The organism is Sphingobacterium sp. NGMCC 1.201703 (genome assembly GCF_047784615.1).
GTDB lineage: Bacteria > Bacteroidota > Bacteroidia > Sphingobacteriales > Sphingobacteriaceae > Sphingobacterium.
Genome location: NZ_JBLOHD010000010.1, coordinates 115,343 through 332,541 on the forward strand (window position 1 = coordinate 115,343; position 217,199 = coordinate 332,541).

Sequence of the window (217,199 nt, forward strand, 5' to 3'; positions counted from 1 at the left end):
CACCAACAAGGCTTTTTAGATTACGCCCACCGGTAATCAATGTCGCAGTGCCATATTCCATGCCACCATCACCCCCCTGAATAATGGTATAAGTCGGCCAAGGATATTTACCGAATTTAGCACTACAGAAATCGAAAAACTCAGTTGATAGGCCGAGAGCTGTTTTCCAGTTTGATATAACTTCTTTGTCAGTAGGGAGATACACCGTGTAAACTTTTATGCCATTTTTGCTTGAGGCGGAATCTACCACGAATTTGGGATCTGCAGCCCAGACAAAATCATGGATGTTTTCGGCTTTGTAATGCCAGGTTGCTTTATCTTTATTGGTTTTTATTTTAGCTTTTGTCTGATAGCCTTTCACCTCATTTGGATTTTGAAGTACCCCCGAAGCACCGACAACATAGTTCTTGTTGAGGTGTATGGTGACGTCAAAGTTGCCGAAAGGTGCGATAAACTCACGGCCGATATATTCATCAAGGTGCCAGCCAAATTCATCAAACTGTGCCATCTTTGGATACCATTGTGCCATAGAAAGCGCCACTCCTTCTGCCGAATTGCGGCCTGACCTTCGGATTTGTTCAGGTACCTGTGCAGTCCATTCTATATTAAAATTTGCTGTTTCTCCGTCCTGGATCGCAGTTGGTAGGGAAACTTCTAATATTGTACCATCAATCTTATAGCTTGTATTGACCCCATTCATGCTGAGGCTTTTGATTTTTTGGTAACCGATCTGATTGGGTTGTAGCGTTTCAATACGGCTTTGCAATATTGGTTTTTCTTTGGTGCCAATATTTGATACCATCCTTTTATCTGGATCGCTGATATTTTTCAAGCGGTAATCCATCATTGATCCTGGTTGGAATGCATTAAAATATAAATGAAAATAGACTTTTTTTAAGGATTGGCCTGAATTGTTGCTATACTTCAAAGCCATTTTTCCATCATATTGATAAGCTTTTTCATCCACGTTGACATCCATTGTATAGTCAACCTTCTGCTGCCAGAATCCTTTTCTCTGGGCCTTTACTTCCTGTCCTCCAATATTTATGACACATATAAGTGCTAGAAAGGACAATATTTTGATTTTCATGTTCCAAACTTACAAAATTGTCTCAAGAAATGCCGATTAATCAGCCCGATCCAGATCAATGTCATCAAATCTTGACGAAAAGTGATTTTTTTATTAATAATTGGCTTGGTTTTGGTTAGGAAATTTATCTGTTGAGTTAACAAATATTACACATAAATTTATGGAAAATCTGTATTATAAGCCTTCTGGGAAGGTGCCTGCTTTCGCATTAATCGGTTCGCTTGTGTTAGGTATTGTAGGATCAATTATTTTGGCAATTGTCTATATCGCCTTACAATGGTTTATTCCGATTGTCTATTTCAATGTCTTTATCACACTTGGATTTGGAGCAGGATTGTTTTATCTGCTTAATTTTTGTTTCAAGCAATGGAAGCTTCGGAACAAAGGTGTTGCGATTATAATCACACTGATCGTTGCTATAGTTGGTTTTTATGCACAGTGGGCGCTGTTTGTTTCGTTGATGTATAATGCTGAAGGTACCATGGGTGGAGACACCTGGGTGAAATCTTCTTTTAGCCTGGAAGGCTTTAAGGCATTTTTTATGCACCCCTCTTTTATCTGGGAGGCGTTACAGGGCTTAAATGAGGTCGGTACATTTAGCTTGAAGAAATCAACTGTTTCAGGGGGGATGCTTTGGGCCGTATGGGGAATTGAAATGGCAATCATTCTGATTACACCTATTATTATGGCTTTTCGGGGTATTACCATTTATCCTTTTTCAGAGAAAGATGAAATCTGGATGAACAAGAGGATTTTGCCGGGAAGATTAAAATTTGTTGAGGACAAGGATGCTATGGCGAATACTTTGGCCAATCATGATTTTGCCTATGTCTACGATCATCTTTCCGATGAAGAAGAGCATTTTTCTTTTGCGACGGCAGAAGTGTACGAATCGGATACTGATGACCATCAATATCTGACCATCTATAATCATCAATTCGTGGAGAAGAAAGGGAAGATGGAGGAAAAGAAAGATGAGGTTATTGAATTCCTACGAATTAACAGGAATAGCTTATAGAAGTAGCTGAATGGCTGAGGTTATGTAAAAATAAAATAGCTCCGGGATTTATTTCCGGAGCTATTTTTTCAATAGGCTATTTAACTAAATGACCACCTTTTTCTTTCCAGTCATTGATGGAGGCACTATATATTTTAATGTCTTTAATGCCATTTTTAGCTAAGATCGAAGCTGCAATTGTCGCCCGGTCTCCAGATTGACAATGCAGGTATAATTCTTTTGTTCGATCAATTTTGTCCAGGTTGTTTTCAATCGTTCCCACAAAGAGATGTGTGGCATGTGGTAGATGTCCTGCTGTAAATTCGGATGTATTCCTAACATCTAGAATCTGAACATTCGGATTCTCCAGTACAGCATTCATCTCCTGGAACCCAATAAGCTGCTGTTGCTCCAAGGAAATTCCCAATTGAGGAATTGTTTCCATAGTAATATATCCGGCAACATGATCGAGGCCGATGCGCATTAGCTTGCGGGCAATCTCTTCCTTTTCGTTTTCATCCATGATCAGCACAAAAGGTTTTGTGTAATCCAAGATCCAGCCAGCCCAGGTATTGAATGTCCGATTATGCTGTATATTGATGCTGCCTGGAAGATAGCCTTTGGCGAAGTCAAATTTATGCCGTGTATCAATGATCGTTGTACCTGCCTGATATAGTTTGTTGAATTCTGCCGTTGAAAGTTTCGGGTACTGAGGCACGCTTGTTTGTAGTGGTCGCTTGATTTTGTTGAGCTTCTTCATCTGGGCAAAATAACGCGGTGGCTCAGGTTGTCCTTCTAAAAGTTCAGTTATAAAACCACTTTCATTATTTTGGTATTGCAGCGCCCAGTTGCGAATCCGCTCGTAGCCCACAGTCGAACTCGGCACAGCGCCCAGCGCTTTACCACATGCCGAACCTGCACCGTGTGCAGGCCAGACCTGAATGTAGTCTGGTAAGGTTAAAAAATGCTGTAGAGACTTAAACATCTGCTTCGCACCGACTTCCTTGGTCCCAATGAGGCCAGCGGCATTCTCCAAAAGATCTGGACGGCCAATGTCTCCAACAAATACAAAATCACCTGTAAATATCATCACCGGATCCATTGTTGCTGGCGTATCAATTAAAACAAAACTAAGACTCTCAGGCGTATGTCCAGGGGTATGGAGCACCTTAAAGATTAGATTTCCAAGATGGATCTGATCACCATCTTTTAATCCGATATGGGGAAACTCATATTGCCAATCTTCGCCCCCTTCGTCGGAAAGATAACATTGGGCGCCGGTTAGTTCGGCCAATTCCAATGTTCCGGAAAGATAATCAGCATGGATATGGGTTTCAGCAATATGTGTAATTTTTAAATTGTTTTTTGCTGCAATCGCTAAGTAAGTGTCGACATCTCTTTTGGGGTCAATTACCATGGCAACACCTTTGGCCTGACAGCCAATTAAATAACTTGAATGTGCTAAAGATGACTCAAAAATGTGTTGAAAAAACATAATATTTGATTTTTAGTGATTTACGAATTGAATGATTTCGAAAGTGAAAATTAGGATACCGATACTGATCAGGAAATAACCAAAAATCCCCTGTAGTCGTACCACCTCCAATTTGTCTTTCCATTTGGAACCAATCTGAAGACCTATTAAAGTGATTAATGTAAAAGTAAGCAATATCGGCCAATTCATGTGGTTCAAGAGTTGGTAGTTGGCGACCAGACCAAAGGAGGCGTTTAACCCAATGATAAATAGCGATGTCGCGATAGCCTGTTTTAATGGTATTCCCAAAAGCAGCACCAGCGAAGGTACAATAAGAAAGCCTCCTCCAGCACCAACAAGTCCTGTCATGACACCGACAAGCAGACCCGCGCTAACTATTTTGAGGACTTGACCAATATGCATGGTGACAGCTGATATTTCGACCTGTTTCCTTCTGCGGATCATTGCCAGTGCGGAAATCAGGATGACAATCGAAAACAGCAGCATAATAATGTGATTTCTGGAGACCGCTATTTCCGCAAGATAAAATTGCGTTGGTATGGCAGCCAACAGGTGGCGCTTGGTCAAGTAGACCGATAGTAAAGACGGAACCAAAAAGAAAGCCGTGGTTTTTAGATCTATTTTACCTCTGATCAGGGGTTTAATTGAGCCGATTATGGCCAGTATTCCAATGGAAAACAGGGAATAATCAAGGGCATATTGAGGCTCAATATGAAATAGGTACACGAAGATCGGTAGTGTTAAAATACTGCCACCACTCCCCATCAAACCCATTGATAGCCCAACCAATATCGCTAATAAAAAGCCAATTATAAATAGTAGTTCCATTTTTTGCTAAATCAAATGCTATTGTTATACCTACAGACTCATGATCGTCTATTCTCGGCTTAATGAGGCAGCTTGTGTCTAATTAAACCATAGATCCATGTCCCTAGGAGAGCGAAGATCAGTACAATGCCCAATGTCCAATAGCCTGAGCCGATTAATGCAAACATAGGTCCCGGACAGGCGCCTGACATTGCCCAGCCCAGTCCGAAAATGGTACCACCGACGAGATAGCGTGTGATACTTTTGTCTTTGGCCTGAAACGCGATCTGCATGCCATTGCTGTCTTTAATCTGTTTTCGTTTGATAATTTGGACAATGATAATCGCTGTTGCGAGTGCCGTACCGATCATGCCATACATGTGGAAAGAGCGGAACTGAAACATCTCATAAATGCGATACCATGAAGCTGCTTCTGATTTGAATAAAATGATCCCAAATAAGATCCCGATCAATATAAATTTTACTACTTTCATTTATGCGAAGATTAAAGGAAATAAGACGTGAACCATGATGATGCCACCTATAAAAAAGCCAATGACAGCAATTAAAGAGGGGAGCTGGAAATTGCTGAGTCCTGAGATGGCGTGTCCTGACGAGCAGCCTCCGGCATATCTTGTCCCGAAGCCAATCAATAGCCCGCCAATGCTCAGTATTAAAAACTGAAACCAAGAGCCGTTAAAAATAAAAATAGACTCGGGAAGATAGCCCTGTAGATGATCTATTATGCCTAGTTCCTTTAAATCAGCGACACTTTTTGCATTGATTTGCGCAGCGGAGCCGTCGCTTAAAAAGTAATGGGCAATGAATCCTCCAATGGCGGTTCCGAGTACCACAAGAAGGTTCCAGGATTGCGTCTTCCAGTCGAAGCGAAAAAAAGAGGACGATTTACCGGCACCTAATACCGTACACATCGTCCGCAGATTATTCGACATCCCGAAATCTTTTCCTTGTTTTAGCAATAAGTACATGACTAATGCAATTAAGGGCCCCGAAATATACCAAGGCCATGGTTGTTTGATGTATTCCAATAACATAGCTTGTTCTTAATTTATATGACAAAGGTACATACCGCTATTACAAAAAACGGTAACAAATGTTACCGTGGAATGTATGCTATTACATATCGTAATACTCAATATTAGCCTCTTTGAGTGCTTGGGTCAATAGGGGCAGATCATCTTCTTTCTGAAATAACTTATTACGCCAGGTACGAAAAGCGGAACCTTTGTTTCGGTTTATAATAATCAAATTGCCGCCGGAGCGTCTGAGATTTCGAATATGTGAAATGTTGCTCAACGGGAATTCAACTGTTTTTTTTGAATTGCTGACGGTGAGTGTATCTTCATCCAGCCGCCATGTGGAATCCAGCGTAGAACACTTGATCGCCAAATACAGTGCAAGGGGAACCATCAAAAGAGCGATGATGATCTTATAAATTTCTTGAATCGGAACTTTCGACATCCCTATCCCTATCAATAGAATCGAGGTCAATAGAATAAACATGTATTTCCCGCGATGCAATGTTGAAAGGTAGAATGTTTGTGGATTACTCTTCATACTTTTTTATAAACTTTCCTTTTGCATTAATATAGTAAAAATTCTCCAGGTCTTCGCTGACCAAGGCTAATCCATTTTCAAAGGGTTGTGCATTTTGGAATTTAAAAGGAATGACCACTTTGCCACTATAGTCGATATATCCATAGGTATTGTCTTTAAAAACCAATAATAATTTCTCGCCAGCAAAAGATAAATATTCCTGACCTGTAGGTAACAATTTTTTGCCGGATTTGTCAACTAACTGATAGGTTAGATTTTCGATAATCAGTGCCAGATTGTCTCGATACTCCGCAATAGTTTCATATTTCGCAGGAATTAATACGTTCCCTTTTAGATCGAGTACACCAGTAAGGTCACCTTCGTTATATAAGGCATGGCTTAAACTTGGGACGGAGATGAAATCATATTTGGCAGCGAGTAATAGTTTGCCATTGTTATCCAACAGACCATATTTCTGATCTTTCATAAATACCAATGGTGCACCTTCCGTATCTAAACTCAACGATTCGTATTGACAAGGGATAACTTCTTTTCCCTGTAAGTCGATTAGGCCAAACATTTGAGCTGCATCAGTGACGATAGCATAATCACCTACATACGCATAGATGGAAGCATATTTTGCTGGCGTGAGTTTATTGCCTAGGCTGTCCTGTACGCCAAAAAAGTCAGTATTGGGATCTTGATACCAAGATAAATGGTCATTTAGAGCTGAATCAGTGGAAGCTTCTTCTACTTCTCCTTCTTCATAACCTGCTGGAATTTCGAATAATGCCGTATCGTAAGGGACTTCTTCAACTTTCGTCGCTTGGATTCCCAGACCTTCGGCACCGATAGATAGTGCTGCTCCGGGTACCTTTTCTAGATAATCGTAGGTTCCCCAATATAATTTTGGTAAATTTTCCGCATACCAGACTGTGATTTCGGTTTGTTTATCTTTACTGCCTGCTAGATTAAATGTCGCTTTTTTGCAGGACAACCCTGCTATCATTTTCTTTTCATTCGGAATTAAGCTCATTTCAAAATCACTTGAGTAAGCGTAATCTCCACCTTCTGATGTTTCAATAAGCTTGCCGGTAGCAATATCCGTTGAAGTATATGTTTTGCTGTTTTCGTCGATCAGATAAGAAGTCTCGTCTTTGCTATTGCTGATCTGTATGGATTTTCCAAACAGCAAACTCTCTACACGCATTTGATCCTTACAAATATAGGCGTGCATCAATGCTTCTCCGTTTCCCGCCAAAATTTTGATAAATTCAGAAGCTGATGTATCTGTGCCAGTCTCGGGGTCGGCAAACTGATAGGTTATTTTAAAGACCTTTTGTTGAGCCAAACTGGTTTTAACAAAAACTAATGTGAAGAAGGCTATGCAAAGGAAAAAATGTTTCATTGGAAATATAAATTAAAATACGAAAGTATTGAAATTTGGCTGGTTTGTGAAATAATCTTTTGCCGATTGGTAAAAATCATGCAGAAATTTTGATATTATTGTATTCAAATGCCATCTTGTAAAATTAGGCTGTGATAGTAGACTGAAAAATAACAAGCATGTTTCCATCACCCTAAAAATATCATATAAAAGTCAAGAATGTTGTGAATTTTGTGGCTTTCAATAGCTTAGCGAAGACGATCAGTGATATTTTTGTATTTTACAAACCTTAAATTTACTTTTTAAACAATATCTGTGGAACTACTGCTTATAGAAGACGAACCGTCGGTCATATCCTTGATAGAAAGAGGACTAAAGGAAGAAGGCTATAACATTAGCATTGCAATGGATGGCTATACAGGTCTAAAAATGGCCGGATTAAATCATTATGACCTTATTTTGTTGGATGTGATGTTACCCGGCATGAATGGTCTTGATGTGTGTAAAAACATCCGGATGTCCAATAATGAAGTTCCGATTATTATCCTCACTGCATTGAACCAAACCGAAGATATTGTGGAAGCTTTTGAACGTGATGCAGATGATTACCTGACCAAACCGTTTCGCTTAGAAGAATTAAAGGCTCGTATAAATCGCTATAGCCGCAAATCCAAAACAGTGACCGAACAAAAGAACGTCTTGACATTTGATGATCTGCAATTGGATCGGGATAGCAAATCTGTTCAACGTGGAGAATCTCCGATCATACTTACAGCCACGGAATTCCGCTTATTGGAATTCTTGATGCTTAATCGTAATAAGGTATTGACACGTATAGATATACTAGAGGAAGTCTGGGGTATGGATGTCGATCTAAGCACCAATGTCGTGGATGTCTATGTCAATTATTTGCGTAAAAAAATTGACAAACAATTTGCCCGTAAACTGATCCATACGGTTATTGGTATGGGCTATGTCATCCGTCATGAAAATTAGGACCAAAATTGTACTTTTATTTTCTGTTATCAGCACGCTCCTGCTTGTTGTATTTGCCCTTTATGTCTCTTATTTTACCTACGATAGTCTACAGACTAAGTTTTTTCATCGGTTGGAAGAAAATGCAGTCATCGTCGGTGATCATATCGTCCACCAAAAGGAAGAAAACAAGGAACTTTATATCCAGGTAAAACGTAAATACCTCAAACAGCTTTCCGAAGGAACAGACCACTTGCTCCGTGTGGTGAAAGGAAGTGACAGTATTCGGTTTAAACCTAATCTACCGATGCCCATGAGCTTCTATAAAGAGGTTATCCAAAATGGCAGAGGTAGATATATGCATAACAAAACAGCATTTGTCGCGGTGTTCTTTAAAGACCATCTCCATCATGACAATCTTATCGTTGTGTCGGAAGGGATTGATGACTATGGGCACGAGGAGCAGCGTCAATTAGATCGTACCTTGATTACGGGTGGTTTTTTAGCTATTCTATTGATTGTCCTAATGTCTTTTTATTTTGCAGACCGACTGCTCAAGCCGATCAAGGATATCAACAGTGACTTGGGAAAAGTGGATATTGCCAATCTGGACCATAGACTGTCCAGTAAATTCAGTAATGCTAAGGACGAGTTGGGGGTATTGATTACAAACCTTAACTCCATGCTCAGTCGTTTGGATATTTCGGTACAGTCCCAGCAAAGCTTTATCGGTAATGCATCCCATTCATTAAAAACGCCTTTGACCATTATTGGTGGTGAAGCGGAACTTGCACGAAATCTGATTCCCAAAGAACATGAAGCCTACTATTCATTGGAGACGATCGCAAAGTACGCGGATAAGATGGAACTCATCATTAATAATCTGCTCCAATTATCCCGTATGGGCTTTAAGGGAGAGGTCGATAATAAAGTTGTCATCCGCATTGATGAATTGCTGTATGAAATTTATAAAGCTGAACGAAGCATCCATAAGGATTTTAGGTTGTCTTTTGATTTTACCCAGATCCCCGAAGATAGCGATGAATTAACAGTCCTTGCCAATCCTGATCTATTCTATATTGCCTTTAGCAATATCATCTCCAATGCATATAAATATGGTAATGGTGAGCAGGTCCAGGTCGCTATTAGCTGTGATGACCGAAATATTACAATTAAAGTATTTGATAAAGGGATCGGAATTCCGCAGAAAGATCAGCCCCATATTTTTACTTCGTTTTATCGCGCCTCCAATGTCGGGGATATCTATGGAAATGGCCTGGGGCTTGTTTTAGCCAAGAATATCTTTGATCTCCATGGTGCTGAGCTCAACCTTTATTCTGCAGAAGGGCAAGGTACCCAGGTTGTTGTCACGCTGCCTAAAATTGCTTTCTAATCTCATTTTAATCTCATCCTTATTCCATTTTTAATTTGCCGTGATATACTTGTACCAGAGATAGGTATATCATATGAAACCATCACGATTTATTCAAACCTATAAAGGAATAAATCTGATAGCTTCATCACCAACAAAAAGCAAGTTATACGGATGAAAAAAACACTTTCACTTATTACAACGTTGGGTTTGGGCATTGCGGCATTACATGCGCAGGAACAGGCTCCAACAGATTCCATTCCAGCAGAAAGAAATAGCTTATTATCCAGAAGTAGTTTATTGTCAAAAGAACCAGCTAGGGCAAAATCATTTCAATTGGATGTTTTGCTTCGTGCAGGTCTGCAGGCTGATAACAGCGATGGCTCCGGTCAGGCAAAAGCAAATTTGGACGATGCCCGCATCTTGATGAGCGGTGATTACAATGATCAGCTTTCGTATAAAGTACGTTTTCGTCTGAATAGATCATTTGCACCAACCAGTCAGGACAATGGATCAAGGGCATTGGATATGGCCTATATCAAATATAAGTTTGGAAAGGATCTGAAATGGTCCGTCACAGCGGGTAAGCAGAGTGCTATTGTGGGTAGCTACGAGTTTGAGAATAACCCTATTTACGAGTATAAATTCACGGATTATGTTGACCGTATCCTGAATTTATTTGTGGTAGGGGGAACATTGTCCTATGAAGTCAATCCTAATCATTCCTTACATGCACAAGTTTATAATACGACAAACGATAGTTTTATGGATTTGCATACCAAAAATGGTTTTGCAGTAGGTGATCTGGTGCGATCTGATGTGCCAATGGGTGCTTACTTTACCTGGGTAGGAGCCTTTATGGATAAAAAAATCAATACAAAATGGTCCTATAATATCTCCCAGTTTGCAAAGGGACATACCAATCATTCCATCTCTTTGGCGAACAAGTTTAAAACGCCGAAGCAAATGGTCTATTTAGATCTGCAATATTCTTATCTGGGTGTTGACCATGCCTTGATTGCATCATCGGCAATCAATGACTTTTATGGACGTACGGGGACAGGACGCGTTTTGGCAAAGGATGTCAATTACGCTTCGGCAATTGTACGGTATGATCAGTTTTTAAGTCCAAAATGGGAGGTAGCGCTGAAAGGTGGTTATGAGACTGCCGGATCGAGAGATGACGATCAGGTTGGCAAAAATTTCCGTCAAAACTGGACCTACTTTGCGACCCTGCAACATAAACCTTTTCATAATCAGGATTTGCGATTTTACCTTGGTTATGTAGGTAATACAGTGAACTACAAAGGGCATATGGATATGGGTAAAACTCAATATAACCGTGTTGCCTTTGGAGCATATTTTACAATTCCGGTCTTGTAATAATTCCTTTAACAAAATAACAAACAATTATTTTTTATGCGTTTAACACCAAGAGAAACAGAAAAGCTGCTATTGCATTTAGCAGGAGAACTGGCAGCAAAGCGACTCAAGCGCGGGGTGAAACTAAATTACCCTGAATGTATTGCCTATATCAGTGCCCAGATTATGGAGGAAGCAAGAGATGGTCGATCTGTTGCGGACTTAATGTCTTATGGTACGACCTTATTGAAAAGAAGCCAGGTGATGGAAGGTGTTCCTGAGATGATCCATGATGTGCAGATTGAGGTTACTTTTCCGGACGGTACTAAGTTGGTAACAGTTCATGATCCTATTCGTTAATAAATCTTAATCATATGATTCCAGGAGAATACATTTTAAAAAAAGAGGAAATCAAAGCTAACGTGGGGCGTAGAACCACTAGCCTTGTTGTAAAAAATGAAGGCGATAGACCGATTCAGGTGGGTTCGCACTATCATTTTTTTGAAGCGAACAAATTGCTTTCGTTTGACCGCGAAAAAGCATTTGGTATGCGCTTGAATATTCCTGCAAGTACGGCGGTACGGTTTGAACCAGGTGAACAGAAGTCTGTTGTACTGGTTGAATTTGGAGGAAGCAAAGAAATTCACGGTTTCAATGGATTGACTAATGGGAAGTTTACTGACCAAAATGTCAAATCAAAAGCTGTGGAGAAAATGAAAAAATTAAAATTCAGACAATCTAAATAATATAGAATGGGAGGATGGAATAGACGCGAATGGATTAAGGTTGTAGGACTCACGACATTGGGATCTACCGTTGGTCTACATGCGCTTGGTTTAGATAAACTAGGTTTAGACAAATCATCTGTTAAATATATTGATGGGGAGCTTTATATCCCTAGGGAAAAATATGCTGCTCTTTTTGGCCCGACCACGGGTGACAAGGTGCGTTTAGCTGATACGGAACTATTTATAGAAATTGAAAAAGATTTCAACGTATATGGCGAAGAAAATAAATTCGGTGGTGGTAAGACGATCCGTGATGGTATGGGGCAATCTGCCCGTGCCCTGCGTGATGAGGATGTTTTAGACTTCTGTATTACCAATGTGATCATTATTGACCACTGGGGTATTGTGAAAGCTGATGTTGGTATTAAGGATGGTAAAATTGTTGGTATCGGAAAAGCAGGTAACCCTGACGTACAGGATGGTGTAACCAAAGGAATGGTCATTGGAGCTTCGACAGAAGTGCACGGAGGTGCAGGTTATATCCTTACTGCTGGCGGTATCGATACACACATTCACTTTATCTCTCCACAGCAGATCGAGACCGCATTGTACTCAGGCGTAACTACATTTATCGGTGGTGGTGCCGGACCAGCAGATGGTACACTTGCGACAACTGTTACATCAGGTAAATGGTATATCGAGCGTATGTTTGAAGCGTTTGAAAATCTACCGATCAACGTTGGTTTCTTCGGTAAAGGTAACGTTTCGACAACCAAGCCGATTGAAGAGCAAATTGAAGCTGGTGCATTAGGGGTGAAAATCCATGAGGACTGGGGCGCTACGCCGGCGACTATCGATGCAGCGTTAAAAGTTGCTGATAAGTACGACGTACAGGTGGCTATACACACGGATACATTGAATGAAGCTGGTTTCTTGGAAGATACCGTTGCTGCAATCGACGGACGTGTTATCCACACATTCCATACAGAAGGAGCTGGTGGTGGGCACGCACCTGATATCATCAAAATTGCGATGTATCCAAACATTCTCCCTGCATCTACCAACCCGACAAAACCGTTTACAGTGAATACCGCAGAAGAGCATCTTGATATGTTAATGGTCTGCCATCACTTGGACAGAAATGTAAAAGAAGATGTTGCCTTTGCAGATTCTCGTATCCGTCCACAAACGATCGCTGCTGAAGATATTCTTCAGGATATGGGGGTATTCTCCATTATGAGTTCGGATAGTCAGGCGATGGGCCGTGTGGGCGAGGTGATCTCGCGTACATTCCAGACCGCACATAAAATGAAAATTCAGCGTGGACCTTTGGCTGAAGATAAGGGTAAAGACAATGACAACTTCCGCGTAAAACGTTATGTGTCCAAATTTACAATTAACCCTGCAAAAGCGCATGGTGTTGATAAATATATCGGATCTATTGAGACAGGTAAATATGCCGATCTGATCTTGTGGAAACCAGAGTTGTTTGGTGTGAAACCAGAGTTGATTATCAAAGGCGGTATGATCCTAGGTGCGAAAATGGGGGATGCGAATGCTTCTATCCCTACACCACAGCCGATCATCTACAGACCGATGTTTGGAAACTATGGTAAGGCAGTGTCAAAATTGTGTTTCAACTTCGTTTCAAAAATATCCATAGAGAATGGAAATATCCAGAAATTGAATTTATCACGTAAATGTTTGCCGGTAGAAGGTTGTCGTACAGTGATGAAAAAGGATATGGTACATAATCATGCCACGCCAAATATCGTGGTCAATCCCGAAACGTATGAAGTAACAGTAGATGGTGTTTTAGCTACTTGTGAGCCATTAAAAGAGCTTCCAATGGCACAACGTTACTTCCTGTTCTAATTCAGAATATATGATTTTAACAAGAGACATTAAAGGCAATATTTGGACAGACGGCAAAGAGCAGGATGCTGCTGAACTGGATTTTTTACAGCTTGAATGGTTTGATACCGAGCGACGTGTCATTCGGGGATTGACCGTTCAGGGCCGGGAGATCGGATTTAGAAATCTGGGTGAAGACCCCTTGTTCGATGGTGATATTCTGTTTGAAACAGCAGACCTCCGTATCGTTGTCCGAATATTGCCCTGTCCTTGTTTGGTCGTACGGCCCAAAAATAGAATGGATATGGCGAGAGTATGCCTAGAAATAGGCAATAAGCATATACCTGTTTTTATCAACGCAGCTCATGAAATCATAGCTGCTTACGAAAATCCGCTGTGGGAACAATTACAGAGGGCAGGATTTACACCAACGAAAGAGTCACGGGTAATCGAACGAACGCATACATTGCGCATACATCAGTATGCCGTAGTGCAAAATAAAATCACACTAGCAAAGGGGGGATAATATGAATCCATTGTTGACATTGATGCAGATCAATGATTCCGTTTTTCCGATTGGAGGATTCACACATTCCTATGGATTGGAAACCTATATAACCAAAGGTCTTGTACACGACTCGAAAACTGCTAAAGAGTATGCACAGACGTTATTGGAACATAGCTTCTATTACAACGATGCGGCCTTTTTTCATAAGACTTGGCAATTATGCGAAACAAAGGCGACAAAGAAAAAGGTAGCAGAATTAGACGCCTTGATCACAGCCTTTAAGGCGCCTTATGAAATTCGGGATGCAAGTAAAAAATTGGGTATACGCTTCCTGAAGCTGACTGAAAAATTGCAGCCGGTTAAACGTTGTTCAGCTTATTTAAAAGCAATAAATACACAAGAATTGCATGGGCATTACGCTATGGCATTTGCCATGTTTGCACATGCGCAAGGGATTAGCTATACAGATGCATTGAGCGCTTTTTATTATAATTCACTCAATGGTATTATGACCAACTGTGCGAAACTGGTCCCTATCAGTCAAATGGATGCACAACAGATTCTGTTTAAGTTGCAGCCATTAATCAATAAGTTGGTTACCGCGCAACCAGCGTTGGAAGAGGATTTAATCGGTAATTGTTGTATTGCACAAGATATCCGTTGTATGCAACATGAAAAGTTATATACACGTATCTATATATCCTAAAAGTAAGATTACTGCTATACTTAAAATTTATTTTATCAGTCCCCATCCCATCGGTGGAAAAAATAAATAAGGGACATGAATAAACAAATTGATACAGATGAAAAAGACGTCAAAAAGAAATTATGTAAAAATTGGTGTTGCCGGACCTGTTGGATCGGGCAAGACAGCATTAATCGAACGCTTGACACGTTCGATGTCCGCAGATTATAGCATCTGTGTTGTTACAAATGATATTTACACACGTGAAGATGCAATGTATCTACAGCAAAATTCGGCACTACCGGCAGAACGTATCATTGGCGTAGAGACTGGCGGATGCCCACATACCGCAATCCGTGAAGATGCATCGATGAATATTGAAGCTGTGGAGGAATTGGCTAACCGTTTTGAGGATGTTGAGCTGATTTTTGTTGAAAGTGGGGGGGATAATCTGACAGCAACATTCAGCCCGGATTTGGCGGATTTAACGATTTTTGTGCTTGATGTTGCCGAAGGTGAAAAAATGCCACGTAAAGGCGGACCCGGTATCACACGTTCAGACTTATTATTGATCAATAAAATTGATTTGGCACCTTACGTGCATGCGGATTTGGAAGTTATGCGTCAGGATACATTGCGTATGCGTGGAGAACGTCCTTTTATTTTTACGAATCTGATGACATTGGAAGGTTTGGAAGATGTAAAGAAATGGATCAGAGAATATGCTTTATTAGAACAAGTCGGCTAAAAACAAAGGGATATGGATAGTAAGATAGTAATAAATGTAGCCCAAGAGGACGGTAGAAGCAGGCTGAAAGAAAGCTACCATAATGCACCTTATAAATTGACCCATTATGGAGCAGCGAATCTCACTGATCATCTGGAAATGATTATTATGAGCGCATCGCCCGGCATTATGGATACAGATCATCTTCATATTGACGTCCATGTAAAGGAAAAGGCTCAATTAAAATTGTTCACGCAGTCCTTCAATAAATTGCACCCGATGAAAACCGGCGCAAGCCAGCATACAGATGTACAGGTTGCATCGGGGGCTATATTTCATTATATCCCGCATCCAGTTACACCTTTTAAGGATTCCATATTCAAAGCAACAAATCATATCCATCTGGCGGAAGATGCGGTTTTGATGTGGGGTGATATTATCAGTGTTGGACGGATCTATATGAAAGAAGCATTTGAATTTAATCGTTTGCATACACAGACGAAGATTTTCAGATCCGGAAAGCTGGCCTTCATCGACAATCAGCTGCTGCAACCCAAAAAGCAGCCCATCCAGAAGATGCTCTTCTTTGAAGGTTACACCCATCAAGCGACCTTTTTATTCTCCGCTAATTTTGCGCAGGAGTTAAAGAACGAACTTGATGAAATATTGACTGTAGAATATAATGACATCTCTTATGGATTTACACAGGCTTCATCAGATGTCGTTATTCTACGAGCGTTGGGTTCTGACGGTGAATTACTCTATGATTTTCTGCAGATGTTGGGGCAATTGTGCTGGGATTTTACCATGCATAAACTGTCGGAGTCAAAGGAAGTTCTCGAAAATGAAGGGGCTGAGTCTTCGCCATTTGTGACGGAAACGGTTTTGGCAGAATCGATTGCGACAGAGGAAGTTGTGACAGGCGCAGTTGTCGCTAAAAAGAAAAGTACAACCAGCCCGCGGAAAAAGAGGGTAGTCAAAAGTAAAACGGAGGAAGGACTGAAATATGCGTAAATCGAAAGAGCCTACCGAAATCCTCATTGAGTCCATTCCCAATTTTGAGCATGTTAAATTCAATCGTGAATCGGATATCTTGGATCTTTCCTACTTTGAAGTAAATAAACGTGTTATCCACCGCAAAACGCGTAAGGGTAATACGGTAAAGATACAAAGGGATGACAGCACGGCCTTACAGTCAGGGCAATGTATCTATCATAGCGAAGACCTGTTTATACAGGTCAATATCTTGCCCTGTCTTTGTGTACTGCTTGACAGTCAGGATCTTTCTATGGTCGGAGAATTCTGTTTTGATGTAGGTAACCGTCATTTGCCTGTGTATCTGAAAGCTGATGGACGTTTTGCTGTCTCCTATGACGGACGCCTGTATCAGGCATTAAAAGAAAAATATAATGGTTCCATTTCCTTGGAAAATGCCATTTTGGAACCGGACGAACAGATTACATCGCTTCGTAATGCGAAAAAATAAGAGGTTTGTATTCGAACCTCTGTTTCAGGTTTTGATTTGATAACGGGAGCCGATCTTTGTTTGTACGCTGCTTGAAAATGCTGAAAAATTGTGCATTTTTGTTGTTATGACATTTGGTGCGGAATTGCAGGGGTGGTATCAACAGCATAAGCGTGATTTACCATGGCGGGAAACAAGAGATGCCTATCAAATTTGGCTCTCTGAGATTATCCTGCAACAGACTCGAGTAGAACAAGGGCTGCCTTACTATTTACGATTCGTGGAACGGTTTGAGACAGTCGTTGACTTTGCTAACGCAGAGGAAGATGATATTTTACATCTTTGGCAGGGACTGGGTTATTATTCAAGGGGGCGAAATATGCATAAGGCTGCACGAATCGTCCGTGACGAATATAACGGCATTTTTCCTGTAGATTATAAGACCTTGCTAAAGCTTCCCGGTATAGGTGAATATACCGCTGCCGCAATATCATCCTTTGCCAATAATGAGGCGCAGGCAGTACTGGATGGGAATGTGTTCCGAGTGCTTTCTAGGTATTTTGGAATAGACACCGCGATCAATTCTACTGAGGGAAAGAAAATTTTTACAGCTATCGCTCAGGAGAATTTGGATCAGGACTATCCGGCATTATACAACCAGGCCATCATGGATTTCGGTGCTATTCATTGTAAGCCAAAGCAACCTTTATGTATTACTTGTATGTTTAATACATCCTGTTATGCGGTGCTACAGGGCGATGTCGATCGATTACCAGTTAAACTTAAAGCAAAGGCGAGTAAGGATCGGTATTTTAATTATTTTATCCTTAAATACGAAGCGCAAATTTTGATGTCAAAGCGGGGGGAAGGTGATGTCTGGCAGAATTTATACGAGTTTCCTCTGATCGAGTCTGATCGTACATTAACGATACCCGAGCTCCTTGGAGATGAGGAATTTGTCCGGTATTTCGGGGGAAATGTGGAAATCAAGCTTCTACAAAAACAAACTAAACATATTCTGAGCCATCAGAATATTTATGCGACATTCTTTGAAGTGCGGTTAGAGGGCGGTCTAAATCAAAAAAAATCCAATTGGGATTATGTATTTTTAAAAGATTTAGATAAATTAGCTAAACACAAGTTGATCTTCACCTTTTTGGAAAGATCCAATTTTTAACCATTTATGCTTTTAAATTATGTCAGGAGTTAACAAAGTTATTTTAGTGGGACATCTTGGAAAAGATCCCGAAATTCGATATTTAGAAGGCAATGTCTCCGTTGCCAGTTTCCCATTGGCAACTTCAGAAACGTATAACAAGGACGGAAAACGAGTAGAACAAACCGAGTGGCACAATATTGTCATGTGGCGCGGCTTGGCAGATGTGGCGGTAAAATACCTTACTAAGGGCAAGTTGGTCTATATCGAAGGTCGATTACGTACACGTACCTACGAAGATAAAGAGGGAATCCGACGCTATGCGACTGAAGTAGTTGCTGAGACTTTTACCCTTTTGGGACGGAAATCGGATTTTGAGCCTACTGGAGCTGCTAACACGGGGAATGTTGCAAGTACCCCAGCACAGAAAGCTGAGGATAAAGAAATCGAAGTTGATTTTACCGAAAACGATCAGGAGGATAATCCGCTTCCATTTTAATCGAACTTACAGGTAGCTTTGAATAGCAGAAGATTATTGTTTTATATATAATTATGGGCAAGGAGCAGATGAAAAATCTGCTCTTTTTGATTTACAGTATATTTTCCATTCCTTTTAACCGCAGTTTAAAAATAAGGTTCCTATTCAAAGCGTTGATTAGAAAGAACTTTATCCGTTGGGTCGTGCACCTCTATCTTCTTTACGGCTTCGCTTTTGGCGCATATCGGGAGATGGCAAAATTTCTTTTTGGCGGAAATTTTGGCTATGTTTGTCCTAATTATGTTGCAAGATAAAATTACGCAGTATACTGAAGAAATTAAGGCATTTGCGCCATCTTCTTCAGCCGATGTAGAAAATTTCAGATTGAAGTTTTTGGTTTCCAAAGGGATCGTGAAGAATCTTTTTGATGAATTCAAAACAGTTACTCCTGAAGAAAAACGTACTTTGGGAAAAGTACTGAATGAATTTAAGCAGTTGGCAGAAAATACCTTCAAGGAAGCACAGGAAAAATTTGGTTCCGGTGAGAAACAGAAATCCCAGCAAATCGAAGGTGATTTAACATTGCCTGGTAATGGATTTCAATTGGGATCCAGACATCCAATCTCGTTGGTACGCAAGGAAATCGTTGAGATCTTTAAAAAGCTAGGTTTCATCGTTTCTGAGGGACCAGAGATCGAAGATGATTGGCACAATTTCTCCGCGTTGAATTTTCCTCCTGAACATCCGGCGCGTGATATGCAAGATACATTCTTTATCAAAAAACAAGAAGGTAACGATATTACACTGAGAACACATACATCTTCTGTTCAAGTGAGACTCATGGAAGCTGGTAAACCACCTTTCCGTGCGATTATGCCTGGTCGTGTTTATCGAAATGAAGCTATCTCGGCTCGCGCACATTGTTTCTTTCATCAGGTAGAAGGATTATATGTGGATGAAAATGTTTCGTTTGCTGATTTGAAGCAGACTTTATACCATTTTGTTCAAGAAATGTATGGTGAAGGCACTAAGGTTCGTTTCCGACCTTCGTACTTCCCGTTTACAGAGCCTTCTGCTGAGATGGATATTTCTTGTACGATCTGTAAAGGTGCTGGATGTAATCTTTGTAAATATTCTGGTTGGGTAGAGATTTTGGGCTGCGGAATGGTTGATCCGAATGTACTTGAAAATTGCGGAATCGACAGTAAAAAGTATTCGGGTTTTGCCTTCGGTATGGGAATCGAAAGGATCACAAATCTGAAATACGTAATCAAAGACTTGCGCCTTTTTTCTGAAAATGATACGCGTTTCTTAGCTCAGTTTGAGACTGAATTAATATAAATCAATGCTAATAAAGACTGTTGTAAGCATCACACTATTGCCAGGCTCTAAGCGTAACTTTGGCGGTTTGGGAATTGGAAATAGTGTGATGTGTGGTAGTCTTATCTGAAGAGTATGGAACCAGATCATATCATTGAATCCATAAAAAGAACAGCACGGGAACTTTTTCGTCAAAATGGTTATCATAAAACCAGTGTAAACACGTTGGCAAAAAAAGCTAAGCTTGCCAAAGCGACTGTTTATAAATACTTTGATAGTAAAGAGATGATCTTGCATGCGATTTTAATGGACTATCTGCGGGCGAGTTTGCTGGATATCTTAAAGACAACAAAGTATGAGGATGATATGGCTTCCTTTTTGGCTTCGACCATCCTACGTGTCAGCCGGCTGACTTATACGGCATGCAATGAGTTGATCGGCTGGGAATTTATCCGTGAGTCTGCCAATGCGCAAGAATATCTAAAGACATTATCTGAAGATCTGGAATTTCTGCTTTTGAGTACTTTTATTCAGAATGAAAAGATTAATGAAGCGATCAGTGAGGAAAAATTGACATTTCTGATCAAATCAAGTAAGAGCATTGTATTCTCCTTTGCTTTTACAGCGGTCTCGGATGCCGATGTGCGTAAAAATTTCATTTCTTTTCAAAAGGAAATTCTTCCTTACCTCGTGCAGGCGACTATCCTCTAAACAAAGGGTTTATCTGTTTATTGCTTTTCGGCTACGTGCCTGGTTAAATAATCTTCCATTTTTATTTTTACCGTTCCCGTCACTTTTAGGACTGAGATCCATAAACTTATATCATTTTCCATGGCGGGAGGGCTTTGATATTGCTTGGATGACTTTGAATATCAAGGGAATTTGCGTGATGGAAATGGATTGATATGATACATGGAAGGTCTTTTTTTTAAGACAATGGTAGTCAGTGGAAAATCAATATAAAAAATTGTATTTTTGCGAACTATGAGTAGAAGAATTCCGCAAGAAAAAAAGTTCTTGAAAGATATTGCAATCATTGATATTGCCGAAGAAGGTAGAGGTGTAGGGAAAACCGACGATTTGGTTTTGTTTGTCGAAAAAGCTGTCCCTGGTGATGTTGTCGATGTGGAGTTAATGCGCAAGAAGAAGAATTTTGCCGAGGCTCGTGTGACGGATTTGAAAGAAGCTTCTACTTACCGCGTGGATCCTTTTTGTGAGCATTTTGGTGTATGTGGCGGGTGTAAGTGGCAACACATGAGCTATGAAGCGCAATTGAAATTCAAACAACAATCTGTTGATAATGCTTTATCCCGTATTGGGAAAGTCGATACTTCCTCGATGGAGGATATTTTAGGATCGGCCCAAACAGAATATTATAGAAACAAATTAGAATATACATTTTCCAATAAGAAATGGCTGACTTCTGTTGACGAGGCTGCATCACAATTGGAAATGAATGCGCTTGGTTTTCACGTGCCTGGACGTTTTGATAAAATCTTGGATATCGATCATTGTTTTCTCCAGGAAGATCCTTCCAACGAAGTGCGGAATACCATACGGGACTTTGCTCTCAACAACGGGATGACCTTTTATGATCTCCGGGAGCATACAGGAGTATTACGCAATCTGATTATCCGTATTTCTTCTACAGGTGAGATGATGGTTATAGTGGTTTTTGCTTACCCTGAAGATGGACAAGTTGAATTGCTAATGAGTTTCATCAAAGACAAGTTCCCTCAAATTGCGTCGTTGCTATATATTGTGAATCAAAAGCGTAACGATACCATCTTCGACCAGGAGATTGAGGTATATGCGGGTCGGGATTTTATTTATGAGGAAATGGAAGGTCTTCGCTACAAGGTGGGGCCGAAGTCTTTTTATCAGACCAACTCAGCGCAAGCGTATGAGCTCTATAAGATCACGCGTGATTTTGCTGATCTAAAAGGTGATGAACTTGTGTATGACTTGTATACCGGAGCTGGTACGATTGCAAATTTTGTTGCTAAGAAAGCGAAAGAGGTGATCGGGGTTGAGTATGTTCCTAGTGCGATTGAAGATGCAAAAGTTAATTCAGCAATTAATGATATTAGCAATACGAAGTTTTATGCCGGTGATATGAAAGATGTGCTGACGCCATCTTTTATTGCCGAACATGGTAAACCGGATGTAGTAATTACTGACCCTCCACGGGCAGGTATGCATGCGGATGTTGTGGCCCGTTTGTTGGAAATGGAATCTCCCAGAATTGTTTATGTAAGTTGTAATGCAGCGACACAGGCGAGAGATTTAGTCCTGTTGGCCGATAAATATGATGTAAAACGTATCAAGCCTGTGGATATGTTTCCCCATACGCAACACGTAGAAAATGTCGTTCTATTAGAACTAAAAAAATCATAATATATGGAAGTAGAGGATTTATTTTCAGGCGGAGCCAGAAATGAGGAAACGCAATCTGCCGGGCAGAGCCCGTTGAAGAGTTTGCAGGTAGATCTTGATTTTTATAGTGAGTCAATCCGCGAAGTGGCAATGGAGATTATTGAAGAAGGTTATTCTTCCTATCCGATTTTTGTGGCACATCAACATGAAGTCTCTGTAGGAGAAGTGATCCTAGACCGTGTCGAGCTTAATACTAACTGGACAATCAATGCCTCTACTTTAGAGGAATTTGTCGAAATGGATATCATTCAGGAGGATCGTAAGGCTACTTTTGTACAAAATTATAAACCGGCAAAAGATTATATGTGTTTGTTCGTCGTTGTTGCCGAAGGAGCCAATTTTGTTTTCTACCCCTACAAATAAAGAAGGAATATTTAAACTTTTTTAACAGTACAATTGTCAAACTATTACTATTTTTAGCGAAATAGGTTGAGCATGTGAGGATTCAAAAGGCTGCAATGATAGTTCGGAGATCGGCTGTCTTGGATTAGTGAGATTTTGTCCTATCGCTTTCAATAACGCTAGTGGCTAGAAAAATGCTTAACAAACTAGCGTGATAAAACAATATATTCCAATGAGAAGAATACACATACATATAGGTGGGCTATTAGGCGTATTGATGTTGCTTTTGACCGGATTTGGTGCGAAGGCACAACATATACAAAAAGTGTCAGGTATGGTGATACAAAGGGGGACAGGCAATAGAATTGGAGATGTGGTTGTGCTAAATATGCGTACAAGCAGATCCGCGCTGACAAACTCTTTTGGCGTATTCACAATCGATGCCTCTGTAGGGGATTCTCTTTCTTTTACTAAAGTTGGCTTTTCACCAATAAAGACTATTTTAACAAATCTCAATGAATTCTATGTTGAAATGCAGGAAGGAATTAAGCTGGAAACAGTCATTGTGGAGCGTAAGTCCAAGGAAGCTGAATTGAATGATGCCATGGGAAATTATTCGAAGAAAGGAGTTTATAATGGTGGGAAGAATAAATTTGGGACTTATTTAGGTAGTCCGGCCACAGCGCTTTATAATCTTTTTGGACGGGAAGCGAAAAATGCGAAACGCTTTGGCCGCTTTATGGACAGGGAAAAGGAAGAATTACAGGTCGACCGTATTTTTTCAAGAGCAGCTGTTCAGAACTTAACAAAATTGGATAGCGCTGATTTAGATGCTTTCATGGTACGTTATCGTCCCTCATTTGATCTGGCTGAACATTGGGGGCAATATGATCTGATGCATTATGTTAAGCAATCGCTAGAAGACTTTGAGGCGAAAGGGCGTCCAAAAGGATCTTTATTGCCTGATATTGAAGTTAAGACACAAGAGAAATAAAACATTTTTCTTTTTATGCTGTTGTTTCTTTGGACAATGACCGGCTTATTTGTAGCTTATCGTCCTCAATTATCAATGTTAGAATGTATTTTTTCTGAATACCGTAACAAAAAAGTTAAAAAAGGATGCTTTTGGCACTTTGTTTGATTTTAACATCAACAGTAATTTAGTTTGAATATTAAAAGTCTTAGATAGATATGAAAATGAATAGAAAATTAGCTGTATTTGGTTTGACTGTTGCAACCTCGGCTATGTTATTTGGAAGTTGTTCAACAATCCAAAATACAAATAATGCGACTAAAGGCGGTGTGATTGGTGGTGTTGCGGGTGGTGCTTTAGGTGCATTAATTGGTGGTAAGGCTGGTAATACGGCTATTGGTACATTGGCAGGTGCGGCTATTGGTGGTGCAGCAGGTGTATTGATCGGTAAGAAAATGGATAAACAGGCTGCAGAGATTTCTAAAACCGTAGAAGGCGCTGAAGTGACTCAGTCTGCAGAGGGTATTGTTGTAAAATTTGATTCAGGTATTTTGTTCGATTTCAACAAGTCTGATTTAAAAGCATCTGCAAAAGATAATATCGCGAATTTGGTGACGACTTTAAATAAGGAGCAAGGAACAGAGATTTTGGTTATCGGACACACGGATAATGTGGGAACTTTAGCTGCAAATGATAAAGTGTCTTTGGACCGTGCTAATTCGGTACGTGCATTTGCGGTATCTAAAGGTTTGGCTTCTTCACGTATTAAAACTGAAGGAAGAAACTTCTCTGAGCCAATCGCAAGTAATGATACCGAAGCTGGCCGTGCACAAAACCGCCGCGTAGAGATCGTTATCGTTGCCGGTGACCAAATGAAGAAAGAAGCAAAACAACAAGCAGGTCAATAAGGAGCTGAGCAGATAATCCTTCGGGAATCCATACTGTTTTACAATTCGTTGAGAAGCTTGTTGGATATTTAAAAAAAGGCGTGGATAGCATCCACGCCTTTTTTTTAAATATCCAGGCTAGTAATGAAACACCGCTAATCCGAAAGGCTTATGACATCGCCAGAAAGAAAAGAAGTGACGTAGGAAATAACCTGAATATGCGATCAGACTGCTAAGAGATAACTGATTTACTTTAGAAATTTGACAAAGTATAAACCATATTTCTGGCTGACAAACTGTCATTATATGGATTTTAATTTCTAACTTTGTAGTCTTTGAAAATTGAGCTATGCTAGATTTAACACATACAACTAAGGAACACGACGAATCTCGTCAGGGTGAGGCATTGTTATTGGAACAGGATCCAAAGATCAGTAATGGACGTAAGCTGTATATCGAAAGTTACGGTTGCCAAATGAATTTTTCGGATAGTGAGATCGTTGCTTCTATTTTGTTGGACAAAGGTTTCGAAACAACAAAGAATTATCAGGAAGCAGATGTTGTCTTTATTAATACTTGTTCAATCCGTGAAAACGCAGAGCAGCGTGTTCGTAATCGATTGAAAGAATTTGAGTCGGCTAAGACCAAAAATCCCGGAATGATTGTCGGTGTGCTGGGCTGTATGGCGGAGCGTTTAAAATCGAAGTTTCTAGAGGAAGAAAAACTGGTTGATGTTGTGGTAGGGCCTGATGCATATCGTGATCTTCCTAACTTAATTGATAAGGTAGATGATGGTGCAAAAGCTGTGAATGTATTGTTGTCCCGTGAGGAGACTTATGCCGACATTAACCCGGTTCGATTAAATTCAAATGGTGTAACAGCCTTTATTTCGATCATGCGTGGTTGTGATAACATGTGCTCGTTCTGTGTAGTTCCATTTACTAGGGGACGTGAGCGTAGTCGTGATGCTCATTCTATTGTGAAAGAAGCACAAGATCTGTTCAATGCTGGCTATAAAGAAGTGACGTTGTTAGGTCAAAATGTGGATTCCTACAAATATACTGCGCCCGTTGCAGAAGGGGAAACTCCTGGCGAGACAGTCACATTTGCGAAACTATTGACCATGGTGGCGGAAGTGAGTCCTTTGTTGCGGGTTCGTTTTTCGACTTCGCATCCAAAAGATATCACGGATGAAGTTTTGTATGCGATCGCTTCACATGAAAATATCTGTAACTATATCCATTTACCGGTACAATCCGGAAATTCCAGAGTACTGGAACTTATGAACCGTACTTATGATCGTGAGTGGTATATGGAACGTGTGGACGCTATCCGCAGAATTATTCCGGATTGTGCGATCTCTACGGATGTGATTACTGGGTTCTGTACAGAAACAGAAGCGGAACATCAGGAAACACTATCGATGATGGATTATGTGAAATATGACTTTGCATATATGTTTGCATATTCTGAAAGACCTGGAACATTAGCTGCGAAGCGTTATGCGGATGATATTCCAGAAGATGTTAAAAAGCGCCGTTTGACTGAAGTGATCAACAAACAACGTGACCATAGTTTATATCGCTATCAACATTTTATTGGAAAGGTATGTAAAGTCCTTATAGAAGGTTTTTCGAAAAGATCTGAGTTTGATTTCTGTGGTCGTAATGATCAGAATGCCTTGGTCGTATTTCCTATAGACGCTCGTTACAAACAAGGTGACTATGTCAATGTGCTTGTGGAATCATGTACATCAGCAACCTTGCTCGGTAAAATTGTTGATTAAGAAAACTTAATTTAAATTTATTTCCAACTGGAAATTTATGGATAACCAAGATATAAAAAATAGATTTGGAATCATCGGTAATTCACCGTTGTTAAATCGTGCGATAGATATCGCCCGTCAGGTGGCTCCAACTGATATTTCTGTATTAATACAAGGTGAAAGTGGTAGTGGTAAAGAAGTTTTTTCGCATATTATCCATCAATTGAGTTCTCGCAAGCATGGTCCGTTTATAGCGGTCAACTGTGGGGCAATACCAGAGGGAACAATAGACTCTGAATTATTCGGCCATGAGAAAGGTTCCTTTACCGGTGCTCATGAAGCACGTAAGGGGTATTTTGAGGTCGTTGATGGCGGAACAATTTTCCTGGATGAGGTCGGAGAGTTGCCTTTGGGTACGCAGGCCCGATTGCTACGTGTTTTGGAATCTGGCGAGTACATTCGTGTGGGGTCATCAAAAGTTCAAAAAACCAATGTCCGTGTCGTTGCTGCTACAAACGTCAACATGTTTGAAGCGGTTCAAAAAGGTAAATTTCGGGAAGATCTGTATTACCGGTTAAATACAGTTCCTTTGCGTATACCTTCCCTTAGAGAACGCCCTGAGGATATCAATCTATTGTTTCGCAAGTTTATTGTTGATTTTTCGGAAAAGTATCGCTCTCCTGGAGTGCAGTTGACGGAAGACGCGCAAAATATGTTACGGAACTATAATTGGCCAGGGAATGTGCGTCAATTAAAGAATGTCGCTGAGCAAATTGCTGTTTTGGAGAAAGAACGTATTGTTGATGCACATATACTGCAAAACTATTTGCCAAATGAGTCCCGCACAAGTTTACCGGCCATAGTTTCAGGCAATACCGGTGCAAAGGAAGATTTTTCTGAAAGAGACCTCCTGTATAAGGTTCTTTTCGATATGAAAAAAGATATGGTCGATCTGAAAAAACTCGTTGTAGAGCTGATTCAGAAAGGCGTAGATTCTTCTACGTTTGATCAAAATTCGCCTTATATCAATCAGCTCTATCAGGAAATTGAACCACAAATAAAATCTGATAATGAAGGATATGGTATTGCACCGACGCTGACGATTCATTCACCCAATAATACGGCAAATGTATTGAAGAATCCAGTTGCGCAGGATGATTATCTACAAGATGCACAGGAAGTCGAGGAGTCTTTGTCTTTGGTAGATAAGGAATCAGACCTTATCAAAAAAGCATTGAAAAAACACCGTGGTAAACGAAAGGCTGCAGCGCAGGAATTAGGAATTTCCGAAAGAACTTTGTATAGGAAAATTAAAGACTTAAATTTAGACTAAGGTTTCGCACATGTTGTCAAAAAGAATTTTATATACCGTTCTCACAATCGCATTTCTATTCGTCATGAATAGTTGTGGGGTGAAATATGGATTCACAGGTGGGTCCATTCCAGAAGGGATGAAGACTGTCAATATTCAATATTTCGAAAATATTGCGCCTTTGGTGTATCCGACTTTAAGTCAGAATTTTACGGAAGCATTAAAGGAGCGTATTCGGAACCAATCCCGTTTGAGTCAGGTCAATCAAGATGGTGATGCCACTTTTGAAGGATTCATTACGGATTATACGATCAGTCCAGCCGCCGTTGAAGCTGGGACAGACCGTGCTGCGATGAATAGAATGACCATTACCATTAAAGTTTCCTATCATAATAAGATTAACCCTAAAGATGACTTTGAACAGCCTTTTACACGTTTCAAAGAATTTGCAGGAAATCTTCAGAGTGCACAGGAGGAAACTTTGGGCAAAGAAATTATCCAGATGTTGACAGAGGATATTTATAATAAGGCGTTTGCCAACTGGTAATCTTATTCCAAAATGAATATTACTATGCCGCTATCGAATAATGAGCTTTTCTTTCAAGCAATCAATCAGCCTGAGTCTGTTGGCGAAGAAGTGATTTTGGCCTTGATCGAAAAATATCCTTATGCACAAAGTTTACGATTTATACATGAACGTAAAATTTTTGGTGAAAGTAAGTCTGTTCAGAATCTATCGGCTACCTTACTGTATGCTCCGTCTCCAAATTGGCTTTACGAGTTTATGCATAGTACAGTAGTGGTTGCAAAAGAACTCCAATTGGAAGAGATCACGCTTGATGAGGAAATCGGAGATGAGGTACCGGATGATATTGTTATGGAGGAAGCGGTGGTGGTAGAGACCGAAGTTGATCAGACAGATACTAATGTGGAAGAAGTGGAGAAGGCAGACGAATTGGAACGTTTGATTCAAGCTGGTGTGGCGCAAGATTATTTTCGTTCGAGTGAAGCAAAACAACAATCCAGCATCCTTGATGCGTCAGAGGCTGTGGAGCCGGCTCATGTTGAGGCCGCTGTTCAGTCATCTAAGGATACGCAAGAGCGAGTCACAGTCTATGACGATGATACCATGCCTTATAGCTTCCTATGGTGGTTGCATAAAACCCGACTTGAATATGCTGAAACATACCAACCTTATGTAAAGTCTCCATTGGGCCGAATGACACCATCAAATGATGATATCGCCAAGATTCATGAAAAATTGGATAGTCAGCTATTGGATCAACAGATCCGGGAGAATATTTTTCATCTGCAGTCACCGGAAGCAAAACTTAGCGATGAAGTAAAAACGACGATCGCCTTTCAGATTCCACGCAAAACGGATGAGGTCATCGAAAAATTTATCCGCGAAGAGCCTATGATCCAACCATTGCAGGCGGAAAAGCTGGATTTAGAAAATAAAGCAAGAAAAAGTTCGGAAGACCAGCATTCACTAGTGACCGAAACCCTTGCAAAAATATATGCCGAACAGGGTTTATACCCTAAAGCAATAGAGGTTTACGAAAAATTAGTTTTGAAATATCCAGAAAAAAATGCTTACTTTGCGGCACGCATAACAGAATTAGAAAAGAAATTAAATTAATTACATAAAGAGATGCAAGGATTATTAATTGGTCTTATCATATTAGCTAGTATTATTTTAGCATTTTTGGTTTTAATCCAAAATCCAAAAGGCGGTGGTTTATCATCTGGTTTTTCTGGTGGAACAAACCTAATGGGTGTAAAACGTACAGGTGACTTTTTGGAAAAAGGTACATGGATCATGGTGATCGCTATTATGATTTTTAGTTTGGGTGTTAACATCATGGGGACATCGCCAAGTACATCTAAAGGTGGACTAGGTGGTCAAATTGAGGTACCGGCTCAACAAGGACCTTTGAACTTAGGTACGCCAGCGCAGAAACCTGCAGGTACATCAGCAACACAAGGGCAAGCTGCTCCAGCGCAATCTGAGCAAAAAGCACCGGCTGCAACGCCAGCAACTAAGCCAGCTGAAGACGCTAAAAAATAGTTTCGAACAAAGAAATTCCTAGAGCCTCGTCTAAAATTTAGACGAGGCTTTTTTTTGCTCAATGTGTCAGTTTTTATTGATCCGTATTTTTGTTAGGGTCGCAATGGAATGGCTGCGCTCGGCTTATTGAGCAGAAAGTACTTCTGTTCATATTCAAGCAGGTGATGCTTGTGGAATGTGAAATTAAGGTGTTACCTGTTTCGAAAGTTTGCCTATTGGTGGCGATCGTAACAGCGGGAAAGGTTTTGTAAGGATGTCAGACAAACAGTGACAGTGTGACAGTGAAATGTGCTTTTATTTATTAATATGTTAAGTTTTCGGTGAAAAATTGTCTGATACATCAGCTTATCTACAATTGGCATAAAAGATGATGTGTCTATAACGATTATAACATAAAAATAAAAATTCAATAACAGATAAAAAGTAAATTAATTATGGCATTAAGTATCAAACCTATCGGAGACAGAGTAGTAGTAGAAGCTGCTCCAGCAGAAGAAAAAACAGCTTCAGGGTTGTATATCCCCGATACAGCAAAAGAAAAACCATCTCAAGGTACAGTCGTTGCTGTAGGTACAGGTAAAGTTGACGAGCCGTTAACTGTGAAAGTTGGTGATAAAGTATTATACGGAAAATACGCAGGTACTGAAATTACTTACGAAGGAAAAGAGTACTTAATTATGCGTGAGTCTGACATTTACGCTGTTATCTAAGCAATCAATAGTTATTACAAAGTAAACATTAAAAACTGAGGTAAGTGTAGCATAGGCTTGTAAGATTGGAGTCTTTCTACCTATATCTCAAGGTACAATATTAAAGAAATGGCAAAACAAGTAAAATATAACGTTGAGGCTCGTGAGGCCCTAAAAAAAGGTGTAGACACTTTAGCAAATGCAGTTAAGGTAACATTGGGTCCAAAAGGACGTAACGTAATTATTGAGAAAAAATTTGGTGCTCCGGTAATTACTAAAGATGGTGTTTCAGTTGCGAAAGAAATCGAATTGAAAGATGCTTTAGAGAATATGGGTGCTCAGATGGTTAAAGAAGTTGCTTCTAAAACTGCTGATCAAGCAGGTGACGGTACAACTACAGCTACTGTATTAGCACAAGCAATCGTTGCTCCAGGTATTAAATCTGTTGCGGCTGGTGCAAATCCAATGGATTTAAAACGTGGTATTGACAAAGCTGTAGCAACTGTAGTTGCTAACTTGAAATCTCAATCTCAAGCAGTTGGTCAAGATAACAACAAAATCAAACAAGTAGCAGCAATATCTGCGAATAATGACGAAGTAATTGGTTCTTTAATTGCGCAAGCAATGGAAAAAGTTGGTAACGATGGTGTTATCACAGTTGAAGAAGCAAAAGGTACTGAAACAGAGGTAAAAACTGTAGAAGGTATGCAATTTGACCGTGGTTATTTGTCACCATACTTTGTTACGAACTCTGACAAAATGGAAGCGGAATTAGATAATCCTTACATTTTGATCTACGACAAGAAAATCAGCAATATGAAAGAATTGTTGCCTATCTTGGAAAAACAAGTGCAAACTGGTAAGCCATTGTTGATCATTGCTGAGGATTTAGATGGTGAAGCATTGGCAACATTGGTAGTCAATAAAATCCGTGGTTCACTGAAAGTTGCGGCAGTAAAAGCACCAGGTTTTGGTGACCGTCGTAAAGCAATGTTAGAAGATATCGCTATCCTAACAGGTGGTACTGTAATCTCTGAAGAAAGAGGTTTCAAATTAGAGAATGCGGAATTATCTTATTTAGGTCAAGCTGAGAAAGTTCAAGTTGACAAAGATAATACAACAATTATCAATGGTGGTGGTAACGTAGAAGATATCAAAGCACGCGTTGCTCAAATCCGTTCACAAATCGAAACAACAACTTCTGACTACGATCGCGAGAAATTACAAGAGCGTTTGGCAAAATTGTCAGGTGGTGTAGCTGTATTGTACGTAGGTGCTACTACAGAGGTTGAAATGAAAGAGAAAAAAGACCGTGTTGACGATGCTTTACATGCGACTCGTGCTGCAGTTGAAGAAGGTATCGTTGCTGGTGGTGGTGTTGCATTTATCCGTGCTACTGAAGCTTTGGTTAACCTGAAAGGCGAAAACGAAGATGAGCAGATCGGTATCGATATCATCAAACGTGCTATCGAAGAACCTTTGCGTCAAATCTGTAATAACGCAGGTATCGAAGGAGCAGTAATCGTTCAGAAAGTAAAAGAAGGTACAGCTGACTTTGGTTACAATGCGCGTACTGACCAATATGAGAACTTAATCGCGGCTGGTGTAATCGACCCAACTAAAGTATCTCGTATTGCTTTAGAAAATGCAGCTTCAGTTGCTTCAATGTTGTTGACAACAGAATGTGTGTTGGCTGATGAGGCTGAAGAAAACCCTGTAGGTGCTGGTGCTCCTCCAATGGGTGGTGGTATGGGCGGCATGATGTAAGATCATCCAAACTACCGGATATAAAAAAAGCTCAACTGGATTTTCCAGTTGAGCTTTTTTTATATTAATGTTTATGTCGATATCGTCTATAATACTCGTCATAATCGTTTGGCGAATAATTTTCTTTGGGACCCCATTCCTGCAATTCGTTATTGAAAAAATGCAACCAGCTCCGTTTAACATGTGTTGAATCTATGCTACCAGTAATATATTCATATATTTCTAGGACACCGTCATTGTATTTTTTTGAGGCAACAACGAGATTTGGCTTACCTATTTTTTGGATGACCTCCTGTTGATTCATACCTACTTTGATGTTGGTGAAATCCATTGGTTTCATTATTCCGCAGCTTACGAATAAACCAACTAAAGCCAAAATTAGTAATGCATTGAAAAAGTGCTTATTTAACATAAAGTTTTGATATTTATTTTTTTTGACTAAATATATCTTAAAAAGTTTAGATTGTTAATATTAAATATTGAATGTGATCAAATTTTTTCTTTTCGAAAGGATTCCGCGGTTTAAAAAGTAGCCATTACGAGTTGAGCATCAATATCCTTTTGCCGTATCATCGCCACGCGGATCGGCTCCGGTCTGTAATTTGCCGTTCGGAAGCACAAGAATATTTTCTACGCGTCCTATTGTTCCGCGGGGATTTATCACATAACCATCCTTTGCCAGTCTGTCGCGAAGTGATCCCTCAATAGCATCTTTCTCCACATCAATGCGGTCTGGTAGCCATTGATGATGGAACCGGGGTGAACTCACAGCGGATTGTGCGTTTTGTCCAAAGTCGATCACATTTAATATGGTTTGGAAAACGGAGGTAATAATCGTTGATCCGCCCGGTGTCCCTACCACCATAAAAAGCTTGCCGTTCTTCTCCAGAATGGTGGGTGTCATGGAACTCAACATCCGTTTTCCCGGCTGGATTTCATTTGCCTTTTCTCCGGTCAGCCCATACATATTGGGTACACCGGTCTTTATAGAGAAATCGTCCATTTCGTTGTTCAAAAGAAACCCCGCTCCATCTACGATGACACCGGATCCATAGGAATCATTGAGTGTCGTAGTGATGGAAACCGCATTTCCTTGTTCATCAACAATATTAAAATGTGTCGTTTGTTCGCTTTCATAACCTGGAATAACATCTGCATTGACATTTTTGCTCAATGTCGCCTGATGAAAATTAAAGGGATTGAGTTTATTGGCATTTGCTGAAGAATCCACCAATTGCTGTACAGGGACATTGATAAAATCAGGATCGCCTAAATATTTCGCTCTATTGGCATATACGTAACGTTCTGCTTCAACAATGACACGTATCGTAGAGTCAGTCTGAAAACCCCAGCGTTGAAGGGGGAATTGCTCCACAGACTTTAATAAAGCCAGTAGGGAAGTTCCGCCGCTCGATGGCGGTGGCATAGAAACAACCTTGTGGCCTCTATAACTTGATGCAATAGGGGTACGCCAAAGCGCCTTGTAGCCTGTGAGGTCCTCATGGGTAATGATTCCTTTACCTCTGTTCATCTCGGCAATAAGTAAATCAGCCGTTTTTCCTTTATAGAATCCGTCGCGTCCCTCAATGGCAATTCTTTCGATGGTATTGGCAAGATCTTGCTGTACAAATAGGTCGCCGGTTTTCCATGTTGTATTTTTGATAATTGCTGCTCCCGTGGGGTTTAGTTTGACAAAACGTTCCTTATGACTCTCAAATTCATTGGCTTGTCTTTCACTGATCTTAAAACCTTTTTTTGCGAGCTCAATCGCTGGGGCTAGTAGCTCTTTCCAGGCCAGCTTCCCATATTTTTGATGCGCGTCCCACATGCCGGCAACAGAACCGGGCACGCCCGATGCCAACTGACTGTACAAGCTCAAATCGGGAATAACATTGTTTTGCGCATCCAGATACATATCGCGGTGCGCCTTTTTGGGAGCAGTTTCCCGAAAGTCCAATGCATCATATTGACCTTGGTGATCACGGTACAGCATAAACCCACCACCGCCGATATTGCCGGCATTCGGATAGACTACAGCAAGCGCAAACTGTACCGCAACAGCAGCATCAATAGCATTTCCGCCCTTTTTCAGGATCATTACCCCGACTTCGGAGGCTAGGGGATGGGCGGTCACTACAGCTGCTTTGTTGAAGGTAGCAGGGGTAACTTTTTGATTGGAGTCAAGCTGCCTGCGGGTGTTGGAACAGGAAGCAAATAATAAACTTCCTACAAGCGAATAAATAATAAATAGTTTATTCATAATATCTGCTGTAAAATTATGTCTAAGATTGATATTTACCCTTGAATACGTATGAAATATAAAGGTATTATTTTAATTTTTCGTTGTTTTTATGGCGATCCGCGTCCCGGATGGATTTCTTTTGAAGATTCTTTTCCAATGCTTCAGTCAGGTCTATGCCCGTTTGATTTGCAAGACACATTAAAACAAATAAGACATCGGCCATTTCATCCGCCAAGTTAACTTCTTTATCTGATTTCTTGAACGACTGTTCGCCATATTGTCTAGCCATAATCCTGGCGACTTCACCGACTTCTTCCATGAGCATGGCTGTATTTGTCAATTCGTTGAAATATCGTATCCCTGTCGTATTGATCCATTTATCAATTACTTCCTGTGCTTCTTTGATTGTCATTTTTTTGGATTAAATAGTTTAAAAATTGTCCTTATCTTTTGTGTCCATTATTATGGTAACGGGACCATCATTCAAGAGATTTATTTTCATATCGGCACCGAATATTCCAAGCTGAACGGGTTGCCCGATCAGTTGGGAAAGCAATTTGGCCATTTCCTCATAAAGAGGTTTGGCACTGTCCGGTTTTGCCGCTCGAATAAATGATGGTCGATTCCCTTTTTTTGTCTGTGCAAATAAGGTGAACTGTGAAATCAGTAAAATATTACCACCAATATCCAATATGGATTTATTCATCAATCCCTGTTCATCTTCAAAAATACGTAGGTTAACGAATTTTTGTCCTAACCATTTTAAATCTTCAATTGTATCAGCTTCTTCTACTCCCAATAGGATCACTAAACCTTTTTGAATTTGCCCTGTGATCTGCTCATCGACGGTACAGGAAGCGTGTTTTACCCGTTGTATTACTGCGCGCATAATGAAAAGTATAAAACCAAAGGTAAAAATTCCAATTGTCAAACAAGATCCAATCTCGTATTTATTGGTGCCAAAATAGAAAACCTCCTTCGCTATTTCAGCAAAGGAGGTTTCTTCTATATAGGGCTTTAATTGTTAAAATTTCATGTTTAGGCCCAACATAAAGTTGGTAGGCGCCTGTGGGAAGTAGAAATTATAATATTTTCTGGTATCGCCTTCCATCCAGCCAAAGGTGTAACCATTCGTTTCGTACTTTTCGTTGAGTATGTTGTTGACCTGTAAAGTCGCACTGATGTTTTTGATGCCTAAAGCCGTAAAACTATAGTTTGCTAACAAATTGTTGACAAAATAGGAAGAGATGCTCCTTTCTTTTGCGGATGAATTATCAAGATATTGTCTTCCTACATATTTTGATAGCAATGAGAATGTCAGTGGTTCAATAGGACTATAGGAGAAGTTGCTGGATATAATTGTATTTGGAGACAGGGCGATATCGGTCTTTGGGTAAGTAATTATGAGGTCGCCGATGACTTCCTCAAAATTTTTAATCTTGTTTTGGCTGACAGTAGCGGTAGCCTTCCAGTTCAATTGTTTATTGATGTTCCACGCTCCATCAAATTCCAATCCGATTCGATAGCTATCTTTCACATTTTGACGGATAGGGGCGCCCGTATCACTGATTGCACCAGTTGGAATTAATTGATCTTTATAAAACATGCCATATCCATTCAATCCAATATTGAATTTGGTATTGCTGAATCTATATCCGACTTCAATGTCCTGCATTTTTTCTGGAGTTGGATCTGGAAGCTTGCTGTTTTTCTCAATGAAATCCTTGCGGACGGGTTCTTTTTGCGCAAAAGCGTATGAAGCATAGATATTGGCATGGTCATTTAACAGATAGGTTGCCCCGGCTTTGGGATTTAAAAAATTAAATTTTGGGTGGTAGTTATAGTTTTTAACCTTATCATCGTCGCCGTACATCTTGTAGTCTACATTTCTGTACTGTACATCCGCCATTAGGATCCATTTATCCAATTTGTAATCCACTTTTAGAAAATTGCTAAAGTCGTTTTTCTGCGATTTTCCAAAGTAATATTTGTCATCTATAAATCCTGTCGAAGCATATTGAGCCCAGATTACTTCTCCATAATGTTTACCTTTATATTGGTTGTAAGCACCCCCCCATATAATTTCAAGTTGATCGTTAGGTTTGTAATTCAAGGCGTAGGTCATGCCGTAGAAATAATTATCTAACCATCTTCTGCGGATTAGATCTGTTTTTTTAATGGTATCTTTACCTATAATAACATCTGGAAGCCCATATTTGCTGAGTTTGTCAGCTTGTCTAAACTCTTCATAGTAGCCATAGCCTCTCGTGTAATGTAGGGCCGTATTCAGTGTGAGCTTATCACTGAGGATATTGGTGTAGTGAATCTGATGATGCTTCTGGGTATAGTTGTCCGTTTGGTTTTTATAGTTATATAGATTATAGTTTCTTCCGGCATTCATAAAACGCTCTTTTTCTTTTCCCGCTATTTCAAGTCCATAATCCGCATAGTCGTCCATACGGGATCTGTCACCAGTAATCAATGGTTCTGGCACCCCGTTCCAGGCCTGATATGTTTTTTCTTTTCCCCAGAATACGATCCCTTTTAGAATATGTTTCTTGCCATAGTAGCCGCCATCGATATAAAAGGATTGTAGATCTGAGGAGCCTCTTTCAATATACCCATTACTGCTGATTCTAGATAACCGTGCATTGAAAGCAAATTTGTCGTTGATCAAACCAGTCCCGAGCTTTACCGTATTTTTCCATGTGCTGTAAGAGCCAAAGGAATTGTTAAGTTCAGCATAGGGTTGTTCGGCTAAAGTATTGGACTGAATATTCAGCGAAGCGCCGAACGAACCCGCCCCGTTTGTCGAAGTTCCGATACCTCGCTGTACCTGGATGCTTTCTGTTGAAGAGGCGAAATCAGGCAAATTCACGAAGAATGAGCCCATGCTTTCAGCATCATTTAGTGGAATACCGTTTAAGGTCACATTGATACGTTGATTATCCGAACCCCGGATTGTCATATTTGTATAGCCTATACCAGCTCCTGCATCGGAGTTTACCTGGACAGAAGGTGTCTGATTCAAGAGGTAGGGGATATCCTGCCCCAGATTATTCCGTGAAATCTCTTCTTTTGAGATATTCTTAAATGTCGTTGGAGCGTTCTTCTTAGCTCTCGTAGATACGACAAGTACTTCTTCGGTACGAATTGTTTTCGGATTCAGTTGAAGCGTTAAGACCAGATCGCGATCGACGTTCAGGTTTTGGGTCAGGGTCTGATATCCTACAAATGAAACTTGAATAGTGTGCTTTCCTTTTTCGATATTATATAGTTTGATCAGGCCTTCTTTGTCGGATTTGGCTGTAAAAGAAGTCTGTCCATCGATGGATAGGGATGCATTTTGTAGGGGCCTTAGTGTGCTCTTGTCTACAGTCTTAATCGTCAAATTGTGCTGAGCAACAACAATTTGACATAAAGTGGTAGCTAAAGCGCTACAAATCAAAAATTTGATCATGTTGATGTATTTTGTTTAAGTTAAACAAATCATAGAAAGGGGTCACTACGATCGTTCTATTTAACTAACCTCTCCCTCCGCCAGCATTACCTGGATCAGGTGCACAGAATTTAATCTGTTGGGTATAATCTCAGCCTTTATTTGTGTTTCTGACAAAACAAGGCACCCCTATTCGACGGTGCGAATATATAAATTAAAATTGGAATGGTATAGCATAGCCTGTTTTTTGACAAAAAGCCATTCTTGTTAAAAATCTGTTAAAATTTCTTCATGGTTTAAAGTTTTACGTTTAGGCTTGTTTTTGGTATTTATTGTTCTTTTTAGGTACCTTGCCAAAGAATTTTCTACTGTTAGTATGTATTCATATCGGTCAAAAATTTTTAATTACTAATTTGAGAGTGAGGAGATAAAATGTTAAAATATTTAAGCGCAAATTATATTCTACCGATTACTTCGATGCCTATAAAAGATGGTATTGTTGCGGTAGATGAGGAGGGTACAATCCAGGGTATTTATGACCCAGCGTCATTTACTTTGACTGAAAAAGCCAAAATCGAAAGGTATGAGGGCGTAATTATTCCAGGTTTTATCAATGCCCATTGTCATCTTGAATTGTCACATATGAAAGGCGTAGTACCGAGAGGTACCGGGCTACCAAACTTCCTGAGTCAAGTAATGACATCACGTAATGCTTCCATGAAGAAAATGGATGACGCGATGGCAAAAGCAGATAGGGAGATGTATGAAAATGGTATTGTTGCGGTAGGTGACCATGCAAATACTGATAATTCTTCTACCCTGAAAGAAGCATCGCAAATACTTTATCATACATTTGTGGAGGTCATTGGTGTTGAGCCTGAAGAAGCTGATTTTAAATTAAAGGAGGCTAAATCGTTGACTCAGGAATTCAGGAATGGTCATGTATCTATTACGCCACATGCACCCTATTCCTGTTCAAAAGCGCTCTTCAAGAAATTCAAAAAAGCAGTAGCAGAGACCAATATTATAAGTATCCATAACCAGGAGAGTGACGAGGAGAATAAGTTATTTAGATACAAAACGGGTGAATTTTTGGATTTTTATAAAAGCATTGGTAAAAGTGCGGATTCCATTAAAGCGCAAGCCCGGAATTCCATACAGTCTTATTTGCCTTATCTACCTTATCCGAATAAGTTGTTGTTAGTTCATAATACGTATACATCACTAAAAGATTTGGATTTTGTGGAGCGTATGGATCGGGATGTTGTGTGGTGTTTGTGTCCAAAAGCAAATTTATATATCGAAGGAGCTTTACCAAAGATTCACAATTTTATAAACGCAGGGCAGCCGCTGGTGATTGGAACAGACAGTTTAGCATCGAATGACACACTTTCGGTATTGGAGGAATTGAAGGTGTTGCATGAACATTTCGAGGATTTGGACTTTCTGCAAACTATTCAATGGGCGACGATCAATGGGGCTATTGCATTGAACATCCAGGACGAGTATGGATCGCTGGAAGTAGGCAAAAAGCCGGGCATTGTGCTTCTCCAAGGTATGGAACACATGCGTTTGACAGATAAAGTTAAAACCAAACGCTTAGCATAGTATTTAATTCCACAAAAACTTCTGTACTTTTGCTCTTATGAAACATTTGAATATTTCAATAAAGGGTAAAGTACAGGGAGTCTTTTTTCGGTTGACGGCCAAAGCCGTTGCAGATCAGGTTGGTGTAAAAGGCTTTGTACTCAATCAAAAGGATGGATCTGTCTATATCGAGGCGGAGGGTGATGATTTTGCACTTGATTCATTGTTGGACTTCTGCCAGGAAGGTCCGGAGGATGCAAATGTTGAAGCTGTTGAAGTTAAGGAAGGCGAACTGAAAGGCTTTTCTAATTTTGAAGTGATTAAAAGAGTTCAATCCTAAAGCCTAGTGTCAGCAATTAAGAAATTTCTCAGTGATACCGTCATCTATGGCGTAACTACTATTGTTTCGCGGATGATAGGGTTTTTGATGACGCCTCTTTATCTCCGCAAATTTAAAGATGCGGCGGTCTATGGTATCTATTCTAATTTTTATGCTTGGATGTCTATGTTGAATGCTGTATTGGCATTTGGTATGGAAACGACCTATTTTCGCTATCTGCAAAAAGTCGAACCACAAGATAAGAATAAGGTTTACAATAACAGTTTCTTTGTTACTTTAGTTAGCTCAGGCATTCTACTGTTATCTGTTTTTGTGTTTACACGGCCTATTGCGGCATGGTTTGCTGATGGTGCTGATGTGGATTTATATGAACAGTACATCAAGTATTTTGCTTTTATCCTTGTTGCGGATGCGCTGGCAGTTGTGCCGTTTACAAAGCTGCGTGCGGAGGGTAGGCCGTATAAATACAGTGCATTGAAATTCGTCAATATTGGTATTACCGTGATTTCAAACCTGTTTTTTATTTATTTCTTGCCTGATTGGGTGCATCAGTACAGCTTTTGGGCGGATTTTGCCGGAACATGGTTTAAAGAAGGTTGGATAGGTTATGTTTTTATTTCAAACCTGTTTGCCAGTGTGGTTACATTGATTTTGCTGTTGCCTGAATTGATGACATTTCGCTTGAAATTAGACCGGAAATTAATGAATCAAATGCTGAAGTATAGCTTCCCTATATTAATAGCCAATATTTCATTTATCATTAATGAGAATTTAGACAAGATGTTTTTCCCTAAGCTGCTTCCTGGTGAAGTAGGAATTCGGGATCTTGGCATATATGGTGCGGTTGCTAAATTAGCTGTATTCCTTAGCTTATTTGTTACGGCTTTTAGATTGGGAGCCGAACCGTTCTTCTTTTCCTATTCGAAGAACCAAAATGCGTCGAAAACCTATGCATTAATCATGGAGTATTTTGTTATTTTGATGGTAATTGCAATGGTTGGATTGACCGTTAATCTGGATTGGCTAAAATATTTTATCAAGGGCAATGAAAAAGAGATCGCAATATATTGGACAGGACTTAAAATTGTTCCGATCCTCCTTTTCAATTATGTACTTCTTGGTATATATATGAATCTATCAATTTGGTATAAGTTAACTGATCAGACGCGTTATGCGCTTTATATTTCAGGAATAGGGGCTTTAATCACCATATTGCTCAATGTGTGGCTTATCCCCACTTATTCCTATGTTGGTGCGGTTTTATCAACAACCGTAGTCTATTTGGTTATGATCGGTTTTTCACTTTATTGGGGCCAGATGTATTATCCCATACCCTATAAGATGATTAAGATTTCTACCTATCTCGGCGTAGGACTTTTGATTTCCTGGTTGAGCTTTCAGGTTTTTCATAGTAATATCTGGATCGGAAATGCTATGCTTCTGACCTTGCTTGGTGTTACTTTTTTTCTTGAAAAGAAGGAGCTTATGAAGTTAATAAGGAGAAACTAGCAGGCTTACTAAAAGCATAAAAAAGGCGATAACTAATTAAGTTATCGCCTTTTTTTAATTTTGAAAATCTTAAAATAATTCAGTTTCGAAGTTATGTTCTATATCATGGAGTACATCCAAAATTTCATCCTGCGTCTGTAAGCTGACGAGTTTCATTCTGGACTCTTTAAAATTTGGAATTCCTTTGAAATAATTTGCGTAATGTCTCCGCATTTCAAAAATTCCCAATTTATCGCCTTTCCACTCAATGGATTTATTTAAGTGTGTTCTACATACATCAACCCGTTCAGCAATTGTAGGTCCCTCCAGGCGTTCACCTGTATGGAAGAAATGCTTGATCTCTCTAAAGATCCAAGGGTAACCAATAGCTGCACGGCCGATCATAATGCCATCCACTTCGTATTCCTGTCTCCAGGCCGCTGCTTTTTCGACTGAATCCACATCACCGTTACCAAAAATTGGAATCTGAATGCGCGGATTACGTTTGATATCACGGATCATCGACCAGTCCGCTTGACCTTTATATAATTGCGCGCGCGTACGCCCATGTATCGCTAATGCTTTGATGCCGACGTCTTGCAAGCGTTCAGCTACTTCGTATACATTTTTCGTATTATCATCCCAGCCTAGCCGTGTTTTTACTGTCACCGGGAGATGGGTCGCCTCAACAACAGCTTTGGTCATTGCAACCATCTTATCGATATCTTGCAATAGGGATGAGCCAGCGCCCTTACAGACCACTTTCTTAACCGGGCAACCGTAATTGATATCGATGAGATTTGGATTTGCTTTTGTACAGATTTCAGCTGATTGCCGCATACTTTCGATATCTCCACCAAATATCTGAATACCGATCGGCCGCTCATATTCAAAAATATCAAGTTTCTGAACAGATTTAGCAGCATCACGAATCAGCCCTTCGGAAGAAATAAATTCAGTATACATTAAATCAACACCATTCTGTTTGCATACATAGCGAAATGGTGGATCACTCACATCCTCCATCGGAGCTAGTAACAAAGGGAATTCACCCAAATCAATGTTTTCACCAATCTTGACCGACATCTTCAAAAATTTTTTACAAAGGTACAAAATTTGGGATTAGTATAAAGTTAGTTAACTGTCATGAGTTTAGCGTCGACTTTTTATGTATTCAGAATGCGTAGCGCTGTTGTATTCCGCGAAGCACCGAAACGGTAGTGATAGGGCTGGGCTGTTGTCAGGATTGGATTTTCCTATAAAAGCAAATATACCTTCCCGGAATTGAAGGTATATTTGCAGAGAACTGGCTTGCCTATGGATAACCTCTTTTTTCTGAAATCTGTTTTTTATTGGTCAGAAAGAACCTTCAGTTGATTTTCATCGCTGGTCGTGTATCTGGTCATGAAGGTTTTTTTAAGATGTCTTTCTTTCAATAATCAACAAGGACACTTTTATCCAGATTTGTTTTTGAATAAAATCAAATTTCTTTTACGAAATCTTTGATTGCTTTCCCTGGGTCTGTGGTTTTCATAAAATTTTCACCGATCAGAAAACTTTGGAAACCAGCCTTTTTCAATGCTTTAATTGTCTTGGGATCAGAAATGCCACTTTCGGATACTTTGATGTATTCGGATGGAATCTTATCCAAAAGATCATACGAATGTTGTAGATCGACGGTGAAATCCTTTAGGTTTCTATTGTTGACACCAATGGCATCAATATCATCGAAAAGATTGTCCAACAGTTCCTGCTCATTGTGTACTTCAAGCAACACATTGAGTCCGATCTGATGGGCATAGGCGGCAAATTCCTGAACTTCTTCCTTTTTGAGGCAGGCCGCTATCAAAAGGATGACATCGGCACCATAAGCCTTGGCTTCGGTAATCTGATACTTGTCGACAATGAATTCTTTGCGCAATATAGGAATGTTAATTGTCTCCCTTGCTTTGGAAAGGTCTTCCAAATTGCCCTTGAAAAACTCGCCATCGGTCAGCACAGATACTGCCGAGGCTCCAGCTTCTTCATAGGCTTTGACGACATCTTCGACTTTTGCCGTACTGTTGATATCGCCTTTTGAGGGTGATGCGCGTTTATATTCAGCAATAATCCCTGTTTTTTCGGGATCTAATATAGATTCCCGTAATGAAAGACAGGCTACACTGAAATAGGGGTAGTTCAACAGTTCTTCGGCAGAAACCTGCGCTTTGGATTTTTCTACCTCTATTCTTTTTCGTTCAATGATTTTATCGAGTATAGTCATTTGTAGTAGTAAGATATTAGTATTGAGTATTGAGATTTTAGTACTTTAAGCCTTCGGCTGACATATTTTCTCTATTTTATTTTTTTAGTATTGCAGTTTAAGTATTGAGACTTTGGTGCTTCAAGCCTTGGGCGGACGCGAAATCTCTATTACGCTTATACGCTTTTCATTACTGTGTTTCTGTATATAGGTGATCATTTACACACTCAGTGAGACGTAGTCTCGTACAGGTAATGTCTAAAGACTCCTATCTCAATATGCTATACTAAGATAACCAGTTTTCAATTAATTTTTTCCCATTTGTTGTCAGTACAGATTCCGGATGGAACTGCATGCCTCGCACATCATACTCCGTATGTGTCAGTGCCATGATGATACCATTCTCGTCTACTGCTGTCACTTTAAGTGTACCTGGCAAGGTATCTTTGTTCACTGCCCATGAATGGTAGCGTCCTATTTTGGAATCTTTCGGAAAATCCTGAAATAGCTTTTCGGATTCATCGGTTACGATAATGTTGGTTGCAACTCCATGTAGCGGCTTTTCCATATTAAATAATGTGCCGCCAAATACTTCGGCGATTGCCTGTTGACCCAAACAGATACCTAATATACTCTTTTGTGGCGCATAGGTGCGGATCACGTCAAGCAATAAGCCCGCCTCTTCGGGAATTCCAGGGCCGGGGGAAAGTAGGATTTTATCGAATGCTTCTAGTTCCTCTAGTTTGAATTTATCATTTCTCAACACCACATAGTCCTGTCCCAACTCCTGGAGCAAATGAACCAAATTGTAGGTGAATGAATCGTAATTGTCAATGACAACGATTTTATTGTTGCTCATAACCTCTTGTTGTATAGTCCTGATTAAAGTAATTATCTATTTCCTGAAATATCGCCCGGACAAATTCTACGGGCAGATCGAATCTCTTTGCCAATGTTATTTGATTGCTGCTGATATTTTTTATCCTATTTTGTTCATTATCTGTATCATCCTGCAATACTTTTGCCTTATTGACATAGGTCTTCCGTAAGGCAAGCAATTCAACGATGCGGTTGTCGATGGTATCTATCGAAGCATTAATATGCTGGGTATTGATACAATATTCTAATGGTCTGATCATAACGTTTCTGCTAATTGTAATGCTTTTCGCAAAGCAGCTATTTTGTTGTTCACTTCCTGGAGTTCCATTTCCGGATCAGAATCTAGTACAATTCCGCCTCCGGCCTGATAATGTAAGGTATTTTGTTTGCTCAGGAACGAGCGAATCATGATGGCATGATTGAAATCCCCATTGAAACCCATAAAGCCAATTGCTCCAGAGTAGAACGAGCGTTGCAATCCTTCGTAGCGGTCAATGAGTGTCAATGCCATGTGCTTAGGAGCTCCAGAGAGTGTTCCGGCAGGGTAGGTATCTCCTACAATATCGAATGGATTGATATTATCCTTTAATACTCCTGTTACCTTCGAGACCAAGTGGATAATATGCGAGTAGTATTGTGGTTCCATATACGATTCTACTTTAACCTGGGTACAGTGTCTGCTCAGATCATTACGGGCAAGGTCCACCAACATCACATGCTCGGAGGTTTCTTTTGGATCCTGCTTTAGCCTAGAGGCAATTTTTTGGTCTTCTTCCATGTTTCCCGTTCTTTTGAATGTTCCGGCAATCGGGAAGATTGTCGCCTGCTTGCCATGGATGCGCAATTGTGCCTCGGGAGATGAACCGAATAGTTTAAAGTCACCATAATCAAAATAGAATAGGTAAGGCGAGGGGTTAATGGAACGTAATGCGCGGTAGACATTAAATTCGTCGCCCGAGAACGGGGTCCGGAAACCACGGGACGGAACGATCTGGAAGACATCGCCACGTTGGATATGTTCCTTCATCTTCTTGACCAGTTGACGGTGTTCCTCATCGCTACGATTGGAACTTTCCTCTCCCGCTAACTTGAATGTGTATTCCGGGAAATTTTTGTTCTGGATTAGGAATTGCATGCGTTCCAGCTCGGACTCCTCATCTTCCAAAAGGTGTTCGAAGATATAAAGCTGATTACGGAAATGGTCGATGGCGATCACATATTTGTAGACGTGATACTGCATAAACGGTATTTTCCGGGCCGGATCGATAGCTGTTGTCAGTTTGATATCCTCAAAATGTTCAATGCAGTCAAATGTAAAGTATCCGAATAGCCCGTTTGAGATGAGGTTCAGTTCGGCTACCGTCGAATCTTCAAAAGAATTCCGGAAATCGGAAACCTCCTGACGCAATTCGATTTTTTGTGCATTTTTGACAATCCGTTCTTTTCCGGGATAGGTTAAGGTCAACTCGCGCTCATCCAGCTGGATCCCTGCAATGGGCTGGCAACAGATATAGCTGATATTGTTGTCACGGCTATGGTAGTCGGAACTTTCCAATAGCAGTGAATTTGGAAAGATATCCCGTAATCGAAGATAAATACTCACCGGTGTTGTTGTGTCGGCGAGCAACTTTCTGCTCTGTGTTTTGAATTTATACTTCATTTTATTCTTTTATTCGCGTTGATAATTTTTATACATAAAAAAACCCGATACGGGTTAGCATCGGGTTTGGAATTTCCATAAATGGTTTTGGTTGATTATGAAATATTATGACAATACCAATTGATTCCCGATGCTTATTGCTCCAGGCCACCACCAATTTGTATTTGTATATCTTCGTGTCATTATTACACAAATTTATAAAAAAAAATAAATAAGCAAACTTTTTGTGATAAAAAAACAAAAATATACCTTATTTCTTAATCATTTAGTAAATCAGGACGTCTTTCCTGAGTTCTTTTTAGCTGTTGTTCATGCTTCCAGGTAGCGATGTTTACTTCATGTCCACTGAGCAAAATCTCGGGTACTTTGTGCCCTTTCCAGTCTGCGGGGCGTGTATAGATCGGCGCATCGAGCAATCCGTCCTGAAAAGAATCCGAAAGTGCGGAGGTTTCATCGGACAAAACTCCGGGAATCAGACGGATAATCGCGTCTGTAACAATTGCTGCCGGAAGTTCGCCACCAGACAGCACATAATCACCTACCGAGATTTCCTTTGTCACATATATATCCCGGATGCGTTGGTCTATACCTTTGTAGTGGCCACAGAGAATCATCATGTTACTTTTGGTCGAGAGCCCATTTGCAATATCCTGATTGAATGTTTCACCATCGGGAGTCATATAGATGATTTCATCGTATGTCCGTTCGGCCTGTAATTGTTCAATGCACTTGGCGAAGGGTTCGATCTGTAACACCATGCCGGAGCCACCGCCATAGGGGTAATCGTCCACACTTTTGTGCTTATTTGTTGAGTAATCTCTTAAATTGTGTACATATATCTCCGCGAGGCCTTTATTCTTTGCACGTTGCAAAATAGAGTGTGCAAATGGACTTTCCAAAAGGTCTGGTAGGACCGTAATAATATCAAAACGCATGGCGCAAAGATACACAAAAATGATCCATTGTCTATTTATAAGATTGATTCGCTTATCTTTGTGGCAAATTTAAGTGTACATACAGTGATTGACGTAAATAATATTTCTGTTTCCTTTGGGGGAACGACTCTTTTTTCGGATGTATCTTTCTCGATCAATGAGAATGATAAGATTGCATTGATGGGTAAGAACGGTGCGGGTAAATCTACCCTGTTGAAAATTATCGCTGGCGTGGGTAAGCCTACAACGGGTAATGTCGCAGGTCCAAAAGACGCGGTTATTGCCTATCTACCGCAGCATTTGCTGACCGAGGACAATGTAACTGTCTTTGAGGAGACCTCGAAAGCTTTCGAGGAGGTTTACGGCATGCGGGATGAATTGGAGCAGCTGAACGAGCAGCTGAATATCCGTACGGATTATGAGACGGATGATTACATGCAATTGATTGAGCGGGTGTCGGAACTGAGTGAGAAGTTTTATTCGATCGAAGAGGTCAATTACGATGCAGAGGTAGAAAAGGTGCTGAAAGGGCTTGGTTTTGAGCGATCGGATTTTACCAGACAGACTTCGGAGTTTTCCGGAGGATGGCGTATGCGTATCGAACTAGCTAAAATATTATTAAAAAAACCGGATCTGATTTTGTTGGATGAGCCGACCAACCATATGGATATCGAGAGTATCCAATGGCTGGAGGATTTCCTTGTCAATTCGGCCAAAGCAGTTATTGTTATTTCACACGATAGAGCCTTTGTCGATAATATTACCAACCGTACCATTGAGGTGACGATGGGGCGTATTTATGACTATAGAGCCAAGTATAGCCATTACTTGGAACTGCGTCAGGAAAGACGTCAGCATCAATTGAAAGCTTATGAGGAGCAGCAACGTTTTATTGCTGACAATCAGGAATTCATTGACCGTTTTAGAGGTACTTATTCGAAAACCTTGCAGGTGCAGTCACGTGTTAAGATGTTGGAAAAGCTGGAAATTATCGAAATTGATGAAGTTGATACTTCGGCCTTGCGTCTGAAATTTCCCCCTTCACCACGCTCGGGGCAATATCCTGTGATTGTGGAAGATCTTAGCAAAGCATATGACGATCATGTCGTATTCCAAAAAGCCAATATGGTGATTGAACGCGGAGAAAAAGTTGCTTTTGTAGGTAAGAACGGTGAGGGTAAATCAACCATGATCAAAGCGATTATGGGCGAAATAGATTTTGAAGGTACATTGAAAATAGGCCATAATGCCAAAATCGGTTACTTTGCCCAGAATCAAGCCGCTTTATTGGATGGCGAACTGACTGTTTTTGATACCATCGACCAAATTGCAGTGGGCGATGTGCGCGTAAAAATGAAAGATCTTCTGGGGGCTTTTATGTTCAGCGGGGATGACACGACGAAAAAGGTTAAAGTATTATCTGGTGGTGAGCGAACTCGTCTGGCGATGATAAAACTACTTTTGGAGCCCGTGAATGTGTTGATCCTCGATGAGCCGACCAACCATTTGGACATGAAGACCAAGGACATTATCAAAGATGCTTTAAAGGATTTTGATGGTACATTGATCCTTGTTTCACACGACCGTGACTTTTTGGACGGCTTAGCTGAGAAAGTATTTGAGTTTGGAAATAAACGTGTCCGTGAACATTTTGAAGATATAAAAGGATTCCTGGAATATAAGAAAATGAACAGTTTAAAAGATATTGAACGATAGCTTCTAAATCAACGAAGTGTAAATGTAGGCGGTTAGTCTATAGCATATAATCATAAGCTACAAGGTTTTGTCCGATCCCGATATTTGCAGTACAGAAATCAGAAACTTTATCTGTAGTCTCTTGAGCTCAGCTGGTAGAGCAACTGACTTGTAGCAAGTAGGGCATTGGTTCATCTCGATAAGCGAACCAGTTATAAAAGCGGTTTTTTTATATAAAGCCGCTTTTTTGCGTTTTAAACAAAGATTACATCGAATATTCAAGCTTTTTCTCTTAATCCCAAAGTGTGTGAAAGATACCTTCTTGATCAATACGTTCATAGGCATGTGCGCCAAAATAGTCTCGTTGTGCTTGTATAATAAATTACGTCCCATTACGCCGAGTCCAACTATTCCAAAATCGTAGTTATTCAATTTATCTATACTCTTCGTTCAATACCGTTTTTTAAAGATGAAATTTACCATTTTTGTTGATACTATGAAAGGCAATTATCAGCAGATTGGTATGAAGCGTTTTTTTTGCTCCAATTACTTCGCTGGTATTGAGTGTTTTGTTGTAAACTAACAGATAATCCGTATATTGAACTCTCCTAAACATCAATTTTATTTATGATCATTGGATTAGACATTGGGACATCATCTGCGAAAGCTGTTGCATTTGACTACGAAGGTAGCATCTTGTCGCAGCATAGTATACCTTATCCCATATTAAACCCGTCAGAAGGCTGGTACGAGCAAGATCCGGAGATTGTTTATGCTGCATGTATTGAGTCTATTAGATATGTCATGATTAGCTTAAAGGAATCTAGTGCCGAGATACCGAAACCTGTATGCATTTCGGTGAGCAGTGCTATGCACGGACTGATCGCTGTTGACTCGGCGGGAGAGCCACTTAGCAATTGCATGATATGGGCAGATCGCAGAAGCGAGGATATTGCGGTTGCCTTGGAGGCAAGTGAGGTGGGCAGGCTACTTTATCAGCAAACGGGCACACCAATACATCCCATGTCTTTGCTTTGCAAATTAATGTGGATAAAGTCTAATGATCAAAAATTATTTGCACAGTCGCACAAATTTATCGGTATCAAAGAATTTCTTTTTCACCGGCTCTTTGGTGTTTATGTGGTCGATCATTCCATTGCATCTGCAACAGGGCTTTTCGACATACATCGGCTTATATGGTCTGATCAGGCGTTAAAATTGACGGGCATATCGGAAGAACAATTAGCATCGCCAGTTCCGGTCGATTATATTTTAAATATGCCTAGCCAGGAAATCGCGGCCTTGATGCACATACCCCAAGATACCTCTTTTGTTATAGGTGGTAGCGATGGTTGTTTGGCTAATCTCGGGGTAGGGGCTATAAGTCCTGGGGTGGCTTCGATCACTATTGGTACCAGTGGAGCTATTCGCGTGGCAAGTTCGCAGGCAAATCAAGAAAAAAAACAAAGGTTATTTACCTACCTACTGAGACCAAATGAATATATAATTGGTGGCGCGGTTAACAACGGAGGTGTATTACGCAACTGGTTTCGAAATAACTTCTTGCATGAATATACCCAAATGGAAACGGATGGAGATTCGTCTGTCTCGTTAAATGCTTTGGTCGACTCCGTCGTTCCCGGGGCAGAGGACTTGATATTCTTGCCCTATTTAACCGGTGAACGGGCACCACATTGGAATTCCAATGCAAAAGGCGTTTATTTTGGGATACAGCTGCATCATGGCAGGGCGCACTTTGCGCGGGCCATGATGGAAGGGATGTTGTTTGCAATTTACAGTGTAGGAATCGCATTGGAGGAGAACACCGGCCCCATTCATACGATCTTTGCAAGCGGCGGCTTAGCACGTTCATCGTCGTTGTTGCAAATGCTTGCAGACATTTTCAATAAACCTGTATTCACCAAAAATACGGTAGAAAGTTCTGCATGGGGAGCAGCATTGATAGGCTTGGAAGCATTGGGTATACAACGAGGGGGGGCTTCCGTAAAAAACAAGCAAGCGGAGAGAACACAAGATACCGAGCACTATTACAAACCGAGTGAAGAGAATCACGCGGTATATATTAAAAACTTCCAGAAATTTGAACGCCTGTACCATATATTGGAGGGTGAGTTTTAACTAGTTGTAAATTATTATGCCTCTAATCATCGTTATTTTGGGAGTAGCTTTACTACTTCTTTTAGTCACTGTCGTCAGGTTAAACACGATCTTTTCATTACTGATAACTTCTGTGGCGGTCGGTTTTGCAATGAATATGAATGCCGTCGACATCCTTAAATCTGTTGAAACCGGAGTAAGTAGTACTATGGGCCAGTTGGCACTTTTGTTGGCTTTCGGGTCTTTACTGGGTAAATTGATGGCGGAGGGGGGCGCTGCAGAAAAGATTACAACGAAACTAACGGCGGTATTTGGCAGAAAGAACTTACCTTGGGCAATGGTTCTCACGGGCTTTTTAGTAGGAATTCCTTTATTTTACAATGTCGGTTTTATCGTCTTGGTACCGTTTGTTTTCATGGTCTGTGCTTCCAATAAAATGCCCTTGCTTTACGTTGCTATTCCATTGCTGGCAGCGCTGTCCGTGACGCACGGTTATTTGCCACCGCATCCGGGAGCTACAGCCATAGCGGTTACTTACAATGCGGATATAGGTTTGACAATGGCCTATGGCATTGTTGTGGCAATTCCTGCCATAATTATCGGTGGACCACTCTTTGGTAGGATGCTTAAGCGTATTCCGACCAACCCACCTGCTGAGTTCTTTCCTGAGCACAATCAAGCAGATAAGAAAGAGCTTCCCGGATTTGCAATTAGTATATTTACGGGACTGTTTCCAATAATTTTAATTGCTTTTGGGTCATTTGCACATCTCATATTCCCAGAAGGCTCCGCTTGGCTGACGACACTCCGTTTCTTGGGTGACCCGGTGGTGGCTTTAATGATTGCATCTCTGGTGGCGATGTACACGATGGGAATCCGCCAGGGTAAAAGTTTGCGGGAGCAGTCAGAAAGTGTGGAAGAAGCAATCCGTGGGATAATGATGATCCTTTTTATCATTGCAGCATCGGGCGCCTTCAAGCAAATTTTGGTAGATAGCGGTGTAGCGAACTATATCGCTGACCTAACTGCAGACCTTAGCTTGTCACCACTTGTGCTTGCCTGGTTAATAGCTGGTATCATTCGCCTGGTGATCGGTTCGGCAAGTGTTGCTGGACTCACGGCAGCGGGCATTATGCTCCCCATTGTGCGAGCAGGAGATGTTACTCCTGAATTAATGGTGCTAGCGACGGGAGCGGGCAGTCTCATGTTCTCACACGTCAACGATCCAGGGTTTTGGATGTTTAAATCTTATTTTGGAGTGAGCGTGAAGGATACATTTCGCTCATGGACGGTGATGGAAACGCTCGTTTCTATTATTGGATTGATCGGTGTCTTGATTTTACACTGGCTTGGTCATTGATAGCTAATGACAAAGTCCCTTATCAGAAGGTGACTGTCGAAACCGCAAGGCAAACTCCGCATTCTTGATTGCCTTTGTCATCAAACGAATATTGAATTATATAGACCCATAATTGGTTGATTATGGGCTTTTTTTTGATGAAACCCTTGGTTTGATTTTTTTTTCTTAATATCGTGCTAATGAACCAAATTTTTGTTGTTTGAGTTATTCTGACAAATATGCATAGATCACAACAGCTTTATCTGTATATCTTATTTTGCCTGAGTTGCTGCTTGGGTGGGGGGGCTGTTTTTGGCCAATATACAGTTGATAATATACCCAGTCCAAAGCAGAAAGGACAAGATTATTTTGTCTCCAACCCTGATGGAATCCTGTCTTCGGGAACAGTTGCCGAGCTGGATGGCTTATCCACACAGATCGAAGCAGCTACCAAAAGTGAGTATGCCATTGTATTGGTCAATGACTATGTCGGTGACAGCGATTTTGAATTTGCATTAAAGCTATTTAATACCTGGGGTATAGGTAAGAAGGAAAGCAATAATGGGCTATTATTGTTTATTGCGAAAGACCGGCGGGAATATCGCTTCATTACGGGGTATGGCATGGAAAGCACCTTGCCGGATGCCTATCTGAAACGAATCGGCGAAAAGTATCTGGTACCTAATTTTCGAAATGGAAATTATGATCAAGGCGTCCTCGAGGCGTCGCAGTTTATCAAAACTATTCTGACATCACCCGACAGTAGGGCCGAATTGGAACGTTTGATGCCCGAAGCAACTCCAATTTGGAGTTTTAGAAGTCCTATCCTGAGAAATTCACTTTTGGTACTGGCTTTATTTGCCCTCTGTTATATCTGGCTGGGCGAAGTGACCCGTGCGATCAAGGGTAAGCTGACCAAAAAAAGTAAATATTTTCCACCACTGGTCAGCGGCTGCGGTTGTATGGGAATGTTGATGTTTGCAAGTGTATTTATATGTGCTTTTGCGTTGAATAACTTCGAAGTTGTTTATCAATGGAAGAATCTACCTTATTTTGTTTTTATATTTGGAAGCATTACGCTGGCGATGAAATATAATGCAAGCCGTACACAGATTATCAATTCCTACCGTGATGAAGAAAATATCCAGCAAGCTTTGCGTAAGTTTCGCGTTTGGGGACTTGTTCCTTTATTGTTAAGCCCTTTGGCGCTGTTTGATCTCTTTGGAATAAATAAGCGTATCCGAAGGAATGAACTTCGGCTGACTCCACCGGATGACTCGGGGCGCTGGTTGCGCATGAATAAGGATGATGCCGCTACCCGGGAAAGCGCATACTTGGATCAAGGACAGCTGTTGGAAGAGAAAATTGGCAGCCGGTCTTATGAGATCTGGGTAGATCAGACAAGCAATGAGACTAAGCTGGTTCCCTGGGATGAAAATGCAGGGTACATGGATTGTCCGCAATGTCATTACCGTACGTTTGAAACTGGTCTTTCACGAACGATCCGGTCCGCGACCTACAGTTCACAGGGACTGGAGGAACGTTTTGATAAATGTAAGAACTGTGGTCACCGTGTGTCTCACGGTGAGCACACTATACCCGTTAAAGTACGATCTTCATCAAGCAGATCTGGTGGCGGCGGCTCTAGTGGCGGTGGCGGCGGAAGTTTTGGTGGCGGTTCGTCCGGTGGCGGCGGGGCTGGCGGAAGATGGTAATTCCTAATTTAGGTGCAAAAAAAAAGGTTTTCAAACGGGGAGAATGAAAACCTTAAATAACCAATTATAAACCTAAATTATGATGACACAAATATAGTGTATTTTTTACACTATCAAAAGTTTTTTTTAAAAAAAATAAAAAAGTAAGTTACATAGCGCATATATGATTTCTGTTTATAAATTAAAACCAAAGTTTCAGCAGTTATTGATGCCGGTTCTGAGCTTTTTGAATCGGAAAAAGGTAACGGCCAATCAGATTACGATTGGCTCGGTGCTCTTGTCTCTGGTTATTGCGATCCTTTTTTGGTATGCCGACCGCAGCATAGTTTTATTTCTGGCATTGCCAATCGGTTTATTATTGCGGATGGCGTTCAATGCACTGGACGGTATGATGGCCCGTCTTTTCAATCAGACGAGTAAAACGGGGGAAGTCCTGAACGAGGTGGGCGATATTGTTTCTGATGTCCTGATCTTTTTTCCCCTGCTGAAATTTCATCCCGAGAGTTTATATCTGGTAGTAGGCTTTATTGTTTTGAGTGTCATCAACGAATTCTGCGGTCTGATCGGAAAGGTTATTGCCAATGATCGTCGTTATGATGGACCTATGGGTAAAAGCGACCGTGCACTGCTGCTGGGGGTATACGGGATTTTAAGTTTGTCGCATATTTCGATAACTGCATTTTCGGGCTATATTTTTGCTGTGCTATGTTTGTTATTGGTCTTGAGTTCCATAACGCGATTGAGAAAGGCATTGGTGGTGAATGAGTGAAGTATCTAATCCGAAGGATAAATTTGCTGACGTACCTGTCCGGGTCAGAAGCTGGGGCTATATTGTTCTTGTACTGGCTATTGCTTTCGTTCCGCAAATGACATCATGGCTGTTTGTTTGCTGGCTTACCTTTCAGGGTATGCGCGAATTTGTGAAGATGTTTGTGCCAAATTTTAGTCTTGCATTGCCCTTTGCTATTGTAATTGGTCTATTGCAGTTGATCCTTTTAACCTACTGTTCATATAGCGGCTATCTATTCTGGGCGACACTATTGTGCCTTGGGATTGGGCTGTTTTTCCGGTTGGGACGAAAAACAGCGACGGGTGCTGCTATCGGAATGACCTTTGGAGCGGCTGCCTGCCTACTTGCATTCAGCCAGCTGGCCTTTATTCGGGCAGTAGAAATTGATCAGAATGAGTGGATGGGATTACGGCTTGTGGCCTATATCATCGTTTTAACGGAGCTGAACGACGTATTCCAATACCTAATGGGTAAATTCTTTGGCAAACGAAAGATTGTTCCGCGCATCAGTCCAAATAAAACGGTTGTCGGATGTGTTGGTGGTATCGGGCTGACGATAATGTTGAGTAATATCTTGGGTTACTTGCTATTGCCATTTGGGGATTTTATCTGCTTTTCGTTGCTTGGTCTGCTCTTTGGTACTTTAGGATTTTGTGGTGACGTACTTTTCTCCTTTTTGAAACGCAGGGCGGGAGTCAAGGATACGGGGACATTAATCCCCGGACATGGTGGATTACTGGATCGGATAGATAGCTTGGTGTTTAATGCACCTGTTTTCTATGGTTTGATTTGTTTGATAGAAATAACGAATTTGTAATGGTTTTATAAAGCGGATCGTCATCTAAATCGTGAAATTTAGAATTATGTATTCTGTTATCAGTAACCCTATAGATTGTTTACGCATGGAGAAAAATGAGATCAATCTATCAAAGGTTAAAAATTGGCATTAGGTCTTGACCTTGTAAGAGTATACACGCACATCAAATATATCGCGAAATGAATTATCAACGGGCAGTTTTATTTTCAGGTGGTGGTACTCGTTTTGGCTTGTACCTGGGAATGTATGCGGCGTTGGACGAAATGGGATTTAAACCGGATTTACTGATTGCTAGCTGCGGCGGATCATTAGCTGCTGCGCTTATTCAGGCTTTTGCAAGGGATGCTGAGCGGAAATCCTATCTCCAGTCCGAAGAGTTTTATCGCTTCTTCTGTGGACATCGGCTTACGGAGCAGCGTCATCTGGGCAAACTTGGTTTGTATGTGTTAAAAAAGCAATGGGATAAACGATCTGCTCCTTATCTGGAAGATGTGTTTGATCGTTATCTGGTCAAGATGGAGCATGATCTTTCTCCCTTATTACCGAGTCTGAGCCACCCATTTTCGGAGGAAATACCGTCGATTATTATTGGTTCAAGAATGCTTTTTGACCGTTCGGAAGTTGGGGAGAGGCGTGGCGGACGTAAAATTTATCAGAAAGTCCTGATGGGGAATACAACGGTACTATCAAACGTAAATCTGGATGCTATTCAACTTCAAGGTGAAAACTATGGACAAAGTGCTGTTGCTCCAACGATAGCAATAAATTCGACAGTAACATTGTTGGAGGCTGTTCGTATTTCGATGTCCGATATGTTTTATATTGAGCCTGTACAGTGGAACGGGGAGTATTATGCCGGGGGAGCCATTGATTTGGTACCTGTGGAGTTGGCGCAGTCTTTGGCGGCGGAAGTGATCTGTGAGCGGAAGCAGATGTATAAATTCCAGGAGGAAGGATTGGTCAGAGCGGTATTGGGCTTTAGTGGTAACCAACGCCTGAGGGATATTGATCAGCAATTTCAGGAAATCCGATGGATCGATACAAGGGATGCTGCGGAAAAGCTGAAAGGAAACTATTGCAAAAAAGGTATAGATTGGCGTAGATTTGAAATAACATTATCCCTTCCGACCAGTCTGGATGAATTTGCGGCTGCTATGGAAGCACAGTGGAATTATGGATATAGCAAGACGATGGAGCTGCGTATGGGCTAAAAGACAATGGATTGGAATAAGTGGAATTAAGAAGACATTGTGCTAGTGAAGAGATCATACAAGATGTACATACATTATAAAGTTCAGTGGAGTTTGGAAATGTTTATCATTTAATACTGGGCTGTTTTAGAATTTGGTTGACAGAAATCGAAGGTTTATTTGTTTGACAAGATAGCCCAGACAGCGGGTAATATTAGCACTATTTTTTTAATATGAAGGTATTTATCGCAGGCGGAACAAGCGGAATAGGTTTGGCACTAGCACAATGCTACCTCCAACAGGGGGCTGAAGTTGCGGTATGTGGTCGGGACCTTTCAAGACTGACCAATCATCCAGCATACGATGCGCTCATCAAGTTTGAAGTGGATGTATGTGATCGGGATGCTTTGGCTGCTGCTGTTGATTCTTTCTGTCATCATGCGACATTGGATCTTTTTATCAATTGTACAGGAAGCTATGCCGATGATGTAGCACAGCGCATCAGTTATGAAGAGGCATGCGCGATGCTCCGAGTCAATATGTTGGGTACCCTAAACTGTTTTGAAGTCGCCAGCGAAACCATGCGTGGACAATCAAGGGGGCAGATAGTAACAATAGCATCCGTTTCGGGAACGCTGGATTTTCCGAATTCGAGTTTGTACAGCAAAACAAAGCGGGCAGCAATCCAAGTGGCTGATGCTTATCGGCGGGCATTGCTTCCGTATGGGATTGCCGTGACAGTCATCGCACCGGGGTATGTGGATACAACCAAGCTCCGTCAACTTAACCAGCAGGATCTCTCCAAAAAGCCTTTTTTGGTCAGTGTAGACGATGCCGCACAACGCATCTTAAAAGCGATACAACAAAAGAAAGAAATCGTGATTTTTCCGAAGCGTATGAAATGGCTGATGGGATTTTTAGGCCTGCTCCCTCATGTATTATTAAGTAAAATCATGTTTAGGAAAGCCAAATGGATGAAAAACGATTAAAGAAAGTAGGCGGGCAGCTCCTTGTTGTCATCTATTGCCTGTTACTTTTTCAACTTACCTATCCTTATACAGCAGCCTACGCCGCCAGTTTAGCTACGGTACCATCCTTTGTATTCGACTTTGAACAGCATATTCCATTCATTCCATGGATGATCCTGCCCTATATGAGCAGTGGGCTGTTTTTTTGCCTCGTGCCGTTTTACTGTCAACAAAAAAGGGAGCTCTTGTGCTATGCAAAGCGATTTACATTTGTTACCCTGATTGCGGCCCTGTGTTTTCTCCTTTTTCCGCTGCAGTTTTCTTTTGACCGTCCACAGGTCGAAAATCCTTTATTTACAATTTTCTTTTCTTTCTTAAAGGAATATGATTCGCCTTTTAATCAGGCGCCCTCCCTGCATGTCGCTTATGCCTGTCTTTTTTGGTCGGTGCTGCGATGGAAGTTCAACGGACGGAAGAAAATCATCTTTGGCATCTGGCTCCTGATGATGGGTATAGGAACATTGGCTGTATATCAGCACCACGTGATTGATCTATTGACAGCTTGTATACTGGTTCAGTTCAGTTTTATCCTCTTTCCGAACGCCATTGAACAGCAACATAGTTTACGGCAGAAATCGGGTTTTTATACCAAAAAACTTGATAGTCGTCTTCCGGCGATCCGGAACCAACAAGTAGCGAATAGTTATTACCTTATTGGGTGGCTATTTCTGCTACTGGCACTGTTCTGCGAGGGAAATGTATTGCTAATGATTGTTTCTGCTTGGGTAGCCTTTGTCTGTTTTACGGTTGGTTACAATTACCTGTGCGGTAATACAGGTTTTTTGAAGGATAATCGGGGTCGAACACCGCTGATAAAGAAAGTATTTTACGGTCCTTACCAACTTGCATACTGGTTGATGTGGCGTTTTTTTAGAAAGAAAAATAATCCGCCGCTGATAGAGTTACTGCCACGCTGTTATGTAGGGCCAAGGTTGGACGCTTCGGAACTAATAGCCTTGGGACTGGATCGCAGTCTGGTTGTTTTTGACCTCGCAGCTGAGCTGGAGGACGTAAAACTCTTGTGGGGTATGGAAAAGTATTATTCTTTCCCTTTGTTGGATATTGCGGAGATCGATGTGCATGATGCCCATGTGATCATAGACGCAATGCTATCTGCTTACCGCAATTTGGATGAGCATGAAAATATGGTCATTCATTGTACAATGGGCTATAGTAGAAGTATGATTTTTGCTATTCTGATGACGCGGGAATTATTATCTTTAGATTTAAATAAAGCTATTGATCGGGTGAAGTCGATCAATAGGCATATGGTACTGCGGGCTCATGCGATCCAGTTGATGAAAATTATCGTCGCGGACAGATCCTAATCAAAAAGGGTGGCTTGGTCTTTGTTTTTAACCTCCATATCTGAATAGATACAGAAATTGCATACGCCATTGTATAGATGGAATAAATTATAAAAAAATGAAATCAGGTTATTTTAAGAGTTTCGATCAAGGGGAACTGCTATATCGTGTTTGGAATTATCAAAAGGGACAAAAGGCTTTAGTTGTATTGCACCGTGGGCATGAACATTCAGAACGCCTACAGGAGATGGCTAGCGATCCACAGTTTGCCGGTTATTCCATCTTTGCATTCGACCTGCGTGGACATGGCCATACCAAAGTGCCCGTATCACCGGTATTCATGGATAATGTGCGCGATCTGGACAGTTTTGTCTCCTATATCCACGCCGAATATGCAGTTGATACCAAGGATGTCTTTGTCATCGCCAATAGTATTGCTGGGATCATTGTGAGTGCTTGGGTACATGATTTTGCCCCTCCGATCGCAGGTATGGCTTTATTGGCCCCTGCCTTTGAGATTAAACTGTATGTACCACTGGCCAACCAGATAATTGCGCTTGGAACCAAGCTGAAAAAGGATCTTGTTATCCAAAGCTATGTCAAAGCGAAGGTCCTGACCCATGATATTGAGCAACAACAGGCTTATGATGCTGATCCCCTAATCTCAAAATCCATTAATGGCGCTTTATTGGTCGACCTATTGAAAGCCGGTGAGCGTATCGTTGAGGATGCTGCCGCAATCGATATTCCCGTGATTGTGCTATCCGCAGAAAAGGACTATGTAGTTAAAAACTCGGTACAAAAGCAATTCTTTGTGTCTATTGCTTCTAAGCTGAAAACGTTTATTACCCTGCGCAACTTTTATCATGGTATCCTGTTTGAATCCAACAGACAGAAAGTCTATGCTTATTTAAAAGATTTTATTACGAAAGCCTACGCAAGGCAAAAGCCTGAACAGGGGCTGGAGCCTGACGAGTTTTCGGTAAAAGAATATGAAAAATTGTATCATAAGGTGATACCTGCGGCTGAGAAATTAAACTATGCCTTGCAGAAATGGACTTTGGGCAAGATCGGATCATTGAGTCATGGGATGAACTTAGGGCTTCAGTTTGGTTTTGATTCAGGAATTTCATTGGATTACGTTTATCGCAATGAGCCGAAAGGCAGAATGGGATTAGGCAAAATCATTGATAAAGGGTATTTGGAAGCGATCGGCTGGAAAGGGATCCGTATACGTAAACAGCATCTATTACGTCTATTGGAAGAGAATATTGCACAGGTGAAGTCTACGGGCCGGCCTGTGAAAATCTTGGATATCGCTGGCGGCACCGGAAATTATTTATTTGACATCAAAGAAAAATATCCTGAAGTGGAGATCGTGATCAACGAGTTTCTATTGCCCAATATTGCAGTGGGGGAGAAAATCATCAAGAAGAAAGGGCTCCTGGGAATACGTTTCACTAATTACGACTGTTTTGATCCGGAGACTTACAACAAACTGAATTTTGTGCCTAATATTGTGGTAATCTCTGGTATTTTCGAATTATTTGGCAACAATGAAATGGCGAGCAGGGCGGTACGTGGTGCGACTTCCATTTGTGAGGAAAACAGCCATCTGGTCTATACCGGGCAGCCATGGCATCCACAATTGAAAATGATCGCTTATGTACTGAACAGCCATCAGAAGAAAGACTGGGTCATGCGCCGACGTTCGCAAAAAGAACTGGATCGGATTATGGCCTATAATAGGGTGATCAAGGAGCGGATGCTGATTGACGATTACGGGATATTTACCGTTTCTTCGGGAGCTGTGAAGGCCGAATAATCGTATTTCCGAACGATCTGCATGCAGAATCGTAGCCAAGTAAGTTGTTGAATTTCTTGCATGTTCTTGGTTAACAATAGTATATGTTGTGCTAAATAGGATGGGGTTCAAATTGCGCCAAATATATAGCTTTCAGGTTATGGATTTGGCGCAATTTGATCTCCTGTTTACTCAAAATGCCCCCATTTTCTGCTTCCATTACTCAGAAATGCAGATCCGATCCGTTTGACAAAAAGACTTTTTTGCTTAACAAATTGTCTTTATTCCGCGTACAGCGATGTAATTGCTTAACAAAAAGACTTCTTTACTTAACAAATCGACTTTATTCCATGCACAGGGAGGGTAATGATACACTGGTGGGCTATCTTTGGAGCGAATTATCCTTATTGCAGATATGATGATATAATGATAGTAATGAGCGATGATCACCGATTGAGGCTGAGATATAGGATTGTATACAATGAGTTTCTTAAAATTATTATTAAAACTTTTGAAGATGAAGTTTGTAAAACATTGAGCATAAACTGGAAGAAAATTGCTAAATTTGAATAGTAAGTGTTAAAAGTTATGAATGCACAGACCTTAAATAAAAAATTAGAATTAATTCAATGGTTAGCGACGTTGGAAGATAGTTCTATTATCGAAAAACTACTAAAGTTTAGGGAAGAGGAGGTAAAAGACTGGTGGGATTCGGCTTCTGAGGCAGAGAAGATTTCAATTGAAAAGGGCGTTCGCGAGGCAGATAATAAAGATCTAAAAAATCACTCTTCAGCTCGAAAGATCTATGAAATGTGGTTATAATATTCTATGGACTCCGAAAGCATTAAACGAGCTAGAGAAGACAATAGAATATCTTGAAGAGAACTTTAGCGAAAAAGAGATCAAAAAATTAGCTCAAAGATTGAAAAGATCACAGTATTGATTTCTCAAAATCCTTATATTTTCCCTAAATCTGAGAGTCAAAATATCTATAAAGCAGTTATTCTGAAATTTAATACAATGTATTATCGTGTGCGAAATGATAACGTAGAGATTATTTCGTTCTTTTCAAATAGACAAAGCTTGACAAGAAGAAAGATATAGCGGTTATACACAATAGGCTTCACCTAACCTATATTACTTTTTTTATAAATCCTAATTCAATTTTTATTTCCGGCGGAAATGTTTTTCCTTAAAAAATTCCAAAGAAATGGAATTTCCTGCACTGAATTGATCCATACTTTCTTCAATACATTTTTCGATATGCTTTGGAATACGAATTCCCTTAGATTCGAAAGGCTCTTTTAAAGCTTAAAAAATTGCTTTGACCGTTTCGGGGTGTACCTGATATTCAGTATGTGTTGTAGAAGCTTCCATAATGATGATATTGACTTTAACAAAGCTGCTGAAATTATTGGTCTCTTCTTTTCTATTCATCATACAATTATGAAACAATTTATTTAAAAATTTTATAATTGTATAGATTGTCTTTACTTTTGTTTTGAAATATCAAGTAATGGTTAGCGTAGTGCTTCATGGTACTAGTCAACATAGTGATGTTTCGAACGAGTGATAAAATAATAAACCAATATAAATTTTTATGATTATGGATAACTATGGACGTGTAGAGACTCTCTATCAGGGGACTGTTAATAAAAGCCAAAATCAGACAACCACCACAAATCATATCTATCTCCATCCTGGAGAGCGAAGCGGTGAATTTGAACGATGGATGGGTGAGATAGGTAGTTGCTTCAGATTGATCTGGAGTATTCATCCTTAAAACCATTGTTGGATTTAATAGTAGCTGCGTTGGAGCCTAGTCGGATCCTTCTAATACCGCATCCTGCTATTGAAAAATACAATGTTAAACCTTGTGCTGAGATTATATTAATACTTGATAATTGGAAATATGATTTGGAGCGGAATCAACCGATCGTAAAAAGTATGCTTGAGCTCGCGTGTATGAAACAGAGTACAGTTGTATTTAATATGTTTGGAGAGAAGGAATGGGAGGACAAACTAGAGGATGAATATTTTTATAGTATGGCCCATTGTCGATCTAAATTCTTGGTGTTTTCGGGTATTCCATATCGTTTGATCGATTCAGAGGACAGCTCACTAGAAAATTCAAAAGAAACTTTTTCCGGTAAATTTTGTAACCAAATTACAAAAACAGAACGGTTTCTGGAAAAATGTAAAACACTATTATTTGAGGAAGAAGTTATTCCTGATCTAGCCTATGCCCTTATATCATCATGTTTAAAGCAGATTTATTACTTGGTCATCGGTACATTTTTGTTAGATGTCCCAGTATTAAATAGATCGTGCAAGGAGCTCGAGGAAATGGCTGCTAGAGTACTGCCTCAATTACGAGGACAGATCAAGAAAAATATTGATGATTATCCAAATTGGGATGTGGTTGATTTCGAGGATCTTGAAGAAGATAAATCGCGTATGAAACGTCACATTCCCGATATGGTGGAGCTTGAACGTTTATTAGACATTGCTAAAATTGCTTTTGAGCAGAAGATGGTCGTATTATTTGGTCGTGAAGAAACTTTGTAGTAGATAATAAGGGTGTAGTATCATAGCTGTATAAATTCGTGGGTGACATATTAAGCTTTTCACCACCTATCATGGCGATCCTAAAATAAGAATTCTACAGATTAATAAAGGGTCTGCACTCAAGCAGATAAATACGTCGACAGTTAAATAAATAAGCATTATGGAAAACCAATATTTAAAAGAACCAAAAAGAGAATGGGATACCCAATGGTTTTTAATAGAGGGGGGAATTTTCGAGTCTATTCAAGATGATACTTTTGAATCCTTTAATGAGAAATTATGGAATATATTGATCGCTTTAACATCAAAAAATAAAAAAGATGAGAATGAACGAAAACAATTAGTTGTACATCTAGATAAGGTTATATTGATGGTCAAGGGCTGTCATTATTTTTTACACCATAAAAAGCGGCTACATTATAAGGAAGATTGGATCGATATAAAATGGTATAAAAATCCTTATAGGTGCAGTAAGAAGTATCGCTCAAAGGCGGACAGAAAACTCAATCATCATCTGGCCCATTTTGAATACCCATTTACAAAACTCTCCAGACAAGAGATCCAGAACTTTCCAAAGGCCTTTAAGAATTTTTTTTCGAAAATGGATCTATCCTCTTGGCTCAATCTCCTTGGTGATTGGAAAAACTGTGTACTAAACGACGAAAGCTTATTTGAGTGGATGGTAGATTATGCCCCACTGGAGACCTATGAACAATTGTTAAAATTACATGAGGCATGCATTGTGGCATATCATTGGGCTGAAATTGATTACCCTCCACCCAATAGGCATTTAATTAAAGATTATTTGTCGTCCGATTATGTAGATGGCTATCGCAGTGCAAGTCCTTATGAACGGATTGAACAAATTTTTTATGAGAAGAATCACACAGATCTTCGTGATAGCATCTTAAGTCTATATCCACTAAATCCTTCTGAAAATAAACCGCCCAATATAGAGATTGATGATCTACGTTATACATTAAGATGGTTATTGGAGACTGGTTGGTTACTGTTGCAAACGAACTATTTCCCGGAGGATTGGTTGGATCCGGATGCGGCTGACTTTTTGCGATGTCCAGTCCCAAAACGAGAATTAAGCTTCTGGAAGCCAGAGTCGTTGAGTAATAAAGAACAGAAAAATCTGAAAAAAACATTGTCCAAATTATATTATGGAATTCATTTACAAGATGAAATCTATATTGTAGAGGGGCGAATCATTTTCCAATATGAGCGTGGATGGTCGGCCGGAATGGGGGAAGAAGGGCTGGAAATCCGTAATCGACTGCTGAAAATCTTAGATATATTAACGCTGATTGTTTTGGATCTATGCAAACGTCGAACGAAGCTTGAAGGTGTTTGCTACCCACCTGAGAAAACTGAGAAAGTTGAAGAAAAAGAATGATGATAGTATCATTTGATACTATCAAAGATTATCATTAATCAGCCTAAATGTAGCTAATGTTAAAAAAATTGATAGTAATCGTATCAAAAATACTGCTATCCCAGCTGACTAGACCGAAAAAGTCAGCTGGAATAGCAGTAAAAAGTTTTAATTCTTATACTCCCGAATTGCCTGAATAATACCTTCCAGATTTTCATTGAAGTCCAGTAGCTGACCGAATACTTTATCGTCTTTGGCCAGTCCACCGTGTTTATTGTTCTTACGGAAGATTTCCTTGATCGTTTCCCAACGTTCCAGTTCAACAGGGTTTAGCAGCTCGGCAAGCTCTTTTAGTTTTAAGAGGTTACTTTCAGTATCCGCTGTCAGTGTCTGCGATTCGCTTTCATAGTGTGCGAGAAGAACCTGATCAATTTCCTGCTCATTCATCATCGGTACTACCTGTGCAACCAGCTTGCTCATATTCCGATAGGATCCCTGCATTTTGAATGGTGGTTCGGTGCGGTAATTATCCTGCATCGCAGCACTCTGAATATAATTCTGATTCACTTTGATCACGACATTCCTGATTTTCAGTACATGTCGCAGCACCGCGATAAAGTCATCAATATCCTGTTTCAGGTAGTTCCCCTCTAAATCGGGCAATTGATCCATAACAGACTGCGCATAATTGACTAGGGCATAGAAGTCGTTAAACGATTTGCTTGCAATCTTTTCGAGGTAGCTGTTTTCAATCGCCGCATTTTCGATTAAACTAAGGTTGAATAATGCTTCGGTGTCACCGATCACATCACCGAGATTGTACACGTCGGCACGGTTGGCAAGCATGTCGGGAATTTGAAACTTAGAGCCGCTCTCTGTGTATGGGTTTCCGGCCATTACGATGCAGAAGCGCTTGCCCCGGAGATCATAGGTCTTGCTTTCGCCCTCAAAGATGCCATCAATCTTACGCTGACCATCAGCAAGGGAAATGAATTTCTGTAAGAATTCAGGATTTAAGTGCTGGATATCGTCCAGATACAGCATGACATTATCTGCCATCTCAAAAGCCAGGTTGATCTTTTTGAGCTCTTCCCGTTCTCCGGATGTTTTCGCTTCAACTGGATCAATGGATGTAATTGAATGACCAATGGTCGGGCCATTGATTTTAACGAAATGTAAGCCCATTGTCTTAGCCAGATATTCCATTAAGGTGGTCTTACCGTAACCCGGAGGTGATATCAATAGCAGCATTCCCATACGGGCTGTACGCTTGTTGTCGCCTGCGGCTCCCAGCTGTTTGGCGAGGTTATTTCCGATCAATGGGAAGTAAACTTCGTTGATCAGCTTATTACGGACAAAGGAGGTCAGTACTTTGGGTTCAAACTCACCGATCTTTAGTTCTTTGGCATAGGACTTCGCAAGCTGTTCCTTCAATGTGGAGAATGCGAGAAAACGAGGGACATTATACTCACTGAATTGCGCCAGACGTGCTATAAACTCATGGTATTGGATATGTTCCTCTCCATTGTTCAGGATCGCATGATTGCCTTTTAATCCACTGATATGTGCTTGGTCTTTTGCGATGATCAGGTGATACGCATGGGTCGGATAAAGCAACATGATCGCTGCTTCCTCAATATACTTGCGTAGCGTAAGATATTCCGGATGCTCATCCACAAAGGAGTTGAGCCAATTTAAAGTCAGGTAAAAGCGATCTACCAAGCTAAATTGTTCGTTCTGAATATCCGCTTCAAATAGCTTGTAACTTTTCTTGGATTCCAGCAATCGAATAAAAGCCTTTTTCAGTTCATCGGATTGTTCACTGACGACAAAGGTATTGTAGCTTGTAAACGTCTGAAAAAGGTAAGTCGCGAGGTCACGGCCATGAATGGTGGAGCGATCCAAATGTGTCTCCCATGCATTGAATAACTTGGTCAGTTCATCAATGACAGACTGGTAACGATTTGAATTTGGAAACGTTTTTAATATCGTGTAGGTCGAGTGTATCAGTGCCAGCTGCTTTGTCCGTTGATCATCCGAAAGGGATTGCCAAAATAACTGAGCCATCGTACGCAATAGGGGATCATAGCGAAGAAGATCCAATTTGGTATCCAACTGTTTGACCGTATCATAGATCAACAGTGCATCCACATTGTGAACTCCTTTGACATAGCCTTCCGAATAACTTTGCTCCACAGTCTGTGTGATAAATGAGGAGGCATCAAAATCTTGTTGTCCTTTCGAAGCAAGGAATGCTTTGTAGGCGAGGTATTCTGCACGATAAACTTCCTTATTTTCAGAGACAAGTTCCTGATCCCAGATGTCCTTAAAACTGTTGATTTCCTCGGTCTGCACCTTTTGATAGAAACTTGTCCCAGTCAGGTGGAAATACAGTTCATCATTTCTGCGCAGCAAGGTAAGGCTGAGGGATTGACTATTGACTGCAAACTTATGCTTGCCCAGTGCAATGATATTTTCGCCATCTACAAAGAGATCATTTTTATCACGTAAAACCCGTAAGGCATCTTCCTGTGATTTTTTTAACAGATTTTCAAGGTTTTCTGCTTTTGAGACATCCTGCAGTGTTTTTAGCTCCTGTACCAACTGTCTGATCTTGTCGATCATCAGATCCGAGGCAAAGAAGCTGAGGATCTCTTCCCGCGTTGCAAATGTCTTGGATTTGTTCTCAATGTTCTTTAATACACGAAAACCGATCTGTTCGAGCGAGGATGTGCGCTTGTTGATCTGTTCAACGATTTGTTCTCTGCGGGAATTAAAGGCCTTGATAACCTCATCACGTTTGTCCGCGATCTTGAGAGCAAAATCTTCAAATTCAGAAAACTTACTTTCGAGCTCCTCCAGCTGAACGATGACTTTTGTGTAATATTCGTCTACCTTTTCGGTTGTCGTGGACAGTTCGAGGTAGTTGGTCACGGATTGCTCCAACAGAGTCAGCTGTGCTGAGAACTCCGCTATCGCTTCTGTACTTTTTAATGAATTGAGTTTTCGCGTAAGCTGTGCACGAACCTCATTTAAGGAGGAGAAAATAACCGAAATCTTCTCAATGATTTTGGTTGTCTGTGTGGAGTCGTCAATTTTTAGACTATTGAGGATATCAATCAATAGTTCCAGTTCGCTTGAAATGGCCGAATTGGCTTCCTCAATTGCTTTGGCATCATAGACCTTCACTATAGCCTCTACATTTTTCTTCTGCTGTTCCACCTTTTGTTCGTAAGGAAGCAGAGCCTCATCACGTAGGAGAAAAGCAATGGTTTTTTCGGCCAGCTCAGAGGTGATGCCCTGCAATTTTTCCAATAGGCTATCTATCCTGACCGTATCAATATATTTTACATTTTTAAGGTCGATGATCTCACCCTGAAGGCGACGGGAGTCGGCCAATTGATGGACGAGCTGATCGAGTTTGTCCACAACAGTACTATTGATGGAGAAGGTGAGTTCTTCCATCTTCTTTTCTGCTGCTATATTTAATTCTGCGGCATGTTTGCGTTGCGCCTGTACTTTGACGAACTCATCAATAGCGGTATTGGCGACTTCCTTGATCTGTGTTAATGGCTGGCCAAGATTTGATAAAGCGTCATCTTTTATCCAAAAATAGGAATCCAATAAAACTGTGGACTTTTTGAGGATATCTTCGTATAAACCTTCGTAGCTGTCCTCTTTGTTGATCAGCTGTATAACCTCCTGTGCCTCGGCCATCGCCTGCACGATTTGTTTATTGCCTACTTTATAAAGGGGATCATCTTTTTTCTGCTCATTTTCTTTGAGCATGGCCATATAGGGTGTTTCCCAGATCTGCACCTGATGATGTCTGGTGGCTTCCGCTTCAGTGCGGAAATAAATTAAGCTTCCATCTTTGAACAGGGTAAATCCGTTGCAGATAATCGGGGTCTCGACATGCTGCTGAATAATGTTATATGACAGTAGGATATAGGTATTGGTTTCCTCCTGACAGAATATATACAGAAAATCTTCGCCATTTGGGGAGGCTATCCTGCGTAGGAATGATACCTGTTCAAACTGGGCGTCAAAAACCTTGTGTGTGCCATTTTGTAAGTAGTATCCATTGGAAAAAATAATCCCCTGGTTGTCCGGTAACAATATAGCTGATTCATTCAGTGATTTGAGATTGACGACTTCCTTTGTGCGCTGGTTGTAGACGAAAGCCCTGAAATCTTCCTGGTACGGTTTGATACGTACCGCAATAAGGTTTCCGAGGTCCGCATAGTAATAATCGGCATCGTCCAATTGTTGGTCTGCATTAACTACTTTTTCGGAATAGATCCCTTTGCCACTGTCCGTATTGTTCTCGATCTTGAAGGTAATGTCGCCGTTGATCGCTTCAATAAAGATCTTATCCATAATGGATATATGGGGATGTTTTCCCAGTCGACGGTCTTCGAGCGTGGTTTTCGTCCAGTCAAATTCAAATTGGTTGGGTAATTTGACTTCGTGGATGCTGCGGTCATCCTGATACTGGAGCTTACCATCTTTGATTAACCATTTGAATGCTTTGAGGTCAGCAGGATTTTTGCTGGTCTGAAAGATCATGTACAGATAGTTCTCTGTCCTCCGAAATTTGGAGAATATGGAGTCCCTGTAGTATTTATATAGATTCTGGTAATCAGAGATGAAATTTTGGTCGTTGATCAGGTCGAGGGACTGCGGAATAAACTGATTTTTCTCAAATGCATAAACACTGAAAACATCTTCCAGCTTGATCTCGGTACGCAGTCCAAAATGCACATTATATCCAAAAATACATTGATTGTCCAAGGCCAGAATGCCGCGGGCAACACAGTTGTTTTCTGTGGTGATCCGTTGATTGGCTTTGAGGACAAAGCTCGTTGAATTGAAGACTTCTTTACGTGCCTCGTTCAACTGATGGAGCTTGTTCGCTAGTTCTTCTTTTTGTGTAAGAAGTCGCTTTCGGATAATCTCATATGCACCTTGGTCAAGGCTGTCGTTCTGATTTATTACGTTTTCTTCTGGCATAAGTTCCGCTAGTTCTTGACTTATTTAACTTTATTGAATTTTAATTCCTGACCATTTTGATACAGTGTCAGTGCTGTGATCTGATCATTTTCTTTGCTGAATTTCAGCTCGGCTTGTACAGCCGTATAAAATAACTCTAAATCATTCCTGGGATAGACCTCAATAGCTGATTGCCCCGATAATTGGGCAAATAGATTACCATCATCATCCGCGGTAATTTTGAATTTCAATTCAGGTTGTTTCGTATATTCATATGTTCCCAGGAGCTGTTTGATCTGAAACTCCATCAGTACAATTGCACCTGTAAGTTTTTCACGTTCAATAACTGGAGTCTTTCTTTTTTGAAGAATTGCATTAACAGCGGATGTCAATGGATATACATCAATCGTATTCCATTTGTTCATTAAGGCGATGAAATATTTTTGTTCTTTAAAATCTCGAATGTTGATCGTTTTATAGCCTGGATATCCTCCTGTGTGAAAATGCATCTTGCTTTCGCTGTTGGTACTGTCAGTAAAGAGCCAGCCAAAACCATAATACAAACCTGCCATTTTAATTGAATTGCCATTATTGAGTGTGTCGACAGTGATGGCTTTCATAAAATTTTGACGCGTCAATAGCGTATTGTTTTGAATAGCCTGATTCCATTTAAATAAATCTTGAGCCGTACTACTTATTCCATAGGGGCCACTTCCGCCATCAAAATAGGTTAAATAGCTAAATGCAGGAAAGTCATCAACATTTTTGAAACGCTTGGTCTTCGCATCATAGGCCATTCCTTTAGCATAGTTTTTTAGGTTGGCATTGGGTGATCGTGCCGAAAATACAGCTGTGTTTTCCATTCCTGCAGGTTTGAATATATACTGCTGCATATAGGTGGCAAAAGATTGTCCAGATACTTTTTCTACAATTAAGGCCAAAAGCAAGTAGTTTGTATTGGAATAAGCATATTGATTACCCGGTTTAAATAAGGTACTGTCAAACTTTGTTTCAATTACTTTTAGGAAATCTTGGTTTGTATTTATTTTTTTTCGGTCAATCCATTGTGGGTCCCATGCCAAGAACTCGGGTATTCCGGAAGTGTTGCGCAGCAAATGCTTGATACGGACATTTCTGAATTTTATATGCGGGAAATATTTGCTAATATCATCCTCATAAGAGAGCTTGCGCTGTGCTTCCAGCTGCATAATGGCCATAGCAGTAAACTGCTTGCTGACTGAGGCGAGTTCAAAACGACTGTTACTCGTTATCTTATTTGTTTTCTCTGAGTTTTCAAAACCCAGATATTTTTCAAAAATAACTTTACCACTGTCGACTACCAAAAATGCTCCACTCAATTCACTGTCCGTATTTAGGGATTGGAATAGTGAATCCAATCGTTGCTGAACAGTCTGGGCCGTTAGAGACAGGATGTTTAAGCACAGGAAAGCAGGAAAAATGATAAAACGTATCATGTGATTGCTTTGGTTTTTAGAATATTATCTTGAGCCTGTTAAAGATTTGATACTTTACAAGGCTCAAGATGATATATGTGGTTACAGCTTTTTATTGGAAATGCCTAAGTTTTTTGCCAATCCAAATAGGGAATTGATAAAACCTGCATCTTCACCGTTCTCAGCATCGGTAGCTGCTTGTTGCAATTTGATCAACGCCGCAGAAACTGTTAAGTTCTTGATATCATTGGATGAGATGCCATATTTATCTGCTAATCCACGTACTTTTTCCGCAAGATCACCTTTCCCGTCCGGGCCCAACAATGAATTCTTGATATCAGTTGCATGTTTGGAGTTATCGATCAGATGGTCAAAACCTTTGGAATTGGACACCTGACGTACAATGTTTTCGAAGAACATGGTTTCACCGCCAACGATGTCAATCTTCGCTGTTTTAAGCGCTTCGGACAATACACCAGCCTGTGCTTGCGCAATATCTTTTTGGATGTTGATCTGGGCAAGTTCGATGTCACGTTCTTTCTGTAACTGTAATTTGAACTCTTCATGGTCTTTACCTACACCGTCCAGTTTTTTCATGGCTTCGGCTTTCTCTTCGATACCTTTCGCTTCGGCAAGTGCTTTTTCGCGTACAACTTCCGCCTGTGCTAAACCTTCTTTGCGCATGGCCTCTGCTTTTTTCTCGATCACAGTGGCCTGTACTGTACCTTGCTTCTCTTCGGCTTCGGCTTTTGCGACCATTACTTCGGCTTCCGATAAACCTATTGCGGCTTCTTCTTTCGCCTGAGCTTCAGCTATGATCTTACGGCTTTCGGCCTCTTTGAGGGACGCTTCTTTTTTCGCTTCGGCGTCTATTAATAATTCCTGTGCACGTTTTTCAGCGATCTTACGTGCTGCTTCAGCGTCAATTACTTTTTTCTCAGCTTCTTGTTCTGCCGCAATTTTCGCTGCTTCAGCAGCTTTTACTGTAGAGATTAATTTCTCTTCGGCTTCTTGTGATGCTGCGATAACGCCCGCTTGTTTCTTCCGTTCTACTTCGCGGAATACTTCAATATCTTTGACTCCTTGTTGTTCCTCGATAACACCTTTTTCCAATTGGACGCGTTCTTTGATCACACCCTGGATACTTTTCTTTTCTGTCTCAATCGAACGTTCTTTGTCAATCTGAGCCAAAGTGACTATACGCTCACGTTCAGTTTGTTCCAGCGCGCGGTCTTTTTCCACACGTTCTGCTTCAACAGCATCTGTACGCTGCTTGTTCTTCTCGGCAATGATTATCTGACGTAGTTTATTTTCTTCCTGTACGGCCAGTTGCTCTTCGGTCGAAATGCGGACGCTTTCATATTTCAAGCGCTCTTCTTCGCGTACCTTTGCTATTTCGGCTTCTTCACGTGCCTTGATATTATCAATTTCACGTTTTTGTTTTTCTTCTTTTTCGGCAAGTTGACGATCAAGTTCTAAAATCGCCTCACGTGCTTCTACGTTTTGCTTTTTGATCAATTTTTCCTCGTCACGACGGATGAAGTTGGCATTGATATTTTGCTTTGCAGTCAGCTCGGTGATTTTCTTGATACCTTCACTATCCAGGATGTTGCTGGGGTTTAAGTGTTCGATATCTGTTTGTTCGAGATAGTCGATCGCACAGTCATCAAGGATATAACCGTTCAGGTCGGTACCAATAATGTCGAGGATCTCATCGCGAAACTCACGCCGGGCTTCATACAATTCGATGAAGTCAAATTTCTTACCTACAGTCTTGAGTGCTTCAGAAAATTTGGATTCAAAGATGCTCTTTAACGTTTCAGGTTCGCTGGCACGGTCACAGCCTAGGTTCTGGGCAACGTTGATCACATCGTCCACATTTTTGTTGACACGGACAAAGAAGGCTACCTTGATATCAGCGCGGATATTGTCTTTACAGATCAGTCCTTCCCCTTGCATACGGGCAATCTCAATTTTTTTGATGGAAATGTCCATGATCTCCATCTTGTGGAAAACCGGGACGACATACATACCCTTGTTAAAGGCAACTTTTGTCCCTCCGACACCTGTCCGTACAATCGCCTTTCCCTGCGGGATTTTTTTATAGAATGCACTCAGTACAACAAAGAATGCAAAAATTAGAAAGACAGCTAAACCGACAATTAGCAATATAATTCCGTTTAAGCCGCTTAAGAATAAAAGAGGTTGATATAGCATATGATTAGTATTTATTTAGATTTTAGTAGTTAGATATGCGTATTTAGATTTTGCCGTGCAAGCTTATAGCTGGCAAGGCGGTTCTGTTTTAATCATCCATTTTAAATATTGTCTATGGTGATTTCCTTGGTGACATAATAATATTTTTTGTCCTTGGATTCGTCCACGATAATGACATCATCTCCGTAGCCGATCTTTTCACCGTTATGGCTCACGACATTGAGACGGATCGGGTCTTGTTGGATGATAAATTCAGCAGAACCTATTTTTGTACCTTCAATGCTTGCCCGCATTTTACCCATGCGACCCAGGAAGTCATGGCTTTCTTCGCCATTGTAGCCAATATTTTTGAACATTCTCGCTAAAGGTTTGGTCAGGAAATGCATTAAGAAAAAAGTAACGATAAAAACAGGGATCAGGATCAATACCGACTTTATTCCCCAGGATGCGACATCGATATACAACGAGGATACAATAGTAATCACCCAGCCAATGAACTTAAACATGGCCACAATAAGCATAATCGGCACTTTGCCGACATTGATATAATCCATTGCTTTGGCAAAAAAGCCCGGCTCGCTGGGTGCGTCAGAGTCTGTATGGTGATGCGGATGATCGGAAGCCCCGGCATCAATATCATGTGAACCATCTACGTCGCTCACATCGGGGGTAGGGTGTAAATCCACATCTGCATCCGCATCAAATAGATGCACACCATCCCCCATGAGGAACATAAATAACCAATACACTACAGACAGGCCTGTCAGAACCGTCATGATGCCATTTGACAATGGGTTGAACAAGATATTGATTAATTCTGTCATCGTATTTTTTTAAATTTTTTCTCTTTTGAAGGTGTAATGAAAGGACCAAGAATGACCATTGACCTCAAGATCTTGCATGGTGACCAATTCCCAGCCCTGATTACCTAGATCATTCAGGATCTCGTCGATTTTCTCCGGATCCAATTTGGTTCCCCAGAAACCACTAGGTTCGATCTTGATCGTTTTATACTCAAATCTCCGCATCGCCATTTAATTTTCGTTTTAATTCTTCCAGTTCATTGTTGACGGAGTCTGAACCACCAATGGATTCATTGATTTCATCTACCTTACTTTTGTTGCCCATTGCGATCTCACCATAAGCTTTGGCCAGAGCCTCGTCCTCTTCGACTTTTTCTTTCATGCGCTCCAGCATGGAAATGGTGCTGTTAGAGTCTATATTGGCTAGTTGCCGGTTGACCATTTTAGCCGCATTCGATACTTTAACTCTTGCTTTTAAGGTTGATAATTCACTTTCCCATTTAGATATATTGAATTTAAGTATATCCACATTTTTATGCAACTCTTCTGCAGAGTTTTGATGAATTGTCGCCTGTTTTTCCAGCTCAGTGGCTTCGATCAACAATTGTTTTTTCAGTAGTAAGGCCTCTTTGGCTAAGCTCTCTGCTTTTTCAGGAGAAAGTTCACCTTTTTGAGCCTTTTGCAATAATAAAATAGCTTTGTTTTCAAATTCATTGGCCTCTTCTTTTTTCTTTTCACAGTTATTCTGCGTACGTATGGCTAAGGCCTTTACTTTTGCATATGCTTCTAGCGATTGCTCCAGGTCTTCTTTCATCTCACGGATCCCTTGTTCCGTCATTTTGATGGGGTTTTCCATTTTGTCCACTACAGCGTGGATTTCTGCTTGACCGATTCTGAAAATTCTCTTAAAAATATTCATTATTCTATAATTTTGAAAAACTAATTAACTGATTATAATATTCGCTGATCAAAAGGCTCAGTGAATTGATGGCTGCATCAAATTCATTTTGATCAAGATTATGTATTTGCATGGTATATCGAAATATGACCTTTTTGCCATCCTCTGTCAAGGCAAAACCACCATGGATGATATCTCTATTTTTGATCAGCAACGATTTGAACATGTCCATGTTTTCATTGCTTATGGTAAACAGGTACTGCTCGAAAATTATGATCGGCTGCGCAATGCCCACAATGAGATTGCGAATACCATCATCTTCGTTTTCGATAACAAAAACACCTTCTTTTTGATCCTTATGGGTGATGTTATAACCGATATTGGCGATATAATTTTCAATTTTTGAGAAGTACATAATCAAGTTTTTTATATATTGCACATATTCTTTGCATAAAGATAATGAATTGCAAAAATATTTTGCAAGAAAAAATTAATTTTTTTTTAAAATGAGTAACGTCGGGAATAATATTAAGAAGCTGAGAAAGGTGAAAGGATTGAGTCAGCAGGCTTTTGGAGATGTTTTTAATCTCACTAGGGGTAATATTTCATCTTACGAAGAGATGCGTGCGGAGCCAAAAATCGAGATTGTCTTAAAAATTGCAAATTATTTTGGCATTCCTGTGCAGCATCTGATTGAAAAAAATCTATCCGTTAATGAGATCCTTAATTTTAACGATTATTTTCAACCCGATACTCCTACATTAGGTGGCAAACGACTGTCGCAGGTTCCGCTGTTGGAAAGGGAAGTATTGTTAGATGCCTGTACCTATGTGTCAAAATTGAATGAGCTTCCGGTGATTGAATTCCCCCTACAGAGCCGCAATCGTTTTATTGCGATAGAGTATATGAATGCTATACCAGTACCTGGTGATTTTGCTGTAACAGCACAGTCGATTCTATTTTTTGAAGAAATTGATATTGAAAGCTTACATACACTAAATAATGCCTTTGGTCTGTGTTTTTCTGTGGAGGAGTTCTTTATTGGAAAATATACGATGGTAGAAACAGAAATAAGCCTGGTGTTAAACGCTTGGAAAAAAGTAGACTTTGTATTGGCCGAGAAGGGAAACTTCTGGAAATTGTATGGTAAATTTGAAAGAATATAGGTTAGCATTGGTGTTCGGAACCAAACACGAGCTCATTTAAACCGATGGGGTCAACAGGTATACCACCAAAGGCAGCGTGAACCGAAGAACCGAATGATTGAGCTCAAAAATACCTTAAAATACCAATTTATGAGTAAACGATCTCATGAATGCCATTGAAAATAAATACTTACGAATAACACGTTAATCTAAAAATAATTGACGAACAAATAGCTTATACAAAATGAAAAAACAGATCTTATTTGTCCTTTTGATATCATTCTTTGTTTTTATCAGCTGTCAAAATAATGAGTCTAATAAAGCGAAAAGTGACCAAATACCTCAAAAACCAGCTGTAGAGAAAATTGAAAATTCAGCTAAAATGGGCGAGAGAATTGGTTGTTCAACAGAAAAGGCGATCAAATTAATCTTGGCGCTGAAAGAGGTTGAGGAAAGCAAAAGAAATTTGGATAGCTTGACTGATCACAAAGCCAATATCTCGTTTATGATCGATAGCTTGAAACAGGATGGAAAGGAGTTGTATTCCCTTACCGCAGGATATAATAGTGAAGAAAGATTTGAACCCTATTATCATTTCTATTTGGACAAGAGTGACTGTAAGAATATCCAGATCTTGGACATCGTTTCGGGAGAATATCTTCCATTGGAGGACTGGAGACAGTCGAAAATGGGAACAGCCGAATAGGTCTGATTATTGTTATCTTATTTATTGTCAATGACTCTTGACTCAAGCCCTGTTTTTGTTACAATTGGAAGGCTATTCTAGTCCTTGGTATATGTATAAAAAGAAGATAAATGCGATTTTTTAACAATTATTTGTTTTTATGAATAAATATATTTGGATTGTAAAATAAAATAATCCAATTTTAAGTTGGTAAATAACTTTAATTTATTATAAACTTATTTGTTTCATGAAAAAAATGATATTACCTGTAGCAATTGCTGCACTTTTCTTTGCATCTTGTAATAACACAGACAGCAAAAAAGTAGAAACTAAAGATACAACCACTACGGTTGACACTCAAGGTGGTGTTGCACAGACAACAACAACGGAAACGACCACTACTACAGCTGTACCCAAATTTAGCAACCCAGAGACACAACAGCTGGCTGAAGATTACACGAAATATGTGAATGAGTATGTTGCTGCTGCTAAAAGTGGAGATGCAACTAAAATACAAGAGTTAGCTAGCAAACAACAGGAGTGGGCTACCAAAACAGCAGCAGCTGTCACTAAGTTGACTCCGGAAGATGCTAAGCTGTGGACCGAGTACGCGCAAAAGTTGACGGCCGAGTTAACAGCGAGTGCAACAAAATAATTTTTTTGATATAAAGCGGAAAGTAGGACCACCTAAAAAGTCCTACTTTCTTTTTAACCGTACATTAGAAAGGTAGCTCATCTTCCTCCTCATCCTGGCTTATTGGAAGATCCTCTTTGGAGCAGTTTTGATCAGATAGAATTAGAAAGCTATCTACCTTGATCTCTGTGATATATCTTTTTGCACCCTCAGCATTTTCATAGTTACGGTAGGTCAGTTTCCCTTCAACCATTAGTTTGGTCCCACGGCTACATTTCTTTTCAATGGTATTGTTCTGGTTGCCCCAAACGACTAGCGTATGCCATTGTACCTCTTCAACCCACTCGCCAGCTTTGTTTTTGAAAAGATCATTAGTAGCAAGTCGTAATACAGAGTAATTTGTCCCTGTTGAAGTAGTTTTGATAATAGGATCATTTCCTAAATGACCGATCAATTGTACTTTGTTACGTAATGTGCTCATGTTGTCTAATTTTTAAATGTTTCTAATAATTCTTATTTTAGTTATTGGTCATAACCATCAATTTATGTGGAATGACCTTGAGCAAAGATGAATAGGAATTGAAATAATAATCGTCTGTTTACCATTTGTATTCGACTATAGTCGATTGTAACCGTTTGTTGTCGTTTAACTTGATACTAAACACTATGGAAAAGGTCTGTTTGGAATGTGGACAAAATATAAGAGGAAGATCGGACAAACGCTTCTGTGATGACTCTTGCCGGAATGCATATAACAATAAACTGAATAGTGACCAAACGAATCTCGTTCGCAATGTAAATAACATCCTGCGGAAGAACCGACGTATTCTAATGGACGTACTGAAGGAGGAGGAGAAGGGGATGACAAAGGTACAAGGGGAAAAATTAAAAAGACTGGGTTTTGATTTCAAATTCCACACACATACATTTGCTAATAATAAAGGGCAAACCTATAAATTTATCTATGAGATGGGCTACCTCATGCTAGAAAATGACTGGGTATTGATTGTCCAAAAGAAGCCATGATAAGACTCAATTTAGGTCTCTTTCTTCTATTGTCTCTTTTTGGAATAAAGAGTCCTCTGACTTTATAAAATCTATTCATACAGCTGTATTTTCAGCTTGCATGGATCATGAATTTCGATTCGCGCAAGCTGAATATCAGTTAATCTTGACTTACATCGGATCCTTTAATTCGAAAATAGTTCACTACTGTGAAAATGATAATCACGACATAATAGCATACGGGGAGTAGTAGAAAAAGCCAGCTGTTAAAGATGTAATTTAAAGATGAAGGCAACCCAATTTTTAAAAAATCTGCTGCAAGAATATAACCGATAAAGGCGCCGAGAAATAAAAGACCTGTTGCATGTATGATGATGATCTTTTTTAGATGCTTGCTGTATTGTGCATCTTTATTTTGCTTGGTGTAGCCCATAATGGCTGGAACCAATAAGCCCAATAGCGGGTTGACTAAGAAAGTTAGAGAAGCTAGATAAAGCGCCTTTATACTTCCGCTTTGATTGTTGTCGATACTGATTTGATTTACATTTGGCATAATTAATTGTTCTAAAGGAATTTCTAAAACCTGACTGATTTGTCTTAAACTGAAACCACTGATCTCTTCAGTACCCTTTTCGATTCGTTGTACTGTTCTCAAAGATAGACCCGCTTGATTGGCGAGATCTTGTTGTGTCAGTCCTCTGCGCTTTCTCGATTGTTTAATGAGTTGATTTACTGTTTGACTTTCCATGAAACGAAAATGACTAAAAGGTTTATGATTTAAAAAAAAACGATATGACAATAATATGCCAATGATATAACGTGTTTGTAAGTTGTTAATAATCAAATATTTTGTAATTTGATAAATAATTTGAATCTTTGCAGCACAATAAGGTATTAATATTAAATAAAAAACGGAAGAATATGTTTGCTACACTAAAAAAACCAGCTTCGTCCTTAAAGAAGAGTCTTGGGCATATTCTCCGGAATACTGCACTCTCCTAATCTTTTCAGGACTAATATTGGCACTTGTATAGGACATCGGATTGTATGTCTGTATCGCCAAGAGATTGTTTGAGACGATCTAACCGATAAAAAGGAACTGGCATCTGTATGGCTAAAGATAGCCTCTAGGAAGCTTAATACTCATGTTATATTTAATAGACACAATGAATTCAGTGAATAAATATGTCCTTCAGGCATTGGATAACTATCCATATTATCTGGAAGGTACATTAGAATCCTTATCTTATGCCTTATCATACGATGAATCCAACACCATGGCATTATGCTTAATGGGAAGGGTGTATTCGGAACAATTATTTGATTATGAACAGGCAAAGAAATATTTCCAGGAAGCTTTGGCGTATAATGTGCAAGCATTGGAAGTGTATCCTTATTTCATTCAGACATTGATTGATATGGGAGAATATGAAGCTGCGAAAAAGACAATTAAATTTGCCGTGACCTTACCGGGTATGCCTTTGGCCGAAATCTGGCTCAAGAAAGCACTTCTATTTGAAAAATTGAGAAAATTCAAAAAGGCTTTAAAAATCAGCAAAATGGCGAAGATGGATAATCTCGACAGTAACCTGTCCAGCACTATAAAGTCTATCGAAGATCGGATCAAAAGCAAATTGGAAATGAATAAAACGAATAATAAGCGTAATAAATAAGTGACTAAGACGCTTGATTCCGAATAGTCAAAAAAGAAGCCCAAGATGAAATTTCATCTTGGGCTTTTATCAATATAGTTTAAGAATTATTCTGCTCTTAGGATTTTCGCAGCTTCAACCATAGATTCTAAAGCAGCCTTAGTTTCAGGCCAAGCACGTGTTTTCAAACCACAATCAGGGTTAACCCAAAGTTGCTCTGCAGGAACTACTGCTTTTGCTTTGCGCAATAGGTCTACCATCTCGTCTTTGCTTGGTACACGTGGTGAGTGGATATCATATACACCAGGACCAATATCGTTCGGGTATTTGAAATCACCAGCGAAAGCATTCAATAATTTCATTTGTGAACGTGAAGTTTCGATCGTGATAACGTCAGCATCCATTGCTGCGATATCTTCGATCACGTTGTTGAACTCAGAATAACACATGTGTGTGTGGATCTGCGTATCATCTTCTACATTGGATGACGAAACACGGAATGCACGTACAGCCCAGTTCAGGTAATCTTTTTGATCTGCTTTACGCAATGGTAATCCCTCGCGGATAGCTGGCTCATCGATCTGAATGATTTTGATACCTGCTTTTTCCAACGCTTGTACTTCATCCAGGATCGCTAATGCAATTTGGTAAGTCGTTGTTGAGCGCGGTTGGTCGTTACGTACGAAAGACCATTGTAGGATGGTAACAGGGCCAGTCAACATACCTTTAACCGGACGGTTAGTCAATGATTGAGCGTATGAAGACCAACGTACAGTCATATCCTCTGGACGGTATACATCACCATAAATAATCGGAGGTTTTACACAGCGTGAACCGTAGGATTGTACCCAACCGTTTTGTGTGAAAGCGTATCCAGCCAATTGCTCACCGAAGTATTCAACCATGTCGTTACGTTCGAATTCGCCGTGAACCAATACGTCGATATCCAATTGCTCTTGAAGACGGATTGTGTTTTCAGTCTCTTCGGCAATCGCTTTATCATACTCTTCCTGTGTGATCGCTCCTTTTTTCAAATCAGCTCTCCATTTACGCACATCTTTTGTTTGTGGGAAAGATCCGATCGTTGTTGTTGGGAACGCTGGTAAGTTGAATTTAGCCTGTTGCGCTGCTTTACGGTCCGCAAATACAGATGTACGTTTCGCATCATCATCAGTAATGTTGCTTGTACGCTCTTTTACCTCTGGTTTGTGGATCAATGGAGAAGTACGGCGGCTTTCAGCTGCTGCTTTGTTTGCTTCATAACGTTTTGCGGTTTCGCTATCAACTTCACCTTCTGCTAAAACTGCTAGGTCTTTTACCTCTGCTAATTTTTGTTTAGCGAACGCTAACCAGTTTTTCACTTCAGCAGGCAATGATTGCTCATTGTGCTCATTGTCCAAGTCAAAAGGAACGTGCAATAAAGAAGAAGAAGGAGCAATCCAAACGCGGTCTTTTCCTAATGCATCAACTGCCTGTTTGATTTTAACCAACGACTTTTCGTAATCGTTTTTCCAGATGTTACGGCCTTCAACAATACCCAAAGATAATGTCAATGATGCCGGAACTTTAGCTAAAACGGTATCCAATTGGTTTTCGCCACGTACAAGATCCAGGTGTAATGCATGGATCGGTAAGTTAATAGCGATATCTTCGTTGTCTTTTAACGCTTCGAAGTAAGTTGTCGCGATCAATTTGATGTTTTTTGCCGCTGCAGCTAATTTCTCAAATGTAGGTTGGTATAATGCTTTTACTTTTGCGTCTAGATCCAAAGCTAGGAAAGGTTCGTCGATCTGAACATATTGTGCGCCAGCTTCTGCTAACTTAGACAAAATCTGCTCATATACAGGAACCAATTTGTCCAATAGGTCAATACGGTCGAAACCAGCTTCTTTTTCTTTACCGATCAAAAGGTAAGTGATTGGGCCAAGTAATACTGGTTTTGTCTCAATACCCAATGATTTTGCTTCGTTGTATTCGTTTAAGAATTTCTCGGAAGTCAATTTAAATTCTTGATCTTTTGTGAATTCTGGAACCATATAGTGGTAGTTGGTGTCCAACCACTTGGTCATTTCCATTGCAGTTACGTCAATTCCCTCTTGTTGGAAACCGCGCGCCATCGCAAAATATAAGTCTAAGCTGTAGTTGTTGTCTACTTTATTCAATAAAGAATGGTAACGGGCAGGAATTGCACCAACAGTAAGGGTCAAATCCAATACCTGATCGTAAAAAGAGAAGTCGTTGGAAGGGATCAAATCTATTCCAGCATCTTTTTGTGTTTTCCAATTGCCTTCACGAATTTTTTTTGCTGTGTCCAATAATTCCTCAACAGAAGATTTTTTAGCCCAATAGGCCTCATTGGCTTTTTTCAATTCGCGGAACGCGCCCACACGAGGGTAACCTAAATTGTTAGTCAATAACATAATAATGTTTTTAATATTTCTTTTTCAACTATATTTCTTGCTAGAGAGAAGGACACACTAGAATTCGGTGACTTCGGCTTATCATTCCCATGTCAAGTAGGGTAGAATTTAGCACCTTGTCAAGGGACAGGTTGCTAAGGCTTCATCGGGTCTATTCCCTCTGCCTTTCTCTATAAGCGACGCTAAGTTAGCACATTTCTTTTTGATATGCAAATTTTTTATAAAAGTGCATCTATTTTTTGTATTATGCTAAGGATAGAAATGTTTTATTTCTTTCTTTTCATTAGAAAGGAGGGTGGAATAGATCCTAGGTATCCCACCCTCCATGCCTTTAGCTCACCAGGAGTTTGTAACCTTTTCCGTGAACATTGACGATTTCAACCTTACTGTCTTCTTTTAGATATTTACGAAGTTTGCTGAGAAATACATCCATACTTCTTCCGGTGAAATAGTTGTCATCATGCCATATTTTTAACAAAGCTTCTTCACGGGTCAAAACATCATTCTTTTTTAAACAAAGCAGGCGAAGTAGTTCGGCTTCTTTGGTCGAAAGCTTTTGTGTCTGACCTTTATAGGAAATCTGCTGACTTGTATAATCGAAGAAGTAATCTCCAATTTCAAACTTATCTGCGACTACTTCATCCTCTTTGTCCCTGACACTGCGTTTCAGTAAGGCATTGATCCGAAGAAGTAACTCCTCAACACGGAAGGGCTTTGTGATATAATCATCTCCACCTAATTCAAATGCTTCTGTCTTGTCCTCCATCATGCCTTTTGCAGTGGCGAAGATGATCGGTACGGTGCTATTTGTTTTTCTGATCTCACGGCCCACGGTAAATCCGTCTTTTTTGGGCATCATGACATCGAAAATGCATAAATCATAATCATTTTTTTTGAACTGGGAGACAGCTTCGTCTCCATCGGTACAGAGTGTAACGTCAAATTTTCCCTTTAATTCGAGATAGTCCTTTAAAAGATCCCCCAAATTGGGATCATCCTCTGCTAATAATATCTTTTGCATAATGAATCTATTAATTTTCACTAATGTTCCCTGAATATACAAAAAAGGAACGTGTTATTTTTTTAAGGGTAAAATTACTTCAAAGGTTGTGCCCTTATCTTTTTCACTTTTTACGGTGATTCTTCCATTGAGTCTTCTCAAAATATCCTGTACATAACTTAAGCCCAAGCCAAAGCCTTTGACATTGTGAACATTTCCGGTGGGAATACGGTAAAATTGATCAAATATCTTTTGCAAGTGATCCCGGCTCATCCCGATTCCATTGTCGGCAATGGTGATCACAATATTGTCACCAACATTTTTAGAACTGATATTTACATGTAGATCTCCTTTGCTGTACTTAATTGCATTGTCCATTAAGTTGTAGAAAACATTGGAAAAATGCAGTTCATCTCCGACAACGATGTCCTTCGTTGCAGCGAGATCGACACTGAATTTTCCGCCAATGTTCTGCATCCGGAGCTGCATGCTGTCTGTGACAGCGGCAACAAGATCATTGATATGAACATCTTCGCGGTCAAGTTTCAATGTTTCTTTTTCAAGTTTTGCTAAATCTAAAACCCGCTCAATATGGTTTCCGAGGCGAACATTCTCATCGTATATGATGTTGGCCAACTTCTGTACGCGTTTATGGTCGGCATTGATATCAGGATCTTTGAGCGACTCACTGGCGATCATAATCGTGGCCACAGGAGTTTTAAACTCATGGGTCATATTATTGATGAAGTCAGTTTTCATCTCAGAGACCTTCTTTTGCCTGAAGATAATAATAAGCGTATATGCAAAACACCCGACCAATAGGAACAGCAGAGCGAGCATAGGCAACAGCAGATAGCTCATGTTGTCTGCTATGATCGCTTTTTTATTAGGGAAGTAAATGGTCAGTTTTCCCGGTGCGGCCCCAATGTCGCCTTTAAAAAGAGCGGTAGAATACTTTGTGGAATTTTTAGAGCTGTTTAATTCTGCTTCATTTAGAATATTATTTAGCAAAATATTGCTTGTGCTCCATATTTCTATGTTAAATGGTACTTTGATCTCACGTTGGGCCAACTCTTCCTTCAGCAGTTCCTGAACAATAATAATGTTCAACCGGTCTTTAAGTGGTCTTTTAGCGAGCTCCATTCCGATGGCAACATCCTCGATGTAGTCTGCCTTTTTCCCGCCAAGCATAGCCACGGAGTCGTAGACGTTGAAACCCTGACCTGCATTTTTTTTCGATAACTTATTTAATTTGATTTCGAGCTCAAAGATCTTTTGTGATAATTTTGGATCTGATCTTGGAGGGAGTACAAATAGATCTCTTCCTACCAGCCTTTTTAAATCGTCAAAATGGACGACAAGAAACCTTGTGCTGTCGTCTTTAGCTTCAATCCGTGGAATCGGTTTGATCGCATTGACTTCAATTTGCTCTTCATAATAGAGCGGAGTAGAAGTCGGTTTTTTTACAATAGAAATTTCTACGAGATCTTGATATTGTGGTCTTCTTACGTAAGTCTCATAGAACCAATTATCAATATAGATAATATTAGGGTAAAGTCTGTTTAGACGGTCTTCTTGGGTTTTAAATTTTTGATAAACCCGATTTAATTTGCCTCTTAGATCCTCAATCTGGGTCTGGAGCTGGAGCTGCTCCGTGAGCAGCTGCTGTTTGGCCTGTTCCTGTTTGGATTTTTCGATATTACGTTCCTGTTGTACCTTTGCGAAATCCACGACCTCACGGCGTTCGAGTTTTCCCGCTACAGCCGTAAGCGCCGCATTGACCGATTCATCAAAAAGTTGTGATTTTTGACGATAGGAATCTCGTAGAAAATAGAATTGCATAGCCAAAACCCCAATTAGCGCCAAAGACATTAGTCCAATGATTAATACAATACTATTTTTCTTCATGAAATTATGTTTTGTAAATATATGTTCCCACTCGCATCATGAACCTTTTAAATCCTGTGATTCTGAGCCATTCCTACATCCCATCTTCTACTTTACCTGAATTGTTACAAATATAAAGATGCTAGTTCGTTTTGGAGTTGTTTTAACAATGTTTAACAGCAATTGCTTTAGATCTTGGCAATCTTGTTGTAAATTAGGGGTTAAAATAGATTATGTTATGAAAACTTATGTATTATCATTGGCATTATCTTTTACAGTGGGGATTGCCGTTGGCCAGGTTAAGTTGAAGGAGCATCGTCCTCTACTCCAGGATAAACCATCCAAGATGCCCGTCCTTGGGTTAGATACGACATCAGCCAAGTATAAAATGCCTGTCCAGAAATTCAAGAAACTCGATAGTCTAGCGCCAATGCCGGGAACGGAAAAGTCTTCTAAACGAAGGAAATCAGTACAGGATACATCGCGGTTTAAGTTGTTGGAAGATAGCTTGAAAGTGAAGGATTTCAAATTGAAGATTGATTCTCTTTATCCAAAGAAATAAAATTTTTACTGCTTCCTTATACATCAATAGCGATGCAGGAGACTAAAGAGATCCTTTCTGTTGAATGCAAATAAACACAGCGAGTGTGTTGATGGTTTGGCAAAAAAATAGGGATCGTTAAAGGACTGATCGTATCTCAGAAAAAAAGAAAGGCATTCGCGTGAAGTGAATGCCTTTCTTTTTAATGGTCCTGTTTCTTACAGCTGAGAAACACGGATTGTATTTGTTTTACCCTTTTCAATTAGCGGAGTGGATGCCGTATTGATAATAATCGATCCCGGTTTAACGTAATTGTTTTTGACGATAAATTTATTGACATCATGGATAGAGCCATCTGTACTCTCAAATTTGTCGTAGATAAATGTTTTTACACCCCAAAGCAAACTCAATTGTTTCAATAGTTTCTGTGTGCCTGTGAATACCAAGATATCTACATTCGGTCTATAGCTCGTAATTTCAAATGCAGTTGCACCAGAAGAAGTCAAGACAGCAATTGCAGAAGCATTTGTTTTTTGAGCGAGGTAAACTGAGGAAGCACAAATTGCATCTGGAATAAGCGTTCCGTCGTGGATTTCACTAACTTTCTCATTATAATAAGGATAAGAAGTTTGTTCCACGTGGATGATAATCTTACTCATTGTTTCGATTACGATCTCTGGAAACTCACCGACAGAAGTCTCGCCGCTCAGCATCACTGCATCTGCGCCATCCAATACCGAATTGGCAACATCGTTTACTTCCGCACGCGTAGGACGAGGTGTCGTAATCATGCTCTCTAGCATTTGCGTGGCAATAATTACAGGTTTTGAAAGATCTCTACATTTTTGAACGATGATCTTCTGAAGTCCTGGGACCTCTTCCATTGGAAGTTCAACACCCAAGTCACCCCGAGCCACCATGACAGCGTCTGTTGCCTCGATGATTGCATCGATGTTTTCGATTGCTTCCGGCTTCTCTATTTTCGCGATTACACGGGCATGGCTTCCTTTTTCGGCGATGATTTTTTTACATTGTGCAATATCCTCTGCCGAACGAACAAATGACATTGCAATCCAATCAGCACCGTGTTCTAAAGCGAAGTTCAAGTTGTCCAAATCCTCTTCAGTCAATGAAGGAATAGATACTTTGGTGTTTGGTAAGTTTACACCTTTGCGTGAAGTAAGGATACCTCCATGCACCACTTCACATGTAACGGTGTCTTTATGGTTAGTCTCTAAAACACGAAGTTGAAGTTTTCCGTCATCAAGTAATATGATTTCGTTAGCTTCAACATCGTTTGGAAAGTTTTCGTATGTAATGTAGATTCTGTTTTCATCTCCGACCAGTTCATGCGTGGTAATTTCAACTTTCGAACCATTTACGAGAACAGCACCACCTTCTTTCATTTTACCGATCCGAATCTTTGGACCTTGTAAGTCAGCTAAGATGGCAACATTGAATCCGGTTTCATTATTTATTGCATTTATAGTTTCGATTACCTTAAGGTGATCGGCTTGGCTGCCATGAGAGAAATTCAACCGACACACATCAACCCCTTTGGCAATCATGTTGGTCAAAACTTGTTTGTCTGCCGAAGCAGGGCCTAATGTTGCGACAATTTTAGTCCTTTTTTGAACTTTTTCCATCTGTTATTTTGTATTTTTAATGTTCTTCATTTATAACAACAAACAGCAATCTGTATTGTTGTCTTTTGTCAAAACTAAATCGAATTAATTTAGATTTACAGTTAGGTGTATTTGCTACACTAACCTACAGTCTGCTAAAATATGAGATTTTCTTTAGATTTCAATATTTTTGGTGATATTTCTTTTGCAATGACCACTTCGGGTAATTTGCTGATCCTTTTGATTATATGTTCAATATCCTCTTCACAGATGTAATTTTTGATGATGACAAAGAAATCAAAATGGGGGTTTTCGGGGATTAAAAAGGTTCCCTCAATACTTTTGTTGTTAATAAGAAAATATTCAGTATCCGAATCTGGACTAAGGTAATGAAAAGCGGTGAAGTGATAGCTTATTTTTTTCTTAGCGTCAAAGATGATATGATATTCAAGTTCTTCTTCTGATTTATTCTTCGGACGGCCATCATGATCATATTTACTTTCTTTGCCTCTGGAAAAATTCAGGTTTGTCACTTTGTTGATAAAGTGGCAGAGACGATAATCTTTCAGGGGGCAGGTGATGGCGAGTAGGGTGAAATCCAACTCTTCATCCATGTCCATATCTAACCTTGCTACTAACTTATTGACCACTTTGTTCCTAAAATATATGTTCTTCTCCTAACGAAGGTACTAATAATTTTGAGCGGGGAATATACTTTTTATGTAAAATTTGAGTTAATTAGCTGAGCGTTTGGAATACAAAATAATTTTTGTTATACTTGAACTAAGTTAATATAGAGTGGGTTAGCTAGTATAAGACGCGAATAAGTTCGGTCGCCTAACATGGTGACTTTCATCTAAATATCAATTTAGGTTTGAATTTTGATGAAATTTATTTTTCTTTGCACAGATTTATTAAACAATTAAACTATAAAATCATGTCAGATATCGCTTCAAGAGTAAAAGCAATTATCGTTGAAAAATTAGGTGTAGACGAAAACGAAGTAACACCAGAAGCTTCATTCACTAATGATTTAGGTGCTGATTCACTTGACACTGTTGAGTTGATCATGGAGTTTGAAAAAGAATTCAACGTTGCTATTCCTGATGACCAAGCAGAGACTATTGGTACTGTTGGTCAAGCAATCGCTTATTTAGAAAAAAACGTTAACTAACTAATTTAATTAGGCTAATCGTAATAAATGGAGCTTAAAAGAGTAGTAGTAACAGGATTAGGCGCCCTTACACCAATTGGTAATACCGTTCCAGCTTACTGGGAGGCGTTAATAAATGGTGTAAGCGGAGCTGCTCCTATTACGCATTTTGATGCGTCAAAATTCAAAACTCAGTTTGCGTGTGAGGTAAAGGGGTTTGATCCACATGATTTTATGGATCGTAAAGAAGCTCGTAAAGTCGATCCTTTTGTACAGTATGCAATTGCGTCTACTGATGAGGCAATTAAAGATGCTGGCTTAGATTTTGAAAAATTAGATACAAATCGTATCGGAGTGATCTGGGGCTCAGGAATTGGGGGGCTGACAACTTTTACAGAAGAAGTTGCCAACTTTGCAAAGGGAGATGGAACACCACGTTTCAATCCTTTCTTTATTCCTAAGATGCTCGTCGATATCGCTCCAGGACATATTTCAATGCGTCATGGCCTTCGTGGTCCTAACTTTTCAGCAGTATCGGCCTGTGCCTCTGCTACCAATGCAATGATTGATGCTTTCAACTATATTCGTATGGGAAAAGCAGATGTGATTGTTACGGGTGGATCTGAAGCGACGGTCAATGAAGCTGGAATTGGCGGGTTCAACGCTATGCATGCTTTGTCAACAAGAAATGATGATCCCAAAACAGCTTCCCGTCCTTTTGATAAAGATAGAGATGGTTTTGTTTCGGGTGAAGGTTCGGGTGCTTTGATCTTAGAAAGCTTAGAACATGCTTTAGCACGTGGTGCAAAAATCTATGCAGAGGTTGCAGGTGGTGGAATGAGTGCCGATGCGCACCATATCACAGCTTCGCATCCAGAAGGATTGGGCGCTAAACTGGCAATGACAATGGCTGTCAATGATGCAGGTCTGAATTTTTCAGATATTGATTATATCAATGTCCATGGAACATCTACACCGGTCGGCGATATCAGTGAAACGAAAGCTATTGTTGACCTGTTTGGTGAACACGCCTATAAATTGAATATCAGTTCAACGAAATCAATGACTGGACACCTTTTGGGTGCTGCGGGCGCTATCGAAACGATCGCTTCTATTTTAGCTGTGCAAAATGATATTGTCCCTCCGACAATCAATCACTTCACAGATGATCCGGAAATTGATAATAAACTGAATTTTACATTCAACAAAGCGCAAAAACGTACAGTGAATGCGGCGTTGAGTAATACATTTGGATTCGGTGGCCATAATGCTACCGTGATTGTAAAAAAGTATAAAGCTTAATGTTTGATCCTTCAAACATGGTTTGGTAATATGAGCTAGCGACAGGTTCTTTAATTAGAACTTGTCGCCTTATTTTTAGATGAGATGCCTTTTTCAAGGATATACAAGTTATATATTTCGCCGGATCGGGAATATGTTAAAAAACTAAAAAACCTATTGGGTTTTATTCCCGGAAATGTACATTTGTACAAGATGGCATTTAGACATAAGTCTGTTGCAGTAACAATCAAAGAAGGGGCTAAGAACAGTAACGAACGTTTAGAATTTCTGGGCGATGCTGTTTTAGGTTCAGTCGTTGCCGAATTGTTATTCAAGAAATATCCTTATAAAGACGAAGGTTTCCTGACTGAAATGCGTTCCAAAATCGTGAGCCGGGCAAATTTGAACCAGCTTTCCAGAAAATTAGGCTTTAATGAAATGATACAGTTCGATGCCCGGATGATCAGCTTTCCCAATAAGCAGGGCTCTTTATTGGGGGATGCATTTGAGGCGCTGATCGGTGCAGTGTATCTAGACAAAGGTTATGTCTTTACAAAACGCTTTCTCCTGAACCGTATTATTAAACCACATGTCGATATCCAATTACTGGAGCAGACTGAGACTAATTTCAAAAGCCGATTGATCGAATGGTGTCAGCATACGGGTAAAGAAATCCTATTTCAACAAACGGATAATCCGGAGGGAGAATCTTCGAAAATGTTCAGTATCGAAGCTGTTGTAGATGGGGTTGTATGTGGTTTGGGACGTGATTTTAATAAAAAATCAGCGGAAAAATTAGCTGCAGAGAAAGCATGCCAATTCCTCAAGATTCTGGAAGTAGAATAAAGGATTTTTATTCTTTAATTTATTTAGTCCCCGCTAAATATTAACTTTGCCGGATATGGCAACAGTAAAACCTTCCTTGGCGAAAGGAACCCGTGATTTTTCGCCTTCCGAAATGATCAAACGTAATTATATTTTTGACACATTGAAAGCTGTGTTTAAAAAATATGGTTACAATGAAATACAGACGCCTTCATTTGAGAATTTAACGACCCTAACAGGTAAATATGGTGATGAAGGTGATAAATTGATCTTTAAGATCCTTAATTCCGGAGATTATCTGGCAAAAGCCCCAGATGATCTACTTCATGATAAAAATTCAAATAAACTCATTCCACATATTAGTGAAAAAGCATTGCGATATGATCTAACGGTGCCTTTTGCACGTTACGTGGTGATGCACCAAAACGATATTTCCCTACCGTTTAAGCGTTTTCAGGTACAGCCTGTCTGGCGCGCAGACCGCCCGCAAAGAGGTCGTTACCGTGAATTTTACCAATGCGATGTTGACGTGGTAGGTTCAGAAAGCCTATTAAACGAAGCAGAGTTTATTCTGATTTATCAAGAGGCTTTCGAGCGTTTTGGGCTGAAAGATTTTAATATCAAAATCAACAACCGGAAGATCCTCTCCGGCATTGCCGAAATTATCGGAAAGCCAGAACTTATTGTGGATATGACTGTCGCCATTGATAAATTGGATAAAATCGGATTAGACGGTGTCAATAAAGAATTGTTGGAAAGAGGTTTTACCGAAGCTGATCTGGATGTATTGAAACCAATTATCTTATTGGAGGGGTCAAATGAAGAAAAGCTGGCATCGTTAAGATCTATCTTGGCGGACTCTTCGGTCGGTTTAAAAGGTATTGCTGAAATAGAGGAAGTTTTCGATTATATTACCAAGTTGAGCGGCGACACGGATCTATTGACCCGTATTCTTGATCTGGACATTACGTTGGCACGCGGTCTTAATTATTATACAGGCTGTATTTTTGAGGTAAAGACAAATGAAGTCGCGATGGGCAGCATCGGTGGCGGTGGACGCTACGATGACCTCACAGGAATGTTCGGATTGAAGGACCTGACAGGGGTGGGGGTGTCATTCGGTGCTGATCGTATATACGACGTTTTGGAAGAGCTAAATTTATTCCCGGCAAATAAAGCGGATTCTACCAAGCTATTGATCATCAATTTTGATAAACAACTTGAAGGCTATACACTTGCTTTGCTCAATAAACTGCGTAAGGAAAATATCGCCTCAGAACTGTATGCTGCTCCGGTGAAGTTGAAAAAGCAGATGGGATACGCAGATGGAAAGGGAATACCTTATGTATTATTGGTTGGAGAGGAAGAGGTTTCCTCAGGTCAACTGTCCCTTAAAGATATGGAAAGTGGGGAGCAGGTGAAGGTTACCGAAAGTGAGCTTATCCAAAAACTTCGCTAGCAAACAATTTCTATAAAATAGATTAAGCCAAATGATTATTAGGTCGTTTGGCTTTTTTATTTTCATAAGTTTTTGATTTATTTGATTGTGCCTTTCATTTATTTGTTGAAAAATGCTATATACTTTAAATCAAATGTCTTAGAAGTGTCTTAAAGTGTAAATAAAATTGATTTTTGACCAAGGAAATTCATCCAAAATTATTAGATTTGTAGTCTAGAATTGTAAGAAAATCAAAACTTTGAAATGAGTTCAACACCTATAACAAAAGAGACATATTTGGAGTGGTATAAGTCGATGTTACTTATGCGTAAGTTTGAAGAAAAAGCAGGTCAACTTTACGGACAGCAAAAGATTCGTGGTTTCTGTCACTTGTACATAGGACAAGAGGCTGTAGTCGCTGGAACGATGTCGGTTATCAAACCTGAAGATTCTTTAATCACTGCTTATCGTGATCACGCTCACGCTTTGGCTAAAGGCGTTTCTGCAAATGCTTGTATGGCAGAATTGTATGGAAAGATCACTGGTTGCTCAAAAGGTAAAGGAGGCTCTATGCACTTCTTTTCTAAAGAGCATAAATTCATGGGTGGCCATGGTATTGTCGGTGGTCAGATTCCTTTAGGTGCTGGTATCGCTTTTGCTGAGAAATATCTTGGTACAGATAATGTAAACATCTGTTATATGGGCGATGGAGCTGTACGTCAAGGTGCATTCAATGAAACGTTGAACATGGCGATGTTATGGAAACTTCCAGTGATCTTCGTGTGTGAAAACAACGGTTATGCAATGGGTACTTCTGTACAACGTACAACGAACATGCAGGATATTTACAAAATGGGATTAGGTTTTGATATGCCTTCTGCTCCGGTAGATGGAATGGATGTAGTCGCTGTACACAATGCAATGGATGAAGCTGTTCAACGTGCGCGTGCTGGTGAAGGTCCTACATTCTTGGAAATCCGTACATACCGTTATAAAGGACACTCCATGTCTGACCCCGCGAAATATCGTACAAAAGAAGAATTAGAAGCTTATAAAGACCGTGATCCATTGTTGTCTACGAAACACGCTATTTTGGAAAACAACTATGCAGACGAAGCTTGGTTTGCTGAGGTTGAAGCTGACGTGAAAAAAGTAGTTGATGAGTCCGTAAAATTTGCAGAGGAATCTCCTTATCCAACTGCAGATGAATTGTACAAAGATGTTTACGTACAACAAGACTATCCATTTATTTTAGATTAATACTCTTTAACTTGATAATATAATACAGAATGGCTGAAGTAGTAAGAATGCCCAAAATGAGCGACACAATGACCGAAGGGGTCATCGCAAAATGGCACAAAAATGTTGGTGATAAAGTAAATTCTGGTGATTTAGTGGCTGAAATTGAAACAGATAAAGCTACAATGGACTTCGAGTCCTACCAAGAAGGTACTCTTTTATATATTGGCCCGAAAGAAGGTGAAGCAGTAGCGATTGATGCTGTTATTGCTGTTTTGGGTGAACCAGGTGAAGATTTTCAGGCTTTATTGAATGGTGATGCTCCTGCAGCTGAAAAAGCACCGGAAAAAACTGAAGAAAAGAAAGAAGAAGTTTCTGCTCCGGCAGAATCTTCGGCTAGCACGGTCACTCCTGAGGAATTGGGATGTACGGTGATCACAATGCCATTGTTGAGCGACACCATGAAAGAAGGTGTTATTGCGCAATGGAATTTCAAAGTTGGTGATACGATCAAATCGGATGATGCTATCGCTGATGTAGAAACAGACAAAGCGACAATGGAAGTCACAGCTTATGCTGATGGTACATTGCTATATGTCGGTCTTGAAGCTGGGGAAGCTGCGAAAGTAAATGATATTATTGCTATCGTTGGCCCTGCCGGAACCGATATTACTCCTTTATTAAATCAAAAATCTGCTCCTGCAAAAGCAGAAACTGCAGAAGCGCCTAAAGCTGATTCAGCTCCAGCTGCAACTGCTGCACCGGTAGCATCCGCTTCAAACGATGATGCCCGTGTAAAAGCTTCTCCGTTAGCGCGTAAAATTGCTAAAGAAAAAGGAATCAACTTGAGCGATATCAAGGGATCAGCAGATGGTGGGCGTATCGTGAAAAAAGATGTTGAATCCTTTGTTCCGGCTGCTACTAAACCTGCTGAAACTTCAGCTGCAGCGGCTCCTGCGACGGAAACAAAAGCAATCACTTTACCTACATATGTTGGTGAAGAACGTTATACAGAGAAACCTGTCAACCAAATGCGCAAAACAATTGCGCGTCGTTTGGGTGAATCATTGTTTACTGCACCGCACTTCTATTTGACAGTGTCTATCGATATGGATAATGCTATGGTGGCGCGCGCTCAAATCAATGAGGTTGCTCCTGTAAAAGTGTCATTCAATGATATCGTGGTAAAAGCTGTTGCAGTGGCGTTGAAAAAACACCCTGCAGTGAATTCATCTTGGCAAGGAGACAAAATACGTTTCAACGAACATACTAACATCGGTGTAGCAATGGCTGTTGAAGATGGTTTATTGGTTCCTGTCGTACGTTTCGCAGATGGTAAGTCATTATCACACATCTCTGCTGAGGTGAAAGATTTCGCACAGAAAGCGAAAGCTAAAAAATTACAACCAGCGGATTGGGAAGGTTCTACTTTCACTGTGTCCAACTTGGGTATGTTTGGTATCGATGAGTTTACATCTATCATTAACTCTCCTGATGGAGCTATTCTTTCAGTAGGAGCTATCCAAGCTGTTCCTGTTGTGAAAAATGGTGCGGTGGTTCCTGGTAACGTAATGAAGGTGACTTTAGGCTGTGACCACCGTGTGGTAGATGGCGCAACAGGTGCTGCATTTTTACAGACTTTAAAAGCATTGGTCGAAAATCCAGTTAGATTACTAGCATAGATTCTACAAGCCAATAAAATATTAGCCACTTTAGTAATAAAGTGGCTTTTTTTTGCTCTAAAAATTCGTTTTTTTATACTAAAATCTTCATTTTAGCATTATTATCTTTAAGTCCGGTTCTTTATTGAAAATCAAAAAGATTACACATTAATCAAAGTTAGAATGGGATAATTACGATGTGAAAGCTTTTAGTTCATGAGGTACAGAAAGGCCATAAAGAGAGGACAAACACAACACAAAAAATCCAGGAGAAGCAATACGTGAAATTATTTTTTTTAAAGGGAATGGCAGCTCTTTTGTTCGTATCTACAATTGCTTGTAGTTCAAAAGAGAAAAAACAAAAAGAAGCGGCGATAGCGCAGGCGAAAATAGATAGTACAAGACTCATTTACAACCCTCAGGATGCAGATCAAAAGATCGACGCCTTTATGAAAAACTTACATTCAAAGGCTGCATTCAACGGAAATGTATTGATTGCCAAGGATGGTAAAATTTTATATCAAAATACTTTCGGCTGGGCCAACTACCTAAAGCGGGATAGCCTGGAAATCGATGATAAATTTGAATTGGCTTCCGTCACCAAACCCATAACGGCGGTAGGTGTATTGAAGCTTGTTGAAGCTGGAAAATTACGCTTGGATCAGACTATTAATGATTTTTATCCGGATTTTCCGTATCCGGGTATCACCATTAAAATGTTATTGACTCATCGCTCGGGCTTGCCCAACTATGTCTATTTTTCGGAGAAGCATTGGCCTGACCGCAAAAAGGGAATGACCAATCAAGATGTTATGAAAATGCTGACGGAATTTAAGCCGAACAGATACGGGGCTCCGGGGGGACGATTTTTCTATAATAACTCCAACTTTATGGTGCTAGGAGCTATTATCGAAAAGGTGACGAAGCAAGATTATGCAGTATATATGAAAGATAGTGTTTTTAATGTTGCAGGCATGACCAACACCGCTGCATTATCAAAAGCTGTCTACGATAAAATCCCTACAAATGTCATCGGTCACGATAAGGTGTGGCGGAGGTCTGTCGTACAGAACTTTCAGGATGGACCATTGGGCGACAAAGGGGTGTATAGTACAGTACGTGACCTCTATCGATTTGACCTCGCATTGCGAGATGGTCGATTGTTGAAGCAATCGACTTTGGATTCAGCATATCGCGGTTATCCCGACGCCAAAAAAGGGATTTTTAGCTATGGTTATGGATGGAGAACCTTTGAACATGGAAACGACCATATCGTTTATCATACGGGATGGTGGCACGGTTTTCGTCACATCTATGTACGCGATCTGAAAAGAAATATTGTGATTGTCTTACTTTCAAATATGACAAATGGTAGCTTGGTGAAATTGGATGAGCTTTATAAAATTTTAGGAATGCCAGTTTTACGTAAAAATGCCTACAGCTCCCATGGCGATTTTATTATTGATGAATAGATCAATTCGCTTCATCAATGAGAAAGTGTAAATAGGGCGCATACACGAAGGGACAGAATTTAAGAATTCATATTGACGAAAACTATATAAATACATAAAGTTGCGTAATAGATGAACAAATAATAAGTATTAGGATGAAAAAGACATTAATCTTAGGTGCCAGTACGAATCCTTCGCGGTATTCAAATAAAGCTGCGAATATGCTCCGTAAGCATGGACACGACATTGTTAATATCGGTCTGAGCGGTGGAGAAGCTGCAGGTGTTACTATTGAAACAAAAGGTGAAGTGCATACCGATATTGATACCATAACCATGTATCTTGGCGAGCAGAATCAGAAAGGGTATTATGACTATATACTGGCAACAAAGCCAAAGCGTATTATCTTTAATCCGGGGGCGGAGAATGCTGAACTGGAGCGCTTGGCTATGGAAAATGGGATAAAAACCGAAAGAGCCTGTACTCTGGTCTTATTGAGTACAGGTCAGTTTTAAATTTTGGACTTCTGGAGTAATTCGACAGACAGATACTTTGTAATAAAATAGTTTGTCAAACCGATTGTATTACTGTCCAGATTCAGGCTGGAAACTTTTATATCGCAATGCTCTTTTAAGATAGCCATTGTGTATGAATTGATGGCCTGTTGTATCGGGATCGTAATGAGTTCATTGGCTTTGGCGATTTTACCCCCCAGCACAATGAGTTCTGGATTGAGCAGTTGGATCAAAGAGGCAAATGCTTTGCCTAGATTTGTTCCCAATTTAGAAATTTGATTGATGGCAAACTGATCCCCTTTATTGGCCGCTTCGATCACATGTGTCGGTGTGAGGTGATCTAACTCTTCCTTCTGTAATTCATTGAGTTTGGTCAATTCACCTTTTTGGATTTCCTGTTTTGCATTGTTGACCAAAGCAATTCCTGAAGCCACCGTTTCAAGACAGCCTCTTTTACCACAATAACACAATTCGCCGTTATCGATGAATGGCATATGGCCCACTTCCCCGGAATAACCATCGCGGCCGAGATAAACTTCGCCATTTGAAACTATTCCAAGACCTATCCCCCAATCCATTAAAATAATGAGACTATTCCGGGTGTTTTTGGCAAGGCCAAATTTCAGTTCGGCATAGGCAGCTCCCTTTACGTCATTGAGTATATAAACAGGTTTTCTGTATTTGGTTTCGAAAAATGCTGTAATAGATTGGGAAGCGTCATGCAAAAACGTTTCATTGGTTCCTTCCTCCGCATTGATCAGACCCGGCATACTAATGATCAGCCCGGTTAAATTTTCGGTGTCCACTGATTTCTCCAGCAGATATTGATCGATAATCTGCGTAATATCATGGAGGTTGTCTGCATTGCGTGAAAGCTCATTGTCCAGTTCTACTGTTTCAGCAACTACATTTTGATTGTTGTCCATGATACTCAATGTGATGGAAAAGCGCTGTAGTTCGATGCATAGGACTTGAAACAGTCCATCACACAGGCGATATAGGTTTGGTTTGCGACCACCGATAGATTCTCCCTTGTCAAATTGAAGAACAATATTGTCCTCCAATAGCTCCGCAATCAAGCTGTTGACTGTAGGAAGGCTTAGGGATAGGTTTTTTACAATGTCGTTTACTGATACAGATCCTAATTCGGCGATTAATTTGATAATAGAAAGTTTATTGAACAGATTTTTCTTTTCGGGTTTACTGTCCAATTTTTTGTTAATCAGTAAGTTTACGGCTTTTGTCATAAAACATCATATTTTGAATTAGAATCCTAGCGCTTTAATTTAATAAAAGTTTTGGAATCATTCGGTTATTTTCTCACTTGTCAAACAAGCCGGTCTTTTAGAAAAAAGGGGATAAGATACCTTATCCCCTCTCTTTTACGCTTCATAAGACTATTTGAGTCTTTTTACGCGGATATCTTTGAAGAATACTTCTGTTCCGTGTCCCAAGAAACCGATATGGCCACTTGTACGTTTTAAACCTGGGTGCTCTTTACCATCCAGCGTTCCGTTTTTACTCGCTTCGGCAATATCAGCATCGACAATGACGGTGCCATTCAAGGTCACTTTCACACGGTTGCCTTTTACATAGATTTCTTCGGAGTTCCACTCGCCCAAAGGTTTTAGATAACCTCTTTTTGCTGTTACCACGCCATAGATCGAACCATGATATTGATAAGGTTTTAGATCTTTATAGACATCGGCATCATTATCAAGCACCTGGATCTCCATGGCTTCATAAGCCGCGTCGCCTTCTAATGGGGCACGTATTCCGACTCCATTATTAGCTCCTGGAGTCAATTTGAAGTCGAAACGATATACAAAGTCCGAGTACTCTTCTTTTGTATAGAGGTTCCCGCCAAATTTAGCATTAGGGTATACCCAGATATAACCTTCATCATTAACGATATAAGCTTTGTTCTCAGTCCATTTGTCTAGGTTTGTTCCGTCAAATAGCACCTCAAAACCTTCTTTTTTCTCCTGATCGCTCATTTTAAAGATCTGTTTTCTAGGAAATTCTTTGATGAAGAGATCTCTATAATATACAACAGAACCGTGAGCTTGAAGTTCGATCTGTTCAGTAGGGAAAATAGATTGGTTTCTGTCCCAATAATTTTCTAACGGAATATTATCTGTGACCAGTTGTCCATTTAACCAAACTGTGACTTTATCGTCGACCATTTTGATTTTAAACGTATTCCATTCACCTGTGGCGTTGTCAGCAACCTTGAGCGGTTTGCTTTCATTTTTCTGGTTGTTATATAATCCACCGGAGCCAACTTGGGCACCAACTCTGGTATTGGCAATATCCCAAATTTGTACTTGCGGAGTACCTCTCAAGTAAATACCGGCATCACCGTCTACACCGCCATAGTTCTCCAATTTCCAATCTACAAGCATCTCAAAATCTCCGTATTGCTTTATTGTAGCCAGATTATCTCCTTTACCACTAAAAACGATCTCTCCATTTGAAACAGACCAACCTTTACGCATGATCTCGTCTGCTTTCGCTTGTTCGGCTGCTAAAGTTTTGGTATTCATTTTACTACGTTTGATCGGATCAGCAACTAAACCCTTCCAGCCGCTAAGATCCTTGCCGTTGAAAAGCGATACATAACCTTCTTTTATTGGCATCTCAGAAAGATAACGCACAACTGCTTCTTTCAAGTACCCACTTTCGCTACCGGACAGTTTACCGATGACCTGTTCTAGGACTTCTCTAACTTTACTGCCATAATATTTATTGTCCATGGCAATATTCATGGCTGTATTTGCAGCGGCTTCTCCCAGCTGTGAATCAGCCATTTTATCCGCGGCAAAAATGAAGGCTTGATAGGTTCCTGTTGGCTGAAGAGCTGATAGTGCAGCTTTCTTCTGTTCCACAGTTTTTGCAACACGAAATGCATCGCGCAATAGAAGCGTTTTTTGATCTGCTGTATTAGCCGAAGATGAAATGGATTTGATTAATCCTCTGTACACCGTGCTGAATAGGTTGTCATCTTTTTCCGTTCTTGATAGAGCTATCAATTCAGGAAGGGCATTCGCAGATGACCAGCTAGACAATGAGGTAATGGCTGCAGCCCTTAACTCCGGATTATTATTATTCACGTAATTGCTGACTGCTTTTAAGGATTGATCATCACCGAGTCCAGCAAAAATAGGAAAATACTTTGAAGCGCTAGGAGCTGCCGATTTTGAAATATTGGCAGCTAGTTTTTCTGTTAGCCCTTTTGCATTGGAGCTTGATTGAACAACATTGACAATCGCCTTTTGCAACAGCTTCGCGGAGTTTGGATCAGAGGTTGTATTCAACCTATTGAAAAGTTCTTCAAGGTCGGATTCCTGAGCAACATTCGGTAATGCCTTATTTATTGCTTCTGCTACTGTCGGATTTGTTGTTTTGATCGCCAGAACAGCTTTGGAAGAAGCATTATTGGAGCGTTTGCTCAATATATCCAGTAGCTGAACTTTTTTATTGTCATCAACAGATGCGAGAGCAGTATTGACATCATTGATCACATTTGCATCCTTTGAAGAGAGGATAAGTGCCTTAACAGAATTGTTGAATTCTTGATCCGTGTCGAAGGCTTGTATTAAGGCATTGGTCTCTTTGCCTTGGGAAAGCGTATTGATAGCACTTAATCCTGCTAATTTTGTTACCGGTGAAGTTGTTTTACCGACCAAGGCCTGAATTGCATTTAAACTACTTGCCGATCCATTATGTGCAAGGTAGTTGAGGACACTTTCCTGTACTTCCGGAGTACCTTTACTTGCTAGGGCGAGTAGGCTTTTAGCATCACCACCTTTTCCGTACTTTCCAAGCAGTTGTAATGCAAGGTTTCGGTATGCACCATTGTCGCTTTTTACAGCAGACAGAAGATTTTTCTTTTGTTTATTTGGATCGATGGCTGCCAATAATTTCAATGAAGCAAATTGGCCGTTAATGGATTTTGCTTTTTGTGATTCCTGGAAGAATTTATTCAGGAATTTGACCGCATCCTGCTCATGTTTATTGTCGATCAGCGATTGCGCGTAATCAATACCTAGGCCTACAGCGTCAAATTTATCGTAGCTATACGCCGCATCGTTTAATTTATTTTGAAATAAAGGCGCCGAAGCTGTACCGCCAATTTTACTCAGAGCGATCAACGCTGTACGTTGGAAAGCATCTGAACTATATTTTTGGGTTAAATTCAAAATCGCAGTTTCGGCATTTGCAACCTTTAGATCACCTAATGCTGTAACAAGAGCGATTGCAGTTTTTTCGGTCGTAGAAGCTGCTAATGCCTTTTCTAGGGCCGCAACAGACTCGTTGGTACCGATAGATACCAAAGTTCTTGCTGCAGCATCAGCTAGGCCATCGTTCGTTAGACAATTCGCGACAGCTGGAATTGCGGTGTTATCCGCGCATTGACGTAGCAATCGTAGAGCAAAAACCTGATTTGTAGGCTCACTCAGTTGTGCGATGGATTTTGCCAGGCCTTCAACAAATACTTTTTTTTGCTGCTCTTTTCCTGGTTGATTAACATAAAAAGAATAGCTATTGGCTGCAAATTCAATAGGCGCATTATTACTTCCGGGAGCTTTTAGGCCTTTTAGGAACGCAACGATGTCATCGGAAGTAAATCCTTCCAGCTCATGCATGGCGAGTAGAAACTTTTCTTTTTCCTCCGCCGGTTGTTGGGCGAGCACGTCAGCTATTTTGGTAGCTGTAGTTCTATTTTGTGGTTGCTGGGCATATGAGGCACTCGAGATGAGGAGTAATACGGCCAGCGAATTAAATATCTTTTTCATTGAGATTTTTATCTTTTATCAGCATGAAGCTATCATGGCAATTGCTGTCCATCCGTTTTCAGATGTCTCTTTTTGTTCATGATATTTCATCGGATTATAAATGTTAGATGGACCAAGGACCCCGCATTGGTTGGTGAATTAAACGGTTTGCCGCATCATCATCAATAAATTGCTCATTTTGAGAATCGTATTTCAATGAGCGGTTGAGACGAAGGGCTGCCAATCCCATGTTGACCAATGTACAGGAGCGGTGTCCATTTATTTCATTGAGGGCAAATTTTTCGCGTGTCCGGACAGACTCCAAAAAGTCTGTAATCTGTGGAGCAGGCTCAGGATACTGTGCCAATTTTCTTTCCAAATCTGGAATGTCGGACGCAAATCCTTTGTACAGTTTGCCTTTAGGTCCTTCGATGTATGCTGCTTTTTCATCTTTAGCCTCGCCATCCAAAATGATCTGACAGCCATCGGCATAAGTGAAAGTAATACGTCTCCAGGTACCAACGGCATCTGGATGTTGTTGCGGAGCATCGACATCTACACTCACAGGGCTTTCATTGTCCTTACCTAGGAAATATTGTACCGGGTCCATATAATGCTGACCCATATCACCTAATCCGCCACCGTCATAATCCCAATATCCTCTAAAAGTAGTGTGTACACGGTGTTTGTTATAGGGCTTATACGGTGCTGGGCCCAACCAAAAGTCATAGTCCAATTCAGCGGGAACTTGTTCCTCAGGTAGATTTTCTTTTCCAACCCAATAGAATTTCCAGTCAAATCCTGTATGTTTACTTATCGTCACTTTTAATGGCCAACCCAACATGCCTGTATCCACCAGTTTTTTGATTTTACTGACAGGAACATTCATTCCATAAAAATCATCTTTGAAGCGGAACCATGTATTTAAACGGAACATATTTCCGTGCTGTGCTATTGCTTCTTTGACTTTTTTACCTTCACCGATGGTCCGTGTCATTGGTTTTTCACACCAGATATCTTTTCCTGCTTTAGCGGCTTCGATGGACATAAGGCCATGCCAGTGTGGTGGAGTGGCAATGTGGACAATGTCTACTTCAGGAGATTTGATTAATTCTCTGAAATCGTGGTATTCTTTTACACCGCCCCCCAACTCACTTTGCGCAGCCGCAAGATGACTTTTGTCAACGTCACAAATGGCAACTGTTTTTGTCCCGGCATAGCCGAAATGTCCGCGGCCCATATTTCCGACGCCAATTACTCCTTTAGTTAGATGATCACTCGGAGCAAGATAGCCTTGGCCTCCAAGTACAAAGCGTGGTACAATAGAAAATGCTGCGGCACCTACCACTGATTTTTTAATGAAATCACGCCTTGATGAATTCTGTTCTTTCATGTTGGTTGGATTAGTTGTTTTATAATTGATCCTTTTAGGCTGTTAAAATAACTGCAATTGGATATTGAACCTAAAAATAGATAAAAAACTGTTAAATATAAACTGATAACTAAAATTTTACGTATTGTTTCTTCTTGTTTTATGAAAAAATAATAAAAGACTGCTCCTAAAATTATTTCTTTCATATATAGACTTCGATTTTTCTGTTAGGAAGTAATATTTAGTTACAGAATTGTTACATGTACGATCTTCCCAACTTGACTACTATATGCAACATATAATCAATCACACCAATAGCTAGCTATTCTGAATCTTGCTGATTGTATTTATTTTTAATAGAATAGAGCGATCTATATGTGGGTATTTACCCATGGGTTCTTGTCCCGGTGATTTTTTGACAATAAAGAGTTGTTTGACACTGCTGCCCTGCTAATCACTCAATCGTTTTCGTAAAACGAGCTTGCTTATACTTAAAGAATCAGGCATCTTTATGGGGTCTTCAAAAGAAGCGAACCGATATGATGAGACCAAAAATACTATTGACTATTATTTGTGCGCTGATCCTACCAGCAATCGGACTCGCGCAGTTTAAAGTTGCGCCGCTCGGAAATACGATATATGAAGGCGTATTTACCGGTAATGGTCTATTGGGAACGATGACTTACCTGTCCGGTAAAAAATCTGTGCGTATTGATGTCGGGCGGACGGATGTCTACGATCATCGTGCAAATTCGGAAGACAAGTTGTTCGATAAAGCCCGTCTGCCATTGGGGTACTTTGACCTGGATCTGGGAAGTGCAATCCTCCAAAGTAGGGGGGATATCTATCTGAAGGAGGCTTATGCTGTGGCAACTGTCTTGACGGATCAGGGAAAGATCAAAGTGAGAACGACAACACTTTCTAATGATAATATTATCTTATTAGAGGTATTAAAACAAGATTTTCGGGGAAAGTACTCGCTCAATTGGGTTGCTGATTCGGCAATCAGTCCTCGCATGAAATTTTCCTATACCCAAAAACCGAAGAAGTATCTTGCCAATCCTGCTGGAAAGAATGGACGACAAGGCCACATAAAATACTATGAACAAGCCTTAACAGCGGGCGGCGGGTATACAACAGCTTATCTAACTCGATCGACGAAAGATACGGATACCTATGTGATTACAGTGGGTTATAGTCAAAAATCAACGGATTTTACCCAACAAACGTTAGCGTATCTTAAAAAATATCGTGTAGAGGAAATAAATACAGATTTGAAAGAACATCGTCAATGGTGGGCGAGCTATTTTAAGGCCTCTACACTTGAATTGCCTGATTCAATCTACCAAGGCTTTTACGATATGCAATTGTACAAGCTGGCAAGCGCAACCCGATCGGGCAACCCGGCTATGGATCTGCAGGGGCCGTGGACAAGTCCCACTCCCTGGCCAGCTTATTGGCTCAATCTAAATATGCAGCTTGCATATTCACCGACATTTAAAGCAAATCATCTGGATATCGCCAATTCCTTGATTCAAATGATTGACCAAAACAAAGATAATCTGCGTCTCAATGCTCCGAAACCCTATCGTTACAACAGCATCGCCGTGGGGCGTTCTTCAGCAGCAGATTTATGGAGCCCCGTTCTGTTGCAAAAAGGTGTCTCGTTAGAACAGGCATCCGACGGGGAGAAGGAACTTGGTAACCTGGTATGGTTACTTCATAGTTACTACCAGTATTATCGGGCAACAATGTCAAAAGATGTTTATGACCGTTTATTTCCGCTTTTGAAAGAAGCTGTCAACTATTATTTGCATTTATTGGAAAAGGACCAAACCGGAAAATACTATATCGCCGTTAAAACCTACTCCCCTGAATATCCGAAAGGATTTGCCTATAATACAAATTATGACCTATCAATCCTAAGATGGGGTCTGAAGACTCTTCTGGAATTGGATAGTGAGCGAGGTGGCAAGGATTCACTTCATGCTGTATGGGATGATGTAATGAAACACCTGATCGAATATCCACAAAACAGTGATGGCTTTATGATTGCCAGAGATGTAGCTTATGATGAATCGCACCGACATTATTCTCATCTGATGATGATCTATCCTTTTTATGATGTAAACTGGGATCAAAAGGAAAACAGGGCGCTCATTGAAAAATCTATCGCACATTGGCAGAGTAAAAAACAATTGCTTCAGGGTTATTCTTTCTCAGGGGCTGCCTCCATGTACGCTATGATGGGGCGCGGCGATGCTGCTCTTGCCTCGTTGGATATTTTGCTGAACAAGTATATTAAACCGAATACCTTATATGCTGAAAGCGGTCCAGTGATCGAAACTCCCTTAGCAGCCATGGCAACTATTCAAGAGCTATGTTTGCAATATTGGAATGGGGTATTGCGGATATTTCCGGCTGTTCCCAGCAAATGGAAGGATATTTCGTTCAGTAATTTTTTGGCAGATGGTGGCAACTTGATTTCAGCTCAACGTAAAAACGGAAAGACAATAGCTGTAGAAATTACAAGTCAATATGGAGGGGTATTGAAAGTCAAACTGGATATGGTGGCGCCAATTGTTAAAATACATGGAAAGGGTAGTTACACAGAGGAAGCAGATGGTCTAATGATGTTGGTTTTAAACAAAGGAACTAAGGTCTCCATCAATGCGCGTAAATAATAAAGTTACGCACAGCAATATTAAAAATGATAACGAATAAAAGGGAATAAAAAATAATGAAACTTAAAAAGCAAATTTTTATGATTTTATGGGCTGCAATGGGGACGTGTACCCTGGCTCAGGCTCAAACGGCAAAACTGAAACTGTCGAATGATTTTGTACAACAGCAGCTTGACGCAGCCGCCAGACAGATTAAAGTTTTGGATAAGGAAACCCCAGCGGATAAGTTTCCGAAAACATTTGAAAATGGCAAGGAGGTTTTTTCGTCATCAAGCTGGTGGTGTTCGGGATTCTATCCAGGAACTTTATTTTATCTATATGAAGGAACCAAAGATCAGGACCTATTAAAGAAAGCGGAGGCTAAATTAACCTATCTGGAAAAGGAAAAGAATAACAAAGGGACGCATGATCTGGGCTTTATGTTATTCTGTAGCTTTGGAAACGCCCTTCGGTTGACTGGGAACACGCAACAATATAAGCCGGTTTTAACAACTGGGGCCAATTCATTGGCATCACGTTATAGTCAAAAGACAAAAACCATCCGTTCATGGGATCACGGCTCTTGGGATTACCCTGTTATTATAGACAATATGATGAACCTGGAATTTTTGACTCAGGTATCCAGAATAACAGGGGATAAAAAATACTATGATATTGCGGTCACCCATGCTGAAACTACATTAAAAAACCATTTCCGGAAAGATTATAGTTCTTACCATGTGATCGACTACGATAAGAATACCGGCAAAGTACGATCCAAAAAGACACATCAAGGTGCATTTGACGAGTCAGCCTGGTCCCGGGGACAGGGTTGGGCCCTATACGGTTATACGATGATGTACCGTGAAACCAAGAAAAAAGAGTTTTTAAAGCAGGCTCAGCAGATAGCGAAATATATTCTTGATAATCCAAATTTACCATCCGATCTGATTCCTTACTGGGACTTTGATAAGGATAAGATTGCAGCGTCTGATAAAATGTATCCGAATAAAGATCTAAGGGACGTTTCTGCTGCTGCGTTGTATGCTTCGGCCTTACTGGAGCTTTCGCAATATACTAAAGGCAGTGAGTCGGCACTTTACCTCGACAAGGGCGAGACAATAATTAAAAATCTATCGCAAGCACCTTATTTGGCTGCTTATGGCCAAAATGGTGGCTATATTCTTCAGCATAGTGTAGGGGCGCTTCCTTTAAATTCGGAGGTTGATGTACCATTGACCTATGCGGACTACTATTATGTAGAAGCATTGGTGCGTTATAAAAGGCTCTTGGATGGCCAACCCATAATTAAAGAAATCGCTAAATAAATTCAATAAAGATTTAAGGTCATATTAACAGGGGAAGTCTAGTTCGGACGCCCCTGTTTTTTTATTCGCGTTGCCCTAGGCTCTTTTCGGCTAGTGAATGTAATAGTGCCCTTATAGGCGCAATTGGTTTGCCCAATTTTGTTCATCCCTTTATTTTAGGGTTCGGTATTTTAGTTATCTTCGCGAGAATCGGCTAGCTGTTCCGAAGGGTTATACCCAAATTGTTTCTTGAACTCCCTGCTAAAATACTTTCGTTCAGAAAATCCAACAGCATAGGCGACTTCACTGACATTCATTGAGGACTTTAACAACTCCTTAGCTTTATTAAGCCGGTACATCTTGACATAGTTATTGATAGATAGGCTGGATATTGCGCGCAGCTTTCGGTAAATAATAGGTGTACTCATTCCCATTTTTCGGGAGATAAAATTCACATCAAAGTCATCCGATTGCATATTATCTTCGATCAGTTGATCCAGCGTTGCAATAAATTGGGCGTCTAGTTCATTGTCGAAATCTGTTTTTTTAACCTGAAATTCCCTACTCTTTTTATGACTGATCGCGATGAGGTTCTGTACGGATAGGAACAGTAGTCTATTGTCAAAAGGTTTTGTTAAATAGATGTTAGCTCCATATTGCAGAGCCTGTGTCTGAGAGTCACTGTCTGTCACTGCCGTCAGTAAGATAACAGGAATATGACTAGTTGTTATGTTTGTCTTTACTGCTTGACATAATTGCACCCCATTCATATAAGGCATCATCAGATCGGATAGAATCAGATCTGGTATATATTCTTGTGCTTTTGATAGGGCATCTTCTCCATTGAGAGCCGTGATGATGTTATAACTCTCCTGAAACAAATGGACGATGGTGTCGAGGAGCTCTTTATTGTCTTCTACAATGAGAAGAGTTTGTTGCAAAGATCTATCCAAGACAGCCGGTTCTGAAAAATTGGATTCATCAATTACGGTTACTGGGGAATCAGTAGGAGAGGATATGTGGGTTTTCGAGTGCTTTGGTAAGCGTAGGCTGAACACCGTCCATTCTTCTTTTTCATCTTCTAGCGTAAAGCAACGGATTTCACCCTGATGCTGTAGGACAATCTGTTTGGTTAAGGCTAACCCGATACCAGTACCTATACTGTCGCTTGCTTGTTCTTCCCGATAATATTCCTCAAAGATCTTGAATTGATTATCTGTGGCAATGCCGATCCCGTTATCAACAATGTTGATAATGACGCTGTCTCCGTTCTCCAGCAGTTCAAGATAAACTGTGCCATATTCAGGAGTGTATTTGATGGCATTTGACAATAGATTGAACATGACTTTGTCAAATTGAACAGCGTCTACAGACTGTAAACCTACTGCATCCAATTGTCGGATATAATAATTGATATGTTTATGCTGTGCAAGATCATTGAGGAGATAGAATGTATCTTCAATATATTCCCTGAAAGGGATATCGTTCCGTTTCAAGATAAAGTGTTTGTCATCAAATTTTTTGAAATCAAGCAGTTCGTTAACAACCCCCAATAGCTTAGCCGCATTCTTTTTAATCCGTTTTATTTTCGATTGAGTAGAGGATAAGTTGGCAGTTTCGCTGATGATTTCATCCAATGGCGCAGTGATCAGTGTTAATGGTGTACGTATCTCGTGCGAAATCTGTGTGAAGAATTTAATTTTCTTTTCCTGTTCCCGTTCTGAATTGATCAGCATTTGGCGTTCAACGACAAATTGAATAACAAAGTGCACTCCCAATGTAAAGATCCCTGCGTATAACAGGTAAGCCCACCAGGTTCTCCAGATAGGTGGTTTTATATCGATGTGTATTTGCAGCGGCGTGCTGCTCCAGATACCATCGTTATTGCTGGCATATACTGTAAGTGTATGTTGTCCTTCAGGTATATTGGTATACCTGACACTCGGGGTGCTCGTTTCTATCCAATCTTTATCAAAACCTTCTAGTTTATAGCGATATCTATTTTTCTGGGGCTTGATAAAATTGGAGCTTGAAAAATTAACGGTGATAAAATTCTCGTCATAACGCAATTGCAACTGATAATCATTGGGCTTATCACTTTTCTGAATACGGCCATAGTTTAAGGGAGTATCTTCAAGAAATATATTTCTAAAAAGCACACTTGGTTTTTTCTGATTGAAAGTGATTCTGCGGGTGTCGATCGAAACCAAACCGTTCAATGTTGTCACGAATAAAACACCAGCTTTGCTGCTATAAACCTTAGCTCCTTGCATATTTTTAACGGGAAGATCGTCGTACTGATTGAGAACAGTATGAAACTTTGTCGCTGGATCGAAGAAAATTAGCCCATTTTTGCTGCTGATCCAAAAATGTTTGTCGATTATAATAGGCCAGCCTAGCGTGTTATTGTGAAAATGAGCCAGCGGTCTGCTATCGCCCCAACGATACAATCCCGTTGCAGTTGTAAACCAGATATCACCATCAGGGTGGACATAAAATCCTTGAATGGATAATTTTGGATCGGTAAAAAGTCGAATCACTTTTGTCGCGGGATCTTGTTTGTAAATCTTCCCTCCTAATAGAAAATAAACACAATTCTTGTTATCCGCTTGGATATCCGTTAATGTAGTAGAAAGCTCTTTGATGGGATATGCGGGTTTCCCGGGAGGTACAATATATAAACCTGCATTTGTGCCCAGGTAAAGATAATTGTCTATTCCGGCGTAGATGCTATAGATATTATTTTTTAAATGAAGGGGATTCTTGTCCAATAGGAAATGGCGCGCAGTTTTGGTCGTTACATCAATGATGGAGTAGCCACCGCCATGTTGCGCCGCATAGAGGAGGTTGTTGCGTATGGACAGATCCTTGACCAGATTGGACCGTGATAGTTGAGGTAGGGACTGTATTGTTCCTGTCTTTTTATCCAAAAAATTTATTCCCTCCTCCTCGGTTCCAATCCAATAAGCATCTTGAGACTCTGCAAAACTACCAACAATATCACTATTTAGCCTGTTTTGAGACGAACCCCGACTTGAATATACATGCAGGGGAACCATGTTCGGATAAATAGCGTTGATCCCTCCAAAATAAGTGCCTAACCAAATAATTTGCTGATCGTCAACAAATATATCATAAATGGAATTTTGGCTTAACGAATGCGGCACCAAAGTGTTGTGTTTGTAATTAGTAAAAGTTGTACTACCCGTAAAAACAGAAAGTCCCTTTAGTGTGCCCAGCAACAAGGTGTTATTAGGGCCTTTATTGATTTTTCGAATATTATTACTCAAAAGGTTGCTGTTGGCCTCGTGAATATGCTGCCAGTGCTTGTTCGATAGTCGATATTGAAGTAAGCCCTGCAGTTTTGTTCCTATCCATAATAGGCCATTTTGATAATACAAAGAGCTGACAATACCCTGATCTTTTAGTGGTAATGAGATACGCTCGATGCGTATTATTTTATTCTCTTTGAGTGTACAGAATTCAATACCGCTATCGCTGGCAATTGCATATGTTGTCGAATCAATAGCTATAATAGCTTGGACATGGCTGCGGGTCAGGATCGGTTGTATGCTGTAGGAATTTCCTAAAGGTGTGACAAGATAAAGTCCCTTATTGCCACAGAGGATCGTCCGTTCATCTTGAACATAAATATCATGAATCACTAAAGGGGAAGTAAATGGTTTGTTTCGTTGGTAGACAGGTTTTCTTTTGTCGATATTAAAAATGAAGATCTTCGTTGCGGTTGCGATAAAAAGATCATTCCTTGCATTGATATTAATCTTATTGATGTAATCTACATTTTTGAAAATTGAATCAGAAACTAAGACATTCGTCACATTTCTGGAGTCGTATATAAATAGGTTGCTTCCCCCGCCAAACCAGAGTTTTCCCTGTCTATCCTGAGCAATTGTCAGTACCGCCTGTTTGTCCAGGACATTATCCTGTGTCAGTGTTTCAAAACTGAAGCTCTGGGCGAAACAGGACAAAAATGGACAAAGTAGCCATACAATAATGACCATGTTTTGGATCTGTTTTACTGGAAAATTCATAGATAAATAGGGTTTACAACATCAAATTTAAGATTTTACCCCTTAATATTTATAAAAATCACCCTACTAAATAGTTGTTCTTGCTCAATTTTGACATAGTTAAGTAACCATTTTTAATTATAAAACCAATTTCCTAAGTATGGCTAAGTTTTACGCAATTGGATTGTCCGCGATGACTTTGTTTTCTGTAGGTGCAGTTCATGCCCAGCAGAAAATAAATGTAACGGGACAAATCAAAGACAGTCAGGGAACACCATTATCAGGTGTTACAATTCGAGAGAAAGGAGGGACGATCTCGACCTCTACAAATGCATCGGGAACCTATTCCTTGTCCGTTAACCCTAATGCTACGCTAGTAATCTCTTATGTGGGCTATCAAAACCAAGAGATAGTGTTAAACAATCGCAAAATAGTTAATGTCACGATGGAGAGTGGCAATTCGGCACTTGATGAAGTTGTTGTTGTAGGGTATGGAACTCAGAAAAAGGCAAATTTGACGAGTTCAGTTTCTACCATAGATCAGAAAGTGTTAGACTCTCGTCCAATATCCAATGTGATGTCTGCAATGCAAGGAGCTGCGCCTGGATTAGTTGTGACTCGTTCAGGTGGACAACCCGGTGCCGAGGGCTTTTCAGTTAATATTCGTGGAGATCTATCTACGGGTTCATCTAACCCATTGGTACTTATTGACGGTGTTCCCGGTTCTTTGACCTATACCAATCCAGACGATATTGCAAGTATTTCTATTCTTAAAGATGCCTCGGCAACGGCCATATATGGATCTAGGGGAGCAGCGGGTGTTGTTCTTGTGACGACAAAATCTGGTCAGGGAAAATTGAAGGTAAACTATCAGGGGATGTGGACGGCGAAAAAGATGGGACTTTTTCCTGAGCGGATTAATAGCTGGGAGGAGGCTGAGATGCAGAACCTCGCTCGTATAAACGCTGGTCAATCTCCAGATTGGTCAGCAGAGTTAATTGCTCTGATGAAGGATCCTAATCAATATTATAGAATTAACCCAACGAACCCCACTGCCTATCAATATTTTGGCAATTATAATTATCCGGAGATTTTATTGAAAGATAAATCAACACGTTTAAATCAAAATCTATCTATTTCAGGTAGTACAGAAAAGGATAATTACTTGTTCTCATTGGGTTATATCACGGATAAAGGAATTTTTAGATTTGGACCAGATGACTATAAACGTTTGAATGGACGTTTTAATTATCATCGGGAACTTTCCAAGATGTTTAGCTTGGACTCTAAAATATTATACAGTAGATCGGAGAGGAACTCAAGTGTTTTAGGAGCCAGTAATGATTATGGTTTGATTTATAATATTGTTTCTTCAAGGAGTATTAGTCCTATATATCTTCCAGAAAGTGGTGATACAAAATATGCCGCCGGAAGTGCTGCTGGAGAAACTGTTGGGTTATTAAAGGATGGCGGACGTAACAATAATGTCATCCAAGAAATTGGCGGAAGTTTTGAGCTTGGGGCAAAAGATATTTTTACGGAGGGTTTAAAGCTACGCCTGTTGTATAGTCCTAGAATTGTGATGGAGAATGATAATAATACCAGAATCCCAGTTCCAATGTATAATGTAAATGGACGAACTGGATGGGCAGGGGGAATTAATCTTAATTCAATCATCAAGGGGCGTTCTCAAACATTAACGAACAATTGGCAAGCTGTAGGTGAGTATAATCGAACGTTTAATGAAAAGCACGAGGTGTTAGTACGTGGAGGATATCGTTATGATGATTATCGTTACGATTATATTGGTGCGTCAGCATCGAATCTCCCTACGGATGATGTATTGGCTTTAAGTCAATTTGGGGATAAAAATAACACTAGTGTTGGAGACAATATACAAACCAATACATTGATTTCTTTCTTTGGTACCGCACAATACGTTTTTGACCAGAAGTATATTATTCAGGGAACGTTAAATCGGGAAGGAAGCTCACGTTTATCACCAGCCAACCGCTGGATTACTTTACCTGGCGTCTCAGCAGGCTGGCGTATAAACAATGAATCGTGGTTTGGCAATGCTTCCAAAATTTTTAATGAATTAAAATTGCGTGCAGCTTGGGGTAAACAGGCAAATGATCCTAATAGCGATAATCCACGGGCCAATAATTACGATTATATAAATGCGCTATCCAAGGGAGATGCATATCCGTTTAATAATGTACGTAATACTTACTATTGGATTGGAAGTGCCGCTTCACCGCTAAGAACCTGGGAGAAAGTTACAAATACCGATGTTGGATTGGATTTCGCGATGTTCAATAGAAAACTTGATGGATCATTCTCTTATTTTTGGCGTGAAACCAAAGGAACATATGGGGTCATAACGCAGCCTGGTGTATTTGGTATTGGCAGCCCTAGTTCGAATATTGGCGATTTCAAATCTTGGGGCTGGGAGCTTAGCTTAAATTGGCGTGATAAAATCGGTGAGGATTTTAATTATACTATTGGAGCTAACTTATCAGATAATAACAACAAGGTTGTTAAATTTTTAAATAGAACCAGCCTAAGTGGCGGTCTCGTTTCTCTTTTAGAAGGATATTCTAAAAATTCAATTTTTGGATACCGTACGGATGGTTACTTCCAAAATGCTGATGAGATAAAAAATAATCAGGTTAATCATCAAAACCCGAATTTGGGGCCTGGAGATATTCGCTATGTTGATGTAAATGGTGATGGAATTATTTCCTCTGGTAAAGGTAATTTAGAGGATCCAGGTGATTTAGTATACCTCGGTACTCAGAATCCAAGATATTCTTTTGGATTGAACCTAGGTTTTAATTATAAAGGATTTGATTTTAGTGCATTTATTCAAGGTGTTGGGAAAAGAGAGTTTTTACTGCCTTCCGTTTTGACCCTTCCTTATGTTGAAAGCTGGCGACAGGCCTGGGCCATCCATAAAGATTACTGGACGCCAGAAAATCCAAATGCAATGTTCCCAAGACCAGTCATGGGAGGTGGAAGTAATACAAGAATTTCGGATAAATGGGTAGTCAATGGAGCTTACGCACGCATGAAAAATATCCAACTGGGGTATACCTTACCAAAGGAATTGACGACAAGAGCGAAAATAGAACGTCTAAGGGTCTTTTTCTCCGGCGAAGATCTATTTGAATTTAAAAAATCATGGAATCCTTATTATGACCCTGAAACGCCAAATGGACAGGCATTCGGATATCCATTTTTCCGTTCATTCACATTAGGGATAAATGTTACGTTTTAAAACCAGGGAAATTATGAAAATCGAAATAAATAAATCAAAAACCATCATAAAGAGAGCGGCAAAATTGGGAGTCCTAATTGCGTCGGCCAATATTCTATTTTCGTCATGTATGAAGGATTTAGATAATAAGATAGATGAGACTAGGGTGACAGATGCGTCTTTTTGGAAAACCGAACAGCACTTGTTGATGGGTGTAAATTATCTTTATACCTTCTTGCCAGGAATTGGCGAAAATAGCGCCGCAAATTGGACTGATGACTCTCGTTCTACAGGTAACAATTCAATCAGCGATGGATCTCGCTTGGTGCCTAATAGTAGCGGGGATTATACAAATAATTATCAGCTAATCCGCGCAGTAAATACTGTCTTAGAAAAGGCAGAAAAGATGTCGCTAGATGCGGCTGTTATAACGAAATATAGCGCTGAAGCACGTTTTTTTAGAGCTTATGCTTATGGAGAATTGCTCAAGAGATTTGGGGGAATGCCGATCATAACCCGGACATTAAATCTGAATGATGAATTACTGCAAGCGCCAAGAGGAACACGTGACGAAGTTGTCAATCTGATTTATAGCGACCTGGATTACGCGATCCAAAATTTGCCTGAAGCAAGTGCGACAAAATCCACTGATTACGGGCGGATCAATAAGAGTGTTGCTCAGGCGCTTAAGGTTAGACTTGCGCTTTTTGAAGGGACTTTTGAAAAGTATCATCAGTTTGGAGATGCAAAAAAGCACCTGACATTAGCGAAAAATACGGCCAACGATATTATTTCAACAGGCTATTTTAAGCTTTTTACTTATGGAGCTGACCCGGCAAAGAGTTATTATTATCTTTTTCAAAAAGAAGGGAATGGTTATGCAAATAAGGAAGTCATATTACCCCGTTTATATGGTAAAGATATGACGGATAGAATATCAACGCACAATTATAGCAGGAATATAGAACAAGGTGCGATTACTCCCACGCGTTATTTAGTAGACGCTTATTTATATATCGATGGTCTACCTAGAGATGGGGCAAATAGATCTCCTTATTATAAACCTAGTGTAGGCACCTTAACGGAATTTGAAAATAAGGATCCTCGTTTGGCAATGACTGTTTTTAAAACCGGAGATACTTATATCAATGGCTCTAAATACCAGCCTATGTTTTCATTTACACAAACTGGCTATAAAACCTTCAAATATTTTAATGATACGGATTGGGTGAACCAAGCGAGCTTTAATGAACATAAAATTATTCGATATCCTGAGGTGTTGTTGTCATATGCAGAAGCAGTTTATGAACTAGATGGAAATATTTCAGATGCTGACCTGAATAAATCGTTGAATATCGTTCGAGAGCGTGCTGGAATGCCAAAATTGACAAATGCTTTTGCTTTAGATCATCAATTGAATGTATTAGAAGAAATTAGAAGAGAGCGTAGAGTCGAATTTGCAATGGAAGGTGAACACCGCTATTGGGACATTATCCGTTGGAAAATTGCAGAAAAGGTATTGCCATTACCTACGTTAGGCATTCAGTTTTTCAAAAGCGAATATGCGGAACAACCTGTTGTGAGTCTTACGCCTGAAGGATATGTAATCGCACAAACAGCAGCGACGAGAAAATTTGATCCCGCTCGCGATTATCTCTGGCCGCTTCCTATCTCAGAATTGTCCTTAAATCCGAATTTGGTACAGAATCCTAAATGGCAATAAGATTTGATTTGTAACAAATTTACGGATCAATCGCTCGCGCAATCGTTTGCCAGAGCGATTGATTCTTTTTAGCTTGTTTTTCTGTATTAAAATAAAGATTTTTAATGTTTTGTGTGTGTTTGTTGAGCACATATTTACTTATAAACCATTATCGATGAAGAGAAGATCCGTATTGAAATTATTAGGTGGCGTTGGGATTGGTGCACTGACACCATTGTTGCCGATGGACGTGAAGGCAAATGTCTTACATAAAGAAAGTATAAGTTATACCGGAAATGATCGCGCTTATTGGGTTTCAATATTAAATAAGATGGCCGCGCCCATATTGAATAATATCAGCAAGCAGCAATGGCGCAAAAATATGCCGATGGAAGTAAGTCCTACTTTTGATAGCAGAGATCCAGGGGTGGGTTACCTAGAGGCTTTTGGTCGATTGCTGGCAGGAATGTCGCCTTGGTTGGCATTACCCGATGACAGTTCAGAAGAGGGGAAACTTCGTAAAAAATTACGTGATCAAGCTTTATTGGGTATAAAATATGGTGTGGATCCAAAATCCCCGGATTACTTTACATGGCGGGGACCTTCATCGCAAACGCTGGTAGATGCAGCGCATTTAGCTTTGGCGTTTCTGAGAGCACCCAAAGCGCTATGGGAACCATTGGATCAGGTAACCAAAAAAAGGGTTATCGAAGAATTCAAACTATTGCGTAAGATCAAACCGAATGAAAGTAATTGGTTACTTTTTGCTGCAATGACCGAAACTTTCTTATATAGTGCTGGCGAGGAATGCGCGCGTGAGAAAATAGATTATGCGGTCAATAAATTTGATCAGGAATGGTATGTTGGCGATGGTTGGTATAGTGATGGGGCACGTTTTAGCTTTGACCATTACAATGGTTATGTAATACATTGCATGCAAGTGGAATCACTACGTCATAATATCCCCGCTGGTGAGAAATACAAAGAAATGTATGAACGTGCCTATAAACGCATGCAGCGCTATGCACATCATCTGGAACGGATGATATCGCCTGAAGGGCATTATGTGGTTGTGGGACGTTCCTCTACTTATAAAAATGCCGCATTTCAGCCTTTGGCAACTGTAGCTTTAGAAAATAAATTACCTGACGATATTTCAAAGGGTCAGGTAAGAGCAGCATTGACTGCGGTACTCCGGCACATCTACATCGACAAAACGTTTGCTCCTTCTGGATGGCTTCGTATGGGTGTCGTTGGAGATCAACAGTCTAATTTGGCCGATTACTATACCAATGCCGGATCAATGTATGTGGCTTCACTGTCGTTCCTCCCGTTGGGATTACCTGCTACAGATGAGTTCTGGACCTGTGCTCCACAAAAATGGACTTCGCAGAAATGCTGGAATGCGGAAGAGTTTCCCAAAGATTATTACGTCAGTTACTAATCCCTTGTTTTATTCATAATCTAAATACTAAAAAATTCAATACGCAAGTCTCAATACTAAATAGATAACAGATAGAATTTAAAAAAAAAAGAGATACTAGGTAGGTCTTAGACGTGTATAAGTAAAATCTTGATACTCATATCTCAATACTCAATACTAATATGAAGCTACAACACTATATTTCAGGAGCATTAATGATCGGGCTTGGTCTACAGGCAATCTCATGTTCCAGTCAGAAGAATTTAACAACAGCCGAATTGGGACTTAACAAGGAATTTGTCCAAACCAATCTTGAAGACGCACATAAACAGATTACCTATCTGGCCGCCTCCATAAAGGAGTCGGATATTCCCACAACGTATAAAGATGGAAAATATGTCAATTGGGGTTCTAGTTGGTGGTGTTCCGGATTTTATCCAGGTACAGTGCTCTATCTTTATGAATATACAAAAGACGAGAAGTTGTTGGATGAGGCAAAGCGGAAACTAAATCATTTAGAAAAAGAGAAGAACAATAAAGGAACACATGATCTTGGGTTTATGCTATATTGCAGTTTTGGTAATGCATTGCGGTTGACAGGTGATTCTACAGCTTACAAAGAAGTGCTAAGTACTGGTGCGGCTTCATTGGCAACACGTTTTCACGAAGCTCCGAAAACCATCCGCTCATGGGACGGTGGTAAGAATTGGGACGGGCAACCGTGGACATATCCTGTTATTATCGATAATATGATGAACCTGGAATTTCTGACCGAAGTATCCAAAATGACGGGGGACAAAAGGTTTCGGGATATTGCTATCCAGCACGCGAATACGACCATGGTCAATCATTATCGAAAAGATTACAGTTCTTATCATGTGGTGGATTATAATCCGGATAATGGAAGCATAATCGCGAGAAAAACAGCGCAAGGAGCATTCGATGAGTCTGCTTGGGCAAGAGGACAAGCTTGGGGATTATATGGCTATACCATGATGTACCGAGAAACCGGTGAAAAGAAATATCTGGAACAAGCGCGGAACATCGCTAAGTTTTACCTTAATCATCCCAATCTTCCAGAGGATCTGATTCCGTATTGGGATATGGACCAAAATAAACTGACCAAGGAAAGTAAGTATTATAATCAAAAGGATCTGCGAGATGTTTCTACTGCTGCGGTCACTGCTTCTGCATTGTTGGAATTGGCGCAATATACACAGAGCAGTGAAAGTCAGTTGTACATTTCCAAAGCTGAGCAGATGTTAAAGTCGCTTTCTTCGAAACCTTACAAGGCAGATTACAAAGAAGCTGGGGGTTACATATTGAAACATAGTGTTGGTTCTATTCCGCATAAAACGGAGGTAGATGTGCCATTGACTTATGCCGATTATTATTACGTAGAGGCATTGATCAGATATGACCGAATGCTCAATGGCGAAAAAGTGATCAAGCAATAGGGGCATTATCTATGGGTAACGGAAACTAGTTCCATTTTAAAAAAAGTAATTCCAGTACTATGAACTATAAAAAATTAGTCATTATCATATTATTAGTGCCAAAGGTATTATTTGCTCAAAAGAAAGAGGAAAATAATGGTCTACATCAGCGGGCATATTTGGTAAAAACGCTTACCAAAATTGCTGATCCTGTATTAATGGCATTGAGCAAAGGTGAATTAGTTAAAACAATGCCGATCGAATCGCGTAACAATCTGGATCGGACAGGTTGTACTTATTTGGAAGCATTTGGCAGATTAATGGCTGGAATGGCTCCTTGGCTTGAACTTGGGCCGGATAATACAGCCGAAGGTAAATTGAGAAAGAAATATATTGATTTATCCATTACCTGTATAAAAAACGCAACGGATCCCAATAATCCAGATTATATGAATTTTAGAAAGCATCCCAAAACACAAAGTCAAGCGTTGGTGGATGCTGCATTTTTAGCGCAGGCACTCTTAAGATCTCCAAATCAACTCTGGGGTAAATTAGATGATCAGACCAAGAAAAATGTGATCAGTGCATTTAACCTGACCCGCGAAATGAATGCCTATGGCAATAACTGGGTGTTATTTAGCTCCGAAATCGAAGCCTTTTTCTTAAAATATGATAAAGTTGTCGATAAAAGCCGATTGGATAGAGCCGTCGACCTAATGGTTTCCTGGTATAAAGGCGATGGAATATACGGTGACGGTCCTAACTTTCATTATGATTATTACAATAGCTTTGTGATACATCCGATGCTTTTAGAAACCAGTCTGGAACTGAAGAATGCTAATTTGGATACAGCAAACCTCTATCCGATATTCCTAGATCGCGCCAGAAGATACGCAACCATACAAGAACGTTTAATTTCTCCAGAAGGAACTTATCCACCAATAGGACGTTCTTTGAGTTACCGCTTCGGCGCTTTTCAGCTGCTGTCGAAAATTGCGTATATGCACGAATTAGAAAAAGGGATCGAACCGGCTCAAGTGCGATGTGCGCTTTATACGGTAATAAAAAGACAGATTGAAATGCCGGGAACTTTTAATAGCTCCGGCTGGTTAAATATTGGCTTTGCTGGCCATCAACCAGAAGTGGGCGAAACCTATGTTTCTACCGGAAGTGAATATTTATGCTCAGAAGCCTTTATTATTCTGGGCTTACCGCCAAACGATCCGCTGTGGACTGCCCCTGATGCAAGTTGGACAGCTAAAAAGGCATGGAATGGTGAAACAATGATTATAGATCATACGTTGACTCCGGATATTATTGGTGCAGATGTTTACAAAGCACGGAAGAAATAACGAACACAATAAAAATGAAAAAAAGCTATGTGTTAGTTCTGATCGTAATGTTATTGGGCGCTGTGCATGGAAATGCTCAAAATAAGGTGTTAAAACCTCGGTTGGATATTCTTAAAATAATAGATAGTAGCCTGAAAAATGCGACGGAACAATATAAGGTTCTGATAAAAAATGTGGAGCCAGACAAATTTCCTGAAACATTTACAAAAGGATATGTAAAGCAAAAGGCTCCTAACGGGTGGGTAACGGGATTTTATCCAGGTACATTGCTTTATCTATATGAAGCAACGAAAGATACGGTGATGTACAATGCCGCCTTGCAAAAACTCCCCCTGCTGGAGAAGCAAAAATACATCTCCTCACATGATATTGGTTTTATGATTAATTGCAGTTTTGGGAATGCCTACACGATTGATCCTAAAACAGAGTATAAAGAAACCATTATTACGAGTGCGCAAACATTAGCTAGTCGTTTAAATCCGACGGTCGGTTGTATCCGATCATGGGATTCACAGAAAGATTTTCTCGTTATTATTGATAATATGATGAATTTGGAATTGCTGACACTAGCTAGTAAGCTATCTGGTGATTCCAGTTATAAAAAAACTGCCATAACCCACGCAGAGACAACATTAAAGAATCATTTCCGTCCAGATTATAGTTCTTATCATTTGGTTGTTTATGATCCGCTCACTGGTGCAGTAATAAGAAAGAAGACTGTTCAAGGAGCTGATGATGAGACGGCCTGGGCGCGTGGGCAAGCATGGGCACTATACGGTTACACTATGATGTACCGTGAGATAGGAGACCAAAGATATTTGGAGCAAGCTAAAGGTATTGCAAAATTTATTTTAGACAATCCCAATTTACCTAAGGACAAAGTTCCTTACTGGGATTTTAGCGCTCCAGATATCCCAAATGCGTTGAGAGATGCATCTGCGGGCGCTTTATATGCTTCCGCACTAATTGAGCTTGCGGGTTTTGTTGATACGAAAAGTGCGAAAGAATATATCCATGTAGCCGAAACAATTATTAAAACATTATCGGGACCAGAATACACTGCGGCTATTGGTAATAATGGAGGATTCTTATTGAAACATGGGGTCGGTAGTTTACCCGATAACAGTTTTGTAGATGAGCCATTGGCCTATGCCGATTACTATTATGTCGAGGCCATGCTCCGTTATAAAAACCTTGGGAAAGGAAAAGATCATTGATATTGCTATTCAAACAGGGTGAGAAAATAATCCTGGGAGAGTTGGAACGACCATTACATATATTTTCATTGGGATAAGCGATTGATTCAGCTTATCCTGTTAGTAAAAACATGAAAGGAGGTTGCCTATGGTGTATTGAAAGCGGAGGTTTATTTTTTGATACGCTGTAAAAAGCTTATCGTTCATTCAATTATTTATAAACAATTTTAAATTATGTTAAAAAAATCTTTTATAGTAGAATTTATGCTATTGATCAGCGTTAGCTTATTGGTTCAAGCGCGAGATCATGGAACCACAAATCTTGTTAAGGGTTCGAAAGCAGCAAATAAAACTTTAACGACTCATCTCTCCAACAAAAAGGTAGCAGGTAAGAGTACAGCGAACCTTAGCGATACTTTTGAGTTTTATGTCTGGAATTTTACTAGTTCACCTATTTATTTAACTTTTAGCCCCAATTTTTCTGGTGGTTCAACTCAATATGTTACTGTTCCTGCAAATACGCGGGGATATACGGTTAATCTGCAAAGGGGAAGCCATTATATCTATGCAAGCTGCCCATACGGACTATCTATGCGATATATGATGAGTTGTGGTTATTCTGGATCAGGACAGTACTATACTTTTGAAAATGTCGTTTTGTCTGATACCCAAGGATGTACTTCTTTGGATATAGAAAACGAATAATCAATAGCATTGTATTTTGAAAAAGTCTGCATGCATAATGTAGTGAACCCCAAAAGTTGGACAAAAACTTTTGGGGTTCACTACATTTTGAGACAGGCTCTTTTATAAAATTTAGGATCAATTCGGCCCCAATGAATTGCTGTCTTTTAAGGGCTGATTCAGCCTCAGTACTAGTTTGCCTGTTCTCTGGCTATTGCCTGCTCCATTATTTATTCGTGCCACAAATTCATTTATAACTGGTTTGATTCTTTTAACAGACAAATAGAGGAGAAGTTTACTTCAAGGATTGTACTTATTATAAATTAACAGATATAAAACAGGGTAATAATAGGGAGATTATACGCTTTTATCCGAATGAGGTCCGGAGCAGGTCCGAATGAGGTCCCTATAAAGTCCCTATTAAATATAGGTAAGATCCCTAGTTGATCCCTTGTCTTATACTTAAAGGCAGTCGATAAGATTTTGCCGACCTTAACTATCTTGGCCTATGTGTTGTTACATTCTATAATTCATTGGGATGGTGATTTTTGTTTTCGTTGCTTATTTTTTGTCCCTACCATTTAGTTCAAACATATGGAATAACTCGTACCTTTATCCCTATGACCGATATTCAGAAAAGATTCGACCGTATTCTTGCTATTTATATGCATTTGCAGGCGAAACCTGTGGTGACAGCCGCTGCGCTGGCGGAGAAATATGAGGTAAGCTTGCGGACAATTTATCGCGATATCCGATCGCTGATGCAGGCAGGAATACCGATTTATGGGGAAGCGGGAAATGGCTATTCCTTAGTCGAAGGTTATAAGATGCCGCCATTGCAATTTAGCCGCGAGGAGGCCCTAAGTTTTGTCGCTGCGGAGAAATTGGTCGAAAAGTATACCGACAAGAATCTTGCTCATCATTTTGCAACTGCAATGCTTAAAATGAAGGCTATTTTAAGAGGGAATGAAAAGGAACATGTCGCCTTGCTGGGGGATAATTTTCTGGTGCGGGGCCAAAGGCATCAGTTCAATGAAAAATTAACCCATGGAACCAATACGCTTATTGAGAGTATCGCAGCAAAAAAATGTGTAGAAATCTACTATTCCAAGCCGTCAGACAAAAGCCCAGAAAAACGCGAAATCGAAGCTGTCGGCATTTTTGTGGAAAGTAAGTTCTGGTATGTACTCGCATTTTGTAAACTCCGGAAAGATTATAGGCAGTTTCGTCTGGACCGGATCAGCAATATCCGTATACTCGATGAGGGTTTTGGAAAAGAACATCCTGAACTTTCATTTTTCCTGAATAAGAAACATGAGCTGCCAACAACGAAGGTCGTGGTGCAGGTAGACAAGGAGATGGCGCGCTATATGGAATGGGATCGCCATTACTTCGGATTTCAAAAAGAGGTGGTGACCGATGATTATGTCGAAATGCATTTCGAAAGCATTCATGTTGAGGGCGGGTTTGCCCGTTGGTATCTGATGTTTGCGGATAAAGGAAAGATTATAGAGCCCGAATCATTGAAAGGTACCGTGAAGCAATTGCTTGCTGCAGCGATCGAACAGGTTTAATCTGGGGATAGGAGCCTTGGGTCTCCCCATCATGAGATTAAAAAATACTTGCCCGGTATCTGAGTTGAACCCGAACAAGTATCTTTATATTATATAAATTTTACGATGCCAGTGATAATAATGCGGCGGTCTCCAATATTATATCGTACGTCTTCGACTAGTAATACTAGAATCTCAAATCTCACATCTAATATCTCTCATATAACAACTAATCCCGCTCCCAAAAGAATGGAGGTTGGATGCCCAGCAGGCGTAAATAGACAAATCCCTGTCCGCGATGATGGATTTCATTGTCGATGAAATAGAGTATACTGTGGATAATCGGTGACTTGTATTGGCCGAATAGGTTAAATTCTTCGGAGAAGCGTTCTTCCGGAATTTTGTCAAATAGCGCGCTGATCTGCGGAGTAGCTTCATCCCAGGCTTGCAACAGTTGCGCTTTGGTTGTATAGTTGAATTTCTCGTTAAGTTCACCGCTTTCGTTAGCGACAATTTCCTGTAGACCGGGAACCGCGATACCCAAAAGTTCCTGGATCATTTCGGCGAATGTCCGCATACCTTCTACTTTATAATTGAAAAGCGCTTCTTCTGGAAATTTTTCGATTGCTTGTCTTGTTAAGTTTCTGTGACCTAGCCAATGTGCTAGGAGTTCGTTCTTGGAAATGATTTCTTTTTTCATGATTATCGTATTTAACTGTATTTAATTTTAGTCTATATGATATGCCTTTATCTTGCTAAGACAATTCAAAATTAAACCAGTCTATGACAGCTGTATGGCAGTATTAAGCTGGATATATATTTTTTTATTTTTTGTGAGGGCGGTGGTAATAGGGAAAGAGCGTCTTTAAATAGGGAGATCGAAACCCGGAGCAGAATAAAATAGAAAATAAAAAAAATAATTCACTAATTATTTGACAGTTATAAAAATGTTTGTAACTTTGCAGTCCCTTAATGGGAATAGTATGTCTTGAGCGAAGCCCTACTGCTTCGAAGGACTTTTAATTAATTAATTTACAACATGTCAGGTATTATTGGAAAAAAAGTAGGAATGACGAGCCTGTTTAACGCTGAAGGGAAAAATATTCCTTGTACAGTGATTCAGGCCGGGCCGTGCGTGGTTACGCAGATACGTACGGAAGAAAAGGATGGCTACTCGGCAATTCAACTTGGTTTCGACGAAGCTAAGGAGAAAAACACGACAGCTCCTTTGAAAGGGCACTTTGCGAAAGCAAACACAACGCCTAAGCGTAAGTTGGTAGAGTTTAAAACTTTCCCGGATGCAAAACAACTTGGTGACGTAGTTGACGTTACACTTTTCGAGGAAGGCGAATTCGTAGATGTAGTCGGTACTTCAAAAGGTAAAGGTTTCCAAGGTGTAATGAAACGTCATGGATTTGGTGGTGTAGGTGGTGCGACTCACGGTCAGCACAACAGATTACGTGCTCCAGGTTCATTAGGTGCTTCATCATGGCCTTCACGCGTATTCAAAGGTATGCGCATGGCTGGTCGTACAGGTGGTGACAGAGTTAAAGTTCAAAACTTACAGGTGTTGAAAGTTTACGCTGAGCAAAACCTTATCGTTGTTAGTGGTTCCATTCCAGGAGCTAAAGGTTCTTATGTAATCGTAGACAAATAGTAGAGATGGAAGTTAAAGTTTTAAATTTATCAGGTAAAGAAACAGGTGCCAAGGTGCAACTTCCTGAGTCGGTATTTGGGTTAGAGCCTAACGATCATGCGATCTATTTGGATGTGAAACAATACTTAGCGAACCAACGCCAAGGAACTCACAAATCTAAACAACGTAATGAAATCGCGGGTTCAACTCGTAAATTACACAAACAAAAAGGTACTGGTGGTGCTCGTGCGGGTTCTATCAAATCTCCATTGTTTAATGGTGGTGGTCGTGTATTCGGTCCTCAACCTCGTGACTACTCGTTCAAATTGAACAAAAAATTGAAACAAGTAGCTCGTAAATCAGCGTTGTCTTACAAAGCAAAAGATAATAACATTGTCGTATTGGATGAAGTAAAATTCGATGCGATCAAAACTAAAAACTATGTTGCTTTGATAAATGCGTTGAACGTAGCTGATGAGAAAACCTTATTGGTATTGCCAGCTTACGATGAAATTGTTTATAAATCAAGCAGAAACTTGAAAAAAGCAAAAGTTATTGTTGCTTCTGATTTGAATACATATGATGTATTAAATGCAACAAAATTATTGTTAACAACAGATTCTGTTAAAACTTTGGAGGAAGCATTAGCTAAGTAATATGGAAATTATCAAAAAACCTATCTTGACTGAGAAAGCTTCTATCTTAACGGAGAAATTAAACCGTTACGCTTTCAAAGTAGATCACAGAGCAAACAAAATCCAGATTAAATCAGCTGTTGAAGCTATGTTCGGTGTGACAGTTCTTGCTGTAAACACTGCAGTTGTAGCAGGTAAAGCGAAAAGCCGTTACACAAAAGCAGGTTTCGTATCTGGTAGAGCTCCTAAGTATAAAAAAGCTATCATTACTATTAAAGATGGCGAAACTATTGACTTTTACAGTACTATATAATTTAAGATGGCAGTTAAAAGATTCAAACCGGTAACCCCTGGTACTCGTTTCAGAATAGGCGCAGATTATTCTGATGTTACTACAAACGTTCCTGAAAAATCGTTAGTAGTAAAAATCAACAAGAAATCAGGTGGTCGTAATAACTCCGGTAAAATGACTATGCGTTATCTCGGTGGGGGACATAAAAAAGTATACCGATTAATTGATTTCAAACGCGATAAAAAAGATATCCCTGCAAAAGTAGCTACTATTGAGTACGATCCAAACCGTACTGCTCGTATTGCATTGTTGCACTACGCTGATGGTGAAAAACGCTACATCATTGCTCCAGCTGGTTTACAAGTTGGTCAAACTGTAGTTGCAGGAGATAAAGTTGCCCCAGAAGTTGGTAATACATTACCATTAGCAAACATTCCATTGGGTTCTATCATCCACAACATTGAATTAAATCCTGGTCAAGGTGGTTCAATTGCTCGTTCGGCTGGTACTTATGCTCAATTGTCTGCTCGTGATGGTAAATATGCCATCATCAAATTGCCTTCAGGCGAAACACGTATGATCTTATTGACTTGTGTTGCTACAATTGGTTCAGTATCGAACCATGAAAGATCTAACCAAGTGTTAGGTAAAGCAGGTCGCAAACGTTGGTTAGGTCGTCGTCCAAGAGTTCGTGGTGTTGCGATGAACCCAGTAGATCACCCAATGGGTGGTGGTGAAGGCCGTACTTCAGGAGGTCACCCACGCTCACGTACAGGTGTATTAGCTAAAGGCTTCAAAACACGTTACAAGAAGAAAACATCGAATCGTTACATCATTGAGAGAAGGAAAAAATAATGGCTCGTTCAATTAAAAAAGGTCCTTATATCGATCACAACTTAGAAAGAAAAGTTCTTTCTATGAATGAAACTAACAAAAAGTCAGTTATCAAAACATGGTCTCGTAGATCAATGATTTCACCTGATTTTGTTGGCCATACCTTCGCAGTGCACAACGGGAATAAATTTATCCCTGTTTATGTAACAGAAAATATGGTAGGTCACAAGCTTGGTGAATTCGCGCCTACGCGTACATTCAGAGGCCACGCAGAAAAGAAAAAATAATAGGTAATGGAAGCAACAAAAAAACTTAAAAAGTCTGTCTTAATTAGACAACGCAAAGAGCAAGAGAAAGCTCAACAAGGTGGAGCTTCGGATGCCAAATTATTGAACTGCCCTACTTCGCCTCGTAAGATGCGTTTAGTGGTAGACTTAATTCGTGGTCAGCGTGTTGAAAATGCATTATACATTTTGAAACACTCAAGTAAAGAAGCTGCTGCTCGTGTAGAAAAATTATTATTATCTGCAATCAAAAACTGGGAAGCCAAAAACGAAGGTAAATCAGTGGAAGAAAGCGAACTTATTGTAAAAGAAGTATCAGTAGGTGGAGGTCGTCAATTGAAAAGATTGCGCCCAGCTCCTCAAGGTCGCGGATACAGAGTTCGTAAACGTTCAAATCACGTTACGTTGGTAGTTGATAGCAAATTAAACGTTGAACAAAACTAATTTATTGAGAAATGGGACAAAAAGCAAATCCAATAGGTAGCAGATTAGGAATCATCAAAGGTTGGGATTCTAACTGGTTCGGAGGTAAAAACTATTCCGATAAATTAGTTGAAGACGAAAAAATCAGAAAATATCTTTCTGTTCGTATTGCAAAAGGTGGTGTAGCTAAAGTTGTTATCGAAAGAACTTTAAAACGTATCACTGTTACAATTCACACTGCTCGTCCAGGTATCGTTATCGGAAAAGGTGGTCAAGAAGTTGACAAGATCAAAGAAGAGTTGAAAAAACTGACTAAAAAGGATGTTCAAATCAATATTTTCGAGATCAAACGCCCTGAGTTAGATGCTAAGTTAGTAGCTGAAGGTGTCGCTAAGCAATTAGAGGCGCGTATTTCATTCCGTCGTGCAATGAAAACTTCAATCGCTTCTACGATGCGTATGGGTGCAGAAGGTATCAAAATCATGTGTTCTGGTCGTTTAGGTGGTGCTGAGATGGCACGTACTGAACAATACAAAGAAGGAAGAACTCCTTTACACACATTGCGTGCTGATATCGACTATGCTCTAGCTGAGGCATTGACTACATACGGTAAAATCGGTATCAAAGTTTGGATCTGTAAAGGTGAGGTTTACGGTAAACGTGACTTATCTCCAAACATTGGTCAGGCATCTGGTGTAAAATCACGTGGCAACCACGAAGGTGGTGGCGAACGTCGTGACAACCGTAACAAAGGTGGTCGCGGTGGGAATAACCGTGGTGGAAACAACCGTGGTGGAAACAACCGTGGTCCGAAAAAAGATTAATAGTTTTATTTAGATTACAACAAAAACCTGCTGAAGAAGCAGATTTAAAAAGTATACGAACATGTTACAGCCAAAAAGAACGAAGTTCAGAAAGATGCAGAAAGGCCGCATGAAAGGTAACGCTTCTCGTGGAGCGGAGTTAGCTTTCGGTTCTTTCGGTATCAAAACAATGGAGCAAGCATGGATCACTAGCCGTCAAATCGAGGCAGCTCGTATTGCGGTTACACGTTATATGAAACGTGAAGGTCAAGTTTGGATTCGTATTTTCCCTGACAAACCTGTTACGAAAAAACCTGCAGAGGTACGTATGGGTAAAGGTAAGGGTGCTCCAGAATACTGGGTAGCAGTAGTACGCCCAGGCCGTATGTTATTTGAAGCAGAAGGTGTGCCTTTGGAAATTGCCAAAGAAGCTTTACGCCTTGCAGCTCAAAAACTTCCGGTTCAAACTAAGTTTGTGATTCGTAGAGACTACGTTGAAGCATAAAAATCTTGGTAATGTCATCATTTAAGCGTTAGGGCCGTTACCCCTAACGCTATAAATAAACTGATGATAACCCAAATAACAACTGAAAAAACATGAAAAATTCAGAAATTTTAGAATTATCTAATGAGGACTTAGCAGCTCGTCTTGTAGAGGAGAAAGCAGCCCTTACAAAATTGAAATTTGCACATGCTGTTTCAGCTATTGAGAACCCTAACGTGATCAAAGCAGCACGCAAAACTATCGCTCGTATCAGTACAGAGATCAGTGCACGCAAAGCTGCAGCTAAGAATGAAACAGCCTCTGAGGCGTAAAATTTAAAGTCGAAATGGAAAGAAATTTAAGAAAAACAAGAATCGGCTTAGTAGTTAGCAACAAAATGGACAAGTCTATCGTCGTAGCTGTTGAACGTAAAGTAAAACACCCTATCTACGGTAAGTTCGTTAAAAAAACTACTAAATTCAAAGCTCATGACGAAACTAATACCTGCGGTATCGGCGATACGGTATTAATCATGGAAACTCGTCCGCTGAGTAAAACAAAAAACTGGAGATTAGTTGAAATTATAGAAAGAGCTAAATAACATGGTACAACAAGAATCAAGACTTAATGTAGCTGACAATAGCGGTGCTAAAGAAGTTTTAGTAATCCGTGTATTGGGCGGTACGCGCAAGCGTTATGCATCAATCGGAGATAAGATTGTTGTATCGGTGAAAAGCGCTTTGCCTTCTGGAAACGTGAAAAAAGGTTCGGTTTCCAAAGCAGTAGTAGTTAGAACTAAAAAAGAAATCCGTCGTAAAGATGGTTCTTACATCCGTTTTGATGACAATGCTGCTGTATTGTTAAATAATAATGATGAGCCACGTGGTTCACGTATCTTCGGCCCTGTTGCCAGAGAGTTGCGTGAGAAACAGTTCATGAAAATTGTATCATTAGCACCGGAGGTTTTATAATTATGGCACAGAAAACAAAAACAACTACGCACAAAATCAAAATTAAAAAAGGTGATTTAGTGAAAGTTATCGCTGGTAACTCTAAAGGTGTTCAAGGAAAAGTATTAACTGTTTTAGTGGATAAAAATAGAGCTATCGTTGAAGGCGCTAACATCGTAAAAAAACACACTAAACCAAGTGCAGCTAATCCTAATGGTGGTATCATTGAGAAAGAAGCTGGTATTCACATCTCTAATTTAGCTGTTATCGATCCTAAAACAGGTGAAACTACCCGTGTAGGTCGTAAGTTGAATGCAGATGGTAAATTAGTTCGTTACGCTAAAAAATCAGGGGAGGAAATTAAATAATGACTTACGTACCAAGATTAAAAGTGAAATATGCGGAGGAAATCCGTAAAGCACTTCAAGAAAAATTTCAGTATAAAAGTATTATGCAGGTTCCCAAACTTGAGAAAATCGTTGTTTCACAAGGTGTAGGAGCTGCAACAGCTGATAAAAAATTAATCGATAACGCTATCGCTGAATTGACTTTAATCACAGGTCAACAAGCCGTTGCTACAAAATCGAAAAAAGATATTTCAAACTTTAAATTACGTAAAGGTATGCCTGTAGGGGCACGTGTTACTTTGCGTGACAATAACATGTTTGAATTCTTGGATCGTTTGGTAGCAGTATCGCTTCCACGTATTCGTGACTTCCGCGGTATCAACGATAAAGGTTTCGACGGACGTGGTAACTATAACTTAGGTATCACTGAACAAATCATTTTCCCTGAGATCAACATTGACAAAATCAACAAGATCCAAGGTATGGATATCACTTTCGTGACTTCTGCTCAAAATGATGTTGAAGCTTTAGAATTGTTGAAACAATTCGGTTTACCATTTAAAAATCAAAATACAAATAACAATGGCTAAAGAAGGATTAAAAGCACGCGAAGTAAAACGCGCTAAATTGGTAGCTAAATATGCGGCAAAACGTGCAGAATTAAAAGCTGCTGGCGATTACGTTGCATTAGATAAATTACCTAAAAATGCTTCTCCGGTACGTTTACACAACCGTTGTAAATTGACTGGTCGTCCTAAAGGATATATGCGTCAATTCGGTATCTCTCGTGTAACTTTCCGTGAGATGGCTTTAGATGGCAAGATCCCAGGGGTGAAAAAAGCTTCTTGGTAATTTAAAAAAAATACTTAATTTTGCCCGGGCAATTCAATTTAGGATTGCCGGGGTTTTTGCATTTTAAAATTGTTTAACAGATAGTAGGTCCCATACCAATGGTTGGGAGGGAAACCGCTGTCACAAATTTTCATATATAATGACTACAGATCCAATTGCGGATTACCTTACACGAGTAAGGAATGCCATCAAGGCCAACCACAGGGTTGTTGAAATTCCTGCATCGAACCTTAAAAAAGAAATTACTAAAGTTCTTTTTGACAAAGGTTACATTGCTAATTACAAATTCGATGAGAATGGCGTACAGGGTACGATCAAAATCGCATTGAAATATAACCCAATTAGCAAAATTCCGGCTATTCGTACGTTGACACGTGTGAGTAAACCTGGTTTAAGAAAGTATGCAAGTGTTGAAACTATGCCTCGTGTTTTGAATGGTTTAGGTATCGCTATCTTGTCAACATCTAAAGGTGTAATGACAGACAAAGAAGCTAGACTTCAAAATGTTGGTGGTGAGGTTTTATGTTACGTTTATTAATCTAGGTAAAAACACAAAGAAATGTCAAGAATTGGAAAAGCGCCTATCGCTATCCCTGCAGGGGTAACTGTTACTATTTCAGACAAAAACTTAGTATCAGTAAAAGGTCCTAAAGGCGAATTAACACAACAAGTTGATCGTGACATCAATGTTGCTCAAGAAGAAGGTAACATCGTTGTAACACGTCCAACTGATCAAAAGAAACACAAAGCATTACACGGTCTATACCGTTCCCTGTTGGCTAACATGGTTCAAGGTGTGACTGAAGGTTACAAAACTACGCAAGAATTAGTGGGTGTAGGTTACCGTGCGACAAGTACTGGTAACGTATTAGAGTTAACTTTAGGTTTCTCTCACCAGATTGTCTTTGTATTGCCAAAAGAGGTTAAAGTATCAACTACTGCTGAAAAAGGTAAAAACCCTACAATCACTTTAGAATGTGCTGACAAACAATTGATCGGTCAGGTAGCGGCTAAAATCCGTGGCTTCCGTAAACCAGAACCTTACAAAGGAAAAGGTATCAAGTTTGAAGGTGAAGTGTTGAGAAGAAAAGCAGGTAAATCAGCTAAAAAATAATAATCATGGCAGGACAAAAAGCATCTCGTAGAGAGAGAATCAAAAAAGGAATCAGAAAAAACCTTGCTGGAACGTCTGAACGTCCACGTTTATCGGTTTTTAGAAGTAACAAAGGTATCTATGCACAAATCATTGACGACAATGCAGGTAAAACATTAGTTGCTGCATCTAGCTTGTCAAAAGAATTTGTTGCATCTGGTAACAAAGTTGAGCAGTCTAAAGCTGTAGGTAAATTGGTTGCTGAGAAAGCATTAGCAGCAGGTATTAATAAAGTAGTTTTTGACCGTAATGGGTACTTATACCATGGCCGTATCAAATCTTTGGCTGAAGGTGCTCGCGAAGGCGGTTTAGACTTTTAATCATAGAAAGAAATGGCATTAAGCAATATAAAAAGAGTAAAATCAAGCGAAATCGAATTAAAAGATCGCTTAGTAAGTATCCAACGTGTAGCGAAAGTTACTAAAGGTGGTCGTACTTTCAGCTTCTCTGCAATTGTTGTAGTAGGTGATGAAAACGGTATTGTTGGTTACGGTTTAGGTAAAGCTAAAGAGGTAACTGAGGCAATTACTAAAGGTATCGACGACGCAAAGAAAAATTTAGTGAAAGTTCCTGTAATCAAAGGTACTGTTCCTCACGAGCAATATGGTAAATATTCTGGTGGTTCAGTTTTGATTAAACCAGCTATCGCCGGTACAGGAGTTTTGGCAGGTGGTGCAATGCGTGCAGTATTGGAGTCTGCTGGTATCAAAGACGTATTGGCTAAATCATTAGGTTCTTCTAACCCACACAACGTGGTAAAAGCAACTGTAACTGCCTTAGCAAATATGCGTGATGCATATACAGTGGCACAACACCGCGGTGTCGATTTAAATAAAGTATTTAACGGTTAATTATCATGGCAAAAATCAAAATCACCCAGATAAAGAGCGTTATCGACAGAAGCGAGCGCCAAAAGAAAACTATTGAGGCATTGGGTTTGAAAAGAATCAACCACTCAGTAGAAGTTGAAGCTACTCCAGCAATCATTGGAATGGTACGTAAAGTAAACCATTTAGTAGCTATCGAAACTATTTAATATTAGCTTATGGAAAGGGTCTTTGGGCTCTTTCCATTACTTGTATTTATAATAATTATTTTTTAATCGCTAGTACCTGTTTAGTGAGAGCGAAGGGCTAGCACAATTTAGTTTAAAAATGAACTTAAGTAATTTAAAACCTGCAAAAGGTGCAGTAAAAAGTAGCAAACGTATCGGTCGCGGTACTGGTTCTGGTCGTGGTGGTACTTCTACACGTGGCCACAAAGGGGCTGGTTCTCGTTCAGGTCACTCTACGAAAATCGGTTTCGAAGGTGGTCAGATGCCTTTGCAACGTCGTGTACCTAAATTTGGTTTCAAAAACATCAACCGTGTTGAGTACAACGGTGTCAACCTAGATACTTTACAAGCGTTGATCGAGAAGCACAATTTGACAGCTGTAGATTTCGATGCATTGAAAGCTCATGGATTAGTGTCTAAAAATGACAAAGTAAAAATCTTGGGTCGCGGTGAATTGAAAGCTAAAGTTGAAGTAACAGCGCACGCGTTTACTGCTTCTGCTCAAAAAGCTATTGAAGCTGCAGGCGGTTCTATCGTTAAAATTTAATAAATGAAGAAACTAATCACAACCTTAACCAATATTTGGAAAATCGATGATTTACGTACGCGTATTCTAAATACCTTACTTTTTCTTTTGATTTACCGTATTGGATGTCACGTGGTATTACCAGGTGTAAATCCTCATGCTTTGGCTTCCGGTCAGAAAGAGGGTTTATTGGGCTTATTGGATATGTTTGCGGGGGGATCATTCTCTCGTTCGGCTATCTTTGCTTTAGGGGTAATGCCATATATCTCGGCATCCATTGTTGTTCAATTGTTGGGCATCGCGGTTCCTTACTTCCAAAAGATGCAGAAAGAAGGGGAAAGTGGTCGTCAAAAAATGAATCAGATTACTCGCTATTTAACATTAGGGATTACGCTGCTTCAGGCTTTTGCTTATGTACGTACTCAGATCGAGCCAAGTGCTAAGACAATTGCAGACCCATTGTTCACGATTCTGACTGCCATAGTTTTGACAGGCGGTACTTTATTTGTGATGTGGTTAGGGGAAAAAATTACTGATAAAGGTATTGGTAATGGTATTTCTTTGATCATCATGACTGGTATTATCGCTCAATTGCCAAGTGGTATCACTGCGGAATGGGTTTCTAGAATGGCGAAAGGTGGTGGTGGTCCAATTCCATTGTTGCTTGAATTTGTGGCTTTGTTCTTCGTTGTGATCTTTACGATCTTGATCGTACAGGGGGTTCGTAAGATTCCTGTACAATACGCGAAGAAAATTGTCGGAAACAAGCAAGTCGGTGGAGTACGTCAGTATATACCGTTAAAGGTAAATGCTGCAGGTGTAATGCCGATCATTTTTGCACAGGCGATCATGTTTGTGCCAATGAGTTTAGGACAGTTCTTCCCAAATCTTCAGTCGGAATTTTTGACTTCGTTGAGTAACTATACCTCTGTAGCGTACAACGTGACTTTTGCGGTATTAATTATCGCATTTACGTTCTTCTATACAGCGATCATGGTTAATCCGCAACAGATGTCAGATGACATGAAGAAAAACGGAGGTTTTGTTCCAGGTATTAAACCGGGATTGGAAACTAGTAATTTTATAGACCGCGTAATATCAAATATTACATTTCCAGGTGCAATTTTCTTAGCGATTATTGCTATTCTACCTGCTATTGCAAGTTTGTTTGGTATTAATAATCAATTTGCGCACTTCTATGGAGGTACGTCCTTATTGATTTTAGTAGGTGTGGTGTTGGATACTTTGCAACAGATCGAATCTCATTTATTGATGCGTCATTATGATGGATTGATGAAAACAGGTCGTATTAAAGGCCGTTCGGCTGCGTCTGTTGAGGGAATGGATCATTCGGCAATTTAATTTCTTTAGATGTCTAAAGTATTTTATAAGTCAGCAGATGATATAGAGCAATTGCGGAAGTCAGCAGATGTGCTTTCGCAATTGCTTGGTGAAATCGCAAAAGTGATTAAACCTGGGGTAAAAACTATATCTCTTGATAAATTAGCTTATGAGTATATTCACGATAACGGTGGAACGCCAGCGTTCTTAAACTATCATGGATTTCCATACTCTTTGTGTATCTCTGTCAACGATCAGATTGTACACGGTTTCCCAAGCGATTATGAAATTAAAGATGGTGATCTTGTTTCAGTCGACGGGGGTGTCAATTTAAATGGTTTTATCAGTGACTCAGCTTACACTTTCGGTGTTGGCGAGATTTCTGAGGAAGCGCAGTTGTTGTTGGATGTCACAAAGGAATCATTGTACAAAGGTGTTGAACAGGCTGTGGCCGGTAAACGTGTTGGGGATATCTCTTCTGCTGTTCAGGAATATGTAAGCAAGTTCGGTTTCGGAATTGTGCGCGAACTTGTGGGACACGGAGTTGGATATCATTTACATGAAAAACCAGAGGTTCCAAATTATGGAAAACGTGGTGCAGGCCCGAAATTGGAAGAAGGTTTGGTTATTTGTATCGAGCCGATGATCAATGCGGGACGTGCTGGTGTTCGTTTTTGGGATGATGGTTGGACAGTAAGTACAGTAGATGGGAAATTATCGGCGCACTTCGAACAAATGGTTGCTATCCGAAAAGGAGAACCAGATGTGTTGCTGACATTCGAACATGTAGAGAAAGTTTTGAGTAAAAAGTAGTTGGTTTTCAATTATTTTTATTTATCTTTGCACTCCTGTTCGCAGGCTTTTAAATTAAATTTAATCGAGAATATATGGCTAAACAAGCCTCAATAGAACAAGACGGTATAATTAGAGAGGCACTTTCTAATGCTATGTTTAGGGTAGAATTGGAAAATGGACATGAAATCATTGCCCATATTTCTGGTAAAATGCGTATGCACTATATCAAAATTTTACCTGGGGATAAAGTTAAATTGGAAATGTCTCCGTATGATTTGACTAAGGGAAGGATTACTTACCGCTATAAATAGTCGTAAGCCTTTTTACTTAGCGCAAGCTTTTGAAAAAATAAATATCATGAAAGTAAGAGCATCAATAAAAAAACGTAGCGCGGACTGTAAGATCATCCGTCGTAAAGGTAAAGTTTTTGTAATCAACAAAAAGAATCCTAAGTTTAAACAACGTCAGGGTTAATTCATTAAAAAAATAATAGCTTAATATTATATGGCAAGGATAGCAGGTATTGATTTACCTAAAAACAAAAGAGGTGTGATCGGCCTTACCTATATTTTTGGTATCGGTCGTACAAGAGCTCAATATATCTTGGAAAAAGCTGGTATCAGCGAAGATGTGAAGGTACAAGAGTGGAATGATGAACAATTGGCAGCAATTCGTAGCATCATCAACGATGAATTGAAAGTAGAAGGTGCATTGCGTTCAGAAATTCAATTGAACATCAAACGTTTAATGGATATCGGTTGTTACCGTGGATTGCGTCACCGTAAACATTTACCAGTTCGTGGTCAACGTACTAAAAACAACTCACGTACTCGTAAAGGTAAACGTAAGACAGTTGCAAACAAGAAAAAAGCTACTAAATAATAAATAAGAAATGGCTAAAACTAAAAAAGCTGCAAAAAAGCGTATCGTTGTTATTGAACCTGTAGGTCAGGCTCACATTAACGCAACGTTTAACAATATCATTGTAACTTTGACTAATAATCAAGGACAAACTATTTCTTGGTCTAGTGCTGGTAAAATGGGTTTCCGTGGTTCTAAAAAGAACACTCCATATGCTGCTGGTCAAGCTGCGCAAGACTGTGGAAAAGTTGCTCATGACTTGGGTCTACGCAAAGTTGAAGTGTTTGTTAAAGGACCTGGTGCTGGTCGTGAATCTGCAATCAGAACATTACAAACTGTAGGAATCGATGTGACTACTATCAAAGACATCACTCCACTTCCTCACAACGGTTGTCGTCCTCCAAAACGCAGAAGAGTTTAATTAATTTAAAGATAAGATTCATCGGCTATAGGCTGATAGATACTTTAATTGTAAAAGAAAATGGCTAGATATACAGGACCTAAGTCCAAAATTGCCCGTAAATTTAGAGAGCCGATCTTCGGCCCAGATAAAGCGTTAGAAAAGAAAAATTACCCTCCTGGACAACATGGAGCTTCTAAACGCAGAGGTAAACAATCTGAATATGCTATTCAGTTGTTAGAAAAACAAAAAGCAAAATACACTTATGGTGTATTGGAGCGTCAGTTCTCAAACTTATTTGTTAAAGCTGCCTCTAAACAAGGTATTACAGGTGAGATCTTCTTGAAATTATTGGAAGCTCGCTTAGATAACGTAGTTTACCGTTTAGGTATCGCTACTTCTCGTGCTGCTGCTCGTCAGTTAGTATCTCATAAACACATTACTGTTAACGGAAGTGTTGTTAACATTCCATCATATAGCTTGCGTCCAGGTGACGTTGTAGCAGTTCGTGAACGTTCTCAAACACTTGAAGCCATCACAAATTCAGTTGCAGGTCGTACTGTAAACAAATTTTCTTGGTTAGAGTGGAATGCGAAAGAATTGACAGGTACTTTCTTAAGCTATCCAGAAAGAGCTGATATTCCTGAAAACATTAAAGAGAACTTAATCGTTGAGTTATACTCTAAATAATAAATAAAATAGAAGTATGCATAGTCCAATTCTGGGTTATGCATCTTTCTATTGTATTACAATTATTATTACAAATAAAACATTAAAAGAAAATAAATGGCAATTTTAGCATTTCAAAGACCGGATAAAGTTATCATGCAGAAATCTACGGATTTTGATGGTACGTTTGAATTTCGTCCATTGGAGCCTGGTTTTGGTGTAACCATTGGTAATGCTTTGCGCCGTATTCTATTGTCCTCGTTAGAAGGATATGCAATTACGTCGATAAGGTTTTCTGGCGTTTCGCACGAATTTTCAACGATCAAAGGTGTTGTTGAAGACGTAACTGAAATTATCTTGAACTTGAAACAGATCCGTTTCAAAAAAACAGGTGAGATTGGCGACAACGAAAAGGTATTTGTAGTAATCAATGGTCAAGAACAATTCTTAGCTGGTGATATCACAAAATTCTCTAATAACTTTACTGTCTTAAATCCAGACTTAGTAATCTGTAACATGGATAACGCAGTGACAATTGAATTGGAATTGAGTATTGCTAAAGGTCGTGGATATGTAAATGCAGATGAGAATAAAGTGACTGACGCTCCAGTAGGTGTTATCGCTATCGATTCGATCTTTACTCCGATCAAGAATGTTAAATATACCATTGAGAATTACCGTGTAGAGCAAAAGACTGACTACGAGAAATTGTTGTTGGATATTTCTACAGATGGCTCAATTCACCCCGAAGAAGCTTTGAAAGAGGCTGCTAAGATCTTAATTCAACACTTTATCTTATTCTCGGATGAGAATATGCTTCTTGAGTCTCAAACAAAAGAAGAAACTAAAGTTGTCGATGAGGAGATCTTGCACATGCGTAAGATTCTGAAAACAGAATTAGTAGACCTTGACCTTTCAGTGCGTGCATTGAATTGTTTGAAAGCTGCTGACATTCGTACGTTAGCTGAGTTGGTAACTTACGACGTTGCGGATATGTTGAAATTCAGAAACTTCGGTAAAAAATCGTTAAGCGAAATCCAAGAATTGGTTAAATCGAAAGGTTTATCATTCGGAATGAACTTAGCGAAATATAAATTAGACGAAGAATAATAATTTATTAAGCGACCACTATATGTAATTCCTCTTGAAACGGACAGCCGGATGATACGGGCAGTTGCCTTTGAAAAATCTGACAGTTTAGGTAAAGCAAGAACGGTATATATAGTATAATAAAATCAAAATGAGACACGGAAAAAAAGTAAATCACTTAGGCCGTACGGATAGCCATAGAAAAGCAATGTTGGCTAACATGGCAACATCATTAATCCTACACAAACGTATCACAACTACTTTGGCTAAAGCTAAAGCATTGCGTACATACGTTGAGCCGTTGATTACTAAATCTAAAAACGACACAACACACTCTCGTCGTACAGTATTCGCTTATTTGAAAGATAAAGACGCAGTTTCTATCTTGTTCCGCGAAATTTCTGAAAAAGTAGCTAACCGTCCAGGTGGTTACACGCGTATCATCAAAATGGAAAACCGTTTAGGTGATAACGCTGAAATGGCTTTCATCGAGTTAGTTGACTACAACGAAATCTACGGTAAAAAAGCTGCTGCTGCTGAGAAAAAAGCTACTCGTCGTCGTGGTGGTGCTAAAAAAGCTGCTGCTCCTGCTGAAACTGAAGCTCCTGCTGAAGTAAAAGCTGAAGTAGAAGGTGAAGAAAAAGTTGACGGAGAATAATATTGTTCCCGTTATCATAGAAAAAGTCCTCTTTTTAAGAGGACTTTTTTTATTTTATGACCATTCCTACCGTTATAACTGATATATTTGTAATGCTAAAATCTGATAGCTTTTTCTATTACAAGCTATTTCGTTTATCAATCTATAATTCATTAAGATGAAACCATTTGATGTTTATCCCATTAATCCTATTAACATAGTTAAAGCTAATGGATCTACGGTGTGGGATGCCGAAGGAAATGCTTATTTGGACTTGTATGGTGGCCATGCCGTGATATCGATCGGACACACGCATCCACACTATGTACAACGTATTACAGAGCAATTGAATCGTATCGGATTCTACTCTAATTCTGTTGAAATTCCAATTCAGCGTGAACTTGCACGATTGCTGGGCGAAGTATCTGGTAAGGTTGATTATGACTTATTTCTCTGTAATTCTGGTGCTGAAGCAAACGAAAATGCTTTGAAGCTTGCTTCTTTCTATAATAAGAGAAAGAAAATCATCGCATTTTCTAAATCTTTTCATGGTAGGACCTCATTAGCGGTGGCTGCTACAGACAATCCAAGTATAGTTGCACCTGTTAATGAAACCGAGAACGTTGTTTTCCTTCCGTTCAATGATGAGACAGCTTTAGAAGAAGCATTTGCTGCTTATGGCGAAGAAATCTCTTCTGTTATTATCGAAAGCATTCAAGGGGTAGGCGGAATCAGAGAGGCGTCGATCAGTTTCCTCCAGCTGATCCGTTCGCTTTGTGACCAATATAATGCTGTATTTATTGCGGACGAGGTCCAATGTGGTTACGGAAGAACAGGTCTGTTTTATGCCCAGGACTATTCCGGCGTAAATGCAGATATTTATACGATGGCAAAAGGGATGGGAAATGGTTTTCCTATCGGAGCAATCAGTATCTCCCCTAAGTTTAAAGCTTCACATGGTAGTTTGGGGACAACGTTTGGAGGTAATCACCTGGCTTGTGCCGCTGCGCTAGCTGTATTGGAGGTCATTCAACAAGATCGCCTGATGGAGAATGCACAACTTGTAGGACAGTACCTAATTGACGAACTGAAGAAAATCGAAGAGATCGTAGAAGTAAGAGGGAGAGGGCTAATGATCGGAATAGAACTTCCAGCTTCATTAGCGCATGTGAAAAAAGATCTTCTGTTAAAGAATCGTATTTTTACAGGTGAGGCAAAACCGTACGTTATTCGATTGCTACCAGCATTGAATATAACCAAAGAACATGCTGATCAATTTTTATTGGCATTAAAAGAACATATAAAAGCGGTTGCAATCGCCTAAGATAATAGATGAAATAATAGCAATGATTGATCCCTGATATCATAGCGGATCAATCATTGTTATTCCAACAGCATACATGAACAAAGTGGGGAGCACGGCGCGTTGTGCCATAGTAAAAACCCACATAAATGATTTATATAGATGAAAAAGTTTTTCTCTGTAAAGGACGTATCCAGTGTAGCAGAGGTTGTCCAAGAGGCGTTAGCTTTAAAAGCAGCACCATATGATAACCGAGATCTTGGTAAAAATAAGACCTTGGGTCTTGTGTTTTTAAATCCTAGTTTGCGTACACGTCTAAGTACCCAAAAAGCAGCAATGAACTTGGGTATGAATGTAATGGTCATGAATATGGACAAGGATGGCTGGGCCCTAGAAACGCAAGACGGTGTCGTGATGAATGGCAGTACTGTTGAACATATCCGCGAAGCAGCAGCAGTCATGGGAGAATATTGCGATATCCTTGGCTTACGATCCTTTCCGAAATTAAAAGACCGGGAGGAGGACTACAGCGAGGATTTATTTAATAAATTTATTCAATACTGTGGTGTACCTGTAGTTTCTTTGGAAAGTGCCACCCGTCATCCATTACAGAGTTTGACGGATATCATTACCATCACTGAGCATAAGAAGACCGTGAAACCAAAGGTGGTATTGGCTTGGGCCCCACATGTGAAAGCTTTGCCACAAGCAGTACCGAATTCTTTTGCGGAATGGATGTGTAAGGCACAGGAAGAAGGTCTTGTGGAGTTTACCATTGCACAGCCTATGGGGTATGAGCTCAGCAAGGATTTTACGAAGGGGGCGACAATTTCAACAAATTTAAATGAAAGTCTAAAAAACGCTGATTTTGTTTATGTGAAGAACTGGTCATCCTATCAAGAATATGGTGAGGTGTATACGGTAGATGAAGATTGGATGATGGATAATGAAAAGTTGTCTTTGACAAATGATGCCAAGGTCATGCATTGTTTGCCCGTAAGACGGGATCTGGAGTTGTCATCTGAGATTTTGGATGGACCAAACTCATTGGTTATTAAAGAGGCTAGTAATCGTGTCTGGGCGGCACAGGTTGTTTTAAAGCGAATGCTGGAAGATCTGGTATAAGTTCGGTCTTCGATTATTGAGAAACTATTTTTATTTGGGAAAAGTTGCGTAATGGCTAATAGTGTATTAAATATTATAAAAATTGGCGGAAATATTATCGATGATGAGGGTCTGTTAGATTCTTTTTTAGAGAAGTTTTCCGCATTGTCCGGGAAGAAGATCCTCGTCCATGGCGGAGGTAAAATTGCAACACGTTTGGCGAGTGAGCTTGGTTTGCAGGCGCAAATGGTAGAAGGCCGCAGGGTAACTGATGAGGATATGCTGAGGATAGTGACAATGGTATATGCTGGACTAACAAATAAGACCATAGTTGCTAAATTACAAAAATTGAAATGCGATGCTGTTGGCTTATCGGGGGCAGATGGGGATGTGATTAAGGCTATAAAACGTCCCGTTAAAGATATTGACTATGGTTTTGTTGGAGATTTATTGCATGATTCGGTAAATACATTGGCGATAAAGAAGTTTTTAGAAGCAGGATTTGTTCCGGTATTCTCTGCTATCACACATAATGGTTTGGGACAGTTGCTCAATACCAATGCAGATACCATCGCATCTTCTTTGGCAGTCTCTCTGTCCTCATTATATGAAACTTCATTGGTTTATTGCTTCGAAAAGAATGGTGTATTACGGGATGTAACGGATGAGAATTCAGTGATACCAACGATTAAATACGAGGAATTTGAATATCTTAAAGATTCGGGCGTCGTCAACGATGGTATGATACCAAAACTACAAAATGCATTTAATGCAATAAATAAAGGTGTACAAGAGGTGTATATTGGTCATGCCAATAATTTACATCTATTTCAACAAGGGCAGTTTGGCACCTGTTTGACATTAAAATAATCATGTAATCTAAATCTAAACCCCACTATGAAAAAGGTCACTATTATCGGAAGTGGCAATATCGGTCTCTCCTTGGCAAAAGGGCTTGTAAAAAGCGAATTTGCCAGTGCTGCCAATATTACATTGACCCGCAGAAATCTGAACGCACTGTCTGAGGAGGCAAGCCAGGGTTTCTCTGTAAGTAATGACAACAAAGCTGCTGTTAAAGGCGCTGATATTGTTGTTTTTGCAATATTACCACAGCAATTAAAAAAGGTACTGGTTGAGGTCGCTCCCGAAATAGACAAGAAAAATCAGATTTTTGTTTCTATCGTATCTGGTGTTTCCTGTGCTGACCTTAAAGCGGTATTGGGTGAGGATGCGACGGTAGTACGTGCTATGCCAAATACGGCAATCGCTATTGCTCAATCGATGACCTGTATCGCAAGTGATCACGCTTCAGATGGTAGTCTTGCTGAAGTAGAAAAGATGTTTGAGACCGTAGGATCGGTTGTCATTATAAATGAAGACCTGATGACTTCAGCAACTGCCTTGTGTGCTTGTGGAATAGCCTTTTTCCTGCGTGCTATACGCGCTGCGTCACAAGGTGGGGTTGAAATAGGTTTCCATGCGCATGACGCCTTAAAAATGGCTGTTCAGACCGCTAAGGGAGCTGCAGATTTATTGTTGCATACAAATGCGCATCCGGAAGGGGAGATTGATAAGGTAACATCGCCAAAGGGATGTACCATTGCTGGGTTGAACGAAATGGAACATAATGGTTTTAGTTCAGCTTTTATTAAAGGGATAAAATTGTCTGCGGATAAAGCAGGAGGATTATATCATGAAGGATAAGGATAGCTTATTCAAAGATAGCTTAGTTTTATTGAAAAAGTTGATCGCTCTTTCCTCTCTAAGCCGTGAGGAAATACGAACAGCTGACCAGATTGAGGAATTTTTCAAAGAACGGCTCGTCAAAACCTTTAGAAAGGGCAATAATGTTTGGGTATATAATAAGCATTACGCGGTGGATAAGCCAACTATCCTGCTTAATTCGCACCATGACACAGTGAAGGCTAACCCTGGTTACACCCGCGATCCATTGGCTCCGACGGAAGAAGAGGGGAAGCTCTACGGCTTGGGTAGTAATGATGCTGGCGGATGTCTGGTCTCACTGATTGCAACCTTCTTACATTTTTATGAACGGGCTGACCTAAACTATAATTTTTGTCTGGTTGCGAGCGCCGAGGAAGAAATCTCGGGCAGAAACGGCATTGAATCTGTACTCGAGGATATCGGACCTATAGATTTTGCCATCGTCGGCGAGCCGACCCTGATGGATTTAGCTATTGCGGAAAAAGGTTTGATGGTATTGGACTGTAATGCGATCGGAATTGCAGGCCATGCTGCACGTGATGAGGGGGATAACGCAATTTATAGAGCGATAAGTGATATTCAATGGTTCAAAGATTATGCTTTTGAAAAAACATCCGCGACTTTGGGTCCCATAAAAATGTCCGTGACAATGATTCAGTCGGGTTCACAGCACAACGTAGTACCTGCTAGCTGTAATTTTGTCGTTGATGTGCGCACAACGGATGCTTATACCAATGAGGAAACCCTAGCGATTATCAAATCTCATGTATCTTCGGAAGTTTCGGCTCGATCTACTCGTTTAAAATCTTCTTCTATTCCCGAAGAACATCCTATTGTACAGGCGGGAATTGCGCTGGGCCGTAAATTATATGGATCCCCGACGATGAGTGATCAAGCGCTTATTCCGGTTCCTTCGTTAAAACTGGGGCCAGGGGATAGTGCAAGATCGCATATGGCGGATGAATTTATCTATATTGATGAAATTAGAGAAGGAATTGATTTGTATATAGCTATGCTACAAAAGATCGTATAAAAAAAGCTTCCAACTGTTGGAAGCTTTTTTTATACTAGACTAAGCTGATCTGACGCTTAATACTTTCTTCAAGGGAGATAATTGTCTCTGTACGCTGGATACCAGGTACAGATTGGATATCTTCGTTCAATACTTTTCTGAGGTGGACAGTGTCCCTACAGATAATTTTTGCAAAAATACTGTATTGGCCAGTACAATAATGTAACTCAACCACTTCTTTGATTTCTTTCAGTTTATCTACCGCATCTGCATATTGTGAACCTTTTTCTAGATAGATACCGAGAAAGGCAGTGATGTCAAATCCAACTTTTTGGGGATTGATAATGAGATTTGAACCTCTGATGATACCTAACTCTTCCATCTTCTTCATTCTAACGTGGATGGTACCACCTGATACGATTAGTTTTTTCGCTATTTCAGTATAAGGAATAGAAGCATCGTTCATTAGAATAGACAGGATTTGGATATCCAAATTGTCTAGATCATAGTTTGCATATTGATTTTCCATTAACAATGGGTTTTGTGTTTCATTCATTGGTCATACATCAAATCTGACCAACAGCTAAAATAATTAAATTTATTTCAAAATTACTAAGAATTTTCGGTTTATAGATGTAAATTTAATAAAAAATACTTATTGATATTGATAATGTTATATGTTTTTGATTGAAAGTGCTTATAATTGTTTTGGAGGTGATTTTATTGTAAGGTTATCAGATCGTTTCGTTATCTTGTTATTCATGTCATTGAGACGATAAAGATGTAGGATAAAGATCAAAAACAAAAGACAAGTAAGCAAGCGACAGGTGTATGTTAAACCAAAGTCTCAGTACGCATATCTAATATCTCAATATTTCAAGACTAAAATAAAGATGGAAGAAGTTCAGGATGTAAAGATTTCGAGGAAGAAGCCGATCTTTGAAGTGGGAGAAGGGCTTCATAAATATCTTAAGCTATATCAACGGGATGAAAAGTTACCCATCGGTTATAAGGATCTATTGAATTTTACAGAGACCGTACCGGTCATGGACAAATTTGGTAATGATACATTTTGGGAGACACCACTCTATCCTCAGTATCTCATTGATCAGCTATATGACGGGTTAAAGGTCATCTATGCAAAGCTTAAAGCTTCGGGCAACACACGTATTGTACAGCACAAATATATCGACCGCGTGGAGTACTGTGGTTTTGGTAATACAAGACCATTTCGGATCCGTATCGTAAACCGATTAAATGACGTTTATGATTATTTTTATATCAAACAGGCGGATGCATCACGGATCTACGGATTGGAACTGGAGGAAATATTATCTCCGAATCAGGTCAATTATATGGTGGATCAGGATACATTGGTAGAAGAACATATTGTTGGTATTCCCGGCGATATATTTTCCCAAACAAGGATGTTCACGCCGGATTACAATTTGACACGGATTTCGAAGGAATTTGTCAAGTTTAATGAGCGTTGTATCATCACCTTGCTGGGGGATATGCGGGCTTATAATTTTGTCATGCAGATTACGCCTGACTTTGATGATTTTCAGTTTAGGATCAGGGCAATCGATTTTGACCAACAGTTTTATGAGGGGAACCCAAAAGTATATATGCCCCAATTTTTTAAAGAGAACTATCCATATGTTAAGCTCGCGATGGAGCATTTGACCGAAAAAACGGTATTGCAATACCAACAGGAGGAGCGGTCTTCGATTGTGCATAGGGTACGGAGTGAGCGGCACCGGATCGCTGACCTTAGAGATGCTTCGCAGATGCAGGTTCTCTCAACTCCAGAAAATATTAAGCAATTGCGTGAGGGTTACGCGGAGTTTTATCAGAATAATTCTTATTTGAAATGTAAGACAATGACTGATATTGTCGAATTAAATGTGAAAAATGTCATCCGGCAGGTGCAGATGTAACTACTTAATCCGGTCTTTGTTTTCTTTGATAAAAGAGGACCAGCCGGAATAGGATTTTCCGCTACCAGTAGCACTATTTTTTTGAAACGAATGGCAAACAGCAATTGCCAGTCCATCTGTCGCATCAAGAAACTGAGGTGTTTCCTCAAATTTTAATAGATTTTTGAGCATGGCAGAAACCTGTTCTTTCGTAGCATTTCCATTTCCGGTGACTGACTGTTTTATTTTTCTGGGTGAATACTCAAAGATCGGAATATCCTGGGCCAGTGCAGCTGCCATAGCAACCCCCTGTGCCCTTCCCAGTTTGAGCATAACCTGAATATTTTTGCCATAGAAAGGAGATTCCAGCGCGACACAATCTGGATTATATTCTTGCATTAATGCAGAGGTCTTTTTGAAGATACGTTGCAATTTTAATGCATGGTCATCGAGATGGCCCATTTTGATGACACCCATTGAAATAAGGGAGATGGTATTGCCAACTTCTTTGATAATTCCATATCCAAGCACTACTGTCCCTGGATCGATCCCTAGTATGATTCTTTCTTTCGCCTTTTCCTTCTGCATGTACAATATTACAAATTTTGCTTTTTATAAGTGGATTGCTGCACACAAAACTTAATCATTTGGCTAAAATTTAGTAACATTGCTCTCTAATTATCAAACGTTGACTGGGAGACAAAAAAAATACATCAGTCTTTTATTGAAGATACTGGTTTTTGCACTTGCCACATGGTATATCATTACCAAGGTATCCGATAAGAGCAATATCGATAAATTTAAGACACTGATCACTGGATTAGAACAACATTCTGTTGTCTGGACATTGATATTGATCGTTGTTTTAATGCTCGTAAACTGGCTACTGGAAGTTGTCAAATGGCGTTATCTCGCCTCTAAGTTGGAGCATATATCTTTTTGGAAAGCGTTTCAATCCGTTTTTTGTGGACTTACATGGGCGATTTTTACCCCAAATAGGATTGGGGAGTATGGAGGTAGGGTATTATTCCTTACGCCGCAGAACAGGGCCAAAGGGGCTGTAGCGATGGGAGTTGGGTTGTTTGCCCAATTGGTTTTGACAAGTGTTGCAGGCTCACTGAGTATAGCCTGGTTTGTCTGTAAATTTTTATCTACGCCTTTATCTGTCCAATTTGGAGTATGGTTGCTCGCCCTTATTTATGCTGCTGGATTTGTCATCTTGTATTTTAATGTGAGATGGGTGGATATACTTGTGGGGCGAATTAAGTTTTTGGCGAAAATCAAACCTTTTTTTGAAGTACTTGAACATTATTCCACGGCGGAACTGAGTATTGTTTTGATAAACTCACTAGCAAGGTTTATTATTTTCACTTCGCAATATATTATTTTGATGAAGCTGACCTTACCAGAGTTGCCTCTTGTCTCCATGGTTTTGATGATCTTTATCCTCTTTTTCGTTCAGGCGGCCCTGCCCACCTTGGATATTTTTGATTTTAGTGTGCGGAGTTTTGTGGCAAGTAATCTTTATAGCTATATTACAACACAGGAAATTGCGGTGATGGCTATTGTATCGTGTATCTGGTTTGTCAATTTGATTCTCCCGGCGATATTTGGTTCTATTTTTGTTTTTAAGATTAATTTTTTCGGTGATACAAATTCTTAGTTATTTATTGATCAGTTTTGCCTGTGTCTATGGTATTCTCGTATTGTGGATGCGGAGGGGCTGGGCTCAGATCCAAGCGCCTCATGGTAATTTAATTCCCACCAAAATGGTATCCGTAATTATTGCCGCCCGTAATGAAGAATTAAATATTCGAAGAACGATTGAATGTATCTTAAATCAGGCTTTTCCAAAAGATCTTCTCGAACTTATTATTATTGATGATCATTCGGACGATAACACCTCAGCAATTGTGAAAGAATTTACCGAACGAGGAGTCAAGTTAATTCAGTTAAATGAGAATGGCCGGATGAATTCCTATAAAAAGCTGGCGATTTCAAGGGCAATTGACTGCTGTAAAGGGGAGATTGTTATAACGACTGATGCAGACTGCAGGATGGGGCCAAACTGGCTAAAGACTGTAATCGGAACCTTTGAAAAAGAGGATGTTTACTTGCTGTCTTCACCGGTGCTGTATTCCGAGGAGAAAAGCTTTTTCGAACGCTTGCAGACATTGGAGTTCCTATATCTCATTGGTCTTGGCGCTGCGGGTATAGGTAATAGAAAGCCAACAACCTGCAACGGCGCGAATTTAGCTTATCGAAAAGATATATTTAGGGAAATGGGCGGGTTTAAAGGCATTGATGAACTTGCTTCTGGGGACGATGAGCTATTTTTGCATAAGGTGGCAGAGAAATATCCTGAACGGATCGCATTTTGTAAATCGGAGGATGCTATTGTGTATACAGATGCCAAACCTGATCTTCGCTCATTTATAAGCCAAAGAAGACGTTGGGCCTCTAAAAGTACCAAGTATAAAAACAAGGGAGTTATCGCTTTGGGAATCGCAATCTGGCTGTTTAATGTGCTTTTATTGGTTGGAGTAGCCCTTGCTATCGCTGGCATTAAAACACTTGGATGGGTCGTTTTCTTCGCATTATTACTTAAAGTAGTCGTGGAATTCCTATTTATCCAACCCTTAACTACTTTTGCGAGGCGCACTACTTTGCTTTGGTATCTCCCAATATTGAGTCTGGCCCATATTCTATATTTAACTTATATTGGAATATTAGGGAATATCGGGAAATACGATTGGAAGGGCAGACAAGTCAAATAAACCCGGTTTAATTTTCTACTTTTCGCTTAATTGTTTCCTCAGCTAATTTTACGATTTCTTCAATATTTTTATCCGTTGTATCCAAAGGGTCCAATACCTCCCATGTCATATGTAAAAAAGGAGTTAGCGGATACATACCATACTGTACCATTTCGTAAGATCCTTTAATCGCAATAGGGACAACCAATGCATTTGGATTTTTCTTTAATAATGTTGCAATTCCGCCAACGTGAAATGCTTTCATCTTGCCTGTTTTTGATCGGGTCCCCTCTGGAAAGATAAAGGCGGACCAGTTCTTTGTTTTCATATTGTTGGCAAGTTTGAGGATCTCAGCTATAGACTGTTTGGGGTCATTCCGATCGATATTGGCTGCACCACCATGTTTTAGGTTGAACGAAATACTGGGTATACCACTGGCCAGTTCAATTTTCGAAATGAACTTACCATGAAACCTCCGTAAAAAATAGATGAGCGGCGGAATATCAAAAGTACTTTGATGATTGGCAACAAATATAATTGGCTGCCCCAATGGGATGGATTTATTGTCGATAAAAGTGACCCTATTGAATAAGGTATAGTAGCAAGCAACCAAACATGCATTTAAGATGTCAACACTTTTTTTATGCGCACTATAGCCACCTAATTTTAGGCATAGCCATTGGATAGGGTGGAATATAATTAAAGATAAGCCAAAACAGAACCAAAATATAATAGATAGGATATAGCCTAAAAACTTTTTCATACACTTTATTTATTGTTTACAAATATATCATTAAGCAACGATTTTTGGAAGATATTCATAATATTGTATTTCATTTTAATAATATTAATATTATATTTAACATTATTTACTTTTGTTTTGTGGAATGAAAAAAATACCTGTAAATTGTCCATGTTGTGATGCGAAGTTAAAAGTCTCCAAGCTGGTCTGTGATTCCTGCGATACTGAAGTTGTTGGTAAGTTTACTTTACCCTTACTCATGCAACTGACAGTCGAAGAGCAGGAGTTTGTTCTGAATTTTCTAAAGTATTCAGGTAGCTTAAAAGAGATGGCCAACCAGATGGGTAAATCTTATCCTACTGTTCGCAATATTCTAGATGATCTGATTCATAAGTTAAATACGTTTATCAATGAAAATTAAGCAGTTGTTATTAAATCCTTTTGTGGATTTTTCTGAACGGGTACTGTTTGTTGTAGGTATCGCAGGCTTTTTGTTTTCCAGTTATCTTGTTTATCTGTCTGGGGAGCAGTTTAATGGCTTTATGCATTTCTTTAGACCCCATGTACCGGTTTCCTTTATTACGGTGTTAAAAGTACATGTTTATATGGTTTTGGCTCCTTTAATTTTATTATATGTAGTAGGGAGGATATTAAACCATAGGACCAGAATCATCGATGTATTGAATGTCATTTTGATTGCACCATTTCCGCTTTACTTGGTTCTGCTACTGGGTAAACTACTGAATCAGGATGAATTTACCAAACAGATTGATGAAGCCTTAAAAAATGGTGATCATACTTTATCGACTATAGATAAAGGCCAAATGATATTATTTGCTGTATTTGGAATATCTGCGCTATTTCTGCTGTTTTATCAATTCTATTTATTGGTCAAAGGAATGAATGTTGCCGTAAACAATAAAAAGATTTGGATAAGCATATTGTTTGTGGCATTATATTTTATGCTTGATTTAGGTATACAGTATTATTTTTGATAGCAAAGAAATGATGAAGAAAATTCTCTATTTATTTTTGATCTGTTTGCAGTTCTCATGTGCGGATGCACAGACCTTTGATGGTTCATGGAAAGGTGAGGTGAGCGTGTCTGGGCAGAAATTACTTTTGGTATTCAATCTAAAGCAGGATAGCAATGATAATTGGGCTGGAACTTTTGAAAGCCCCATGCAGACCTCCCTAAAGTTTCCTATTAATGCAATAAAAGTGGACAAGGACTCGATATATATCGATGTCAAAGCAATAGGTCTATATTATACTGGCTACCTGGATCGGGATAAAGATGTGTTGAAAGGTGTAATGAAACAGGGAAGTTTTGAATCTCCTATGTTATTGGTCCGCAGTGAGAGCGAGCAAAGTGGGCTTTCGCGTAAGCAGGATGTCTTTCCTCCATATGATTACATTGAAAAGGAGGTTATGTTTCAAAATGTGAAGGGCAATGCTACCTTAGCGGGAACACTTACTTATCCCAAAGCAGGAGGACCTTTTCCGGCTGTTATTCTGGTTAATGGAAGTGGACAACAAAATAGAGATTCGGAAGTTTTTGGTCATAGACCATTTAAGGTACTGGCCGATCACCTCAGTAAAAACGGTTTCGCGGTGTTGCGTTACGATGACCGCGGTATCGGTGGCTCCAAAGGGGAGGTTAACTTGGCAACAACAATTAACTTCGCATCAGACGCAAATGCCGCCGTGGATTTTATGAGCACGCAGCAGATGGTCAGAACCGATAAAATAGGCGTCATTGGACATAGTGAAGGGGCTTTGATAGCAGACATGGTGGCAGCGGAGAACGATAAAGTCAACTATATTGCTTTACTGTCTGGTCCTATCCTCAAAGGAGACTCTCTATTGATCCTACAAAGTTACGCTTTGGGAAAAGTGGCTGGATTAGCTGAGCCTGCTCTAGAAGTAAATAAACGCAATAACAGAAAGCTATATGACATTCTATTAAGGGATGAGCCGCCGAAGGTTTTGGCAGAATCATTGGAAACAGAACTTATCCGTCAAAACAACGGGAATGCATTAACAGCTGACATGAAAATTAAATTGAGTCCTATGCTGATTCCATGGTTTAAAACTTTTATACGTATCGATCCAGCTTATTATCTGAAACAGGTGAAAGTGCCTATTTTTGCTTCTTTTGGAGGAAAGGATATTCAGGTTCCTGCAAATGAAAATATCTACGCACTTCAACGCCTGCATTTGAATACGACAGATGTCACTATCAAAAACTATCCAAATCTGAACCATCTTTTTCAAAATGCACAAACAGGAAAAATCGAAGAATATTTTGAAAATCCGGAAAGTTTCAACGTGCAATTGATGAATGATCTCACCAATTGGCTTAAATTGAAAGCAAAGTAATTGGATCAAAATATTCGTATGAATGACAGCGATTGTTTAATAACCTTAAACAGCAGCTGTTTATTAAAAGTTCAGCGTCCTATCTAAAGATCTATATCCGATAGATCTTTAGATAGGACGCTGATAAGTGAATATTTTAGCAATAGGTTACTTTCTGCTCGCTACTTATTAGGGAGTTGTATTGGCAACAGGAAGGATTTTGCCATTGAAATATTTATGCCCATTCTGTGCAAAATCAGCAATATATCTGCCCATTTCAAACGCTAGCGTACCAGCCTCCATGCCTGGGAATGCAGCTTCAAACATTTCAGTTTGTGACGATCCCAAAGCTAAGCAGTTAACCTTGATCCCTCTTTCCTTAAATTCTTCCGCCAGGCATTCCGTTAAAATAGCCAATGCGCCTTTACTGGCAGAGTAGGCTGCTAGACCGGGGAACTTCATCGAGCCCTGAAAACCGCCCATACTACTGATGTTAACAATATGGGAACCTTCATGCATGAATGGAACAACCTGTTGTATCATATTGACATGACCGATGATATTTGTCTGAAGCATCTCTGCAAAGTCCTGCCCACTTGTCTCCATAAATGGTTTATTCACTAAAGCACCGGCATTGTTAATCAGGATATCAACAGTATCGAATTTGGATTGTATAAAAGGTACTAATGTTGCGTAGTCATCATAAACAATATCAAATTGAGCAGGGAAGAGTGTTCCGCCATCATAATTGAGCTGACTTGCGATTTCGTGAAGTTTCCTCAATTTGTCTGCTGATCGGGCCAATGCGATAACCTTGTTGTCCTTTTTTGAGGTCAAATCAAGCACTGCCTCGAATCCGACTCCACTACTTGCTCCTGTGATAATAATATTCGCCATGTTTATTCTTCTAGTTTTTGACTTTGTTCAACTTCCTCTGCAGACGGTAGTTTATCCTCTCCGATTGCCTTCGGATTGAAGATAAAATAAATTCCTGAGAGTGCGACGATCGCTGAGATAATATAAAATAACAACGTGATCAATACGGCATTGTGTGAATCTACATGAAATATGCCCGCTCCCCACATGATGACCAGCTCCCGCATACCTAATCCACCTACTGAAAAAGGAATGATAGATACTAACGAAGATGCGAGAAATAGAAATAAATATGGTGAGAACTTCCCATTGAACCCTAATGCATAAAGGATCAGAATTGCGGCAATTACTTGCATGGATTGTACACCTATAGCTTTTAAATGTGCCTTTAAAAAAGTTGCCTTATATTCTTTGAAAAATTTTGTGACGATAAAATAATAAAGGATACTACCCAATATAAATAATATGATCGTTAAGTAATTTGGTATGCCCAACTGCGGCATGTAGGTAATTAAAGCTGCAATGATTAGGCATAAGGCCCATAGACCACTTAGCCGATCTAAGAATAGGGCTGTAAATAATTTCCTGCCTTTGATACTGAACCTTTTCCGAAGAAAGAATATCTTGTAGCCATCTCCACCTACACCTCCTGGTAGAATAAGGTTGTAGAATAGACCCAATTGGTAGAGCTTTAAATTATATTTCTCTGATACATCCAGGCCGATTGCCCGTAGAAAAGTCAATAAGCGGGAAGAGGAGATAAAAATTGAGACACTATAGGCTAAGAGCGCTAGAAATAAATAGATGGGATTTGAATTAATGACAGCTTCTTTGAGATCTTTGAGTGAAACTTTGCTGAAAACCCAATATAAGGCTCCTACAGTAACGACAATCTTTAGTATGTTTTTTAGGATTTTTAAACCTTTTTTTTTATCCATAGAAGTTTATTTTTCCAATCTTGATCGATTATACGATTTTGGAAAATTCAAAGTTAGGAACTTTGTCGAATTGTGCAATTTAACTTAGGCAATACTTGGGTAAATTCTTGAATACAATAAGATCAAATATAAAATACCAAATATAGTAGCCAGGGAAAATAGCCAATTTAGGTCAATTCTATTATATTTGTGCTTAAGCACGGCAATCATTAATCCAACGATAAAACAAAATAATAAAATAGGGGCAATGAATGAAACCTTATTTGTAAAAGCGAGACTGATTTGGCTTAATTTTGCTTTCGCTTCTTGTCCCAGGAACAGGGGATAGGCAGCGAAGGCCAGGAGGATAATGAATAACCTCAAAAGAGTTTTTGCAATTATTTTGCTTATGGTATGATTTTTGGCTGTAACCTTCATGAGCTGTGGATTAATTTACCCCAAAAATACAATTTGAAATTAAAATTTAAACATATGAATCGATTCGTTTTATCATTAGCAACTGTTTTTGCTACGGTGACTTTGTTTTCTTGTGGTGCACAAAAGCAAGGTACATCATCTGGAAACCCTGGTAATGGTTCTTCCAATACAAGTGCAGCGTCTGGACCGAGCGCCTCAGAGTGGAAATCTGCTGTGAAAGGAACCTGGACACTAAATTCAATCGATAGAGAAAATTTGCCTTCTACTTTCACGATTAAAAGTGTCTTTGAAGAAGCTCCGGCTGAGTGTTTTGTTGGTAGTAACTGGAATTTTATTGGCAATGGGAAGGGATCAATCACGTTCAATGCTCAAGGTACGCTATGTGCTCCGGGCGCATCACGTGAGATTTTTTGGTCTATATATAATCCGGGAAAAGGTCTAGGTGAGCCGCAATTCCAATTTAAAAAAATCTACGCAGGAGACAAAGCTAAGAATGTAACAACAGGTTACCGCCTGGATTTGTCTTATTCTGATGGGAACAAATTGGTCATGAAAATGCCGTTGACAGTCGCCAATGGTGAAGCTTATTTAGTATTTAATTTCTCGCGTGTAAACTAAGGTCAAACGAGAAAAAATGAATAACAAAAAGCTATAGGAATTCCTATGGCTTTTTTTGTTGAAAATTTAATACTTTTACAGTCCGAATCCGTCCTGATTTATTCAAAGTGGAAGCGAGCGAGTTGATGGATGAGACTGAAAAGCAAGTTCTGAATGGATAATCGCTTTTTGAAGTCCATAAATCGGATTGCTTCATTACCTTGTAAAAACAGATTGATCGGATGCTAACAGTATGATACCCAGGATTAGGAGGGGAGATGCTTAATATAAAATAGAAATATGGCTGAACAAAACACGAAAACTGCATTGATAACAGGTATTACAGGTCAAGATGGTGCCTATTTAGCAGAATTCCTATTGAAAAAAGGTTATAAGGTTCATGGGCTAAAGCGCCGTAGCTCCCTGTTCAATACTGATCGTATAGATCACCTTTATCAAGATCCCCATCTTGACAATAGAAATTTTACATTGCATTTTGGTGATTTGACAGACTCAACCAATTTGATCCGTGTTATTCAGGAAACTCAACCGGATGAAATTTATAATCTTGCTGCCCAATCCCATGTAAAAGTAAGCTTTGATACACCTGAATATACAGCTAATGCTGATGGTATCGGTACGCTCCGTATATTGGAAGCAGTCAGATTGCTTGGAATGATTGAGAAGACACGTATTTATCAGGCATCGACCTCCGAGCTATATGGTTTGGTGCAAGCGGTACCACAAAGTGAGACAACTCCCTTTTATCCAAGAAGTCCTTATGCCGTTGCCAAAATGTACGGCTATTGGATTACGGTAAACTATCGTGAAGCTTACAACATGTATGCCTGTAACGGAATTTTATTCAATCACGAAAGCCCGGTCAGAGGGGAAACTTTTGTGACCCGTAAAATAACGCGGGCAGTGGCAAAGATTGCATTAGGACTACAGGACAAACTTTATCTTGGAAACCTGTCTGCTCAGCGCGACTGGGGACATGCAAAAGATTATGTTGAAGCAATGTGGCTGATCCTGCAACAGGAAAAACCTGAGGATTTTGTAATCGCAACGGGAGTTACTACAACGGTTAGAGATTTTGTTCGTTTGGCTTTTGCCGAATTGGGGATAGAAATAGAATTTAGTGGGAAAGGTGAGCAGGAAAAGGGTGTTATAATTGATGTGGATGAGGAGCGTCTAGCCGCATTAAATATTGATAGATCATTGATTAAATTCGGACAAACCGTTGTTAAGGTAGACCCCGCTTATTATCGGCCAACCGAGGTTGATTTACTTATTGGAGATCCAACAAAAGCAAATACCAAACTGGGCTGGACACCTAAATATGATCTGCAAATGTTGGTAACGGATATGGTACAATCCGATCTTCATTTGATGAGGAAGGAAGAATACCTGAAACAAGGTGGTTTTGAGACCCTGAACTATTTTGAATAATTCATAATTAATAAAGAAAAAATAAAACTGGAATAATTTTTGTTTAAACATTCAAATGGTATGAATCACTAAGTTCATATGATGAAAATGACAGTGCATGTATTATGATGAATTCAGAAGTTGTTTCGAGTAAAAAGGAAGACGAAAAGAAGAAAGATTCTTCTAAGGTGTATTTCTTCATCATCGCGATAGCGGCATTACTCGCAACGAATATATATTTTTATGTTAAGTTTAAGACGAACGGAGAAAAAGTCTATGCCTTAACAGTGGAAAAAGAAAACCTTCAGGTACAGATCGATCGGATAGAAGCCGAATTGGATAAGATTGATATTGAAAATGTTCAATTGACTCCAGAAATGACTGTACAAAAAGAGGATTCGCGAGCAGAGATTGCAGAGCTCCGTAAGAAACTCGAAGATAAGAGTATAAATTCTAAGGATATTGATGACGCTCAACGCAAAATAAACCTGTTAAAAAAGCAGGTTGATAACTATCGCGTAGATGTTCAGCGATTGATTCAAGAGAATCAGATTTTATCGAAGCAAAATTCGAATTTGAATGAGTCTGTAGTCGAGAAAAATAAACAAATTAATTCTTTGACCACGACTAATTCTGAATTGAAGGAAAAGGTGACCACAGCATCTGCGTTGAAAGTGTCAAATATAAGTATCAACGGGCTTGAAATTAAAAGAAATGGAAAGGAATCTGTTGAAGAACGTGCGAAGCGCGTAGATAAATTAAAGATCAATTTTACTGTCGCAGACAACCCGCTTGCTAAAATTGGAGAACGTGACATTTTCATAAGAATCATCGACCCTCAAGGGAATCTTGTCGTGCAGGGAGATAATATTTTCTTGGTGCATGGCGAAAAACTACAGTATACGTTTAAGCATAATATTTTGTTTACGAATAAGGGTGAAGATTATGTCGTATATTGGGCTGCTGAAGATGGTTTTGCTAAAGGAGCATATACCGTATTGCTTTATGAGGATAATGCGATCATGGGTAGATCAGCTGTCGTATTACGCTAAGGATATACTTTACTAAATTAAAAAAGCGGCAGTCCAAATACGGGCTGCCGCTTTTTTAATTTAGTATAGGCACTTTCCACAGAAATTTTAAATATTCATTGCTGGGCCTAGTGCTACATTTTGCTGGCTTCCATTATTCTGCAAATCAATTTCATATCGGTCTTTCACCCTTGTTTGCTTGAGGAATCGAACTAACCGAGACTCGCGGACTAAGCTTCAAAATAGATCACAACGGATAGAATTATTTGCTTAATCAAGTTTTCCTGGCAATTCTTGTTTTCTCGGGATCTCGCTTCCTATAGCCCTCAGCGCAAAGGGACTAAAGGCATGCGGAACATATAAGCGATGTAATTTCTATAAATAAGGATTTACGGAAGCTTTTGATGGTATTCCTTGCCCTTGGATCATGGTTTTTCGATAAATACCCAGGGCTCTTTATGAGGAAAGTTTTGATCGTGGATATTCTAAAATCCACGATAACTAAGACTCTATTTGTTGCAGGGGCAGTAAAATATGGAATGTCGTGCCTTCACCCTCCGTTGTCTCAAAATATATCTGCCCATTACTCGCTTCAATAGTTTTCTTCACAAGCACCAAGCCAAGACCATTTCCAGAACTTTTTGTCGTAAAGTTGATCTGGAATATTTTATCTTTCATTGCTTCAGGAATGCCATAGCCATTATCTTTGACATCTATTTTGACAAATTTATCGGAGTATCGTTCGATAGAGATGTCTATCTTCATGTTTTTTCGTCCATAACCTCCTTCAATGGCATTTTTTATCAAATTATTGAACGTGCGCAATAACTCATTTCCATCTGCCTTAACAATTAAGGTTTTCTGATCAGCGTTATTTATTAATCGGATATTGACATTTGGTGTGTTATCGTATACTGATATCGACTTCGTTATCTTCTCCACAATATTAATATTTTCCATTACTGTCGTTGGAAATTTTGCAAAATGAGAAAACTCCGAAGCGATTTGTGTTAAAGCATCGATTTGTTCAATAAATGAAGTTGAGAATTTATTGAAGCGATCTGGGAATCTCGGATCATCATCTTTGTATGATCTTCTGAGCTGCTGTATGCCTAATTTCATTGGCGTTAGCGGATTTTTGATCTCATGTGCAATCTGCTGAGCCATTTCCCGCCAGGTCGATTCACGTTCGGTATCCTTTATTTTATTGGCGTAGTCTTCCAGCTTGATGATCATGAGGTTGTACTCTTTGATCAATGTACCTATTTCGTCATTTCGTTGCCAGAATAAAGGTTCGTTGGGTTGTCCTAATCGTAATTGGGATATTTTTTTACTGATTATACTGAGTGGATTGGTAACACTATTGGCCACGAAAGTTGCATAAAAACCAAAGCCAATGATAATGAGTGAATAAATATTGACAATGGTGTTTAATAATAGATTTTTATTGATATTCTCTTCTTTTTGAAGGGAGAAGTTCGGGATGCCGATATAGGCCAATGTACTATAATCTTTGTCTCTTATTGTGGCATAACTCGTCTCAAACTGGAACGTTCCGATACGCTCATCTTCTATTGTTTCTGATTTTTTGAGTAGGGAGAGGTTTTTGAGCGCTGCCGGATTAATAAATGTGGAGAAAAGTTCCAGATCATAAATTCTGCGCTGGGAACTATAGAGTAACCTGCCCGATTTTGAGTATAAGTTGAAATCCTTGGATATTGTTTCCGATAAAGTCTTTAGAATACTAATAAGCTGATTTTCATTAGAAACCTGGTCGGTATAAGTCAACATATTTTCCATCCGTTTACCTAGCTCGATGATAAAGCGCTCTTTGCTATTTCTGTTATTGTTGTAAAGCTGTTTATTTATGCTGATATATGAAATTACAGCTGATATCAGAATGGCTAATATAACCGAAGAAATAATAGAGGTCTGAATACGTGTAGAATACTGTATTTTGTTGATGATTTTATAGAACTGATATTTTAAGTTACGGACGGTAAGTTTCGTATTCTTGAGAAAGATATAAAATGATGTCGCATAATGGAAAACCATGAAGATCATGAAAAAAATCAAAAACAGAAAGGAGGTTGTAGCTATATAATCCCAGAAAGAAGGCTTTTGTTTACTAATGATATAAGTTGAAAAGCTATTAGCCACATACGCAATGTGCAGGTACGAATCTCGATCCAGTATTTCAATATATTTTCCTGGTGTAGCATTTAATCCCCGGAGGTTATTTTCATACGTATATTTTCCAAACTGGGTAACCAACGAACCACCCTTATACAAAGCAATCGAATAGTCGTCCTTATTATAGTATTGCGAATTATTAATCCGCATATCTGTTAATATCTCGGGATAGGGTACCGTGTAGCTAAAATCCTTATTTGAAAGATTGATGATTACGTTGATGATCCTATTTTGATCAATTGCCACTGGAATGATCGAAAAGTATTCATGGGTTCCCAGTTCAGCACTGGCACGGTAGAAATTTTGAGTAACTTTTATCGACTTGTTGATTACTTTTTCCCTATACTCATTAATTCTGTTTTGATCATTTGGATTTATTGGAATATTATTCTGATTATAGTAATAGGCCTTAAATTCATATTTGGAGAGGTATCCACTAAAGTATTTCTTCTTGATGAAGTCATTGATTCCCTCTGTATTGGTATTGGGAAGACTGATGTTAAAGAGGTGTTTTAATTCTTTATCATTGGAGATACCACTTTCAATGTCCGAAAATAGTGAAACAGCATTTAGATCGTCTTCTGACTGTAGATTGTTCAATAATATCTTCATGTCAATAAGATCCCGTTCTTGGTAGAAACGTGCATGAGTAATTGTACTTATGATAGCCCAAAGAATCAAAACAGCAATGTAGTTCGTCAATATATGCCTGTCGAAATATTTCTCGCCAAAGGATTTTATTAGAATAATTAAAGCTAAAAGCAGATTAACAAGGCTGTTTTTTTCAATGTAGATTGAAATAACGAGAATGACAAAAATGACACTTGCTAATTGAATATTTAATAGTTGGGTGGGCTTTAATTCTAACTTTTTAAGAAAGAATAATACGAGGTCAATATAAATACTCAATGCTAAAATCCCCATGCCAACGATACCAAGATCCACCCAGCTTAGGAAATGTAGATCAACGAGTTTGGTAAAGTCAAAATAGATATTATTTGAATGGGTAATTAACGTACCGGCTATATCATATAAAAGCGCAAAGAATAAGTATATACTTAGGACAAATCCAATCGCAATAGGGAGTTTAAAGATCCGGAGGGCTTTTATTTTATCGAAATTGAGTTCTTTACGAATAGAATAGATAAATAGTATGAGCCAGAGGATCAATATTGTGGTTGATAAAACGGACCAAATATTAGGGAAGAAGCTATTGTAAGCATAGTTGCGGGAATCGAATATAGCGAACGTCGCATTTTCAGAAAGCAAATTCCATTTCAGATCCGCGAATTTGACAAGAATAAATACGCCTGCGAGTAGTGCTACCGCTGCCCAAGCTCTTCTGGTCTTAGCCATGTGTAGACAGAGGCTATTGAAGAATATCAATAGAGCAATCCATGCCAGTAACCAGCAGAAGAACTGCAAAATGGTATAGATATTTTCGTGATCACCTTCTTTGAGCTTAACGGAAAACAGATAGGATCCCTCCGAACTATAGATATTTTTGATTGCAACCGTATCGGTATAAGATGCAATGTCAATATTTCGTGTGTCGAAGAAATTTCGTCGTAAAGAAGAGTTTAAATACGGATTATTGTTATTGGTATAAGGCTTAACAAGGACATAGGCAAGTATACTTATATTTCCAATTGTTTTTTTACGAACGATGTAGGAACGATTATCATCCTGTACAAAATTGGACTTTTCCAGAAAACCCTGATCAGTAATGGGAACAAATAAATGTGTGCTCCACATTTTCGGTTCGTGATCCTTAAATAGGAATAGATAAACCTTTTCATCATTTTTATACCTTTCAAAAGCTTGATAGACAGCTATAGGATATTGATCGTAATTCTTGAATGTTTTTAGCAGCAGTGAGTCCTTAAAAATGCGGTCTACTTTTTTCTCTTGTTCGGTTATATAATCATTGAGCGATTTTGTATCAATATCAAGTATTTCTTTATTTGTAACAGATTCTTTGATGGTGATCGCTGTTCCTATAAAGCAAAGTGTTAAGATCAGTAGTAGTAAACGAATTTTTATACCAGAATTCACGTGAGTCAATTTACATTATTGTAAATATAAAAAAAAGTCCTTGCTTTCTTAGGGCAAGGACTTTTATATTATTTTATGCTAAACGCGCTATTATGCGTGTGGTTCTTCTTGTCTGAAGATTTTAGCAGTCAAATACTCGCGGTTTAAACGAGCGATATTCGTTAATTTAATACCTACCGGACATTCTGCTTCGCAAGCACCGGTATTCGTACAGTTACCAAAACCTTCAGCATCCATTTGATCTACCATTGCTTGTGCACGTTCGTAACGCTCAGTTTGACCTTGAGGTAACAATGCGAATTGAGATACTTTAGCCGAAACGAATAACATTGCAGAAGCATTTTTACAAGCTGCAACACAAGCACCACAACCGATACATGTAGCCGATTCGAAAGCTTCATCAGCAATACGTTTAGGAATAGGAATTGTATTGGCGTCAGGAACACCACCTGTATTGATATTTACATATCCACCTGCTTGTTGAATGCGGTCAAAAGCCGTACGATCAACTGCTAGGTCTTTCAACACTGGAAATGCCGCAGCTCTCCAAGGTTCGATGACGATCGTCTGTCCATCGTGGAAGCTACGCATGTGTAATTGACATGTTGTCGTACCTTCTTTAGGACCATGTGGACGACCGTTGATAACTAATGAACACATTCCGCAGATTCCTTCACGACAGTCGTGATCGAAATATACAGGGTCTTCACCTTTACGTGTCAATTCCTCATTCACAATATCAAGCATCTCTAAGAAAGACATATCATCAGCGATGTTATTTGCCTGATAAGTTACAAATTGACCTTTATCTTTATCATTTTTTTGACGCCAAACTTTCAGCGTTAAATTCATATGTTGTGCCATGATAATTTTCCTTCTTATTTATAACTTCTTTGTGTTAACTGAACGTTTTCGAATACCAAGTCTTCCTTGTGTAATTGCTCTGGTACATTGTCTCCTTTGTATTCCCAAGCAGATACATAAGCGAATTCCTCGTCATTACGTTTTGCTTCACCTTCTTCAGTTTGGCTTTCCAGACGGAAGTGACCACCACAAGACTCAGCGCGTTGCAATGCATCCACAACCATTAATTCACCCAATTCCAAGAAGTCTGCTACACGGCCAGCTTTCTCTAAAGAAAGATTTAATTCTTCGTTTTCTCCAAGAACTCTAACATTCGTCCAGAATTCTTTTTTCAATTCCTGGATCAAACCTTGTGCTTTTTGTAATCCTTCAGCTGTACGAGCCATTCCACAATATTCCCACATGATGTGGCCTAATTTTTTGTGGATATCATCAACAGTTTGTGTACCATTTAATGATAACAATTTGTTGATTTTTGCTTCGACCTCTTTACGTGTAGATTCGAATGCAGGATGGCTGTGATCTACTGGTGCGAAAGAACCTAATTTAGCAAGGTAATCACCCACAGTGTAAGGAATAACGAAATAACCATCAGCAAGACCTTGCATCAATGCCGAAGCACCTAAGCGGTTCGCACCGTGGTCAGAGAAGTTACACTCACCTAATGCATACAAACCAGGGATTGTCGTCATCAAGTTGTAATCAACCCATACACCACCCATTGTATAGTGAACCGCAGGGTAGATACGCATTGGTTGTTTATAAGGGTTTTCGTCAGTGATCTGGTAGTACATGTCAAATAAGTTACCATATTTAGCACGTACAGCATCTTCGCCTAAACGACCGATCGCTTCTTTGAAATCCAAGAATACCGCGAAACCAGTTTTACCAACACCACGACCATCATCAACAGCTTCTTTTGCATTACGTGATGCTACGTCACGAGGCACTAAGTTACCGAATGAAGGGTATTTACGTTCCAAGAAATAATCTCTGTCGTCTTCTTTGATATCATTGGCTTTGATTTCGCCTTTGCGCAACTTCTCAGCCATTTCCTGAGTCTTAGGAACCCATACACGGCCGTCGTTACGTAAAGACTCAGACATCAATGTCAATTTGGATTGATGATCTCCAGTTACAGGAATACAAGTTGGGTGAATTTGCGTGTAACAAGGGTTAGCGAAGTAAGCACCACGTTTGTGCGCTCTCCAAGCTGCTGTAACGTTACATCCCATTGCGTTTGTAGACAAGAAGAATACGTTACCATAACCACCAGTACACATCAATACAGCATGTGCTGCATGTGTTTCAACCTTACCCGATACCAAGTCACGAGTTACGATACCTTTGGCATGACCGTCGATCATGACCAAATCCAACATCTCATGACGCGTATATGATTTTACTTTTCCTTTTTTGATTTGACGGTTTAATGCTGAATAAGCACCCAACAATAACTGTTGTCCAGTTTGACCACGTGCGTAGAATGTACGGCTTACCTGTGCACCACCGAAAGAACGGTTGTCCAATAAACCTCCGTATTCACGCGCAAAAGGAACACCTTGTGCAACACATTGGTCAATGATGTTTACAGATACTTCGGCCAAACGGTAAACGTTTGCCTCGCGTGAGCGGTAGTCACCACCTTTGATTGTATCGTAAAATAAACGGAATACAGAGTCACCATCATTTTGGTAGCTCTTTGCCGCATTAATACCACCTTGAGCCGCAATAGAGTGCGCCCGACGAGGTGAATCTTGGTAACAGAAAGTAATTACATTATATCCTAACTCAGCTAAAGATGCTGCCGCGGATGCACCAGCAAGACCTGTACCAACAACGATAATGGTAAATTTACGTTTGTTAGCAGGGTTAACCAACTTAAGATTAAATTTATGATTTGACCACTTTTGGGCTAATGGGCCCGCTGGTACTTTTGAATCTAACATATCTCTTAATTTTATATTGAATCATAAGGCCTAAACCTTATCTTAAAAGATTCTGAATTATTTAAAGAAGAAAAACAATGGCATTATTGCAAAGCCAATTGGAATTAATACTCCAAATACCCAAACTCCGATTGCTCTGATAATTCCAATATATCTTCTGTGGTTAAAACCTAAAGTTTGGAACGCGGACTGGAAACCGTGAATTAAGTGGAATGCCAAAGCCGCCATTGCAATAATGTATAAAGCGACTAAAGCTACATTTTTGAAGGCAAAGTCAACTTGTTTGTACAAATCTCTTGCTTTCAAGATTTGAACATTGTTTTCTACCGTTTCTTGGTAGTCGTGGAATTCAGAAGCTTGAAGTTCTCTCGCTGTTGTCTGTCCAGTTGCCAAATCAGTACGGTATTCGATGTAAGGTACCTGATCATTGTGAAACTTCCACCAAAAATTTGACATGTGCGTCGCTAAGAATACTAAAATGACAGTACCTAAGATACCCATGTTGCGTGAATTCCACTTACTGTTTGCTTGACCATCATATTTGGCATAACCAATAGGACGGGCGGCTTTGTTTTTCATCGACAATGTAATGGCGTAGATGACGTGAACGATGACCGAAGCGTACAATAAGTAAGAAACAACTTTGATTGGTGTAAAGTGAGTCATGAAATAAGCGTATTTGTTGAACGCTAGACCCGCATCATCTTTAAATAATTGCAAGTTACCAACCAAGTGAACAACTAGGAATAAACATAGGAAGATTCCTGTTAAGCTCATGATTAGCTTCTTCCCAATCGAAGAACTGAAAACTGGCTTTGATTTACTCATTATCCTTGTAATTTAATTTTAATTAGGCAAATCTACTATTTGCTATTAAATATGATACCATTTTGACAAGAAAAAGCAATAATTTAGAACGGTTCTAAAGTTTTTTAAAATAAAAAGTCCGTTTTGAATAAAAACGGACTTTTTGCTCGTATATGTACTCGAGTTAGCGTGCTATAGAATACTGAATAATCTATAGCCTAAACCGATACTCCACATGTTGATTTTTGGATTTGCCTGGCTTTCGTTATTAACTTTGTTTAAACCCATTTCATAACGTAAGTCTACACGCAAGCTTGAGATATCAGCACCAACACCAAATGCCCAAGATGTGCCACTTTTCTTGTAGTTATTTGGGTCTAAGTTAGCAATTACCTTATCTTGTTTATCATCTACTTTAAATGAAAAGATTGGACCGGTTTGGATTCGCGCGCCAATCGGGCCTAAACCAAAACGTTTACCTAATAACACAGGAATATCAACAGTTGTAAATTTAACGTCAGTTGATTCTCCTTCAGCATTAGTTACTTTTGTATTTTTTCCTGTTAAATAGACCTCAGGCTGAACGTGAAATCCTAAAACGCCAACACGGCCATAAAGACCTGCCTGATACCCTGCTTTATTGTCGGAATTGAAATATTTGCCATCACTTTTAAACTTAGAGAAGTTTAAAGCTCCTTTTAAACCGACCTCAAAGCCAGGTAAAAGCTGTGCTTGAGCAGTTGCTATGCTACCACAAATTAAGAGTAATGCTGGTAAAATCTTTTTCATAATCTTTTATTTATGTATATATTGTATCTTTAAACAAACTTTTACAAGTTTGGTAAAGATATACAAATTTTATACCTAAATCATAGTTATGCTGAAAATTAACGAAGACCAATGGCAGGTTGCCAAAGAAAAACTCCGTCGCAAGTACAACCATCTAAGTGATGAGGATCTGGCTTTTCAGGCAGGTGAGGAAGATAAATTGATCAATAGACTCTCGTCGCGTTTAAGACGCAAGCCCTCTTATATAATATTTACAATTGGTAAGGAAATTCAAGATATCAATAGCAATAGGTTATGAGTGATACCATTAGTTGGGCAGATTTTGAAAAAGTAGATTTACGGGTCGGAACCATTTTGGAGGTGCAGGATTTTCCAAAAGCTAAAAAGCCGGCTTATCAATTAAAGCTTGATTTTGGAAGTGAAATTGGTATATTACAAAGTAGTGCCCAGATTACAGTACATTATAGTAAGGAAGAACTGGTCGGAAAACAGGTTGTCGCAGTGGTGAATTTTCCAAGGAAACAGATTGCCAATTTTTTCTCCGAGTGTTTGGTAACGGGTTTTGCAGATGAAAACGGGGATATTATTTTGACTTCTGTGGACAGAAAATTACCAAATGGGTCGAAACTTAGTTAAGTTTGTGGCATGACATTTATAGATTTTGAAGGAACACAATTAATCGATAGCGACGAGTCATTTATGCGCATGGCGCTAAATGAGGCAAAGAAAGCTTTTGAAGAGGGGGAGGTTCCTATTGGTGCTGTTATCGTTCATAAAGGACGTATTATCGGTAAAGGGCATAATCTCACACAGCGATTGAATGATGTAACGGCTCATGCTGAAATGCAAGCCTTTACAGCAGCAGCAAATTATCTTGGTGGAAAATATCTGGACGACTGCACGTTATATGTGACCATAGAACCCTGTATCATGTGTGCTGGTGCAGCATATTGGACACATATCAGTAAAATTGTCTATGGTGCCAAGGATGAAAAGCGGGGTTATTCTCATTTCCATGATAAAATATTACACCCCAAGACCGTCGTTACCCAAGGTGTTTTGCAGGATGAATGCGCCGATTTGGTAAAATCATTTTTTCGTCAAAAACGTTAACGAAATATAGAATTTATTGTAACACATAAAAACATAACAGGCTATATTGTGTTATATTTGTATATATAAACGAAGTAATAAACATTTAAAATAAAATAGATATGGCATTTGAATTAGAAGCGTTACCATACGCAGCCGACGCATTAGAACCACATATTGACAAGACTACAATGGAAATCCACCATGACAGACACCATCAGGCATACGTGGACAACTTAAATAAAGCTATCGCAGGAACAGATGCAGAGAACTTATCTTTATTGGATATCATCAAGAATGTAAGTAAATATTCTGCAGCGGTTCGTAACAATGGTGGTGGCCACTATAACCACTCTTTATTTTGGAAAGTTTTGGGGCCAAATGCTGGAGGAGCTCCAACAGGTGAATTGGCAGAAGCAATCAATGCTGCTTTTGGTTCATTTGATGAATTGAAAAAACAACTTCAAGCTGCAGGTGCTACACGTTTTGGATCGGGCTGGGCATGGCTGATCGTAGGAGCTGATGGTAAATTAGCGGTAACTTCTACACCAAATCAAGACAATCCATTGATGGATGTTGCTGAAGTAAAAGGAACACCAATTTTAGGTATTGATGTTTGGGAACATGCATATTACTTGAAATTCCAAAATAAACGTCCAGCTTATTTGGAGGAAATCTTTAATGTAATCAATTGGGATGCCGTAGCACAAAATTATGCTGCCGCAAAATAATTGACCATTTTGATAAGTACAAAAGGAAGCGACAATAAGAATTTATTGTCGCTTCTTTGCTTTAAGGGATATAGGGGTAATACGGTATGTGTTTTTGCAATTTATTGCCGGATATATGAAATACAGAGGTTTACACACAAATCGCTGTCAGGATCCTTTATCCATCCACAAAGTAATGATATATGCCTATGAAAGATATTATTATAGTTTTTACAGCTATTTTTTTGTTGAGTTCCTGTCGTGCTCAAGAGCCGAAGGCTGGGAAATCGGATTTTTCTAAACTACCGGCAAAAAGTGTAGGAAGCTTAGATACAGCAACCTTTGCTGCAGGTTGTTTTTGGTGTACCGAAGCTCAGTTTAAGGAGTTGAAAGGCGTACAGAAAGTTGTTTCCGGATATACAGGTGGATGGGTAGCCAATCCCAGCTATGCTCAGGTGTGTACAGGCAATACGGGGCATGCAGAAGCGACCAATATTATTTATGATCCGAAAGTGATCAGTTACGACAAATTATTGGAGGCCTTTTTTGTCGCGCACGATCCCACGCAACTCAACCGTCAGGGGAATGATGTGGGAACACAATACCGCTCAGCGATATTCGTCCATAGTAAGGAGCAGCTGGATAAAGTACAGTTTTATATCGCGGCTCTAAATAAGGAGAAAGTTTATAACGATCCGATTGTAACAGAGGTTATGCCAGCAGTGGTATTCTATCCCGCAGAGGACTATCATCAAGATTATTATAGGTTAAATGGGAAGGAACCATATTGTCAATTGGTTATTAAACCGAAATTGGAAAAATTTAAACGTATCTTTTCCAAGGTGCTCAAAGAAGGAGAGTAACTTTGGGTATTCGTAAAATTTAAGGTAATTTTACTCTTGTTAGCATCATTTAGTGTGATTCTAAAAAGTTGAATAATAAATAATTGTAATATGTCTAAAGGATTTTTTACAGTTCCTGTTCCTGCAAATGAACCGGTGTATACTTACGCTGTCGGAACGAAAGAACGTAAATTGTTGAAAGCAGCAATTGATGAAGCACGTTCGAAACAAATCGATATCCCAATGTATATTGGTGGTAAAGAAATCACTACTTCTAAAAAAGTAAATATAGCTCCTCCACATGACCATCAACATATCTTAGGTCAATACAACCAAGGCGACAAATCTCATGTAACAGACGCAATCAATGCTGCTTTGGCAGCTAAAAAGAACTGGGAAAATCTCGCGTGGGAAGATCGTGCAGCGATATTCTTGAAAGCGGCTGAATTGATTTCAGGGAAATACCGTTATGAGTTAAATGCAGCAACAATGTTGGGTCAGTCAAAGAACCCATATCAAGCTGAAATTGACTCTGCTTGTGAGATTGTGGATTTCTTGCGTTTCAATGTACAATACATGAGCGAAATCTATAAGCAACAACCTCCGGTGTCGGGAAAAGGTGTGTGGAACCGTGTTGAACAACGTCCTCTTGAAGGCTTTGTATTTGCATTGACACCGTTCAACTTTACTGCGATCGCAGGTAACTTGCCATCTTGTGTTGCGATGATGGGAAATGTTGTGGTATGGAAGCCATCCAATACACAAATCTATTCTGCAAATGTGCTGATGAAAATCTTCCGTGAAGCCGGGCTTCCTGATGGCGTCATCAACTTGGTGTATGTTTCGGGACCAGATGCTGGTGATGTGATTTTCCAACATCCTGATTTTGCTGGTATCCACTTTACGGGTTCAACAGGCGTATTCCAAGATATCTGGAAAACGATCGGTGATAATATCCACCGTTATAAAACCTATCCACGTATCGTCGGTGAGACAGGTGGTAAAGATTTTATTGTTGTACACCCTTCGGCGGATCTAAAAGCTGCGAATACGGCTTTGGTTCGTGGAGCATTTGAATATCAAGGTCAAAAATGTTCAGCAGCCTCGCGTGCGTATATTCCTAAATCATTGTGGCCAGCATTGAAAGAGTCAATGACTAATGATGTGAAGTCATTTACAATCGGTGGAACTGAAGATTTTACAAACTTTATCAACGCGGTTATCGACGAGAAATCATTTGATAAATTAGCGAAATACATTGACCGTGCGAAAGAATCCAATGAGGCAGAGATCGTAGTTGGCGGTACTTATGATAAGTCCAAAGGCTATTTCATTCACCCAACGATCATTGAAGCTTCAAAGCCAGATTACGAAACAATGGTTGAAGAATTGTTCGGTCCCGTATTGACTGTGTATGTATATGAAGACGCTAAGTTTGAGGAAACATTGGATATCGTTGATACAACTTCTATCTATGCATTGACTGGTTCAATTATCGCACAAGATCGCTATGCCATTAATTTAGCTACTGATAAATTAAGACATGCAGCGGGTAACTTCTATGTGAATGATAAATGTACTGGTGCTGTAGTAGGACAACAACCATTTGGTGGAGCGAGAGGTTCAGGTACAAACGACAAAGCTGGATCTATGATCAACTTGTTGCGTTGGGTGTCTCCACGTACGATCAAAGAAACGTTCAATCCAGATACGGATTACAGATACCCTTTCTTAGAAAAAGGCGAATAAAATAATGGAATTATCCTGCAGGGACGGTAGCTATAGCTTGGTTTCAAGCGCTATCGACGGTAGCAGATACATTCAACTAACAAAGGCACTCCACATAACGGAGTGCCTTTGTTATTTTTTAAACTGTCCCAGTTCAGTTCCATCGTCTCGGGTCATCCGGATAGCCAGTGATTTGGCAGATCCCGAAATATCGATAACGGTCCTTTTTCCAGCTTTTGGGCCACCGCCTATAAATACGGGATAATTATGGTCTTTATCCGCCGGATAGTATCCATATTGGTGCGTATGGCCGGAGATCATTGCATCTATTTTATACTTCTGAAATAATGGATGGAAGCATTCCCGGTTATGCAATGTACCATGCCATTCGTCTGAATGGAATATGGGGATATGGCTGATCACCACTGTATGTTGAGCAGACTTTCGTTCTTTGGATTGTAATACGGTTTCCAGCCACTTCGCCTGTTCTTTTCTGTAATTGTCGTAATCTACAGTACCCGCATATACCTCATGGCTGTCAGGTTTATCCTCACCACTATCTAGCATAATCCAAAAAATAGGTCCCCTTTTGAACGCTTGGTAGTATTTATTGTTGGGATAAGCGAAATACCGTTTGAAATTGCGGGCAAAGGAACCTCTCGTTTCATGGTTTCCACGGTTCATAATGAATGGTTTGCTTGTCGCAATGAATTCGATAGGCTTCAGTAGTTTTTCTGTAATGTCCTCCTGATTGCTCACATAATGAAAAGAGTCTCCATTTAAGACAAAGAAATCATAGATTGAGCTGTCTTGGTTAGGGACAAGGTCGCGGTAGCTGCTTTTTTCTTCGTGCACATCATTATAGACCAAACAGCGAATTTGTTCCTGGTTGTTTTTCGCTAGTTTTGCTTCAAAGATGGGCGTTTGGATTTCTTGCACATAGACGATCTTATAGGGATCAAATTTTTGAATTTCTTTCGCTTTGATGCGATAGCGGAATGATCGGGGAGCCTCTTCGACAGTAAAATGAAAGAAATCTGTATTTGCATTAATCATACCATCTTCGGATTGGTGGATCGTTTGCTGTACATTACCTGCACTATCAAGGATTTCCAGCCAAGCTAGCGCTGGTTTGCTCAAGATCGTAAAAATGCTGATTCCTTTCTCCGTCTGATTCTGTAAATAAGCCGGTACTATAAAATTAAAATCTCCTTCCAGATTTTCTTTTTCTTTAGCGACGCCTATATTGGGTAATGTAATTCCGGCCAGTGCTAGCGCTTCTAAAAATCTTCTTCTATTAAAATTCATAATGGGTTATTTAATGTCGATTTCAACATATAAAGGTCGATGGTCACTCGCATATTTCTCTTCAATCACACGGTGGTTGAAGAATTTTGGATGTGATGATGTATTGACCATAATATAGTCTATTTCAGTACTAGGCCTGTCCTGTGGAAAAGTAAAGCCGTTTTGGCTACTCGTTTTTGTGAATAGCATGCCAAGCTCTTTAATCGCGGGGTCGGTGGGTTTGGAGTTTAAATCGCCGACCAAGATAATAGGTCGTTTTTCATTTTTGAAGCGGGAAGTAATGAACTTTGCCTGAGCAATTTTGTTTTTATCTTTTAGATCCAGGTGGGTATTTGCGAATAAGATCTTCTTATTGTTGATACGTACTTCAACAATGGATAAGCTTCGGCGTTCGCTTTCGACAGGAGAGGGTAGAAAATGTTTTTCTACCCTTTCTATCGGATATTTCGATAATATTGCTGTTCCATATTCACCTTGTTCGAGATCTATTCCTTTTGAGAAGATGTAGTGCATTCCCGTCAATTCAGCTAGTTTTTTTGCTTGATCCTCGTTGTAGGAACGCCCTAGGTTGACATCAATTTCCTGCAAACCGACCAGGTCAGCGCTGCTATGTTTTATAATTTGAGCGATGGTATCGAGATTGACTACAGATTCCTTTTCTGAAGGTGGATTCCCATGGTGAATATTGAAGGAAAGTACGCGGATTTTTTGTGCACTGAGATGGAATACTGATCCAAAAAGGATCAAAAGAAATGCAATTAGCTTACGGTTCATTTTTCAAAGTTAAGTTTAGAATGAAGTCAGCGATTTATGTTCGCTCGGCTAAAAATACTAAAATCTTAGCGTACAAACTTGAAACTTTGTACATGTAACAAAATAATCATTTAAATTTAAACGGAGCTTGTTGAGGGGGAGGGGTAAAAAAATAGCCATCCTAAAAAGGATGGCTACCTACATTATACTAATTTTTACAGCAACTAGTCTTCATTTTCCTCTACGTGAAGCATAGGATCTTCGCCTGTTACTTCCGCACGGATTTTTGCCTCTAGTTCATCCATTAGATCTGGATTGTCAAACAATAGGGCTTTTACAGCATCTCTACCTTGTCCTAATTTGGTTTCACCATAGCTAAACCAAGAACCCGCTTTTTTGATGATACCATATTCAACACCCAAGTCGATGATTTCACCAACTTTTGAGATACCTTCACCAAAGATGATATCAAATTCCGCAATACGGAATGGAGGTGCTACTTTATTTTTTACAATTTTAACTTTTACACGGTTACCAGATACCTCATCAGAATCTTTGATCTGTGATGTACGACGGATATCCAAACGTACAGAAGCGTAGAATTTTAATGCGTTACCGCCAGTTGTTGTTTCTGGGTTACCGAACATTACACCAATTTTTTCACGCAATTGGTTGATGAAAATACAACAACAGTTTGTTTTGGCAATTGTTCCGGTCAATTTACGTAACGCTTGAGACATTAAACGGGCTTGAAGACCCATTTTTGAATCACCCATTTCCCCTTCAATCTCACCTTTAGGTACTAATGCTGCTACAGAGTCAATTACAATGACATCAATTGCACCAGAACGGATTAAATTGTCGGCAATTTCTAACCCCTGTTCACCATTATCCGGTTGAGAAATTAATAAGTTCTCAACATCAACGCCTAGCTTTTGTGCGTAATATTTATCAAAAGCGTGTTCCGCATCAATAATTGCTGCAATACCGCCTTTTTTCTGTGCTTCAGCAACAATGTGTGTTGCTAATGTCGTTTTACCCGAAGATTCAGGTCCGTATATTTCAATGATACGTCCTTTTGGAACACCGCCAATACCCAAAGCAATATCCAATCCTAATGACCCTGTTGAAATCGCCTCAATAGGCTCAACAGCTGTATCTCCTAATTTCATAATTGAACCTTTTCCAAAGTTCTTTTCTAATTTATCTAACGTCAGCTGTAACGCTTTTAATTTATCTGTGTTGCTCATATTTTTAGTATATATTTATCAAAATTAAAAATAAAAAATAATAAACCAAATATTTTCACTAAAAAAATTAGTTTTTTATTTCTACTGCGCTTGGGGCACCTTTTATGTGGTGGGTTTTCTCGAAGTATTTACACATGTAGGTAATCGGGCATTTTTCGCAAAGCGGCTTTCGGGCCAAACAAATATATCGTCCATGCAAGATCAACCAATGGTGCGCCACGGCAATAGTCTCTTTTGGAAGGTTTTTGACTAATTGTTTCTCTACCGCCAATGGCGTCGTTGCACGATAGGTGAGGCCAAGCCGGTTAGCCACACGGAATACATGTGTATCCACGGCCATTGCAGGATTATGATATACAACTGAGGAGATGACGTTAGCGGTTTTTCGGCCGACGCCCGGCAGTTTGATCAAATCCTCAATCTGCTCCGGTACGATATTGTTAAATTTTTCAATAAGCATCTGTGCCATACCCACTAGATGTTTGGCTTTGTTATTTGGATAGCTTACTGAGCGGATATAACTAAATACTTCATCAATGCTGGAGGCAGCTAAAGTATGAGCGTCCGGGTAACGTTCAAATAACTTTGGCGTCACCTGATTAATTCTCTTGTCTGTACATTGGGCCGATAGAATAACAGCGACAAGCAATTCATACGGATTACTGTAGTTGAGTTCTGTCTGCGCATCGGGACTATTTTTGGAAAAATATTCCACAAAAGCTTTGTATCGTTCTTGTTTTAACATCACTTCAAAACTAGCCAAAATTTCCATTAAAAAAGAAAATTTGAGCGCTGCTTAATACGTACCAAACTGAATTTTTTATTGATAAATAGAGCGTAATACTTATTCGTGTAACTGGAGGTCCAGTGGTTGTTTTAAGGACCCTACAGCGCTATTTAGCGACTTAAATAGGAAGGATAGGCTTGAATTTATGCCAATAAATAAGGCCTAATCTCAAGATTAGGCCTTTCTTTTTTCCATCTGTTTGGAATATGCCATGATATTCGCAATACATTGTTTGCTTGGGTTAAGCAACATTTTGGGTAATTGAAGTCTCAATTCATTTTCTATATCCTCATCAGTCATTACTTTCTCGTTTTGGGTTAGTAAATTTTGAACTTCGTTTTCTGATTGGGTAAAATTTTCTACCATAAGCATCTCTAGTTTTGTCTCTGTAAGTTAATTAATTAAACGGACAAAAGATAGTTTTGGTATATAAAAAATGAGAATATTATTTATTTTTTCTTTTTACTACTAAATTCTTCGGCCTTTAAGATGGCATTATACGCGTTGACAATTCCTCCAGTGACAGAAATATCCGCAAATCTGACTGTTTTTGTGGCCTCTTCATTAATTTTTACCTGGACAGTTTGTTCTGGTTTTACAACAGATTCCAGAATAATCTGTTTGGTTTCCGCGGCAGAGAGCTTAGGATAATAGGAGCGTATCATAGCCGCTAATCCCGCAACCACAGGGGCTGCCATACTCGTACCCTGTTCTTCTTTATATTTTGAGTCCGGAATAGTAGAATTAATCCGAACCCCGGGAGCAAAAACATCAACTGTTTTTTTGCCATAATTGGAAAAATCTGCCAGAAGTTCGTTGTCCGGATGTAAACCACTCGCACCAACAGTGATCCAGTTATTTGCTATTCCTGTGGTGTCCCCCTTCGCATTCGTATAGTATTTCATTGGAAAATTGGGCTCCACATCATTATCTTCACTATCATTTCCAGCTGCATGTACCATCAAAACATCTTTCGATTCGGCATATTTAACAGCATCATCCACGGTTTGCTTGTTGTGTGAATAGCTCTTTCCGAAGCTCATGTTGAGTACTTTCGCTCCATTATCTACTGCATAACGGATTGCATTTGCGACATCTTTGTCCCGTTCATCGCCATCCGGAACTAAGCGTACTGTCAGTATCTTGACATTGTCTGCAACACCGTTTATACCAATATTATTGTTGCGTTTAGCACCGATGATACCCGCAACATGGCTTCCATGGAGCGCGTCAGGTCCTTTTACATCCGCATTTCCGTAATGACGTTCGGAAGCATCTTCGTAATTGTCGCCAATAATGGGACGGGAGTCATACTCTTTATTTAAATGGTAGTCAACCTGATTGTTGAAATACTTCGCTCCTTCAGTGATATCATCAAAAAATTTGACAAAACCATTCGTTTGAATTTCGTCTTTTGCATAACCCAGAGCGATACGTTGATTGTTCGATTTTGGGTTGAAGCTTTCCAGATCAGCCAATGTGATTTCTTCTGGTTTTTTACCTATTTCACGAACGACAGCGTCTAGATTTCGTTTAAGCGCATCATAGGAAAATTGACCCATTTTAGCCTCTTCTAACTTGTTCTTGTATTTTGCCACCATTTTTTGATAGGACAAAAAAGCTTTTCTGTCGGCTTCATTCAGTTCAGTCGTTGGTGTAACACCGGCAAACTTTTTATCTAAAATCCTCAGTTGCCTGGTTAGCTCTAGATTGTCAAATTGAACATTTTTTCCATCGGCGTTACCAATAAAATTCCAGCCATATTTGTCGTTGATGTAGCCGTTGCCATCATTATCTTTCCCATTAGAAAGACTGTCTTTTGAATTGATCCAGACAATATCCTTGAGATCCTCGTGGAAAACATCCACACCACCATCCAATACACCAACAATAACAGGAGTTGATTTTTTTCCTTTTAATAATGTTTTGTACGCTTTCTCTGTACTGATGCCCATTACGCCATCGGTGTTGTAATCTAAATTATACCAGTTCTGTGGAACAGCCTCCGCCTGGGCAAACGAGGTCATTGGTAAAACACCTAAGGCGATAAGATATAGTGATTTCTTTAAATTCATAAAATTTTCTCCTAGCACAGTAGCAAATATAATATTATTGGACCTGTTGAATTGTTAATTTTTATTAAAAGTGACTTTTTATATAGATAATGAAGGATAAAGAATAGATCAGCTAATAATATATATCAAAATGAACGGCATATTTACAGTTGATCTTTTCCTGTTTATATATAGTTTTGCTATTTCTCTAGAAATGCATTAAATTCAATGTTCTGGGGAGTGATGACGATAGCAAAGTACAAGTCGTTTTTTTTTTATTAAAAAAGAGATTTAGCGCATTCATATTATATATGCAACATAACAAAAATATACAGTGGCCGGAAGCTTCGGCTCCAATAGCTGCAGTGCATCCAAATAAAAGACAAATTCATGGAGATACTGCCATTGACGATTATTACTGGATGATAGACTATTTCAAAAAGGGACCAAGATCAGCAGAAGTGATCGACTATCTGACTGCGGAGAATACCTATACTACCACGATGTTAAAGGAGACGGAATCTTTTCAGGAAGACTTATTCCGGGAAATGAAATCCCGTATCAAGGAAAAAGATGAGTCGGTACCCTATTTTAAAAATGGTTACTATTATTACAGTAGAACAGAGAAAGGGAAGCAATATTTCAAGTTTTGCCGCAAGAAGGGGACTTTGGATGCTGATGAAGAATTATTATTGGATATAGATCATCTCGCAGAAGGTTATGCCTATTATGCGGCAAAGGGTTTTTCGATCAGTCCAGACAATCGCTTGTTGGCTTTTAGTGTGGATACAGTTTCCCGCAGGGAATACACGATTTATATCAAGAATCTGGAGACCGGTGAAATCTATCCCGATCGGATCGCTAATACCGAAGGTGCTGCAATTTGGGCTAATGATAACCAGACTTTATTTTACACTGCTAAGAACCCGATAACATTACTGAGTGAAAAAATTATGCGACATACACTTGGTACAGACGTTTCAACGGATGTATGCGTATATGAAGAAAAAGACAATACAAATTATATCGCGGTTGGTAAATCAAAAAATGGTAAACTCATTATCATCAGCTCAGAAGGAACCTTGTCTTCTGAGGTTTGGTTGTTAAATGCCGATCTTCCCAATACTGATTTTAAGGTTTTTCAACCACGTCGAAATGATGTGCTTTATAATATAGTTCCTCTGGAAGATCGTTTTTTGATATTGACCAATGATGAGGCGATTAATTTCCAGATTATGCAATGTCCATTGGACAAAACTGATCGGCAACATTGGACAACATTTATCGCGCATCGACCGGATGTACTGGTGAGCGATATTGAGGAATTCAGGTCATTTTTGGCAATAGCGGAAAGAAAAGATGGATTGACTCAACTGGCAATATATGATTTGAATAATCAAGACCAGCATTATTTGGATTTTGGTGAGGTCGCCTATACCGTATATCCAGGAATAAATGTTGAATACAATACCACAAAACTGCGGTATGGATATACCTCATTGGTGACGCCAAGTTCGGTCTATGAATATAATATGGAGAATAGGACGAAAATATTGTTAAAGCAACAGGAAGTTTTAGGTGGCTATGACCAAAGTGCCTATAGGACCGAACGCATTTATGCCATAGCGAGGGATGGGGTAAGGGTACCTATTTCCCTTGTTTATAAAGAGGGAACCCAATTAGATGGTACCGCTCCTTTATTGCAATATGCTTACGGCTCCTACGGTGCATCGATGGATCCCAGTTTTTCCAGTAATCGATTGAGTTTATTGGACCGTGGTTTTATATATGCGTTGGCCCATATTCGTGGGGGTGAAGAAATGGGGCGTCAGTGGTATGAGGATGGGAAAATGATGCGTAAAATGAATACATTTTATGATTTTGTGGATTGTGGTAAGTATCTTATTGAGCAGCGCTATACATCGTCAGACCACCTTTATGCGCAAGGAGGAAGCGCAGGCGGACTCCTTATGGGAGTCGTTGCTAATATTGCCCCTCAACAATACCATGGCATGATAGCCCAGGTACCCTTTGTAGATGTTGTAAATACCATGCTGGATGAGACAATTCCGCTGACGACCAATGAATATGATGAATGGGGAAATCCCAATGAATCGGAAGCTTATTTTTATATGAAAAGTTATTCGCCCTATGAAAATATCGAGCCGAAAGAATATCCGAATTTACTGGTCACAACTGGATTGCACGATAGTCAGGTTCAGTATTTTGAGCCTGCCAAATGGGTCGCGAAATTACGCACGGTCAAAACCGGCGACTCTATTTTGCTCTTGAAGACGGATATGGATTATGGACATGGGGGTGCCTCGGGCAGATTTGATTACTTGAAAGAAATTGCGATGGAATATGCTTTTCTATTTAAGCTGGAGGGGATCGATCACTAAATATGAATAAAATCAAAATCGTATTTCTGTTTTCTACCCATAAAAATGCCCCAAAGAGTTAGATACTTTTTGGAGCATTTTTATCTGCTAACTTTTTATTGTTGAGCGTGATTAATACTGTCCTGCTGTTTCTGTAACCTTTCTTCACGCTCGATTTCTCTGGAATCGATCTGATGTTGCTGATAATTGTCCATGGCAACTTTGCTTGCCTTCTGGGACACATAGATTGCAAGTATAGCAACCACAGTAATGATTGCAAGCCCCCAAGCATACTTATGTTTGTCCTGTTTGACAAGCCAATACATAAAGATGATATAGGGTACAGCAAAAATAATATAGAAAATTAAACTTGGTGACATGCTATTTTCCGCTAAATGATGTATACAAAAGTATCGTTTTTGTCTAAAAATAACGAACCTGTCGAAAAAACTCCCTTTTCCCATTGATAAAGCCTCAAACCTTTATCAGTTTTATTGTCAAATTAATATCGGATCCAATGTAGGGGCATGCCCCCGTTGCTGTTGATTAATTGCTTGAAAATGAAGGTGGCAGGCCTATTTTGAAGCTGAATTGTAATTTTTTGATTTTTGCAAAAAATCCATGATAATATTGTGGAAAAGAAAAAAATATTTTTATACATTTGCAACGTCAGAAACAATTGACAGAGAAATAAAATGAAACAGAGCAAAAAGAACGACTATTCTTATACTCAAACTTTCGAAAAGTTTATGAGAAAAGTATTCTGTGCTTTCATTTTCGTAGAAATACCTGTTTTACGCTTCCGACGACCCATACTACCTCGGGCTTGATTTGAGGTAGTGAATCTTTCCAAACAAGACCATGATTGTCCGATGGTTTTGAATCCATTATTTTAATTTATTCAGTAACAAAACACGACAGTAGTTGTTGTTTTATTATTAGGGTCGTAAGTCAATGACTATATCAGATTTTTTAATTATTCCGGCTAAACCTGAGCATGCACACTATGCAGAGGTTATTTGCAACGAAATGTTCGAGTCTGCAAAGGCTCGAGGTACTGGTATTGCGCGTCGTAAACCAGAGTATGTTGCCAACAAAATGAATGAAGGTAAAGCAGTGATTGCTTTGCATAGGGACGGCCGATGGGCAGGGTTTTGTTATATTGAAACTTGGGGCCATGGTGACTACGTTGCAAATTCTGGACTTATTGTCAATCCCGAATTTCGGAAAGTAGGTTTGGCAAAAGCCATTAAAAAAAGGGTGTTTGATTTGTCCCGGGAAAAATACCCCAAAGCAAAGATATTTGGCCTGACCACAGGTTTCGCTGTCATGAAAATCAATTCAGAATTAGGATACGAACCAGTGCCTTATTCAGAACTGACCAACGATGACGAATTCTGGAAAGGCTGTCAGAGCTGTGTGAATTATGAAATTTTAATGAGCAAAGATCGCAAGAATTGCATGTGTACAGCTATGCTTTGGGATCCAGAGGAAAAAGAGCGTGAACTGAAAGAAAAGATCCAGCGTAAACATGAAGCAAAGGAACGTTTGGAAAGAATTACACAAAAACAATCGCTGCTAAAGCGTATACAGGCAAAGTTCTGGAAATCGGCCAATAAATTCATTGCAGTCAATTTCCCAAAGCATAATAAAGTTGCAAAAGGATTTTAATAAAATCATATAGCGCATGTCAACTGGCTGCATAGCCATCGAAAATAAATAATGAACAGACGATGAAACGGTCAGACAAACAATCGTTTCACCACAATAAAAAACAATTTATCTCAATGAAAAAAGTAGTTTTAGCATTCAGCGGAGGATTAGATACTTCGTTTTGTTGTATTTATCTTACGCAAGATTTAGGGTTAGAGGTTCATTCTGTCGTCGTAAATACAGGTGGTTTTTCGGATGAAGAATTGAAGAATATCGAAGCACGCGCCTATGCATTAGGTGTAAAATCACATACCACGATTGACGAAACAGCAGACTATTACCGCGAAACTATTAAATACTTGATCTTCGGAAATGTGCTGAAAAATGCAACCTACCCATTGTCCGTATCTGCTGAACGCGTATGTCAGGCTACCGCCATTGCAAATTATGCAAAGAAAATCGGCGCTGAATGTGTTGCACATGGGTCTACAGGAGCGGGAAATGACCAGGTGCGTTTTGATATGATTTTCCAGACCTTGATTCCAGGTGTTGAGATTATCACACCGATCCGTGATCTACAGTTGTCCCGCGAAGCAGAGATTGAATACTTAAATAAACATGGTGTTGAATATTCAGCTGAAAAAGCAAAATATTCAATCAATAAAGGTCTGTGGGGAACTTCTGTAGGTGGAGCTGAGACATTGACATCCAACCAATATTTGCCAGAATCAGCATGGCCAACACCTGTGACCTCTTTCGAACCTCAACAGATCACCGTAGACTTTGAAAAAGGTGAGCCCGTTGCATTAAATGGTGAGAAAATGGAATCTGTGAAAGTCATTCAGGAGTTGCAAGCTATCGCACAACCTTATGGTATCGGCCGTGATATTCACGTAGGTGATACGATTATCGGTATCAAAGGTCGTGTCGGATTTGAAGCTGCCGCTTCGGTAATTTTAATTAAGGCGCACCACACCTTAGAAAAACACACTTTGACGAAATGGCAATTGTCCTGGAAAGATCAAATTGCTGCTTTCTACGGAAATTATATGCACGAAGGACAGATGCATGATCCTGTCATGCGCGATATTGAAGCATTCTTGCAGTCTTCACAAGAAACTGTAACAGGTCGCGTAATCGTTGAACTACACCCTTATCGTTTTGTAGTGATTGGTATTGAATCCGAGCACGATTTAATGTCCAATAAATTCGGTAGCTATGGTGAGATGAATAAAGGTTACACAGGCGACGATGTAAAAGGATTCTCCAAAATTTTTGGAAACCAGACCATTATCTGGCATAAAGTAAATCAAAAATAAAAAATTAGGATGCTTCTGTAAGCCATAGGCTTGCAGAAGTAAAGTCTTAATATTCATACTAGCTACTCAATACGAAATAAAAATATGATAAAAGTAGGAATCGTTGGTTCAGCAGGATATACGGGCGGAGAATTATTGCGGGTATTGATTTATCATCCTGAAGTAGAGATTGTATTTGCTAATAGTGCGTCTAACGCGGGAAACAAATTATATGAAGTTCACAATGATCTGTTCGGTGATACAGAACTGACTTTCTCATCCGATTTTCATAGTGATATTGATGTTTTATTTCTGTGTGTAGGACATGGTGATGCCCGGAAGTTTTTAGAGGCTAATCCGGTTGCAGCAGCGGTTAAGATTATTGACCTTTCGCAGGATTATCGTCTTCGGGCAAATACAATGTATCAGGGACAGTCGTTTGTATACGGGCTTCCGGAATTAAATAAGGAAGCGATTCGATCGGCGCAATATATCGCCAATCCAGGTTGTTTTGCTACTAATATCCAATTGGCATTATTGCCATTGGCGAGTAAGGGGCTATTGCCCGATCAGATCCATGTCAATGCAACGACCGGATCTACCGGTGCCGGACAGAAACCGGGGGCGACCACGCACTTCTCCTGGCGTAACAACAATCTTTCTGCATACAAATCTTTCGAACATCAACACCTACAGGAAATTTCGGAGTCCTTGGATCAATTGCAAAATGGATTTTTACCAGCATCTGGCGATTCGTTGTTAGCGCGCGCTGCTGAAAAGATAAATTTCGTTCCACAACGTGGTGACTTTACACGTGGTATTTTCTCGGCAATTTATGTCGACTCAGATTTGACCGAGGAGCAAGCGTATGAGTTGTATGAAGCGTATTATGAAACACATCCATTTACCCACGTTAGCCGGAGCAATATCGACCTCAAACAAGTTGTAAATACCAATAAAAGTATTATTCACTTGGAGAAACATGGAAATAAATTACTAATCTTAAATGCCACTGATAATTTGTTGAAAGGAGCATCCGGTCAAGCTGTACAAAATATGAATCTTATGTTCGGTTTGAATGAGCGTACAGGATTGAATCTTAAAAGTGTTGGTTTCTAGTTGTTTGTGGTTTATTCAACAGCTGTATTAACAGAATGTGAATAATAGAAGCAGGTAAAAACCTGATAAAATATAGTTATCAACATAGTTGTTAACACTGTGTGGAAAAGTGAAGGGGACACGCTCTTCACTTTTTTTATGTCCACTAATGGTTGGTGAAGTGATGGGGTACTCTATATGTTTCAAAGTATTGGCTGGTATCAACGTTTGTTTGACTAATTTAATACTTAGTTTACCAAATTGTATTGTTCCTGCATGTTTCTTAACTTCGTATCAATAATGGAGGCGAAATTGTCTTATTTCACTATTTCTAAGCAGCGTTAACCAATTTTAGAATGGAAGAAAGACCCCAGATACAACCTGAGCTTACCTTGGGAGACAAAATATTGGAATTAATCGGCTACCTGTCCTTATTCGCACTATGGTATCTGATTGCGATCAATTATAATAAGTTACCCGAGACTATTCCCGTACATTATGATGCCGCGGGCAAAGCAGATCATTTCGGTGGCAAAGAGACTATTTTAGCTTTACCGCTTTTAGCTACAATACTATTTATTGGGATGACCATCCTAAATCGATTTCCACATATTTTCAATTATTCGGTTAAGATAACAGCAGAGAATGCTTTTCGGCAATATACAAATGCATGCCGCTTGATCCGGTATTTGAAATTTATTATTGTAGTTATTTTGGCTGTAATCACTTTCAAGACTATTCCAAATTCGGCCGGAACTTCAGATGGGCTAGGCAAATGGTTTTTTCCGCTGACACTGGGATTTATTTTTATTCCGGTAATCTATTATGTTGCACAAGGATTCCGGAAAGCTTAGTACCTATATTAGTATCACATCCTATGTACTATATTCATTCCATAAAAAACACAAAACCAATCGGAGATCGAATCGCCTATCCGTTTAATATTGCTTCAATATTGAACCTGAGTGAGTTGCGGTTTAGATCCCCTGTAACCTTTATCATTGGAGAGAATGGTTCCGGGAAATCTACATTAGTTGAAGCCATTGCAATTAATGCTGGCTTTAATCCCGAAGGAGGAACTAAAAACTTTAATTTTCATACGAAAGATTCCCATTCCGAACTTTTTAAAGATCTGCAGATCATAAGAACAGCCTTCCGTGAAAACGATGGATTTTTCCTAAGGGCCGAGAGCTTTTATAATGTGGCGACTGAGGTTGATGATATATTTGAAGGAGATCAGGGAGCTCTACAGAAAAGTTATGGCGGCTCATTACATGAATGCTCTCATGGGGAGAGTTTTCTTAATTTAATGCATAGACGCTTTTCGGGACGTGGCCTGTATCTGCTTGATGAGCCTGAATCAGCACTTTCCATCAATAGTCAATTACGGCTCTTAACAAGGATGAATCAACTGGTGAATAATAAATCCCAATTTATTATCGCCACCCACTCACCAATTTTGTTGGCCTATCCGGACGCGGAGATTTACACCGTGTCGGAACTGGGCTTGCAACAGGTGGACTATGAAGAAACGGAACAGTTTAAACTTTATAGGTATTTCCTGAATAACTATCAGAAGATGGTTGCCGAACTCGGTTTACATGAATAGGCATTGATTTATTACTATTTTTTTTACACAATCGATTGATATACATTTCCTTTCTTTTTCTGTCAATCTAAGCCTTATCTTCATCAAAATAATACAGTTTTCAAGAACCAATATAAATTCACGCTTATATCAACGGAATTGCTATAAGAAGGTTTATGTTCGATAAGTAGGATTGATATCCTTCAATTCCTATAAAACCCTGGTAGCTTAGGTAACATAAGTAGCCACGGTAACAGACAAGAGATGAAAAAATTTAAACAGATGAAAAGAAAATTCTTTATCAAGCGCCTCTTCATAGGTGCCTTATCTTGCCTTTCATTAGGTGTTAACGCGCAAACTGCTATAAAATCCTATGCCGTACCGCTTGCGGGCAATGCTTTTATTACTACCGGCCAAGATGGTGGTGCGGAAATTTCCGGACGCAATGGATTGGTAAAATGGTCAAGTGATCAAAGCATTGCATCGGTATATTTCAGAACGGAGAAAACGGGGAACCTCGAATTGAAACTCAAAGCGAAAACTGATGCCGGAAATTCCTCCAAAATAGAGATTTCTGCTTTGGGAAAAAAGAGTTCTTTGGATATCAAAGGGACTGAGTTGTCCGAAACAGCGGCTTTGTCTATTGATGTCAAAACGCCGGGCTACGTACAGGTGAATTTAAAAGGATTAAGTAAGTCGAGTGATAGGTTTGCCGATGTAACGGAATTAATCGTTAGTGGAGAAGCTGCATCTGAAGGACTTACCTACTCAAATGATCCTGATTATTACTATTGGTCACGTCGTGGTCCTTCCTGTCACTTAAATTATACGATACCGAGTGAGGGAAATGTCAGCTATTATTACAATGAGGTAACTGTCCCAAAAGGTGAGGATAAAGTCGGCTCATATTTTATGGCAAATGGCTTTGGAGAGGGATATTTTGGTATACAGGTGAATTCGGAAACCGAACGACGTATTTTATTTTCGGTTTGGAGCCCTTTTCATACAGATGACCCGAAAAGTATTCCAGATGAACAAAAGATCCATTTATTGAAGAAAGGAAAAGACGTGCATACAGGAGAATTTGGCAATGAGGGATCCGGTGGACAGAGTTACCGTAAATATTTCTGGAAAGCGGGTGAAACCTATAAATTCTTGTTGAAAGGCGTTCCGGATGGAAAAGGAAATACCGACTATACTGCCTGGTTTTTTGTGCCGGAGGAAAATGCATGGAATGTAATTGCTAGTTTCAAACGTCCGCAAACAAATACGTATTTAAAGAGATTTCATAGTTTCTTAGAGAATTTTAGTCCCAATCAAGGGTATTTAGGTAGACAGGTGGAATTTAAAAATCAATGGGTTTATGACGGTCAATGGCGCGCCGTTAAATCGGCTTCATTTAGTGTCGATAATACCTACCGCGCTCATCAACGTATTGATGCGATGGGGGGAAGAACAAAAAATGGCTACTTTTTAAGAAATGGCGGTTTCTTTAATGAGATTGTTAAACCGGGCAGCAAATTTGAGTTTGTCAATAAAAATACGGCTCCGAAAATTGATTTTGAGAAATTGCCATAAAGATAAAAAACAAATTATTTAGGCATAACGATCGGTAATAAAACAAGAGAGTCGCATTTGGATGCGACTCTCTTGTTTTTAAATGACTATTTTTCGGAGAGTTTAATATCTCGTTCTATCGATACGTTATCGCCGGTAACGGCATTTCCCTCTTTATCTACCAAGGTTAATTTTACTTTGTTATTTCCCATAGGTAAGCCCTTAATCTCATAGGGTCCCCATTTATCCAATGTAAATGTCTGTCCGTTGATATCTGCTATTACCTTATTTCCGTCTGGGGCAATATTGGTATTGACCAGATAAAAATCTAAAAGGACATTTTTGGTTTCATCTCCTTTGTATTCTCCTTTTGGACGAGAATAGAATAAGGATGCTCCTTTGGGCGCTGGCTCCTGTGTCAATTTTCCCGTTGCATCTATCTTGAATTTAATCAATTTTGAGGCCTCCGTTGTTTTAATGGATTCGTGATAAGAGCGGGACAAAAACGACAAGAGATAATGTTCTGAATTTAAAGCCAAAGTGACACTATGCTCCGGTTTATATAATGCAGTATATGGTTTGTTGTCCAAAATAAAGTGGATATGCTGTCCATCATGCGAGTTGGCCATGTGAGCTGCATGCTCGTCCGTTGTCATTTCAGTAAGCTTAAAGTTGCTGACATTATATTTCACTGTAACTTTTGCAGAGTCTGTGCCTACTTTTTCAGCGCTTACCGAAGCGATTCCTAGACTCGCTCCAGGAAATTGTTTCGAATCTGAAATTGGACTAACCGAAATGGAATCCATTTTCTGTGCAATACTCGTATCAGCATCAGTCATTGAATCTGTATGGTCGGTGCTCTTCTTGGTTGAATTATTACATCCAATAACCCCCATTAGCAAACTTAATGCGGCGGTAATGCCTGTAATTCTGTAGTACTTCATGATTTTTTTGTTTAAATTTTTAACACTCAGCATTTTAAATAACAAGTGTACAGGACCTTTTGTTTGTTAGCATGGAGAAAACAAGCTTTTGATTGTAAAAATATATTATATTCAGCTGGAACAACACTTGATTAATTGTTCTTGAAAGCAGATAAGAACCCATAACAAGCAGGACCTATAATTTGAAGAAATAAATATTTAAAAAAATATTCATATTAGATGTAATAAATAGGACGCTTGAGATGTCTTGCTTATATAGAATGCAAAAATGATAAAGGAAATGAAATAGCGCGTATTTAAAACGAATAGAGAAAAAGTAGGTAAGCAGGTTTGTACAATCAAAATCTCAAAGCTATCATCTCATACCAAATATTAAAATGAACCAAGAGCAATTTAAAAATACCGTTTTCGTCCATAAGGATAAGCTATTTCGCTTTGCGAAACGGATCTTGGTTGATGATGATGAAGCCTTTGATGCGGTGCAAAATGTGATGATGCGTCTATGGCAGGCGAAAGATAAATTGTATCAATATAGGAATTTGGAGGCCTTTTGCATGCAGAGTGTTAAAAATGAAGCGCTAAACCGGATAAAAAGAGATAAGATTCGTACAGATTTTGCCGAACAACAGCAGCTTATTTCAATAACAGAAAGTTCTGTTGGAAATACGAAAGAAATCATTTTGGAGATGATCAACTCATTGCCCGAGAAACAGCGTCTTGTCATGCACCTGCGCGATGTGGAGGATTATGATATAGAGGAGATCAGTGAAGTATTGGAAATGGGGGAGTCTGCTGTTAGAGTGAATCTGATGCGGGCTAGACAGAAAGTGAAGGAGCAGTTGACAAAGCTATTTGATTATGAAAGCTTCCGGATTTATTCAAATAAAAAATAGATCCAATAGCTTCATTAACAGTGAAACTCAAATTTGTAATGATGAAAAACAGAAGATTAGCGGAATTGAAAGATAAATACTTTGATGGCAAGTCGTCATCGGAGGAAGAAAGGGAACTGAAAAAATCGGATGAACTGTTTTTTCAGCTATTGGATCAGGAAAAGAATGTGAAAATGGACTGGTCGTTTGAGGATTTTGAAAATCAAGTCAAAGCAGATAAGAAAATCATCAGATGGCGAGACAATATCTGGATAAAATATGCTGCTGCGGCAATTCTCCTAGCGGTTATGGGATTAACCTTTTATCTGAATCAAGAGCCAGCAACACAGCCGTCGGTACTTGCTAATAAAGAGCTGAAAGAACCTCAAAGACCGTCGACGAAGGTGGTGACGGAGAACAGTGAAGCAACAGTTCATTCGGACGTGGAGACCATAACAAGCGGAGACAGGAAACGAAGTGCAATGCTCATGGCAAATACTTCGACGCATTCCAATCAGCGGGTGCAGTCAAAGCGAATGATGGCGAAAAAGAAGAAGGTTGTTCAATCTTTACAACAAATGGAGGAAGGCTATCAAGCGGATTATGTTGTATTAAACGGTAAACCTGTTGCCAACGAAGAGGAGGCTGTAGAACTGACGCTCCGTTCACTGGGATTATTGGCAAATAATCTGGAAAATGGTGTAGATAAAGCAATGAATATAAAACAAATGTCAATATCGATTAACTAAAATAATATGAAAGGATTATTAATAGCTTGCCTATTACTTGTAGCAAGTATGGCAAACGCACAGATTTCCAAGTTAGATAAACTTTTCGAGCAATATCAAGGGAAAAAAGGAGTAACGACGCTTAAAATTGGCGCGCCTATGTTCAAATTACTGGGAAACTTAAAAATTGATGACGAGGATATGCAGACGATTACACCGCTACTCAAAAATGTTAAATCTTTACGTATGTTAATCGTAGAAGATGGCGAAGATAAGGACTTGACAGGTATTATTCGCGGAGCTGTTTCAAACTTAAAATATGAGGAACTTATGTCGCTCAATAATGAAGGTCAAGACATCCGGTTCATGGTTGAAAATATGTCTGCGAATGCGGATATCCTAAACAATTTGTTGCTCACAATAAATGGAGATGGGCAAAATTTATTTATGATTCTTGATGGGGCAATACCTTTGAAAGACGTGACTAACTTGGTCAATGAGGGAAGCAATAAAGTGAGTAAGGACAAACAGAATAACAATAAAAAGTAGATATTATGAAAAGATTACTAACATTGTTATGCCTAATTGGAGTACTATTTTCATTGCAGTCCTGCATCATTAAAAAAGGCTCCAACATGGATTTCGTCAGGGGATCCAATGTTTCGAATAATGCAGAGATCGTTGCCATTAATTTGCCGATGTGGTTGACAAAACCATTTATCAAAAAGGCATTGCAGGATGAGAACGACGAGGATGCACAGGTCATGGCGGGCATCGTCAAAAAGTTGAAAAAATTCAGGATGATGACATTATCAAACAATGGTCGCGAAAAGAATATGTTGATATTGGAAGATTACCATAAGTTTTTAAAGAAAAATAAATTTGAGGAGCTACTGGTGATTAACAGTGAAGGGGAGGAGATCTCAATTAATGCGCGCATTGATAAAGATAATGTGATCAGCCGGGTTTCGCTATTGGTCCATGACGAAGGAGATGAAAGTGTATTTATGGATATAAAAGGTAAGTTTTCGCTGGATGAGCTTGTTCAGGGATTGAATAAGATAAAATCGAAGGATAAAAAGCGCACTACTAAATTGGCTGATACCCATACTGTAGTTCAACAGGAGCTTTAGTTCAGACAGAGATTCTTGATTAAACAGCATATAAATGCCCCAAAAACTATTTTAGTTTTTGGGGCATTGTTGTATTATACTTTCCTTTTATGGATGAAAGACGATGTCCAAAGCATCGAAAATATGCTTCTTGGCGGTACTTAAATCCGCGTCGGTATGCGCCGCAGAAACAAAACCAACTTCATAGCCCGAAGGACCGAAATAAACCCCTCTATTTAAGAGTTCGCGGTGCATGATTTTATAGGATTCCATGGAAGCGGGATCAATTTCACTTGCTTTCTTAATATCTTCTTGCTCAGTAAATGCAAACCAGAAAATAGAGGCAACGTGGAATAATTGTACTTTATAGCCTTTTTCAGCGATATAATCGCGCAGATCCTGTACGAATGCTGCAGTTTTCGCATTTAAGTTTGTATAGAAATCATCTTGCGCTAAAATAGTTAAGGCTGCAATACCTGCTGCCATGGCCACAGGATTCCCTGATAAGGTACCAGCCTGATAAACGGCACCATCAGGTGATATACAGGCCATAAGCTCTTTGGATGCTCCATAGGCTCCTACTGGCATACCACCGCCTATAATCTTACCATAGGTGATAATATCCGGCTGTATTTCGTAGTAAGCAGACGCTCCTTCAAAACCGATACGGAATCCGGTAATGACCTCATCCATGATTAGCATACTGCCATTTTCTTTTGTGATATCACGTAGGAAATGCATGTATTCTTTGGATTGCATCAATAGACCATTGTTGGCTGGAATACCTTCAATGATCACTGCAGCGATCTGATCTTTAAATTCTGTAAAAGCCGCTCTCAGCGCCTCTTTGTCATTTAACTCGATGACGATTGTTTCATCTGCAAAAGCTTTGGGAACGCCAGCCGAAGAAGTTTCTCCGAAAGTAACCAGTCCAGAACCAGCCTTCACTAAAAGCGAATCCGAATGACCATGGTAACATCCGTCAAATTTGATGATCTTATCGCGTTTGGTATATCCTCTTGCCAAGCGGATTGCGGACATCACAGCCTCGGTTCCTGAACTGACGAAGCGGATTTTCTCAATATATTTATTTTTTTCAATAATCAATTCGGCGAGTTGATTTTCCAGCGCAGTGGGGGCACCAAAACTCAATCCTTTACTTAATTGTGCGGCAACGGCCTCGCGAACTTGATCGTTATTGTGTCCCAAAATCAAAGGACCCCACGAACAGCAGAAATCGATGAACTCATTGCCATCGGCATCCCAAAGATGTGCTTTGTCGCCTCGTTCTATAAATAATGGGGTGCCAAATACGGATTTAAAAGCCCGAACCGGAGAGTTCACACCGCCTGGGAAATATTGTTTTGCTTTTTCAAATAATTCAGCAGATTTTGCTCTTGAAATATCAGGTGCTTGCATAGTCATTATATTTGAATGCGAAGTTATCTTTTTTTGCGAAGATAAGTCTCATGGAAACGTAAGGAATCAAGAATTGCCTAAATAAAGCCCTTTTCCAAGACTTCTTTCGAGTGGTACGATAAAATCGCTGTTGCGCCTGCACGTCTGAAGCTTAATAAAGTTTCCAGGATCACACGTTCATCCAGCCAACCATTTTGAATGGCAGCTTTTAACATAGCATATTCACCACTGACATTATACACCGCAATTGGGAGATCAAAATTATCAGCCAGAAGTTTCACTATATCTAAATAGGGTAGCCCCGGTTTGACCATTAGAAAATCCGCACCTTCTTGGGCATCTAGTTGTGCCTCGATAAGCGCTTCTTTTGCATTAGCAGGATTCATTTGGTAGGTTTTCTTGTCACCATGTTTTGGAGCTGAGCCCAAAGCATCCCGGAAGGGTCCATAATAGGCCGACGCATATTTAGCAGTATAGGACATTAGAGATACGTTTGTGAAGCCATTATGGTCCAATAGTTCACGAATATATCCGATGCGTCCATCCATCATATCCGATGGTGCAATAATATCAGCACCAGACTGCGCATGTGCGAGTGCCATCTTGCCCAATACTTCCAGCGTTTCATCATTTAGGATCTCGCCATTCTCAACAATTCCATCATGACCATCGCTACTGTAAGGGTCCATCGCCACGTCGGTGACAATACAGGCTTCCGGAAAATTTTTCTTTACTGCTTCAATGGCCCGTAAATACAAGCTTCCGTCGCGGTAACTCTCTGTTGCGTATTTGTCCTTCAATGATTCTTCGATATTGGGAAAAAGGTCAAATGAACGTAAGCCTAATTTGAGGCAGCTCTCCACTTCTTTCAATAAATTATCTATTGAATAACGGTAGATACCCGGCATGGATTTAACCTCGGTTTTTTGATTTTGGCCATCTACAATAAAAAGTGGAAAAATCAAATTCGACGCGTCTAAACGTGTCTCTTGGATCATGTCGCGAATCACGGCAGATTTACGATTTCTTCTCGGACGTTGTAACATTATATTTAATTTATTTATGATCCAGTAATCCAGTGTTGCTCAGTGACCAAGACTAAAAATTTTTTTGCCAACTTCTCAATACTGGATACTAACTACTCAATACGATTAATATTCCAAGCCAAATACAGCCTCTGAAAGGCCGATCTCATCTGGAGAATAGGGAAGTGTATAAGGAACATTCATCTCATCAAACTTCGCCCCGGTTGAACGACCGATACAGACGACCTTTTGTCCCGGTTCTAAAAGATTGTCCGCAAAATAGGCCTCAACATTGCTAGGACTGGTAAATACGAGGACTTCAGCATTGGACGGATCCACATCCTCCTCCAATACAGTCTCATAGACTGGGATATTAATGATTTTAGTCTCTGGACTTAATGCTTTTTGAATCGTCTCAAGCGATTCTTTTGCACGCGGGATAAGTACCGTTCCACCATTTGCCAATTCGGCAAATTTCTTAGCGATTTCATCCATGTTAATCCCTTCACTGTCACCGGAAAAATCCGCTACGCGATCATACTTGCGTAGTATTTCCTCTGATCCACGACCGATCACGCCTATTTTGGTCTTTTTACTTAACCGAGGCTCCAGATTGAAAAAATGCTCAATCCCGTTTTTGCTTGAAAATATAATCCAATCAACATGCTTTAGGATAAAAGGATCCAGTTTGTTGATGATCGGAAATATTTTGATCAATGATCGGCCTTCGATGGAAATATTGTGTTTAGCCATTGCCCGTGCGAAATAGGAATTTTCATCTACCTCTCTGGAAATAAAGACAGATCGAGGTAACTTACGGTCTTTGGCGTACTTGCTGAAAATACGCTCCGCCAGTCGGTCCGGATCAGCATCTTTCAAGTATACACGATCCGGAAAATCTTCACTTGTATCGGCAATGGAAGCCCAAGCTTCATATTCATCACCGCTTTTGCGGCAATAACATCCGAGTGGTGCATGACATCCTGCATCAAATTTGTTCAGTACCAAACGTTCCACAGCAATGGTTTTGGCAACTTCATCGTTATTAAGCGGTTGTAATGCTTCAAAAAGTTCTTTGTCGACTTCACGGATCTGAATGGCTAATACACCTTGTGCCGGAGCAGGGATAATTTCGACCGGTGGAATTTCTTCGACATGAAAATCAGAGATATCCATTTCAATACGGCTGATACCCGCCTTTGCAAGCACGATCGCATCGTATTGTTCATCCCGCAGTTTTTGCATTCTTGTTTGTAGATTGCCCCTTAGATCGTCGAATTCCAGGTCGGGACGCAATGCCGATATCTGCGCCTTTCTACGGTTAGAAGATGTTCCAACAGTAGCATTATGTTTTAACGATAGGCGTTTCTTGATATCAACGCAATCCTTGTGAATAATCAATAATTCGGAGGGGTCTTCCCGTTCAGAAACCGCCGCAATAATTAATCCTGGCGGGTTGATCGTAGGTAAATCTTTGTGTGAATGTACGGCTAAATCGATGGTTCCATTTAAAAGCTCTTCCTCAAGTTCTTTCGTGAAAAATCCTTTTCCTTCCAATTTATCCAGACGGAGATGTTGAATGATATCGCCTTGAGTTTTGATGACTTTTAACTCTGCTTCAATACCGATTTCATGTAATCGGTCTTTCACAAAATTTGCCTGCCACATGGCAAGAACACTTCCCCGGGTGCCAATAATTAGTTTTCTATTCACGTTATTTTACTTTACCTATTAAAATGTGTTTAATACCATTTATCGAAGCAAAAATAAATAAATAGGTGGAATATGTTGACACGTTACTGTCATTATCTAGTAGGAAATGATTGATAAACCGAAAATTAAGAAAAGCGAAGGAAAATTTTGACAAAAAGGAAACTGCGTACGAACATTATTACGGCCTGCACGTCAAAAAGTGGGAATATATTTTGTTAGGAAACTATTGCTGCGATACGATTGCAATTAGTTTTTCTCGGTCTCCGGTGTTTTAACCAGGATCTCTTTTGCCATAACCATGGGAACTTTGATGTATTTCTTTTCCATATAGTTGATGACTTTTTCCAATACTTCTCTTGCTTCAGGAGTTAATGCCTGTACTTCCTGAGCAAAGACCTCGTTTAAAGCAAATGATTTGATTTCTTTGATCTTTTCAGGAACTTCACGCATGGCAACTTCCACACGTCTTTGCTTGATCAGTGGTAAAAACTCCTGGATATTGTCCTGGATGATTTTTTCAGCACTGTCCAGTTCATTATAGCGCTCCTGGATATTCTTTTCCGCGATAGCCTGCAAGCTACTGACTTCGATGTAATGGATGGGGTTATTTTTAATTACCTCGGCATCAATATCATTTGGGACAGCCAAATCAATGATAATTTTCTTATCTGTTTCGCCGTTTAATAGCGATTGGTACAGGGAATTGTCAATGATCGACGTAGGTGCGCCAGTACAGGTAATTAGAATATCGAATCCGCCTTTGTATGCGCCGATTTCAGCAAGAGGATAAGCCTCTGCGTGAAGTTCTTCTGCCAAAACTTTTGCGTTTTCAAGAGTGCGGTTAAAAACAACAAACTTCGCTTTTTGATTTTTCTGGAAATATTTTGCTAGGTTTTGATTCGTTTCCCCTGATCCGATAATAAGTATTCTAGGGTTTTCAACCAACTTTAATTCACGTAGTTTGCGGTAAGCAAGGGAAACAACAGAAATCGGATTTCTGGAAATTTTAGTGTAGGTATAGACTTCTTTTGCTGTCTTTACAAGACGATCCATCATTAAACGAAGGAAATCACCGGTAAATCCAGCCTCCCTACAGCGATCATAAGCTCTGCGCACCTGCGCCAGGATTTCTTTTTCACCGACAACAAGGCTTTCGAGTGAACAGGACATACGAAGTAAATGGTGCAAAGCATCCATTCCTTCATATTTGTTGACCTGACCCAAATAACATTGAAGGCGCTCTTGCGGAACACAGAAATTCAATTTTCCCATAAACTCCGCAATAAATTCGTTGGTCAATTCGTGAGCTCCATAAAATACAAACTCTACTCGGTTACAAGTACCAATGTAAAAGATCTCCGGAATATCCAGGCTGTGTTTCAAGTTAATGAGGCGACTTTCTAAATCCTCATTGCAGATCACTAGATTACCTAGATCTTTTAGTTCGACATGTTTATGAGTAAACGCTAATACTTTAAGATTTTTCAAAGCTCTAATCCCTCGCTTATATTTAACGGTACAAATGTAGCTTAAATGCTTTGTGCTTGTGTCAAAAATCTGTCAAACGGATTAATTTAGAAAGATTTTAAATAGTTGGATTTTGTGTGTAAGATGTTGCTTTTTAGCGTTTTACCGTTTGTTTTTTGACTGGATGATTTTCATCACGTGTCAGCGTGATGAGAATTTCAGTTTCTCCAAGGTATTAAACTATTCATTATTGCCTGTATTTGTTTGCGCTGAGTCAACCGTTATATCTTCCAGTTCCTCTACATAAGGGCCTTCTTCGGAAGTGGTTGCCTCCTGGATTTCATCATCACTATACTGGTAATAAGTATCAAAAGTTTTTGTTCCCTTATTGTAAATCAAAGCGTATTTGGAACTTTTGTTTTTGACAATAATGCCATCAGCTGGAGCTGGTACTAATTTCATCTCATCCATAAAAATCTTCTGCCCTTTTTTAAAGCTATTGATCAGAGGAAGCTCACTGGAATATTCTTTCCAGAATAAGATATCCCCTTTTGCTGATATAATCCAGATTGCACTGCTTTGGTAATCGTTCTTTTCCACAAGAAAAGCCATTTCTTTGTTCCAATTGTCCGCGTCAGGGCGATCTGTGAAATTACCATAGCAGAAAACCGACTTTGCACGATCCTTTATGCGGGTAAATTTATAGATCGGTTTATCACCGGACGGCTCCAGGTAGCTATTTCCCATAAAAATTTTTGTAATGCCTCTGCGATAACGCAATGGAATGTTGTCATATTCAGGAATTGTAAAGATGGCATTGTTCCAATGGGCGTAGTCTCCAATACTACTCCAGCCATCAGCCTCTTCGAGATCTTTAGGATCCGCATTCTCAAATCCGTCTACAGCTGTTGCGCTGCTGTCTAAAGGAATAGCATCAAGATCTTGTCGCTGTACATAATTATAATATCCACCACCTGCAAGCATAACCAATAACAAGACAATCCCAATAATGATGTATGTTTTTTTCTTTGATTTCGGCTGAGGTACCTGCTCCGATGCAGTTTCTTCAAATACTCTTTTCATGTCCAATATCTGGCTTAAATTTAAAATAAACTTTCAAGTAAGAATTCCTTTCAGAGAGGTGCTATTATGCACTTAATTTTTTCACAGGCTACTGTGAGCTTCTGAGGTATCGTCTTTTGACCGGAATTCTGTACGAGAATTTCGTTTTAAAAATAGATTAATTTTTCAAAAAATAGAAGACAAGTTATATAAGTGGCAATATTCAACTTATATTCGTGTCAGTTTTAAAGTTATTTGAACCATGCTTATCATAAGGAAGTATTTTGCCATTGTTGGACTTGTCATTTGTTTTCTGTCCAGTATGACTCCATTCTTAAAAGTTCCTATCAAAGGTAATTGGAACCTTTATCAGGTGGATGCCTATCTATTTTTTATTACCATGTTGATTTTGGGCGTAACAGCATTGCTATTTTTTGTTCGTGCAGTGCGTGCCTATCAGTGGATGAGCCGATTGGCAGCAAGTTGGTATCTTATCAGTATTGTCGCTGTATGGTTTAAAATCAACAACTATTTTGGCTGGGGCTTTGCCGACAAGCTGCTTTCAAAATCGCTGCACATGCGCTGGGGATGGATAGTTTACTTTGTAGGGATCCTACTATTACTTTTGAGCACAAAGAAGATTGTTTCAACAGAGGAGTAAGCATTTAAAAAATAAGCTAGATTAAATATCTAGCTTATTTTTTATTGGGACGATGTGGTATAAAATGAGCTTTTAATTTATCTAAGCCCAGATCTTCCTCAATTTTGTCTAACTCATAGGACCAGATTTTCTCATCTAAAATTTCATGCAGCACTTTTGGATTGGTCAGGTCCACTGGACGTACGCGCTGTTCTTTATTGATCGGATTTGTCAGTTCCTGTAAACTGCTGCTGTGTCTGATGATCTGAAAACGGAAAGTCGGCCATTTGCCTACATTTGCGAAGTTTCCTGTATAAAATTGAATCGAATCATGTGGCGGTATTTTATTGCTAAAAAGACCTTTCACTTTATTTGCAGTCGCTTCGGAAACTGATACCAGGAGTTCGTAACTTGTTTCATTGATGATATGTAACTTGGCCAATCCATCTTTGTGATCTCCAGAAATGGCCAATAAAATCCCTTTTTCTATAAAACGATGGGGAGTCAATGGAGCTGCATGCTGGTCAAGCTCGTCGTCCGCCCGTCTCATATTTCCAAAAACGAGTGTGATCTTGTCCATTGGAACAGGTATTTCAAATCCTGTCTCATCGGTTACTCCGACAATATCGTTGGCTTGCATGGAAGTGATGTGCCCTTCTATGGGTTCATCTACAAACCTGACTAGGTCGCCTATTCTAAATTTCATGATTAATTTACTTTTGTATCTATAATATGTAATAGTTTTTCAAGATCTGTGTGATCATTGTATAGGTGGAATCCTACTCGGATACCGGATCCGCGAGGGAAACATTTTATACCCTCGTCCATCAGAAGCTGAAAATTTTTGGGGTCGATCTGTATATTGAAGATGTTACTCTGTGGACGTCTATTGGTGATGCGATCAAGGAGCAATCCTCTGTTGGCCAGTTCAGCCCGGGCCTGCGCCACCAGATCCTGTGTATACGAGACAGTAGCGGCATAGCCCCATTGCTCAAGTTGTATTAAAGACTGTTGTAAGGTCCCCTGGGCCAAAGTGTCCAAATGTCCCGGTTCAAAACATAACTGTACCACAGACTTATTCATCCATTGGTTGTTGAGGTAACTGTAGTTTTTCTGAATATCAGCATAGAGGAGTTCTTTCAGTCGATCATTAAGCAGGATAAAGCCATTTCCAAATCCGGCCATTAACCATTTATATCCACTACTAATAACAGCATCAAATCCTGAAGCATTAAAATCAAATAAATCGGTTCCTAAAAATTGTGTTCCATCGCCAATGATTAACAAGTCGGGATGCTGGTGTTTTAACTCCTGTATAAAGGATAGGTCGATTTTTAAGCCAGAGATATATTGAACAATGGAAAGAATCAGTACGTTGGGTTTAAAGGTCGCTATGGCATCCAATATATTTGCTTCAAGCTGTTCATCCATATTGACGAATCTATGCTCAAAGCCAGTTATTATCGTCGGGAAATTTACAGACGGGTAATCATTGTCCAGAAGTAGAACCTTATAATGCTTAGGTAAGCCTGCTAACAGCGCGTTGAAGGCAAAAGAAAAGCAGCTTGATAGAAACACATTGCCCTTTGGGCAATGGAAGAATCGTTCAAGTGTATTTCTGCAGGAATCCAAAGCAGCACCCTGTTGTTCACGGAGTATCGTATCGGTAGTATGGAATTCTTGATCGCGCTGTGCCCGCCATTGCTTTGTTTCACGTGAAAGTAGACCTGAGCCAGGTGTGGTTAAATAGGTGATTTCTCCGTCAATATCAAAATATTTACTATAGGGACTGTTCATATCTTGGGTCTTTTGTTAGTATTGCTAAATAATCAGGTAAGGAAATGTATTCGCCGCCCATACTTTCCAAATGAGGCGTATGAAATTGACAGTCTATCAGCTGGAGGTCTATTTCCTGTGCGAGATAGATGAGTGCAGCTTTGGACGCATTGGGTACGCTGGAAAACATGCTTTCTCCGCAAAATACACCATTGATCAGTACGCCATAGAGCCCACCAACAAGTAATCCTTCTTGCCATACCTCCACAGAATGTACATAGCCCATTTCATACAGCTTCGTATAAGCCTTAATCATGTCTGCTGTAATCCATGTTCCCTCTTGATCCTTTCTATGGATCGAAGAACAGGAGCTGATAACATCATTAAAGTTTTGGTCTATGGTAATAGAAAATGTATTTTTTCGCATAGAGGAGGCCATACTTTTACTGATCTTTATCTTGGATGGATAAATGACAAACCGGGGATCAGGTGCGTACCATAATATTGGGGTATCGTCACTAAACCAGGGAAAAATACCATTGCTATAAGCCAATAGCAGGCGATCAGCCGAAAGATCTCCGCCGATGGCCAATAAGCCATCTTTTTCGGCGTAGCTAGGATGTGGAAATTCCAGTTTTTTGCTATCCAGTTCAAATACCATTGATTCTTAGATAAGCCAATTTAAAGTACATTATTCTTCTGGTTGACGGGGCTCTTTACTGATTTCTTCAAACAATTTGTCCATGTGCTCCACGTACTCGTTGGTATCGTCTAAGAAAAATTCCAGCTGTGGGACAATTTTTACCTGGTTTTTAATTTTTGAGCCCAACTTATATCGTATCTCGGATGTTTTGGTACGGATAGATTTGATATCATCCTGTGCGGTCTTTGTATTTAAAAAACTCAAATAAACCCGTGCAATCGCCAAGTCCGGAGTAACTCGAACACGTGTAACTGTAATGAATGCCCCTGGAGCCCATGCGTTACCTTCCCGTTGAAATAATGCTGCTAAATCCTGTTGAATGACTCCAGCAAAACGTTGCTGTCTCTTGCTTTCTGTTCCCATCGTATACGTTTTATGTTGAATATTCTCAATATGATAAACAAAGATAAGTATTTTAGGCAAGAATATTATGCTCGCAGATTGACTAAGGCCGAACTGTAGCGGAGGAAAAGGCATGAAAAAAGGCACATCTTGGTTTGACGTGCCTTTAAATTTCGATTCACAATTGGTTAGGTAATTTCTTGCAAGTTTTAAGACGTTGGGGTCTATCATATTTGGTTCTAAAATTCGGTGTATTTAAAGTGGTAAGTATTTACTAACCTTACCAACTTCTAATTTTTCATCTCCCTTACACTACAAACATAGGAATACTTAAAAAACTGACAAAATAAGTTTTAAAAATAAAGTGAGTGGTTACTTATAAAATGTGTTTATTGCGATTTAACAAACTTTTAACATTTGATTTTTTTTGTAACACTGTTTTTCGGGCCTTAAAAATTCTGCTTTTAGCCCTCCCATGAATAATGTTGCACCTAAAACAGCTTGGCATTGATATAACCATTTGCAATTGGTATTTTTGTCCTGTTAATATTGTAAGTATATATCCGTAATCAAATCGGTCGTTTTAGAACGGAAGATAGATATGGCTTAGGATTATTTGACGCGCTAAACAGCAAATCCGGTATCGCGTAGGGCAGAGTAATGGAGATAAGAGCTTTTATCGCTGAGGTAAATAACGAAGCATTCAACGGGGATATAATAGATGAACAAATAAATATCTGATGAAATTATTCTGGACCATGATCAGCTATTAAACCGAAATGCACAATCGGTTCATTTTAATTTCGTTATCAAAAAACAAAAAATATATTAATGAAAATCTGGCAAAAAAATATAGATGTCGATTCATTTGTGGAATCATTTACTGTAGGTAATGACCGTGTAATGGATCTGCAACTTGCAGCAGCGGATGTATTGGGCTCTTTGGCGCATACACGAATGTTGAATAGTATCAATCTCATGACTGATGAAGATCTTGTTGTGGTACAAAAGGAATTGAAAAATATCTATAAGGAAATTTTAGCAGGAGATTTTCAGATTGAAGATTCGGTAGAAGATGTGCATTCTCAGGTTGAGATGTTATTGACACAACGTATTGGCGAAGCTGGGAAAAAAATCCATTCGGGAAGATCCCGCAACGATCAGGTGCTCGTAGATCTGAAATTATATTTCCGTTCCGAAATCCAAAATATTATTCATAATACGGAAGCTTTTTTCACTGAGTTGATTCAACTCAGTGAACGTTATAAGCATATTTTAATTCCGGGATATACACACCTTCAGATTGCTATGCCTTCCTCTTTTGGTTTATGGTTTGGCGCCTACGCAGAAAGCTTGGTAGATGACCTTGAAATGATGAAAGCTGCGTGGAAAGTCTGCAATAAAAATCCATTGGGATCTGCTGCGGGCTATGGTTCATCTTTTCCATTAAACCGAACGATGACAACGCAATTATTGGGTTTTGAAGATTTGAATTATAATGTGGTTTATGCCCAGATGGGAAGAGGAAAGACCGAGCGTATTCTGGCGCAGGGGATGAGTGCTATTGCGGCAACCCTGGCTAAATTCGCGATGGATGTCTGTTTATATATCAATCAAAATTTTGGTTTTATTTCATTTCCGGCACATCTGACAACCGGATCGAGCATTATGCCGCATAAGAAAAACCCGGATGTTTTTGAATTGATTCGTTCCCGTTGCAATAAGATTCAGGCTTTGCCAAATGAGATTGCCCTGATGACAACAAATCTTCCTTCAGGTTACCATAGAGATCTCCAATTATTAAAGGAAAATTTATTCCCAGCTTTTAAATCGCTTAATGAATGTCTTGAAATCGCCACCTTTATGTTGGAAAATATTTCCGTAAAGGACAATATTCTTGATGACCCTAAATACGATTATCTATTCTCGGTAGAAGTCGTAAACAATGAGGTACTCAAAGGCGTGCCTTTCCGTGAAGCCTATCGGACGATCGGCATCGATATTGATGAAGGACGTTTCAAACCATCGAAAGAGGTAAATCACACGCATGAAGGTAGCATCGGAAACCTCTGTAATGATCAGATTCAACGTATGTTTCAGCAAGTAAAGGCGACTTTCGGGTTCGAGAAAGTAGAAAAAGCGCTGGAAGAACTGTTAAAATAAGATTGGAATGTGACGTTGATGCCGCGGATGAAACTGAGAGTTGGGTGTCGAATGGAATAACAAAAAAGAGCTGTGGTTACTTTCCCACAGCTCTTTTTTGTTATTTTTTTATTGAAAACTTAAAGTGTGTCTCCGAATCAAATTGAGTTCCAGCTTTTAACAATGTTGATGGAAATTCAGCTTGATTGGGGCTATCTGGGAAATGCTGTGTTTCCAGGCAAAATCCGGCATAAGGTAAATATTTATTGCCTCTTTTACCGATGTCATTTCCTGTCATCCAATTCGCCGTGTAAAGTTGAACACCAGGCTCGGTAGTGTATACATCTAACTGAATCCCCGTGTTTTTGGAATAGGCTGTTGCACAGGGTTGAGAAATCGGTTTATTGTTGACATAACAATGATCATACCCTTTAGCCAAGATGAGCTGCTCATCATTTTCTGTAATATCTTGCACAATCTTTTTGGGAAGTCTAAAGTCAAAGGGAGTACCTTCTACGGGTACGATGGCAGTGGGTATTTGATGTTCATCTACAAATAGCACCTCGTCTGAATTTATCTGAAGTACCTGCTGTAATATATCCCCACTTCCTTCTCCATCAAGATTGAAATAGGTGTGGTTCGTTAAATTTATAGGGGTGTCCGCATCGGACTGCGCATGATATTTGATGATGATCTCGTTGTTTCTGGTTAGGGTATAAGAGACCATCACTTTTAAGTTCCCGGGGAAGCCTTCTTCACCATCTTTCGAAACATAATAAAATTCTACATGGGATTGATAGGTAACTCTGCGGTCCCAAACTTTATCATGAAAGCCTGATATACCTCCGTGCAGACAATTGATCCCATTATTTTGGGGAAGTGTATACTGTTTCCCATTTAGCTCAAATTTGCCATTTGCAATACGGTTTGCAAAGCGGCCAGCAGTACAGCCATGGTATTTTTCGTCCGCTTCCAGATAGCCCTGAATTGAATCAAACCCGAGTGCAACGTCCACCAAATTGCCTTTGTTATCGGGGACTAAGATACTGACTATACGAGCACCATAATCCGTTAAGAGCACCTGCATACCACCCTCATTTTTTAATAAAAGTAAATGGGTGTTTTTTCCTTCTATTACGCTGTCAAAATACTTTGGAATAAGTGATTGATATTTAGTCATGATTGTTCCTATTGGTATTGAAAGTTAAAGATACAGAATATAACCTGTATATAAATGCCCCTGGTAACACCTCCCTGTAAAATTTGTCATTTTGAGATTTGGTTCAAACCAATTATTGGAGAAATGGTATATTTGCGCTATGTCTGAAAAAATGAACTGGAAAGATTTGCTTTCTGCAAAACGTTGGGGTTATGAAGATAGAACAGCTGACAGCTATCTTGTGGCCCGGTCGGAATTTCAACGGGATTATGATCGGTTGATCTTTTCTTCCCCATTTCGAAGATTACAGAATAAAACCCAGGTTTTTCCGCTTCCGGGAGCTGTGTTTGTCCACAATAGACTGACACATAGCTTAGAGGTCGCCAGTGTAGGTCGTTCACTTGGGCGCATGTTTTACGCCCAGTTAAAGGAGGAAAACCCGAATATAGATGCTGAATACCCATTCCTACAGGAGGTCGGAAATATTATTTCAGCAGCCTGTCTGTCCCATGATCTGGGTAATCCCGCATTTGGACATTCGGGTGAGTCGGCAATATCTACTTACTTCACAGACGGAGATGGGCGGAAATATCAGGAACAGGTAACAGCCGAAGAATGGGCAGATCTGACCCATTTTGAAGGTAATGCCAATGCTTTACGGATTTTAACCCACGCTTTTCAGGGAAAGGATCCAAAAGGATTTGCATTGACGTATACCTCATTGGCATCTATCGTGAAATACCCCTGTTTAGCGATTGATGGGCATGTCAAAAAAAGCCATCATCGCAAAAAATATGGCTTTTTTACTGAAGAGCAAAAGGCGTTCGAGAAAATTGCGAACGAATTAGGGCTATTGAGAGATCCTTCCAATCCCAAAGGCTATCTGAGGCACCCATTGGTGTACCTCGTCGAAGCCGCTGACGATATCTGTTACAATATTATTGATTTGGAGGATGCCCATCATTTAAAAATATTATCCTACCAGGAGGTAGAGGAACTTCTGTTACCGTTATGCGGATCTGAGGATCTTCGTGAACGATTGGATGGTTTGCTTGATACCCCGAGCCGTGTAGCGCTCTTACGTGCTAAGGCAATTAACACCCTGATCAAAGGTTGCGTCGATGTATTTGTTCGTGAGCAAGAACAGTTTTTATCGGGAACCTTTTCGTCCGCATTGATGGATGCCTTGGATGAGAATATCGTAAAGCAAATGAACAAGATTTCGAAAATTTCCATAGCGAAGATCTATAATGCCCCCACAGTTGTACAGATCGAGATCGCTGGTTATCGTGTCATGGATGCGCTCTTAAAAGAATTTGTACCTGCATACCTCAAAAAAAATAAAAATAATTACGATAAAAAATTAGTTGCGCTGATTCCGGAGCAGTTTTATACCGATAAACAGGATTCCTATTCCAAAATCCGTTGTGTACTGGATTTTGTTTCCGGTATGACCGATGTATATGCCATCGAACTTTATCGTAAAATTAAGGGAATAACAATTCCTAGTATTGAATAAGTTGCTGAACAATGTATTTTATTCGCTAGCGATCTTGCCTAGTTAGGTTAATTTCTAAATTATCTGGTCAAAGTAAAAATGCAAGTAGGTCAAGGGATCTTTAATAAGTACCGTCTCAAATTTCAATACACAAATCGCAATACGTTAAAATGAAAGTTGTAATCGCTGAAAAGCCCTCTGTGGCTCGTGATCTGGCCCGTGTGATGGGAGCGAAGGAAGTCAAAGACGGCTATATCGCCGGAAACGGCTACGCCTTTACCTATGCTTTTGGTCATTTGGTTCAATTATGCACACCTCAGGCTTACGGTTATAATAGTTGGACCATTTCCAATCTTCCTATCATACCTGCAAATTTTAAACTGGAATCGAAGAAAGTAAAGCGGGATGGAAAGCAGATGGATGACGCTGGTGCCGTCAAACAGCTCAATACAATAAAATCACTGTTAGAGCAGGCTGAAGAAATCATTGTAGCAACGGATGCGGGACGTGAGGGGGAATTAATCTTTCGTAATATCTATTATTTCTTGGGCTCAAAGGTGCCGTTTAAACGGCTTTGGATTTCAAGTCAGACGGATAAGGCCATCAAAGAAGGTTTCGCGAATCTGAAAGAGGGAACGGAATACGATAGTTTATATATGTCTGCCCGTTCAAGGTCAGAATCGGATTGGTTGATCGGGATCAATGCTACACAGGCAATCACCCTGGCAGCAGGTAACAAAGGACTTCTTTCTTTGGGCCGAGTTCAGACACCGACCCTGGCAATGATCTGTTCTCGATATCTCGAAAATAAAGATTTTAAACCTCAGGCATTTTATAAAATCCAGGCAGGCTTTGAAAAAGATAATATCAGCTTTAAAGCCACTTCAAACAAAATAGATAAAAAAGATGTTGCTGAACATACAATCGCCAGGTTGACAGTTGGGACAAATGCACGTGTTGCAAAGGTTGAGGCGAAAGAGACAAAGGAGCAACCCCCTTTATTGTTTGACTTAACTTCCCTGCAGCAGGATGCCAACAAAAAATATGGTTACTCAGCCGACCAGACGCTGAGTATTGCGCAGACACTTTACGAGAAAAAGGTCATTACCTATCCCCGTACGGGATCCCGTTATATCGGTGAGGATGTTTTTGAACATATTGAAGAGCTTTTTCAGCACCTCTCGGATCATGCGGAGGAATCTATTGCTTCCATTGCGAAGAATTTAATTGGAGCAAAGTTAAATAAGCGGTCCGTTGATGATAAAAAGGTAACGGATCACCATGCATTATTGGTGACTGATGAGAAACCGGGGCACATGTTGAAAGAACAGCAGAATATTTACAACATGATTGCTAAGCGTATGGTCGAGAGTTTCTCGGAAGTCTGTATCAAAGATATCACTACGGTCTCAATAGATGCAGAGGGAGTCGAACTGATCGCGAAGGGGACGGTCATCAAACAGTACGGCTGGCGTCTTTCTGCAGAGCAGATCGAAGCACCAGATGAAGATAAGAACAACGATGACCAAGACAATGAGAATGCGCAGTTACCTAAATTACTGGCCGAGGAATTACTGCAAATATTGACGTTGGAACTTGCTGAGCGTTTTACCAAGGCACGTCCGATTCATACCGAAGCTTCCCTCCTAAAGGCAATGGAAACATCCGGTAAAGAAATTGAAGACGATGAAATGCGTCAGGCGATGAAAGACTGCGGTTTGGGAACACCAGCTACCCGCGCGGCCACGATAGAAACACTTTTTCAGCGCGATTATATCAAGCGGGATAAGAAAAAACTAATTCCAACGGAAAAAGGACTAGCCGTATATAACCTCGTCAAAGATCGTTCGATAGCAAAGGTTACACTGACAGGAAAATGGGAACAGAAGTTAGAGGAAATGCGGGCCAATAAAGTTTCTTATGATGTTTTTATGAAACATATTAAGGACTACACCGCGAAAATTACCAAAGAATTATTGACATTGCGAATATCATTGGCGCAAGAGGAAGTTAAACCCCAGCAAAAGGGGAAAATCAAATGTCCTAAATGTGAGAAAGGCTTAATCCTACTCTATGATCGGGTGGCACAATGTGATCACTATGCCCGGGGCTGTGATTTTAAGATCTGGCGAACATTGAACGGTATTTTTCTGGAAGAAAAAGAAATGAAGAATCTTTTAGAAAAAGGGAAGACCTCGGAGTTTAAGGGTGTTAAAAATAATGAAGGCGTTATTGTAAATGCCCCCCTTGTATTTGAAAACTTTAAAGTTACCGTGGGATAGACTTATCTATCCCACGGTATAGTTCGCATCGTAGCTGTTTATTTCAGGATTAGAATATCGTCTAATGCCTTCTCAATTGTTGGAAATTGAAATGTAAAACCAAGTTCCGTTAACCTTTCCGGTATTACCCAACGACTTTTCAATAAAAGCTCAGTTTCCGTCCCTATTAATAAAGCACCTATTTCCAACAACCATTTCGGTGCCGGGAGACCAATTTTTCGATGCATGACGCTTCGAAAAGTCTCCATAAAGGTTTTATTCGTAATTGGGTTAGGGGCAGCGCAATTGATGGTGCCATCTATTTCATGATGTTTTTGTATAAACAAAATAATCTGGAATAGATCTTCAATATGTATCCAGCTAAAATATTGATCACCTCTACCTTGTATTCCACCTAAACCGAAGCGAACAAGATTTTTAAAAGGTTGTATAACACCACCATCAGCGCCTAGGACGATAGCCATCCGAAGAGCAACCTGCCTGGTATGGGGTAAATGAAAATCGAAAAATGTCTTCTCCCATTTCTTTGCAACCTCGACAGAAAAACCCCTTCCGATCTCACCGCTGCTTTCGGTCATTGGTTGATCCTCGGCATGACGGTAGATGGTTGCGGTGCTTGCATTTAACCAAAGAATAGGAGGATGGCTGCAATTTTCAATTGCCTTACCTAAAATACTTGTGGTCTCTGTTCTTGAAGAAAATATCAGCGCTTTGTTGCGGGCATTGTAGCGACAATTGACTGACTTGCCCGCGAGGTTGATCAACATTTCAGCATGTTCAAGCGCGGCCAAAATACCATCCGTATCAGTCCAAGATATATTTTCTTTCTGCCTGCCAATAAGGATGACCTGATATCCCATTTTTTGGAATCTTTTGGAAAGATATTGTCCGACAAAACCTGTTCCACCTGCAATAACTATTTTAGGCATGATAATACCATTTTTAGAAATTGGTTTTACTCGTTAATTGTTGTTGGCATATTTCTTCTCTGCTTTGCAATTCTTTTGCCTCGGAAGAATAGGAACATATTCAGGAAAAGCATAGCGCCCAAATAAATACTGAATCCACCTAGCTTATAACTAAGCCGCTCAATGAGCTCCTGTACACTGGGCTTATACAAACTGATCTCCAGAATATACAGTGCAAATCCCAGGTTCATAAGGTAGAAACCGATACGGAATAGATTGTTTGTCGCATTGGCAACTTCCGGTCGGCCCGCAAAAATATCATTCATGTACACGATGCTATTTTTGAAAAGCACATACGCAACATAATAGGTCAGTGCAATTGCAATGGGTAGATAAATAAAATACCCGATAACTGTTAAATTTCCCATGATATTATGATTTAATAGTGAATGAATTTGTCTTTTTAGCGAAGAAATAGATGCCAAGCATATTAAAGTAATGCATGCAGACAAGTACAAATAATAATATTCCTGTTTTTAATGCAATACTGCTGATCAGATCCTCAAATGTTTGGATTTGTTTCCAGTAACTGAATTGAATGACGGCATAACCAATATTGAGCAAATAATATCCCATAAGCAATAGATTGTTTGTCGTGTCAGTTAGAGCAACGTTGTTCTTAAACAACGAAAGAATAAAAATACGACCATTTTTGTGAAACAAGCGACCTACCCAAAGGATAATGTAGCAGGTTAGCAAGCCATATATCGCGTATGCAAGGATATTAAAGTTCATAAGATCACATCATTAGTTTGATCAATTTTAGCAACAGATCCCCGCCGCTGGTATTGAATAGTTTGTTGGCGATGGTTTCGAGTTGATCCGTTAATACCTGGATATCTTTTACCGTCTTATGAAACTCCTTGCCTTCTGGCGTTTTATCTTTTTCGGTATTTTTGCTGATTTCTTTGAGAATATCCATGACCGGGTCAAGTTCTTTTTGTTTGCGCATAACAGCAATTTTCATGGCCCATTTTAATACGTCTTTCTCCGCAACGAAATATTCCTTTCGGTCTCCTGCAATATGTTTTTTGTAAACAATACCGTAATCGACCAATTGACGGATACTCATGTTAGCATTACCTCTAGAGATAACCAGCTTCTCCATAATTTCGTCTGTAGACATGGGGTTGCTCGCAGAAAGGAGTAATGCATGTACCTGAGCAACGGATTTGTTGATCCCCCATTCGGAACCCAACGCTCCCCAAGTATCTATAAATTGCTGTTTTGCTTCTTGTAATTCCATCTTCATTTTTATTTCTTATTCGAATTTAAATATAGTTTTTGAATTTTCAAAAATTTCTGAAAATAAAATAAATTCAATAAGCAAGTCACCCTAGCGTAATAAGAGTTAGCTTTTCTTGTGTCCTTTTTGATTTGTATTAACTTTGCTGGCATTATGGCAACAACTTTGTATAATCCCTTCAAACAATTTCAGTTTGATCCGACTATCTGTTTTTTAACAGGCAATAAACTTCAGTCTGAAGAGGAGCGTATTCAGGTATTTCCTGTCTGGATGATGAAATCTTTTCAATTGGAAGATAAACCTTTCAAAATGTTGGACGAAAATCTGGTGACTTACAAGTCTCTAAAACTGCCGTGCTCGATCCATGCAGCTGAAGCAATAGAACAGATGGAACGTGCCGTGGAACAAGCATTTGAACAAGGTTATGATGCAGTGAAGCAGTTGGATTCATTATTATTGTTTCAATGGATGTCAAAGATCATCTATGGTGTTGTCTACAACGAGATCCTGGCTGGAATCCGGCAACAGAAAGCCTCTGGTGAGGAGATGAATTTTTCCCAGGCGTTGGCTCAACGTTTTACCAATTTACATGCAATGTTGCAGTCGCTAGTTGTGCCAATGGAATTTGAGAATACATTTCCATTTTCTCTTGTTGTTGTTCCGGTAAATAATGCTTCTGATACTTTTATGTATCGTGATGAAATCAATACCTTGATTTTTTCTATTCGAATGAAGGATTTTGCAGTCATTGCCTGTCTCCAGGATAATGCGACGAATAATATCTATCATGAGGACATATTAAAAGTAATTGCTGGGAAGACGTTGCATCCCATCCAGTTTGAAGAGCTATGTGCGCGCTATTTTTATTCTGCTTACCTTTTTAATCGTTTGCCAGATTACACTTATCTAAATACACCGCAGAAGGTTTATGTTGAACCTATGCCTTTAGCGGACATGTCGATGAAGCCAATATTTGATCATTGGCAGAATAAAACGTATGGACAAGTGCTGGAAAACTTCTGGAAACCCTGGGGTTTAACCCTGTTCGAAATTATTAAAAATCCAGAACAACCAATTAGCTTTTTACTGGATGATCAAGGAGCTTTTATCACGGATGTTGATATGCCCCTAAATTGAATCTGAAGAAAATAAAGTAATAAGTTGCTCCAAATACGCGTTAAAATGGTATGATTATGGATAGGATCAGGTATGTATTCACCAAGATTTAAAATTACTATTTCGACAGCCCTGCTTTTTATCGTTTGTTTGACTTCACGGGCGCAGACTGCAGTTGTTCGTAACATACCTGCAGATAGTCTAGCCCAAAAGGTAGATGATTTTCCTTATTTTAAGGGCGGGGTGGTGGCCTGGTCCAGATTTTTACAGAATAATCTCGATTTGACACGAACTGTCGGAGCTATGGATAGTGTTGCGTATGCAAAATATGGCTCCAAACAGACTGCGATTCTTAATTTTATCGTTTGTGAGGATGGGGCTATTTGTAATATTGAAATTGAGAATCGGGAGAAGGTAAGCCCCGAATTTGCGAAAGCCGTATTGGCGGCAATGCGGAAATCACCACAGTGGATGCCAGCATTAGTTAAGGGAAAGCCTGTCAAAACAAGGTTTAGGCAACCAGTAGTCGCTGTTATTGAATAATTGAAATGCAAATATAATTTAGGAAATTAACCATTTATTCACTTCATATGTCATTTTGGGATAAAGTCAAAAAAATCATGAGCGGAGAAGATGACGAATCTTCTACCGAAAAGAAAGATGTTGAAATTACTGCCGGAGGTTCGACTGTGTATCGTTATGAAAATCAGCCGGAGGAAAAAGATCCAAAAGATTTATTCCCTGAGGTGCAGTGTGTTTATCTGGATGAGATCGAGGATCATTTGGCAAAGTATATCGCTGAACCCGATCTGGTCTTTCACGAAATTATATCTGAACTTGTACATATCGATGTACATTGGATCAAGCCTACGGCGAATTATCCGTACAATATCCTGGTAACTTCTGGTATGAGTGATCTGCCGATGAACGTTCCGGAGGAAATAGATGATAAGCAAGCTTACGAGCGTGCAGAATTAATGGTTGTACTTCCCGCGGATTGGAAAATAGGAGAGGAGGAGTTTCAGGATGATAACAATTACTGGCCAGTCTATTTTTTGAAAAGGTTGGCGCGTTTTCCGCATGAGTATAAAACATGGCTAGGCTATGGCCATACGATCCCCAATGGGATGGAGGCCGAAGAAATAGCAAATACCGGTTTCGGCTGTATGCTCTTATTGCCGCCGATGTTGAGTTTTGATGAAGAATTTTTGGAGCTTCAAACAAAAGATGGGAATAGCATTAATTTCTATGCGATGATTCCGGTTTATAAGGAAGAGATGGATTTCAAACTAGAGGAAGGAACGGATGCGCTACTGGATCTTTTTGATGAATATGGGATCTCGGAACTTGTGGATATAGACCGTCCAAATGTTTGTCGAAAATAGTAATCTCGGTTATTCTAATTGAAAAATGCAGTATTGTTAGCGGTTAATCCTCCAATCAATACTGCATTTTATGTATTATAAGCTCTTGTTGATAATTGTTATTGTTTTGTCGATATCCTCCTTACTGACATTCAGGTGCGGCCTGAAGCGAATGCTTTTCTCGCCACAGCCCAACATAATCAATTTGTTAGAATAAGCTCGTTTGATAAATTCATTACGGGAGTCTGCCGACTCAAAATCTAGGGCAATAAATAGCCCTTCTCCCCTTAAGTTACTGAGCTGCGGTCTATTTTTTATAACTTCCTGTAGCCTAGTTCTAAGATAGTTTCCTTTTTCCGTCGCATTGGCCAGAAGATTTTCTTGTTCGATAACTTCCAGGATGAGTTTAAAGCGGAGCATGTCCATAAAATCTCCGCCAAATGTTGAGTTTATACGACTGGATTCTTTGAACACATGATGTTCAACTTGATCAAATTTTTCCTTATTCGCTAATATACCACAAACCTGCGCTTTTTTACCAAATGCAAGAACATCTGGTATAACGTCATAATGTTGATAAGCCCACATTTTCCCGGTAATTCCCATGCCTGTCTGTACTTCATCGAAAATAAGTAGAATTTCATTCTTGTCACAGATTTGACGCAGTTGCTGAAAGAATTCTTTACGGAAGTGATTGTCCCCGCCTTCGCCCTGTATTGGTTCAATGATGATGCAGGCAATATCGTTGGGATTGTTGTGGATAGCTTGATTGATTTCGGCGATTGCTTTTTCTTCCAGGCTTACTGTCCGGGCGAGACTTTCTGCTGTCAAAGGGTATGAAAGTTTAGGATTAGTTATCCGTGGCCAGTTAAACTTTGGAAAATACATGTATTTTCTGGGATCTTGTGTATTTGTCAAAGAGAGTGTATAGCCTGATCTACCATGAAAAGCCTGTTTAAAATGGATGACCTGGCTCGCTTCTTTTTGTATACCCTGGGCAAAATTAAGTCTTGTTTTCCAATCAAAAGCCGCTTTGAGTGCGTTTTCCACCGCCAGTGTGCCGCCAGAAATAAAAAAGGCATAAGGGAGTTCTTTTGGTATAGCCACACGGTCGAAGGTGTCCACGAAATCTGCGAATTCCTTTGGATATACATCCGATATCGCCGGTTTGTTGACCGCCATCTTCCCTAGAAATTCACGGTGCTTAACTAAATGGGGATGGTTATATCCAACGGCCATGGAGGCAAACATGCTAAACATATCCAGATATTCATCTCCATTTTCGTCGACAACATAAGATCCGTGCGATTTTTCCATATCCATGACCAATGGAAACCCATCTGCCAATATATGTTTACTTAGTCTTTCATGTACGTTGCTCATAATTTCGAATCTGAATGGTTTATAAATCAAATTTTATACCCTGTGCCAAAGGTAAGTCTGTAGTGTAATTAATGGTATTTGTCTGGCGACGCATATACGCTTTCCATGCATCCGAACCAGATTCTCTACCACCTCCGGTATCTTTTTCTCCGCCAAAGGCCCCACCGATTTCTGCACCTGAGGTGCCTATATTGACGTTTGCTATGCCACAATCTGATCCGGCAGCGCTGAGAAATAGTTCAGCTTCTCTCAGATTGTTTGTCATTACAGCGGAGGATAGGCCCTGGCTGACGCCATTTTGCAGTGCGATAGCATTGCCGATGTCACCCTGATACTTTATTAAATATAGAATGGGAGCAAAAGTTTCATGTTGGACGATCTCATAATGATTTTCGACCTCTGCAATAACTGGTTGTACATAGCAACCACTTTCATAACCTTTACCTTCCAGTACTTTGCCTTTAATAAGCAATTTTCCTCCTTGTGTTTTGATTTTGTCCAGTGCGTTTAAGTATGACTTTACGGCGGCTTTATCAATCAATGGGCCTACATGATTTTTTGTGTCCAAAGGGTCGCCAATTTTTAATTGCCCATAGGCTTTTGTCAGTTGTTTTTTGACTTTGTCGTAGATACTCTCATGGATGATAAGTCGTCTTGTGCTGGTGCAGCGTTGTCCTGCTGTGCCCACAGCGCCAAATACGGCACCGATGATTGTCATGTTGAGATCTGCATCTGGGGTAACAATAATCGCATTGTTTCCACCAAGTTCCAGTAGTGTTTTGCCCAGCCGTTGTGCGACGGTAACAGCAACTTCTTTTCCCATCCGTGTTGATCCTGTTGCCGAAACCAAGGAGATGCGGTTGTCAGCAGCAAGCCATTCACCGACTTCTTTGTCGCCCATGACCAAGTTGGAGATGCCTTCAGGTAATCCATTGTGATGGAGGATTTCTGCTAATAGTTTTTGGCAGGCAATGGCACATAGTGGCGTTTTCTCACTGGGTTTCCATACGACTGTGTTTCCACAGACCAAAGCGATGGCTGTATTCCATGCCCACACGGCTACAGGGAAATTAAAGGCGGTAATAATACCAACTACACCCAAAGGATGGTATTGGTCATACATGCGATGGCCGGGACGTTCAGAATGAATGGTGTTGCCGTAGAGTTGTCGGGATAGTCCTAGCGCGAAGTCACAGATGTCAATCATTTCTTGTACTTCACCCATACCTTCTTGATAGGATTTCCCCATCTCATAGGAGACTAATTTTCCGAGTGTTGCTTTCAATTCTCGTAATTTATCGCCTAGTTGACGGATAATGTCTCCTCTCTTGGGAGCGGGGATAAGTCGCCATGCTTTGAACGCGTTTTGGGCATTACTGATGACCGTCTCATAATCCTTCTGGCTGCTAGCTGACACTTTTGCAATGAGTTTTCCATCTACAGGAGATAGGGATTCGAATACCTCACCACCAGAAAACCACTTTTGGCCTGTTGACGAGCCTAAATTCTGGGATATTATGCCGAGTATTTTAAGTTCTTTTTTTATCATAATGGTTTATTTTATTCGTGGAATATGTTAAATATAGGGAATAAAATTCTGTTAAACAAGATGTGTGTGAATATTGTTCAGTTTGAAAATATTTTATTATCTTAGAGAAGCTAATGTAGACTATACGATTATGAAACAAATAAATGTTGATTATTTTCAAGTGGATGACCTTTTATCGGAGGAGCACAAACTTGTCCGTCGTGCTGTTCGGGATTTTGTTCGGTCAGAGATAAAACCAGTTATAGAAGATGCAGCACAGGCTCATCAGGCCATAGAAGGCTTGATGCCCAAACTTGGTGCAATAGGCGCTTTAGGCCCTTATATTCCAGTAGAATATGGTGGTGCGGGGTTAGATCAGATCTCTTATGGTTTGATTATGCAGGAACTGGAGGCCGGTGATTCTGCCGTTCGTTCGGCTGCTTCCGTGCAATCTTCTTTGGTGATGTATCCAATATATACCTATGGTAGTGAGGAGCAACGCCGTAAATATTTGCCGGGACTAGCTTCCGGGGAACTTGTAGGCTCTTTTGGTTTAACCGAACCGAACCACGGTTCTGATCCCGGGGGGATGGAAACGCGATTGACAGCGAGCAATGGTGGTTTTTTATTGAACGGTGCCAAGATGTGGATTACAAACTCACCAGTATGTGATCTTGCTGTAGTTTGGGCGCGCGATGAGGCTGGAAAGGTGCGGGGGGTAATTGTTGAACGTGGAATGGATGGTTTTGAAACACCGGAAACATTACATAAGTGGTCTTTACGAGCTTCTAAAACAGGCGAACTGGTTTTCCATGATGTCTTTATCCCTGCTGAAAATGTATTGCCTGAGGTAAACTCAATGCGTGGGCCGCTGTCTTGTTTGAATTCTGCGCGGTATGGAATATCTTGGGGTGTGATAGGAGCGGCGATCGACTGTTATGAAACGGCTGTTCAATATGCGCTGGAGCGCCAACAATTTGACCGACCAATTGGCGGGTTTCAGTTGCAACAGAAGAAATTGGCTGAATTTCTGACTGAAATTACGAAGGCTCAGTTATTGTCTTGGCGCTTGGGACTTTTAAAGAATGAAGGGAAAGCAACCCCACAGCAAATTTCCATGGCCAAAAGGAATAATGTGCATATGGCTTTACAGATTGCGCGTGAATCCCGCCAGATTTTGGGAGGAATGGGGATTGTCGGAGATTTTCCAATTATGCGGCATATGATGAATCTCGAGTCGGTTATTACATATGAAGGAACTCACGATATTCATTTATTGATTACTGGCCAGGATATCACAGGGCTCAATGCGTTTTCTTCTTAATGCTGTTTCTGTCTTAAATTATATTTGAGCTACTCTTCAACGCTATTAGTGGAGATTGTGCACTTTTGTCGGTGTTCGCATTTTGCTTTTTATGGAAAGTGATCTGCTGAATTTATATTTTGTTATCCGCAATTTTTGAATGCTTTTACTTTACAAAAACGGCGATTCCAGCCAATGAGTCCGAGTGTTTGGCCTATTTTGGATTATTTTTCGGCTGTAATTCGGGTACTGTCCGGGACAGAATCGGGCTTTAAACCAGCCTGAGTGCAGATGTGTGCATGCTGCAGCCGTACTGCTACAGCTGTTT

Annotated in this window: 209 protein-coding genes, 1 pseudogene and 2 riboswitches (1 of these 212 cut by a window edge); of the genes and pseudogenes, 136 read left to right on the forward strand and 74 right to left on the reverse strand. The window is 39.7% G+C overall.

The annotated features are described in order from the left end of the window. Positions 1-1,090 carry the 5' portion of a M1 family metallopeptidase gene (locus ACK8HY_RS19115; RefSeq protein WP_077438225.1) on the reverse strand. 788 nt of this gene lie to the left of the window's left edge, so only the first 1,090 of its 1,878 coding nucleotides appear in the window; the start codon lies at positions 1,088-1,090; its stop codon lies off the left edge, out of view. Positions 1,091-1,250: 160 nt separating this feature from the next. Between ACK8HY_RS19115 and ACK8HY_RS19120 the strand changes: the two genes are divergently transcribed. Then, positions 1,251-2,108 (forward strand): hypothetical protein, encoded by an 858-nt coding sequence (locus ACK8HY_RS19120; protein ID WP_077438224.1) that lies wholly within the window; start codon positions 1,251-1,253, stop codon positions 2,106-2,108. A gap of 76 nt (positions 2,109-2,184) precedes the next feature. On the opposite strand, the gene ACK8HY_RS19125 is transcribed toward ACK8HY_RS19120, so the two are convergent. From ACK8HY_RS19125 to ACK8HY_RS19150, 6 genes are all read right to left on the reverse strand, one after another. Then, a complete protein-coding gene (locus tag ACK8HY_RS19125; protein ID WP_077438223.1) occupies positions 2,185-3,582 on the reverse strand; it encodes an MBL fold metallo-hydrolase in 1,398 nt (465 codons plus the stop codon). Between the two features lie 12 nt (positions 3,583-3,594). Next, positions 3,595-4,410, reverse strand: a complete 816-nt coding sequence (locus ACK8HY_RS19130) for a sulfite exporter TauE/SafE family protein (protein WP_077438222.1) — start codon at positions 4,408-4,410, stop codon at positions 3,595-3,597. A gap of 59 nt (positions 4,411-4,469) precedes the next feature. After that, positions 4,470-4,883 (reverse strand): DUF6691 family protein, encoded by a 414-nt coding sequence (locus ACK8HY_RS19135; RefSeq protein WP_077438221.1) that lies wholly within the window; start codon positions 4,881-4,883, stop codon positions 4,470-4,472. Continuing rightward, positions 4,884-5,378: a YeeE/YedE family protein gene (locus ACK8HY_RS19140; protein ID WP_254846286.1), complete on the reverse strand. Its 495-nt coding sequence runs from the start codon at positions 5,376-5,378 to the stop codon at positions 4,884-4,886. Between the two features lie 148 nt (positions 5,379-5,526). Continuing rightward, positions 5,527-5,967 carry a hypothetical protein gene (locus ACK8HY_RS19145; RefSeq protein WP_077438220.1) on the reverse strand — a complete coding sequence of 147 codons (441 nt, stop codon included), beginning with the start codon at positions 5,965-5,967 and terminating at the stop codon, positions 5,527-5,529. Further along, the gene (locus tag ACK8HY_RS19150) at positions 5,957-7,354 is read right to left on the reverse strand and encodes a WG repeat-containing protein (protein ID WP_077438219.1); all 1,398 of its coding nucleotides are present in this window, start codon (positions 7,352-7,354) and stop codon (positions 5,957-5,959) included. The genes ACK8HY_RS19145 and ACK8HY_RS19150 overlap by 11 nt, the downstream gene beginning before the upstream one ends. A gap of 294 nt (positions 7,355-7,648) precedes the next feature. On the opposite strand from ACK8HY_RS19150, the gene ACK8HY_RS19155 reads away from it, so the two are divergent. The 26 genes and pseudogenes from ACK8HY_RS19155 (at position 7,649) to groL (ending at position 32,205) form a co-directional block, all read left to right on the forward strand. Next, on the forward strand, positions 7,649-8,329 hold the full coding sequence (locus tag ACK8HY_RS19155) for a response regulator transcription factor (protein ID WP_077438218.1): 681 nt from the start codon (positions 7,649-7,651) through the stop codon (positions 8,327-8,329). After that, positions 8,319-9,701 (forward strand): sensor histidine kinase, encoded by a 1,383-nt coding sequence (locus ACK8HY_RS19160; RefSeq protein ID WP_175992105.1) that lies wholly within the window; start codon positions 8,319-8,321, stop codon positions 9,699-9,701. The genes ACK8HY_RS19155 and ACK8HY_RS19160 overlap by 11 nt, the downstream gene beginning before the upstream one ends. Before the next feature lie 153 nt (positions 9,702-9,854). Next, a complete protein-coding gene (locus ACK8HY_RS19165) occupies positions 9,855-11,063 on the forward strand; it encodes a porin (RefSeq protein ID WP_077438216.1) in 1,209 nt (402 codons plus the stop codon). Between the two features lie 36 nt (positions 11,064-11,099). After that, the gene (ureA, locus tag ACK8HY_RS19170; protein WP_046674789.1) at positions 11,100-11,402 is read left to right on the forward strand and encodes an urease subunit gamma; all 303 of its coding nucleotides are present in this window, start codon (positions 11,100-11,102) and stop codon (positions 11,400-11,402) included. A 14-nt stretch (positions 11,403-11,416) separates the two neighbouring features. Continuing rightward, a pseudogene (gene ureB / locus ACK8HY_RS19175) lies at positions 11,417-11,713 on the forward strand (urease subunit beta); the annotation flags it as partial. 81 nt (positions 11,714-11,794) lie between these two features. Beyond that, positions 11,795-13,645: an urease subunit alpha gene (ureC, locus tag ACK8HY_RS19180; protein WP_416134506.1), complete on the forward strand. Its 1,851-nt coding sequence runs from the start codon at positions 11,795-11,797 to the stop codon at positions 13,643-13,645. A gap of 10 nt (positions 13,646-13,655) precedes the next feature. Continuing rightward, a complete protein-coding gene (locus tag ACK8HY_RS19185; RefSeq protein WP_077438215.1) occupies positions 13,656-14,150 on the forward strand; it encodes a hypothetical protein in 495 nt (164 codons plus the stop codon). Between the two features lies 1 nt (position 14,151). Then, positions 14,152-14,838 carry an urease accessory protein UreF gene (locus ACK8HY_RS19190; protein ID WP_077438214.1) on the forward strand — a complete coding sequence of 229 codons (687 nt, stop codon included), beginning with the start codon at positions 14,152-14,154 and terminating at the stop codon, positions 14,836-14,838. A gap of 97 nt (positions 14,839-14,935) precedes the next feature. Continuing rightward, positions 14,936-15,565, forward strand: coding sequence for an urease accessory protein UreG (gene ureG / locus ACK8HY_RS19195; RefSeq protein ID WP_077438213.1), 630 nt, complete (start codon positions 14,936-14,938; stop codon positions 15,563-15,565). Between the two features lie 12 nt (positions 15,566-15,577). Next, entirely contained in the window at positions 15,578-16,558 is a 981-nt protein-coding gene (locus ACK8HY_RS19200) for an urease accessory protein UreD (protein ID WP_416134507.1), read from the forward strand. Beyond that, positions 16,551-17,030 (forward strand): urease accessory protein UreE, encoded by a 480-nt coding sequence (locus ACK8HY_RS19205; RefSeq protein ID WP_416134508.1) that lies wholly within the window; start codon positions 16,551-16,553, stop codon positions 17,028-17,030. The genes ACK8HY_RS19200 and ACK8HY_RS19205 overlap by 8 nt, the downstream gene beginning before the upstream one ends. 106 nt (positions 17,031-17,136) lie before the next feature. Continuing rightward, positions 17,137-18,186 carry an A/G-specific adenine glycosylase gene (mutY, locus tag ACK8HY_RS19210; protein WP_416134509.1) on the forward strand — a complete coding sequence of 350 codons (1,050 nt, stop codon included), beginning with the start codon at positions 17,137-17,139 and terminating at the stop codon, positions 18,184-18,186. Between the two features lie 19 nt (positions 18,187-18,205). Then, complete coding sequence (locus ACK8HY_RS19215) at positions 18,206-18,664, forward strand: single-stranded DNA-binding protein (protein WP_077438209.1); 459 nt, start codon at positions 18,206-18,208, stop codon at positions 18,662-18,664. A gap of 279 nt (positions 18,665-18,943) precedes the next feature. Beyond that, on the forward strand, positions 18,944-19,984 hold the full coding sequence (pheS, locus tag ACK8HY_RS19220; RefSeq protein WP_077438207.1) for a phenylalanine--tRNA ligase subunit alpha: 1,041 nt from the start codon (positions 18,944-18,946) through the stop codon (positions 19,982-19,984). Positions 19,985-20,098: 114 nt separating this feature from the next. Continuing rightward, on the forward strand, positions 20,099-20,674 hold the full coding sequence (locus tag ACK8HY_RS19225) for a TetR/AcrR family transcriptional regulator (protein WP_077438206.1): 576 nt from the start codon (positions 20,099-20,101) through the stop codon (positions 20,672-20,674). Between the two features lie 273 nt (positions 20,675-20,947). Continuing rightward, a complete protein-coding gene (gene rlmD, locus ACK8HY_RS19230; RefSeq protein ID WP_416134510.1) occupies positions 20,948-22,360 on the forward strand; it encodes a 23S rRNA (uracil(1939)-C(5))-methyltransferase RlmD in 1,413 nt (470 codons plus the stop codon). Between the two features lie 3 nt (positions 22,361-22,363). Continuing rightward, positions 22,364-22,762, forward strand: coding sequence for a hypothetical protein (locus tag ACK8HY_RS19235; protein ID WP_077438204.1), 399 nt, complete (start codon positions 22,364-22,366; stop codon positions 22,760-22,762). Between the two features lie 211 nt (positions 22,763-22,973). Further along, entirely contained in the window at positions 22,974-23,735 is a 762-nt protein-coding gene (locus ACK8HY_RS19240; RefSeq protein WP_077438203.1) for a hypothetical protein, read from the forward strand. A 203-nt stretch (positions 23,736-23,938) separates the two neighbouring features. Continuing rightward, complete coding sequence (locus ACK8HY_RS19245) at positions 23,939-24,622, forward strand: OmpA family protein (RefSeq protein WP_410528294.1); 684 nt, start codon at positions 23,939-23,941, stop codon at positions 24,620-24,622. Between the two features lie 328 nt (positions 24,623-24,950). Continuing rightward, positions 24,951-26,387: a tRNA (N6-isopentenyl adenosine(37)-C2)-methylthiotransferase MiaB gene (gene miaB / locus ACK8HY_RS19250; protein WP_416134511.1), complete on the forward strand. Its 1,437-nt coding sequence runs from the start codon at positions 24,951-24,953 to the stop codon at positions 26,385-26,387. Between the two features lie 37 nt (positions 26,388-26,424). After that, entirely contained in the window at positions 26,425-27,699 is a 1,275-nt protein-coding gene (locus tag ACK8HY_RS19255) for a sigma-54 interaction domain-containing protein (protein ID WP_416134512.1), read from the forward strand. 10 nt (positions 27,700-27,709) lie between these two features. Then, complete coding sequence (locus tag ACK8HY_RS19260; RefSeq protein ID WP_077438199.1) at positions 27,710-28,225, forward strand: LptE family protein; 516 nt, start codon at positions 27,710-27,712, stop codon at positions 28,223-28,225. A 24-nt stretch (positions 28,226-28,249) separates the two neighbouring features. Next, positions 28,250-29,320: a hypothetical protein gene (locus ACK8HY_RS19265; protein WP_416134513.1), complete on the forward strand. Its 1,071-nt coding sequence runs from the start codon at positions 28,250-28,252 to the stop codon at positions 29,318-29,320. Between the two features lie 12 nt (positions 29,321-29,332). Further along, positions 29,333-29,749: a preprotein translocase subunit SecG gene (gene secG, locus ACK8HY_RS19270; RefSeq protein ID WP_416134514.1), complete on the forward strand. Its 417-nt coding sequence runs from the start codon at positions 29,333-29,335 to the stop codon at positions 29,747-29,749. 434 nt (positions 29,750-30,183) lie between these two features. Then, positions 30,184-30,459, forward strand: coding sequence for a co-chaperone GroES (locus ACK8HY_RS19275; protein ID WP_028070710.1), 276 nt, complete (start codon positions 30,184-30,186; stop codon positions 30,457-30,459). 108 nt (positions 30,460-30,567) lie between these two features. Beyond that, complete coding sequence (gene groL, locus ACK8HY_RS19280) at positions 30,568-32,205, forward strand: chaperonin GroEL (protein WP_077438196.1); 1,638 nt, start codon at positions 30,568-30,570, stop codon at positions 32,203-32,205. Positions 32,206-32,269: 64 nt separating this feature from the next. Here the strand turns inward: groL and ACK8HY_RS19285 are convergent, their stop codons facing one another. The 5 genes from ACK8HY_RS19285 to ACK8HY_RS19305 form a co-directional block, all read right to left on the reverse strand. Then, positions 32,270-32,617 carry a hypothetical protein gene (locus ACK8HY_RS19285; RefSeq protein ID WP_077438195.1) on the reverse strand — a complete coding sequence of 116 codons (348 nt, stop codon included), beginning with the start codon at positions 32,615-32,617 and terminating at the stop codon, positions 32,270-32,272. 138 nt (positions 32,618-32,755) lie between these two features. Next, complete coding sequence (gene ggt, locus ACK8HY_RS19290; RefSeq protein ID WP_077438194.1) at positions 32,756-34,465, reverse strand: gamma-glutamyltransferase; 1,710 nt, start codon at positions 34,463-34,465, stop codon at positions 32,756-32,758. Positions 34,466-34,532: 67 nt separating this feature from the next. Further along, positions 34,533-34,859 (reverse strand): nucleotide pyrophosphohydrolase, encoded by a 327-nt coding sequence (locus ACK8HY_RS19295; protein WP_077438193.1) that lies wholly within the window; start codon positions 34,857-34,859, stop codon positions 34,533-34,535. 18 nt (positions 34,860-34,877) lie between these two features. Then, positions 34,878-35,336 carry a D-aminoacyl-tRNA deacylase gene (gene dtd / locus ACK8HY_RS19300; RefSeq protein WP_077438192.1) on the reverse strand — a complete coding sequence of 153 codons (459 nt, stop codon included), beginning with the start codon at positions 35,334-35,336 and terminating at the stop codon, positions 34,878-34,880. Between the two features lie 135 nt (positions 35,337-35,471). After that, complete coding sequence (locus ACK8HY_RS19305) at positions 35,472-37,907, reverse strand: TonB-dependent receptor (protein ID WP_416134515.1); 2,436 nt, start codon at positions 37,905-37,907, stop codon at positions 35,472-35,474. Positions 37,908-37,961: 54 nt separating this feature from the next. Beyond that, positions 37,962-38,087: riboswitch (TPP riboswitch) on the reverse strand. Positions 38,088-38,318: 231 nt separating this feature from the next. Between ACK8HY_RS19305 and ACK8HY_RS19310 the strand changes: the two genes are divergently transcribed. From ACK8HY_RS19310 to ACK8HY_RS19320, 3 genes are read left to right on the forward strand one after another with little or no spacing between them, the layout of a single operon-like run. Beyond that, a complete protein-coding gene (locus ACK8HY_RS19310; protein WP_077438190.1) occupies positions 38,319-39,494 on the forward strand; it encodes an amidohydrolase family protein in 1,176 nt (391 codons plus the stop codon). Between the two features lie 37 nt (positions 39,495-39,531). Then, positions 39,532-39,813, forward strand: a complete 282-nt coding sequence (locus ACK8HY_RS19315; protein WP_077438189.1) for an acylphosphatase — start codon at positions 39,532-39,534, stop codon at positions 39,811-39,813. Between the two features lie 6 nt (positions 39,814-39,819). Beyond that, positions 39,820-41,322, forward strand: coding sequence for a lipopolysaccharide biosynthesis protein (locus ACK8HY_RS19320; protein ID WP_254846285.1), 1,503 nt, complete (start codon positions 39,820-39,822; stop codon positions 41,320-41,322). Positions 41,323-41,391: 69 nt separating this feature from the next. Here ACK8HY_RS19320 and dusB read toward each other — a convergent pair whose 3' ends face one another. The 6 genes from dusB to trmD all read right to left on the reverse strand — a co-directional run bounded on the left by dusB (position 41,392) and on the right by trmD (position 47,017). Continuing rightward, positions 41,392-42,387, reverse strand: coding sequence for a tRNA dihydrouridine synthase DusB (gene dusB / locus ACK8HY_RS19325; protein WP_077438187.1), 996 nt, complete (start codon positions 42,385-42,387; stop codon positions 41,392-41,394). A 394-nt stretch (positions 42,388-42,781) separates the two neighbouring features. Continuing rightward, positions 42,782-43,564, reverse strand: a complete 783-nt coding sequence (gene trpC, locus ACK8HY_RS19330) for an indole-3-glycerol phosphate synthase TrpC (protein WP_416134516.1) — start codon at positions 43,562-43,564, stop codon at positions 42,782-42,784. A gap of 265 nt (positions 43,565-43,829) precedes the next feature. After that, a complete protein-coding gene (locus ACK8HY_RS19335; RefSeq protein ID WP_416134517.1) occupies positions 43,830-44,402 on the reverse strand; it encodes an anthranilate synthase component II in 573 nt (190 codons plus the stop codon). Further along, on the reverse strand, positions 44,389-44,682 hold the full coding sequence (locus ACK8HY_RS19340; RefSeq protein WP_416134518.1) for a chorismate mutase: 294 nt from the start codon (positions 44,680-44,682) through the stop codon (positions 44,389-44,391). Before ACK8HY_RS19340 ends, ACK8HY_RS19335 begins: the two co-directional genes overlap by 14 nt. Further along, entirely contained in the window at positions 44,679-46,082 is a 1,404-nt protein-coding gene (locus ACK8HY_RS19345; RefSeq protein WP_416134519.1) for an anthranilate synthase component I family protein, read from the reverse strand. Before ACK8HY_RS19345 ends, ACK8HY_RS19340 begins: the two co-directional genes overlap by 4 nt. Before the next feature lie 257 nt (positions 46,083-46,339). Next, a complete protein-coding gene (gene trmD / locus ACK8HY_RS19350; RefSeq protein WP_077438181.1) occupies positions 46,340-47,017 on the reverse strand; it encodes a tRNA (guanosine(37)-N1)-methyltransferase TrmD in 678 nt (225 codons plus the stop codon). A gap of 84 nt (positions 47,018-47,101) precedes the next feature. Between trmD and ACK8HY_RS19355 the strand changes: the two genes are divergently transcribed. Next, positions 47,102-48,733, forward strand: coding sequence for an ABC-F family ATP-binding cassette domain-containing protein (locus ACK8HY_RS19355; RefSeq protein ID WP_077438306.1), 1,632 nt, complete (start codon positions 47,102-47,104; stop codon positions 48,731-48,733). Between the two features lie 271 nt (positions 48,734-49,004). Here ACK8HY_RS19355 and ACK8HY_RS19360 read toward each other — a convergent pair whose 3' ends face one another. Then, the gene (locus tag ACK8HY_RS19360; RefSeq protein ID WP_416134589.1) at positions 49,005-49,091 is read right to left on the reverse strand and encodes a hypothetical protein; all 87 of its coding nucleotides are present in this window, start codon (positions 49,089-49,091) and stop codon (positions 49,005-49,007) included. A 248-nt stretch (positions 49,092-49,339) separates the two neighbouring features. Here ACK8HY_RS19360 and ACK8HY_RS19365 point away from each other — a divergent pair, with 248 nt between their 5' ends. The 10 genes from ACK8HY_RS19365 (at position 49,340) to ACK8HY_RS19410 (ending at position 61,642) form a co-directional block, all read left to right on the forward strand. Beyond that, positions 49,340-50,851 carry a gluconokinase gene (locus tag ACK8HY_RS19365; protein ID WP_416134520.1) on the forward strand — a complete coding sequence of 504 codons (1,512 nt, stop codon included), beginning with the start codon at positions 49,340-49,342 and terminating at the stop codon, positions 50,849-50,851. A 16-nt stretch (positions 50,852-50,867) separates the two neighbouring features. Next, the gene (locus ACK8HY_RS19370) at positions 50,868-52,190 is read left to right on the forward strand and encodes a gluconate:H+ symporter (RefSeq protein ID WP_416134521.1); all 1,323 of its coding nucleotides are present in this window, start codon (positions 50,868-50,870) and stop codon (positions 52,188-52,190) included. A gap of 218 nt (positions 52,191-52,408) precedes the next feature. Continuing rightward, positions 52,409-53,884 carry a TPM domain-containing protein gene (locus ACK8HY_RS19375; RefSeq protein WP_416134522.1) on the forward strand — a complete coding sequence of 492 codons (1,476 nt, stop codon included), beginning with the start codon at positions 52,409-52,411 and terminating at the stop codon, positions 53,882-53,884. 163 nt (positions 53,885-54,047) lie between these two features. Continuing rightward, positions 54,048-54,653: a CDP-alcohol phosphatidyltransferase family protein gene (locus ACK8HY_RS19380; protein ID WP_416134523.1), complete on the forward strand. Its 606-nt coding sequence runs from the start codon at positions 54,048-54,050 to the stop codon at positions 54,651-54,653. Then, on the forward strand, positions 54,646-55,491 hold the full coding sequence (locus tag ACK8HY_RS19385) for a phosphatidate cytidylyltransferase (RefSeq protein ID WP_416134524.1): 846 nt from the start codon (positions 54,646-54,648) through the stop codon (positions 55,489-55,491). The genes ACK8HY_RS19380 and ACK8HY_RS19385 overlap by 8 nt, the downstream gene beginning before the upstream one ends. A gap of 179 nt (positions 55,492-55,670) precedes the next feature. Continuing rightward, positions 55,671-56,702, forward strand: coding sequence for a patatin-like phospholipase family protein (locus ACK8HY_RS19390; protein ID WP_416134525.1), 1,032 nt, complete (start codon positions 55,671-55,673; stop codon positions 56,700-56,702). A 212-nt stretch (positions 56,703-56,914) separates the two neighbouring features. Next, complete coding sequence (locus ACK8HY_RS19395; protein ID WP_416134526.1) at positions 56,915-57,670, forward strand: SDR family NAD(P)-dependent oxidoreductase; 756 nt, start codon at positions 56,915-56,917, stop codon at positions 57,668-57,670. Further along, positions 57,652-59,037 carry a hypothetical protein gene (locus ACK8HY_RS19400; protein ID WP_416134527.1) on the forward strand — a complete coding sequence of 462 codons (1,386 nt, stop codon included), beginning with the start codon at positions 57,652-57,654 and terminating at the stop codon, positions 59,035-59,037. Before ACK8HY_RS19395 ends, ACK8HY_RS19400 begins: the two co-directional genes overlap by 19 nt. Before the next feature lie 97 nt (positions 59,038-59,134). Then, positions 59,135-60,841 (forward strand): bifunctional alpha/beta hydrolase/class I SAM-dependent methyltransferase, encoded by a 1,707-nt coding sequence (locus ACK8HY_RS19405; RefSeq protein WP_416134528.1) that lies wholly within the window; start codon positions 59,135-59,137, stop codon positions 60,839-60,841. 567 nt (positions 60,842-61,408) lie between these two features. After that, a complete protein-coding gene (locus ACK8HY_RS19410; protein ID WP_416134529.1) occupies positions 61,409-61,642 on the forward strand; it encodes a hypothetical protein in 234 nt (77 codons plus the stop codon). Positions 61,643-62,131: 489 nt separating this feature from the next. Here ACK8HY_RS19410 and ACK8HY_RS19415 read toward each other — a convergent pair whose 3' ends face one another. Beyond that, entirely contained in the window at positions 62,132-62,260 is a 129-nt protein-coding gene (locus ACK8HY_RS19415; protein WP_416134530.1) for a hypothetical protein, read from the reverse strand. Between the two features lie 166 nt (positions 62,261-62,426). Between ACK8HY_RS19415 and ACK8HY_RS19420 the strand changes: the two genes are divergently transcribed. The 3 genes from ACK8HY_RS19420 to ACK8HY_RS19430 all read left to right on the forward strand — a co-directional run bounded on the left by ACK8HY_RS19420 (position 62,427) and on the right by ACK8HY_RS19430 (position 64,790). Beyond that, entirely contained in the window at positions 62,427-62,603 is a 177-nt protein-coding gene (locus tag ACK8HY_RS19420; RefSeq protein ID WP_416134531.1) for a hypothetical protein, read from the forward strand. 182 nt (positions 62,604-62,785) lie between these two features. Beyond that, positions 62,786-63,388 (forward strand): hypothetical protein, encoded by a 603-nt coding sequence (locus tag ACK8HY_RS19425; protein WP_416134532.1) that lies wholly within the window; start codon positions 62,786-62,788, stop codon positions 63,386-63,388. Between the two features lie 160 nt (positions 63,389-63,548). Continuing rightward, positions 63,549-64,790 carry a hypothetical protein gene (locus ACK8HY_RS19430; protein ID WP_416134533.1) on the forward strand — a complete coding sequence of 414 codons (1,242 nt, stop codon included), beginning with the start codon at positions 63,549-63,551 and terminating at the stop codon, positions 64,788-64,790. A gap of 147 nt (positions 64,791-64,937) precedes the next feature. Here ACK8HY_RS19430 and ACK8HY_RS19435 read toward each other — a convergent pair whose 3' ends face one another. The 7 genes from ACK8HY_RS19435 to ACK8HY_RS19465 all read right to left on the reverse strand — a co-directional run bounded on the left by ACK8HY_RS19435 (position 64,938) and on the right by ACK8HY_RS19465 (position 75,548). Continuing rightward, entirely contained in the window at positions 64,938-69,782 is a 4,845-nt protein-coding gene (locus ACK8HY_RS19435) for a DNA repair ATPase (RefSeq protein ID WP_416134534.1), read from the reverse strand. 20 nt (positions 69,783-69,802) lie between these two features. Continuing rightward, the gene (locus ACK8HY_RS19440) at positions 69,803-71,236 is read right to left on the reverse strand and encodes a serine hydrolase domain-containing protein (protein WP_416134535.1); all 1,434 of its coding nucleotides are present in this window, start codon (positions 71,234-71,236) and stop codon (positions 69,803-69,805) included. 81 nt (positions 71,237-71,317) lie between these two features. Continuing rightward, on the reverse strand, positions 71,318-73,432 hold the full coding sequence (locus ACK8HY_RS19445; RefSeq protein ID WP_416134536.1) for a flotillin family protein: 2,115 nt from the start codon (positions 73,430-73,432) through the stop codon (positions 71,318-71,320). Positions 73,433-73,533: 101 nt separating this feature from the next. Next, positions 73,534-74,256, reverse strand: coding sequence for an OB-fold-containig protein (locus ACK8HY_RS19450; protein WP_077438164.1), 723 nt, complete (start codon positions 74,254-74,256; stop codon positions 73,534-73,536). Between the two features lie 9 nt (positions 74,257-74,265). Beyond that, positions 74,266-74,460 carry a DUF4177 domain-containing protein gene (locus ACK8HY_RS19455; protein WP_175992102.1) on the reverse strand — a complete coding sequence of 65 codons (195 nt, stop codon included), beginning with the start codon at positions 74,458-74,460 and terminating at the stop codon, positions 74,266-74,268. Further along, on the reverse strand, positions 74,447-75,154 hold the full coding sequence (locus ACK8HY_RS19460) for a PspA/IM30 family protein (protein ID WP_416134537.1): 708 nt from the start codon (positions 75,152-75,154) through the stop codon (positions 74,447-74,449). Before ACK8HY_RS19460 ends, ACK8HY_RS19455 begins: the two co-directional genes overlap by 14 nt. Before the next feature lie 4 nt (positions 75,155-75,158). Further along, on the reverse strand, positions 75,159-75,548 hold the full coding sequence (locus ACK8HY_RS19465) for a YbjN domain-containing protein (protein ID WP_077438161.1): 390 nt from the start codon (positions 75,546-75,548) through the stop codon (positions 75,159-75,161). Positions 75,549-75,639: 91 nt separating this feature from the next. On the opposite strand from ACK8HY_RS19465, the gene ACK8HY_RS19470 reads away from it, so the two are divergent. From ACK8HY_RS19470 to ACK8HY_RS19480, 3 genes are all read left to right on the forward strand, one after another. Next, on the forward strand, positions 75,640-76,299 hold the full coding sequence (locus ACK8HY_RS19470; protein WP_077438160.1) for a helix-turn-helix domain-containing protein: 660 nt from the start codon (positions 75,640-75,642) through the stop codon (positions 76,297-76,299). 223 nt (positions 76,300-76,522) lie between these two features. Next, the gene (locus ACK8HY_RS19475; RefSeq protein ID WP_416134538.1) at positions 76,523-76,984 is read left to right on the forward strand and encodes a hypothetical protein; all 462 of its coding nucleotides are present in this window, start codon (positions 76,523-76,525) and stop codon (positions 76,982-76,984) included. Between the two features lie 226 nt (positions 76,985-77,210). Further along, positions 77,211-77,618, forward strand: coding sequence for a hypothetical protein (locus tag ACK8HY_RS19480; protein ID WP_077438158.1), 408 nt, complete (start codon positions 77,211-77,213; stop codon positions 77,616-77,618). A gap of 64 nt (positions 77,619-77,682) precedes the next feature. Here ACK8HY_RS19480 and ACK8HY_RS19485 read toward each other — a convergent pair whose 3' ends face one another. Continuing rightward, entirely contained in the window at positions 77,683-78,078 is a 396-nt protein-coding gene (locus tag ACK8HY_RS19485) for a single-stranded DNA-binding protein (RefSeq protein WP_077438157.1), read from the reverse strand. Between the two features lie 185 nt (positions 78,079-78,263). On the opposite strand from ACK8HY_RS19485, the gene ACK8HY_RS19490 reads away from it, so the two are divergent. After that, positions 78,264-78,623 carry a hypothetical protein gene (locus ACK8HY_RS19490; protein ID WP_416134539.1) on the forward strand — a complete coding sequence of 120 codons (360 nt, stop codon included), beginning with the start codon at positions 78,264-78,266 and terminating at the stop codon, positions 78,621-78,623. Between the two features lie 139 nt (positions 78,624-78,762). Here ACK8HY_RS19490 and ACK8HY_RS19495 read toward each other — a convergent pair whose 3' ends face one another. Next, entirely contained in the window at positions 78,763-79,350 is a 588-nt protein-coding gene (locus ACK8HY_RS19495) for a helix-turn-helix domain-containing protein (RefSeq protein WP_416134540.1), read from the reverse strand. A 418-nt stretch (positions 79,351-79,768) separates the two neighbouring features. Between ACK8HY_RS19495 and ACK8HY_RS19500 the strand changes: the two genes are divergently transcribed. After that, positions 79,769-80,275: a hypothetical protein gene (locus ACK8HY_RS19500; RefSeq protein ID WP_416134541.1), complete on the forward strand. Its 507-nt coding sequence runs from the start codon at positions 79,769-79,771 to the stop codon at positions 80,273-80,275. Between the two features lie 86 nt (positions 80,276-80,361). On the opposite strand, the gene metE is transcribed toward ACK8HY_RS19500, so the two are convergent. From metE to ACK8HY_RS19515, 3 genes are all read right to left on the reverse strand, one after another. Then, the gene (metE, locus tag ACK8HY_RS19505; RefSeq protein ID WP_416134542.1) at positions 80,362-82,674 is read right to left on the reverse strand and encodes a 5-methyltetrahydropteroyltriglutamate--homocysteine S-methyltransferase; all 2,313 of its coding nucleotides are present in this window, start codon (positions 82,672-82,674) and stop codon (positions 80,362-80,364) included. A 75-nt stretch (positions 82,675-82,749) separates the two neighbouring features. Continuing rightward, positions 82,750-82,853: riboswitch (SAM riboswitch) on the reverse strand. Between the two features lie 152 nt (positions 82,854-83,005). Further along, positions 83,006-83,695: a response regulator transcription factor gene (locus ACK8HY_RS19510; protein ID WP_343565007.1), complete on the reverse strand. Its 690-nt coding sequence runs from the start codon at positions 83,693-83,695 to the stop codon at positions 83,006-83,008. A 54-nt stretch (positions 83,696-83,749) separates the two neighbouring features. Further along, the gene (locus ACK8HY_RS19515; RefSeq protein ID WP_416134543.1) at positions 83,750-85,582 is read right to left on the reverse strand and encodes a sensor histidine kinase; all 1,833 of its coding nucleotides are present in this window, start codon (positions 85,580-85,582) and stop codon (positions 83,750-83,752) included. A gap of 217 nt (positions 85,583-85,799) precedes the next feature. Between ACK8HY_RS19515 and ACK8HY_RS19520 the strand changes: the two genes are divergently transcribed. Next, positions 85,800-86,123, forward strand: a complete 324-nt coding sequence (locus ACK8HY_RS19520; protein ID WP_139351223.1) for a hypothetical protein — start codon at positions 85,800-85,802, stop codon at positions 86,121-86,123. Between the two features lie 197 nt (positions 86,124-86,320). Here the strand turns inward: ACK8HY_RS19520 and pyk are convergent, their stop codons facing one another. Next, positions 86,321-87,748 carry a pyruvate kinase gene (gene pyk, locus ACK8HY_RS19525; protein ID WP_077438149.1) on the reverse strand — a complete coding sequence of 476 codons (1,428 nt, stop codon included), beginning with the start codon at positions 87,746-87,748 and terminating at the stop codon, positions 86,321-86,323. 134 nt (positions 87,749-87,882) lie between these two features. Next, positions 87,883-88,377 (reverse strand): IPExxxVDY family protein, encoded by a 495-nt coding sequence (locus ACK8HY_RS19530; protein WP_254846284.1) that lies wholly within the window; start codon positions 88,375-88,377, stop codon positions 87,883-87,885. A 287-nt stretch (positions 88,378-88,664) separates the two neighbouring features. On the opposite strand from ACK8HY_RS19530, the gene ACK8HY_RS19535 reads away from it, so the two are divergent. The 8 genes from ACK8HY_RS19535 (at position 88,665) to ACK8HY_RS19570 (ending at position 97,290) form a co-directional block, all read left to right on the forward strand. Then, positions 88,665-88,901 carry an acyl carrier protein gene (locus ACK8HY_RS19535; protein WP_028070665.1) on the forward strand — a complete coding sequence of 79 codons (237 nt, stop codon included), beginning with the start codon at positions 88,665-88,667 and terminating at the stop codon, positions 88,899-88,901. Positions 88,902-88,928: 27 nt separating this feature from the next. Further along, the gene (gene fabF, locus ACK8HY_RS19540) at positions 88,929-90,182 is read left to right on the forward strand and encodes a beta-ketoacyl-ACP synthase II (protein ID WP_077438147.1); all 1,254 of its coding nucleotides are present in this window, start codon (positions 88,929-88,931) and stop codon (positions 90,180-90,182) included. An 84-nt stretch (positions 90,183-90,266) separates the two neighbouring features. After that, on the forward strand, positions 90,267-91,007 hold the full coding sequence (rnc, locus tag ACK8HY_RS19545) for a ribonuclease III (RefSeq protein ID WP_416134544.1): 741 nt from the start codon (positions 90,267-90,269) through the stop codon (positions 91,005-91,007). Positions 91,008-91,062: 55 nt separating this feature from the next. Then, positions 91,063-92,445 (forward strand): histidine--tRNA ligase, encoded by a 1,383-nt coding sequence (gene hisS / locus ACK8HY_RS19550; RefSeq protein ID WP_416134545.1) that lies wholly within the window; start codon positions 91,063-91,065, stop codon positions 92,443-92,445. A gap of 243 nt (positions 92,446-92,688) precedes the next feature. Next, entirely contained in the window at positions 92,689-93,684 is a 996-nt protein-coding gene (gene pdhA, locus ACK8HY_RS19555) for a pyruvate dehydrogenase (acetyl-transferring) E1 component subunit alpha (protein ID WP_077438144.1), read from the forward strand. A 29-nt stretch (positions 93,685-93,713) separates the two neighbouring features. Continuing rightward, entirely contained in the window at positions 93,714-95,345 is a 1,632-nt protein-coding gene (locus tag ACK8HY_RS19560) for a 2-oxo acid dehydrogenase subunit E2 (RefSeq protein WP_416134546.1), read from the forward strand. Between the two features lie 284 nt (positions 95,346-95,629). Beyond that, on the forward strand, positions 95,630-96,796 hold the full coding sequence (locus ACK8HY_RS19565; protein WP_139351222.1) for a serine hydrolase domain-containing protein: 1,167 nt from the start codon (positions 95,630-95,632) through the stop codon (positions 96,794-96,796). A 134-nt stretch (positions 96,797-96,930) separates the two neighbouring features. Beyond that, on the forward strand, positions 96,931-97,290 hold the full coding sequence (locus ACK8HY_RS19570) for a CoA-binding protein (protein ID WP_077438141.1): 360 nt from the start codon (positions 96,931-96,933) through the stop codon (positions 97,288-97,290). Here the strand turns inward: ACK8HY_RS19570 and ACK8HY_RS19575 are convergent. The 3 genes from ACK8HY_RS19575 to ACK8HY_RS19585 all read right to left on the reverse strand — a co-directional run bounded on the left by ACK8HY_RS19575 (position 97,287) and on the right by ACK8HY_RS19585 (position 103,461). Continuing rightward, complete coding sequence (locus ACK8HY_RS19575) at positions 97,287-98,537, reverse strand: ROK family protein (protein WP_077438140.1); 1,251 nt, start codon at positions 98,535-98,537, stop codon at positions 97,287-97,289. The two genes, ACK8HY_RS19570 and ACK8HY_RS19575, sit on opposite strands and share 4 nt — an antisense overlap. A gap of 150 nt (positions 98,538-98,687) precedes the next feature. After that, the gene (locus ACK8HY_RS19580) at positions 98,688-102,089 is read right to left on the reverse strand and encodes a family 16 glycoside hydrolase (RefSeq protein WP_416134547.1); all 3,402 of its coding nucleotides are present in this window, start codon (positions 102,087-102,089) and stop codon (positions 98,688-98,690) included. A 103-nt stretch (positions 102,090-102,192) separates the two neighbouring features. Further along, a complete protein-coding gene (locus ACK8HY_RS19585) occupies positions 102,193-103,461 on the reverse strand; it encodes a Gfo/Idh/MocA family oxidoreductase (RefSeq protein WP_416134548.1) in 1,269 nt (422 codons plus the stop codon). Positions 103,462-103,979: 518 nt separating this feature from the next. Between ACK8HY_RS19585 and ACK8HY_RS19590 the strand changes: the two genes are divergently transcribed. Continuing rightward, positions 103,980-106,124 (forward strand): glycosyl hydrolase family 95 catalytic domain-containing protein, encoded by a 2,145-nt coding sequence (locus ACK8HY_RS19590; protein WP_416134549.1) that lies wholly within the window; start codon positions 103,980-103,982, stop codon positions 106,122-106,124. An 80-nt stretch (positions 106,125-106,204) separates the two neighbouring features. Further along, a complete protein-coding gene (locus ACK8HY_RS19595; protein ID WP_416134550.1) occupies positions 106,205-107,431 on the forward strand; it encodes a glycoside hydrolase family 88 protein in 1,227 nt (408 codons plus the stop codon). Positions 107,432-107,601: 170 nt separating this feature from the next. Here ACK8HY_RS19595 and ACK8HY_RS19600 read toward each other — a convergent pair whose 3' ends face one another. Next, the gene (locus ACK8HY_RS19600; protein WP_416134551.1) at positions 107,602-111,462 is read right to left on the reverse strand and encodes a response regulator; all 3,861 of its coding nucleotides are present in this window, start codon (positions 111,460-111,462) and stop codon (positions 107,602-107,604) included. A gap of 139 nt (positions 111,463-111,601) precedes the next feature. On the opposite strand from ACK8HY_RS19600, the gene ACK8HY_RS19605 reads away from it, so the two are divergent. The 8 genes from ACK8HY_RS19605 to ACK8HY_RS19640 all read left to right on the forward strand — a co-directional run bounded on the left by ACK8HY_RS19605 (position 111,602) and on the right by ACK8HY_RS19640 (position 124,067). Further along, positions 111,602-114,721, forward strand: a complete 3,120-nt coding sequence (locus tag ACK8HY_RS19605) for a SusC/RagA family TonB-linked outer membrane protein (protein ID WP_416134552.1) — start codon at positions 111,602-111,604, stop codon at positions 114,719-114,721. A 13-nt stretch (positions 114,722-114,734) separates the two neighbouring features. After that, entirely contained in the window at positions 114,735-116,423 is a 1,689-nt protein-coding gene (locus tag ACK8HY_RS19610) for a RagB/SusD family nutrient uptake outer membrane protein (protein ID WP_416134553.1), read from the forward strand. A gap of 154 nt (positions 116,424-116,577) precedes the next feature. Next, positions 116,578-117,846 (forward strand): DUF2264 domain-containing protein, encoded by a 1,269-nt coding sequence (locus ACK8HY_RS19615; RefSeq protein ID WP_416134554.1) that lies wholly within the window; start codon positions 116,578-116,580, stop codon positions 117,844-117,846. Positions 117,847-118,007: 161 nt separating this feature from the next. After that, a complete protein-coding gene (locus ACK8HY_RS19620) occupies positions 118,008-119,282 on the forward strand; it encodes a glycoside hydrolase family 88 protein (RefSeq protein WP_416134555.1) in 1,275 nt (424 codons plus the stop codon). Between the two features lie 59 nt (positions 119,283-119,341). Beyond that, a complete protein-coding gene (locus ACK8HY_RS19625; protein ID WP_416134556.1) occupies positions 119,342-120,613 on the forward strand; it encodes a DUF2264 domain-containing protein in 1,272 nt (423 codons plus the stop codon). 14 nt (positions 120,614-120,627) lie between these two features. Continuing rightward, entirely contained in the window at positions 120,628-121,830 is a 1,203-nt protein-coding gene (locus ACK8HY_RS19630) for a glycoside hydrolase family 88 protein (RefSeq protein ID WP_416134557.1), read from the forward strand. A 213-nt stretch (positions 121,831-122,043) separates the two neighbouring features. Then, positions 122,044-122,514: a hypothetical protein gene (locus ACK8HY_RS19635; RefSeq protein WP_416134558.1), complete on the forward strand. Its 471-nt coding sequence runs from the start codon at positions 122,044-122,046 to the stop codon at positions 122,512-122,514. A gap of 599 nt (positions 122,515-123,113) precedes the next feature. Then, a complete protein-coding gene (locus ACK8HY_RS19640) occupies positions 123,114-124,067 on the forward strand; it encodes a helix-turn-helix transcriptional regulator (protein WP_077438126.1) in 954 nt (317 codons plus the stop codon). 208 nt (positions 124,068-124,275) lie between these two features. On the opposite strand, the gene ACK8HY_RS19645 is transcribed toward ACK8HY_RS19640, so the two are convergent. After that, positions 124,276-124,746: a DinB family protein gene (locus ACK8HY_RS19645; protein ID WP_077438125.1), complete on the reverse strand. Its 471-nt coding sequence runs from the start codon at positions 124,744-124,746 to the stop codon at positions 124,276-124,278. A gap of 339 nt (positions 124,747-125,085) precedes the next feature. Between ACK8HY_RS19645 and rplC the strand changes: the two genes are divergently transcribed. From rplC to ACK8HY_RS19815, 34 genes are all read left to right on the forward strand, one after another. Beyond that, positions 125,086-125,703, forward strand: coding sequence for a 50S ribosomal protein L3 (gene rplC / locus ACK8HY_RS19650; protein WP_077438124.1), 618 nt, complete (start codon positions 125,086-125,088; stop codon positions 125,701-125,703). A 5-nt stretch (positions 125,704-125,708) separates the two neighbouring features. Beyond that, positions 125,709-126,338: a 50S ribosomal protein L4 gene (rplD, locus tag ACK8HY_RS19655; RefSeq protein WP_070570413.1), complete on the forward strand. Its 630-nt coding sequence runs from the start codon at positions 125,709-125,711 to the stop codon at positions 126,336-126,338. Between the two features lies 1 nt (position 126,339). Then, positions 126,340-126,630, forward strand: coding sequence for a 50S ribosomal protein L23 (rplW, locus tag ACK8HY_RS19660; RefSeq protein ID WP_077438123.1), 291 nt, complete (start codon positions 126,340-126,342; stop codon positions 126,628-126,630). Positions 126,631-126,636: 6 nt separating this feature from the next. Then, entirely contained in the window at positions 126,637-127,464 is an 828-nt protein-coding gene (rplB, locus tag ACK8HY_RS19665) for a 50S ribosomal protein L2 (protein ID WP_077438122.1), read from the forward strand. After that, positions 127,464-127,730 (forward strand): 30S ribosomal protein S19, encoded by a 267-nt coding sequence (rpsS, locus tag ACK8HY_RS19670; RefSeq protein ID WP_002997495.1) that lies wholly within the window; start codon positions 127,464-127,466, stop codon positions 127,728-127,730. The genes rplB and rpsS overlap by 1 nt, the downstream gene beginning before the upstream one ends. A 6-nt stretch (positions 127,731-127,736) precedes the next feature. Continuing rightward, on the forward strand, positions 127,737-128,171 hold the full coding sequence (gene rplV / locus ACK8HY_RS19675) for a 50S ribosomal protein L22 (RefSeq protein WP_077438121.1): 435 nt from the start codon (positions 127,737-127,739) through the stop codon (positions 128,169-128,171). Positions 128,172-128,182: 11 nt separating this feature from the next. Further along, positions 128,183-128,974 carry a 30S ribosomal protein S3 gene (rpsC, locus tag ACK8HY_RS19680; protein ID WP_077438120.1) on the forward strand — a complete coding sequence of 264 codons (792 nt, stop codon included), beginning with the start codon at positions 128,183-128,185 and terminating at the stop codon, positions 128,972-128,974. A 61-nt stretch (positions 128,975-129,035) separates the two neighbouring features. Further along, positions 129,036-129,458 (forward strand): 50S ribosomal protein L16, encoded by a 423-nt coding sequence (gene rplP, locus ACK8HY_RS19685; RefSeq protein ID WP_046674870.1) that lies wholly within the window; start codon positions 129,036-129,038, stop codon positions 129,456-129,458. Positions 129,459-129,550: 92 nt separating this feature from the next. After that, the gene (gene rpmC, locus ACK8HY_RS19690; RefSeq protein ID WP_077438119.1) at positions 129,551-129,769 is read left to right on the forward strand and encodes a 50S ribosomal protein L29; all 219 of its coding nucleotides are present in this window, start codon (positions 129,551-129,553) and stop codon (positions 129,767-129,769) included. Positions 129,770-129,783: 14 nt separating this feature from the next. Further along, positions 129,784-130,038 carry a 30S ribosomal protein S17 gene (gene rpsQ / locus ACK8HY_RS19695; RefSeq protein WP_028071573.1) on the forward strand — a complete coding sequence of 85 codons (255 nt, stop codon included), beginning with the start codon at positions 129,784-129,786 and terminating at the stop codon, positions 130,036-130,038. Between the two features lies 1 nt (position 130,039). Beyond that, entirely contained in the window at positions 130,040-130,408 is a 369-nt protein-coding gene (gene rplN / locus ACK8HY_RS19700) for a 50S ribosomal protein L14 (protein WP_028071572.1), read from the forward strand. A gap of 2 nt (positions 130,409-130,410) precedes the next feature. Continuing rightward, positions 130,411-130,755 (forward strand): 50S ribosomal protein L24, encoded by a 345-nt coding sequence (rplX, locus tag ACK8HY_RS19705; protein ID WP_077438118.1) that lies wholly within the window; start codon positions 130,411-130,413, stop codon positions 130,753-130,755. Continuing rightward, positions 130,755-131,324, forward strand: coding sequence for a 50S ribosomal protein L5 (gene rplE, locus ACK8HY_RS19710; RefSeq protein WP_046674875.1), 570 nt, complete (start codon positions 130,755-130,757; stop codon positions 131,322-131,324). The genes rplX and rplE overlap by 1 nt, the downstream gene beginning before the upstream one ends. Continuing rightward, entirely contained in the window at positions 131,317-131,586 is a 270-nt protein-coding gene (rpsN, locus tag ACK8HY_RS19715; RefSeq protein WP_028071569.1) for a 30S ribosomal protein S14, read from the forward strand. Before rplE ends, rpsN begins: the two co-directional genes overlap by 8 nt. Positions 131,587-131,722: 136 nt before the next feature. Then, positions 131,723-132,124, forward strand: a complete 402-nt coding sequence (gene rpsH, locus ACK8HY_RS19720) for a 30S ribosomal protein S8 (protein ID WP_245971333.1) — start codon at positions 131,723-131,725, stop codon at positions 132,122-132,124. 21 nt (positions 132,125-132,145) lie between these two features. Then, positions 132,146-132,700, forward strand: coding sequence for a 50S ribosomal protein L6 (gene rplF / locus ACK8HY_RS19725; protein WP_077438116.1), 555 nt, complete (start codon positions 132,146-132,148; stop codon positions 132,698-132,700). 5 nt (positions 132,701-132,705) lie between these two features. Beyond that, positions 132,706-133,059 carry a 50S ribosomal protein L18 gene (gene rplR, locus ACK8HY_RS19730; RefSeq protein WP_077438115.1) on the forward strand — a complete coding sequence of 118 codons (354 nt, stop codon included), beginning with the start codon at positions 132,706-132,708 and terminating at the stop codon, positions 133,057-133,059. A gap of 12 nt (positions 133,060-133,071) precedes the next feature. Then, positions 133,072-133,590, forward strand: a complete 519-nt coding sequence (rpsE, locus tag ACK8HY_RS19735; RefSeq protein ID WP_028071565.1) for a 30S ribosomal protein S5 — start codon at positions 133,072-133,074, stop codon at positions 133,588-133,590. A gap of 5 nt (positions 133,591-133,595) precedes the next feature. Next, entirely contained in the window at positions 133,596-133,775 is a 180-nt protein-coding gene (gene rpmD, locus ACK8HY_RS19740; RefSeq protein ID WP_045753985.1) for a 50S ribosomal protein L30, read from the forward strand. A gap of 118 nt (positions 133,776-133,893) precedes the next feature. Further along, positions 133,894-134,340 (forward strand): 50S ribosomal protein L15, encoded by a 447-nt coding sequence (rplO, locus tag ACK8HY_RS19745; protein ID WP_070570400.1) that lies wholly within the window; start codon positions 133,894-133,896, stop codon positions 134,338-134,340. 3 nt (positions 134,341-134,343) lie between these two features. Beyond that, positions 134,344-135,681, forward strand: a complete 1,338-nt coding sequence (gene secY / locus ACK8HY_RS19750) for a preprotein translocase subunit SecY (protein ID WP_046674882.1) — start codon at positions 134,344-134,346, stop codon at positions 135,679-135,681. A 9-nt stretch (positions 135,682-135,690) separates the two neighbouring features. Next, entirely contained in the window at positions 135,691-136,473 is a 783-nt protein-coding gene (map, locus tag ACK8HY_RS19755) for a type I methionyl aminopeptidase (RefSeq protein ID WP_077438114.1), read from the forward strand. A 74-nt stretch (positions 136,474-136,547) separates the two neighbouring features. After that, entirely contained in the window at positions 136,548-136,766 is a 219-nt protein-coding gene (gene infA, locus ACK8HY_RS19760) for a translation initiation factor IF-1 (protein ID WP_002997456.1), read from the forward strand. 46 nt (positions 136,767-136,812) lie between these two features. Then, positions 136,813-136,929, forward strand: a complete 117-nt coding sequence (gene ykgO, locus ACK8HY_RS19765) for a type B 50S ribosomal protein L36 (protein WP_013665024.1) — start codon at positions 136,813-136,815, stop codon at positions 136,927-136,929. A 30-nt stretch (positions 136,930-136,959) separates the two neighbouring features. Beyond that, complete coding sequence (rpsM, locus tag ACK8HY_RS19770) at positions 136,960-137,337, forward strand: 30S ribosomal protein S13 (protein ID WP_077438113.1); 378 nt, start codon at positions 136,960-136,962, stop codon at positions 137,335-137,337. Between the two features lie 10 nt (positions 137,338-137,347). Next, on the forward strand, positions 137,348-137,737 hold the full coding sequence (gene rpsK / locus ACK8HY_RS19775; RefSeq protein WP_046674885.1) for a 30S ribosomal protein S11: 390 nt from the start codon (positions 137,348-137,350) through the stop codon (positions 137,735-137,737). Positions 137,738-137,797: 60 nt separating this feature from the next. Next, positions 137,798-138,406, forward strand: coding sequence for a 30S ribosomal protein S4 (gene rpsD, locus ACK8HY_RS19780; protein ID WP_077438112.1), 609 nt, complete (start codon positions 137,798-137,800; stop codon positions 138,404-138,406). Between the two features lie 96 nt (positions 138,407-138,502). Continuing rightward, entirely contained in the window at positions 138,503-139,495 is a 993-nt protein-coding gene (locus ACK8HY_RS19785; protein ID WP_077438111.1) for a DNA-directed RNA polymerase subunit alpha, read from the forward strand. Positions 139,496-139,625: 130 nt separating this feature from the next. Continuing rightward, entirely contained in the window at positions 139,626-140,132 is a 507-nt protein-coding gene (gene rplQ / locus ACK8HY_RS19790) for a 50S ribosomal protein L17 (protein WP_077438110.1), read from the forward strand. 157 nt (positions 140,133-140,289) lie between these two features. Then, entirely contained in the window at positions 140,290-141,435 is a 1,146-nt protein-coding gene (locus tag ACK8HY_RS19795; protein WP_077438109.1) for an aspartate aminotransferase family protein, read from the forward strand. Between the two features lie 141 nt (positions 141,436-141,576). Then, positions 141,577-142,539 carry an acetylornithine carbamoyltransferase gene (locus ACK8HY_RS19800; RefSeq protein WP_077438108.1) on the forward strand — a complete coding sequence of 321 codons (963 nt, stop codon included), beginning with the start codon at positions 141,577-141,579 and terminating at the stop codon, positions 142,537-142,539. Between the two features lie 51 nt (positions 142,540-142,590). Then, positions 142,591-143,388: an acetylglutamate kinase gene (argB, locus tag ACK8HY_RS19805; protein WP_077438107.1), complete on the forward strand. Its 798-nt coding sequence runs from the start codon at positions 142,591-142,593 to the stop codon at positions 143,386-143,388. A gap of 27 nt (positions 143,389-143,415) precedes the next feature. Continuing rightward, positions 143,416-144,222, forward strand: a complete 807-nt coding sequence (proC, locus tag ACK8HY_RS19810) for a pyrroline-5-carboxylate reductase (RefSeq protein ID WP_077438106.1) — start codon at positions 143,416-143,418, stop codon at positions 144,220-144,222. Continuing rightward, complete coding sequence (locus ACK8HY_RS19815) at positions 144,212-145,276, forward strand: M20 family metallo-hydrolase (RefSeq protein ID WP_077438105.1); 1,065 nt, start codon at positions 144,212-144,214, stop codon at positions 145,274-145,276. The genes proC and ACK8HY_RS19815 overlap by 11 nt, the downstream gene beginning before the upstream one ends. 34 nt (positions 145,277-145,310) lie before the next feature. Here the strand turns inward: ACK8HY_RS19815 and ACK8HY_RS19820 are convergent, their stop codons facing one another. Next, entirely contained in the window at positions 145,311-145,784 is a 474-nt protein-coding gene (locus ACK8HY_RS19820) for an Lrp/AsnC ligand binding domain-containing protein (protein WP_046674894.1), read from the reverse strand. A 364-nt stretch (positions 145,785-146,148) separates the two neighbouring features. Between ACK8HY_RS19820 and ACK8HY_RS19825 the strand changes: the two genes are divergently transcribed. Further along, the gene (locus ACK8HY_RS19825) at positions 146,149-147,195 is read left to right on the forward strand and encodes a hypothetical protein (RefSeq protein ID WP_077438104.1); all 1,047 of its coding nucleotides are present in this window, start codon (positions 146,149-146,151) and stop codon (positions 147,193-147,195) included. Here the strand turns inward: ACK8HY_RS19825 and ruvC are convergent, their stop codons facing one another. Further along, positions 147,196-147,762, reverse strand: coding sequence for a crossover junction endodeoxyribonuclease RuvC (ruvC, locus tag ACK8HY_RS19830; RefSeq protein WP_077438103.1), 567 nt, complete (start codon positions 147,760-147,762; stop codon positions 147,196-147,198). A 136-nt stretch (positions 147,763-147,898) separates the two neighbouring features. Between ruvC and ACK8HY_RS19835 the strand changes: the two genes are divergently transcribed. Together ACK8HY_RS19835 and ACK8HY_RS19840 are read left to right on the forward strand one after the other, a co-directional pair. Next, on the forward strand, positions 147,899-148,837 hold the full coding sequence (locus ACK8HY_RS19835) for a lysylphosphatidylglycerol synthase domain-containing protein (protein ID WP_416134559.1): 939 nt from the start codon (positions 147,899-147,901) through the stop codon (positions 148,835-148,837). Then, the gene (locus tag ACK8HY_RS19840) at positions 148,821-149,951 is read left to right on the forward strand and encodes a glycosyltransferase (RefSeq protein ID WP_416134560.1); all 1,131 of its coding nucleotides are present in this window, start codon (positions 148,821-148,823) and stop codon (positions 149,949-149,951) included. The genes ACK8HY_RS19835 and ACK8HY_RS19840 overlap by 17 nt, the downstream gene beginning before the upstream one ends. A gap of 7 nt (positions 149,952-149,958) precedes the next feature. Here the strand turns inward: ACK8HY_RS19840 and ACK8HY_RS19845 are convergent, their stop codons facing one another. Beyond that, positions 149,959-150,693, reverse strand: a complete 735-nt coding sequence (locus ACK8HY_RS19845; protein ID WP_077438101.1) for a lysophospholipid acyltransferase family protein — start codon at positions 150,691-150,693, stop codon at positions 149,959-149,961. A gap of 124 nt (positions 150,694-150,817) precedes the next feature. Here ACK8HY_RS19845 and ACK8HY_RS19850 point away from each other — a divergent pair, with 124 nt between their 5' ends. From ACK8HY_RS19850 to ACK8HY_RS19860, 3 genes are read left to right on the forward strand one after another with little or no spacing between them, the layout of a single operon-like run. Continuing rightward, positions 150,818-151,093 (forward strand): DUF2089 family protein, encoded by a 276-nt coding sequence (locus ACK8HY_RS19850; RefSeq protein WP_077438100.1) that lies wholly within the window; start codon positions 150,818-150,820, stop codon positions 151,091-151,093. Continuing rightward, positions 151,083-151,667, forward strand: coding sequence for a YIP1 family protein (locus ACK8HY_RS19855; protein ID WP_077438099.1), 585 nt, complete (start codon positions 151,083-151,085; stop codon positions 151,665-151,667). The genes ACK8HY_RS19850 and ACK8HY_RS19855 overlap by 11 nt, the downstream gene beginning before the upstream one ends. Before the next feature lie 10 nt (positions 151,668-151,677). Further along, positions 151,678-153,054 carry an alpha/beta hydrolase family protein gene (locus tag ACK8HY_RS19860; RefSeq protein ID WP_077438098.1) on the forward strand — a complete coding sequence of 459 codons (1,377 nt, stop codon included), beginning with the start codon at positions 151,678-151,680 and terminating at the stop codon, positions 153,052-153,054. A 168-nt stretch (positions 153,055-153,222) separates the two neighbouring features. Here the strand turns inward: ACK8HY_RS19860 and ACK8HY_RS19865 are convergent, their stop codons facing one another. From ACK8HY_RS19865 to ACK8HY_RS19875, 3 genes are all read right to left on the reverse strand, one after another. Further along, positions 153,223-153,930 carry an SDR family NAD(P)-dependent oxidoreductase gene (locus ACK8HY_RS19865; protein ID WP_077438097.1) on the reverse strand — a complete coding sequence of 236 codons (708 nt, stop codon included), beginning with the start codon at positions 153,928-153,930 and terminating at the stop codon, positions 153,223-153,225. Positions 153,931-153,932: 2 nt separating this feature from the next. Continuing rightward, positions 153,933-154,847 carry a lysylphosphatidylglycerol synthase transmembrane domain-containing protein gene (locus ACK8HY_RS19870; protein ID WP_077438096.1) on the reverse strand — a complete coding sequence of 305 codons (915 nt, stop codon included), beginning with the start codon at positions 154,845-154,847 and terminating at the stop codon, positions 153,933-153,935. 84 nt (positions 154,848-154,931) lie between these two features. Then, positions 154,932-155,264 carry a hypothetical protein gene (locus tag ACK8HY_RS19875; protein ID WP_077438095.1) on the reverse strand — a complete coding sequence of 111 codons (333 nt, stop codon included), beginning with the start codon at positions 155,262-155,264 and terminating at the stop codon, positions 154,932-154,934. Positions 155,265-155,318: 54 nt separating this feature from the next. On the opposite strand from ACK8HY_RS19875, the gene ACK8HY_RS19880 reads away from it, so the two are divergent. The 3 genes from ACK8HY_RS19880 (at position 155,319) to ACK8HY_RS19890 (ending at position 158,344) form a co-directional block, all read left to right on the forward strand. Then, positions 155,319-155,882: a lipocalin family protein gene (locus tag ACK8HY_RS19880; RefSeq protein ID WP_077438303.1), complete on the forward strand. Its 564-nt coding sequence runs from the start codon at positions 155,319-155,321 to the stop codon at positions 155,880-155,882. 279 nt (positions 155,883-156,161) lie between these two features. Beyond that, a complete protein-coding gene (gmd, locus tag ACK8HY_RS19885; protein ID WP_077438094.1) occupies positions 156,162-157,313 on the forward strand; it encodes a GDP-mannose 4,6-dehydratase in 1,152 nt (383 codons plus the stop codon). Positions 157,314-157,417: 104 nt separating this feature from the next. Beyond that, positions 157,418-158,344 carry a hypothetical protein gene (locus ACK8HY_RS19890; RefSeq protein WP_139351219.1) on the forward strand — a complete coding sequence of 309 codons (927 nt, stop codon included), beginning with the start codon at positions 157,418-157,420 and terminating at the stop codon, positions 158,342-158,344. Positions 158,345-158,824: 480 nt separating this feature from the next. Here ACK8HY_RS19890 and ACK8HY_RS19895 read toward each other — a convergent pair whose 3' ends face one another. From ACK8HY_RS19895 to ACK8HY_RS19915, 5 genes are all read right to left on the reverse strand, one after another. Next, a complete protein-coding gene (locus ACK8HY_RS19895; protein ID WP_077438092.1) occupies positions 158,825-162,571 on the reverse strand; it encodes a HAMP domain-containing sensor histidine kinase in 3,747 nt (1,248 codons plus the stop codon). Positions 162,572-162,661: 90 nt separating this feature from the next. Then, entirely contained in the window at positions 162,662-163,435 is a 774-nt protein-coding gene (locus ACK8HY_RS19900; protein WP_175992101.1) for a succinate dehydrogenase/fumarate reductase iron-sulfur subunit, read from the reverse strand. A 14-nt stretch (positions 163,436-163,449) separates the two neighbouring features. Next, complete coding sequence (locus tag ACK8HY_RS19905) at positions 163,450-165,384, reverse strand: fumarate reductase/succinate dehydrogenase flavoprotein subunit (protein ID WP_077438091.1); 1,935 nt, start codon at positions 165,382-165,384, stop codon at positions 163,450-163,452. 57 nt (positions 165,385-165,441) lie between these two features. After that, positions 165,442-166,212, reverse strand: coding sequence for a succinate dehydrogenase cytochrome b subunit (locus tag ACK8HY_RS19910; RefSeq protein ID WP_077438090.1), 771 nt, complete (start codon positions 166,210-166,212; stop codon positions 165,442-165,444). A gap of 171 nt (positions 166,213-166,383) precedes the next feature. Then, positions 166,384-166,980 (reverse strand): porin family protein, encoded by a 597-nt coding sequence (locus tag ACK8HY_RS19915; RefSeq protein ID WP_077438089.1) that lies wholly within the window; start codon positions 166,978-166,980, stop codon positions 166,384-166,386. An 88-nt stretch (positions 166,981-167,068) separates the two neighbouring features. On the opposite strand from ACK8HY_RS19915, the gene ACK8HY_RS19920 reads away from it, so the two are divergent. The 6 genes from ACK8HY_RS19920 to pruA all read left to right on the forward strand — a co-directional run bounded on the left by ACK8HY_RS19920 (position 167,069) and on the right by pruA (position 171,373). Further along, positions 167,069-167,278: a hypothetical protein gene (locus tag ACK8HY_RS19920; RefSeq protein WP_077438088.1), complete on the forward strand. Its 210-nt coding sequence runs from the start codon at positions 167,069-167,071 to the stop codon at positions 167,276-167,278. After that, the gene (locus ACK8HY_RS19925) at positions 167,275-167,616 is read left to right on the forward strand and encodes a tRNA-binding protein (RefSeq protein ID WP_077438087.1); all 342 of its coding nucleotides are present in this window, start codon (positions 167,275-167,277) and stop codon (positions 167,614-167,616) included. Before ACK8HY_RS19920 ends, ACK8HY_RS19925 begins: the two co-directional genes overlap by 4 nt. A 9-nt stretch (positions 167,617-167,625) precedes the next feature. Further along, the gene (locus ACK8HY_RS19930) at positions 167,626-168,093 is read left to right on the forward strand and encodes a nucleoside deaminase (RefSeq protein WP_077438086.1); all 468 of its coding nucleotides are present in this window, start codon (positions 167,626-167,628) and stop codon (positions 168,091-168,093) included. A gap of 101 nt (positions 168,094-168,194) precedes the next feature. Continuing rightward, positions 168,195-168,803, forward strand: a complete 609-nt coding sequence (locus tag ACK8HY_RS19935) for a superoxide dismutase (protein WP_077438085.1) — start codon at positions 168,195-168,197, stop codon at positions 168,801-168,803. A 188-nt stretch (positions 168,804-168,991) separates the two neighbouring features. Next, on the forward strand, positions 168,992-169,645 hold the full coding sequence (gene msrA, locus ACK8HY_RS19940; RefSeq protein WP_416134561.1) for a peptide-methionine (S)-S-oxide reductase MsrA: 654 nt from the start codon (positions 168,992-168,994) through the stop codon (positions 169,643-169,645). 90 nt (positions 169,646-169,735) lie between these two features. Continuing rightward, a complete protein-coding gene (gene pruA, locus ACK8HY_RS19945; RefSeq protein WP_077438083.1) occupies positions 169,736-171,373 on the forward strand; it encodes an L-glutamate gamma-semialdehyde dehydrogenase in 1,638 nt (545 codons plus the stop codon). A gap of 111 nt (positions 171,374-171,484) precedes the next feature. On the opposite strand, the gene ACK8HY_RS19950 is transcribed toward pruA, so the two are convergent. The 6 genes from ACK8HY_RS19950 to ACK8HY_RS19975 all read right to left on the reverse strand — a co-directional run bounded on the left by ACK8HY_RS19950 (position 171,485) and on the right by ACK8HY_RS19975 (position 177,525). After that, positions 171,485-172,660, reverse strand: a complete 1,176-nt coding sequence (locus ACK8HY_RS19950) for a metallophosphoesterase family protein (RefSeq protein WP_416134562.1) — start codon at positions 172,658-172,660, stop codon at positions 171,485-171,487. A 6-nt stretch (positions 172,661-172,666) separates the two neighbouring features. After that, on the reverse strand, positions 172,667-173,434 hold the full coding sequence (locus ACK8HY_RS19955) for an endonuclease/exonuclease/phosphatase family protein (protein WP_077438081.1): 768 nt from the start codon (positions 173,432-173,434) through the stop codon (positions 172,667-172,669). 203 nt (positions 173,435-173,637) lie between these two features. Beyond that, positions 173,638-174,663, reverse strand: coding sequence for a recombinase RecA (recA, locus tag ACK8HY_RS19960; RefSeq protein ID WP_077438080.1), 1,026 nt, complete (start codon positions 174,661-174,663; stop codon positions 173,638-173,640). Positions 174,664-174,730: 67 nt separating this feature from the next. Next, a complete protein-coding gene (nth, locus tag ACK8HY_RS19965; protein WP_077438301.1) occupies positions 174,731-175,408 on the reverse strand; it encodes an endonuclease III in 678 nt (225 codons plus the stop codon). Positions 175,409-175,624: 216 nt separating this feature from the next. Beyond that, the gene (locus ACK8HY_RS19970; protein ID WP_077438079.1) at positions 175,625-175,816 is read right to left on the reverse strand and encodes a hypothetical protein; all 192 of its coding nucleotides are present in this window, start codon (positions 175,814-175,816) and stop codon (positions 175,625-175,627) included. An 83-nt stretch (positions 175,817-175,899) separates the two neighbouring features. Further along, entirely contained in the window at positions 175,900-177,525 is a 1,626-nt protein-coding gene (locus ACK8HY_RS19975; RefSeq protein WP_416134563.1) for a S8 family peptidase, read from the reverse strand. A 290-nt stretch (positions 177,526-177,815) separates the two neighbouring features. On the opposite strand from ACK8HY_RS19975, the gene ACK8HY_RS19980 reads away from it, so the two are divergent. Continuing rightward, a complete protein-coding gene (locus tag ACK8HY_RS19980; protein ID WP_416134564.1) occupies positions 177,816-179,906 on the forward strand; it encodes a S9 family peptidase in 2,091 nt (696 codons plus the stop codon). A 95-nt stretch (positions 179,907-180,001) separates the two neighbouring features. On the opposite strand, the gene ACK8HY_RS19985 is transcribed toward ACK8HY_RS19980, so the two are convergent. Further along, on the reverse strand, positions 180,002-180,265 hold the full coding sequence (locus ACK8HY_RS19985; protein WP_077438077.1) for a hypothetical protein: 264 nt from the start codon (positions 180,263-180,265) through the stop codon (positions 180,002-180,004). 574 nt (positions 180,266-180,839) lie between these two features. Between ACK8HY_RS19985 and ACK8HY_RS19990 the strand changes: the two genes are divergently transcribed. The 6 genes from ACK8HY_RS19990 to ACK8HY_RS20015 all read left to right on the forward strand — a co-directional run bounded on the left by ACK8HY_RS19990 (position 180,840) and on the right by ACK8HY_RS20015 (position 187,100). Continuing rightward, on the forward strand, positions 180,840-181,556 hold the full coding sequence (locus tag ACK8HY_RS19990) for a GNAT family N-acetyltransferase (RefSeq protein WP_077438076.1): 717 nt from the start codon (positions 180,840-180,842) through the stop codon (positions 181,554-181,556). Positions 181,557-181,672: 116 nt separating this feature from the next. Next, the gene (gene argG, locus ACK8HY_RS19995) at positions 181,673-182,857 is read left to right on the forward strand and encodes an argininosuccinate synthase (protein ID WP_077438075.1); all 1,185 of its coding nucleotides are present in this window, start codon (positions 181,673-181,675) and stop codon (positions 182,855-182,857) included. An 84-nt stretch (positions 182,858-182,941) separates the two neighbouring features. Then, positions 182,942-183,955, forward strand: a complete 1,014-nt coding sequence (gene argC / locus ACK8HY_RS20000; protein ID WP_416134565.1) for an N-acetyl-gamma-glutamyl-phosphate reductase — start codon at positions 182,942-182,944, stop codon at positions 183,953-183,955. A 335-nt stretch (positions 183,956-184,290) separates the two neighbouring features. After that, positions 184,291-184,788: a DUF1648 domain-containing protein gene (locus ACK8HY_RS20005; protein WP_416134566.1), complete on the forward strand. Its 498-nt coding sequence runs from the start codon at positions 184,291-184,293 to the stop codon at positions 184,786-184,788. A 23-nt stretch (positions 184,789-184,811) separates the two neighbouring features. Further along, positions 184,812-185,543 carry an AAA family ATPase gene (locus ACK8HY_RS20010; RefSeq protein ID WP_416134567.1) on the forward strand — a complete coding sequence of 244 codons (732 nt, stop codon included), beginning with the start codon at positions 184,812-184,814 and terminating at the stop codon, positions 185,541-185,543. A 261-nt stretch (positions 185,544-185,804) separates the two neighbouring features. Beyond that, positions 185,805-187,100, forward strand: a complete 1,296-nt coding sequence (locus tag ACK8HY_RS20015; protein ID WP_416134568.1) for a DUF3472 domain-containing protein — start codon at positions 185,805-185,807, stop codon at positions 187,098-187,100. An 86-nt stretch (positions 187,101-187,186) separates the two neighbouring features. Here ACK8HY_RS20015 and ACK8HY_RS20020 read toward each other — a convergent pair whose 3' ends face one another. Further along, a complete protein-coding gene (locus ACK8HY_RS20020) occupies positions 187,187-188,023 on the reverse strand; it encodes a hypothetical protein (protein WP_416134569.1) in 837 nt (278 codons plus the stop codon). A gap of 377 nt (positions 188,024-188,400) precedes the next feature. On the opposite strand from ACK8HY_RS20020, the gene ACK8HY_RS20025 reads away from it, so the two are divergent. The 4 genes from ACK8HY_RS20025 to ACK8HY_RS20040 are packed head-to-tail and all read left to right on the forward strand — an operon-like array spanning position 188,401 to position 190,756. Next, complete coding sequence (locus ACK8HY_RS20025; protein ID WP_416134570.1) at positions 188,401-188,916, forward strand: RNA polymerase sigma factor; 516 nt, start codon at positions 188,401-188,403, stop codon at positions 188,914-188,916. A 38-nt stretch (positions 188,917-188,954) separates the two neighbouring features. Continuing rightward, complete coding sequence (locus ACK8HY_RS20030) at positions 188,955-189,644, forward strand: hypothetical protein (RefSeq protein WP_416134571.1); 690 nt, start codon at positions 188,955-188,957, stop codon at positions 189,642-189,644. Positions 189,645-189,650: 6 nt separating this feature from the next. Beyond that, positions 189,651-190,172, forward strand: coding sequence for a DUF4252 domain-containing protein (locus ACK8HY_RS20035; RefSeq protein WP_416134572.1), 522 nt, complete (start codon positions 189,651-189,653; stop codon positions 190,170-190,172). 5 nt (positions 190,173-190,177) lie between these two features. Beyond that, a complete protein-coding gene (locus ACK8HY_RS20040; protein ID WP_416134573.1) occupies positions 190,178-190,756 on the forward strand; it encodes a DUF4252 domain-containing protein in 579 nt (192 codons plus the stop codon). An 87-nt stretch (positions 190,757-190,843) separates the two neighbouring features. On the opposite strand, the gene hemL is transcribed toward ACK8HY_RS20040, so the two are convergent. From hemL to ACK8HY_RS20065, 5 genes are all read right to left on the reverse strand, one after another. Further along, positions 190,844-192,154, reverse strand: coding sequence for a glutamate-1-semialdehyde 2,1-aminomutase (gene hemL, locus ACK8HY_RS20045; RefSeq protein ID WP_416134574.1), 1,311 nt, complete (start codon positions 192,152-192,154; stop codon positions 190,844-190,846). Positions 192,155-192,231: 77 nt separating this feature from the next. Continuing rightward, positions 192,232-193,200: a porphobilinogen synthase gene (gene hemB / locus ACK8HY_RS20050; RefSeq protein WP_108636138.1), complete on the reverse strand. Its 969-nt coding sequence runs from the start codon at positions 193,198-193,200 to the stop codon at positions 192,232-192,234. A 105-nt stretch (positions 193,201-193,305) separates the two neighbouring features. Beyond that, positions 193,306-194,892, reverse strand: a complete 1,587-nt coding sequence (hemC, locus tag ACK8HY_RS20055; protein WP_416134575.1) for a hydroxymethylbilane synthase — start codon at positions 194,890-194,892, stop codon at positions 193,306-193,308. A gap of 246 nt (positions 194,893-195,138) precedes the next feature. Continuing rightward, positions 195,139-196,380 (reverse strand): glutamyl-tRNA reductase, encoded by a 1,242-nt coding sequence (gene hemA, locus ACK8HY_RS20060; protein ID WP_343565171.1) that lies wholly within the window; start codon positions 196,378-196,380, stop codon positions 195,139-195,141. Positions 196,381-196,599: 219 nt separating this feature from the next. Then, entirely contained in the window at positions 196,600-197,442 is an 843-nt protein-coding gene (locus ACK8HY_RS20065) for a hypothetical protein (RefSeq protein ID WP_416134576.1), read from the reverse strand. Between the two features lie 241 nt (positions 197,443-197,683). Between ACK8HY_RS20065 and ACK8HY_RS20070 the strand changes: the two genes are divergently transcribed. Then, entirely contained in the window at positions 197,684-198,082 is a 399-nt protein-coding gene (locus tag ACK8HY_RS20070; RefSeq protein WP_077438063.1) for a hypothetical protein, read from the forward strand. A 34-nt stretch (positions 198,083-198,116) separates the two neighbouring features. Here the strand turns inward: ACK8HY_RS20070 and ACK8HY_RS20075 are convergent, their stop codons facing one another. The 4 genes from ACK8HY_RS20075 to rbfA are packed head-to-tail and all read right to left on the reverse strand — an operon-like array spanning position 198,117 to position 200,903. Next, entirely contained in the window at positions 198,117-198,767 is a 651-nt protein-coding gene (locus ACK8HY_RS20075) for a hypothetical protein (protein ID WP_077438062.1), read from the reverse strand. Positions 198,768-198,769: 2 nt separating this feature from the next. Beyond that, positions 198,770-199,858, reverse strand: coding sequence for an aminotransferase class V-fold PLP-dependent enzyme (locus ACK8HY_RS20080; protein WP_416134577.1), 1,089 nt, complete (start codon positions 199,856-199,858; stop codon positions 198,770-198,772). Beyond that, the gene (gene aat, locus ACK8HY_RS20085) at positions 199,842-200,498 is read right to left on the reverse strand and encodes a leucyl/phenylalanyl-tRNA--protein transferase (RefSeq protein WP_416134578.1); all 657 of its coding nucleotides are present in this window, start codon (positions 200,496-200,498) and stop codon (positions 199,842-199,844) included. Before aat ends, ACK8HY_RS20080 begins: the two co-directional genes overlap by 17 nt. A 30-nt stretch (positions 200,499-200,528) precedes the next feature. Next, positions 200,529-200,903 carry a 30S ribosome-binding factor RbfA gene (gene rbfA / locus ACK8HY_RS20090; protein WP_077438297.1) on the reverse strand — a complete coding sequence of 125 codons (375 nt, stop codon included), beginning with the start codon at positions 200,901-200,903 and terminating at the stop codon, positions 200,529-200,531. A gap of 810 nt (positions 200,904-201,713) precedes the next feature. On the opposite strand from rbfA, the gene argH reads away from it, so the two are divergent. Then, entirely contained in the window at positions 201,714-203,045 is a 1,332-nt protein-coding gene (gene argH, locus ACK8HY_RS20095) for an argininosuccinate lyase (protein WP_416134579.1), read from the forward strand. A 100-nt stretch (positions 203,046-203,145) separates the two neighbouring features. On the opposite strand, the gene ACK8HY_RS20100 is transcribed toward argH, so the two are convergent. Then, positions 203,146-204,204: an aldose epimerase family protein gene (locus tag ACK8HY_RS20100; protein ID WP_416134580.1), complete on the reverse strand. Its 1,059-nt coding sequence runs from the start codon at positions 204,202-204,204 to the stop codon at positions 203,146-203,148. 139 nt (positions 204,205-204,343) lie between these two features. Between ACK8HY_RS20100 and ACK8HY_RS20105 the strand changes: the two genes are divergently transcribed. Both ACK8HY_RS20105 and ACK8HY_RS20110 read left to right on the forward strand, forming a co-directional pair. Further along, on the forward strand, positions 204,344-205,702 hold the full coding sequence (locus tag ACK8HY_RS20105) for a deoxyguanosinetriphosphate triphosphohydrolase (RefSeq protein WP_077438057.1): 1,359 nt from the start codon (positions 204,344-204,346) through the stop codon (positions 205,700-205,702). Between the two features lie 149 nt (positions 205,703-205,851). Next, complete coding sequence (locus ACK8HY_RS20110) at positions 205,852-207,963, forward strand: DNA topoisomerase 3 (protein ID WP_416134581.1); 2,112 nt, start codon at positions 205,852-205,854, stop codon at positions 207,961-207,963. A 38-nt stretch (positions 207,964-208,001) separates the two neighbouring features. Here ACK8HY_RS20110 and ACK8HY_RS20115 read toward each other — a convergent pair whose 3' ends face one another. The 4 genes from ACK8HY_RS20115 to ACK8HY_RS20130 are packed head-to-tail and all read right to left on the reverse strand — an operon-like array spanning position 208,002 to position 210,177. Next, positions 208,002-208,892 carry a TIGR01777 family oxidoreductase gene (locus ACK8HY_RS20115; RefSeq protein WP_416134582.1) on the reverse strand — a complete coding sequence of 297 codons (891 nt, stop codon included), beginning with the start codon at positions 208,890-208,892 and terminating at the stop codon, positions 208,002-208,004. Between the two features lie 26 nt (positions 208,893-208,918). After that, positions 208,919-209,299 carry a hypothetical protein gene (locus ACK8HY_RS20120; protein ID WP_416134583.1) on the reverse strand — a complete coding sequence of 127 codons (381 nt, stop codon included), beginning with the start codon at positions 209,297-209,299 and terminating at the stop codon, positions 208,919-208,921. Positions 209,300-209,303: 4 nt separating this feature from the next. After that, on the reverse strand, positions 209,304-209,666 hold the full coding sequence (locus ACK8HY_RS20125; RefSeq protein WP_416134584.1) for a hypothetical protein: 363 nt from the start codon (positions 209,664-209,666) through the stop codon (positions 209,304-209,306). Between the two features lie 4 nt (positions 209,667-209,670). Beyond that, positions 209,671-210,177 carry a GbsR/MarR family transcriptional regulator gene (locus ACK8HY_RS20130; RefSeq protein WP_077438296.1) on the reverse strand — a complete coding sequence of 169 codons (507 nt, stop codon included), beginning with the start codon at positions 210,175-210,177 and terminating at the stop codon, positions 209,671-209,673. A gap of 153 nt (positions 210,178-210,330) precedes the next feature. On the opposite strand from ACK8HY_RS20130, the gene ACK8HY_RS20135 reads away from it, so the two are divergent. The 3 genes from ACK8HY_RS20135 (at position 210,331) to ACK8HY_RS20145 (ending at position 212,678) form a co-directional block, all read left to right on the forward strand. After that, positions 210,331-211,314 carry a hypothetical protein gene (locus ACK8HY_RS20135; protein ID WP_416134585.1) on the forward strand — a complete coding sequence of 328 codons (984 nt, stop codon included), beginning with the start codon at positions 210,331-210,333 and terminating at the stop codon, positions 211,312-211,314. A gap of 72 nt (positions 211,315-211,386) precedes the next feature. Continuing rightward, the gene (locus tag ACK8HY_RS20140; protein WP_077438051.1) at positions 211,387-211,836 is read left to right on the forward strand and encodes an energy transducer TonB; all 450 of its coding nucleotides are present in this window, start codon (positions 211,387-211,389) and stop codon (positions 211,834-211,836) included. Positions 211,837-211,913: 77 nt separating this feature from the next. Next, a complete protein-coding gene (locus ACK8HY_RS20145; RefSeq protein ID WP_416134586.1) occupies positions 211,914-212,678 on the forward strand; it encodes a suppressor of fused domain protein in 765 nt (254 codons plus the stop codon). A 75-nt stretch (positions 212,679-212,753) separates the two neighbouring features. Here ACK8HY_RS20145 and lat read toward each other — a convergent pair whose 3' ends face one another. After that, positions 212,754-214,040, reverse strand: coding sequence for an L-lysine 6-transaminase (gene lat, locus ACK8HY_RS20150; RefSeq protein WP_077438049.1), 1,287 nt, complete (start codon positions 214,038-214,040; stop codon positions 212,754-212,756). Between the two features lie 19 nt (positions 214,041-214,059). Next, positions 214,060-215,589 carry an aldehyde dehydrogenase family protein gene (locus tag ACK8HY_RS20155; RefSeq protein WP_416134587.1) on the reverse strand — a complete coding sequence of 510 codons (1,530 nt, stop codon included), beginning with the start codon at positions 215,587-215,589 and terminating at the stop codon, positions 214,060-214,062. A 130-nt stretch (positions 215,590-215,719) separates the two neighbouring features. Between ACK8HY_RS20155 and ACK8HY_RS20160 the strand changes: the two genes are divergently transcribed. After that, a complete protein-coding gene (locus tag ACK8HY_RS20160; RefSeq protein WP_077438047.1) occupies positions 215,720-216,892 on the forward strand; it encodes an acyl-CoA dehydrogenase family protein in 1,173 nt (390 codons plus the stop codon). Positions 216,893-217,199: the final 307 nt, after the last annotated feature.

Bases quoted from the DNA above. Each gene is read 5' to 3' on its own strand.
- ACK8HY_RS19595 (WP_416134550.1), top strand. From the start codon at position 106,205: ATGATTTTATGGGCTGCAATGGGGACGTGTACCCTGGCTCAGGCTCAA.
- rplC (WP_077438124.1), top strand. From the start codon at position 125,086: ATGTCAGGTATTATTGGAAAAAAAGTAGGAATGACGAGCCTGTTTAAC.
- ACK8HY_RS20070 (WP_077438063.1), top strand. From the start codon at position 197,684: ATGCTTATCATAAGGAAGTATTTTGCCATTGTTGGACTTGTCATTTGT.
- ACK8HY_RS19185 (WP_077438215.1), top strand. From the start codon at position 13,656: ATGATTTTAACAAGAGACATTAAAGGCAATATTTGGACAGACGGCAAA.
- ACK8HY_RS19785 (WP_077438111.1), top strand. From the start codon at position 138,503: ATGGCAATTTTAGCATTTCAAAGACCGGATAAAGTTATCATGCAGAAA.
- ACK8HY_RS19570 (WP_077438141.1), top strand. From the start codon at position 96,931: ATGAAAAAGACATTAATCTTAGGTGCCAGTACGAATCCTTCGCGGTAT.
- ACK8HY_RS19225 (WP_077438206.1), top strand. From the start codon at position 20,099: ATGGAACCAGATCATATCATTGAATCCATAAAAAGAACAGCACGGGAA.
- ACK8HY_RS19590 (WP_416134549.1), top strand. From the start codon at position 103,980: ATGATGAGACCAAAAATACTATTGACTATTATTTGTGCGCTGATCCTA.
- ACK8HY_RS19425 (WP_416134532.1), top strand. From the start codon at position 62,786: ATGAAACAGAGTACAGTTGTATTTAATATGTTTGGAGAGAAGGAATGG.
- ACK8HY_RS19380 (WP_416134523.1), top strand. From the start codon at position 54,048: ATGATTTCTGTTTATAAATTAAAACCAAAGTTTCAGCAGTTATTGATG.
- trmD (WP_077438181.1), bottom strand. From the start codon at position 47,017: ATGCGTTTTGATATTATTACGGTCCTACCAGACCTTTTGGAAAGTCCA.
- ACK8HY_RS19440 (WP_416134535.1), bottom strand. From the start codon at position 71,236: ATGATACGTTTTATCATTTTTCCTGCTTTCCTGTGCTTAAACATCCTG.
- ACK8HY_RS19465 (WP_077438161.1), bottom strand. From the start codon at position 75,548: ATGTACTTCTCAAAAATTGAAAATTATATCGCCAATATCGGTTATAAC.
- ggt (WP_077438194.1), bottom strand. From the start codon at position 34,465: ATGAATAAACTATTTATTATTTATTCGCTTGTAGGAAGTTTATTATTT.
- ACK8HY_RS19295 (WP_077438193.1), bottom strand. From the start codon at position 34,859: ATGACAATCAAAGAAGCACAGGAAGTAATTGATAAATGGATCAATACG.
- ACK8HY_RS19955 (WP_077438081.1), bottom strand. From the start codon at position 173,434: ATGAACCGTAAGCTAATTGCATTTCTTTTGATCCTTTTTGGATCAGTA.
- rpsS (WP_002997495.1), top strand. From the start codon at position 127,464: ATGGCTCGTTCAATTAAAAAAGGTCCTTATATCGATCACAACTTAGAA.
- groL (WP_077438196.1), top strand. From the start codon at position 30,568: ATGGCAAAACAAGTAAAATATAACGTTGAGGCTCGTGAGGCCCTAAAA.
- rpsE (WP_028071565.1), top strand. From the start codon at position 133,072: ATGGCATTAAGCAATATAAAAAGAGTAAAATCAAGCGAAATCGAATTA.
- ACK8HY_RS19645 (WP_077438125.1), bottom strand. From the start codon at position 124,746: ATGAAAAAAGAAATCATTTCCAAGAACGAACTCCTAGCACATTGGCTA.
- ACK8HY_RS19635 (WP_416134558.1), top strand. From the start codon at position 122,044: ATGTTAAAAAAATCTTTTATAGTAGAATTTATGCTATTGATCAGCGTT.
- argC (WP_416134565.1), top strand. From the start codon at position 182,942: ATGATAAAAGTAGGAATCGTTGGTTCAGCAGGATATACGGGCGGAGAA.
- ACK8HY_RS20160 (WP_077438047.1), top strand. From the start codon at position 215,720: ATGAAACAAATAAATGTTGATTATTTTCAAGTGGATGACCTTTTATCG.
- trpC (WP_416134516.1), bottom strand. From the start codon at position 43,564: ATGACTATACTCGATAAAATCATTGAACGAAAAAGAATAGAGGTAGAA.
- ACK8HY_RS19385 (WP_416134524.1), top strand. From the start codon at position 54,646: ATGAGTGAAGTATCTAATCCGAAGGATAAATTTGCTGACGTACCTGTC.
- ACK8HY_RS19560 (WP_416134546.1), top strand. From the start codon at position 93,714: ATGGCTGAAGTAGTAAGAATGCCCAAAATGAGCGACACAATGACCGAA.
- ACK8HY_RS20110 (WP_416134581.1), top strand. From the start codon at position 205,852: ATGAAAGTTGTAATCGCTGAAAAGCCCTCTGTGGCTCGTGATCTGGCC.
- ACK8HY_RS19450 (WP_077438164.1), bottom strand. From the start codon at position 74,256: ATGACAGAATTAATCAATATCTTGTTCAACCCATTGTCAAATGGCATC.
- rplQ (WP_077438110.1), top strand. From the start codon at position 139,626: ATGAGACACGGAAAAAAAGTAAATCACTTAGGCCGTACGGATAGCCAT.
- ACK8HY_RS19875 (WP_077438095.1), bottom strand. From the start codon at position 155,264: ATGAAGGTTACAGCCAAAAATCATACCATAAGCAAAATAATTGCAAAA.
- ACK8HY_RS19585 (WP_416134548.1), bottom strand. From the start codon at position 103,461: ATGAAAGAACAGAATTCATCAAGGCGTGATTTCATTAAAAAATCAGTG.
- msrA (WP_416134561.1), top strand. From the start codon at position 168,992: ATGAAAGATATTATTATAGTTTTTACAGCTATTTTTTTGTTGAGTTCC.
- secY (WP_046674882.1), top strand. From the start codon at position 134,344: ATGAAGAAACTAATCACAACCTTAACCAATATTTGGAAAATCGATGAT.
- ACK8HY_RS19935 (WP_077438085.1), top strand. From the start codon at position 168,195: ATGGCATTTGAATTAGAAGCGTTACCATACGCAGCCGACGCATTAGAA.
- ACK8HY_RS19850 (WP_077438100.1), top strand. From the start codon at position 150,818: ATGAAAAAAATACCTGTAAATTGTCCATGTTGTGATGCGAAGTTAAAA.
- ACK8HY_RS19430 (WP_416134533.1), top strand. From the start codon at position 63,549: ATGGAAAACCAATATTTAAAAGAACCAAAAAGAGAATGGGATACCCAA.
- ureC (WP_416134506.1), top strand. From the start codon at position 11,795: ATGGGAGGATGGAATAGACGCGAATGGATTAAGGTTGTAGGACTCACG.
- hemB (WP_108636138.1), bottom strand. From the start codon at position 193,200: ATGTTACAACGTCCGAGAAGAAATCGTAAATCTGCCGTGATTCGCGAC.
- rplO (WP_070570400.1), top strand. From the start codon at position 133,894: ATGAACTTAAGTAATTTAAAACCTGCAAAAGGTGCAGTAAAAAGTAGC.
- ACK8HY_RS19625 (WP_416134556.1), top strand. From the start codon at position 119,342: ATGAACTATAAAAAATTAGTCATTATCATATTATTAGTGCCAAAGGTA.
- ACK8HY_RS19535 (WP_028070665.1), top strand. From the start codon at position 88,665: ATGTCAGATATCGCTTCAAGAGTAAAAGCAATTATCGTTGAAAAATTA.
- ACK8HY_RS19255 (WP_416134512.1), top strand. From the start codon at position 26,425: ATGGATAACCAAGATATAAAAAATAGATTTGGAATCATCGGTAATTCA.
- ACK8HY_RS19235 (WP_077438204.1), top strand. From the start codon at position 22,364: ATGGAAGTAGAGGATTTATTTTCAGGCGGAGCCAGAAATGAGGAAACG.
- ACK8HY_RS19600 (WP_416134551.1), bottom strand. From the start codon at position 111,462: ATGAATTTTCCAGTAAAACAGATCCAAAACATGGTCATTATTGTATGG.
- argB (WP_077438107.1), top strand. From the start codon at position 142,591: ATGGCTAATAGTGTATTAAATATTATAAAAATTGGCGGAAATATTATC.
- ACK8HY_RS19410 (WP_416134529.1), top strand. From the start codon at position 61,409: ATGAATGCACAGACCTTAAATAAAAAATTAGAATTAATTCAATGGTTA.
- rlmD (WP_416134510.1), top strand. From the start codon at position 20,948: ATGAGTAGAAGAATTCCGCAAGAAAAAAAGTTCTTGAAAGATATTGCA.
- ACK8HY_RS20115 (WP_416134582.1), bottom strand. From the start codon at position 208,892: ATGCCTAAAATAGTTATTGCAGGTGGAACAGGTTTTGTCGGACAATAT.
- ACK8HY_RS19130 (WP_077438222.1), bottom strand. From the start codon at position 4,410: ATGGAACTACTATTTATAATTGGCTTTTTATTAGCGATATTGGTTGGG.
- hisS (WP_416134545.1), top strand. From the start codon at position 91,063: ATGGCAACAGTAAAACCTTCCTTGGCGAAAGGAACCCGTGATTTTTCG.
- ACK8HY_RS19820 (WP_046674894.1), bottom strand. From the start codon at position 145,784: ATGGAAAATCAATATGCAAACTATGATCTAGACAATTTGGATATCCAA.
- ykgO (WP_013665024.1), top strand. From the start codon at position 136,813: ATGAAAGTAAGAGCATCAATAAAAAAACGTAGCGCGGACTGTAAGATC.
- ACK8HY_RS19920 (WP_077438088.1), top strand. From the start codon at position 167,069: ATGCTGAAAATTAACGAAGACCAATGGCAGGTTGCCAAAGAAAAACTC.
- ACK8HY_RS19880 (WP_077438303.1), top strand. From the start codon at position 155,319: ATGAATCGATTCGTTTTATCATTAGCAACTGTTTTTGCTACGGTGACT.
- ACK8HY_RS20140 (WP_077438051.1), top strand. From the start codon at position 211,387: ATGTATTCACCAAGATTTAAAATTACTATTTCGACAGCCCTGCTTTTT.
- rpsC (WP_077438120.1), top strand. From the start codon at position 128,183: ATGGGACAAAAAGCAAATCCAATAGGTAGCAGATTAGGAATCATCAAA.
- ACK8HY_RS20035 (WP_416134572.1), top strand. From the start codon at position 189,651: ATGAAAGGATTATTAATAGCTTGCCTATTACTTGTAGCAAGTATGGCA.
- ACK8HY_RS20080 (WP_416134577.1), bottom strand. From the start codon at position 199,858: ATGAACAGTCCCTATAGTAAATATTTTGATATTGACGGAGAAATCACC.
- ACK8HY_RS19610 (WP_416134553.1), top strand. From the start codon at position 114,735: ATGAAAATCGAAATAAATAAATCAAAAACCATCATAAAGAGAGCGGCA.
- ACK8HY_RS20010 (WP_416134567.1), top strand. From the start codon at position 184,812: ATGTACTATATTCATTCCATAAAAAACACAAAACCAATCGGAGATCGA.
- ACK8HY_RS20005 (WP_416134566.1), top strand. From the start codon at position 184,291: ATGGAAGAAAGACCCCAGATACAACCTGAGCTTACCTTGGGAGACAAA.
- ACK8HY_RS19865 (WP_077438097.1), bottom strand. From the start codon at position 153,930: ATGGCGAATATTATTATCACAGGAGCAAGTAGTGGAGTCGGATTCGAG.
- ACK8HY_RS19855 (WP_077438099.1), top strand. From the start codon at position 151,083: ATGAAAATTAAGCAGTTGTTATTAAATCCTTTTGTGGATTTTTCTGAA.
- ACK8HY_RS19260 (WP_077438199.1), top strand. From the start codon at position 27,710: ATGTTGTCAAAAAGAATTTTATATACCGTTCTCACAATCGCATTTCTA.
- ACK8HY_RS19860 (WP_077438098.1), top strand. From the start codon at position 151,678: ATGATGAAGAAAATTCTCTATTTATTTTTGATCTGTTTGCAGTTCTCA.
- rplF (WP_077438116.1), top strand. From the start codon at position 132,146: ATGTCAAGAATTGGAAAAGCGCCTATCGCTATCCCTGCAGGGGTAACT.
- ACK8HY_RS19915 (WP_077438089.1), bottom strand. From the start codon at position 166,980: ATGAAAAAGATTTTACCAGCATTACTCTTAATTTGTGGTAGCATAGCA.
- ACK8HY_RS19205 (WP_416134508.1), top strand. From the start codon at position 16,551: ATGCGTAAATCGAAAGAGCCTACCGAAATCCTCATTGAGTCCATTCCC.
- ACK8HY_RS19310 (WP_077438190.1), top strand. From the start codon at position 38,319: ATGTTAAAATATTTAAGCGCAAATTATATTCTACCGATTACTTCGATG.
- ureA (WP_046674789.1), top strand. From the start codon at position 11,100: ATGCGTTTAACACCAAGAGAAACAGAAAAGCTGCTATTGCATTTAGCA.
- mutY (WP_416134509.1), top strand. From the start codon at position 17,137: ATGACATTTGGTGCGGAATTGCAGGGGTGGTATCAACAGCATAAGCGT.
- ACK8HY_RS20120 (WP_416134583.1), bottom strand. From the start codon at position 209,299: ATGGGAAATTTAACAGTTATCGGGTATTTTATTTATCTACCCATTGCA.
- rplW (WP_077438123.1), top strand. From the start codon at position 126,340: ATGGAAATTATCAAAAAACCTATCTTGACTGAGAAAGCTTCTATCTTA.
- ACK8HY_RS20135 (WP_416134585.1), top strand. From the start codon at position 210,331: ATGGCAACAACTTTGTATAATCCCTTCAAACAATTTCAGTTTGATCCG.
- rbfA (WP_077438297.1), bottom strand. From the start codon at position 200,903: ATGGGAACAGAAAGCAAGAGACAGCAACGTTTTGCTGGAGTCATTCAA.
- ACK8HY_RS19215 (WP_077438209.1), top strand. From the start codon at position 18,206: ATGTCAGGAGTTAACAAAGTTATTTTAGTGGGACATCTTGGAAAAGAT.
- ACK8HY_RS19950 (WP_416134562.1), bottom strand. From the start codon at position 172,660: ATGAATTTTAATAGAAGAAGATTTTTAGAAGCGCTAGCACTGGCCGGA.
- rplX (WP_077438118.1), top strand. From the start codon at position 130,411: ATGGCACAGAAAACAAAAACAACTACGCACAAAATCAAAATTAAAAAA.
- rpsQ (WP_028071573.1), top strand. From the start codon at position 129,784: ATGGAAAGAAATTTAAGAAAAACAAGAATCGGCTTAGTAGTTAGCAAC.
- ACK8HY_RS19630 (WP_416134557.1), top strand. From the start codon at position 120,628: ATGAAAAAAAGCTATGTGTTAGTTCTGATCGTAATGTTATTGGGCGCT.
- rpmD (WP_045753985.1), top strand. From the start codon at position 133,596: ATGGCAAAAATCAAAATCACCCAGATAAAGAGCGTTATCGACAGAAGC.
- ACK8HY_RS19870 (WP_077438096.1), bottom strand. From the start codon at position 154,847: ATGGATAAAAAAAAAGGTTTAAAAATCCTAAAAAACATACTAAAGATT.
- ACK8HY_RS19845 (WP_077438101.1), bottom strand. From the start codon at position 150,693: ATGAAAAAGTTTTTAGGCTATATCCTATCTATTATATTTTGGTTCTGT.
- ACK8HY_RS19140 (WP_254846286.1), bottom strand. From the start codon at position 5,378: ATGTACTTATTGCTAAAACAAGGAAAAGATTTCGGGATGTCGAATAAT.
- dusB (WP_077438187.1), bottom strand. From the start codon at position 42,387: ATGTCGGTCAAGATTGGTGAAAACATTGATTTGGGTGAATTCCCTTTG.
- ACK8HY_RS19800 (WP_077438108.1), top strand. From the start codon at position 141,577: ATGAAAAAGTTTTTCTCTGTAAAGGACGTATCCAGTGTAGCAGAGGTT.
- ACK8HY_RS19490 (WP_416134539.1), top strand. From the start codon at position 78,264: ATGGAAAAGGTCTGTTTGGAATGTGGACAAAATATAAGAGGAAGATCG.
- ACK8HY_RS19240 (WP_077438203.1), top strand. From the start codon at position 22,974: ATGAGAAGAATACACATACATATAGGTGGGCTATTAGGCGTATTGATG.
- ACK8HY_RS20025 (WP_416134570.1), top strand. From the start codon at position 188,401: ATGAACCAAGAGCAATTTAAAAATACCGTTTTCGTCCATAAGGATAAG.
- ACK8HY_RS20015 (WP_416134568.1), top strand. From the start codon at position 185,805: ATGAAAAGAAAATTCTTTATCAAGCGCCTCTTCATAGGTGCCTTATCT.
- ACK8HY_RS19390 (WP_416134525.1), top strand. From the start codon at position 55,671: ATGAATTATCAACGGGCAGTTTTATTTTCAGGTGGTGGTACTCGTTTT.
- proC (WP_077438106.1), top strand. From the start codon at position 143,416: ATGAAAAAGGTCACTATTATCGGAAGTGGCAATATCGGTCTCTCCTTG.
- ACK8HY_RS19825 (WP_077438104.1), top strand. From the start codon at position 146,149: ATGGAAGAAGTTCAGGATGTAAAGATTTCGAGGAAGAAGCCGATCTTT.
- ACK8HY_RS19480 (WP_077438158.1), top strand. From the start codon at position 77,211: ATGAAAAAAATGATATTACCTGTAGCAATTGCTGCACTTTTCTTTGCA.
- ACK8HY_RS20105 (WP_077438057.1), top strand. From the start codon at position 204,344: ATGTCTGAAAAAATGAACTGGAAAGATTTGCTTTCTGCAAAACGTTGG.
- infA (WP_002997456.1), top strand. From the start codon at position 136,548: ATGGCTAAACAAGCCTCAATAGAACAAGACGGTATAATTAGAGAGGCA.
- ACK8HY_RS19455 (WP_175992102.1), bottom strand. From the start codon at position 74,460: ATGCGGAGATTTGAGTATAAAACGATCAAGATCGAACCTAGTGGTTTC.
- pyk (WP_077438149.1), bottom strand. From the start codon at position 87,748: ATGGAAAAAGTTCAAAAAAGGACTAAAATTGTCGCAACATTAGGCCCT.
- ACK8HY_RS19340 (WP_416134518.1), bottom strand. From the start codon at position 44,682: ATGATCAGACCATTAGAATATTGTATCAATACCCAGCATATTAATGCT.
- rplD (WP_070570413.1), top strand. From the start codon at position 125,709: ATGGAAGTTAAAGTTTTAAATTTATCAGGTAAAGAAACAGGTGCCAAG.
- ACK8HY_RS19375 (WP_416134522.1), top strand. From the start codon at position 52,409: ATGCATAGATCACAACAGCTTTATCTGTATATCTTATTTTGCCTGAGT.
- ACK8HY_RS19315 (WP_077438189.1), top strand. From the start codon at position 39,532: ATGAAACATTTGAATATTTCAATAAAGGGTAAAGTACAGGGAGTCTTT.
- secG (WP_416134514.1), top strand. From the start codon at position 29,333: ATGCAAGGATTATTAATTGGTCTTATCATATTAGCTAGTATTATTTTA.
- gmd (WP_077438094.1), top strand. From the start codon at position 156,162: ATGGCTGAACAAAACACGAAAACTGCATTGATAACAGGTATTACAGGT.
- recA (WP_077438080.1), bottom strand. From the start codon at position 174,663: ATGAGCAACACAGATAAATTAAAAGCGTTACAGCTGACGTTAGATAAA.
- ACK8HY_RS19150 (WP_077438219.1), bottom strand. From the start codon at position 7,354: ATGAAACATTTTTTCCTTTGCATAGCCTTCTTCACATTAGTTTTTGTT.
- ACK8HY_RS20100 (WP_416134580.1), bottom strand. From the start codon at position 204,204: ATGACTAAATATCAATCACTTATTCCAAAGTATTTTGACAGCGTAATA.
- ACK8HY_RS19495 (WP_416134540.1), bottom strand. From the start codon at position 79,350: ATGGAAAGTCAAACAGTAAATCAACTCATTAAACAATCGAGAAAGCGC.
- lat (WP_077438049.1), bottom strand. From the start codon at position 214,040: ATGAGCAACGTACATGAAAGACTAAGTAAACATATATTGGCAGATGGG.
- ACK8HY_RS19190 (WP_077438214.1), top strand. From the start codon at position 14,152: ATGAATCCATTGTTGACATTGATGCAGATCAATGATTCCGTTTTTCCG.
- ACK8HY_RS19615 (WP_416134554.1), top strand. From the start codon at position 116,578: ATGAAGAGAAGATCCGTATTGAAATTATTAGGTGGCGTTGGGATTGGT.
- nth (WP_077438301.1), bottom strand. From the start codon at position 175,408: ATGTTAAAACAAGAACGATACAAAGCTTTTGTGGAATATTTTTCCAAA.
- ACK8HY_RS19815 (WP_077438105.1), top strand. From the start codon at position 144,212: ATGAAGGATAAGGATAGCTTATTCAAAGATAGCTTAGTTTTATTGAAA.
- rplV (WP_077438121.1), top strand. From the start codon at position 127,737: ATGGAAGCAACAAAAAAACTTAAAAAGTCTGTCTTAATTAGACAACGC.
- fabF (WP_077438147.1), top strand. From the start codon at position 88,929: ATGGAGCTTAAAAGAGTAGTAGTAACAGGATTAGGCGCCCTTACACCA.
- ACK8HY_RS19910 (WP_077438090.1), bottom strand. From the start codon at position 166,212: ATGAGTAAATCAAAGCCAGTTTTCAGTTCTTCGATTGGGAAGAAGCTA.
- miaB (WP_416134511.1), top strand. From the start codon at position 24,951: ATGCTAGATTTAACACATACAACTAAGGAACACGACGAATCTCGTCAG.
- ACK8HY_RS19925 (WP_077438087.1), top strand. From the start codon at position 167,275: ATGAGTGATACCATTAGTTGGGCAGATTTTGAAAAAGTAGATTTACGG.
- ACK8HY_RS19160 (WP_175992105.1), top strand. From the start codon at position 8,319: ATGAAAATTAGGACCAAAATTGTACTTTTATTTTCTGTTATCAGCACG.
- ACK8HY_RS19145 (WP_077438220.1), bottom strand. From the start codon at position 5,967: ATGAAGAGTAATCCACAAACATTCTACCTTTCAACATTGCATCGCGGG.
- ACK8HY_RS19305 (WP_416134515.1), bottom strand. From the start codon at position 37,907: ATGATCAAATTTTTGATTTGTAGCGCTTTAGCTACCACTTTATGTCAA.
- ureG (WP_077438213.1), top strand. From the start codon at position 14,936: ATGAAAAAGACGTCAAAAAGAAATTATGTAAAAATTGGTGTTGCCGGA.
- ACK8HY_RS19605 (WP_416134552.1), top strand. From the start codon at position 111,602: ATGGCTAAGTTTTACGCAATTGGATTGTCCGCGATGACTTTGTTTTCT.
- ACK8HY_RS19275 (WP_028070710.1), top strand. From the start codon at position 30,184: ATGGCATTAAGTATCAAACCTATCGGAGACAGAGTAGTAGTAGAAGCT.
- ACK8HY_RS19445 (WP_416134536.1), bottom strand. From the start codon at position 73,432: ATGCTATATCAACCTCTTTTATTCTTAAGCGGCTTAAACGGAATTATA.
- ACK8HY_RS19245 (WP_410528294.1), top strand. From the start codon at position 23,939: ATGAATAGAAAATTAGCTGTATTTGGTTTGACTGTTGCAACCTCGGCT.
- argG (WP_077438075.1), top strand. From the start codon at position 181,673: ATGAAAAAAGTAGTTTTAGCATTCAGCGGAGGATTAGATACTTCGTTT.
- ACK8HY_RS19985 (WP_077438077.1), bottom strand. From the start codon at position 180,265: ATGTCACCAAGTTTAATTTTCTATATTATTTTTGCTGTACCCTATATC.
- rplR (WP_077438115.1), top strand. From the start codon at position 132,706: ATGGCAGGACAAAAAGCATCTCGTAGAGAGAGAATCAAAAAAGGAATC.
- ACK8HY_RS19400 (WP_416134527.1), top strand. From the start codon at position 57,652: ATGGATGAAAAACGATTAAAGAAAGTAGGCGGGCAGCTCCTTGTTGTC.
- ACK8HY_RS19435 (WP_416134534.1), bottom strand. From the start codon at position 69,782: ATGCCAGAAGAAAACGTAATAAATCAGAACGACAGCCTTGACCAAGGT.
- ACK8HY_RS20155 (WP_416134587.1), bottom strand. From the start codon at position 215,589: ATGATAAAAAAAGAACTTAAAATACTCGGCATAATATCCCAGAATTTA.
- ACK8HY_RS19975 (WP_416134563.1), bottom strand. From the start codon at position 177,525: ATGAATTTAAAGAAATCACTATATCTTATCGCCTTAGGTGTTTTACCA.
- ACK8HY_RS19200 (WP_416134507.1), top strand. From the start codon at position 15,578: ATGGATAGTAAGATAGTAATAAATGTAGCCCAAGAGGACGGTAGAAGC.
- ACK8HY_RS19335 (WP_416134517.1), bottom strand. From the start codon at position 44,402: ATGAGCAACAATAAAATCGTTGTCATTGACAATTACGATTCATTCACC.
- ACK8HY_RS20075 (WP_077438062.1), bottom strand. From the start codon at position 198,767: ATGAAATTTAGAATAGGCGACCTAGTCAGGTTTGTAGATGAACCCATA.
- ruvC (WP_077438103.1), bottom strand. From the start codon at position 147,762: ATGCAGAAGGAAAAGGCGAAAGAAAGAATCATACTAGGGATCGATCCA.
- rnc (WP_416134544.1), top strand. From the start codon at position 90,267: ATGCCTTTTTCAAGGATATACAAGTTATATATTTCGCCGGATCGGGAA.
- ACK8HY_RS19265 (WP_416134513.1), top strand. From the start codon at position 28,250: ATGCCGCTATCGAATAATGAGCTTTTCTTTCAAGCAATCAATCAGCCT.
- rpsD (WP_077438112.1), top strand. From the start codon at position 137,798: ATGGCTAGATATACAGGACCTAAGTCCAAAATTGCCCGTAAATTTAGA.
- rpsK (WP_046674885.1), top strand. From the start codon at position 137,348: ATGGCTAAAACTAAAAAAGCTGCAAAAAAGCGTATCGTTGTTATTGAA.
- ACK8HY_RS19345 (WP_416134519.1), bottom strand. From the start codon at position 46,082: ATGAAGTATAAATTCAAAACACAGAGCAGAAAGTTGCTCGCCGACACA.
- ACK8HY_RS19580 (WP_416134547.1), bottom strand. From the start codon at position 102,089: ATGAAAAAGATATTTAATTCGCTGGCCGTATTACTCCTCATCTCGAGT.
- metE (WP_416134542.1), bottom strand. From the start codon at position 82,674: ATGTTATTGACTAACAATTTAGGTTACCCTCGTGTGGGCGCGTTCCGC.
- rpsN (WP_028071569.1), top strand. From the start codon at position 131,317: ATGGCTAAAGAAGGATTAAAAGCACGCGAAGTAAAACGCGCTAAATTG.
- ACK8HY_RS19890 (WP_139351219.1), top strand. From the start codon at position 157,418: ATGATGAATTCAGAAGTTGTTTCGAGTAAAAAGGAAGACGAAAAGAAG.
- ACK8HY_RS19905 (WP_077438091.1), bottom strand. From the start codon at position 165,384: ATGTTAGATTCAAAAGTACCAGCGGGCCCATTAGCCCAAAAGTGGTCA.
- ACK8HY_RS19620 (WP_416134555.1), top strand. From the start codon at position 118,008: ATGAAGCTACAACACTATATTTCAGGAGCATTAATGATCGGGCTTGGT.
- rplE (WP_046674875.1), top strand. From the start codon at position 130,755: ATGACTTACGTACCAAGATTAAAAGTGAAATATGCGGAGGAAATCCGT.
- argH (WP_416134579.1), top strand. From the start codon at position 201,714: ATGAAAATCTGGCAAAAAAATATAGATGTCGATTCATTTGTGGAATCA.
- ACK8HY_RS19565 (WP_139351222.1), top strand. From the start codon at position 95,630: ATGGCAGCTCTTTTGTTCGTATCTACAATTGCTTGTAGTTCAAAAGAG.
- ACK8HY_RS19930 (WP_077438086.1), top strand. From the start codon at position 167,626: ATGACATTTATAGATTTTGAAGGAACACAATTAATCGATAGCGACGAG.
- ACK8HY_RS19520 (WP_139351223.1), top strand. From the start codon at position 85,800: ATGAAAACTTATGTATTATCATTGGCATTATCTTTTACAGTGGGGATT.
- ACK8HY_RS20040 (WP_416134573.1), top strand. From the start codon at position 190,178: ATGAAAAGATTACTAACATTGTTATGCCTAATTGGAGTACTATTTTCA.
- ACK8HY_RS19640 (WP_077438126.1), top strand. From the start codon at position 123,114: ATGACCGATATTCAGAAAAGATTCGACCGTATTCTTGCTATTTATATG.
- ACK8HY_RS19125 (WP_077438223.1), bottom strand. From the start codon at position 3,582: ATGTTTTTTCAACACATTTTTGAGTCATCTTTAGCACATTCAAGTTAT.
- map (WP_077438114.1), top strand. From the start codon at position 135,691: ATGTCTAAAGTATTTTATAAGTCAGCAGATGATATAGAGCAATTGCGG.
- rplP (WP_046674870.1), top strand. From the start codon at position 129,036: ATGTTACAGCCAAAAAGAACGAAGTTCAGAAAGATGCAGAAAGGCCGC.
- ACK8HY_RS19970 (WP_077438079.1), bottom strand. From the start codon at position 175,816: ATGGTAGAAAATTTTACCCAATCAGAAAACGAAGTTCAAAATTTACTA.
- rplB (WP_077438122.1), top strand. From the start codon at position 126,637: ATGGCAGTTAAAAGATTCAAACCGGTAACCCCTGGTACTCGTTTCAGA.
- ACK8HY_RS20020 (WP_416134569.1), bottom strand. From the start codon at position 188,023: ATGAAGTACTACAGAATTACAGGCATTACCGCCGCATTAAGTTTGCTA.
- ACK8HY_RS19405 (WP_416134528.1), top strand. From the start codon at position 59,135: ATGAAATCAGGTTATTTTAAGAGTTTCGATCAAGGGGAACTGCTATAT.
- ACK8HY_RS19900 (WP_175992101.1), bottom strand. From the start codon at position 163,435: ATGGCACAACATATGAATTTAACGCTGAAAGTTTGGCGTCAAAAAAAT.
- ACK8HY_RS19470 (WP_077438160.1), top strand. From the start codon at position 75,640: ATGAGTAACGTCGGGAATAATATTAAGAAGCTGAGAAAGGTGAAAGGA.
- ACK8HY_RS20125 (WP_416134584.1), bottom strand. From the start codon at position 209,666: ATGAACTTTAATATCCTTGCATACGCGATATATGGCTTGCTAACCTGC.
- ACK8HY_RS19285 (WP_077438195.1), bottom strand. From the start codon at position 32,617: ATGTTAAATAAGCACTTTTTCAATGCATTACTAATTTTGGCTTTAGTT.
- ACK8HY_RS20030 (WP_416134571.1), top strand. From the start codon at position 188,955: ATGATGAAAAACAGAAGATTAGCGGAATTGAAAGATAAATACTTTGAT.
- ACK8HY_RS19510 (WP_343565007.1), bottom strand. From the start codon at position 83,695: ATGCAAAAGATATTATTAGCAGAGGATGATCCCAATTTGGGGGATCTT.
- pruA (WP_077438083.1), top strand. From the start codon at position 169,736: ATGTCTAAAGGATTTTTTACAGTTCCTGTTCCTGCAAATGAACCGGTG.
- rpmC (WP_077438119.1), top strand. From the start codon at position 129,551: ATGAAAAATTCAGAAATTTTAGAATTATCTAATGAGGACTTAGCAGCT.
- pdhA (WP_077438144.1), top strand. From the start codon at position 92,689: ATGAGTTCAACACCTATAACAAAAGAGACATATTTGGAGTGGTATAAG.
- ACK8HY_RS19165 (WP_077438216.1), top strand. From the start codon at position 9,855: ATGAAAAAAACACTTTCACTTATTACAACGTTGGGTTTGGGCATTGCG.
- aat (WP_416134578.1), bottom strand. From the start codon at position 200,498: ATGGTATTTGAACTGGATAGCAAAAAACTGGAATTTCCACATCCTAGC.
- ACK8HY_RS19575 (WP_077438140.1), bottom strand. From the start codon at position 98,537: ATGACAAAAGCCGTAAACTTACTGATTAACAAAAAATTGGACAGTAAA.
- ACK8HY_RS19475 (WP_416134538.1), top strand. From the start codon at position 76,523: ATGAAAAAACAGATCTTATTTGTCCTTTTGATATCATTCTTTGTTTTT.
- rplN (WP_028071572.1), top strand. From the start codon at position 130,040: ATGGTACAACAAGAATCAAGACTTAATGTAGCTGACAATAGCGGTGCT.
- hemL (WP_416134574.1), bottom strand. From the start codon at position 192,154: ATGCAAGCACCTGATATTTCAAGAGCAAAATCTGCTGAATTATTTGAA.
- ACK8HY_RS19980 (WP_416134564.1), top strand. From the start codon at position 177,816: ATGCAACATAACAAAAATATACAGTGGCCGGAAGCTTCGGCTCCAATA.
- pheS (WP_077438207.1), top strand. From the start codon at position 18,944: ATGTTGCAAGATAAAATTACGCAGTATACTGAAGAAATTAAGGCATTT.
- ACK8HY_RS19365 (WP_416134520.1), top strand. From the start codon at position 49,340: ATGATCATTGGATTAGACATTGGGACATCATCTGCGAAAGCTGTTGCA.
- ACK8HY_RS19120 (WP_077438224.1), top strand. From the start codon at position 1,251: ATGGAAAATCTGTATTATAAGCCTTCTGGGAAGGTGCCTGCTTTCGCA.
- ACK8HY_RS19135 (WP_077438221.1), bottom strand. From the start codon at position 4,883: ATGAAAGTAGTAAAATTTATATTGATCGGGATCTTATTTGGGATCATT.
- ACK8HY_RS19795 (WP_077438109.1), top strand. From the start codon at position 140,290: ATGAAACCATTTGATGTTTATCCCATTAATCCTATTAACATAGTTAAA.
- rpsM (WP_077438113.1), top strand. From the start codon at position 136,960: ATGGCAAGGATAGCAGGTATTGATTTACCTAAAAACAAAAGAGGTGTG.
- ACK8HY_RS19485 (WP_077438157.1), bottom strand. From the start codon at position 78,078: ATGAGCACATTACGTAACAAAGTACAATTGATCGGTCATTTAGGAAAT.
- dtd (WP_077438192.1), bottom strand. From the start codon at position 35,336: ATGCGCGCAGTAATACAACGGGTAAAACACGCTTCCTGTACCGTCGAT.
- ACK8HY_RS19420 (WP_416134531.1), top strand. From the start codon at position 62,427: ATGGATAACTATGGACGTGTAGAGACTCTCTATCAGGGGACTGTTAAT.
- ACK8HY_RS20145 (WP_416134586.1), top strand. From the start codon at position 211,914: ATGAGCGGAGAAGATGACGAATCTTCTACCGAAAAGAAAGATGTTGAA.
- ACK8HY_RS19990 (WP_077438076.1), top strand. From the start codon at position 180,840: ATGACTATATCAGATTTTTTAATTATTCCGGCTAAACCTGAGCATGCA.
- ACK8HY_RS19415 (WP_416134530.1), bottom strand. From the start codon at position 62,260: ATGATGAATAGAAAAGAAGAGACCAATAATTTCAGCAGCTTTGTTAAA.
- ACK8HY_RS19395 (WP_416134526.1), top strand. From the start codon at position 56,915: ATGAAGGTATTTATCGCAGGCGGAACAAGCGGAATAGGTTTGGCACTA.
- ACK8HY_RS19460 (WP_416134537.1), bottom strand. From the start codon at position 75,154: ATGAATATTTTTAAGAGAATTTTCAGAATCGGTCAAGCAGAAATCCAC.
- ACK8HY_RS20130 (WP_077438296.1), bottom strand. From the start codon at position 210,177: ATGGAATTACAAGAAGCAAAACAGCAATTTATAGATACTTGGGGAGCG.
- ACK8HY_RS19370 (WP_416134521.1), top strand. From the start codon at position 50,868: ATGCCTCTAATCATCGTTATTTTGGGAGTAGCTTTACTACTTCTTTTA.
- ACK8HY_RS19515 (WP_416134543.1), bottom strand. From the start codon at position 85,582: ATGAAGAAAAATAGTATTGTATTAATCATTGGACTAATGTCTTTGGCG.
- ACK8HY_RS20065 (WP_416134576.1), bottom strand. From the start codon at position 197,442: ATGAAAAGAGTATTTGAAGAAACTGCATCGGAGCAGGTACCTCAGCCG.
- ACK8HY_RS19500 (WP_416134541.1), top strand. From the start codon at position 79,769: ATGAATTCAGTGAATAAATATGTCCTTCAGGCATTGGATAACTATCCA.